The following is a 230,686-nucleotide window of genomic DNA, read 5'->3' as shown; positions in this document are numbered from 1 at the left end:
CCAAGCCCGTGCAGGGATGGGGCGTGACCATCCAGTACCTCGCCAAGCAAAATCGTGTCGTGCTGATCGACCGCGCCAAGGTCATCGACAAGGACAGCAACGTCACTCAAGGCGAGAAAATCGTCTATGACACCGAGAAAAAGCTGGCCAGCGCCGGTCGCGCAACGGGCAGCAAGGTGACCGAGTCGCGTCCGCGCATCGACATGGTGATCCAGCCGAAAAAGAAAACCGACGAGCAAAAGGCCCCTTAATGGCAACTCTGAAAGCCCAGCACCTGGCCAAGAGCTACAAGAGCCGCCAGGTCGTGCGAGACGTCAGCCTGTCCATCGACAGCGGCCAGATCGTCGGCCTGCTCGGCCCCAACGGCGCCGGCAAGACCACCTGTTTCTACATGATCGTCGGCCTGGTACAGGCCGATCAGGGTCGCGTACTGATCGACGACCTTGATGTCAGCCACCAGCCGATGCACGGTCGCGCCAAGGCGGGTATCGGTTATCTGCCGCAAGAAGCATCGATCTTCCGCAAACTCTCCGTAGCCGACAACATCATGGCCATCCTCGAGACCCGCAAGGAACTCGACAAGGCCGGTCGCCGCAAGGAACTGGAAAGCCTGCTGCAGGAGTTCCACATCAGCCACATCCGCGACAACCTCGGCATGAGCCTGTCCGGTGGCGAACGCCGTCGCGTGGAAATCGCCCGGGCACTGGCCACCAACCCGAAATTCATCCTGCTCGACGAACCGTTCGCCGGCGTTGACCCGATCTCGGTGGGTGACATCAAGCAGATCATCCACCACCTCAAGGCCAAGGGCATCGGCGTACTGATCACCGACCACAACGTCCGCGAAACCCTGGATATCTGCGAAACCGCCTATATTGTCAACGATGGTCAACTGATCGCCGAAGGCGACGCTGAAACCATCCTGGCCAATGACCTGGTGAAAGAAGTGTACCTGGGGCATGAATTCCGCCTGTAAGCATCGCGGTGTCCAGCGAGTCGGCAAAGCGCTTGGCGCAATAAAAAATCAACCTTTTTTTATTGTTACAGCGCTCTAGGCAAACGCCGCGGTTTCGGGCATATAATTTGCTTATGTTTGGCGCTCCGGCGCCCTGTAGTGGATGGCGCATGTGCGCCGGCGAATAAGGTGTTAAGCCCCTGCCATGAAACCATCGCTAGTCTTGAGAATGGGCCAGCAGCTGACGATGACACCGCAGCTGCAACAGGCCATCCGCCTGCTCCAATTGTCGACCCTGGACCTGCAACAGGAAATCCAGGAGGCCCTGGAGTCCAATCCGATGCTCGAGCGCCAGGAAGAAGGCGACGACTTCGACAATTCCGACCCGCTGGCCGACAACGCCGAACACAAACCCAGTACCGACACCCAGGAACCCTCCTACCAGGAAAGCGCCACGACCGTCGATAATATCGAGGAAGGCGACTGGAACGAGCGCATTCCCAACGAACTGCCTGTCGACACCGCCTGGGAAGACGTCTACCAGACCAGCGCCAGCAGCCTGCCGAGCAACGATGACGACGAGTGGGATTTCACCACCCGCACATCAGCCGGCGAGAGCCTGCAAAGCCACCTGCTGTGGCAACTGAACCTGGCACCGATGTCCGACACCGATCGCCTGATCGCCGTGACCCTGATCGATTGCATCAACAACCAGGGCTACCTGGACGAGACGCTGGAGGAAATCCTCGAAGCCTTCGATCCGGAACTGGACATCGAACTGGACGAAATCGAAGCCGTCCTGCACCGCATCCAGCAATTCGAACCTGCCGGCATCGGCGCACGCAACCTGGGTGAATGCCTGCTGTTGCAATTGCGCCAACTGCCCGCCAAGACGCCTTGGCTGGCCGAAGCCAAGCGCCTGGTCACTGACTATATCGACTTGCTCGGCAGCCGCGACTACAGCCAGCTGATGCGCCGCATGAAGCTCAAGGAAGATGAGCTGCGCCAGGTGATCGAGCTGGTCCAGAGCCTCAACCCGCGCCCGGGCTCGCAAATCGAGTCGACCGAAGCCGAATACGTGGTTCCGGACGTGATCGTGCGCAAGGATAACGAACGCTGGCTGGTGGAGCTCAACCAGGAGTCGGTGCCCCGCCTGAGGGTCAACGCCCAGTATGCGGGCTTCGTTCGTCGTGCCGACACCAGCGCCGACAACACCTTCATGCGCAATCAACTGCAGGAAGCCCGCTGGTTCATCAAGAGCCTGCAAAGCCGCAACGAAACCCTGATGAAAGTGGCCACGCAGATCGTCGAGCATCAGCGCGGCTTCCTGGAGTATGGCGACGAAGCCATGAAGCCATTGGTCCTGCATGACATCGCCGAAGCGGTCGGCATGCATGAGTCGACGATTTCGCGGGTTACCACGCAGAAATTCATGCATACCCCTCGGGGCATTTATGAACTGAAATACTTTTTCTCCAGTCACGTCAGCACCTCCGAGGGCGGAGAATGCTCGTCCACGGCGATTCGCGCGATCATCAAAAAACTGGTGGCGGCGGAAAATCAGAAAAAGCCGTTGAGTGACAGCAAGATCGCTGGTTTACTGGAGGCACAAGGCATTCAGGTGGCTCGCCGCACCGTCGCCAAGTACCGCGAATCCCTCGGGATCGCGCCTTCGAGCGAACGCAAGCGGTTGATGTAGGGCCACGCCACAGCGTTCCAGTGGCAGATCATCTGGATCTGCCGCTTTATGCACTGGCAACGAAGGAGAAGCTGTATGCAAGTCAACATCAGTGGACACCAACTGGAAGTGACCAAGCCCCTGCGTGAATACGTCGAGCTCAAGTTCAAGAAGCTCGAGGGGCATTTCGACAAGATCACCAACGTGCAAGTCACGATGTGCGTCGAAAAGTTGAAGCAGAAAATCGAAGCCACGCTGCATATACCCGGCAATGAGGTCGTCGCCAACGCGGAACATACCGATATGTACGCGGCAATCGACGCACTGACCGACAAGCTGGATAAACAACTCAAAAAGCATAAGGAAAAGACTCAGAGCCTCCTCCAGGGCGCTACGGGTCGTTAACACTCCCAACCCATGATCCGACTTGAAAGCATCCTGACCCCCGGCCGTTCCCTGGTGAACGTGCCGGGCGGCAGTAAAAAGAAAGCCCTCGAGCAAATTGCCAACCTCATCCATCGCGAAGTGCCGGATCTGGCCATGCAGGATGTTTTCGAGAGCCTGGTCGCCCGTGAAAAACTCGGCTCCACCGGCTTTGGTAACGGCATCGCCATTCCCCACTGCCGTCTAAAGGGCTGTGATGCGCCCATCAGTGCCTTGATGCACCTGGACGCCCCTATCGATTTCGACGCCATCGACGGCGCTCCGGTTGACCTGTTGTTCGTGCTACTGGTCCCGCAAGCCGCTACCGATGCGCACCTTGAGTTGTTGCGCCAGATTGCAAGCATGCTCGACCGCAAGGACGTGCGCGACAAACTGCGCAACGCTGCGAGCAATCAAGCCTTGTATCAGGTTGTCCTGGACGAGCAAAACGGTCATTAATCATGCGCTTGATCATCGTCAGCGGCCGTTCTGGCTCCGGTAAAAGTACCGCCCTCGACGTCCTCGAGGACAACGGCTACTACTGCATTGACAACCTGCCTGCCGGGTTGCTGCCTGAACTGGCCGAGCGAGCGCTGATACACACCGAACTGGCACAGCCACTGGTTGCCGTGTCCATCGATGCTCGCAACCTGCCAAGCCACTTGTCGCGGTTCCCCGAGTTACTGGCAGAAGTGCGCAGTCGCCACATCCAGTGCGATGTCCTCTACCTGGATGCCGACGAAGAAACCCTGCTCAAACGTTTCTCGGAAACCCGTCGGCGTCACCCGCTGAGCAACGCCAACCGCTCGCTGGCCGAAGCGATCAACGACGAGACCACCCTGCTCGGTCCGATTGCCGACCTTGCCGATCTCAAGCTCAACACCACCAGTCTGAATTTGTATCAACTGCGCGATACCATCAAGCTGCGCCTGCTAAACCAACCGGAACCCGGTACGGCGTTTCTCGTGGAGTCGTTCGGGTTCAAGCGTGGTATGCCGGTCGACGCCGACCTGGTATTCGATGTGCGCTGCCTGCCCAATCCTTATTGGAAGCCTGAGCTGCGCGAGCAGTCCGGGCTCGACCAACCGGTGGCCGAGTACCTGGCTGCGCAACCCGATGTCGAGGAAATGTTCCAGGACATTTCTACCTACTTGCTCAAATGGCTGCCACGCTTTGCCGCCAGCAACCGTGCCTATGTCACCATAGCCATTGGCTGCACCGGCGGCCATCACCGCTCCGTCTACCTGACTGAACGTCTTGGCCAGGTCCTGCAGCAATCCCTGAAGAATGTCCAGGTCCGCCACCGCGACCTCAGCTAAAGGATTCACACCGCGATGCCTGCTCTGGAAATCGAAATCATCAACAAGCTGGGCCTGCATGCCCGCGCTTCGGCAAAATTCGTTGGGGTTGCCGGTCAATACAAGGATTGCACGATCAGGGTAGGACGCACGCCGGAAACCACCGTCGATGGTAAAAGCATCATGGCGATGATGATGCTGGCCGCCGGCAAGGGCACCAAGATTCATTTGAGCACCGAAGGCGAGCAGGCACAGGAAGCGCTGGATGCGCTGGTGGCGTTGATCAATAACTATTTCGACGAAGGCGAGTAAAGCTCAAGGACCGTCCGAACTCGGACCGAGCCGGGGCTTGCTGGCCAAGCGGCCTTAAACATCAGGATGATCTTTCTGGCGCCATCGCTGGCAAGCCAGCCCCCACACGCTTGGCCAAAGCTCGACAAAAAAAAGGCGCGCCACCCAATGGGTGGCGCGCCTTTTTTTGTCCAACGGGCGAAGCTTAGCTGCCCGCCACCGTCATCCGCTCGATCAACACCGAGCCCGTGCGAATGTTGCTGCGCAGTTCCAGGTCATTGCCCACGGCAACGATCTGCTTGAACATGTCTCGCATGTTGCCGGCAATGGTCACTTCCTGGACCGCGAACTGGATTTCGCCGTTCTCGACCCAGTAACCCGCCGCGCCACGGGAGTAATCACCGGTGACCATGTTCAGGCCCTGGCCCATCAATTCGGTGACCAGCAGGCCGCGCCCCATACGACGCAGCAGGGCAGCCTGGTCCTCATCGCCATGGGTAACGAACAGGTTGTGCACGCCACCCGCATTGGCGGTGCTCGGCATGCCAAGCTTGCGGCCTGAGTAGGTGCCGAGGATGTAGGACACCAACTCGCCCTTTTCGACAAACGGCTTGGCGTAGGTTGCCAGGCCATCCCCATCGAACGCTGCACTGCCCATGGCCCGCATCAGGTGCGGCCGCTCGTCGATGGTCAGCCATTCCGGAAACAGCTTCTGCCCCAGCGTACCTTCGAGGAACGAGGATTTACGGTACAGGCTGCCACCGGAAATCGCCGAGAGGAAACTGCCGAACAAGCCGCCGGCCAGTTCCGCGGAGAACAGTACCGGCACTTCACAGGTCGGCACCGGACGCGCACCCAGACGGCTTGCGGCGCGTTGCGCAGCACGCTGGCCGATGCTCACCGGGTCCGCCAGCAGATTGCCCTGGCGGTTCACGTCATACCAGTAATCGCGCTGCATCTGGCCATCAGCCTCGGCGATCATCACGCAACTCAAACTGTGCCGGGTCGACGCATAACCGCCGATAAACCCGTGGCTGTTGCCGTAGACGCGGCAGCCCTGATGCGTGCTCAGGGTGGTGCCATCGGCATTGCTGATCCGGCTGTCGGCGGCAAACGCTGCGGCCTCACAGGCCAGCGCCTGCTCAATCGCCTGTTCCGGGGTAATGTCCCATTGGTGGAACAAATCGAAGTCCTGAACATCCCTGGCCATCAGCGCGGCATCCGCCAGGCCCGAGGCTTCGTCTTCAGAGGTGTGCTTGGCGATAGCCAGGGCAGCGGCAACGGTTTCGCGAATCGCCTCTGGCCCACTGGCCGACGTACTGGCCGAGCCCTTGCGCTGACCGACATACAAGGTGATGCCAAAACCCTGGTCGCGGTTGAACTCGACGGTTTCGACTTCGCGCTGGCGAACGGTGGTCGACAGGCCCTGCTCAAGGGACACCGCCACTTCACAGGCACTGGCGCCCTGTCGCTTGGCTTCAGCGATGATTTGCTCGACTTGTTCTTGCAGTGCCGGCAACGCTTGTGGGCCGACGCTTTCAACTGCACTCATGCTGTTCTCCACTCAAATTCTGCTTTCGGTAACGGTCATCGAGCGACCGGGCCGGACAAGCGGCCCCCGACTGGTTATCATGGCGGCGTTTCTTTGCGGACGGCCACCATGGTTGATTCTTACGACGACTCCCTCGATACGGGAGAAAAAAGCAAATCCCAGGTTAAACGCGAGCTGCATGCTCTGGTTGACCTCGGCGAGCGCCTTACAACGCTCAAGCCTGACTTGCTGGCAAAACTGCCGTTGACCGACGCCTTGCGCCGGGCCCTGGCCGATGCGCCCAAGCACACCGCGAACATCGCGCGTAAACGGCACCTGCAGTTCATCGGCAAACTGATGCGCGATCAGGACACTGACGCAATTCTGGTTTTGCTCGATCAACTCGATGCCTCCACTCGCCAGTACAACGAACGCTTCCATAACCTGGAACGTTGGCGCGATCGCCTGATCGCCGGCGACGATGCCGTACTGGAAAAATTCGTCGTCGACTACCCGGACGCGGACCGCCAGCAATTGCGTTCCCTGATCCGTCAGGCGCAGCACGAGGTTGCGCAAAACAAGCCTCCTGCATCCAGCCGTAAAATCTTCAAGTACATCCGTGAGCTGGACGAAACTCAACGCGGTCTGCGTTGATTCTCGTCCATCCCCTGTAGGAGCTGCCGCAGGCTGCGATCTTTTGATCTTTTAAAAAGCAAAAGATCGCAGCCTGCGGCAGCTCCTACAGGGGGATGTATGTGCCTAAGCGCCCGTGCCACCCACGGTGATCGCATCAATCTTCAGCGTTGGCTGGCCGACACCCACCGGCACTGACTGACCATCCTTGCCACACGTCCCCACACCGCTGTCCAGCGCCAAGTCATTGCCGACCATCGACACCTTGCTCATGGCCTCCGGGCCGTTGCCGATCAACGTCGCGCCTTTGACCGGGGCGGTGATCTTGCCGTCTTCGATCAGGTACGCCTCGCTGGTGGAGAACACGAACTTGCCGCTGGTGATGTCCACCTGGCCGCCGCCTAGGTTGGCGCAGTAGATGCCGCGCTTCACCGACGCGATGATTTCTTGCGGGTCGCTTTCGCCGGCCAGCATGTAGGTGTTGGTCATGCGCGGCATCGGCAGGTGCGCGTAAGATTCGCGACGACCGTTACCGGTGCGAGCTACGCCCATCAGGCGGGCGTTGAGCTTGTCCTGCATGTAGCCCTTGAGTACGCCGTTTTCGATCAGTGTGGTGCACTCGGTTGGCGTGCCTTCGTCGTCAACGCTCAAGGAGCCACGACGACCGGCCAAGGTGCCATCATCGACGATGGTGCACAGCTTGGACGCCACCATCTCGCCCATGCGCCCGCTGTAGGCCGAACTGCCCTTGCGGTTGAAGTCGCCTTCCAGGCCGTGGCCGACCGCTTCATGCAGCAGCACGCCCGACCAGCCGGAGCCCAGCACCACCGGCAAGGTTCCGGCCGGCGCCGGAATGGCTTCCAGGTTGACCAGCGCCTGGCGCAACGCTTCACGGGCATAACCCATGGCGCGATCTTCAGCCAGGAAATAACGGTAATCGGTACGCCCGCCACCGCCGTGACCACCGCGTTCGCGACGGCCGTTCTGTTCGACGATCACACTGACGTTGAAGCGCACCAGTGGCCGGACATCCGCCGCCAGGCCGCCATCGGTGGACGCCACCAGGATCCGCTCCCAGACCCCGGCCATGCTCACGGTGACTTGCTGGATACGCGGATCAAGGGCACGGGTGGCGGCATCGATGCGCTTGAGCAGGTCGACTTTCTCGGCACGGGTCAGCACTTCCAGCGGATTGTCCGGCCCGTACAACTGCGCCACATCCTGGGTGGTGAACGCTTGCACGGTGCCATTCTGTCCGGCCCGGGAGATCGACCGGGCGGCTCGGGCAGCCGCGCCCAAGGCTTCCAGGGTGATGGCATTGCTGTAGGCAAAACCGGTCTTCTCACCGGATTGCGCGCGAACACCAACCCCTTGGTCGAGGTTGAAGCTGCCTTCCTTGACGATGCCGTCTTCCAGCGCCCAGGACTCGGAAATCTGCCCCTGGAAATACAGGTCGGCGGCATCGATGCCAGGGCCGGCCAGGTCGCCAAGCACACCTTGCAGGCTTTCGATCGTTACGCCACCGGGTGCCAGGAGGTGCTCACTGACTGAGGACAACAACTCGCTCATATGCTTTACGCCTTAAATTCATCGTTCTGAGGCAGGCCGCTGGGCGCCCTGCGAGAAAAAGCGCCGGTGACTGGACACCGGCATCCGCGCCCGGATGGACGCCTGTTCGCTGCTATCGCGTTCGGCCAGCAGCACGGCCTCGCCTTGACCCTGTTGTGCCAGCACCCGTCCCCATGGGTCGACGATTGCCGCGTGTCCCCAGGTTTCCCTTGGCCCCGGATGCGTTCCACCCTGGGCGGCCGCGAGCACATAACACTGGGTTTCGATGGCTCGCGCACGAATCAGCACATCCCAGTGCGCGGCGCCGGTTACGGCGGTGAAAGCCGACGGCGCGGTAATCAGTTCCGCGCCGGCAGCACGCAATTCACTGTAGAGCTCCGGGAAGCGCAGGTCATAACAAACCGTCAGGCCGACTCGGCCGACCGGCGTATCCGCAACCACGATCCCGCTGCCATAAGCATAGTCATCGGATTCGCGATAACGGCCGCGATTGTCTGCCACGTCCACGTCAAACAGGTGCAGCTTGTCGTAGCGAGCGACCGTTTCGCCTTGGTCGTCAACCAGCAACGAGCAGGCATGCACCTTGGCCGACGGTTGATCCACCGGCGGCAACGGCAAGGTGCCCGCCACAATCCATAACTTGAGGTCGCGGGCCGTCTGTTTCAACCAGGGCAGGATCGGGCCTTCGCCCAACGCCTCGGCGCGACCGATGTCGGCGATGTCGCGCCGGCCCATGGCGGCGAAATTTTCCGGCAGCACAGCCAATTTCGCACCGCCCACGGCCGCTTGTTCCAGCAACTGACGCGCCCGGGCCAGGTTGGCCAGCACATCGCTCTGGCTGACCATTTGAATTACCGCTACAGACATGGCCTTTCCCTGATCGGATACCAACGCATACCTGTAGGAGCTGCCGCAGGCTGCGATCTTTTGATGTTGCTTTTAAGATCAAGATCAAAAGATCGCAGCCTGCGGCAGCTCCTACAGTGGAGTTAAGGCCATGCTACTCCATAGGTTTGGAGGATGGCGTCAAAAAGCCTTGTCGAAGGTGATTTTCGGTTCTTTCCACGGTCCCTTGACGGTGTACTTCACGCTGGCGAAGCGCGCCACACGGTCACCGATCAACTTGTCGATCAGGAACAGTGCCCCACCGATCGCCGGTGCGCCGACGATCAGCGCGGCGATGGGCAGGTTGTTGGTCACTGGCAGGGTCACCAGCAGTTTCGCATCGATCTGATCGGCCACCATATTCAGGGTGCCGTCGAGCTCAATGGTGCTCGATGGACCGGTCAGGCGGATTGGCTCCCGTGTCACGTACACCCCGTTGGTCGCCACCAGCAGGCCCTTGACCCGGTCATAGCTCAGGCCTTTGCCGAACAGGTCGGAGAAGTCCAGGCGCAAGCGGCGGCCAATGGAGTTGAAGTTGAGCAGGCCAAATACACGCAACGCCTGGGCACTGCCTTCGACCTCGACAAACTGGCCTTCCTTGAGCGACGCATCGAGGGTGCCAGAGAGACGCTTGGTCCCCATCCATGCCGGCGAGCCCGGCCAGCGGGCGTCGACATCCATGTGAAATTCCTGGCTGGTGACGCTCGGCGCGTAGCCCCAGCCCTTGAGGACATCCGCCAGGTTCTTGCCGCTGATCCGCCCCTTGTACCAACTGGTGCTGGCACCAGGTGGACCTTCCCATCCGCCGCTGCCTTGCAACAACATGCCCTTGAGGCCCATGTCCAGCGAGTTGAGCGCGATACCCCTGGCCGTCGGACGCACCTTCAGCGACCAGGCGCCCACCAGGTCGTTGCCCTGATATAACTGATTGATGATGATATCCAACGCCGGGATCTTGGTCGGGTCCACCGAGGCCAGGGGATCCGGCGAGTTTTCGTCGGCCAGAACCTTTGGGTCCGGGGCGGGCAGGCGCACCGTTTGCAGGTTGATCACCATCGGCGCAGCCTTGGCATCGGGGATGCTGGCGGCGCCCTTGACCTGCTGGCTGTCGAGTTGCAGGGCCCACGAGGACGGCTTGCGCGTCAGCTGCACCGCTGCCTGATCCAGGGTGGTACCGAAGGCGCTGAGCTTGCCGACCTTGATGTCCGCTCCGCTGAGCAACTGCTTGGCGTTGCCACCGGGGTCTTGGCCGGCATACTTGCTCACCAGGTCCTGCCAGGGGCCGACATCCAGTTCCGAGAGCACGCCACGAATGCGCAAACCCTTGGCCCCGGGCAGCGCGGCCGTGCCATTGCCGAGGAACAATTCACCGCGGCCGCCGGCAAAATTGCCGGCCGGTGCAGCAAACGTGAAGCTCGCCAGCTCCCCGTAATTTGCCCAGTAGCGCCGCTCCGCTCCTTGCAGGGTCATGCGAAACGAAGTGTCGCGCCCAACATCCGCCGCCAGGCCAAAGGGCGCCGGCAGATCGACGGCCACACCCTTTAGACTGGAATTGACCATCAATTGGCTATCGGCACCATCCAGGGTCAGTTGCAGTTGGTACGGGATAACGCCACTCACTGGCAACGGCTGGGTCACGCTCAGCCAGTCCTTGAGTTTCTTGACTTCGACCTGCCCGGAAGCGGTGACCCGGGTGTTGAGCTTGCCTTCACGACCGTCGGCGAAAATTTGCGCAGTGACCGGCTTATCGAAGGCGCGCGCACTGATGTTCTGCCCACTCAAGCCTTTGCTGCTGTCAAAACGGAAGTCACCCTTGAGCTGAGTCAGCTCGAGGGGGGGCTCGGGCAGTTTCAAACGGGCCTTTGCCGTCTTGAAGTCAACCAGGATCTTGGGCTGTTCGCCCTTGGCCAGCGGAATATCCAGCTTCAGTTTGCCTTGCAGATCGCCCTCGCCTTCCCAACCCGCGAAAGTCTCGGCAGTGCCTATCGGCGCTTCCTTGAGGATTTTCAGGCCATCACCCAATCCACCGGCGAACGCACCGTCGAGAAACAGGTGACTGTTTTGCCCGGCGGGCACATGGGGAATGTTGACGTAGATATCGCGGACCTGGGTGTCGAGCAATTGCCCCTTGCTGGCCAGAATCCGTACGCCACTGTCTTCAACGAATACGTCACCCGTGACCTTGCTGACATGCGGCCAGCCAGGCTGGAACGCCAGCTCGGCATCGTGGACCTTGAAAAACAGGCTGATGCTGCGTGCCGTTTCCTCTGCGCCGTGGTTCAACGAGCCTTGGTACTGGAAGAATCCCTGATCCACCGCACCTTTGAGAATCGCCGTGCGCAGCCATTCGTCCAGCGCCGGGCTGAGGACGGTCGGCAGGTATTTGGCGGTGTAGCGACCGTCGCCGTCCACCAGACCAACCCGCAGGTCCATGTAGTCTTCCCGTGCCTCATCGAAAAACAGGCGGATCAAGAAGTCGCCGGCAATCTTGCCTTCCTCGCCCAACACCTTCAGGTACGGCGCGATCAGCGTGAAACTTTCCTTGTCGAGCTTCCAGGTCAAGGTCGCGTTGGCCTGGATGTATTGCCATGGCTTGGCGAAAATCGGGTCCAGGTGCAGCATGAAATCCTTGCTGTCCATGCGCAACTCGCCATGGCCAAGGTCGCCGCTGATGCTGCCCGTGACATTACGTGCCGCTGGGGCACCGTGATACGCGTCAAAGCCGACGCGATCAAGGTTGGCTGCGAAGCTGAACCGGCTGTCATCGGTGGCATTGGGCTTCACGTCGATCAGCACGTTGCGCAACCCACCGGTGACCTTGAGCCGCTCGACCACCGTGGCGACCCCTTCCGGCAATGGCGCCAGGGCGTTGAGCACCGGCGTGAGTGGTGTCAGGTCGAGACGGTCGGCTTGCAGATGCCAGATGTTTTGCGTCTGGTCCGAGGCCGTGACCTGCTTCAATTGCAGTCGTGATTCCCAGCGGGTCTCGCCAAGGTTCATGGCCAGGGAGTCAACCGTTACCAGCATGCCCTCGGCGCTGCGCTGGAAATAACCGTTAAGCGCCAGGTTGTTGATCTGGATCGGCTTGCGTTCGGCATAGGCCCCTTTGAATTGCGGCGCATTCAACCGCACGGCGCCGCTTTGCAAGGCGCCTTTGCCCCAGGTTGCCCACAGCTCGCCACCCGCCTTGAGTTCGGAGAAATTCCACTGCTGGGTCAGGGTTTCGGGCAACCATTTCGACCAGTCGCTTTGCGGCAAGCTCACATAGACTTGCGCCTCGCCGTCCTGCCACTGGCTGGCTCGAATACGGGTACGCACACTCAAGGCCAATGGCTGGCCATCGGGCAGGGTCAAGCGGGCATCGAGTCGTTGGCGGGATGCGCCGGTTTTCAGCGTCGCGCCAACGTACGTCAGGGTCAGCGGCGATTCTCCCCAAGGCTGCAACGTGACCTGGCTGTCGAGTACCGACAGTTGCTGGATCATTTGCATGCGATTGAGTAGCTGCTCCGGCTCAAATGGCTGATCGTCCTTGACCGGCAAGCCTTCCAGCGCCCACGCGCCGTCATCGCCTTGCTTGAGGCTGATCTTCAGGCCATTGAGTTCCAGATTGGCGATGCGCACCTCGCGGGCCAGCAGACTCTCCCACAGGTCCGGGACAGCCCGCACGTTTTCCAGGTGCAGGGCGTTGGCCCCCTCGCCTACGGTCACGTCGTGAGCCGACAGAATGGGCGCGAAGCCACTCCAGCTGCCTTTCAGCTCGCCGATTTGCAGGGGCATGCCCAAGGCCTCGCTGGCCTTGGTTTCGACTTCGCCACGGTACTCGGCCACCAACGGCGCCAGTTCCCGGCCCAGGCTGACGTACAACGCCATCACCACCAAAACCAACGCGCACAGGCCCAGACCCCAGCGGGTCAGTGCGGCCAATATGCGTGTCAGACGCTCCATGTCAGGTGGCTCCCATGGCAAAAGTTCTGCAGACAGCTGAGGCCAGCCATTCAGGAAAATTCAGGACGAAGCAGTTCAGAGCAGCACGACGTCGTATTGTTCCTGGGAATACATGGTTTCGACCTGGAATCGGATGGTGCGCCCGATAAATACTTCAAGTTCGGCGACGTTACCCGACTCCTCATCGAGCAGACGATCGACAACCCGCTGGTTCGCCAATACACGATAGCCTTCCGCCTGATAGGCGCGAGCCTCACGCAGGATTTCGCGGAAGATTTCATAGCAAATGGTTTCCGGGGTTTTCAGCTTGCCGCGCCCCTGGCAACTGGTGCACGGCTCGCACAGGACCTGTTCGAGGCTTTCGCGGGTGCGCTTGCGAGTCATCTGCACCAGGCCCAACTCGGTGATGCCGATGATGTTGGTCTTGGCGTGGTCGCGCTCCAGTTGCTTCTCGAGCGTGCGCAGGACCTGGCGCTGGTGTTCTTCATCCTCCATGTCGATGAAGTCGATGATGATGATCCCGCCCAGGTTGCGCAGCCTCAATTGTCGGGCAATGGCGGTCGCCGCTTCGAGGTTGGTCTTGAAGATGGTTTCTTCAAGATTGCGATGCCCGACGAACGCACCGGTGTTGACGTCGATGGTGCTCATGGCTTCCGCCGGGTCGACCACCAGATAACCGCCGGACTTCAACGGGACTTTGCGCTCAAGGGCCTTCTGGATTTCATCTTCGACACCGTACAGGTCGAAAATCGGTCGCTCGCCCGGATAGTGCTCCAGACGATCTGCGATCTCTGGCATCAATTCGGCGACGAACTGCGTGGTTTTCTGGAAAGTTTCCCGGGAGTCGATGCGAATCTTCTCGATCTTCGGGCTCACCAGGTCGCGCAGCGTGCGCAGCGCCAAGCCGAGATCCTCATAGATCACACTCGGCGCGCTGATGGTCTTGATCTGCTCGCTGATCTGGTCCCATAGCCTGCGCAGGTAGCGGATGTCCATGAGGATTTCATCGGCACCGGCCCCTTCGGCGGCCGTGCGCAGGATGAACCCGCCCGCTTCCTTGATGCCTTCCTTGGCCACGCAATCGGTGACCACTTGCTTGAGGCGATCGCGCTCGGCCTCGTCTTCGATTTTCAGCGAAATACCGACGTGGGCGGTGCGCGGCATGTACACCAGGTAACGAGAAGGAATCGACAGCTGCGTGGTCAGGCGCGCACCTTTGGAGCCGATGGGGTCCTTGGTGACTTGCACCACCAGGCTCTGGCCTTCGTGCACCAACGCGCTGATGCTCTCGACGGCCGGACCTTCACGCAAGGAGATTTCGGATGCATGAATGAACGCGGCGCGGTCCAGGCCGATATCGACGAACGCCGCCTGCATGCCGGGCAATACCCGCACGACCTTGCCTTTGTAGATGTTGCCGACGATCCCGCGCTTTTGCGTGCGCTCGACATGAACTTCTTGCAGGACACCGTTTTCGACCACCGCCACGCGCGATTCCATCGGCGTGATGTTGATCAGGATCTCTTCACTCATGGCAGGGTCTCGTTCAGGCATGTTCACAATAATGGCCGGGTACGACGCTTAGCGTGCGTTATTGGGTTGCCAACAGGGTATGCCGAAATGGCCGAGCAGTTGCGCGGTTTCGCACAGCGGCAGTCCAACCACCGCCGAGTAACTCCCAGTGAGCCCGGCGACAAACACTGCGCCCAGCCCTTGAATGCCGTAGCCACCGGCCTTGTCCCGAGGTTCACCGCTGGCCCAGTAGGCCGCCGCTTCATCTGGGCTGATTTCACGAAAACGTACGTGACTGGTGACCACCAACGACGCGCAACGATCAAAATCGAGCAGCGCTATCGCGGTCAGGACCTGATGCTCGCGCCCGGACAACATCTTCAGCATGGCGCACGCGTCGCCTTCATCAACCGGTTTGCCAAGAATTTTTCCATCAAGCACCACGGCGGTATCTGCACCGAGCACGCAGCAGGACGCATCAGACGCGACTGCGCCGCGTCCGGCCTCGGCCTTGCCACGCGCCAGGCGCTCGACATAGGCCGACGGGGATTCATGATTCAAAGGGGTTTCATCGATATCCGCGCTGATGGCGGTGAACGGCACGCCGATCTGCGTGAGCAGTTCACGCCGACGCGGTGAGCCAGAGGCGAGGTACAACCGTTTCATCAAGACCTCTCCCTGTCTAATGCCCGAACGAATTAATTGATTTTGTAGCGTCGACGCAATCCGCGCAAACCGAAGCTGACCCAGGGCCAGAGCAACGCGCTGACCAGTGCCGGCAATACCAGGGCCAGGGTTGGCTGACGATTGCCAGTCAAGGCGCTGAGCCATAGTTGCACCAGCTGGGCGAGGCCGAAGATCACCAGGATCACCAGGCTCTGCTGCCACATCGGGAACATTCGCAGGCGTTGTTGCAGCGCCAGCACCAGGTAGGTGATGAGCGTCAGGATCAATGCATTCTGGCCCAGCAGCGTGCCGTACAGCACGTCCTCGGCCAAGCCCAGGCACCAGGCGGTGACCATCCCGACTTTCTGCGGCAGCGCCAGTGCCCAGAACGCCAGCAGCAAGGCCAGCCACAGGGGGCGCAGGATCTCCATGAATTGCGGCAGCGGCGATACGCTGAGCAACATGCCGACGGCAAATGTCAGCCAGACGATCCAGCCGTTTCGAGAAGCTGTGACACCGACCATTATTCTCGTCCCCCAGTGGTAGCCGGTGCGGAGACAGGCGGTTTGGCAGCAGGCTTGACAGCAACGGGCTTGACGACAGCGGGTTGTGTCGCCGGTGGCTTGGCGGGTGCAGTCGTGGTGGGTTTGGCGGCAGGCTTGGCCGGGGTCGTGACCGCCGGAGTAGCCGCTGGCGTCGCCGGAACAGCCGGAGCCGCGACTGCTGCCGGTACAACCGCCGGTCTCGGCACGGTCGCCGGAATGATCGGCCCCCCACCCTGCGCATCCAGGCTTTCCTGGGCCTGGGCAGCGTCGTTGGCGCGCTCCTCGGCAGTGCGAGTGTCGCTGAACACCAGCAGCAAATAACGGCTGCGGTTCAAGGCGGCGGTCGGTACGGCGCGAACAATGGCGAACGGCTGGCCGGAGTCATGGATCACTTCCTTGACCGTCGCCACCGGGTAACCTGCCGGGAAACGCTGGCCCAGGCCGGAGCTGACCAACAGGTCGCCTTCCTTGATATCGGCGGTATCGGCCACGTGGCGCAATTCGAGGCGTTCCGGGTTGCCGGTGCCGCTGGCAATGGCGCGCAGGCCGTTGCGGTTGACCTGCACCGGAATGCTGTGGGTGGAATCGGTCAGCAGCAGGACCCGGGAGGTGTAGGGCATCAACTCGACCACCTGGCCCATCAGGCCACGGGCATCGAGCACAGGCTGCCCGAGCACCACGCCGTCGCGTTCACCCTTGTTGATGATGATGCGATGGGTGAATGGGTTGGGGTCCATGCCGATCAACTCAGCCACTTCGACCTTTTCGTTCACCAGTGCCGAAGAGTTGAGCAACTCGCGCAGCCGAACGTTCTGCTCGGTAAGGGAGGCAAGCTTTTGCATGCGCCCCTGCAACAGCAGGTTTTCGCTCTTGAGCTTTTCGTTTTCGGCGATCAGTTCGGTGCGGCTGCCAAACTGGCTGGCCACACCCTGCCATAGCCGCTGCGGCAGGTCGGTGATCCAGTAAGACTGCATCAACACCAGCGACATCTGGCTACGCACTGGCTTGAGCAGTGTGAAGCGGGCATCGACCACCATCAGCGCGACCGACAGCACGACCAGCACCAACAAGCGCACGCCCAGTGAGGGACCCTTGGTGAAAAGCGGTTTAATAAGCCGCTCCTCCCAGGCAAATGTTCTCTTTATTCATACGGCATCAAACCGGCCTGGATGCAGACGACAGAAGATAAACGCGAACAGGCAGCACTGCAAAGTGCCGCCTGCGCGCTCACAGCATAGAGGCGATCCGGCGACTTATTCGCTGGAGAGCAGGTCCATGGTGTGTTTATCCATCATTTCCAATGCACGGCCACCGCCGCGAGCAACGCAGGTCAACGGGTCTTCGGCAACGATCACCGGCAGGCCGGTTTCCTGTGCCAGCAGCTTGTCGAGGTCACGCAGCAAGGCGCCACCACCGGTCAACACCAGGCCACGCTCGGCGATGTCGGAAGCCAGCTCCGGCGGCGACTGCTCCAGCGCGCTCTTCACGGCCTGAACGATGGTCGCCAGCGACTCTTGCAGCGCTTCGAGCACTTCGTTGGAGTTCAGGGTGAATGCGCGTGGAACGCCTTCGGCCAGGTTGCGGCCACGAACGTCGACTTCGCGAACTTCGCCACCCGGGTAAGCGGTACCGATTTCCTGCTTGATGCGCTCGGCAGTGGACTCACCGATCAGGCTGCCGTAGTTGCGACGCACATACGTGATGATCGCTTCGTCGAAACGGTCGCCACCTACCCGTACGGATTCGGCATAGACCACGCCATTCAGCGAGATCAGCGCGATTTCGGTGGTACCGCCACCGATATCCACGACCATCGAACCGCGGGCTTCTTCAACCGGCAAACCGGCACCGATCGCAGCAGCCATCGGCTCTTCGATCAGGAACACTTCACGGGCACCGGCACCGAGCGCCGATTCACGGATGGCGCGACGTTCAACCTGGGTGGACTTGCATGGGACGCAGATCAGCACTCGAGGGCTAGGCTGCAGGAAGCTGTTTTCATGAACCTTGTTGATAAAATACTGCAGCATCTTTTCGCAGACGCTGAAGTCGGCGATCACGCCGTCTTTCATCGGACGAATGGCAGCAATATTGCCCGGCGTACGGCCCAACATGCGCTTCGCTTCGGTGCCGACAGCAACGACACTTTTCTGGTTACCGTGTGTCCGAATGGCCACAACCGATGGCTCATTCAGGACGATACCGCGCTCACGCACGTAAATAAGGGTGTTGGCAGTGCCCAGGTCAATGGAAAGATCGCTGGAAAACATGCCACGCAGTTTCTTGAACATGGGAAAGGGACCCTAGGCAACGCGTGGGTAAAAAAGTGCGGCAAACTCTAACAACGACAGGGATTTTGGGCAAGGCGCCAATATGTTAAATTGGCCGTTTTTCTGTGCACCAAACCCCACAATCGCGGCCATATGACCGTAGAAGTGCGGTAGTGTTCCGACAATCTAACACACGGACGCCGTCCGTCTTGTTTTCCACTGGAGAATCCCAATGGCGCTTGAACGCTCCGACGTGGAAAAAATCGCTCATCTGGCCTGCCTTGGCCTCAATGATGCCGATCTTCCACACATCACTTCGGCCCTCAACAGCATTCTCGGGTTGGTCGACGAAATGCAGGCGGTGAATACCGATGGTATCGAGCCGCTCGCCCACCCACTGGAAGCCAGCCAGCGCCTGCGTGCAGACGTCGTGACCGAGAGCAACAATCGCGAGGCCTACCAGTCCATCGCACCAGCGGTCGAAAACGGCCTGTACCTGGTTCCGAAAGTCATCGACTAAAGGGAAAGAGCCTGCAATGCATCAATTGACTCTGGCCGAGATCGCCCGCGGACTCGCCGATAAAAAGTTTTCCTCCGAAGAGCTGACCAAAGTCCTGCTGGCGCGCATCGCCCAGCTCGACCCACAGCTCAACAGCTTCATCAGCCTCACTGAAGACCTGGCGCTCACGCAGGCGAAAGCCGCTGATGCCCGCCGGGCCAATGGTGAGAGCGGCGCCCTGCTGGGTGCGCCGATCGCCCACAAGGACCTGTTCTGCACCCAGGGCATCCGCACCAGTTGCGGCTCGAAGATGCTCGACAACTTCAAGGCACCGTACGACGCCACCGTCGTCGCCAAGCTGGCCGCTGCCGGGGCCGTGACCCTGGGCAAGACCAACATGGACGAATTCGCCATGGGCTCGGCCAACGAGTCGAGCTATTACGGCGCGGTGAAAAACCCGTGGAACCTGGAATACGTGCCGGGCGGTTCCTCCGGCGGCTCCGCGGCTGCAGTGGCCGCTCGCCTGTTGCCTGCCGCCACTGGCACCGATACCGGCGGTTCGATCCGCCAGCCAGCGGCGCTGACCAACCTCACAGGCCTGAAACCGACGTACGGTCGCGTATCGCGTTGGGGCATGATCGCCTACGCGTCCAGCCTCGATCAGGGCGGTCCGTTGGCGCGCACTGCCGAAGACTGCGCAATATTGTTGCAAGGTATGGCCGGCTTCGATCCGAACGACTCGACCAGCATCGATGAACCCGTGCCGGACTACAGCGCCAGCCTCAACGGTTCGCTGCAAGGGCTGCGCATCGGCGTGCCGAAAGAGTATTTCAGCGCCGGTCTCGACCCGCGCATCGCCGACCTGGTGATGGCCAGCGTCGAAGAGCTGAAAAAGCTCGGTGCCGTGATCAAGGAAATCAGCCTGCCAAACATGCAGCACGCGATTCCTGCGTACTACGTGATCGCCCCGGCGGAAGCCTCTTCCAACCTGTCGCGTTTCGATGGCGTGCGCTTCGGCTATCGCTGCGAAGACCCGAAAAACCTGGAAGACCTGTACAAGCGCTCCCGTGGCGAAGGTTTCGGCACAGAAGTGCAGCGCCGCATCATGGTCGGCGCCTACGCCCTGTCCGCCGGCTACTACGACGCCTACTACCTGAAGGCGCAGAAGATTCGTCGCTTGATCAAGAACGACTTCATGGCGGCCTTCAACGAGGTCGACATCATTCTCGGCCCAACCACGCCAAACCCGGCCTGGAAGCTCGGCGCCAAGAACAGCGACCCGGTCGCTGCCTACCTGGAAGACGTCTACACCATCACCGCCAACCTCGCCGGCCTGCCAGGCCTGTCGATGCCGGCCGGTTTTGTCGATGGTTTGCCAGTAGGCGTGCAGCTGCTCGCTCCGTATTTCCAGGAAGGCCGCTTGCTCAACGTTGCGCACCAGTACCAGTTGAACACTGACTGGCACACCCGCACCCCAACCGGCTTCTGAGGAGACACACATGCAATGGGAAGTCGTGATCGGGCTGGAGATTCACACCCAGCTCACCACCCGGTCGAAAATCTTTTCCGGTAGTTCCACCACCTTCGGTTCCGAGCCGAACACCCAGGCCAGCCTCGTAGACCTGGGCATGCCCGGCGTACTGCCGGTGCTGAACCAGGAAGCGGTGCGCATGGCGGTGATGTTCGGCCTGGCGATTGACGCCGAGATCGGCCAGCACAACGTGTTCGCACGCAAGAACTACTTCTACCCGGACCTGCCCAAGGGCTACCAGATCAGCCAGATGGAATTGCCGATCGTCGGCAAGGGCCACCTGGACATCGCCCTGGAAGACGGTACGGTCAAACGTGTCGGCATCACCCGCGCGCACCTGGAAGAAGACGCCGGCAAGAGCCTGCACGAAGAGTTCAACGGTGCCACCGGCATCGACCTGAACCGCGCGGGCACGCCACTGCTTGAGATCGTTTCCGAGCCAGACATGCGCAGCGCCAAGGAAGCCGTGGCTTACGTCAAGGCGATCCACGCACTGGTGCGATACCTGGGCATCTGCGACGGCAACATGGCCGAAGGTTCGCTGCGTTGCGACTGCAACGTATCGATCCGTCCAAAGGGCCAGGTCGAGTTCGGTACGCGCTGCGAGATCAAGAACGTCAACTCGTTCCGCTTCATCGAGAAGGCGATCAACAGCGAAATCCAGCGTCAGATCGAGCTGATCGAAGACGGCGGCAAGGTGATCCAGCAGACCCGCCTGTACGATCCGAACAAGGACGAAACCCGTCCGATGCGCAGCAAGGAGGAAGCCAACGACTACCGTTACTTCCCCGATCCGGACCTGCTGCCTGTCGTGATCGAAAACTCGTTCCTCGACGACGTGCGCGCCACCCTGCCCGAATTGCCACCGCAGAAACGCGAGCGTTTCCAGGAGCAATTCGGTCTGTCGGTCTATGACGCCAGCGTGCTGGCCACCAGCCGCGAACAAGCCGACTACTTCGAGAAGGTCGCGAGCATCGGCGGCGACGCCAAGCTGGCGGCCAACTGGGTCATGGTTGAACTGGGCAGCCTGCTCAACAAGCAAGGCCTGGATATCGAGCAGTCGCCGGTTTCGGCCGAGCAACTGGGCGGCATGCTGCTGCGCATCAAGGACAACACCATCTCCGGCAAGATCGCCAAGGTGGTGTTCGAAGCCATGGCCAACGGCGAAGGCAGCGCAGACGAGATCATCGAAAAGCGCGGCCTCAAGCAAGTGACCGACACCGGCGCGATCTCGGCGGTGCTGGACGAAATGCTCGCGGCCAATGCCGAGCAGGTCGAGCAATACCGCGCGGCAGACGAAGCCAAGCGCGGCAAGATGTTCGGCTTCTTCGTCGGCCAAGCCATGAAGGCATCGAAAGGCAAGGCCAACCCGCAACAGGTCAACGAACTGCTGAAAAGCAAGCTCGAAGGCTGACCGGAATGGAGCCAGCTCTAAAATCTGGCTCCATTTTACTGTGGGAGCGAGCCTGCTCGCGAATGGGGTTTGGCACTCAACACAAAATTGACTGTCAGATTGGCATTCGCGAGCAGGTCGGATCGCCGCACCGTCGCTCCCACTTTTTGTTTCGGGAAAACTTCTATGAAGCGCCTACTTGGACTTTGCGCCCTGCTCTCCCTGCTCGCCGGTTGCGCCAGCACCGACACCGTCGACCCGCACGGCTATGACAAAACCGGCGTTGCCTCCTATTACGGCGCCAAACACCAAGGCAAACGCACCGCCAGTGGCGAGCGTTTCGACAAGAATTCCCTGACCGCCGCCCATCGCCAGCTACCCTTCGGTACACGGGTGAAGGTCACCAACCTGAAAAACGACAGATCCTGCGTAGTGCGCATCAATGATCGTGGCCCGCACACCCGTGGCCGCCTGATTGATTTGTCCCATGAAGCCGCCGAACGACTGGGCATGCTCAAGAGCGGCACCGCGCGGGTTCGCGTGCAAGCCCTCGACTGACCGACGGAGCCCCGACCATTTTCGGACTAGCCGATTTACCCCTGATCAGCGTGATTGAATTGCTCAGCGGGCTGGCGTTGCTGATCGCCGGCGCCGAACTGATGGTGCGCGCTGCCGTGCGCCTGGCAGCACGCCTGCATGTACGCCCACTGATCATCGGCCTGACCATCGTCGCCCTCGGCAGCAGCGCACCGCAGATGGCGGTCAGCTTGCAAGCCACCTTGGCGCACAACGCCGACATTGCCGTCGGCAGTGTGATCGGCAGCAGCATTTTCAACATCCTCGTCACCCTCGGATTGTCGGCGCTGATCATCCCGTTGCGGGTGTCACGCCAACTGGTGCGCCTGGATATTCCCCTGATGATCGGCGCCAGCCTGCTGGTATTCGTACTCGCCTGGAATGAAGAACTGACCCGTGCCGACGGCGTGATGCTGTTGATGGCACTGGCGATTTACCTGGGCTTGTTGCTGCGCCAGTCACGGCATTCGGCGCGCCCGGTTTCGAGCCATGAGCACAACGGCCAGGCGCCATGGCTGAGCAGCCTGCTGATGATTATCGCCGGGCTGGCGATGCTGGTGTACGCCGGGCACCTGCTGTTGGGGGCTGCCGTTGCGGTCGCCACCGATCTTGGGCTGTCGGAGCGGATCATCGGCCTGACCATCGTCGCTGTCAGCACATCACTGCCTGAGCTCGCCACTTCGTTGATCGCCGCGATGCGCGGCGAGCGTGATATTGCCGTGGGCAACGTGATTGGCAGCAATTTGTTCAACCTCCTGGGTGTGCTGGGCCTGACCGCGCTAGTCGCGCCAGCGCCGCTGTCGGTATCGCCAAACGCCCTGGATTTCGACCTGCCGGTAATGCTTGGCGTCGCGGTGCTATGCCTGCCGGTGTTCTATTCCGGTTACCGCGTGACCCGCGCCGAAGGCCTGCTGTTCCTGGGCTTGTACCTGGCTTACGGACTGCACGTGGTGTCGTTCACCACCGGCATGCCGCTGGCCGGCAAGCTTGAACACCTGATGCTGTTTTTCGTCCTGCCAGCGCTCGTGGCGTTCTTGTTGTTCACGTCATTGCGCGCCTGGCGTCGCCAACACCATAAGAGGGAATTGCCATGACCGAGAACAAGAAAACCGGCGTTGAAGTACGTCGCCAAGTGATGGGCGACACCTTTGTCGACCGCGCACTGGGCAACGCTACGGAGTTCACCCAGCCGCTGCAGGATTTCGTCAACGAACATGCCTGGGGCGGAGTCTGGAATCGCGAAGGCCTGCCCTTGAAAACCCGCAGCCTGATCACGCTCGCAGCGCTGACGGCGCTGAAGTGCCCGCAGGAATTGAAAGGCCACGTGCGCGGCGCGCTGAACAACGGCTGCACCGTGGAAGAGATACGCGAAGCGCTACTGCATTGCGCGGTGTATGCCGGTGTCCCAGCGGCGATTGATGCGTTTCGGGCGGCACAGGAAGTTATCGAGCAATATCAGTAACCCTCCTCGTTTAAAACTTCGTTCGACGGGAACGTAATTGACTGCGGCGCCCCGTCGAATGTTTTCGACTGCCTGAAATCCGACGGATGCATATTTGCACCGATACTTTCCAAATATAAATATCTCGAAAAATAACACGCCCGAAAAACCTTTCCATATCGATAATACAAAGACAATCTTCTCCCATCGCAAAAAAACCGTCACAACAATTCCTAAACAACTTGAAACAAGCGAGAAGATTCAATGCGACCCGCCTTTTTTGCCACGGTCCAGAACATACTGATAACCCTTGCACTGGCAAGCCCCGCTGCACATGCCGAAACCTTGGTAGACAGGTGCTCAGTACCAATCCAAGATTTCAGCGAAGTGCTAAATTGCTACAAAAACCAGGAAGCGTCAAAGCCATTACTCTACGCTGCAAAAGGCATTCAACTCTTTCCGGGCGTAGAAAAGCGCAGCTTTGAGCTTTCGGCTCAGCAGTGGTCACCCGAAGGGCTAGTCAGTCCGAAACAATGGAAACATAGTGTCGATATTTATATCCCGCATAATGCCAACCTTGAGCAAGCAATATTGGTAGCGAATAACGGCACCAATATACCCGCTGGAAACAAGATCGAAACTGAACCTACGGATTTCACTCAATCCATGGCCCTGGAAGTTGCACGTAGAACTCGGACAATCGTCATCTCTCTCAGTAATATCCCCAATCAATATCTCACTTACGCCGACGACGGGATTGCCCGTACAGAAGACTCAAGCGTCGCCCATAGCTGGAAGTTATTTCTCGAAAATCCCGAAGCGCGCCCCTACATGTCCGTTCATTTGCCGATGATGGCTTCCATGGTCAAGGCGATGGACCTTGCCCAGAAAGAACTCAAACCTTGGAAAGTCGAACGATTCATCGCCAGTGGCTTGTCGAAACGCGCTTGGGTGGCCTGGCTCACCGCTATTGCGGATGAGCGCGTCAACGCGGTCGTACCCTTTGTCATTGATATTCTCGGCTCAGACAAAGTGTTCGAACATACCTTTCAAACCTTTGGAAAAAACTGGCCGCTGGCATTCTATGACTATCACCGTGAAGAGGTGATCCAGAGGCGGCACAGCGAAAACTTCCAGAAACTGATGACCATCGAGGACCCCTTGGCTTATCTGGACAGCGCCTATGCCGAGCGGCTGTCAATTGCGAAGTACATCGTCAACGCCAGTAGTGATGACTTTTTCGTTCCAGATAACACAGACTTCTATTTCGACCGTCTGCCCGGGCCGAAAAGCCTACGGGTCGCTCCCAATTCCAGCCACGGCGGGATTCGGCAATTCGTTGAAAGCTCGCTTATTACCGTAGTCAACCGATGGCAGCAAAATCGCCCGCTACCCTCCATGACGACTAGCACAACAACCCACGGCACCGGCAAATCCGTTTCGTTGCAGTTCAGCGAGCCGCCTGCCCAGGTGACTCAGTGGACCGCCGTGAATCCGACGGCGCGAGACTTCCGGGATGCTTGCGCAATTCGCTATCAGCCCCTGCATATCACCCCTTCCACCCCGTTGCAGGCACAGGTGCATATGGAAACACCCGAGCAGGGCTGGGCTGCGACATTTCTAGAGGCGACCTTCGCCGATGGTTTTGTCGTCACCACACCGGTGCAAATCATGCCTGAGCACTACCCGACCGCTGCCCCTCCAGAGAACGGGCCCACGTGTAAAACCCTACCCGACCTGGCCAAGCGCTAAATCCAGCCCCCCCACTGCAACAAAAAGATCCCGACATTGGTGGTCACCGCCGCCATCAGCGTGGTGAGCACAATGATCGCCGCCGCCAGTTCATGATTGCCATTCGCTGCCCGGGCCATGACGAAACTGGCGGCGGCGGTCGGGCTGCCGAAGTACAGGAACAGAATCCCCAACTCCGCACCGCGAAAGCCCCAGAGCCACGCGCCCAGGGTCGCCAGGATTGGCAGGCCGAGCATCTTCAACAGACTTGAACTGAGCGCCATCGAGCCACTTTTTCGCATCGCCGCCAGTGACAGCGTGCCGCCGATGCAAATCAACGCCAACGGCAAGGTGGTTTGCGCCAGATACTGGCCGGACGTCTCCAGCCATCCCGGCAAGCTGATCTTGAAGTAAGCAAAGGGCGCGGCCGCAATCACGCTGATGATCAGCGGGTTACTGATCACGCTTTTGCAGATGCTCCATGGATCGGACTTGATTACCGGGCTGTACACCGCCAGCACAATGGTCGAGAGGGTGTTGTAGAACAGAATCACCAGCGCCGCCAGGATCGCCCCGAGGGATATCCCGTAGTCGCCGTACATGCTCGCGGCCAGTGCCAGGCCGATCACCCCGTTGTTACCGCGAAAAGCGCCCTGGGTGTAGATCCCCCGGTCTTCACGCGGGCACCTGAAGATCGCCCAGCCCCAGGCGATGGCAAAGCACACCAGGGTCGCGAGGGAGAAGTAGATCAGCAGGGCCGGTTGCAATGCGGCGTGCAAGTCGGCGTGCAGGATGCCCAGAAACAGCAGTGCCGGCATGGTGACGTTGAACACCAGGGACGAGGCGGTGTGAATGAAGTTGTCGTTGATCCAGTCGATGCGCTTGAGCAACACCCCCAGAAACAGCATGGCGAACACCGGTGCGGTGATGTTCAGGGTTTCGAGGAAAATTGCCAGCATGCCGGGGAGGACCTTGAGGTGGGCGTCGTTAGGAGGCTAATGATAAGCCACTGTGGACTCCGGCGCCTGCTAGATCGCCTTCGCGAGCAGGCTCGCTCCCACTGGAATTCATTCCACTGTGGGAGCGAGCCTGCTCGCGAAGAACGATAATGCGGTCTCAGGTAATCGGCGCCGGGTTGAACAACGTGATGTCGTTATGCAGCTTGTGCTTTTCAGCCCACGTCTGCTGCTTGCCACTGGCTACATCCAGGTAGTAGTGGAACAACTCCCAGCCAAGTTCCTCGATGGATGCGCGCCCGGTGGCAATACGCCCGGCGTCGATGTCGATCAGATCCGGCCAGCGCTGCGCCAGTTCGGTCCGGGTCGATACCTTCACCACCGGCGCCATGGCCAACCCGTAAGGCGTGCCGCGGCCCGTGGTAAACACGTGCAGGTTCATCCCCGCCGCCAACTGCAACGTGCCGCAGACAAAGTCACTGGCCGGGGTCGCGCAGAAAATCAGGCCTTTTTCCTTGAACCGTTCGCCTGGGCCGAGCACACCCGTGATGGCGCTGCTACCGGACTTGACGATCGAACCCAGGGACTTCTCGACAATGTTCGACAAACCGCCCTTCTTGTTGCCCGGCGTGGTGTTGGCGCTACGGTCCGCTTCGCCCTTGGCCAGGTAACGGTCGTACCAGTCCATTTCCCGTACCAGCTCCTGGGCAACTTCTTTGGTTTGCGCACGGGAGGTCAGCAGGTAGATCGCATCGCGCACTTCGGTGACTTCGGAAAACATCACCGTCGCACCCGCACGCAACAAAAGGTCCGAGGCATAGCCCAGCGCCGGGTTGGCGGTAATCCCGGAAAACGCGTCGCTGCCGCCACACTGCATGCCCAGGATCAGCTCGGACGCGGGCACGGTTTCCCGGCGGCGTTGATCGAGCCTCTTCAAACGGGTTTCAGCCAGCTCCATGATCTGCTCGATCATCTCGGTAAAACCGTGACTGGAATCCTGCAGGCGATACAACCACGGCTCGCTCAGATCCACCGAGGCATCGCCCTCGTGCATCACCTGCCCGGCCTGCAATTTTTCACAACCCAGGCTGATCACCAGCGCTTCGCCACCCAGGTTCGGGTTGCGCGCCAGGTTACGCACAGTGCGAATCGGGATGTAGGCGTCGGTGGCGGTGATCGCCACGCCACAGCCATAGCTGTGGGTCAGCGCCACCACGTCATCGACGTGCGGGTACTTGGGCAGAAGCTCTTCCTTGATGCGCTTGACCGCGTGATCCAGCACGCCGGTGACGCATTGCACCGTAGTGGTGATACCCAGAATGTTGCGCGTGCCGACGGTGCCGTCGGCGTTGCGATAACCCTCGAAGGTGAAGCCTTCAAGCGGTGCCTGCGCGGCCGGCACCTCGGTGGACAGCGGCAGGCTGTCCAGCGGCGGCGCGGTCGGCATGCGCAATTGATCTTCCTTGACCCAACTGCCACGGGGAATCGGCTGCAGGGCGTAGCCGATGACCTGCCCGTAACGAATCACCTGGCCACCCTCGGGAATGTCCTCCAGGGTGACCTTGTGGCTCTGTGGCACGAAGTCGACGGTGACCAGGCCATCGGAAAACTCGGTGCCGGCCGGCACCCCCTGGTCATTGACCACGATCACCACGTTGTCTCGCTCGTGCAGGCGGATGTAGCGCGGCGAATCGGAATGTTCAATCAACTGCATGACGCCGCTCCTCAGGAATGCGCTTGAGACAATTTACCGGATGCTTCAGGACCGTTGACCGGCGGTTCCTTGAGCACCACACGCTTGATCGGACCGACGATCACCAGGTAGCTGAACACCGCGACCAGTGCGTTGCAACCGACAAACACCAGCGCCCATTTGAACGAACCAGTAGAACTGATGATGTAGCCAATGACGATCGGCGTGGTGATGGACGCCAGGTTGCCGAAGGTGTTGAACAGGCCACCGCTAAGACCGGCGATCTGCTTCGGTGAAGTATCGGACACCACCGCCCAACCCAAGGCACCCACGCCTTTGCCGAAGAATGCCAGCGCCATGAAGCCCACGACCATCCACTCAACGTCCACGTAGTTGCACGCGACGATGCTGCTGGAGACCAGCAGGCCGGCGATGATCGGCGCCTTGCGGGCGAAGGTCAGGGAATGGCCTTTGCGCAGCAGGTAATCGGAAATCACCCCGCCGAGCACACCGCCGATGAAGCCGCAGATCGCCGGCAACGAGGCGATGAAACCGGCCTTGAGGATGGTCATGCCGCGCTCTTGAACCAGGTACACCGGGAACCAGGTCAGGAAGAAGTAAGTGATGCCGTTGATGCAGTATTGGCCGAGGTATACGCCCAACATCATGCGATTGGTCAGCAACTGGCGGATGTAGTCCCACTTCGGACCGTCGCCCTTCTTGCCCTTGCCTTTGTCCTGGTCCATGTCAACCATGCCGCCGTTGTCGGCGATGTGCTGGAACTCGGCGTCGTTGATCATCGGGTGCTGGCGCGGGCTGTGGATAACCTTCAGCCAGATGCCCGAGAAAATGATGCCGATCACGCCCATGACGATGAACACGTGCTGCCAGCCGAAGCTGTAGACGATCCAGCCCATCAGCGGTGCGAACAACACCGTGGCAAAGTATTGCGCCGAGTTGAAGATCGCTGAAGCGGTGCCACGTTCAGCGGTCGGGAACCAGGCCGCGACGATTCGTGCGTTGCCGGGGAAGGACGGCGCTTCGGCCAGACCGACGAGAAAGCGAAGCATGAACAGCGCAACCACCGCCGTGGACATGCCGAACTCGCCGACATAACCCTGTAACACGGTGAACAGCGACCAGGTGAAGATGCTCAGTGCATAGATTTTTTTCGAACCGAAACGGTCCAGCAGCCAGCCACCGGGAATTTGCCCGGCCACGTAGGCCCAACCGAATGCGGAGAAGATATAGCCGAGGGTGACTGCGTCAATGCCCAGGTCTTTTTGCAGGCTGGAGCCGGCGATGGCAATGGTGGCGCGGTCGGCGTAGTTGATCGTGGTCACCAGAAACAGCATGAGCAGGATCAAATAGCGGACGTGAGTCGGCTTCTTGGTCGATTGCATGTAGATGTACTCCCACTGATTATTTTTATGCGGGTAATAACGTTGCAGCCTGTAGGAACGGCCGGTCGACGCTCGATTGCTGGCGATCGCGTCGCCGCGGTGTAAATGACACCCCGCGGTGCCTGCATCGCCAGCAAGCCGGCTCCTACAAGGTATTGCGGTGTATCAGGAGCCGACGTAGGCCGTTTTTACGACCGTGTAGAACTCTTGCGCATAGCGACCTTGCTCACGTGATCCATAGGATGAACCTTTACGCCCGCCGAACGGAACGTGGTAATCCACGCCGGCGGTCGGCAGGTTGACCATCACCATCCCGACCTGGGAGTGGCGCTTGAAGTGGTTGGCATACTTCAAGGAAGTGGTGGCGATGCCCGCCGACAGACCGAACTCGGTGTCGTTGGCCATGGCCAGTGCGGCTTCGTAATCGGCTACGCGAACGATGTTGGCCACCGGGCCGAAGATCTCTTCGCGGCTGATGCGCATCGAGGCTTGGCTGTCGGCAAACAGTGTTGGCGCGAGAAAGTAGCCTTCGGTGTCGCAGGTCACCAGGCCACCGCCACTGACCAGGCGCGCACCTTCGGACTGGCCGATGTCGATGTATTTCATGTCCTGTTCAAGCTGCGCTTGCGACACCACCGGACCGATGTCGATGCCGGCTTTCAATGCGTGACCCACCTTGATCGATTTCATGCGCTCAGCCATGGCTTCGACGAACTGGTCGTGGATCCCGGCGGTGACGATGAAGCGACTCGATGCCGTGCAACGCTGGCCGGTGGAGTAGAACGCGCTCTGTACCGACAGCTCGACCGCTTGCTTGAGGTCGGCGTCGTCGAGAATGATCTGCGGGTTCTTGCCACCCATTTCCAGCTGCACCTTGGCCTGGCGCGACACGCAATTCACGGCGATCTGACGACCGACACCCACGGAACCGGTGAAGCTGATGCCGTCGACTTTCGGGCTGTTGACCAGTGCATCGCCAACCACACGACCGCTGCCCATCACCAGGTTGAAGACACCGGACGGGAAGCCTGCGCGGGAGATGATTTCCGCAAGCGCCCAGGCGCAGCCCGGCACCAGATCAGCCGGTTTCAACACCACGCAGTTGCCGTAGGCCAGGGCCGGAGCGATTTTCCAGGCGGGGATCGCTATCGGGAAATTCCACGGTGTGATCAGGCCGACCACACCCAGGGCTTCGCGGGTGACTTCAACATTGACGCCCGGACGCACCGACGGCAGGTAGTCGCCGGACAGGCGCAGGCATTCACCGGCGAAGAACTTGAATATGTTGCCGGCGCGGGTCACTTCGCCGATGGCTTCGGGCAGGGTCTTGCCCTCTTCCCTGGCCAGCAGGGTGCCGAGTTCTTCGCGGCGGGCGAGGATCTCGTTACCGACTTTATCCAGGGAATCGTGACGGGCCTGAATGCCCGAAACCGACCACGCCGGGAATGCGGCACGGGCGGCGTCGATGGCGGCGTGGACCTGAGCCAGATCAGCCTTGGCGTAATCGCCGATGGCGTCGCTCAGTTCGGACGGGTTGATGTTGACCGAGTAATCGGCACCGGCGACCCATTCACCGTTGATGTAGTTGTCGTAGCGCTTTGTCACGAGTCGTTCTCCTCACGCAAAAAGCCGCTGATCGCTCAGCGGCTTCGGTTTGATCATTGTTATTGCGCGCCCTGCTTGTCGATCAGCGCGGCGAGCATTTCGTACTCTTCGCCGGTCAGATCGGTCAGCGGCGCACGCACAGGGCCCGCGTCATAACCGGCAATCTTGGCCCCGGCCTTGACGATGCTCACCGCGTAACCGGCTTTGCGGTTACGGATGTCCAGGTACGGCAGGAAGAAGTCGTCGATGATCTTGCCGACGGTGGCGTGATCTTCACGGGCGATGGCGTGGTAGAAATCCATCGCGGTTTTCGGGATGAAGTTGAACACCGCCGAGGAGTACACCGGTACGCCCAGCGCCTTATAGGCTGCGGCGTAGACTTCGGCGGTCGGCAGACCACCCAGGTAGCTGAAACGATCTCCGAGGCGGCGACGGATCGACACCATCAACTCGATATCACCCAGGCCATCCTTGTAGCCGATCAGGTTCGGGCAACGCTCGGCCAGACGTTCCAACAGCGGCGCGTTCAGGCGGCAGACGTTACGGTTGTAGACCACCACGCCGATATTGACCGACTTGCACACGGCTTCAACGTGAGCGGCAACGCCGTCCTGGCTGGCTTCGGTCAGATAGTGCGGCAGCAGCAGCAGGCCTTTGGCCCCCAGACGCTCGGCTTCCTGGGCGTATTCGATGGCCTGGCGGGTCGAACCGCCGACACCGGCGAGGATCGGCACGCTGGTGGCGCAGGTGTCGACGGCTGTCTTGATGATTTCCGAGTATTCGCTGGCCGCCAGGGAGAAGAACTCACCGGTGCCGCCCGCGGCGAACAAAGCCGAGGCGCCGTACGGGGCCAGCCACTCCAGGCGCTTGATATAGCCAGCGCGATTGAAATCGCCCTGGGCATTGAAATCGGTGACCGGGAAAGACAGCAGACCGGAAGAGAGGATGGACTTCAGTTCTTGTGGATTCATTATTCGAACACCCTGGGTAGCGACGTTGTGTGAAAAACCGTTCAGCCTGCGCTGAAGTTGTAGGTCATCGTACAACTTAAAATACAATCGTCAACTGCATTTCATCTCCAGTGCAAATCCTGTGGGCAAGGGAACCACTGTACTCCACTGAAAACACCTTGAATCACGGGGCTTTCAGGCGTTTTAAGGAAAAATGGATATGGATTATTTATAAGCCGCTTGTGTGGCACGAGGTCATACGTTGTCGTAATGCCTCTCTCGACAACTGAAAGAATCGAGGAAGCTGTGGTACGGACGCCATTCGTCGTGACTGATATTTCTAACAGTTACGGTCGAAGCGGCCATGGGAGATAAAACGCTCCACGGCCATCAACCTGTGGCCAGACTCGACCAGAAAGAGGCTCGCCATGACGCATCCAGTCCCCGGTCTTAAAGATCTCGCCACCAATGTCGTACTGCTGTCGAAGCTGAAAGGCGCACTGGCAATCAGCATCCCGAATTCGGCTGATATACAACTGGAGCACAATGTCCGTGCCATTTTGGGGGATGATGCCGAGGAACCGGACTGGACCGGTCCCTACGCCCAGTTCGCACGATGGAATGAGGAGTCCGGAGAGGTGGAAAGAGCGCAGGATTTTAGTACGGACGTATCCAAGGATGCGTTAGGGAAATGGGTGAACAAGTTCGTACAGCTACGCTACCAAAGCTGCAACGAGTCAGGTGATGTGACCAGCTCCTACCCTCTCGAGCTACGCATAGAGCCGTAACTCAAGCCGCCGGTTTCAACCGCGCTGCGCCTCAGCCTCTTCATGGGCATGACGCAACCGCTCGCGGCTGTTGGTCAGGTGCAAGCGCATGGCCGCACGCGCCGCATCGGAGTCCTGGCGGGCGATCGCGTCGTAGATCTCTTCGTGCTCGCGGCTCAGGCGATTCATGTAGTGCTGCTGGTCGTCATGGGCCAGTCGCGCGGAGTTGAGGCGAGTGCGCGGGATAATGCTGGTGCCCAGGTGAGTCATGATGTCGGTGAAGTAGCGGTTGCCGGTCGCCAGGGCAATCTGCAGGTGGAACTGGAAGTCCGAGGCCACGGCATCGCTGGCGTGGGAAACACTTTCATTGAGGGCATCCAGCGCCGCGCGCATCAGCGCCAACTGCTCGGGGCTGCGACGTTGCGCGGCCAGGCCGGCGGACTCCACTTCGAGGCTGATGCGCAGTTCCAGGATGGCCAGCACATCACGCAGGGTGACGACGGTCGCCGGGTCGATGCGAAAACCACTCGGGCTCGGGGTATCAAGCACGAAGGTGCCGATGCCGTGACGGGTTTCCACCTGACCGGCCGCCTGCAAACGGGAAATCGCCTCGCGCACCACCGTGCGGCTGACGCCATGGGCATCCATGATCGCCGACTCTGTGGGCAACTTGTCGCCACGCTTGAGGTGACCATCGCGGATCTGCTCGGACAGCACCGTCACCAGTTCCTGAGCGAGGCTGCGGCGCTTGCGAGGGAGGCGTGGTGAGGCGTTCGGGTTTTCCATGGTGAACATCTGTCTCGACAAATTCGGCTGCTGAAACCGCATCATAGCGCAACGCGGTTGTACGATCACCTACAGGGGGCGCGGTGCTTATGCGGTCACGGTCTGATCCACCAGATGGCCGTTCTCGATACGAACATGCCGTGGGTGGAACCGCTTGAGGCTGCTGCGATGCCCGACGCTGACGATACTCAGCCCTGGCAACTCATCGATCAGCGCCTGATACAGCGACGCTTCGTCTTCTTCATCCATCGCTGAAGTCGCTTCGTCCATGTACAGCCATTGCGGGGCGTAAAGCAACGCACGCGCAAAGGCCAGGCGTTGCTGCTCACCCGGCGACAACATGCGCTGCCAGTGATTGGCTTCGTCGAGGCGCGCCACCAGGTGCGGCAGGCGGCAGGTTTCCAGGACGTGCACGTAGCGCTCATTCGGATAGGTATCGCCGGCCTGTGGATAACTCAGCGCCTCACGCAGTGTGCCGATCGGCAAGTAAGGTTTTTGCGGCAGGAACAGATAGCGCGCCGCTGGCAGGCGAATACTGCCGTGCCCCGCAGGCCACAGGTGCCCCATCGCCCGCAGCAAGGTCGACTTGCCGCTGCCTGAACGACCGCTGAGCATTACGCGCTCACCCTCTTGCACGGTCATGTCGCCATTGGTCAACAGGTGGCGACCGTCAGCCAGGTCGAGGCCGAGGTTGTGCACCTTCAAGGCTGATCCCGAGTTCTGCACGTCGATGGCCGGGGCGCGTTGCTCGTTATCCGTCATCGCCTGACGGAAGCTGAGCAGACGATCGCAGGTGGCGCGCCATGAGGCGAGGCTCTGGTAGGCGGTAATAAACCAGCTGAAGCTGTCCTGGACATTGCCGAACGCCGAACTGATCTGCATCAGCTCGCCCAGTTCGATCTTGCCCGACAGGTAACGCGGCGCGGCAACCATGAAGGGAAAGATGATGGCCGCCTGCTCGTAACCGGACGTGAAGAAGGTCAGGCGCTTGGACACCTTCATGATGTCCCAGAAATTGTGCCAGACCATCGAGAAGCGATGGGTCAAGCGGCGGTTCTCGTTGGGCTCGCCGTTGTACAACGCGATGCTTTCAGCGTTCTCGCGAACCCGTACCATGGAAAAACGCAGGTCGGCTTCGAAGCGTTGCTGGCGGTTATTCAGGCCGATCAACCGGCGACCGATCAAATGCGTCAGCCAGCTACCTACCACCGCGTAGACCAGTACGCACCAGAACATATAGCCGGGAATGGTCACACCGAACACTTCGATGCTCCCCGAAACACCCCAGAGGATGATCGAGAACGACACCAGGCTGACGATATTGCGCAGCAGCCCAACGCCCAGGCTCAAGGTGTCGGAGGTAAAATTGTTGAGGTCTTCGGAAATGCGCTGGTCCGGGTTATCGGTGTAACCGCCCTGCTCCAGTTGGTAATAGTTCTTGTTGCTCAGCCAACGAGCGAAATGTTTTTCGGTGAGCCACGCCCGCCAGCGAATCGTCAGCATCTGTGTCAGGTAGAGCCGGTACACCGCACCGACAATCGCCACCGCGGCAATCGCGCAGAAATACAGGATCAGCCGCCAGAATGCCGCCTCGTCCTTTTGCTGCAAGGCATTGTAGAAATCCTTGTACCAGGTGTTGAACCACACCGAGATCCCCACCCCCATCAACGACAGCGCAATCACTGCGATCAGCAACGTCCAGGCCTTGACCTTTTCTTCACTGCGCCAGTAAGGCGTGATCATCGCCCAGACTTTTCGGAAAAACTGCCCGCGCACAACATCATTGACCGCGGAGTACTCAGCGTTCTGATTCATGGATAAGGCTCGATAAGAAAAAGTACGTGCACGAACCGATCATAGATGATCGGTTCGGTTTGTCGCGAGGAGCGGCCCGCATTCGTTCAGCGCTGGTTCAGCGACGAACCGGGCGCTTCTGCAGTTTGCGCTGCAGCGTGCGGCGGTGCATGCCCAGGGCGCGGGCGGTGGCGGAGATGTTGCCTTCGTGCTCGGTCAACACGCGTTGGATGTGTTCCCACTGCAGGCGGTCCACGGACATCGGGTTTTCCGGCACCAGGCTGTCGAGGTCGGCGTGTTCGGACAACAGCGCGGCCAGCACGTCGTCGGCGTCGGCCGGTTTGCACAGGTAGTTGCAGGCGCCACGCTTGATCGCCTCCACGGCGGTGGCGATGCTCGAATAACCGGTGAGGATCACCACGCGCATTTCCGGGTCCATTTCCAGCAGCTTGGGCAGCAATACCAAACCGGAATCGCCATCCATTTTCAGGTCCAGGGCGGCATAGTCCGGCAGGTCGGCCTGGGCGATGGTCAGCCCCTCTTCAGCGGAACCGGCAGTGCTGACGCGGAAGCCACGGCGGGCCATGGCGCGGGCCATCACCCGGGTAAAGGTCGCGTCGTCGTCGACCAGCAGCAAATGCGGCAGTTCTTCGCCTTCGACTTGGATTTCGTCACTCATGTTGGTCTCCTCGGGCGCCGTGGGGCAGGCGCAGCTCGGTGAGCGTGCCGCCTTCCTCATGACTGTAGAGTTTCACTGAGCCGCCGGCGCGTGTCACGCTGGCCTTGCTCAAAAACAGGCCCAGGCCGAAACCTTTGCCCTTGGTGGTAAAAAATGGCTTGCCGATCTGCTCGGCGATGGCCAGCGGCACACCGGCACCGTGGTCGCGGATGCTGATGGTCAAATCCTCTGCATTCCAGTCCAGGGTAACTTGCAGCCCCTCGGGACAGGCATCCGCCGCGTTGTTGAGCAAATTGAGCAACGCCTGGGTCAGGTCCGGCGGCGGCGCCATGCGCGGCACCGTGCCCTGGCCAAGGCGCTGGAAGCGATAACTGGCTTCCGGGCGCATCAGGTGCCAGCGATTGAGCGCTTCGTCGAGCCAGTCGGTGACGTCCTGCATCTCCACCGCCAGCCGGCGATTGGCTTCCGCCGCTCGAACAAGCTGCTGCAAGGTCTCTTTGCACAACTTGACCTGGTCCTGCAGCACCTTCAGGTCATCCTGCAGCATCGGGTCAGGATGGTCCTGTTGCATCTCCTTGAGCAACACGCTCATGGTTGCCAGCGGTGTACCCAGCTCATGGGCAGCGCCCGCCGCCTGGGTGGCGACTGCCAGCAGTTGCTGGTCGCGCAGGCCTTCTTCCCGGCGGATGGCCCGCAACTCTTCCTGGCGACGCAGCTCTTCGGCCATGCGCGCGGCGAAGAACGTGATGACTGCCGCCGCCAGGGCGAAGCTCAACCACATCCCGTACACCTGCAGGTTTTCCCGGGCGATCGGGAAGGTTTGCAGCGGATAGAAGCGTGCGAGCAGCAAGGTATACAGGGTCAAGGCGATGCCCGACAGAATCACCGAGTAACGCCATGGCAAGGTCACTGCCGCGATGGTCAGCGGCACCAGGTAATAAGAGACGAAGGGGTTGGTCGACCCCCCCGAGAAATACAGTAATGCGCTGTGGATAAACAGATCGCAGGCCAGTTGCACCGCGTATTCGAGCTCGGTGACCGGCCAAGTGGTGCGCAGCCGAATGGCCGTGAAAGCACACAGCAGCATCGAACAGCCGAGCGTCGCGGCCAGTTGGAACCAGGGCAGTGGCAGCAGTTCGAGCCAGTAGGCCAGGCCTACGGAACCGGCTTGAGCGGCCAGGACCAAGGTGCGTATAAACGTCAACCGCCAGAGATTCTGGCGCGTGGCGGAAGTAATTTGGACGGGGGCGAGCATGAGCTCTCCTGATGAGCGCTCCAGGCGGATCGACGGGAGTATAACCAAGCGCGGGGGCTGACAGGCGAAAGTGCGGCAAACGGCCACATGCAGGAGCGAGCACGCTCGCGATGATCGTCAACGATAACGCTGGGAATCTGGCACCCCGCGGTGCTCTCGGGTTCATCGCGAGCATGTTCGCTCCTACAGGGGGTGATGTACACCTGTATAGAAGTTGTAACTGTGCGAACCAGATCATCAACGCTAGAGTCTGATGGGTTCACGCAGGGACACAACCTGCGCACCCACTTAGGAGCCTTCATGCACACATTCCGCCGTAGCGCCGCCCTCCTCGCCCTGAGTGCCGGCACTCTCGCCGCCCTTCCGGCCCTGGCCGCCGACGAGCTTCATTACAACCAGATTTCCCTGCGCGCCGAAGTCAGCCAGGAAGTGGCTCGCGACCTGATGATCGTGACCCTCTACACCGAAGAGCAGAATACCGACCCGGCCAAACTTGCCGCGGACGTCAGCACCACCATGAACAAGGCCCTGGCTCAGGCCAAGCAGGTCAAGGACATCACCCTGCGTCAGGGCAGCCGCAACAGCTACCCGATCTACGACACCAAGGGTCAGAAGATCACTGGCTGGCGCGAACGCGCTGAACTGCGCCTGGAAAGCTCGGACTTCGCCGCACTGTCGAAGCTGACCGGCGAACTCCTCACCGACCTGAAAATGGGCGGCATGGACTTCGCCATCGCCACGCCAACCCGCAAAGCCAGCGAAGACGCCCTGCTCAAGGACGCCGTTAGCGCCTTCAAGGCCCGTGCCCAATTGGCCACCGACGCCCTGGGTGGCAAGGGCTACAAAATCGTCAACCTGAACCTCAACAGCAACGGTTATCCACAACCGTATATGCGCGGGCCGATGATGATGAAAGCCGCCAGCATGGATGCCGCTCCAGTGACGCCGGAAGTGGAAGCCGGCACCAGCCAGGTCAGCATGACGGCCGATGGCTCGATTGAAGTGCTGATGCCTTGATTCGATGACATGAATTACAAAAACGGCGATCACTCAACTGATCGCCGTTTTTTTGCGCCCCCTGCAGGAACTGACGCAGTCTCGGGCGCGTTCGGGCGATCTTTTGATCTTGTTCTATGCTCTCAAGGACATTTCAGTGGCGACCGAAAGATCGCAGCCTGCGGCATCTCCTACAGAGATGTCGTACAAGCCGAAATGAAAAGTTGCACCTTGTACAACTCGCACCTTGCGATCAGTACCCGTGCAACGATAACCACTTCGATTAACCGCCACACACCCCTCAAGGACGGGGTATAAATAGGTAACACCTTGCCCCACCCACGGGCACCCCAAGGCTTCAACGCACCAAAAAAGTGCGCCAGTTGCACTACAAAAAGGCCGCGCAAACGATCAAATGCGTCGAGTTTTATACAATTGCGACATTAAGGTACGTTCGTGCCACTGTTTAAGGCTTGTAGTCGCTCTGGATCTTGCATTGGGTATGGCCCCTGCATAAGTATCCGCAGGCACGACTCACGAGGTCGTCCTCAAAATCAAAAATGACAACAAATCATGAGGCCACCATGCTTAAACACGCGGTCATTCCGTTTTTAGTCGGCGCCAGCCTTTTGGCTAGTGCGCCGTTCGCTCAAGCTGCGACTAACCTGGTGTTCTGCTCCGAAGGGAGCCCGGCCGGTTTCGATCCAGGTCAATACACCACCGGAACCGACTTCGACGCCTCTGCCGAAACCATGTTCAACCGCCTGACCCAGTTCGAGCGCGGCGGCACCGCCGTAATTCCTGGCCTGGCGACCAGCTGGGACGTCTCCGATGACGGCCTGACGTATACCTTCCACCTGCGTGACGGTGTCAAGTTCCACACCACCCCGTATTTCAAGCCGACCCGCGAATTCAACGCCGACGACGTGCTGTTCACCTTTAATCGCATGATTAGCAAGGATGACCCGTTCCGCAAAGCGTACCCTACCGAATTCCCGTACTTCACCGACATGGGGATGGACACCAACATCACCAAGATCGATAAAGTCGACGACAAGACCGTCAAGTTCACCCTCAAGGACGTCGATGCCGCGTTCATCCAGAACATGGCCATGAGCTTCGCCTCGATCCAGTCCGCCGAATACGCCGCCCAGCTACTGAAAGAAGGCAAGGCCGCCGACATCAACCAGAAGCCGGTCGGCACTGGTCCGTTCGTGTTCAAGAGCTACCAGAAAGATTCCAACATCCGCTACACCGGGAACAAGGACTACTGGAAGCCGGACGACGTCAAGATCGACAACCTGATCTTCGCCATCACCACCGACCCGTCGGTACGTATCCAGAAACTGAAGAAAAACGAATGCCAGGTCACCCTGTTCCCTCGTCCAGCCGACCTGAAAGCGCTGCGCGAAGACAAGACCCTGAAGCTGCCTGACCAGGCTGGTTTCAACCTGGGCTACATCGCCTACAACGTGATGGACAAGGTCAAGGGCAGCAATGAGCCAAACCCGTTGGCCCAATTGAAAGTGCGCCAGGCACTGGACATGGCAGTCAACAAGCAACAGATCATCGACTCGGTGTACCAGGGCGCTGGCCAACTGGCCGTCAACGCCATGCCTCCGACCCAGTGGTCCTACGACACCACCATCAAGGATGCGCCGTACAATCCTGAGAAAGCCAAAGAGCTGCTCAAGGAAGCCGGCGTCAAGGACGGCACCGAAATCGTTCTCTGGGCCATGCCGGTACAGCGTCCGTATAACCCGAACGCCAAGCTGATGGCAGAAATGCTGCAGTCCGACTGGGCGAAGATCGGCCTCAAGGTCAAGATCCAGAGCTACGAATGGGGCGAGTACATCAAGCGCTCCAAAGGCGGCGAGAACCAGGCGATGCTGATTGGCTGGAGCGGTGACAATGGTGATCCGGACAACTGGCTGAACGTGCTGTTCGGTTGCGACTCGCTGGAAGGCAACAACTTCTCGAAATGGTGCTACAAGCCGTTTGACGACATCGTCAAGCAAGCCAAGCGCACTTCGGATCAAGGCAAGCGCACCGAACTGTACAAGCAGGCGCAACACATCCTTAAAGACCAGACGCCGATGACACCTATCGCTCACTCGACGGTGTTCCAACCCATGCGCGCCAATGTGCAGGACTTCAAGATCAGCCCGTTTGGCTTGAACTCCTTCTACGGCGTCAGCGTCAGCAAATAAGGTTTGGTAACGGCGACGTCCATGACGTCGCCGTTACTTTGCCGACCGAGAAAGCAGGAAATTACCTACATCCAAATCGCCCACTGACTACAGGCGGGTGCTAGGACGCGTCGTCTTTTCCCACAAGTCTTTCGGACTTTTCGTATTTACTGCCGGACCCACGGTGCCTACCGTCGGGATCTGACCAGCGAATGCGTGGGCCCTCGGTTTTCTTGCTGCACGCCATGACTGGAACCAGTGACCCTCCCCGTCTGCGCACGGGACGAAGGCTCATTGACACAACACTGAACAAGAGAGAGAGCGTCATGCGTCATACCTTGGTTTTATCCGCATTGCTGGGCACTGGCCTGTTGGCCGCCACGTCCATGAGTCAGGCTGCCTCCAACAGCCTGGTGTTCTGTTCCGAAGGCAGTCCCGCCGGTTTCGACACTGCGCAGTACACCACCGCGACCGACAACGACGCCGCCGAACCGCTGTACAACCGCCTGGCAGAGTTTGAAAAAGGCTCAACCAACGTCGTACCCGGCCTGGCCACCAGTTGGGATATTTCCGAAGACGGTCTCACGTACACCTTTCACCTGCGCCCAGAGGTGAAGTTTCATACAACCAAGTACTTCACACCGACCCGCGACTTCAACGCCGATGACGTGCTGTTCACGTTCAATCGCATGCTCGACCCGCAGCAACCTTTCCGTAAGGCTTACCCGACCGAATTCCCCTATTTCAACGGGATGAGCCTGAACAAAAACATCGCCAAGGTCGAAAAGACCGGGCCGCTGACCGTGGTCATGACGCTCAACAGCGTGGACGCCGCGTTCATCCAGAACATCGCCATGAGCTTCGCCGCGATCCTCTCCGCCGAGTACGCCGACAAGCTGCTCGCCGAAGGCAAGCCGAGCGACATCAACCAGAAGCCGATCGGCACCGGGCCGTTCGTGTTCAAGAGTTACCAGAAAGACTCGAACATCCGCTACACCGGTAACAAGCATTACTGGGACCCGAGCCGGGTCAAGCTCGATAACCTGATTTTCGCCATCAACACCGACGCTTCGGTGCGCGTGCAGAAACTCAAGGCCAATGAGTGCCAGATTACCCTGCACCCACGCCCTGCCGACGTCACCGCGCTGAAAAACGACCCCAAGCTGCAATTGATCGAAAAGCCCGGTTTCAACCTCGGCTACATCGCCTACAACGTCCGTCACAAGCCATTCGACCAGCTCGAAGTGCGCCAGGCGCTGGACATGGCGGTGAACAAGCAAGGCATTCTCAATGCCGTTTACCAAGGTGCAGGGCAACTGGCGGTCAACGCCATGCCGCCGACCCAATGGTCCTACGATGAGACGATCAAGGACGCTGCCTATAACCCGGAAAAAGCCAAGGAACTGCTCAAGGCTGCCGGCGTGAAGGAAGGTACCGAAATCACCCTGTGGGCCATGCCCGTACAGCGCCCCTACAACCCCAACGCCAAGCTGATGGCCGAAATGCTCCAGGCTGACTGGGCGAAGATCGGCCTCAAGGTCAAGATTGTCAGCTACGAATGGGGCGAGTACATCAAGCGCACCAAGAATGGCGAGCACGACATCAGCCTGATCGGCTGGACCGGTGACAACGGTGACCCGGACAATTGGCTCGGCACGCTGTACAGCTGCGATGCCATCGGCGGCAACAACTACTCCATGTGGTGTGATCCGGCTTACGACAAGCTGATCAAGCAGGCCAAGGTCGTGACTGACCGCGACCAACGCACCCTGCTCTACAAACAGGCGCAGCAGTACCTCAAGCAGCAGGTACCGATCACGCCGGTCGCCCACTCGACGGTCAATCAGCCGTTGAGCGCCAAAATCGAAGGGTTCAAGGTCAGCCCTTTCGGTCGCAACGTTTTCTCGGGTGTCAGCATCGAAAAATAAAACCGTGTAGCTGAAAACGCTTGGGGGCGCATTGCGCCCTCCCGCAAGCGTATTGCCGTAATTCGCCAATTTGGCACCAGGCAAACGTTTGCAACGCGTCAATGAGTTCAAAAGCAAATAGCCGAACCACCAAAAAAGGCCGGCATTAATAATAGAAACCAAGGAGCTTCACCCATGAAACTGAGCAGCACCGCGCTACTGGCCCTGGCCATCAGCAGCATTACCGCCACGGCATACGCTGAAACCCAGAGCCAGGCGTACACCCCGGTGACCGTGAATGAGAAAAGTGCCCAGAGCGAAGCCACCGGCTTTCTCGAAGGCCAGTCGATCACCGGCACCACTCGCAACTGGTACGCCAACGAACAACTGAAGCGGGGCGCCAATTTCGCTTACAAGAAAAATGGTGTTTCAACACCAACTGACCGCCGTATCAACTGGGTCCAGGGCACGATCCTCAAGTACAACTCGGGCTTCACCGAAGGCACCGTTGGCGTCAGCACTGAAGTGGCGGCCTACAACGCCATCGCCCTGGACCAGGACCGCAAGGACCTGGCGTCCAACAACGGCGGCGCACCGGGCACTCGCCCAGGCGCAGGCAACAACCGTACCCTGACCGAAGAAGGCGGCGACGCCGTTGGCCAGTGGAGCAAGTTGGGCCTGGCGAACGTCAAGGCACGTATTTCCAACACCACCCTGACCGCCGGTCGTCAGAACTTCAGCAGCCCGATGGTCGACGTCATCGGCAACCGTGCGCTGCCTTCGAGCTTCCAGGGTGTGGCGATCCACAGCGAAGAGCTGAACAACCTGGCGTTCGACCTGGCCACCTTCGATCGCAATTCACCGCGTACCGAACAAAGCCAGCGCAAATTCCGCACCGAATACGCCAATGGCATCGTTGAAACCGACCACGTCTACACCGGCGGTATCACCTACACCCCGTTCGCCAGCCTGACCACCAGCCTCTGGGCCACCCAGGCCGAAGACATCTGGAACCAATACTATTTCGGCGCGACCCACGTATTGGGCGACAGCCAGGTACTGAGCCTGACCACCGGCCTGAACTACTACAAGACCCAGGAAGAAGGTAAGGCGCTGATCGGCGACATCGACAACGACACCTATTCCCTGTCGTTCGGCCTGACCCACCAGGCTCACAGCCTGACCTTCTCGTACCAGGAAGTGAACGGTAACGAGTACTTCGACTACCTGCACGAAACGAACGGCATCTACCTGGCCAACTCCCTGCTGTCGGACTTCAACGGCCCGAACGAGAAGTCGTTCCAGGTTGCCTACGGCTTGAACATGGCCGAATACGGCGTACCAGGCCTGAAGTTCAACATCTACCAGGCGCGCGGCTGGGGCATCGACGGCACCCACTACACCGGCAACAAAGGTGTGGCCGACAAAGGCTACGACGGCATCCAGTCGCAAGACGGCGAACACCATTACGAATACGGCATCGGTGCCACCTACGCTGTACAGAGCGGCCCGTTCAAGGCCACCACTATTCGTGGTACCTACACCGCGCACCGCGCCAGTGAAAACCAGGCTGATGGCAGCATCAACGAGTTCCGTCTGGTGACCACGGTTCCGTTCAACATTCTGTAAATACGCCAACCCGACGGCCGGCTCGTGACCAGTCGGCCGCCAGGTTTTCCAAACCAACCGATTGCAGAGGGTTCTTGATGAAAATGCTTCCCCTACGAGCGGCCATCGCGGCCGCGTTACTGAGTGTCGCTGTTGGCGTATCGGCCAAACCCCTGGTGGTTTGTACCGAAAACAGCCCCGAAGGCTTCGACATGGTCCAGTACACGACTGCAGTCACAGCCGATGCGGTGGCCGAGACCATCTTCAATCGCCTGGCGGACTTCAAGCCTGGCACCACTGATGTGATTCCGGCACTGGCCGAATCCTGGGACATCAGCGAAGACGGCCTGACCTACACCTTCCACCTGCGCCAAGGCGTCAAGTTTCACACCACCGAATACTTCAAGCCCACCCGCGACATGAATGCCGACGACGTGGTCTGGAGCTTCCAGCGTCAGCTGGACCCGAACCACCCGTGGCACAAACTGTCGAGCGTAGGCTTCCCGTACTTTGAAAGCATGGGCTTCAAGGAACTGCTGAAAAACGTCGAGAAGGTCGACGACAACACGGTCAAATTCACCCTGACCCGCCGCGAAGCACCGTTCCTGGCCGACATCGCCATGGCGTTCTCCTCGATCTACTCCGCCGAGTATGCCGACCAACTGCTCAAGGCCGGCAAGACCGGTGAACTGAACAACAAGCCGATCGGCACCGGCCCGTTCGTCTTCCAGCGCTACAACAAGGACGCCCAGGTTCGCTTCAAGGCCAACCCGGACTACTTCCGTGGCAAGGCGCCGGCCGACTCGTTGATCTTCGCCATCGCCACCGACAACAACGTGCGCCTGCAAAAGCTCAAGGCCAACGAATGCCAGGTTGCGCTGTATCCAAAGCCGGATGACATTCCGAGCATCAAGAAAGACGCCAAGCTGAAGGTTGACGAACTGAATGCGATGACCGTCGCGTACATCGCCATCAACACCCAGCACAAATACCTGAGTGACGTGCGCGTACGTAAAGCCATCGACATCGCCTTCGACAAGGAAGCGGCCGTCAACGCGCTGTTCGGCAAAGGCAATGCGACCGCGGCAGTCAACCCGTTTCCGGACACCCTGCTGGGCTACAACCACGACATGAAGAACCCTGTCCGTGACCTGGACAAGGCCCGCGCCCTGCTCAAGGAAGCCGGCGTACCGGAAGGCACCACCTTCACCCTGTTCACCCGCAACGGCGGTGGTGCGACCAACCCCAACCCCATGCTCGGCGCGCAGATGATGCAGGCTGACCTGGCCAAGATCGGGATCAAGATCGACATCCGCGTCATGGAGTGGGGCGAAATGCTCAAGCGCGCGAAAAACGGCGAGCACGATATGGTTTCCGCCGGATGGGCGGGCGATAACGGCGACCCGGATAACTTCCTGACGCCTATGCTCAGTTGCGAGGCGGCGAAGAACGGCGAAAACTACGCACGCTGGTGCAATGAAAAATTCCAGGCCCTGATCGACCAGGCCCGTGAAAAAACCGACCCGGCCGAACGTGCAGCACTGTACGAACAGGCTCAGGTTATCTTTAACCAGGACCAGCCATGGATCAGCCTGGCGCACACTAGAATGTTTACCGCAATGCGCAACAACGTAGAGGGCTACCACATTAGCCCCCTCACCACGAATAACTTCGCCACCACCCAGGTGAAGTAGATAAGAAACTCCCGGCATTCCTGACCCAGGCATGCCGGGCACGCCTAACCGGCTGATGAGGTACACCTTACGATGTTTAGTTTTATTGCCCGCCGACTGGGGTTACTGATCCCCACGTTCTTCGGCATCACCCTGCTGACTTTCGCGTTGATTCGCATGATCCCTGGCGACCCTGTGGAAGTCATGATGGGCGAACGCAGAGTCGACCCGGAAATGCACGCTCAGGCAATGGAACGCCTAGGTCTGAACAAACCCCTGTATGCCCAGTACCTGGATTACATCGGCAAACTGGCCCACGGCGATCTCGGGGAATCCCTGCGTACCCGTGAAAGCGTCTGGAACGAGTTCACCTCCCTATTCCCCGCGACCCTGGAACTGTCCATGGCCGCCCTGTTGTTCGCCGGTATCCTGGGCCTGCTGGCCGGGGTGATCGCGGCACTCAAGCGAGGGTCCCTGTTCGACCATGGGGTGATGGGTGTCTCCCTGGCGGGATACTCGATGCCGATCTTCTGGTGGGGCCTGATCCTGATCATGTTCTTCTCGGTCTCCCTGGGCTGGACCCCGGTGTCCGGGCGGATCGACCTGCTCTATGACATCGAGCCGCGAACCGGCTTCATGCTGATCGACACGCTGCTGGCCGATGACGTCGGCGCGTTCTTCGATGCCCTGCACCACCTGATCCTGCCGGCCATCGTGCTCGGCACCATCCCGCTGGCTGTTATCGCGCGGATGACCCGTTCGTCGATGCTCGAAGTGCTGCGTGAAGACTACATCCGTACCGCCAAGGCCAAGGGCCTGTCGCCGTCGCGCGTGGTGTTCGTGCACGGTCTGCGTAATGCGTTGATTCCGGTGCTGACCGTAGTCGGCCTGCAAGTCGGCACCCTGCTGGCGGGCGCGGTCCTGACCGAGACCATCTTCTCCTGGCCGGGCATCGGCAAATGGCTGATCGAAGCCATTGGCGCCCGGGACTACCCGGTCGTGCAAAACGGCATCCTGTTAATCGCCTGCCTGGTGATTCTGGTCAACTTCGTAGTGGACATCCTCTACGGCTTTGCCAACCCACGCATCCGTCATCAGCGCTGAGGTCAAACCCCATGAGCACTCCAACATCCTCAGTAGCCACCACCACGTCCGCCGTGGATCAAAGCCTGCTGTATCCGTCGCCGTACAAAGAATTCTGGCAAGCGTTTTCCAAGAACAAAGGTGCCGTCGCCGGCCTGATGTTCATGCTGCTGGTGATTTTCTGCGCCATCTTCGCCCCGTGGGTTGCACCCCATGACCCGAGCGAGCAGTACCGCGACTTCCTGCTCACCCCGCCAGCCTGGCTGGAAGGTGGGCAGATCCAGTTCTTGCTGGGTACCGATGAACTGGGCCGCGACCTGCTGTCGCGCCTGATCCAGGGTTCGCGCCTGTCGCTGCTGATCGGTTTGTCGTCAGTGGTGATGTCGCTGATCCCGGGGATCCTGCTGGGCCTGTTTGCCGGCTTTTTCCCCAAAGCGGTCGGCCCGACCATCATGCGCCTGATGGACATCATGCTGGCCCTGCCGTCCCTGCTGCTGGCCGTGGCGATCGTCGCCATCCTCGGCCCTGGCCTGATCAACACCGTGATCGCCATCGCCGTGGTGTCCCTGCCGTCCTATGTTCGCCTGACCCGCGCCGCGGTCATGGGCGAGTTGAACCGCGACTACGTGACCGCCGCGCGCCTGGCCGGTGCCGGCCTGCCGCGTCTGATGTTCGTCACCGTGCTGCCCAACTGCATGGCGCCGCTGATCGTTCAGGCGACCTTGAGTTTTTCGTCTGCGATTCTCGATGCCGCCGCCCTGGGCTTCCTCGGCCTTGGCGTACAACCGCCAACCCCTGAGTGGGGCACCATGCTGGCCTCGGCCCGCGACTACATCGAACGCGCCTGGTGGGTCGTCAGCCTGCCTGGCTTGACCATTTTGCTCAGCGTGCTGGCAATCAACTTGATGGGTGACGGCCTGCGCGATGCGCTGGACCCGAAACTCAAGAACGCCGCCTGAGGAGATTCCAATGTCACTGCTAGAAATCAAGAATCTCAACGTTCGCTTCGGCGACAAGAACGCTACGCCCGTGGTCGATGGCCTCGACCTGAAAGTCGACAAGGGCGAAGTGCTGGCCATCGTTGGCGAGTCGGGTTCGGGCAAGTCCGTGACCATGATGGCGCTGATGGGCCTGATCGAGCATCCAGGTATCGTCACCGCCGACTCGCTGAGCTTTGACGGCAAGGACATGCTCAAGCTCAACAATCGCCAGCGTCGTCAAATCGTCGGTAAAGACCTGTCGATGGTCTTCCAGGACCCGATGACCGCGCTGAACCCGAGCTACACCGTCGGTTTCCAGATCGAAGAAGTGCTGCGCCTGCACCTGAAAATGTCCGGCAAGCAAGCGCGCAAACGCGCCATCGAACTGCTGGAAAAAGTCGAAATCCCGGGCGCCGCCAGCCGTATGGACGCCTACCCGCATCAACTGTCGGGTGGCATGAGCCAGCGCGTTGCGATCGCCATGGCGATTGCCGGCGAACCGAAACTGCTGATCGCCGACGAACCGACCACCGCACTGGACGTGACAATCCAGGCGCAGATCATGGACCTGCTGCTGGCGTTGCAGAAAGAGCAGAACATGGGCCTGGTGCTGATCACCCACGACCTCGCGGTCGTGGCTGAAACCGCCCAGCGCGTGTGCGTGATGTACGCCGGCCAAGCGGTCGAAGTCGGCCAGGTGCCGCAACTGTTCGACATCCCGGCCCACCCGTACAGCGAAGCGCTGCTCAAGGCGATCCCAGAACACAGTCTGGGCGCCTCGCGCCTGTCGACCCTGCCGGGCATCGTCCCGGGTCGCTACGACCGTCCGCAAGGCTGCCTGCTCTCGCCGCGCTGCCCGTACGTGCAGGACAACTGCCGCGTGCAGCGTCCAGCCCTTGACCCGAAAAGCAACAGCCTCGCCCGCTGCTTCTACCCGCTGAACCAGGAGGTGGCGTAATGGCCGTCGTTCTTACCGCCCGCGACCTGACCCGTCACTACGAAGTGTCCCGTGGCCTGTTCAAGGGTCACGCCACCGTACGCGCCCTCAACGGTGTGTCGTTCGAGCTGGAAGCCGGCAAGACCCTCGCCGTCGTCGGTGAGTCGGGCTGCGGCAAATCCACCCTGGCCCGGGCCTTGACCCTGATCGAGGAACCGTCCTCCGGGTCCCTGAAAATCGCCGGCCAGGAAGTCGCCGGCGCCGACAAGGCCCAGCGCAAGCAACTGCGCAAAGACGTGCAGATGGTGTTCCAGAGCCCCTACGCGTCGCTGAACCCTCGGCAGAAAATCGGTGATCAACTGGCCGAGCCTTTGCTGATCAACACCAACCTATCGGCCACCGAGCGTCGCGACAAGGTCCAGGCGATGATGAAACAGGTGGGGTTGCGCCCTGAGCATTACCAGCGTTATCCGCACATGTTCTCCGGCGGTCAGCGCCAGCGGATCGCCCTGGCTCGCGCCATGATGCTGCAACCGAAAGTGCTGGTGGCGGACGAACCGACCTCGGCGCTGGACGTGTCGATCCAGGCGCAGGTGCTGAACCTGTTCATGGATTTGCAGCAAGAGTTCAACACCGCCTACGTGTTCATCTCCCACAACCTGGCGGTGGTGCAACACGTCGCCGATGACGTGATGGTGATGTATCTCGGTCGCCCGGTAGAAATCGGTCCGAAAAACGACATCTACGCGCGTCCCCTGCACCCGTACACCCAGGCGTTGCTGTCGGCCACCCCAACCATTCACCCGGACCCCAGCAAGCCTAAGATCAAGATCGTCGGCGAGTTGCCCAACCCGTTGAACCCCCCGCCCGGCTGCGCCTTCCACAAGCGCTGCCCGTATGCGACTGAGCGTTGCAAAACCGAAGAGCCAGCCCTGCGCCCTCTCGATAATCGTCAGGTGGCTTGCCACTACGCCGAGCAGTTCGTGCACGGCGCGGCATAAAAATGTGGGAGCGGGCTTGCTCGCGAAAGCGTTCTATCAGTCGACAAAGATAGCGACTGACACGCTGCCTTCGCGAGCAAGCCCGCTCCCACAGGGATTTTGCTCGTTCATCCAACCCCTTCTATTTCGATTGCGCATTAATCGGGAGAGACGGGGTTTTCTTTTGTCTGCGATTTACGTCTGGCTGTCGCCTTCTTCATCATCGGAGTCCGGCTCATCGGTAGTCGAGTCATCATCGTTGTCGGCACCACCCTGCCCCTTGTCGCCTGGTTCCGATTCGGACTTGGCGATCATCAGATCAGCGTGGGTTACCTGCCCGCTCGACGCCTGGGTTTCGTGATCCTCGCATTCGGCCCAGACCGCAGAGCTGCCGAGTGCCAGCATCAGCAAAACCTTCAACAGCAACACAACGCGTAGCAACCTGTTCATAGTCGAATCCATCCTTTTGCAGGTGAAATTTCTGTGCCTGGCTGGCGCTCTGTGAAATCTAGTTCCGATCAGCCGGGTTCTCCAGATAGGACGCTAACGGCTGGGCGGAAATGCCGTGGACAGGGAGAATGGTTGGCAATAAGCGTTATGCCGAAAAGATCAAACGATCGCAGCCTTCGGCAGCTCTCACGCAGAGCGTGGGAACGATTGGGTTCGCCAACAAAAAACCCCGCAGCTTTCGCAACGGGGTTTTCGGTGTTTCAAGTCAACGCTTAGTGGTGCTCACGCGTCGCACGGAATTTCACGTCAGGCCAGCGTTCTTCCATCAGTGCCAGGTTGACCCGGGTCGGCGCGAGGTAGGTCAGGTGACCACCGCCGTCCAGTGCCAGGTTTTCCACGGCCTTGTTGGAGAATTCCTCAAGCTTCTTCTTGTCGCTGCATTCGATCCAGCGCGCGGAGTACACGGTGATCGGCTCGTAGGAGCACTCGACCTTGTATTCCTCCTTCAAGCGGCTGGCGACCACGTCGAACTGCAGCACACCGACGGCGCCGAGGATGATGTCGTTGCTGCGCTCCGGGAAGAAAACCTGGGTCGCACCTTCTTCGGCCAATTGTTGCAGGCCCTGGCGCAGTTGCTTGGATTTCAGCGGGTCCTTGAGGCGTACGCGGCGGAACAGTTCCGGGGCGAAGTGCGGGATGCCGGTAAAGCCCAGGACTTCGCCTTCGGTGAAGGTATCGCCGATCTGGATAGTGCCGTGGTTGTGCAAACCGATGATGTCGCCGGCAAACGCTTCTTCCAGTTGCTCACGCTCGGAGGAGAAGAACGTCAGCGCATCGCCGATCCGCACGTCCTTGCCGGTGCGCACGTGGCGCATCTTCATGCCTTTTTCGTACTTGCCGGAGCAGATACGCATGAAGGCGATACGGTCGCGGTGTTTCGGGTCCATGTTCGCCTGGATCTTGAAGATGAAGCCCGAGAACTTCTCTTCCACCGGCTCCACGGTACGCTCGTTGGCCACTCGTGCCAGCGGGCGCGGCGCCCAATCAACGACGGCGTCGAGAACGTGATCGACACCGAAGTTACCCAATGCTGTACCGAAGAACACCGGGGTCAGTTGACCGTCGAGGAATTCCTGCTGGTTGAACTCGTGGCAGGCGCCCTGCACCAGTTCCAGTTGCTCGATGAAGCGCTCGTACTCGTCACCCAAGTGGGCGCGGGCTTCATCTGAATCGAGCTTCTCGATGATCTTGGTTTCGGTGCGTTCGTGACCGTGACCGGCGGTGTAGACAATGATGTAGTCGTCGGCGAGGTGGTACACGCCCTTGAAGTCACGGTAGCAGCCGATCGGCCAGGTGATCGGCGCAGCCTTGATCTTGAGGACCGCTTCGATTTCGTCGAGCAGTTCAATCGGGTCGCGAATGTCACGGTCGAGTTTGTTGATGAAGCTGACGATCGGCGTGTCACGCAGACGGCAGACGTCCATCAGGGCGATGGTCCGTGGCTCAACGCCCTTGCCGCCGTCGAGGACCATCAAGGCCGAGTCCACTGCCGTCAGGGTGCGGTAGGTGTCTTCGGAGAAGTCTTCGTGGCCCGGGGTGTCGAGCAGGTTGATCATGTGCTCGCGATACGGGAACTGCATGACCGACGTGGTAATGGAAATACCACGTTGCTTTTCCATTTCCATCCAGTCGGAGGTGGCATGGCGGTCGGACTTACGAGATTTCACCGTACCGGCTACCGCAATCGCCTTGCCCATCAGCAAGAGCTTCTCGGTGATGGTGGTCTTACCGGCATCGGGGTGGGAAATGATGGCAAACGTGCGTCGGCTGTTGACTTCGTTGACAATTTTACTATCGGACATCGCTCAAAATCTCGATTGTGTACGCTGTTATGTACACAGCTGAAAAGGTGCCTTTGGCCGATTGCTAGAGGCCAGCGCAGGAAACCGCGCATTGTAACAAAAAGGAGCCTCAAACGCCCACGGAATGCGCCTTTGAACGACGTATGTGCCCAGACTCATCACCAAGGGGGCCGCTGTGATTTCCGAGCATCCCGAAAGAGAAGGCAAGCGGTTGCTCGCCTGAGAACCTCAGCATCAAGACGTTAGTATTTTCCGACTTATCGACTTGCTGAAATGGCGAGAACACGATATGAAAACGTTATTATTTGGCACTACTTATTAAAAAGGATGCGTCATGGATGAGACTCAGCTGGCTAATGAAATTGCACACAGAGTGATCTCAGATACTAAATTCTGGGTGGGAATTATTGGATTAATTGGCGCTGTAATTGGCTCATTACTAACCATCTGTGGAAATATCCTGCTGCACTGGCTACAAGGAAAGCCCCAAAAGGATTTAGAGAAATCACGAATAAATATGCTCAAGACGATGCTGAAAGATCCCCGGTTCCCCCAGGGCTGGAGAAAGCTTACGACTCTCTCTGCCGTAATCGGAGCAAGCGACGAAGAAACAAAAAGGCTTCTTGTTAAAGCGGGAGCAAGAGGTTCAGAGGCGAATGATGGAATGTGGGGGTTGATTGACACACACCCGTTCCCTGATGAACAGTGATTGCTAAGCTAGGACTCACCTCGCCATGGCGATTTTTGAGCCTAATCAAGCAAGATTTGAGGAAGTTGACAATGAGTACTACTGCTCCAGATATTGAAAACATCAAGCATGAATATCGAAGGGATATAGCCAAATTTCAAAAAATGCTTCGTGTAATGCATTCAATCTCTGATATTCGCTACATATATTCGTATCTAAGCAATCTTGAGGTTAATATTTCTCACGAATTCATCATGCTTTCTGAAGCGCTTACTACATCTCTAGTAATTGGATATGGCCGTCTTTTTACTGAGACTGATGGAGTCACAAGATTAAATTCAGAATTAATCCCTGAAAACATTAAACCCCTTCACGAACAAATCATGGGCCTTCGTCATGAGAGATATGCGCATCATGGAGATCACGAGTCAGTCAGTACTAATATAGATATAAAACTCAATGATGGATCAATTACTGTCAACTCTAATTTGGAGTATGTGTTGTGCCTAGGCGCCCCTAAGGAGTGGGCTCCGCTATTCAAATGGCTTGATGAGCATATTTGGGAGAAAGCTCACGCAGAGCTTGAAAAACTTAGTAAGAAAACAGGCCTTCAATGGGAAATGCCAAGTGGTCCTGCACCGTACTGGATTCCCGAGTAAATGTCGCCTCTTCTCCAAGGGCTTGCAGAGCAAACAGATAGGCTGTACGACATTGCTGTCACGCAGTAGCAGTTGCCGTCAAGGGGGCGCATCTATGCAAGCACAAGCTTGGCACTATGTCGGAGAGTCCACTCCCCAGCGCATCTCGGCGCTAGAGAATTCGTTGCCAAACACTGAGCTGAGCGGTGTGCTAAAAAACGGACTCACGCTCCAATGCTTCCATCCTGAGCCCCGAACGGATGACACCTCATATGTTCGAGCCGTTTTCTGTGGAACTGTGAGTCCCGATCTCTTCGATTGGTTTTTTAATTCCAGCACTGGCTATCGCGGCGCTTTCTTTCAGTCGCCAGAAGCAGGCGACCAGGCCAATCGATTGCTGGTGGATCAGCTTTCTGACTTCTTGGCCGATTGGGCTGTAACGACGCAAACTGACGCTGATCGGGCGTGGATATTGGCTTCACTCGCCAAACCGTCGGCCAAAGCCTGGCTTGCAGAAGATCCGGGGCTTTGTGCTCGATGCAAGGGGGAATGGGACCAATCACACGTTTCCGACCTGCAGATCAAAAACTCACGCTGGGAGCTCGCATCACATGTCCACGCTGAATGGGGTCGCCAAGCGCCGTGCCTGTCTAAGATCCGCATCTTCGGTGGTTTCATCAATGCTCAGCAGCAAGAGTGGATTGCACAGCACAAGTCAGACCGCGCGTTCCATATCTGGAAACACGGATGGAGCTGATAGCTAAGCCCTCATTTCAATGAACACACAGATAGTTTTGGGTTTAGATCACTGCTCATTTTTCTCGCATGTAAGAGGTTTCGGCTATGTTTTTAAAAATTGATGGGGGTTATGCCGATTGGGATTTTGATTTCTTGAGCGGGTTTCTTGAACATCTTGACATTAAGCTTTCTCTAATCGATGCCGCCATTAAAAAGTCGAGAGATCCCGACTCCGATGGTTTGTGCGACCAAGGGGAATATATAATCGGGGTTGGATTTACGGCTGTTCAGCGATACATAGGGTCCACATATAAGTGGCTGGGGTTTGACAAGCTAAATGCTTTGCGAGTCCCGCCGGAAGTAAAAGATGGACTATGCTTTGTAGAGATTGTGAATGCAGGGGCCAACTATTGGAAACATCTTGATGAGTGGGATATCCGCGCGGTTTGTAGGAGGGATGTTGACGCGCTTAACGGAAACAAGAATGCTGTAAGAACGATTGAGACGATCGAAAAAATAACGCCATGGGCGGATTATACTTGCAGTAATTTGTTGGCCGCATTATTGGGTGATGAGCCGCTTAAGCTCTCACTCTTGCTGCCGAAGATAGCTGAGTGGCGTAGTAATCTAGATGCTCAGGCACCTCAATCGTTGTGATCTGCAATTCTCGCGACCTGCATTGTACTCGTAATGCTCTACCTCTCCCGATCATGCACGTCACCTTTACGGTGGCGTGGCGGCGTCATCGGTTTGGGTTTCTCCAGTCTCTCACCTTCCCGTTGCTCCTGCTTCCCTTTGCGGAACATGGCGGTAGCGCGATCAAATGCCGCCATCACGTCAGGAAACAAGCTGCGCGGCGCTTGGGCCTTCTCAAACGCGGTCATGACATCAGGAGCCACGCCCCTGCCCGGAGCGCGCTTGCGACCCGTCAGGTGATCCAGTGAAGGCATCACGCCGTCCTTGCCGCGCGCCCGGATGCGTTGCGTTTGCTGCTGGTCGCGCATGAAAGCCGAAAGCTCCCGCTTATCAACTTTTTCCAGCGCCGCGCTCTGGCGGTCGAGGCCGAGTGCCTGAAGCTTGAGCCGGAATGCCAGTGTCCCGGCTTCCTGCGATTGGCGCGCTTTGAGCTGAGCGTATTGATCGAGATAGGAGCGGATACGCTTGGCGTCCTGGTAGTGCTGGAGCTTGTGCCGCAGGAAATTCACGCCGCTAACCTTGCCCAGGAATTCAGCCAGGCCAGTGGGGCGGTTTTGATACCGATCCAGGCGCACCTTTCGCATGAGTGCAAGATGATCCATGCGCAACCTGTCCCGCTCCGTCCGGTGCTTTGCCTGCTGCGCCAGACGCAGGCAATGCTGCCGGTGTTTGAGCGCTTCACGCTGCTGCTCCAACACATGCCGTCGCTCCCTCTGCGCATCTTTGAGCTCGGCAAGCTTATCGGCGTAATCCTCCTCGCGAACTGAGTGCTCGACCAGCTTCCGGTGGGCGGCCACGAGCTTTTGCGCCTCCTCAACGGACGGGAGTGACTCTGCTGGAAACTCCTTCTCCAGAAAATCGCGAATGTCCTTGGTACGGATGGATTTATCGTCGATCAGTCGTGGCAATGCATTCACGTTGCCGTAGAGATCGACCAGCACATAGGGGCGGTTGCCAGTCGCCAGCATGTAGCCGCGCTCACTCAATGCCTGGACGAACGAGCGCGCATTGTCGCTCTGCTGCCAAGCCTCGGTGACCTGCCGCTTGTGGTCGTCTGTGGATAGCCCCGTTTTCTGCAACTGCGCCCGCTCATAGAGGGAGAGCTGACCCGCATTGCGGGATTTTTCGTATCCGGCGGGAAGCGTCAGGCCATGATCGCGGGCAAATCCCCGCGTCACCCGCATCAGCTTGTCCCGGTCGAAGGCCAGATGGACGGCCTTCTGGTTGTCAGCGTCGATCCGTGACCAGACGACGTGGCAGTGCTCACGGCCATCCTTGATATGAAACACCACGGCACGGGGCTGATTCCCCAGCCCCAGGGTTTCTTCGGTGCGCCGGATATAGTCCATGTACTGATCGCGGGTCAGCGCCCCTTGCGCGGGATCAGGGTTGATCGACATGCTGTACAGATACTTCTGGCACCGGGTCAGTGTTTCAGCCTGCATCTGCCATTCCTTGAAGGCACCGTGCAGATCACCGGCAATGGCTCCTCGTAGTTCGGCCACCTCCGCCAGCTCATTGTCGTAGGCATTCAGCAGGTGAGTGGCGAGGTCTTGGCCGCTGCCGCGCTGTGAGGAGAAAGGGATCATAGCTCCCTCCCCAAGGCCAGCATGAGATAGCTCCTGATTTCCGCGAGCTCATCCCGGCACTCCTGAAGCAGCAGATCGTAGTTGCCCTCATCGGACGCACCGCAGGCCTGCTCCAGCCGGTCGTTGATACGGGCGGCCTGCGATAGCAGCATGGCTGCCAGTTTTCGTTCCAGGGATGAGATGGGGCGCGCGCGTGGTATGGCCTGACCGAACACCGCTTCGGTGATGAAGGCGTTGATCGACTGACCAGAGTTCATGACGCGCAAATGAAACTCCTCGCGCAGCCGCTCGGGCGGGCGGTAGGAAATAGGCGCAGGGCGTTTTTTCGTTCGTCTGGTCATGCCATCAACATATCGGCTCGGGTATTCGCAGCCTCCTCCTGGCTTCCTCGCGCGGGTCAGCGTCCGCGCTGCTGGTCGAAGGGTTTCCAAAGGGAGAGCTGACATCTCCTTTTGGTCGGCACCGGGCCGAATTCCCGGTCGTGGTTCAGGACGCGAAAGTCCTGATCAAGGGTCGCAAGGGGCTACGAAGTGCCCCTTACTCGATGGGTTCAGGGAGAGCCGAAGTCTCCCTGATCGTGATGCAACGACGAACCGTTGCGCTGTAATCCCTTAGCAAAAATATTCCCTAGAATATTTGCGCTTAGGGATTCCCAGGGGGGACCGTGGGGGACTGGAAGTCCCCTCGCAAGGTGGGCGTGGTACTACCACGCACACCTTGTGCTCACTTCGTTCGCATCTGGCCCTTGAGTCCAGTGTATGGCTTGGGATATGAATATTTTCTAAAAAAAGCCGACCGATAAATCGGTCTCTCCTTTTCAAGAAATGTCTTGCTGGTCGTCCATAGCACGGCTGAATGTGCATGGATACAAATAAGTCCCGGCTTCAGGCAGACCGCAATGTACTTGTACGGATTGCGTGTGCCGGGGATCGAAACGGATCTTGACGGACTGATACGGATTGAAAAAAAAGACGAGCCTTGCGGCCCGTCTTTGTGATGGTCGATCAGTAGCGATTAATAGCTGGGCTGTTCGGTGCTTTCAATCTCGTAAAGCATGAAGTCGGAGACGACCTGCGTACCGGCTAATTTGATGAAGAAAGAACCGTCGGCATTTTTCCAGGCGACGCCGATGCGTTCGTACACAGCATGCTCGCCTGAACCTTTGCGCACCTTCGCAACGAAGCCGGGTTTCCTGGATTCAGATGTGGTGGATTTGGTGTTCATGGTTTAGCTCCTTTTCGCTTGAGGCTGGTTTATTCCAGCGACGAGCCCCCTGACAGCCAGCGCGCGACGACGTGTCATGGGCAACACGGGCCTGCACCAGGGCAATAGCCCGAACAGGTGCAGGCTGGCGCGGGCCGCCCATTGACACGCTGACAAGGCATCGGCGAACGATGGCTAAGGGATAAAGGCTAATAGCTGGGATAAAAGCAGCCCCGAAAATGGGGGTATATGAATACCTCATCCCTTTCTGAAAAACGGGAGGATTCCGAGGGAAAGGCTGCATACAGGCGTATGCCATACTGATCGCAACGCCTGCGGTGAGACCAAAACCATGAGCGATTTCTTTCAGGAATTTATGCGGGACGTACCGCGTGGCGACTCCACCCGGCCTTTACGAGAGCAGAAAGTGCCGCAGGCGCGATGGATGAAGCTCGAAGACATCGCCGCGAGCAACATACTCTCGTATGACCCGCGCAAGCCGGGGAAGAAAGTCCTGATCGGTGCGCTGGGCGATCAGCTTATTGGCATCGAGGATGACCGCCATATTCTCACCGTGGCGGGCTCTCGTTCTGGTAAGTCGGTCGGTCTGATCAGCAACCTGCTGTTCTATCCGGGCAGCATCCTGGCGACTGACCCCAAGGGCGAGTTGGCGGACATCACGGCAGATAAACGTGCAGCCCTAGGGCAGAAGATTTATGTCGTTGACCCCTTCGGGGTTTCCAGCAAAGCGGTATCAAAATACCGCGCCTCGTACAATCCCATGAGCATCCTGAAAACAGGCAGCGAAACATTTCTTGAGGATGCCGCGCTGATTGCAGAGTCGATTGTCGTGCAGTCGGCAGACCAGAAAGACCCGCACTGGGATGAGTCCGCCAAGAACTTTATCGAGGGCGTAATTATTCATGTGGCGACCTACCCTCTACATGATCAGGAACGCCACCTGATCAAGGTGCGGGAGTTGATCAAACGCGCATTGTGGGTTGAGCCCGGGGCCGAGGAAGACAGCGAGGCGGAACAGGCAACGTATCTCCTCCGCGAGGAGATGATGTTCAACGGTTACCAGCTGCAAGACGACCCGAAAACTGAAGACATTGGCAGCGCCGTCATGGCGGCGGCGCTCGATTTTTACGGCAAGAAAGGGGCTGAGCTTTCCGGTGTTCATTCCACCGTGAACCGTCATACCAAGTTCCTCGACTACTCGGCCTTTCGGAAGGTTTTGAAAGAGCATGATTTCGACCTGTCGGCGCTGAAAAGCAATCCGGCAGGTGTGAGCATTTACCTGTGCTTTCCTGCGACGCGCATCGAGATCGCCAGGCGCTGGATGCGGATTTTTATCAATCAGCTGCTCGATACGATGGAGCGGGAAAAGACGGTGCCGCCTGCTCCGGTACTGGCATGCCTGGATGAGTTCCCCGTCCTTGGTTACATGAAGCAGCTCGAAACCGCTTCCGGCCTGATCGCCTCCTTCGGCGTGAAGCTCTGGGTCATCTTGCAGGACTGGAGCCAGGGCAAGGCGCTCTATGGTGAACGATGGGAAACCTTTGCAGGCAACGCCGGGATCATGCAGTTCTTCGGGAACAATGATCTGGCGACGACCGAATATATTTCCAAGCTGCTTGGGAAAACGCAGGTGGAAGTCGCGCGCACGGGAGAGGTCGCACAGGATCAACAGCACAAGGGATTATCGGGCCGGTCGGAAGCCATCGAGCTCTATGACCTAATGACGCCAGATGAAATCAGGCGTCATTTTTCGCGCAGTGATCGGTTTAAACGGCAAATCATCCTCTGGGCAGGCCGTCACCCGATGATGTTGCAGAGGGTGATCTGGCACGAGAAGGACGGTGTGCTGGCTCCGTATCTGTAATGAGACCACACCTGTACGCATGGGGTAAGGCTTCACAGAGGCGTTTTGCTGGCGCAGGGTCGCCATGCTTGCATTTCATGGTCTAAGGTTGTAATGACATAGGGTTGAGTTTTTCCAATGCGATGGAGATATGTAAATGAAAAGCCTGACTGAAGAGGCCAACAAGGAGATGTCGCCGCAAGAGCGACTTGAACATGAAGAATATAAGACAAAAATGTTCAAGCTTATGAATGACATCCTACAAGGAAAAGAGGAAAGGCCACGTGAAACACTTGTCTGGATTAGTGGCGGCCCGAATCCGACTGTTAAGAAATATGAGATTTGATTATTAGTTAGTTTCTGAGTGATAGCAGTTTTTCAATTTCGCGCAGAATGGGTCTGGACAGCGCCCTGAAGTTTTCTACGATTGACCTGTTTATAAAAAGCTTTTCACGATCACAGTATATTGTTATTACGCCCGATGTGTTTTCTGAAGGGTTTCCAAAGCGCATCGAAAATATGCTTTTCATTTTGCATCCGTCGCCCGAAAAGAATTTCACTTCCTTATCGATAAGGCTTGGCTGAAGGTCGTACTTATTGGAGTTCTCGTAGAGCTCCCGCAGAAATTCTGTGTTGTCTATGTATGAATAGCTATTTTGATACGCATCGGCGCTGCCTGCCAAGACCCTGGAGATTTTATCGTTGCCTGGTGCGGTTTTTTGTACAGGAATTGGCAGGAGAATCCGTTGTGATGCCTTCTTGCTTGTGATTACGTCATCAATATCCTCAACGGCTAACCCTTCAGCATTCTCTAACACTCCTTCAACTTCGCTTAAATTTCCTGGGTTATATAAAAAACTTTTTAGCTCTCCTAAAGTGGCAGTGCGCTGCCGCTCATCCATACTTGAGATCGGCCTATATAGTAGAACTTCCGCGCTATAGTAAACTCTCTTTCCGGCAAGCCAGGAAGGTTGATAGGCCTTTATCAGCGTTATAAGTCCGCCAAGAGCTACGGCTATATTTACGTCTGCATTGCTTTTTGATTTTTCCGCGCCGTCTAAAGCGTCATACAATTTTGCGTATTTTTCGAGTAAGGCCGGAGATGGAGCGTTCGATAGGGCTTGCAGCATTTCAATTTTTTCAGCTTTGACGGCTCTTCCAATGGCCAGTTCGCGACCCAAAAAAAGAAACGAGAACACTACGAACAAAGCTATAAACCAACGCGCCGCCGGTTCTACGGCAAGGCAAGCGAAGGATAGATTTCCCAGGCAAAGTGCAGGAAAAGATTGCTGAAGAGACGTTTGGGTTTCTTTGTCACCAAGAAACGTTCCCAAGGCCGTAAGCAGAAGAGCAATAATGAATACAATTGGCACTGACGAGAATATTTTTGTTAATGAGATATTTTTCAGCTTCATTAATAGTGAGTCGATCCGGCGTCTAGGTGTTCCTTGGTTCGCAGCCATTCTCCTGGCTCCTGTTGTTATGTTCTGTTCGCTGCTTGAACATTTTTTAGATATAAGGATGCAAGAGATGTATTCGTCCGCCGCCCAAATGTCTTTTCATAAGCGAAGCGTCCCTACCCTTGGCTTTCTTCGTGCGCCTGCCGCACCTCCTTTTTCTGAAGGAGAAGCCCCACGGCGGCGTCCCTGCCCCATTCATAGGCCAAGTCAGACGCAAGGCGTCCTTTGTTGTCCTTGAGCAGGTAATCGCATTTGCCGCTATTCACCAGCAACCGGATACAAGGCCGGAAACCTGTGGCTGCCGCGTAGTGGAGTGCGGTCATCCCGAATTTGTCCCTGGCATTCACGTCAATGCCCAGAAGGAGATCAAGTTCAACTTCACGCACATCGCCAGCCTTCACTTTCTGGAAGAACTCATCCTGCCGCATGAGGCCGCTTGCCTGACGGAGCCGGGCGTCTTCTTCGCGCTCCTCAGGAGTCATCCGCATGTCGCCATGACGGACATTTAGCTCCTCAGACAAATCTATCGGGCCGTAGCCGTAGGCTTTCTTTACGAACTCGATAGGGGAGACCGGTTGCGCCGGTTCTTTATTCTTCTCAGTCTCTTTCATGTCGTGGCTCCTTCAGAGGAGACAGGAGTGAACCTGTACACGTTGGGAAGGACGGCGGGCTCTGCGTAATAAACATCACGCGCCCATCTGTCCCTGCCGGTCGCAACACCGTTGCGCATCAAGAAGAAGCCGTTTTCAGTGAAGTCGCCATGCAACTCGCCTGCCTGTACATAAGTCATGCGTCCACCCGGCACGATGCCATCGAGGAATATGTGCAGGACTTTCATGGGCGTTATGGGGAAGCCATAGCCTTTTCTGCGCGTGGTCTTTATGAACTCGCTGTCTTTGGCTTTCTTGCGATATTTGAGGGCGTCATTCCTCATGCGCGCGGCCACGTTTTCAGCCTGCACGGCCTCCTCGACGCGCAAAAAGCCCCCTGCCTTATCAGGAGTGAGGGTGAGTGTGATGGTGCGTAATTCCTTCGCACCCGGTTCGTCAGGGAACTTGAAGGTAAACGTCCCCTTAAATGCGGACACAATATCGCCAGAGCCGGTGTAATCGTTGGCGAAGAACTCGTGCAAGGCGAGGAATGCGGCCAGATCCTGCTTTTCCTCCTGGAAGGTTTCGGGATCAAGCAGCCCTTCATCCAAGAGGAACCTTAAAACGTCCCGCTGGCGACCAATGCCCAGGGTGTTGTTGATGTTTTCGGCAAAGCGACGCAGGGCTTCTGACTTGAAGAGGGGGGCTGGGTCTGCATCGTCATCGTCCTCATCGTCGTACCTGTCGATGTTGGATGGCGATTTCATTATGGCGTCGCGCACCTTCTCCCAGGATGGCAGGTGACCGCAGTGCTTGTTGAGAGTGCGATACCGCCGCAAAGCGGAGCGCATCTGCTCTATCTGCCAGTCGCTGAACTCAATCTCTTCAACATCCATACCCCTTCCCCTTCAAGCGTAGCGGGCGAGTGGAACCCGAGAGGAACGCATCAGTAGCTTCTATGAGAGCGTAGTGCCTAACGCCACTCGTTGAGGCCGCTGCCATGAACTCTCCGATGAAAAGCCCGCTCGACGGTCGGCCACCCACGCTGGAGCTGATCGACAAGGACGGTCGGCTCTCAGCGTTCCGCGTGAGGCCGCGTGAGCTGACCCCTTTGGGGGCCAAGCTCGCGGATGCGATCAGCAGCATTCTGGGGCTCGGGCTGCTGGTGGCGAGCGTGGCAACCCTGCCCGACTGGCGTCACCCGGCGCTGCCGGAGTTGGCGGTCGCCATCGGTGGCACGATCGCGGGCATCTGGATTTTGCGCATCATCGCGCGGGAGGCCTTCCGGGTGAACACCCGTATTGATCTGGACCTGGAATCAATCCGGGTGCGCAGGCTGCGGGGTTGGGAGCGCTTTGACCGCCGCCTGGAGCATCGTTTTGTGCTGTTACCGCATGACGGTACGGAACGCGAGCGGCGGCGCAATGACCTGGCCACCCGTGAGGCATCAGCCCACGGCCATGTGGTGCAAAAGCCCGTTTATTACGGCGACTCTTTCCATGTCGTTCTGGTGTATGCGGGTCACCGCGTCGATCTCTTAAGCGTGTATGGCCGGAAGCAGGCCGCGTCCATCGTCGCCCGTTTGCAGTATTGCGACCAGATGCTGGAACAAGAGGCCAAGCGCGTCGGTGCGCGCACCAACCCCCATGTCGGTGCCGAATGGCACGATTCCCCCGGAGGTATCTAGTCATGTCCCAGAACATCCTGAAGTTCGTGGAAATCCTGGCAGCAGCTGGGGGCGGACTCGTCCTCATCGCTATCGCCTTCAACTTTCTGGTGTGGCTGGTAGAGGCGGTTTACCGGCAGGCTTTGATCTTCATCGAGTACGCGGCGGGCATGCTCATAAAGGGCACCCGCCTGACGGGCTGTTTTCTGTATGCCTTCGTTATCGAATGCCTGTTGCTGGTTTTCAACGTCATGCGGGGCGCATGGATGTGGCTTTACCAGCCGTGTTTCCTCGCGGCCAGGAAACTGTCCTGCGCCGTGCGCCAGTACGTAAAGCTGCGCCAGTTGTTCTGGAAGTACGGACGCCAGGAGTTCGCAACCTTCGCGCAGTACAAGCGGCACATGCTGGGTGAAGAAGAACCGCCACCGAAGGCTAAGCCGGAAAAACCAGCACCCGAGAAAAGCGGTTATGCCCAGGCGCTCGAAATCCTGGGCTTCCCGGAAACTGCACCGCTCGACAAGACGATGTTGAAGGCGCGGCACCGGGAGCTCGCGGCCATTCTGCATCCGGACAAAGAGTTTCCCAACCAGGTGTTCATGCAGCAGGTCAACGATGCCGTTGACTACATCAAGAGGGCAAAAAAATGGAGATAATCAAGCAGCAAGACAAGCCTCCGAGCTTGCTTGAAAAGGCGCGGCAGGAGCTGGCCGCGTTCAATTGTAAGGGCGTTGCTGTACCGCAAGCCAAGTCCACGCATGCCGTGGTCATCACGTCAGAACCATCGCATGGCGACCGGATTCTCTACTGCTCGAAAGTGCCGCAAGCCTCGGCTGTGCTGGTCCTGAAGCTGCATCAGAAAGGTGCAGAGATCACCGATGTAATTGCGCGTCGCAAGACCTCCGCCACCACGCCAGATGCGGCGCAGGCCGTGCGCAACGAGTTGGTGGTGCGCGAGTTGCTGCAGGGCAACTATCGGGGCTGCCCGCACTGCGATAACGACAGTCTGGTGCTGTGTACCCGTTGCGGCAACATTTCTTGTATCGCGGATGACGCGGACACGCTGCTTTGTCCCGCCTGTGCGCACACCGGAAGGGTCGTCAGAACCAGCATTAACCTGGAGTTCGCACGAAGCCGTAACGGGCAGCAAGGCCAGCCGCAAATGGACCAGAAAATGCTGACGAAGCCGCCCGTTCAACCTGCCTTGCCACGCAAGGCTTGATGGCCTGGTAATGCCATCATGAATGAGAAAGGCCGATTCAATCAGGCCGCGCAAGGTGAGAACACTCACCGGGCGCGGCGGGCCAAAGACCTGCAACGTGAGCGCGACGAGAAACTAGAGGCGCTGAATCATGAGCAGATGCGCCGACACGCGCAGGACATGGACAGTGCGCGACGTCAGATTCTGCTGGCACATAGCAGGCCGGAATGCAGGCCGTCCTATGCACAACAAAAGCCCCTGAGCAGCGAGCAACTGGAAAAGCAGGCCAGGCGGATGGTGGAGGCGCAGAACTTGAGGGAGTCGAATCTTGTCCGCGAGCATTATCGGCATGAGATCGTCAGGCTTGATAATCCGGCCCGGCAGGAGAGCGGTGTTAACCGCAAGGACTGCCCGCCAGAAATCAGGACGCACTTTAATGGCTTCCCGTCCGGGCGCGAGGGACGAGAGACCGGACGGGCCAGGTGATGATTGCCAGACTTTAAGAAAATGCGGCCCGCAGGGCCGATTTTTTTAGAACAGAGAGAGCTGCCTTGCCTTCTGGTGCACCTCTGACCAGCTCGGAGACTGGGCAGCGTACTCCAGCCACGCCTGTACGTAGGCCACCGCACCGCCCTGTACCTCGATGTTGTCGGCGCGCTCGAAGTGCGACCGATAGCCGGTGGCGCTGATCGGCAGCGGTGCCCGTCCCGCCGTGCTTATTTGCAGATGGGAGAGAGCATGGCCGTAGGTGGCGCGGTAGGTCTCCGACCAGTTCGGGGTGTGCAAGACCTCAATAGTGAGGCCTTGCCAGATGAAGGTTTCGCGGATGGTGTCCATGATGAAGTCCTTTTCCTGCCGGTTAGCGATTCCAGAACACATGCACCTGCCGGTAACCGACCTCAATGGTGAACACGTCGCCGTTCAATTCCATGTCGCGAGCCATGGCTTCGTAGTCGATGTAATAGGCGATGGACTGAGGGATTTCGGTGGTCTCCTCGGTGAGCTCCTGCACGTAATCAGCCAGCGATTCATAGCAGCCGCAGTAATCCTCCTCGGCGGCCTTGCGGGCTTCCTCGATGCTCGAAAACTGATTGAGCAGGCCGCTTCCGAATTCCGGGAACTCCTCGATGAAACAGGCGATCTCGTGCGCGGTATCAATCCCCTCGTACTCGCCCAAACGGTAGCCGTCGAAGCCTTCGTAATCATGAATAGCGTACTCCTCGGCATCAGGCACGGGCGATGCGGCCAGCATGACGTTGATCTGCTCCTGGATGTCGTCAACATCCGCGCTCGCGTCAATCCATACGCCGTGAAGGTAACCGCTGTTATAGGCGGCAAGGTCGGCAACGTAAATTCTGGGTTCAGTGGTCATGGCTTTGATCTCCTATAGGGCTTCGAGGTGCTGTGCGTGAGGTCGCACATGCACCCCTGCCCGTCGGCGAGACCGGGGAGGTAAAACGCAAGGGGCCGATAAAGGGAGGGGGATCACCCGGCCTGCACAAACCCATGTCTTTTATGGGTGCGGAAGGTCGGGGAAACCCTTTATCGGGGCGCAGCTTTACCCTTGCGTTGCGCCAGGGGTAGCACCCCATAGCCGCTTTGCTTTCTTGAACGAAAGGGATCGTCATATGACCGGTGCGGGGTCCATCCCTCTCGCTGGAACTGGGCGGAATGGACTGAAGCCCAAGTGCAGCAGATCGAAATTTCAGCAAGCTTCTATAGGCTCAGCTATACCAGTGAGTGGGCAATGAGCCAGTATTCCATCGCTTGGGAATACGCCATCACGCACATGCAAGGAGAGCACAGCATGCGAAAACTTTTAATGATGGGAGCAGCCGTCTTGGTACTCAGCGGATGCAATTCAATGGGAATAATTTTTGGTCCGAAGGTTGATCCTTCAGGTTCGACAATAGAAAAAACAATGGCTATACCGTTATATGGCGCTAATACTCCGGCGCTTTTCGGTACAGCTGAAGACTATGACCTTAGCTTATGTGGCGCACCAAGTACCGACCCCAACCAAGTTGGTATTTTGCTGGCCCCAGTTGCCGCTACAGTTTTGAACGCAGTTGGCGGGGTAGTAATTGATATGACTGTCAAAGCAGCAAATGACAAAGTCAAGGACATCAGAAACCGCGCCAGTAAATCCTGGACAGGTGATTGGATTGCCACGGTTAGCGAGATGAAAGCAACCAAATGCATTGCTTTAATTCGCTACATTCCTAATCAAGAGAAGCTAACCAGCGAAGACGTGCAAATGGCTGTCCTTCTCCGCGTTATACCTTTTAGTGATAACTCATTCCAACTTAGCCCCATAATTGCGGCTTCTCGAAAGAGCGTGGCGCTCACCAAGTGCGAGTCGCATTGCCTTGGCGAGGCTCTCGGTCATGTTTCGCTCTCGATAGCACTGACGCAGACATATGAGAAGTCAGCGACAGAAATTGCTAGTGGCGCAGGCGAAACAATAACCATCAGCTCTGTACCTGTTAGTGAGAAAGGAGAATTAAGAAAAATACCTATCAACAATAGATTGCTGGCGGGAGATAACCTTCCTGCCTCACCTTCTGCCACCAGGCCAATTCTTTATGTGTCCAGCGATGATAATTCAAAAGTCTATGCCAAATTCGCAGTAACTGAAAATGGCACATTATCCGGCCAAGATCACGCCGAAGCGGAGATCGAGGCATTGGGTGAGGCTCTTGGCCCTATTGCGAAAGCGGAGCTTAAGAAAAAGCTCGACAAGCTTTCAACTGATGAAGACAAAGATAACTAAAAATGCGCTCTATGGCCCGCATTCGCGAAAGGGATCGTCACCCCCTGCCTACTTGATGGGCAGGATCGCGAGTCCGGGACAAGGATTGTCCATTACCCGGTGCGCGGCCAAGCGTAGAAGCCCGGACTGGCGGCGTAGCCGCCAGATTCGACCCCGAATCTGATGCTGTTACCCCCCTGCTCTTCGAGGAGGGGGCATGGTCTTTGAGGAACGCATTCTTGCCGGATCAGACGTCAGGGCTATCATTACGAGATCACGCCCATGCAAGACTTCCGGCATGCCAATTTTCAGAGGGCTTAAAGACGATGAAAAGGCTTATCCTCACAGCTTTGGCCCTGACAATACCCATGCTGACCCTGACGTCTTGCGAGAACATGGGCACAAAAGAAAAAATAGGTACCACGTTAGGTGTAATAACAGGCGGGATCATTGGCAATAAAATCGGAGGTAAAGATAACAAGGTAATCGGCACCTCCCTCGGAATAGCAGCCGGGTACTTTATCGGAAGCAGTATCGGAAAATATCTGGACGAGCAGGATAAGCAGCGCATGGCGCAATCGACCCAACAGGCGATTACAACCGGACAAACCCAAATCTGGACGAATACTGAAAACAAGACAAGCGGGCAGGCGCGCGTTGTCGAAACACGCAAAGAGCCCAAACCGGTCGTTGTTCCCATCCTGAAAAGCAAAGTTAAACAAATACCGCCTCTGGATATTATTGGTGATACTTATCGCGCTAAAAGTATCTCCAATGTGCGCGGCGGGCCAGGCGCTGATTACGTGAAAACGGGAAGTCTCAATGCCGGGGAGACTGTCAATGTTGTTGGTAAGGTCAAGACCAGTGATTGGTATTTGATCAGCCAGGACGGTGTTGGCAGCGGGTTTGTCTCCGCCCCCTTGATGGAACATGCGCCTGGGACTATCCCCCCGCCCTCCGGGACAATAATCGCCCAGGGCGATGTCGCACAGCAGCAGGTCGCCTCAGAACGTGTTTGCCGCACCATAGAGCAATCCGTATCCCTGCCCGATGGGTCGAAGAAATCTGAAACGATTGAAGCGTGTCAGGGTGGCGATGGCTGGAAGGTTAAGAGCTGACTTTCACAGGTGATCGCCCATGAAGCGCCTCCTCTGCACCGTGCTTCTTGCCTTTGCCAGCATGGGAATGAACCATGCCGGGGCCGCTGAGCGTGAGCTCGCATCGAAGGGCGCGGCTGTTCGCTTAACGATTGACAGCGCCTTTAAATGCGGGCCAAAAGCAGATATTAAAATTGTCACAGCATCCGCCGCTTATTTCGATCAGGGCGCACAGACGGTGCAACAGCTGGTCAATACGGCAAGCGCGATGCTGGGCTTTGAATGCCCGAAGATCTCTTACCTCAGGTTTTTGGGCCTGACGGACGGTGTTGTCGTTTTTGAGGCCGAGGCGAAGAAACAGGACAAATGGGCCTTGCAAACCGCCCCTGCACCTTTGGAGGCATTGGCCCTGTTCTTGAGCCTGTACCAGCCTGATTTTCTTCACCTCGGCACCGCGCAGGGCAAGTTAAAAGATTATGGGCAAGTCACAGGAATTCAGGAGAGCTATCAGTATGAAGCTCTGGATGAACAGATAAAGCGGCTGGCCACTGTTGTCGATGGTGACACAGAAAAATTCCGTACCTATCTCCAGGGGCAAGGCGGGAAATTTCAGAATTTTGAGAGTGCTTTAAGTCACTACCAGGATGTGCTGAGCACCATCAAGAACTACGCACCCGCTCAATACCCGGCATACAACGCTGTCTTCACAGAAGAATCAAGCCGCCTCAAAGATCATTACTGGTCGTCGCGTGTGGCTGTTCTGTTTGATAGCGAGAAATCGATGAAAGATATTGTTGCCGATGCGCAAAAAATGGCGAATGCGGCTCCTTCTGCTGAGTTTAAGCAATACATAGACTCCCAGCTTGCAGAGTGGATCGGCGAGGAAACGGCGCTTATACAGGAAGATATAAACGACGCGCCGCTCTATGAGGTCGCCTGGGCCGCCGGGTATCTGGCGGAATTGCCGCGATCACAAGACGTAAAAACATTACCGCAAACTGCCGCGCTGATCGCCTCCTTAGAAACCGCACTGCCCGCCCGCCTGGCGCAAAGGGTCGAAGCCCTGCAAGCGCTGGCGGTCGAGGTCATCAAGGAATCGGGAACCAGCTATGCCGATGTGGACACGATCCTTGAGACCAGCTTTGCGCTGGCGGGAGAGTTTGAGGAGTCCGGCTTTGTGGATGCTGGCCATAGCCTGTTGAGCGCGATGGTGAGCCATATCGAGCAGGTCTTAACCTCCGGGCTGGAGCAGTACAAACAGGACCTGGCATTGATCGAGCTCACGGATGAAAACGCCAGCGCGTTGCAAGAGCAAGCCGGTTCATTTCAGGAACTGAGCACCCAGTTTTCCGGTTTTGCGGCCTATCAGAAGGCCGCCGAGGACAGGCTGAGAGCAGACGGAAGCAGCGTCGCTGAACTGACGCCCCCGGCCCCGAGCGGCGAGCCGGATGCGCAAGGCATACGTGCCTGTGACCGGCTCGCGGCTGACAGCTTCGACCCGCAGAAGCTTGCCGCTGGCATTGATTTTGAGAAAGCGGACATCGCCAGATTTAACTTTGACGAGGCGCTGGATGCCTGTATCGCCGCCGTCGAGAACGATCCCAACGATACGCGCCAGCAATTCCAGCTTGGTCGCCTGCTCTGGTTCATGGGCGATCAGGAGTCGGCCCGTGACTACATTGAGCTGGCAGCATCCGAGGGCTATGCAGCCGCTACCTATCTGCGCGCTGAAATGCTGCTGGCGACATCCGATGATCCGGATGCGTTTATTGACGCCCTGAACTTATACAAGGCTTCAGGAAAAGCGGGGTATGCCAAAGGCCTGGCGATGGTCAAAGAGCTGAACCCGAGCGGGATTGATTTCTACAAGGACATTCCCCCACCGACGCCCCAAGACATTGTCCAGGCGCTCCCGGTCAGGGACGCCTCTTATGGAATCTTGGGGGTTACCACATCCATCCGCGTCGTCGATGCGAAAATAAAAGAGTGCTTCCAAACCTCGGCGACAGAGTTCTTTTGCGAGTACATGGTGGTTGCCGAATGCGGCACCAGCGGGAGTATGGGGCAAGACCAGATGATTCAGTTTATGAACCAGATGATGAAATTCGCCTGCGACAATTCCATGGAATACACGTTCAGCAAATTCAGGAAAGTTAGCGGTAAGAAATGGCAGCAAATTGAAGGTTAAATATAGCGCGTGACGACAACTAGCAAGACACCTTAAAAAGCCATACTGCTTGCGCTACTGCATCAACTTGACGAGTTAGTATGACCAGTGTGTTTTAGAGCGTATTCAAGTCGCTTAATCTCGAACTCAGTCAACCCCCCCTTAATAGGAGAAAGCACATTAACTATTGTTTCGTAATCCCTAGCTTTCCAAGCCTCCTCAATGATTTCTCGTGCATATTTCAAACTCGAATCCAATTCGAATTTCTTGCATTCCATGTTGCGCCATTCCTGAATTTGAGAATATGACTCTTTATTTCCTGAAAGGAAGTCAGCAGCATGAATTAGAATCAAATTCGCAACCCGTGGCAAGATATTAGACAACCCCTCCTCATCGACAACCATTAGGCCATCAAGAAAGTCAGATTCTTGTCTTCCCCGAAATCTAAGTATTTCCGCCAGCGAAAAACTCTCTTGTGGATACTGAGCACCATTTCCACCTAAAGTAATACTCAACTCAAAACTCCTAAGCCTATCCAGAGCTACCGTCAAAGAAACAAATTCATTTTGATATTTAAGTAGTTGTTCACTGGACTCGATACAGGTGAGCCCGAAGCCGTCTGCAACTTTGTCAAAACAGTCCTTTGCTTTGGTGATAGAAGGCAATTTCATTTCCGTCGCTTCTTATTAAGATCTGTAGGTGGATAATACGCGCCAGTCAACGGATTGTATCGCCAGCCGCGAGTCTCTAATAGGCTGCGCTCTGCGCGTAAAAAACCTCCGGTCGGGATGCGTTCACCAGTCACTGGATTGCGATATGAATCGTATATTGGGTCTCCTTTTGCCATTTGTTCTCGCAGTCTTCCAGAATTTTGAGACCAATTTGCTTTAGGGGTTCCTTTATTTGGAAGATATAACATGAAGTCGCCATCTTTCCAATTGCTAGTTTTGCTTGTGCTGCTCGCGCCAAACTTAAAAAGATTAAGTCCACCCTTACAGTGATTATAATCACAGCTATCGAAATTACTGGCTGCTAATTTCAAACCACCCGCTTTTTTGGCTGATTGCGCGCCCACCCGCCTAGATAAGTTGGTGTCTTGTCCCGTTGAAACCTTTAGCTTTTTTGCTACCACCTGGAACGCTTGACGTTGGGCCGCGAACTCTTTTGTCGTGAGCTGCTTACCTGGCTGGTACGCCGCTATATTTTTCGCGCCAGAGTTAGCTTTGAATTTTTCGCTGAGAGTGAGCGGCCTTGCAGGCTGGGGAATATTGGCTTTCCCCGAGGTAGTACGTTGCTTTTGCAGAAAATCCTGCTTAAGCCGCAGCAACCGCTCCTGCCTGCTTTTTTCTAACCCTTGTTGTTTCAGGGCACTCCGGTCAACGGCCTGTTGTTTTGCGAGAACCTGGTCTTTGGCCGCTTTCCTGGATTCTGATTCGACCCGTTGTGACGTCGCTTGACGCTGACGATCCAGAGCCAGCTGACGCTGCTGCATGGCCTGATCACGCTGCTGCTGCATGATGCGCTGGGCTTCTTGTTGCCGCGCCCGCATGATCCTTTGCTGCTCTGCCTGCTGCTGACGGATGGCGGCTTGTTGCTGGCGGGCCTGTTCCTGTTGCCGCCGCATCTGTTCCTGCTGGCGCTGCATCTGCATTTGCTGTTGCTGCTGTTGCTGCTGCATCTGTTGCTGGCGCTGCATTTGCTGCTGCGAATAGTAGCTATCATAGCGCTGGGCTAAAGCGTTCCCGCCCATGATCATGGCCATCAGCAAGGCCAGCATGATGGTGATTTGAGAACGGGACAGCCGCATGGTGCTCCCCTCTGTTGCCTAAGTAAGCGCTATGGCGTCAACTATCCAGAGGCCCATAAAGGCCCAAGCGCAAGCGATCATCTCCCCATGCGCATGGCTTTAAGCGTAGCAGCGCCTTAGCCGCTCATCACTGGATACAAAACGGAAGAAAAGCCAGTGAGGCACTGACCTCATTGGCCTATACTCGAACCAGCTAATGGACTAGCGCCCCTTCGACAGATAGCCCGCTCCGTGCGGGCTTTTTGTTTTCTTCGCGGCCAATGTCCAAATGGAGGAATGATCTATGGCTCACCCAAAATTATTTCCAGCAGTGCTGGCCAGCCTTCAATTGAATCAAATGATGATCGGTAAGGCCTTCTGAGGAGATTGCTGGGTAATTGCACAGATTTGCCCACCCATTTGCATTTGACCTGACCAATCATTTCAATCGGATTTGACCATCACACTGCGTGGCCATGGCCGGCAGAAAACGCCCCATGGCTGACGGTGGCGACAGGCAATAATCGCCCCATAGCAGTCACCTGTCTTTACATGATCGCCTGGATTGGAGTCGGGGTAGGCGTTCCCCTGATCTGGTAACTGGCCTACCACGAAGCCGATTGTCTTTCGGATTAACGCCATAATGAAACTGATGTCACACTAAACCGATAGGAACAACGGATCGTAGTTCCGGGTCACGTCGATGATGGGGGTACGACTCCGATGAGCAACCTAGACGATTTTCGCTTCCAGTCTCACGAGCTTTTGCTCCAGCTTGACGCCGCAACCACCCATTTAATGATGCTTGTATCGGCACGGCAGGTAGAGGGCGCTTCGTGGATTGAAGCTACCAATCGCCAGAAGCTAGCGTATGAGGCGTGGGCTACGTTTCTTAGCGCACCAAAAATTGACCCGATGCCTGTTCTAGATGGGCGGGCGGCAGGTGGCTACGCACCATCGGCAGACTGAGAATTTTTCTACTGGTTAAGTTAGTCAAGGATGCTTGGGTGACCTACACAGGGTACTGCTGAATCGGGCAGATAGGTTCTTTGACGGCATGAACCCGCTAGATGGTGCGACCGAACTTTTTGCGGATCGCGTCTAAGTCATCCCACGGGTTACGCCATTGTCCTGAGTAACCACAAGCTGAGGAATGGACGAACGCTTCACCACGATCTATTTCTTTCTGCTGTGCTTGGCAGGATCGGCAAGACACAATGCCATTAGTGATTTTCCAGCGGTCGTTCCAATCAGTCAGATCCTCGCTCGCCGTCATAAATCACCATTTCAGATATACGCCCTACTAGAGTGAGTAGCTGGTAGCGGGCAAGGTCCCAAAAACTCTTGGGCAAGACTAAAGGCGTTCTGAAATGAAATCATCTCTGGGGCGGCAATCAGGACATTGAGCGGAATAGCTGCTCTGAGTTTTTCGCTTCGCACTCAGCCTCAGCTTCCATTCGTGTTGGAAATGACGCGGGCAGTCGACACTTTTCTTTGGTGTCGTAGATGCTAAAGCCACAAGGCGCCATGCTGGAGTAGTAGCGAGAGCCATCACGTACCGACCCCGTTTCCTCTGGTATCCCAGGAACGACAACAAATCTCGATGCCATTTCATCACCTATCCGCTGATCGTCATAATACGGTTTAGCGGCATATGGCTAGTACATCAAGCCTTTCGAAATTGGAGTCGACGGGTGGGTACCCTTGCGTTGCGCCAGGGAGCGGGACGCCCCTTTAAGCAGCCTTGTTTTCACGAAAGGGATCGTCACCAACTGGCCGGGACAAAGGCTTTCCATTGGCCCGGTGCGCGGTTAGCGCATAGAGCCCGGCCTGGCGGTGCAGCCGTCAGGTGCGCCCATGCTTTTGCTTAAGTTCAGAAGCTGCTTATCAGAACTTTCACTTCCCCTCTCCTCCTGGATCGTCACGCCTCATGCCCATTTTGTTTTTGCTGTAGCACAAACGTCGTCTCTGTCCTGCGGCAAGTCATCAATGACTCCTTCTCTTACGTTGCGGCCCGAAGCGGGTGCTGCGCAGCCGACGCCTGTGCTGATGCAGCGTCACAAGGTCACGAAGGGTGGCGAAAAAGGCAAAAGGAGATTTGAAATGAAACTGCTGACGATCTTTGAACTGGCTGCAAAACCTGATCACGAACTGCGCGCGCTGTACCGCGAGGCCTTCAATGAAGCCGCCCGCGCTGACCGGACAAGCCAGGAACAACGTAATGCCCTGGCCTCGCTGGCGAATATCCGCCGCGTGATGAGCGCAAGAGCGTTGCGCCCTTGAGTCCATGGGCTTCTCGTCACCACAAATCAGATGAGTGCCACGACCTAGGGCGAACAATTGCGATTGGGTTCGCATTTTTGCCCTGCATTGGGGCCGCAAGGCGGGCATTGCCTGGATGGTCCACACTCTGGCATGCACTCCTTGTTATTGGGACCGCAGTCGGGCTGACAGAAGGCGTTGTTGCTCGTCGCCTGGGCGATTTGTTGCCTGACCAGCGACAATGTTTCTGAACCGACGACGTCTTCCAGCGCGTTGCCGAGAATCGAACCCACAGGCCAACTCTTGGACATGATACAGGGAGCCACAACGCCATCGGGGCCGATTGCCAGGACGCCCTCGGCGCATCGACCGCACAGATTCTCCATGGAGCATTTCTCGCCTGGCTGAGCGCGCCCAAAGCCGCGAACATGGTCATGCCCAATATCGGTAATGCCCAGTGCATTTAAGTAATGCATGGTCGCTTCCAGCTCGCCTGAATTTTCCTCCATTTCGACAATGCCGACTCTAAGGCCAACTCCTGCCGAGAGCACTTTCCGTATATTCGTAGTGGTGCGGTTAAAGCTGCCTGGAGATTTGGTGATGCTGTCATGTGTCAGGCTATTGCGAGAGTAAAAGGATGTTGCGACGGCAATACGGTGTTTTTGAAAAAGACTTATGAGTTCGTCACTCAGGTGAAGCAGATTTGTGAATACCTCAATAAACTCGTATCCGATATTTGAGGCATGCTCGATCAGTGAGGGAAGCGCCTTGTTGAGCGTGGGTTCTCCGCCAATAAACTGAACCTGACGGCAACCTAACTCATAACTTTCATTGAGCAGGCGAATATAGTCGCCTGCTGTCAATACATCGAGTTCACCGCTATACGGACTAGAAGAGGAGTAGCAGTGTGTGCATTGCAAATTACATCTGTTGGTTAGTTCCAGCCAGAGAAACTCAAGTGGTGATGATGAAGAAACCGGTTGCGAAGTAGCATGATGTTGCATGGCATCAAACTCCTTTGTTTCAGGGTGTGCATCAAGCATCCTGTTACTGCTGAGTCGCTTGAAGGTCTTGAGCGTAGCCATTCAAGAATAGCCGCCATTTATTTTTTTGCCAGTCGACGTTATTTATAGGGCATCCGTATATTAATGATTTTTTAATCGACTCTAGGACTATGACGGTTTTTCTGGCTCATATTGTTATGCTTGTGTTATATCTTATGAAGAAAGTGAGGAATGTTGCTCTACGGAACGCCAGAACTGCTAGACGAAGTGATCCAGGAAACGCAAAAAATTCTGCGTTGTACGGTTACGGGGTGTTCAGTACCTGAAAAATCTCAAGACTCAACAAGTCTTCAATCCATCTTTGCCGGGTGCTGCGGATTGGCACAATGTATCGCCGGATATGCGCTCCAGGATTTGGGCGTACCGGTAAAACCGTTAGCGACGCAATCGTTGGAAGGCTATTACCAGCAAGGGCATGCGGTCCTGGTGTGTAAGGTCGCCGAAAAGGCTGATAGCCGTTGGCATCTCATTGATGCGACCTTTGGGCAATTCTGTGGGGAAGCGAAATACCTGGATACACCCAGCCCCGCGTTTTATCTGATGCAGAGCGCCGAAGGTGCGGGCATGACTGCCGCTTTGTTAGAACGCGGTCATGTAAGCCTGACGCCGGAACGCGCGGCGCTGTACCTGTCGGCATTCTGCAATGGCGTTGCACCATTGGAAAAAGGGTTGGCCATGGTCTTCATGCAAAATCCACCACAGCATCCCTATCACTACCGGCGGGATATCGGCTGCGACGACTATAGCCGCGAGAATCTTGGACGCTATGGCCAGCTGATTGACAGCTCCCGTCTGGCTTCGCGCCGATCAACCCAAAGTCAGTTCAAGCTTTAATCTTTCAGCATTCCCAGGGCGTTCAACGCCGACGTCAGCGCTGACCGGACAAGCCAGGAACGCTGGAACGCCCTGGCCTCGCTGGAAAACATTCGCCGCATGATAAACGCAAGAGCGTTGCACCCTTGAGCCCTCATTCGGAGCGGGCATAAAAGCCCGCTCCGGATTGCCAATCAGGCCTGGAGCCAGGATTCCACGGTGGCGGCACCGTACTGGGCTTTCCACTCTTTCAAGACGCGGTGATTGCCGCCCTTGGTTTCCACCACTTCGCCATTGTGAGGGTTCTTGTAGCGTTTCAATACGCGCGGACGCCGATGCGCGCCAACGACCTTCTCCTGTTTGCGGCCAGCCGGGGCAGGATCAAGGATGGCAATGACGTCCTTTAAACTCTTGCCATAGGACTGCATCAGGTTCGTCAGCTTTTCTTCGAACTCGATTTCTTTCTTCAATCCGGCATTGGTCTTCAGCGCTTCCAGTTGAGCAAGTTGCTCCTGTAGCGCCCGTTCAGCCGCTCGAAATTCTGCCAATTTTGACACTGTTATCACTCCTGATAGGACGCATGTGCGCGTGGGACTGAATATAGCAAAACCGAGTATGCTTTTTCACGCAGGACAGTAATGGCGGCGAGTGTAAGGGGATTGCCCGCACCAAAGAGCGAGACATGTAGCCCAGCATCCCTGATTGCTTGGCATCCTCAAACTCGATGGTCAGGCTGTCGCGAATCATACCTTCTAGGCGGGGGCCAAGTGACAGTTCGTCAGACACTCGCTAGGGTGGTTCGGCATCACTTGCCGAAGCCAGGATCAGTTCGTTTCCATGGCTTGTATTATTTCTCTGTGTAGACATCCCTTCACAGTCCTGTTTTGGAGAAGACTCCAAATTTTATTCGCTGTGACGGAGAAAAGAAAATCGAATTAGAGGGCGATAAATAGGTAGTCCATCCGACCTAAATTTACCTTCTACGGTACGATGCGATGCGGCCCAATTACATTGCCGCACCGCGTAGCTAGCTGTGCTCTAGATAATATTTTGCGGAGCACATATTTGCTCGTCTGATCTAACTAAATTTTTACTCTTCACTGCATTATCGTACCAGGTCAGCCACTCGCTGTTAACGTAGCAGCCTTTTTTGACCTGTATAATTTTGCAAAACTCGTTACTTCCAGTGCATGGTATATTGCCACCGAAATCTTTCACCGGATCGAGGCAGTAGGGTACAGTGTCTGGTTTATGAACAACAGGGAGCTCAGTGTCTTTTCCTATGTATGCCATGCCAGCAGGCGTTTCCCTGCATCTCTTTGTAAATTGCATCTTACCATCCCAATAGGCCTCATTACCCATTGTCTCGCCATCTAATCGCATCACATATTTTCGAGGCTCAACAGGATCTTTTTTTGGGTTGGCATTAAACTCTGCCATGACGTAGGTATAGTTTTGAAGATTATTTTTAAAATTGAAGGACGCTTCAGGATAAATACCATTGACTTTTGATCTAGTGCAGTCAAAGGTTATCATTTGCCCCGGATCAAAATCAAAAGGCACTACCGACTTAGCCTGCCTCCCTTTTAAAACCATTTTTTTGTATGTTATATCGCAATTGGCCTGGTTCTCAGGGGTTGTGCTGACACCTTGAAATAAGACGCCGCCCCTGTGCTCCAAGTTTATCATAGTAACAACAAACTTCTCACTTGTTTGCGGTTTTAGCTCTACTTGAAGTTTTGATTTCATTGCCGAAATACAATTATTAAATGAGGTCAAGGCCGGTGCGAACACCGTCTTGTATACGCGACTAGAAAAGCTTTTATCCCTTGCAAAGCTGCTGTTCTCCTTGCACCACTGCTTCGAATTTGAGTTTGTGCTTTCCGCACTAAGCCCAGCCTTGAATGGCACCTTCACAACGGTTTCAATGAAACCATCGAAACCATTGCTACTTTCAGACTTTTCTACTCCGCAAGCGCGATCATAACGATAACTCATTTGATCAACCTGATCGAACTGCTCAAAGCTCTCTGTGGCAGCTAATAGCAACGGTGCCCTGCAAATCTCAAATTCATCAGCAAATGCCGGCGTGGCGAAAGCGCCTGTTAGTGCGATAAGTAGTACGGATTTTCTTGACATTGTTTTCTCCATGGACAGAGCCAGCCACCCTTGTGACTTACGCTCTAAGGAGCATAGCTACAACGCCAACCATTTCGAGGCGCGCCCTCTACGTACAGGCGAGAAACGAGTAGATATTTTGCAGCAATTGGGTGGGGGATAGAACTGAATGCAGCAACGGTGCACAAAAGCGCGCAGCAAAGCGATCATCGCTCGCCTACCTGGGTCAGCAGGCGGTCAACATGGACAGCAGACTTATTGGCTCTTTCCGTGATGACGGAGGGTTTGTCGCCGCCAAGGAGATAGGAAAGCCAAGGCTATTAAGATGTCTTGGCCTCACCGCACAATCTTTGTACAGGAGTTTCTCAAGGGCATTGCGCCCTTGAGATCTGATTTTAATGCGCGTTGCCTTTCGAGAACTTGAGCGTGTGCTCGCCTTTCTTGTAGAAAGGACCAACCACATAGTTGGAGGTGTTCAGTTTCGGATCGATCATGGATGTGGTGCAGATTATTTGGTAGTCATTTTCCAGCTCATCGCACTTCTCTACTAGAACTCGCTGGAAATTCTGGCTTCTGGCTTCCATCATCCCCTTATCTTCGATGTTATCCAGCATAAGGAAGCGAGGATACCGTGCCATCTGATCCTTTACAGAGTGAATGAAAATGGCAACCCGTATGGAGTTTTTCAGGATGACCATGGAACTGGCTGAGAATTTCGATCTGCCGTTTACGGCCATCTTGTCTCGTGCGAAGTCAAACGTAACGTCCTCGGGGTTTTCAAAGACGTTTTCATAGCCGCCGTCTGCCTTAATGAACTCTTTAGCGATCTCTTCGATGTCGGTGTAGACATCCTGATAGCGATTTTTTGTCGCTTCGGCCAGTACTTCCAGCTTCTCTTTAAGCGTGGTGATGCGAGAATTGGCATCTGTCTTCCGGGTAGTCAGGTCTTCAATCTGATCCACCATTTTTAATTTTTCACCGTAGTTGGTAATTTGGCTGCGGGCAAAACCTATCTGCGCCCCGATCTCCGAGATGGCCGCGTCCACCGCATCGGCGTTACCCATCAATTCCGCATACTCCATTCTCAGGGAGTTGAGACGATGAGAAATGATCGGAAGTGATGAGCTTATGCTGTCAGACTTGCTCTGATACTCTTTGAGAAGGTATTCGCTTTCACGAATCTGAAAGTGAATTTCATTTATTTTTTGAATATAGGAATAGTGACGCTTTTCCAGATCAAGCCCTGCCTTGCAAAGGCCGCAAGCCGTCCCATCGGCATGAGTCTCAATGGGGCTTAGGCAAGCAGGGCAATATTTGAATATCAACTCACCGAGCGATGTACTGGTAGCCTTTGAGTTTTCGAGGGCGGCAAGGCGCTGCTTAAGAGATTGCAGAAATAGCTTTGTATCCACGATCTCCGAGGTGATGATGGATTTCCGCTCTTCCAGGTCTGCTTTATCTGCGGAGAGCGTTTCAAGCTCTTCTGCGATAGCGGCTGCGCGATCCCGGATACCTTCGGTTACATGTTCCAGCTTTTCATGCCGAATAGCCTTCCGCTTTTCTTCAAGAGCCAGGATTTCGACTTCCAGGGCGGCTATGTCAGATTCAATTCTTTCCCGTCTGATAAGGCTAACGTCAGACCCGAGGAAGCGATAGATGGCCTTGAGCTCGCTGGCAAGGGCGTCGAATTCTCTATTGGCCTCAATGAGTTCCTGACGCAGGTTATGCGCTTCGAGATCATCAATGCCTAGTAAGTACTCACCGATTGCCTTACGTATATCAGCGTTGTCGTAATTCTTGTCTTCTTTGAGCAGCTTGGTAGTTTGCGTAAGCTGATCAACATACATCAGACGTAAAATCTGATGCATTGTGAGGTTTTTGGCTTCATCCGTTTTGTGTGACGGAAGCCCCATCAACAGAAATAGCTGCTGTGAATAACTATGGGTATCCTTATTGCGTGCATTTGGATACCTGAACCAGTTGAGTTTATCGGCCAAGGCAGCCTCCGCATTTCCCTCATAGAGGAACATGGCTGCTTTGCCTGTTTCGGAAATCTCTCTCTTCAAGCAGTAAGTTTTATAGTTCAGCTTTACTTCCGCAATGGTTTCGTCACAAGCAATCTGCTCTTCTGTCCAGTCCGAAACCTCGGCACCCAAGGCGTAATACATAAGATCCATGACAGTGGACTTGCCTGTACCGTTGTCACCGCGAATGATATTCACGCCCAGCTTGAATATTTGATCGTAGACAAACTCACCGGATTTAATAACTATAAATCTGGTGACGAACAGGGCCGGAAATTTATGAGAGGAACGAGTCTCAAGTATCATATTTATATTCCATTAATCCAGACCTGGACTTCAATCCAGATTTTCCATTGAATTCGAGTGCAGGAAGCTCATTCGCAATAAATCTGAACCACTCTTCGCCAGTTGTCTCGTCCGCCTGAAGTCGCACCATTAGCTCGTCTGGAAGCGCAGTTTCAGACCGTGTGACAATACCTTCCTGAAATCTCTCAAGATCAATCAAATCTTTGGCCAGAATATTCTGAATGGCCGTATTCTGGATGGGCTCCAGCTCAAACAGAATGCGCTTGGTGTTTAGCATCGACTCATAAGCGTCAGGCAGCGCATTGATAAGTTTCTTATAGGACTTGACCGTAATCGGCAACGGCGATACGTCTTTAAGTAGATGAGGAAACAAGACATAAAAATCCATCAATCTCATCAAATCCCATTGAAATTCCTTGTGGATCGAAGAGTTCAGGATGAGCAGGATTCGATAAATACTGTGATTAATGTCGTATGCAGGGTGGTAGATAAGCATGTTATTCGGCCCACACGAGATGACATTTGCCAGTCAGGAAGTAAAGCATTCCGAGGACATGCTGCGTCGTAATCGACGAGTTGAAGCCAACGATTGATTGGTATACGGGGTCAACAATGTGATCCTGCACCGCTTTATCGACAATAGATTTGTCTTTCCTCTCCAGAATGAGAGGACGAATCTTCTGGTTGAAGGTTGTGTCGATCATGGCCAGAACATGGGCATAGACCTTCTGCTCGATCAATGACATCTGGCGTTTCGCGAGCATCCTTTCAAATTTATTCTTCAGATAGATCGCATTCTCGACCAGATCCTGGCGATTACCATTCGCAAGCTTACCTTCGACACCAATGATGGGCCGACCGGGCCTATCGGTCGTGTATTCGGCCAGTTCCTCGATAATAGATTCGAGTTCTGGGTTTTCCTTGATCGAAAGCTTTAAGGCGCGGATTGCCTTTTCCAGGGGAAGCAGTGCTGCTTCATGGACATGCTTGTCCCCCAGGACGGCATCGCCCTGTATCTCTCCATGGAACTCAGCACTATTCCCCATTTTCTTCCTTTGAATTTACGGTTTTGTCGCCAAGGACAACATCACCCTTGATGATAGTCCTGTGGAAAACAGCCTTATTTTCTTTATGAACAGTGGTAACGGGCTTTTTGCCAAAATGAACGATGGCGGCATACAGGCAGACCAATAGCCCGCCTGTGACCACCAGCACAAATGCAAACTTCTGCTCGCTGCCAAATACGGCTACCAGCTGATGTTCAAATGCCTGCCCGAGAAACCACCAGATCAAAAAGCAAACGATGGCTACGGGGCCACCAGCCTTCAACGCTGCTTTCCAAAACTCATCCATTGCCCCAACTCCTATTACTACAATCTTTTTTATGCTTATTCCAGCTGCGCCGCCACAGTGGCGACATGCCCCGCCAGGCTGGTCACAAAGGTTTTGAAGCTGGTCAAATCCGAAAGAGACCCGTGCACTCCTGAGCTCACAGCATCACGCGGCGAGGCGATCAGAGAGGCGGCAGAATAGAGCTGCTCCTGCATGAGACGCTGGCACAAAATGTCGTACCGGTTCAGATAGGACGCCCCATTAAATTCTTTGAACGTCGGGAAGTGCGGCGACTTGTCACGAACGGGTGTCCGCGAGCCTGGGGCATCTTCAACCACCATCAGCCAACCAATGAAAGGCCGGGGCTGCTTACCGAACGCGCCTTCACGGTAGGCCGTCCACAGGCAGTGTGCTGTGCCGATGGCCTCTTCCGTTCTGTTGTTGAAGTTGTTCCCGAAAGACGGTCCCACCTGGCTCTTGAGCTCAACGGCGGCAATCAGCTGCCCCTTGTGCATGACGATAATGTCCCAGAGCTTGGTGGGCCTGAAATAGCCCGGAAGCGTCAGGGCAGCCTTTTGCTGATGAATCTGCGCGTGGGCAAGGCCGTTTTTCTTTACGATCTCCGTGATGAGATCGGTAAAGCCGTCCATATTCTTGCCGCCGGTGACACCGGCGCGTTCGCCTTGGTCCGCTTTGCCGGATTCCAACTGCTTCTGCTTAGCGTCATCCCGGCTTTGCCAGAAGGCTTTTATAGCTTCTGGCGTCTTGCTCTCGTAATCAACAAGGTCTAGCGGCACAGTTATTCTCCATTTCCACCAAGGGCGGCACACTCTTCGGGAGTGAGTCCATAAAGTTTAAAAACAGCGCGGTTGCAGGCCGGGATATCGTGTCTCTCGGCGGCTTCGGAAAGCTCTTTCCTCAAGGCTTCAGGAACGTCCTTCCAGAGCGGAACCCTGATACGACGCAGATACTGCGCCTGGAAGCGCAGATACCCGCCCCGCATTTTGGTCGAGTAGACAGTTACAAAAAGTCTCGCTATGCCGGACAGCAGCACCGCCTGAAGAGACTTGAGCTCCCAGTCCTCCGAGAGGATAAAGTACAAATTGTGATGAGGGTACAAAGTGCCATCATCATAGACGATATGGGCATCGCCCTTGATATCCGGGATCAACAGCTTCGGCTTTTTCGCAAGCGAAGGCGTAATCCGGTCAATGGTGCGATACCAGTTGGACGGCTGGCTTTTGGCGCAGTGCCGGTTGGTGATGACTTCCTTGTGGGTTTCCAGGTAACGCCGCAAGCGCGGATATTTTTCGAGGTCAACCAGCCCCCCTTCATCCTGGAAGGGGTTGATCACACCGTAACCGCGCCACTCAATGTGCCCGCTGACGATGTCGCGCGTCATGGCGAGCGGCAGTTTGCGGTCAGGCTCGACATCAAGCGTATCGAAAGGCGCGATATAAACCTTGTCCGCTCCGGTGGCCACACCGATGCCGACTTTGCACCCCGCCTCTTCTAGGGCTGGGAATACCGTTTCAAGACGGCGCACCAGATTGAGCTGGTCTGAGGACTCCAGAATCCAGGGCTCATCGCCCGCAGTGACGCAAGCGATTTCGCGTATGGCCTCTTCACCTGCGGGCAAGGTCTTCTCGGCAATGAGCCCCGCAAGCTTTTTCAGGTGCGCGCGGTTCAGCTCAGGGCTATGCATGATGCGTGTCGGTCCGGATTTTTGCCGGGAGATGATGGTAATCGCCGGATAGGCAATCACATCGGTATGGAACGCCTGGGTGGCGGTCATATCGATATAGGCCTTCAAGTGAAAGCCTGCGGCAACCATATGGCGGAGCGGCCCGCCATAACGGTTTTTCATCCAGCGGTCAGCGCAGATGAAGCCCAGATTGCCGCCCTTCGTGAGGTGGTTGAGCGACCGCTCGATAAAGGGAACGTAGAGGTCCGCCCGGTCATAGATCGTTTTGTACCGAGACCTGTATTCGGCCATCAGCACGTCGGGGATCAGCTCTTGCCGGACATAGGGCGGATTGCCCACGACAAAATCAAACTGCCCTGGAACCTCGGCCAGCAGGAAATCGCCCTGAATGAGCCAGCAATCTGCGAGTGCCAAGGCATCAATACGGGAGATGCCGAAGTCTTCCAGCGTCTGGATCACCAGCGCCTTGGTCTGGCTGAAGGTTTCGTGGTGCAGCTCAACAGCACGAATGCACCCACCCAACGAGCCGGGCGCGTCATTCTTGCAATCGCTGGATTGCCAGACATCCAGCAGTCGCTCGATAGCCGGAAGCAGAAAGTCGCCGCCACCAAAGGAAGGCTCAAGTAGGCGCATGCGGTGCAGCGGCTGGTCGCTGCTGTAACCGCTCAGGTCCAGGATGAATTCGACAACCTCTCTGCGGGTAAAAACAGCCCCCCTTGCTTCCACACCGCCCGTGGTCGCCAAGGCATGGACGGCTGCCGCAACCGGGCAGAGGTCAGGAAATGAAAGCTGATGAAGTTTAAGAGATGTTGTCATGTGGCCTTATAAAGGATCTTAAATTAAATAATAGCGTTCGGTTGTACGTGGAGAGACCGAACTTTAATGGCGGCGGTGCGTTTCCTTGCTTCGGCCAGGTCGAATATTAATTGGCGCTGGAGCCATGTTTCGGCACCACCACCAAACACCAGGTCAAGCCGGATGGCCATCTCTGGAGAAATCCCGGATTTACCTGTTAATAAATTGGAGAGCGCCTGTCGGCTGACCCCTAAAATTTCAGCCCCGGCAGTCACGGACAGGCCGCTGCGTTCAAGACACTCTTGCCGCACCAGCGCACCGGGATGAATATCATTGACGGACATAGCGACTCCTCCCGCTCCTTCGTCGGAGCGCAATGGTCAAGCGTCAAGCGACACTTGTCAATGCGCTACAGAGCCCGGAAGCAGCCCAGCCCAGATGATTCGGAAGCCCCCACCAGGGGAACGCTGGCCTGCGCGCCAGGCGGATTCGCCACACACCCGCCACAAGCTCAAAACGACCGTGATGGACAATGGCGGATTTCTGCGGGTTTCAGAGGGTGGCAAAGTTGTGGCAAAAACGGCCCCAAGGGGCCGTTTCTTTCCAGAATATTTTGCTAAGTCATTGATTTTAAAATGGCAGGGGCAGAAGGATTCGAACCCTCGACCTACGGTTTTGGAGTCCCCAAAAAAGCATTGAATTACAATCTATTAGGTAGTGCTTGCCACAGATTCGCCACATGAATTCGCGCCAAGCGTCCCAACGACTCCGAATCGATTGCTCTTATCGTCGTCGGCCTGCTCGATCAGGTGGCCGTATGTGTTCAAAGTGGTCTCGATGTTGGCGTGTCCCATCAGCTTCTGAATTCGCTTCAGGTTAAGTCTGCGCTCGATAAGCATTGAGGCGTAGAAGTGCCGAAGGGCATAGGGGGTAAATTTCGGCTCCTCAACCTGCCCCTCATCCTTTTCGACCATTTTTATGAGCCCTGCTTCTTCACATGCGACGTAGAAGCCTCGCTTGCGCCAGTTGTCCACGCTCTGCCAATGTCCCGTTGCTGTGGGAAAGATTAGGTCGTGCGGATTGTCGATTGCATGGTGATCGGCGTAATGCTTCACGATGTCGTATGCGGCAGGACTGAGATCAATGAATCGCCGTCCAGCCGGAGTCTTCGTTACGGAAATTCTATCCCCTGGGCGCTCAATAGCACGGTCAACCGCAACGCCCTGGTCACGCAGATTGAATTGGGGCACGACAAGATATTCCTGAGGACGCATGCCGCTATCGATAGCGAGATAGAGCATCGGGCGATACCTTCTCCAGGTAAGCGCAATCTGTTTATTCTTGGAGTTGGCAAGGCGGTCAGCAGCAGCCAGAAGATCGCGAACTTCGTTTTCGGTCGGAATCTGGATGGGCTCATCATATCGCGATTCCTTGCGGATACTGACTCCCGCCGCCACATTGCTCGTAACAAGACCACGCTGCGCCATTTCGCGCACGACTGATTGAAACGAGGACATAACCTTGCGAGCCTGATCTCGACTGGCGCAATTTTTGATTAACCAGGAACGAAAGGCGACAATATCTGGCGCAGTAATCTCATGGAGGTCTGTCGTCCAACCGTATCGCTTCATAATTTCAGCGCGATACTGATAATTGCTGAGCGTGTAGCCCGTGACGGGATCGCGGCCATTGCGCCCCTCTGACTCACAGACATCAAGCCATTTGTCGATTGCCTGGGCAACCGTGCAGACGCTGGTCGATACGGGAGCAGCACCGATGCGCGACACTGCATCTTCACGAAATGTACGTGCCTCTTTCAGAGTCGAGAATGTCTTGTACGCATAGCCTGTTGCACTTGCTTTGCAAGGGTAGCGAACTTGATATGTTGTGCCTTTTGCACCTGTTCTTTTTCGAATGTCGGACATGATTCGTCATATCGTATTTAGCCCTTCCGGTCAAATACTCCCTTAAGGCTTTCTACATTTATATGCGCGTTATTTTTGGCGGTTACCTGACAAGTATTGTAAATTTCTACCAGCAGATTTTTGTCTATTTTTAGCCTTCCATCGATGGGGTCAACGAAGAATGGCAGCTTACGTTTTCCGTGTGCATCGGGATCTGCTGCGCGCTTTATTTGCCGCTGACTGAGTTCAATTCCGTTTTCGGCCAGTACGTTTCTGGCCTGCTCTATATTCACGTATCGTGGAAATTCCATGACAATATTAATCCCCCCTAATATTTATTGCCCAAGTTAAATCTTGTAGTCCTCAGCGGCGCTCCGGTACGGCCCGTTACTGTGAAGCTTATTGACCTGCTGCCCCAGTTTGTTGCGCGGCACGACCTCTTCACCAAACTCGTTTATGGGATTGACGTAAAGGGTCACGTTTTTGAGATGCTTAACGTTGTAATCATTCTCCAGCTCATGGAGCTTTTCATAGAACGCCTGGCGCAACTGGGCGACGGTCATCTCCCCTCTGATTATGATTTGCATCACCGCGTGTCTCTTTCCCCAAATAGAAAATTTTATTATTTATATTTTTATGATGAGCCCTGATCAGTTTATAAACTATTAATTTTTACACTCTATAGTTGTAGATTTTGCTTAGTCGATTCCTTGTCGGTCTGCGCCAGTCCCTTGCGACCCGAATGCGCCCCAAGAGGAACGCGAGAGGCGGTCAGTATGTTGCTCTGGGATAAGGTGGTGCCATGTTCCCAGGCGGGGGATTTGCCATGGTTGCCTACTACTCTACACAGGATCTCTGTGATCGCTTCCGCTGCTCAAGCCGTACGCTGTTTCGGCGTATGAAGCGGATAGTGAATCCATTTCCCGCCCCCTGCATGAAGCATGCGGGAAGCTGCAATCTTTGGGACGCTGAAGAGGTATTCCAATGGGAGCGGCGGGAGAGGAATATTTGCGCCCGCTAAAAATTGATTCTGTAGGTTTTTCTTGTGCTTATTAATTTGCTAATAACGGGGCGTGATGAACTTGGCTCAGCGTTTCAAAAGTAAATGCCTCAGCGGCGGACGCACCTCACCCGAAAAAAACTATTTTTACTGCTGGTGTTGTGCTGCCCCCCGCCTAATTGCTGGCTCCACGCAGTGGTCGTAGTGGCCTCCGTAGAGGCCCAGTAGAGAGCGCTCTGGAAATTCGTAATATTCCCGCCTGCCTGGATTATATCTCGCACAGACCATAAGTAATAAGTTTCCACCTGACTTGGCAGATACCAGTCAGCATGACCGCCCGTCCCTAAATCCTTGCATAATTTAAACGCCGGGAATGTTGTGCTATTCGCCACCTGATCGGTGTTTATACGTCCATCATAAATTGAATCCGTGGCAATATCGTTCGTTCCGGTCGATGTTTTCCATGTGCTTGTCGTTCCCTGATCCGTGGTTGGAATGAACAGATGTTCTTGCGTAATCGGGTGATACCCCGCGTACACCGTCCCATCCGCACACAGATCGCCGATATTCGCGCACCCCGCCGGGCCAACTAACCCGGCTTGCTCAAAAGGGCTCCAGGTACTCCCTGAGCAATACTCCCAAGTATCGCTGGCGCTGGTGTATCGCAGTCGCCCCTGCTTATCGCTGTCACATGCCCCGGAGTCAGAGTTGACCTGAAACAGACTTTTGCCATCTGTTGCGCGCTCTTCCAGCATTTTCCAGACCGTCCCATTGCAAATCAGAACCATGCCGGGGATTTGCTCGGGCCCACCTGTGTCGCGTATAAGCCCTGCCGTCGGACAAGCATCACCCGGTTGGGTTTCCGCAGCACGTACAGATACCGGAAACAGAGAAATAAAGGACATAAAGAATAAAAAGATGCCTGCCTTGGCCAATCCAACCTCCCTTGTCAGAGTAACGCCCCCCGGCCTAAAGCTGAGTTGCGGCATCAAAAAAGCGGACGATGCCTTCCGTCTATGTCGGGGTTTCTACGCCCTGGGTCAGATATATTCCGACCTATCCCAAAGATATCAGAGGTTAATTAACAAGCAATCAATAAATTTTAAGACTGGGAAGTTTTGTCATTAACTATTTGATATGCCCGCTAAAGCATTGAGCAGGAGACACTTTCGCCGTATGAGACGGATAGCCGTCTAAAAATATTTTTTATACCATATCGCTTCTTGATAGGGGTTATCTGAAGTAATGCCCTTTGCCAGGTGACATAATTTTCTGGGATTACTATCAGGGCTTTTGCCTTTGCCCACTAATGTCCAGGTGTTATGCTTTGGATCAGTGTATATCTCCAACTCCCATTTATCGTTTTCAGCCTTGATTCCAGTGGGCTCTTCGCCCAATACAAGTTTTAGCCCTTTTTTTATGACGCGATCATAGCCGCAGATAGGCTGTTTATATAATTCCTCTACATCGAGCTCATTCCCAAGGGGATCGGTCATAGCTGCCGCACTTACAGATATAGTGAGCAGATATCCTATGTAGGCTGCCTGGAGAAAGCTCTGGGGTTTCATAGAATGTCCCCTACTTTAAGTGAATAAAAAAGGCCATCCGTATGGATGGCCTTTTTTACTTACAGTCCGCGTTCAGGTCGCGGAAACCTTCAAGCTTCACGGGGGAGCGTCCTGGAAGGCGGGCTACCAGCTCTAGCGTTCCCCCCATGGCTTCGACGTACTCGCGCAGCGTGGAGATCAGCATGTCGGTGCGTTTCTCCACTTTGGAGACGTTTCCTTGTTTTATATCGAGAAGATCGGCCATCGCCTCTTGTGTAAGGTTTAACCCCTTGCGTAACTCCTGCAAGGTCATCTGCTCCTGGATGAGCTCTGCGCCGCGCTGCTCGATTTTCTGCCTGCGCGCAGCGGGAAGCCCTTTCATAACCTGGTCGAGTGACTTAGCCATTGACTTACCCTTTCTTCAATGTGCTCAGGTGCCGGTCGAAGCGGGCATCTGCGCTCTTGATTAAAGCCCTGTAGAACTTCTTCTCGCTGCCGCCTGACTTGTCACCACCGACCAGTACGACGGCCTTCCTTTCGGGATCGAACGCGAAGGCCACGCGCCAGACCCCATCATCAGCCTTGAAGCGCAGCTCTTTCATATTGGCGTACTTCGAGCCGTTGAGCGTATCCACGTGGGGTCGCCCCAGCTCCGGGCCAAATCGCTCAAGTACCTTGAGCTGCGCCAACAGTTCGTCCTGAACCGCCTCAGCCATGGCCTCGAATTCCGGCTCAAATTCGTCACAAAATTCGATATGCCACGCCATGATTAAATATATCCTTAAGTGAATATTCCGTCAAGGGTATAATTTCAGCCCCTGCCCGATCCTAGGCCGATTCCAGGGCTTTGAAAAGGCACCTAGAACGCTATTCCGCAAGGCTTTTCAGGCGCTGTAGGCCTCTTTCTGTTCGGCCAGATAGTCGTACTGGTCATAGACCTGCCAACTGCCCGGCAGCTTGTGGCCGAGCATGATTTCGGCGAAATGGGGCTCTGTAAGGGTCGAGAAATTGGGGCGCGCGGTCTTGCGCAGGTCGTGAACCGGTGCTTGCTCAGGGTGTGCCCTGGAAGTATTTCCTGAACCAGACTTCCTGCGTATATGGATTGTCTGGCAGGCCCCTTGCCAACTGGCAAAGTTTTTTAATGCTGGATGTCGTGAGTTCTTTGCTTTTTCCAACTAAGGTCCAGTTACCATCAGTCGGGTTCGCATAAAGCTCCATATCCCATTTGCTATTCGATGCCGTAATGCCGGTCGGTTGTTCACCTAATAGCGTGGACAAGGCTCTCTTAATACGGACTTCGTAATCACAAGTAGGTTCTTTAAAGAGACCTTCCGCGCTTTGCTCGCGGGTGAGAATGTCGTAATCAGCAATGGCTGTGCCTGCGATGGTACTGCTGGCTAGTAGAGAGCCCAGAGCAGCTATTTTCAGAAGACTTACGTTAGTCATGATCTTTACCTCTCGCGGGAAGAAGAAAGGCACTAAACAATTACGATCCTTGCCCGATCCTTGCCCGATCCTAGGCCGATTCCAGAGCCATGGGTAGGGTGGCCGGACCGCTTTCGACGAGACTTTTCAAGCGCTGGCACCAAGCGCTGTAGGCCTCTTTCTGCTCAGCCAGATAGTCGTATTGGTCGTAAACCTGCCAGCTCCCCGGCAGCTTGTGTCCGAGCATGATTTCGGCGATATGAGGTTCGGTAAGGGTCGAGAAATTCGTCCGTGCCGTCTTGCGCAAATCGTGAACCGACCAGTGCTGCATTTCGTATTTCTGATGCCGCCGCAGCCACTGCATGATGTTGTAGGGCAACTGCAAGGGAGCTCCTATTCCCATCGGCTTGCTCGTTCCACTATTCGTGAACAGGTGTTTGCCCTCGGTACTGAGCGCCATAGCCTGCTTGATTAGTGCTTCGGTCTCCGGGGTGATCGGGCGCAGAAGCGGCTTGCCTGATGCCTTACCGAGCTTGTGGTTCTCCGTGGGCACCGTCCAGACCTTCTTGGCAAAGTCGAAATGGCTTTTTTCGCTCAGGCGCAGCTCACTGTTGCGGCAGCCGTAGATCAGGCAAAGCTTCAGAAAAAGCTTATTCTTGGTCGCCATGCGCGATTGCTCCATGGCTTTCCACACCAGCCTGACTTCCTCATCGGAAAGGGAGCGCGAACCGGCGATTTTTTTGATCTGCAAGTCTTCCTTGGCGTTGATATCCGATAGCGGGTGCGCGGGGATCAACTGGCGCTTCACACCCCATTTCAGCATCTGCTTGGCATTGACCAGGATGCGCTCGGCGATGCCCGGCCTTGCTTTGGCCTGCCCCTCAAGAAGTGCCAGCCATTCGTGCAGGGTGACTTTCCCAGCCGGGAGCTTGCCGATCTTCGGAAACACATGGATTTCGAAGGAACGCAGGATTTCGTGATGCCCCTTCTTGTTGCCTTTGCAGTACGCCGCGTACCACTGGCGGAACAAGGACTCAACGGAGTCGGCCTGGAGGATCGCCTGCTTCTCCAGCTGCTTCACCACCCGAGGGTCATGCCCCTGCTCCAGCTGGGCGCGCAGGCGCTGCGTTTCTGCGCGCGCCTCCTTGAGCGACATCAACGGATACGTGCCGAGATCAAGACGGCAAGGACGACCGTCATAGCGAAAGCGCAGCTGAAAGGTGATCTTGCCCTTGGGCGTCACGCGCACACTTAAGGCCTCGCGGTCGGCCTTCTCTTCGCGTGTGGCGTGGGGTTTGCCGCTATGGGCTTTCAGCCAGGTGTCTGAGATCGCCATGGGCTTCTCCGGACTGCGTACATAATTTTCTGGAGGTTCCGAAATGCTGTTTTGTGTACGCGGTCATGTACACAGATCGCGTGGCTCAGCTTGTCTTCGGATGTCTCAGATTGTCGCGACCTGGCCTGATTTCATCAATGAAATCAGTAGATTATTTGTGAATATGGCGGGGGCTGTCTTAGCCTGACTCAGAGGGTAATGTCAGGGTGGGAAATAATGGCGAAAGTGCGGCGTTTCGCGACTTCGGCGGCCTGTTTGGTCATGGGAAATCGCCTGGCAGGTGATTCAAAAAAGGGCGCAGATTATAGCCCAACTTGATTGAATATCCGAACCATTGAGCACATTAGGGGTGGCCAAATGCTGCTTCAGATGGGAACCTTTCAATACACGGAGACGTCCACTCCCCCGTAACGACCACTCGTCGGGGGCTTGAAACACCTGCAAAGCGGCCTGACGAGGCTGTGCTCATGGCTCAATAGCCGTACGCCTCCCCCTGTAGGAGCGAGCAAGCTCGCGATGGACGTTAACGATAACGCTGGGTACCTGAATGTACGCGTTGTCTGAAGGTTTTTCGCGAGCATGCTCGCTCCTACAGGGGACCGCGCCCGGCATGAGCTGCTTCTCGCGATCATTTTTTCGGCAGCCAGGAATGGCGTTGCCACACGAGAAAGTGTTCGCCGACTGAAAAAAAGGAGTCCGCCTGTGGCTATTCGCTATGGCAAAGGGCTGATAGGAGGCGCGCTGGTAATCGCCCTTCTGGCCCTGCTGGTCCACTGGATCGGCATCAACACGATCGAACACTACCGCGACGATTTGTTGTTTTACCTGCAAGCTCATCTGATTCTCGTCCTCGCTTCCATGCTGGCCGCCCTCATTGTGGGCATTCCTGCCGGCATCTTCCTCAGCCGCCCGACCATGGTTGGACGCGCCGAATGCTTCATGCAGGTCTTCAACATCGGCAACACCGTGCCACCTCTCGCCGTACTGGCCATTGCCCTGGGCGTCCTTGGCATCGGCAGCGGCCCCGCGATATTCGCCCTGTTCCTCGCTTCATTGTTGCCGATCGTGCGCAACACCTACGAAGGCCTGAAAAATGTTCAGGGTTCGCTCAAGGAAGCGGCCGTCGGCATCGGCATGACCCCGTCTCAGGTGCTGTGGCGGGTCGAACTGCCCAATGCCGTGCCGATCATCATCGGCGGCGTGCGCGTCGCCTTGGCGATCAACGTCGGGACGGCGCCGCTGGCGTTCCTGATCGGTGCCAACAGCCTGGGCAGCCTGATCTTCCCAGGCATCGCCCTGAACAACCAGCCGCAACTGCTGCTGGGTGCGGCCTGCACCGCCCTGCTGGCGTTGCTGCTCGACGGCCTGGTGACACTCGCCAGCCGTCTCTGGCTCGAACGCGGTTTGCGCCCGTCTTAAGCCCCGGCAAAGGAATCATCATGAAAACATCAAGCTTTTTACTAGGCTGCATGCTGCTGTTCGCAGGATTTGCCCAAGCCGCGGATAAACCCGTTATCCGCATCGGCGCCCGGGTATTCACCGAGCAAACCCTGCTCGCGGAAATCACCTCTCAATACCTGCGCGCCAAGGGTTATGACACCCGGGTGACCGGTGGATTGGGCAGTAACCTGGCCCGCAGCGCCCAGGAAAGTGGCCAACTGGATCTGATGTGGGAATACACCGGCGTGTCGCTGGTGGCCTACAACCATGTCACCGAAAAACTCGACAGCGCACAGTCCTACACCAAGGTGAAAGAACTCGACGCGAAAAAAGGCCTGATCTGGCTCACTCCGTCGAAGTTCAGCAACACATACGCATTGGCGCTGCCGGAAAAAACCGCAAAGGCCTACCCGCAGATCAACTCCATCAGCGAACTGAACACCGTGATGCAGGCTGAGGCGAAAACCAATCACCTTGTCGCGCTGGACACCGAGTTCGCCAACCGTTCCGACGGTCTGGACGGCATGGTCGACCTCTACGGCATGAACCTGACCCGCAAAAACATCCGCCAGATGGATGCCGGGCTGGTCTACACCGCCCTGCGCAATGGCCAGGTGTTCGCCGGCCTGGTCTACACCACCGACGGTCGCCTGAACGCCTTCAAGCTCAAGTTGCTTGAAGACGACAAGCACTACTTCCCGGACTACACCGCTGCGCCAGTGGTGCGTCAGGATTACCTCGATGCCCATCCGCAACTGGCGCAAGAGATCAAGCCGCTGGCCGAACTGTTCGATGACGAAACCATGCGCCAGCTCAACGCGCGGGTCGATGTCGATCACGAAAGCCCTTCGTCCGTTGCCGCAGATTTCCTGCGCCAGCATCCAATCAAATAAGGAGGAAAAGCCATGGAATTTATCAACGCCTTTTCCCACCTCGACTGGGCACAGGTACTGCACCTGACCGGGCAACACATCACCCTGGTCGGCATCGCCGTGACTTTGGCGATCGTGGTCGGCGTGCCGCTGGGCGTCCTGATGACGCGCTTTCCGACGCTCGCCGGGCCGCTGCAGGCCAGCGCCACCGTGCTGCTGACCGTACCATCGATTGCCCTGTTCGGCCTGCTGCTGCCGTTCTACTCGAAATTCGGCCAGGGCCTGGGCCCGATGCCGGCCATCACCGCGGTGTTCCTGTATTCGCTGCTGCCCATCATGCGCAACACCTACCTGGCCCTGACCAACGTCGAACCGGGCATCCGCGAAGCCGCGCGCGGTATCGGCATGACCTTCGGCCAGCGCCTGCGCATGGTTGAACTGCCGATTGCCGTGCCGGTGATCCTTGCCGGCGTGCGCACAGCCGTGGTCATGAACATCGGTGTGATGACCATTGCCGCGACCATCGGCGCCGGTGGCCTCGGCGTGCTCATCCTCGCTTCCATCAGCCGCAGCGACATGTCGATGCTGATTGTCGGCGCAGTGCTGGTCAGCCTGCTGGCCATCTTCGCCGACCTGCTCCTGCAATGGCTGCAACGCTCGCTGACTCCTAAAGGACTGCTCAAATGATCGAACTTCAAAACCTCAGCAAGACCTTCCAAAGCAACGGCAAAGACGTGAAAGCCGTGGACTCGGTGAGCCTGACCGTCAATGAAGGCGAGATTTGCGTGTTCCTCGGGCCTTCGGGTTGCGGCAAAAGCACCACGCTGAAGATGATCAACCGCCTGATCACACCGACCTCGGGCAAGATCCTGATCAATGGCGAAGACACCACCGGTCTCGACGCAGTGACCCTGCGCCGTAACATCGGCTATGTGATCCAGCAGATCGGTCTGTTCCCGAACATGACCATCGAGGAGAACATCGTGGTGGTGCCGAAACTGCTCGGCTGGGACAAACAGAAATGCCACGACCGCGCCCGCGAGTTGATGAGCATGATCAAGCTCGAACCCAAGCAATACCTGCATCGCTACCCTCGGGAATTGTCCGGTGGCCAGCAACAGAGGATCGGCGTGATTCGCGCGCTGGCCGCTGATGCACCGCTGTTGCTGATGGACGAACCGTTCGGCGCAGTCGACCCGATCAACCGCGAAATGATCCAGAACGAATTCTTCGAGATGCAGCGGGCGCTGAACAAGACCGTGATCATGGTCAGCCACGACATCGACGAAGCCATCAAGCTCGGCGACAAGATCGCGATCTTCCGTGCCGGCAAATTGCTGCAGATTGACCACCCGGATACCCTGCTGGCCCACCCGGCTGACGACTTTGTCAGCAACTTCGTCGGCCAGGACAGCACTCTCAAGCGCTTGTTGCTGGTCAAGGCTGAAGACGCGGCGGATAACGCCCCGTCCGTCAGCCCGGAGACCTTGGTGGCCGAGGCGCTGGAACTGATGGACGAGCATGACCGGCGTTATGTCGTGGTCACCGACGGTGAGAACAAGGCGCTGGGTTATGTACGACGCCGCGACCTGCACCGTCAGACCGGTGCCTGCGCGCAGTACTTGCGCGAGTTCAACGCTACGGCGGCCTACGACGAGCATTTGCGTATCCTGCTGTCGCGCATGTATGAGTTCAATCGAGCGTGGCTACCGGTGATGGATGCCGAACGAGTGTTTCTGGGCGAGGTGACGCAAGAATCGATTGCCGAGTATCTGAGCTCCGGCAAGTCACGTGGCGGCAAGACCCAAATCGTTTCGCCGGCCGAAACTGTGTCGGCCTGATAGCCTGCTTCAACCGACCGCGTTCAACCGATGGAGGGGGGTAATAGGCTGCTTTATATTTTAGGAGCTGCCCCCTATTAGAAATAGAAAACTCTCACAAAAACACAATTTCCATTCTTTTTAACTCTTAAAACTAACACTTCAGATAGTTTCAACACCTTTCGACTCGTGACACCATCAGTCCGGATTCAAACAAAATATCTGAATCACAACAGCTTGCTCGAGTGACCAATAACTTTTTCGAATCAAGGATTAGATTAATGAAAACTGAAACAACTGAAAGTGTGAAAAACGTGCCGAATGAAATCAGAATTAGCGGCATCCCTACACAGCCTATAAAAACCGGAAACCCCCTCAATGCTAACACCGGCGTGAGCGTGCACGGCCCAAACGGAAGTACATTCCCCAATGAGTTTATCAACTGGGAAGTATCATCGCAGCCGGATTCCAATATGACTGCCATTAAAACTGGCACTCAATTCGCAAGAATCCATTTGCCTAGTGTACAGAGAAGCTACAACGTAACAGTAACTGCAACAGTGCATAACTATCCAAACCTGAAAGCAACCACGACATTTGCTGTCAATGCAGTTTAATCAAATCTAGTTTTAAAAATCACCAAGCCAGCAACCCAACACATGTAGTCACTTTACTGCTGACTTTTCCACCGAAACAAAGTTTTTGTGGTGAAGGAGCTTGCTCACTCGCCACAAAAACCGTTCGAATTCCTTTCAAATCTCCCTCCTGGGGGAACATCAATCCGTCATCCCTGTCGGTTACACAGGTAGCTGTAGGCTGCCTTACGACGGATGCGTGCAAAAACGCGACATTTTTTGTTGATCTCAAGCCCCTCACGCCCTAAAGTTCGCGCCGAACGTCCATGCTGGAAACGATCCATCCGGCTCAAGTACTGACGACGAGACAGCAAGGCCAAGGGAAAGCAGCGCTTCCCATGGCCTTTTTGCTTTCGGCGACATGCCTTGGGAAGTAGGCGAACCAAAGTGGGGATACGGAGGACGTTCATTTGCACCCATTGATAATTTCAGTTTGCCAGTAGGAGTTCCCAGCATGTCGATCCAGGTCGAAGACTATTTCGCGCGTGAAACCTTCCAGAAAATGAAGGCGTTCGCCGACAAGCAAGAAACCCCGTTCGTGGTGATCGACACCGCGATGATCAGCCAGGCCTACGATGACCTGCGCGCCGGTTTCGAATTCGCCAAGGTCTACTACGCGGTCAAGGCAAACCCGGCGGTGGAAATCATCGACTTGCTCAAAGAGAAAGGCTCGAGCTTCGACATCGCCTCGATCTACGAGCTGGACAAAGTGCTGAGCCGCGGCGTCAGCGCCGATCAGATCAGCTACGGCAACACCATCAAGAAATCCAAGGACATCCGCTACTTCTTCGAGAAGGGCGTGCGCCTGTATGCCACCGACTCCGAAGCCGACTTGCGCAACATCGCCAAGGCCGCACCGGGCTCGAAAGTCTACGTACGCATCCTGACCGAAGGCTCGACCACCGCCGACTGGCCTCTGTCGCGCAAATTCGGCTGCCAGACCGACATGGCCATGGACTTGCTGATCCTGGCCCGTGACCTGGGCCTGGTGCCGTACGGCATCTCCTTCCACGTAGGCTCGCAGCAGCGCGATATCAGCGTCTGGGACGCCGCGATCGCCAAGGTCAAGGTGATCTTCGAACGCCTGAAGGAAGAAGACGGCATCGTACTGAAGCTGATCAACATGGGCGGTGGCTTCCCGGCCAACTACATCACCCGCACCAACAGCCTGGAAACCTACGCCGAAGAAATCATTCGCTTCCTCAAGGAAGACTTCGGCGACGACCTGCCGGAAATCATCCTGGAACCAGGCCGCTCCCTGATCGCCAACGCCGGCATCCTGGTCAGCGAAGTGGTGTTGGTCGCCCGTAAATCCCGCACCGCCGTCGAGCGTTGGGTATACACGGACGTGGGCAAGTTCTCCGGCCTGATCGAAACCATGGACGAAGCCATCAAGTTCCCGATCTGGACCGAAAAGAAAGGCGAGATGGAAGAAGTCGTCATCGCCGGCCCAACCTGCGACAGCGCCGACATCATGTACGAAAACTACAAGTACGGCCTGCCGCTGAACCTGGCGATCGGTGATCGCCTGTACTGGCTGTCGACCGGCGCCTACACCACCAGCTACAGCGCGGTTGAATTCAATGGCTTCCCGCCGTTGAAGTCGTTCTACGTGTAAGCGCTACACGCCGAAATCAAAAAGCCCATGACGAGTCATGGGCTTTTTTGTGCCTGAAATTTTTTGTACCTGATCGTTCCCACGCTCTGCGTGGGAACGATCTGTCTTCAGGTGTGCCTACAGTTCGGCGCAACGTTTGGCGTAGTCGTCGGCCATTGCGTGAATCCGGGGCTCGGTTGCGCCCATGAGCGCCTGGCTTGCCACCCGAAGAAAGTTCAGATTGCCATTGGCCAATGCCTTGCGTAGCCAGACCAATGCAGTATCGATACTCCCCTCTGCGGCCAACACCGCCGCAAAACTGAACTGCCCACGAAAATCCCCTCCCTCTGCCGAGCGCCGATACCAGTCCCGAGCCGCTTGGGGATCTGCCGGGCAAACACGCCCCTCTTCCAGATAGCGTCCCAGCAGGTTCATCGATTTCGCGTGGCCAAGCTCGGCAGCGCGGCGATACAGGTTCAGCGCCGACGATTGATCCTCAGCCACCCCACGCCCGGTCGCCAGCAGATTGGCGTAGTTGTACATCGCCCAATCCAGCCCCGCTTCTGCGGCGATTCGATAATGCCGGGCAGCCGCCGCTGCATCGGCCACACACCCCCAGCCGTGTTCGTGACATCGCCCCAGCATGTTGCGGGCCATCAGGTGCCCTTGTCGGGCGGCGATGTCGAACCAGCGCAACGCCAGCGGTTGATCCTGGGCGATTCCATTTCCGTCCAGCAGGATCTGCCCAAGCAGCGCCTGGGCATCGACAAGCCCCTCGCGGGCTGCTGCTACGATCGCCTGGGCCGCACGGGCCGGGCTTTCGTCGAGCATGGCTTTGAGACGGTCTCCATCGAGTACCTCTTGGCGGCGCAATTGAAAACTCATACCTCGACCCAACGGCGCAACAGGTTGTGATACGTGCCCGTCAGGCGGATCAATGACGGGTGATCCGGCACGTCCTGGGTCAACTGCCGGATCGCCCCGTCCATCTCGAACAGCAGCGCACGCTGGCTGTCTTCGCGCACCAGGCTCTGGGTCCAGAAAAACGAGGCGTAGCGCGTACCACGGGTGACGGCGTTGACCTTGTGCAGGCTGGTGCCGGGGTACAGCACCATGTCACCCGCCGGCAACTTCACCCGCTGGGTGCCGTAGGTGTCCTGGATTTCCAGCTCCCCGCCGTCGTAATCCTCAGGTTCGCTGAAGAACAAAGTGGCCGAGAGGTCGGTGCGCACCCGTTCGATACTGCCCTTGGGCTGACGCACCGCGTTGTCGATGTGGAAATCGAAACTGCCGCCAGCCGTGTAACAGTTCAGTAACGGAGGAAACACCTTGTGCGGTAACGCTGCTGACATGAACTGCGGGTTTTTCCACAGCCGCTCCAGCATGGCCGCGCCGATTTCCTTGGCCAGCGGGTGGCCTTCCGGCAACTGCAGATTGTGCTTGGCCTTGGCCGACTGGTACCCGGCCGTGATCTTGCCATCAGCCCAATCGGCCTGTTGCAGAGCCTCGCGAATGCGCTGCACTTCTTCTTTTTCGAACAGGCCGGGAATGTGCAGCAGCATGGGGCAAGCACCAGAAAGCAAAGGGATGCCAATGGTATTGATTCTTATTGCCCTTGTAAAACCCGCGAGACGAACGAAACAGTAAAAACCGTAAGGCTAAATTGTAAAGATTGTAAATTCAGTGCGAATAGTAATTTTTCGCAATTGATACAAATACGTGTTTACACTATATTCCGCCGCCTCAAATCCTTGGGGAGGGGAATAAAAATGTCACGCCAACAACCACAACTACCGGTCAGTTCACCGCGTTTACTCGCTTCTGCAATTGGCGTGGCGATCACTGCCGGCTCTGCGGGCCAAATGGTTTTCGCGGCGGAAAAAACCAACGAGCAGGCACCGAGCAACACGATTTCCCTCGGCGCAACCGCGATCACCGGCGAAGCCCAGGATGAGACCTCCTACAACGTCGAAAAAGCCTCCTCGCCCAAGTACACCGCGCCCCTGGTAGACACTCCGCGCTCGATCACTGTCATCCCGCAACAAGTCCTCAAGGACACCGGCGCCCTGAACATGCAGGACGCACTGCGTACCGTCCCGGGCATCACCTTCGGTGCCGGTGAAGGTGGCAACCCTCAGGGCGACCGTCCGTTCATCCGCGGTTTCGATGCCCAGGGCGATACCTACCTGGACGGCGTGCGCGATACCGGTTCGCAGAGCCGTGAGATCTTTGCCGTTGAATCGATCGAAGTCAGCAAGGGCCCTAACTCCGCCATTGGCGGTCGCGGCGCTGCCGGTGGCAGCATCAACCTGGTGAGCAAGAAAGCGCATCTGGGCGACTCGTTCGACGGTGGCTTTACCTGGGGTTCGGACCAGACCCAGCGTTACACCATGGACGGCAACTACCAGTTCTCCGACACCATTGCCGGTCGCCTGAACCTGATGAGTCACGAAAGCAATGTCGCCGGTCGCGAAAGCGTCGACTACGATCGCTGGGGCGTCGCGCCTTCTCTGGCCTTCGGCCTGGGCACCGACACCCGTGTCAACCTTGACTACTACCATCTGGAAAGCAACGACACGCCAGATTCGGGTATTCCCTACACCATCCCGGCCGGTGGCTCGGCTGCCCGCACCAAGTCCAATCCGGACAAGCCCTATGCCGGCGGCGATAGCAGCAACTTCTACGGCCTGACCGATCGTGACTTCCGCAAGGGTCGTACCGACACCGCGACCATCGCCATCGAGCACGACCTGAACGACGCGTTGACCGTCAAGAACACCCTGCGCCACGGCAGCAGCATGCAGGACTACATCCTGACCCAGCCGGACGACAGCAAGGGCAACGTCAACAACGGTACCGTGTGGCGTCGGGCCAACACCCGCGTCAGCAACACCGATACGACGACCAACCAGACCGACCTGTTTGGTGATGTCTACATCGCAGGCTTCAAGAACAGCTTCGCGACCGGTATCGAGTTGAGCCGCGAGGAAAGCAAGAAGTCCTCATATACCGTCAACACCGACACCACGCCAGGGACCACTCCAGTCACCACCACGTGCAACCCGGCAATCATCGGCGCACCCAGCGGCTACAACTGCACCTCGCTGTCGAACCCGAACCCGAACGATCCATGGAACGGTTCGATCACCCGCAACTACGCCGGCACCGACACCACGGGTAAAACCTATGCGCTTTACGTGTTCGACACTCTGACATTGTCCGAACAGTGGCTGGTGAACATGGGCCTGCGCTACGACCATTTCGACACCGACTACAAGACCTACAACGCCGCAGGCACCACGACCTTCAAGGGCGATGACGTCAGCGAATTCGTAACCGGTCAGTTCGGTGTGGTCTACAAACCAGCGGAGAACGGCAGCATCTATGCGTCCTACGCAACGTCCGCGATACCTCCGGGCTCCACGCTTGGCGAAGGTCAGGATGGCAACCCGCTGGGCGGCACCCCGGATCGCAACGGCAACCTGCTGAAAAGCGACATGGAGCCGGAAACCACCAAGAACTACGAAATCGGTACCAAGTGGGACCTGCTCAACGATCGCTTGTCGCTGACTGCCGATATCTTCCGCACCGAAAAAGACAACGCCCGCGTCCAGGTCGATACCACCACATACGAAAACGCTGGCAAGACCCGCGTCCAGGGTGTCGAGCTTTCGGCCACTGGCAAGATCACCGACAAATGGCAAGTCTTCGCCGGTTACGCCTACATGGACAGCGAGCAAGTCGACGGTGGTGACCTGCCGGCAAACAAAGCCAACGACGGCAACGAACTGCCTAACACGCCGAAAAACAGCGCCAGCCTTTGGACGACCTACCAGGTCACGCCAAGGCTGACCATCGGTGGCGGTGCGTTCTATGTCGACGACGTGTTCGGTAACGTGGCCAACACCACCATGGTCAATGACTATGTGCGCTACGACGCGATGGCCGCGTACAAGTTGACCAAGAACATTGACCTGCAGCTGAACGTGCAGAACCTGACCGACGTTACCTACTACGACAAGGCGTTCTCCAACCACTTCGCCAACCAGGCGGCGGGCCGGACTGCCTTGTTGAGCACCAACTTCCACTTCTGATAACAGAAGCATGGACACAAACCTGTAGGAGCTGCCGCAGGCTGCGATCTTTTGATCTTCGGCGATTGCACCACCGCCCAAAATCAAGATCAAAAGATCGCAGCCTGCGGCAGCTCCTACAGGGGTCAGGCCCCGTTCATCCAGGTGAACGGGGCTTTTGTGTGTAAAGGGAATGTTCCTCGATAACCCACGGCATAATGCGCGCCGTGATGACTATTTTTAAACGAGCAAGGCGAGCGACGTGTTGAAGAAAACCCTGTTCCAGTTGCACTGGTTTTTTGGCATCAGCGCAGGGCTCGTCCTGGCCCTGATGGGCATTACCGGGGCGACGGTCTCGTTTCAGGATGAAATCCTGTACGCGCTGAACCCTTCCGTGTTGCAGGTCCAGAAACAAGTCGCCGGCGTGCTGCCACCGGCTGACCTGGTGGAGAAGATCGAGGCGGCGACGCAGATGAAAGTGGCGATGCTCTCGGTCGGCATCGACAGCGACGTTGCCGCAAAAGTGTTCTTCACCCCGCCAGCGGGCGAGCGTCGCGGCCCCATGCGTTACGTCGACCCGTACACCGGCGAACTCCTGGGCGACGCCACCGGCCAAGGCTTCTTCGGCCTGATGTTGCAACTGCACCGCTTCCTCGCCATGGGCGATACCGGCCGGCAAATCACGGGCGCCTGCACCCTGATCCTGGTGTTCTTCTGCCTGTCCGGCCTGTACCTGCGCTGGCCTCGCCAGTGGAAAAGCTGGCGCGCCTGGCTGACCCTCGACTGGAAGAAAAAAGGCCGCAGCTTCAATTGGGACTTGCACTCGGTTGCCGGCACCTGGTGCCTGGTGTTTTATCTCCTGGCCGCGCTGACCGGGTTGTCCTGGTCTTACGAGTGGTACAACAAGGGCCTGACACGCCTGCTCTCCGATTCGCCACAGAATGAACGTGTTCGCGGTGGACGCGGCCCTGGGCCAAGCGGTCCGGCACCGGTGGTCGACTACTCGTCGATGTGGAGCAGCATCTACAGCGCTGCCGGTCCCGACCTGAGTTTCTATAACACCCGCATGCCGGCCGTAGCCGGGCAACCGGCAAGCGTTTTCTACCTGTTGAAGAACTCGCCCCACGACCGCGCGCTGAACCAGATCACCCTGGACCCGGTGACCGGCGCGATCAAACGGCATGACCGCTACAGCGACAAGAGTTTCAAGGCGCAGCTGTTGACCAGCATCTACGCGCTGCACGTGGGCAGCTATTTCGGCATCGTCGGGCGCATCATCCTGACGCTCACGGCCCTGAGCATGCCGCTGTTCTTCGTCACCGGATGGCTGCTGTACCTGGATCGTCGACGCAAGAAACGCCAGATCAAGGACGCCCGCAAAGGCCTGGCGCAACCCGACAGTAACACCCCGGCCTGGCTCATCGGTTTCGCCAGCCAGAGTGGCTTTGCCGAGCAATTGGCCTGGCAGACCGCCGGCCAGTTGCAGGCGGCGGGCCTGCCGGTGAAGGTGCAGCCACTGGCGGATGTCAGCGAGCAGGACCTGCATGCTTCGAACAACGCGCTGTTTGTGGTCAGCACCTTCGGTGACGGCGAAGCGCCGGACAGCGCCCGGGGTTTCGAGCGCAAGGTGCTGGGCCGGTCGTTAAGCCTCGACAGCCTGAACTATGCCGTGCTGGGACTCGGCGACCGGCAGTATCAACACTTCTGCGGGTTTGCCCAGCGCCTGCACAAGTGGCTGGGCGAGCACGGCGGCAAGACCTTGTTCGCGCCGGTGGAAGTCGACAGCGGCGATCCCTATGCCTTGCGTCACTGGCAGCAGCAACTGGGCCTGTTGACCGGTCAGGCGCCTGTGGGCACCTGGCAAGCACCGAGCTACGAAAACTGGACGCTGGTCCGCAGGGAATTGCTCAACCCCGACAGCAGCGGCTCATCGGTGTACTTGCTGGGCCTGAAGGCGCCAGGTACCAACAGCTGGCTGGCCGGTGACCTGGTGGAGGTGCTGCCGCGCAATTGCCCTTGGGCCATCGAGCACTTCCTCGAAGGATTGGGGATCGACGGTCGCGCGACGATTACCCACGAGGGTTTGTCGCAACCGCTGGAACAAGCCCTCGCCAGCCGGCAGCTGCCCGAGAACCGCAGCCATTTGGTCGGCCTGCATGCGCAGTCCCTGGTGGATGCCCTCGTGCCGTTGGCCATGCGCGAATACTCCATCGCCTCGATAGCCGCCGACGGCATCCTGGAATTGATCGTGCGCCAGGAGCTGCACCCTGATGGCACCCTTGGCGTCGGCTCCGGCTGGCTGACCGAACACGCCGCCGTGGGCGGCAGCATCAGCCTGCGCGTGCGGCGCAACAGCGGTTTCCACCTGCCCAATGAACCGGTGCCGATGATCCTGCTGGGCAACGGCACGGGACTCGCTGGCTTGCGTAGCCTGCTCAAGGCGCGCATCGCCGATGGCCAGCAACGCCAGTGGTTGTTGTTCGGTGAGCGCAATCGCGAACACGATTACCTGTGCCGCGACGAGCTGGAGGAGTGGTTGATTTCCGGCGACTTGCAGCGCCTGGACCTGGCATTCTCGCGTGATCAAGCCGAGAAGATCTACGTGCAGGATCGCTTGCGCGATTCGGCCGAAGAGCTGAAGAAATGGCTGGCGGAGGGTGCGGTGATCTACATCTGCGGCAGTCTTCAGGGGATGGCCGCAGGCGTCGATCAGGTGCTGAACGATGTGTTGGGCACCGCCGAAGTCGAGCGCTTGATCGAACAAGGCCGCTACCGCCGCGACGTTTACTGACCCTACAGTGATCATTCCCACGCTTTGTGTGGGAATGCCTCAACGGACGCTCCGCGTTCGGCTCCGGAAGGGACGCGGAGCGTCCCGGGCTGCGTTCCCACGCAGAGCGTGGGAACGATCAATCTGATTTAACGCCCGGAGCCTGATAGCGCCTACAGGGGGCCAGTGTCAGGCGTTGACGGGTTCCACCGCCATCTCCACCACTTCCGGCCGCTTGACCAGCGCATACACCACCGCCGTCAACAAACTCCCCGCCACAATCGCCAGCAAGTACAGCAATGCATGGTTGATCGCATTCGGAATCGCCAACACAAACAACCCACCATGGGGCGCCATCAACTTGCAGCCGAAGTACATCGACAACGCACCGGTCAGCGCACCGCCGGCAATGCTCGCCGGGATCACCCGCAGCGGGTCTTTGGCGGCAAATGGAATCGCGCCTTCGGAGATAAAGCACAGCCCCAGTACCAAGGCCGCTTTACCCGCCTCGCGTTCGGTCTGGGCGAACTTGCGCCTGGCAATGAACGTGGCGATGCCCAGGCCGATCGGCGGCACCATGCCGGCGGCCATGGTCGCCGCCATCGGTGCATAACTCTGCGACGCCAGCAGCCCGACCGAAAACGCATACGCGGCCTTGTTGATCGGCCCGCCAAGGTCGACACACATCATGCCGCCCAGCAGCACGCCGAGCAGAATCGCGTTGGTCGTGCCCATGCTGTCGAGGAAATGCGTGAGCCCGGCGAGCATGCCCGCCACCGGCTTGCCAACCACGTAGATCATCACCAGGCCAGTGAACAGGCTTGCCAGCAAGGGGATGATCAGGATCGGTTTCAGCGCCTCGAGACTCTGCGGCAACCGCGCATAACGATTGATCGCCTGCGCCGCGTACCCGGCGAGGAAACCGGCAATGATCCCGCCGATAAAACCGGCACCCAGGGTGCTGGCCAGCAGGCCGCCGATCATCCCCGGCGCCAGGCCCGGACGGTCGGCAATCGAATAAGCGATGTAGCCTGCCAGCAGCGGCACCATGAGCTTGAACGCGGTGTCGCCGCCGATCTGCATCAGCGCCGCCGCCAGCGTCCCCTCTTCCTTGAAGGCGGTGATGCCGAATACGAACGACAAGGCAATCATCAAGCCGCCTGCCACCACCATCGGCAACATGTACGACACGCCGGTCAACAGGTGTTTGTAGACCCCGGTCTTCTCTTGTTTGACCGGCCCCTTGGCACCGGTCGAAGCGCTTTCCTGCTTGCCTTCGGCCAATGCTTTATTGAGTGTCGCTTCAGCCTGCTTGAGGGCAATGCCGGTGCCGCAACGGTAGATTTTCTTGCCAGCGAATCGCTCGGTGGCCACTTCGATGTCCGCCGCCAGCAGCACCACATCGGCGTCGGCAATCGCTTGGGCGCTCAGCGGATTGCGTGCGCCGACCGAACCCTGGGTTTCCACCTGCAAGTCATAGCCCAAGCGCTTGGCCGCTTGCTGCAAGGCTTCGGCGGCCATGAAAGTGTGGGCGACACCGGTTGGACAGGCCGTCACGGCAACGAGTCGCGGCGCGTTTTTAACGACGGCCACCGGCTCAACCACGGCTTGCGGTGCGACATACACCTGAGCCTCTTCAGCACCACGGCGCAATACCGCTTCGACGTCTTGCAGCGCTTGGGCAGGGGTACTCTGGAACAAACGCTTACCGACAAAACGCGACATATCCACAGGCGCGCTGGTCACCAGCAACACCCACTCGGCCGCCTCGATCGTGGCGGCCGACAGTTGCCGTTCGGGATGTGCCGAATCGCTGATCTCCACGCTGGTGCTCCAGCCCTGACGCTGGGCCGCGGCATCGAGCAACCGGGCGCACAGCACACTGGTGACCATGCCGTTCGGGCAGGCAGTAACAATGGCTAACTTCATGACCAACCCTCTTATTGTTCTGTCAGGGGGCGCACGCGCACGCCCTGTTCGAGCTGCGCCAGTTGCGCTGCATCGCTGATACCGAAGCCGATCTGGGTGACCGCCATCGCGGCAATCGCCGTGGCGGTGCGCAAGGTTTGTTCAGGCGTATCGGCACTGAGCAACCCGTGGAGCATGCCGGCCAACAACGAATCGCCCGCGCCTACCGTACTGGCGACGCTGACTTTCGGCGGCGTGGCATGCAGCGCCGAACCGACGCTGAACCAGTTCACACCCTCGGCACCGTGGGAAATCACCACATGCTCGATGCCTTGGGCGTGCAGGCGACTCGCGGCTTGCGCCTGGGCCAGGACCGACACCGTCTCGCCACCGAGCACTTCAGCCAACTCCTCGGCATTGGGCTTGATCAACCATGGAGCAGCCTTGAGCGCCGCCCGCAATGCTTGCCCACTGGTGTCCAGGGCGACCTTCAAGCCCAGATCATTCAATCGCCCGATCAATGCCTGCAACCACTGCGGGCTGATGCCTTGGGGCAGACTGCCGGCAACCACTACCGCATCATGCCCCGGCGCTATCTGGTCGAGACGCTCGAGCAATGCCTGCTGCGCCGCGGCGCTGACCAGCGGCCCTGGCCCATTGAGGTCGGTGATACGTCCATCGCTTTCCGCCAGCTTTATGTTGCTGCGCGTCTCACCGGGAACACGAATGAACGCATCGACAAAACCGCGTTTGGCGAACAGGTTTTCGAAAGCTTGCTGATTGTCTTCACCGAGAAAACCGCTGACGGTCAATTGATGCCCGAGGTCCGCCAACACCTGCGCCACGTTCACCCCTTTGCCCGCAGCATGGGTGTGCATGGTGTCGCTGCGGTTGACCTGACCGGGTTCCAGGCGCGCAAGCTGGACGGTGAGGTCCAGCGCCGGGTTGAGGGTCAGGGTTAAAATCCTGGCCATTACAAAGCCTCCACTAATGCGCGCACTTCATTCGCGCTGCCCACGGCAAGTGCCTGTTGGGCAAGGGTTTGAGCCTGGGTCAGGCTGAGTTCGCGAACCCGCGCCTTGACCTCGGCAATGCTGCGTGCGCCGACACTGAGTTCATCCACGCCCAAGCCAACCAACACCGGTACCGCCAACGGATCGGCCGCCAACTCGCCGCACACACCGACCCATTTGCCATGGGCATGGGCCGCGCGCACGGTGATGTCGATCAGCTGCAGCACCGCCGGATGCAAGCCATCGGCCTGGGCCGACAAGGTTGGATGGCCACGGTCGATGGCCAGGGTGTATTGCGTCAGGTCATTGGTGCCAACGCTGAAAAAGTCGACTTCCCTGGCCAGCACCGGCGCCAGCAAGGCCGCCGACGGCACTTCGATCATGATGCCCAATTGCAGGTCCGCCACTGGAATTTCCAGGCGCAGGCGTTCGGTCATGTCCCGCGCCTGGCGCCACTCGTCGACGCTGCCGACCATCGGAAACATGATCCGCAGCGGGCGGTTGTCGGCGGCGCGCAACAAGGCGCGCAACTGGGCTTCCATGATCTGCGGCCGTTGCAGGGTCAAGCGAATGCCGCGCACCCCGAGGAACGGATTTTCTTCCTTGGCGATCGGCCAATACGGCAGCGGTTTATCGCCACCGACATCAAGGGTGCGCACCACCAGCGGACGACCGGCCAGGCCATCGAGAACACGGCGGTATTCGGTTTCCTGGGTCGCCTCGTCCGGCGCTTGCGGGTGGGCCATGAAAATCAATTCGGTGCGCAACAGACCAATGCCTTCGGCGCCCTGCTCTACCGCACTGGTGACGCCGGCACTTTCACCGATATTGGCGAACACTTCGACGGCATGGCCATCGGTGGTCAACGCCGGTTGATGGCGTTGTTCGGCGGCGGCCTTCAGGCGTTGCTCGCGGGTATCACGCTCCTGGGTGGCGCGCTGCAAGGTCGCCGCGTCGGCGTCCACATGCAAACGCCCGCGTTGGCCATCGATCAACAGCGGCGTGCCCGGCGCCAGCAGCAACACCGCGGCACCGGCACCGACCAGGGCTGGAATTCCCAAGGCCCGCGCAACAATCGCGCTGTGAGCGGTGGCGCCACCGCGGGCGGTGAGAATACCGGCGACACGGGCCGGATCAAGGCGCGCCACATCGGACGGACCGACTTCGTCCATCACCAGAATGTAGGGCTGCTCAGGTTCATGCGGTGTTTCGACACCACTGAGCTGCGCCAGCACTCGACGGCCGATATCGCGCAGATCGGCGGCGCGCTCGGCGAGCAAGGCGTCCTGCAAGGACTCCTGTTGCCTGGCAGCGGCTTCGATCACCGACATCCACGCCGCTTCCGCGCTTTCGCCCTGCTTGAGACGGGTGTCGACCTCATCGGTCAACTCCGGGTCGTCGAGCATTTCCTGGTGGGTGATGAAAATCTCGCGGATAGCCTTGGCCTTGCTGCGTTCGATCAAGCCGCCGATGTCCTGGCGCACGTGCGCCAGCGCTTGCTTGAGGCGCTCACGCTCGATGGCGGCGGACTCTCCCCGTAGCGGGTAATCGATGGTTTGCAGTACCTGGATATGCGCCGGGCCGATGGCGATTCCCGGAGCGGCGGCGATGGCCTGCACCAGACTGCCCGGCGCCGGGGCGAGCAGTACTTGGGCCACCTCGACGATTTCTTCACGAGGCTGGCTCACCGCTGGCAACGGCTCGACTTCTTCACCGAGGCCCTCTTCAATCGCGGTCAACAGAGCGGGCAAGGCATCGGCGGCGATGCTCGGCTCGGCGATGATTTCCAGCACCTGCCCACGACGGGCGCCCAGGCTGAGCAGTTTGCTCAAGCTTTTCACCGACACCGCACTGTCCTGGCCGTCGACGATGCGGATGCGAATCTCGCCTTCAAAACTTTTCGCCAGTTGCGCGAGGATCTTCGCCGGACGGGCATGCAGACCGTGGGCGTTGGCCAGCGCAATGCGTGCGCTCGGCCAGTCTGCCGGCAACTCGCCGCCGAGCACTTCAAGCACCGCGCGGCAACTGGTGGCACGGCCCAACTCATGGCCGCGACCTTCAATCAGCAACGCACACAGGCGTTCGAGCAACGCTTGGTGGGCCTCGCCCAGGCTGGCCAGGCAAAACAGGCCGCTCAGCGGTTGACCGAGGTAGCGCAGCGGTTTGTCCGGGGTGACGAACGCCAGGCCTGGACGCTTGACCGTTTGTTCACTGTGCAGCCACCACAGCCCATCGCCCAGCGGCAGCGCTTCGACTTGCTGCAACACGGCGGAGAAACCATTGCTGACGCAGTCGGCCTGACGCAGTAACCGCGCGCCACGCCAGACCAGCTCTTCGAAATCTTCGGCAGCGACGCCCAAGCCGATCATCTGCGCATCCAGCGCCAGCTCTTGCGGCGCGCCTTGCAGCAGTTTCAGCAAGGCCTCGGCGCTGCTGGCGCGACGCAAGGCTTGGCCAAGGTCGGTCTCGCCGAGCGCGCGGGTCAGCAGTTGCAGCAGGCGCAGGTGTTCGTCGGATTTGGCGGCAATCCCGATCGCCAGGTAGACGATCTGTCCGTCACCCCAGTCCACGCCGTCGGGGAACTGCATCAGGCGCACGCCCGTGGAAAACACTTGGTCGCGGGTTTCTGGCGTACCGTGGGGGATGGCAATACCTTGACCAAGAAAAGTCGAGCCCTGGGCTTCGCGTGCCTGCAAGCCGGCGAGGTAGCCTTCGTCAACCAGACCATCGTCGACCAGGTGCCTGGCCAGCAGTTGCAGCGCGGCGGATTTATCCACAGCCGACTGGCCCATGGATATCTGCTCTATGGTGAGCTCGAGCATGCTGTCTCCTGTTGGCGCCCTTGGGGCGCCAGGTATTGTTTTTGAATGATTCAGCTTAGGCCTTTGTCTTAAAACAATCTTCGGCGGTTTCACGGCAGAACCGGCCAAAGCAGCCATTAATGTAGAAAATACGCTTGCTGAATCGTTTAATCTAGAGTGATTGGCACGTTACTCGATAATGGTGCATCGTTGAAGCCCAACTTGTCGGATGCGTTGTGACCAAGGTCGCCTGCCTGAATCGGGTAGGATTGGTGAAAATGTCGAGGCAAGCTCGAAAAAACAAGGAATAGCGGGTTGAAACTCAGTGATATAGCCCAGCTGGCCGGTGTGTCCGTCACCACCGCCAGCTACGTCATCAACGGCAAGGCCGAACAGCAACGTATCAGCAGCGCCACCGTTGAGCGCGTGCGCGCGGTCGTCGAAGAACATGGTTTCACGCCTAATCCCCAGGCGGCCGGCCTGCGCAGTCGCCACACCCGGACCCTGGGCTTCATTCTGCCGGACCTGGAAAACCCCAGTTACGCGCGGATCGCCAAGCTCCTTGAACAAGGTGCCCGGGCGCGTGGCTACCAGCTATTGATTGCCAGTTCCGACGATGCACCCGACAGCGAACGGCAATTGCTGCAACTGTTCCGCGCCCGTCGTTGTGATGCCCTGATCGTTGCCAGTTGCCTGCCGCGGGGTGACGACAGCTATCGCCAACTGCAAGCCAAAGGCATTCCGATCATCGCCATCGACCGGGTCATGGAGCCTGAATATTTCTGCTCGGTGATCAGCGATGACCGAGAGGCCAGCCTGCACCTGACCCAAAGCCTGCTTGAGCCGTTGCCCAAGCAGATCGCCTTGATCGGCGCGCGTCCCGAATTGAGCATCAGCCAGGAACGGGCTGCTGGCTTCAAGCAGGCCCTGGTCGGGTACGACGGCGAAGTGCTCATCGAACACGCTGATTCGTTCAGCCGTGAGTGCGGCAAGCAGTTGATGGAAGAACTGATCCAACGCGTAGGACATTTGCCCGAGGCCCTGGTGACGACGTCCTATGTACTGCTTCAGGGTGTGTTCGATGCGTTGCACGATTTCCCGTTGAAAACCCGCCCGCTGCGCCTCGGCACATTTGGAGACACCCAGTTGCTGGATTTCCTGCCGCTGCCGGTGAACGCCATGGCACAACAACACCAATTGATTGCCGACAAGGCGCTCGCACTCGCCCTGGCAGCCATCGAGCAGTCCGATTACCAACCCGGTGTGCTGGCCATCGCGCGGACGTTCAAACAACGTATTCGCCAGGACTGAGCCATGGACCTGATCGACACCCACACCCACCTGGACTTCCCCGACTTCGACGCGGATCGTCAGGCACTGATGGCCCAGAGCCGAGCTCTCGGGGTACGTGAAATGGTGGTATTGGGGGTGTATCAGGGTAATTGGCAGCGCGTCTGGGAATTGGTGCAAAGCGATCCCGACCTGCATGCGGCGTTCGGTTTGCACCCTGTGTACCTGGAGGATCATCGCCCCGAACATCTCACCGAACTGGGCGACTGGCTGGGGCGACTGGCCGGCCATCGCCAGCTGTGTGCGGTGGGCGAGATCGGCCTTGACTACTTCATCGAAACCCTGGACCGCGAACGACAGCAGGCGTTGTTCGATGCGCAACTGCAACTGGCGGTGGATTTCCACCTGCCCGCGCTGATCCATGTGCGGCGCAGTCATGCGGCGGTGATTGCCACGCTCAAGCGTTTCAAGTTGAAACGCGCCGGAATCATCCACGCCTTCGCGGGCAGTCAGGAAGAAGCGCGCGAATACATCAAGCTCGGTTTCAAGCTCGGCCTCGGCGGCGCTGCGACCTGGCCCCAGGCGCTGCGCATGCACCGCGTACTCGCCCACTTGCCACTGGAGTCGGTGGTGCTGGAAACCGACTCGCCGGACATGGCGCCAGCGATGTTCCCCGGCCAGCGCAACAGCCCGGCGCACTTGCCAGCGATCTGCACGGCGCTGGCGCAAATCATGTCGCTCGCCCCGGAACAACTGGCCGCCGCGAGCAGCGCCAACGCCCGTGAACTGTTCAACTGGTAATCAGTCGACGTGGGCCTTGGCGGCCTCGAGAATCAACGTCATGTGCTGACGCTGGCGGGCGAATCGAAGAGCAACGAAGTAGACGAAAATCGCCACCAGTGAAATGTTCAGTTGCTCCACGACGCTGAGCATTCCAATCCATTCCAGTACCAACGCCACCAGCAATGTGCTGCAAATCATGATTAGCAGGCTGGCCTTCAACATGGCTAACGAGTCCAGGGTCTTGAAGCGCCTGATCTGTTTCGGGTCGCTCAGTTGCAGGGCTTTCTGACAGTGGGTACAGGTGAATGCTTCGTTGATTGCAATGGCATTGAGTTGCCAGGGTTTGAGCAATAGCGTGCGCTGGCAATGTGCACAGCGCCCCTGGATACCAAGTGTTGCGACAGCCATAACCGTGCCTCCTCCATGCGGTCAGTGACGTTGATAGTCCTTCATTGAAGACGAAAAAAGCAGCTCCTAAGAAAATAAGGACCTTTCCTACAAAAGAAGAGGATGAGGTACTACAGAAATTTCAGGCGCTCACCAACCTGTGGGACTGAACTCCCACAGGTTGGTGAGATGTCTTCAGACCCGGAAGGCGCTGATCAACTGCTTGAGCTGCACCACCTGCGCCGACAGCGCGCGACTGGCATCCTCCGTCTGGTGCGCACCTTCGGCAGTACGCTCTCCGGCACGATTGATCTCGACAATGTTCTGGTCAATGTCGTGGGCCACGGCGGTCTGCTGCTCCACAGCCGCGGCAATCTGCTGGTTCTGATCGACGATCATGCCGACAGCGCCCAGGATATTGTCCAGGGCTTGCTGGACCTTTTCCGACTGCCCCACCGTTCCATTGGCCATCTCATGGCTGACGCTCATCGCCTTGACCGCGGCCCCAACACCGCCATGCAGCTTGGCGATCATCTGTTCGATCTCTTCGGTCGATTGCTGGGTGCGCTTGGCCAGTGTGCGGACTTCATCCGCCACCACCGCAAATCCGCGCCCCTGCTCACCCGCCCTGGCTGCCTCAATAGCGGCATTGAGTGCCAGCAAGTTGGTCTGTTCGGCAATGCTCTTGATCACCTCCAGCACACGACTGATGGACTGGCTGTCGCTGGCCAGTTGGTTGATCACCTGCACCGACTGGTCGATTTCACTGGCCAGCGCAGCGATGCTGCCCTGCTGCGATTCCACCAGCCCACGACCGCTCGCCGTTTCGTCGTTGACACTGTGGGCGCTGCTGACGGCGGCGGCAGCACTGCGCGCCACCTCAAGGGACGTGGCCGACATCTGATTCATCGCCGTGGCGACCTGCTCGATCTGCGAGCGCTGACCGGCCACGGCCTGGTTGCTTTGCGCGGAGACACTCTCTACTTGCCCGGCTTGGCGCTCGACCTCGCCGACGGTCTGTCCGACACGCTCGATCAAGTCATGGATCTTTTTCACGGTGCCGTTGAACACCTCGCCCAACTCACCCAGCTCATCACGACTGTGGGCGTTGAAAGTGACCGTCATGTCGCCGGCCGCCACTTTGTCCATGACCTCGCCAAGACGCTTGAGGGTGGTGCGGGTCGAGGCGTAGAACGCACCGTACAGATAAAAAATCAGCACAAACACCACCGACAGCGCCACGGCCTGCAGAATCATGTGCGTGCGGTTCTGTTCCAGGCGTTGTTGCAACTGGGTGCCGAGAAATTTCAAGGTGGCTTCATTGAGTTGATAGGTCTGGCCCATCAGCGCCGAGACCTGATCGTAAAAGGCCTGCCATGGTGCATCGAGCGTGTCGGCCATCACCACCTGCTCTTCGAACAGTTCGCTGGCCTTCTTCAACGAGGCCTTGCTGCTGTCAGCCTGGGTCGCCAGGGTTTCGCGTGCGGCGTTGCTCGAGCCCGTTGCGTCCTGCAGCTTCAGGCCGTACTCGGCATGGAGCTTGTCGAGCTGTACCAGCAATTCATCGAAACGCGTGCTCGACGACGAATTGAGAAACCCCTGGCCCAGGGAAGAGGAGCCCAATGCGCGACCTTCACCCAGCATCTGGGTAACGCGCGGAGTGATGTTGGTGACGAGCTCGCTCAGCTGACGCATGTCACTCTGGCTATCGTGGCTGAGACCGGCCTGACTGGCGATGATCTGGCCGAAGACCTGCGCATTGCCGAGCAACTTGCTGATCAGTGCACTTTTGCTTTGCAGGGACTTTTCCGTCTGCTGCGCTTTGAATGCGCTGATCATTTCATCGCGCTTGGCATCGAACAGCACGACCTGCTCCGGATCGGTGGCCATTGCCGTCAAGCCCTGCAAACGTGCCAGGACACCTTGTTCAAGCGTACCGATCTGCGTCTCGACATTTCCCGCCTTGCCCGACTGGCCCAAGGCGACGTTGATCTGCACAAGATTGTTCAGGGTTTCCAGATCACGCCTTAACGCGAGACTGCTACCCAACAGATCCAGGCTCTGCAATTCGACCCGGGTGCCCTGGAACTCGCGATAGGAATCACGCACCAGGTAGAAGTTGGTTACCAGCATCGGCACCAGGAACAGTACGCTGATCAGGCTGAACTTCATGCCGAAGCTCAGGCGGTTCATCAGCGCGACGGCGGGATAGAGCAAGCTCTTCACTGGAAGTCTCCCTTCGATTTCTTATTTTTATTGGCGGGCGCAGCGAGACGGCAGATAGCCAGTATTCGGCGCTATCTCTGTATAGCGTAAATCAGGGGAGATTTTTGTAACTTAAGGTTAACGGAAGACACATTTTAAGAGTGACGGCATTCCCGCGAAGAACGATGACGCGGTGCTACAGACACACCGCGGCGCCTGGTTCGCCGGCAACCCAGCGCCTACGGCAGAACCGTCCACAACGCAAACCCCGCATACCAGAGCACTGCCGCTCGCAGCAGCAACTCCCAGATGCGATCGAGGCTGTTGACGCCTTCAGGCCCGACCACCGGGGCTGGAATCTCACCGGCTACCAGCCCGACCTTTTCGATCAATTGGGCAGCGCTGATGTTCCAGTTCAACAGTTCGTGCAACATCACCCGGCTGACCGCGACAAAGTTGCCGACCAGGGCAAAGCTCGCTGCCAACAGACGCACCGGCACCCAGTCGAATGCATGGCGCAGTTGCGCCGCGCGCTCGACCACAGCCGGGTTTTGCCCGTGTTCTTCGGCCAGCGCCAGCAATCGATAACTCAGCGCGGCCACCGGCCCGAGCAGGAAGTACCAGAAAATGATCGCGAAAAAGCTCTGGTAGGCCTCCCACAGCAAATGCCCTTCGACCCGCTCCAGCAGTTGCTCGGCATTGTCGGCGCAGATGTCCAGGTCACGCTTGGCCACATGAGCCGCCGCTTGCAGGTCTTCGCGACGCCAGGCATCGCGAAAGGATCCTAGCTCCCCCAGCAGGTCACCACGCCCCAGGCTGTAGATCACCACCAGCAAATGCACCGGCAACGCCAACAGACCGTAGGCTACGGGGTCGAGCACCACCAGCAGCAAGCCCAGCACCGCCACTGGAAACAACACCAGCACGGCAAGGACCAGCCACGGCCGCTCTACCAGACGCGGGCTGAGCTCTAGCTTGTTCAGCTCACGAATCCAGCCAGCGTCGTGCTGAACCCGGTGGCGCAGGGCCGAAAACTTCTCGATCCATACCGCCAACAGCAACACCAGAAAACTCATTATCCTTCCTCTTGTGCCAAGGCCGCGCGATAGCGTGCCCAATCGAACGCGGGTCCCGGATCGGTCTTGCGCCCAGGGGCGATATCGCTGTGCCCGCAGATACGCTGCGTGGTGATGGCCGCAAATGCCGATTGCAACTGCCGGGTCAGGGTCGTCAACGCTCGATATTGCGCATCGTCGAACGGCAGATCATCCGTGCCTTCGAGTTCGATGCCTATGGAAAAATCGTTACAGGTTTCCCGCCCTTCAAAACTCGACACGCCCGCATGCCAGGCACGCTCAAGGCAAGAAACAAACTGAGTGACGGTGCCGTCACGCTCGATCAGAAAGTGCGCGGAAACCCGCAGGTGCGCAATCCCTTCAAAATAGGGATGCTCCGTGACATCCAGGCGGTTCTGGAAAAACTCCTGCACCTTTCCAGTCTTGAACTGCGCTGGCGGCAGGCTGATGTTGTGGATCACCAGCAGGGAAATTTCGCCCTCGGGGCGCGCATTGAAGTTGGGCGAGGGGCATAAATGCACGCCTTTGCACCAACCGCTGGCGGGGTCCAACTGCATACAGGTTCCTTCAACGACGACTGTGTTGGCGCCAGTATGCCGCGATAGGCCATCGGGGGCGATCATTTGACGCGATTGAGGTACTGCAATTTGCCCATCACTGAAGCCAGGTCTGGTTCAAACAATACGCCATCGTCGAACACACGTGCAGTATCGACCGGACCTTCCTCAGCCGTAGACAGGATGATTGGCTCCAATACCTCGACCGTCGCTGTCGCGTCGGCTCGCGAATGCCCTGGATGCTCGAACATTTGAACGTGCAGGTACTCCAGCTCGCTGAAAAACGCACGGGTCGCAAATGGATCGAACGCCGAACCGCTCAGCCCTTCGCGCAATGCCTTTAGCAACGCCGGAACCAGCGTCAACAAATGCTCACGAGCATCGGGCGGGTCATGACGTTGGACGCTCCAGATCAATTGCATCATGGTCTGCACATCAGCCTGCCACTGCAGTGACAGATGGCCACGCTTGAGGCAGGTCAGTAGCAATACCTTGCTCCAAGTCTCGAGCACGAATGCCAGCACACTTTGCGGCAATGTCTTACCCAGCAGAGCCTGGTTCAAAGCTTGCTCTACTCGCTGGCGGGCCAAAGCGGTCTGGGCGTGACTTTCTTCGGCGTCGCGAATCCGCTGCTCCAGCCGTTCAATGCGTCGGCGTTCGTCACGGGTGAGCGCGTCAGCTTGCTCACCTTCCGGCATGGCAAGCTCAGAAGCGATGTTGTTATCCATCGTGTCGTTTGTAGGGGCAGGTGTCAGGCCTGGCAGCACGCCGGTGGCGATCAACAGTTGGTTGGCCTGGGCGTAAAGCTGGCCGGCGCCACTGAGCACATAGCGATCAAACAGCGTGAGGATGATCAGCTTGACCTTGATGTCCACACCCAGGTGACGCCCGGCCGCCAGGAAGCACTTGCAGAGCACCGTGGGCCCCAGGGGATTGTGCTGTTCGATCAGCGTCCTTCCCAACAACGTACTGAGGCGTGCGGTGAGCTGGTCGAGGGCGAAACCGTCGCGGTAGAGCACCTTGTTGACCATCGCTTGCACAGCCAGGTTGCGTTCGGGCGCGTCATCAGTCGGCGCAACACTCGCATTGGGAGACAATGACCGAGGCAGCATCCTGTAGGCGAGATCGCATTGGCCGAGGTTGATGAACGCCTTGAAGAGTTGCTCGAAAAACAACCGCTCGATACTTTTGCGTTTCAAACGCAAATCGCGCATCGCCTCAAAGAAAAGATTCTGCTCAACATCGTCAGGTGCCCGGTCGGCCATTTCGAAGAGGGTATCGTCGGCATTATCGAACAGCGCCTGCAAGCCCTGCCTGAGCTGTTGCGTCGCCTTGTCGCGAACCTGCAACACAATGACAGGCAGGCGGGCGAGTGGCAGTTGCGTCGCCTGGTCACTAGCGACCCTGCGCAATGGCACTACATTCCCGTCGATGTGCATCCAGCCTCCTGAAATTCCAGACCGTCAAAGCCATGACGTCAAATCCAAGGCGAATTATCAGGTAAAGGGCGTCCTTGCGCCACCCCGGCGCGTACTTCGCAGGAAAAGGAGGCAGCCCCAAGGGGGCATCACACACGCAATCGACCAAATGCAGGCTTCAGAACGCCAGCAACCGTTCTGACGCCTTGGGTTGCTCAGTACCATGGCCCTATAATCGGGGCACTTTGTTTGTGGAGCGCCTTATGCCGAATCTACGTCTCGCCGACTTGAACGCCGAAATCGAAGCCAACGTGCGCCGCGCGTTGCTCGAAGACATCGGCAGCGGCGACATCACCGCACAGCTGATCCCTGCTGAACGCCTGGCCAAAGCCACCATCATCACTCGCGACGCTGCCGTCATCAGCGGCACCGCCTGGGTGGATACCGTGTTTCGCCAGCTCGACCCACGGGTTGCGGTGCACTGGCAGGTTGCCGATGGCGAGCGGGTCAAACCCAATCAGGTACTGTTCCACCTCGAAGGGCCAGCTCGCTCGCTGCTGACGGGGGAGCGCAGCGCGCTGAACTTCCTGCAAATGCTCTCTGGCGTTGCCACTCGCGCGCAGCAGTTGGCGGACTTCGTTGCCAATACCCAAGTTAAACTGCTCGACACCCGCAAAACCCTGCCAGGGCTGCGTTTGGCGCAGAAGTACGCCGTAACCTGTGGCGGTTGCCACAACCACCGCATCGGCCTGTATGACGCCTTCCTGATCAAGGAAAACCATATCGCCGCCAGCGGTGGCATCCCGCAGGCCATCGCCGCCGCCCACAAGATTGCGCCGGGCAAGCCGGTAGAAGTCGAAGTGGAAAGCCTGGATGAACTCAAGGAAGCCCTGGCGGCCGGTGCCGACATCATCATGCTTGATGAGCTGAGCCTGGATGACATGCGCGAAGCCGTGCGCTTGAACAACGGCAAGGCAAAGCTGGAGGCCAGCGGCGGGATCAACGAAAGCACGCTGCTGCCGATTGCCGAAACCGGGGTGGATTACATTTCGATTGGGGCGATGACCAAGGATGTGAAGGCTGTCGATCTGTCGATGCGACTGAGTCTGTGACCAGCAACGCATACCTGTAGAAGCCCGGCTTGCCGGCGATGGCGATCTGAAGGACGCTATCGTCGGCAAGCCGGCCTCTTAAAGAGCGTTTTTGTCAGACCACCAGATTGTTCATCTCGCAGTACTCTTCCCATTCCACACCCAAGACCTCGGCCGCTTCCTTGTGCAGTTTCAGGCGTTCGGTCTCGTACTCTTCAGGGGTCGAGGTGTACTTGAGCGTCAACTCCCACGGCTGCAAGCCCTGGGCTTCGGCTTCATCCTCGAATGCCCACTGGATCTGGTCCTTCTGATCATCGGGTGGCAAGTCCTTGATCTCTTCCAGCAAATGGGGTACGTCCAGCACGTATTTCTTGAGGGCTTCTTCGTGTCTGGCTTCTTGAGACAATTCTTTAACGGTCATGGCGTTCTCTTTGATCGGGGGAATGGAAGATGGATCTGGATCATCAAGGATCTCTCTGACGCAAAAAAACCGCGTGAAGCCCGGCTTTTCTGGCCTTCAGAACCATTCGGGATCATCTGAAAACAACGTGTCGCTGGTGCCCGAGACAGGAATCGAACCTGCGACCTTCGCGTTACGAGTGCGCTGCTCTACCGACTGAGCTACACGGGCAGTGGGCTAAACCTAGCACTGACCATGGGGCCAGGCAACTTCGAACACTGTTAAAAATCAAAAGATCGCAGCCTTCTGCAACGCCCGCATAAGGCTACGATCCTTTGATTTTTCTGCACATGGCAAAACGCCCCGAACCAGTCGGGGCGTTTTGTTGTTCAGCGGTCAGATGCGGGAGTGATTAAACGCCCGAAGCCTTCGCCGCCGCTACGTCCTTGATGGACAGCTTGATACGGCCGCGGTTGTCCACGTCCAGTACCAGCACTTCCACTTCCTGACCTTCTTTCAGAATGTCAGTCACTTTCTCTACGCGAGCATCGCTCAGCATGGAGATGTGAACCAGACCGTCCTTGCCAGGCAGGATGTTGACGAATGCGCCGAAGTCGACGATGCGCTCAACCTTACCGACGTAGATCTTGCCGATTTCGGCTTCAGCGGTAATACCCAGGACGCGCTGACGCGCAGCTTCTGCAGCTTCCTTGGTTTCACCGAAGATCTTGATCGAACCGTCGTCTTCGATGTCGATCGAAGCCTTGGTCTCTTCACAGATCGCACGAATGGTCGCGCCGCCTTTACCGATGACATCACGGATTTTGTCGGTGTCAATTTTCATCGCGATCATGGTCGGAGCGTTTTCCGACAGCTCGGTACGCGACTGGCCAATGATCTGGTTCATCTGGCCGAGGATGTTCAGGCGCGCTTCCAGGGCTTGGCCCAGAGCGATCTCCATGATCTCTTCGGTGATGCCCTTGATCTTGATGTCCATCTGCAGCGCGGTCACGCCTTTGGCGGTACCGGCTACCTTGAAGTCCATGTCGCCCAGGTGGTCTTCGTCACCCAGGATGTCGGTCAGGACGGCGAATTTCTCGCCTTCTTTAACCAGACCCATGGCGATACCGGCAACCGGTGCCTTCATTGGGACGCCAGCGTCCATCAGGGCCAGGGAAGCACCGCAAACGGAAGCCATGGAGCTCGAACCGTTGGATTCGGTGATTTCCGATACAACGCGGATGGTGTACGGGAACACGTCAGCGGCAGGCAGCATGGCCTGAACCGAACGACGTGCCAGGCGGCCGTGCCCGATTTCACGACGACCAGCGCCACCCATGCGACCACACTCGCCCACCGAGAACGGAGGGAAGTTGTAGTGCAGCATGAACGGGTCTTTTTTCTCGCCTTCCAGGGTGTCCAGAAGTTGTGCGTCACGGGCAGTACCCAGCGTCGCAACTACCAGGGCCTGGGTTTCGCCACGGGTGAACAGGGCCGAACCGTGAGTCTTCGGCAGAACGCCGACTTCGATGTTCAGCGGACGTACGGTACGGGTGTCGCGACCGTCGATACGTGGCTTGCCGTTCACGATGTTTTCGCGAACGGTGCGGTATTCGATTTCGCCGAAAGCCGCTTTGACTTCAGCAGCGGAAGGTTGGCCTTCTTCGCCGGACAGCTTGGCGACGACCTGGTCCTTCAGCTCACCCAGGCGAGCGTAACGGTCAGCCTTGATGGTGATGGTGTAGGCCTGGGAGATCGCCTCGCCGAACTCGGCGCGGATCGCACCCAGCAGTTCAGTGGCTTCAGCTTGCGGAGCCCAGGTCCAGGTTGGCTTGGCAGCTTCGGCAGCCAGCTCCTTGACGGCCTGGATCACGGCCTGGAATTCGTCGTGGGCGAACAATACTGCGCCCAGCATCTGGTCTTCGGTCAGCTCTTTGGCTTCCGATTCAACCATCAGGACAGCTTCCGAAGTACCGGCAACGACCATGTCCAGGCTCGAAGCCTTCAGTTGTTCGTAAGTCGGGTTCAGCAGGTAGCCGGTGCTTTCGTGGAAGGCAACGCGGGCAGCGCCGATCGGGCCATCGAAAGGAATGCCGGAGATGGCCAGGGCAGCCGAGGTACCGATCATCGCAGCGATGTCCGGATCGGTCTTCTTGCTGGTGGACACGACGGTGCAGACAACCTGCACTTCGTTCATGAAGCCTTCAGGGAACAGCGGACGGATCGGACGGTCGATCAGTCGGGAAGTCAGGGTTTCTTTCTCGGAAGGACGGCCTTCGCGCTTGAAGAAACCGCCAGGGATCTTACCGGCAGCGTAAGTCTTTTCCTGGTAGTGAACAGACAGTGGGAAGAAACCCTTGCCTGGATCGGCTTGCTTGGCACCAACGACGGTCACCAATACGCTGACGTCGTCGTCAACGGTGACCAATACTGCGCCGGAGGCCTGACGGGCGATACGGCCAGTCTCGAGGGTAACGGTCGACTGACCGAACTGGAATTTTTTGATTACCGGGTTCACGGTGTCCTACCTTCTTTTGTGGCTCTTGGGGAAACTGGGTTCTTGCGAAATTCTTGGGCAACACCGGGAATCGGCCCGACGGGTTGTCCTGGGTGCTCTTGCACAGGCAAAACGAGTATCCAGATAAAACTTGAGGCTGGGAGCCTGCCATGCACCGGCGGAAACCCGCTGACGCATGACAGACAACCAACCTCTAGCGCAATCGCTGATTAGCGACGCAGACCCAGGCGAGCGATCAGAGCGCTGTAACGGCTCACGTCCTTGCCTTTCAGGTAGTCCAGCAGCTTACGACGCTGGTTAACCATGCGGATCAGACCACGACGGGAGTGGTGATCTTTACCGTTGGCCTTGAAGTGACCTTGCAGTTTGTTGATGTTGGCGGTCAGCAGTGCAACTTGCACTTCTGGCGAACCAGTGTCACCAACAGCTTGCTGGTAGTCAGCTACGATTTGAGCTTTTTCTTGAACGTCGAGAGCCATGTGGCAATCCTTTTATCAGGAAACTGTTTCAAAAACAGTTTCAACAGGCCAGGGACAAATCCCTGTATCTAAAAATGAGTAGTGACCGTGCCTGCTAACAGCCACACTCGTCCGGTCATTCTGACCGAATCAGTCGACGCGGCGCGATGCGCCCGTCTTCGCTCACTTCACCAATACCGATGAAGCGACCATTGTGATCCTGTACCCGTACCATGCCGAACTTCGGGGCATCCGGGGCGCGTACCGGCTGGCCATTGAGCCAGTAGAACGCGCTCGCTTCCGAGAACTGCAACAGTGGCCAATCCAGCAGGCCGCTGTCCGATGGCATCAGGAAGCGGTCGACCGCCTCGTTGCCGCCTTCGGCATGTACCGCTTCCAGCTCTTCGAGGGTCACGGTCTGCGCCAGGGTGAAAGGCCCGGCCTGGGTACGTCGCAGTTCTGCAACGTAAGCGCCACAACCGAGTTGCTCACCGATATCCTCCACCAGGGTGCGAATATAGGTGCCTTTGGTGCAATCCACCGCAAGCCGCGCAGTATCCCCTTCGAAGGCCAGCAATTCCAAGCGCGTAATAGTAACAGAACGCGGTTCGCGCTCCACTACTTCACCTGCACGGGCCAGCTTGTACAAGGGCTGCCCATCACGCTTGAGAGCCGAGTACATCGGCGGTATCTGACTGATTTGCCCACGAAATTGCGGTAATACAGCTTCGATATCGGCGCGACCAACGGTCACCGGGCGCTCCTGCAAAACCTCGCCCTCGGCATCGGCCGTGGTGGTTGTCTTGCCCAGTTGCGCGAGGGTTTCGTAACCCTTGTCGGAATCGAGCAGGTACTGCGAGAACTTGGTGGCCTCACCGAAGCACAGCGGCAACACGCCAGTGGCCAGCGGATCGAGACTACCGGTGTGCCCGGCCTTCTCGGCGTTGAGCAACCAGCGGACCTTCTGCAAGGCTGCGTTGGAGGTGAACCCCAGCGGCTTGTCGAGCAGGATGATGCCGCTGACGTTACGACGGATACGTTTGACCTGAGCCACCGATTACTCCTTGGTGTCTTCGGCTTGTGCCGTAACCGAGTGCTGGTTGTCTTCAGCCACTGCGCGCTCGATCAAGGCCGACAGATGCGCACCGCGCACGACGCTTTCATCGTAGTGGAAGTGCAACTGTGGAACGCTGCGCAGCTTCATCTCGCGAGCCAGTTGCATGCGCAGGAAGCCAGCGGCGGAGTTGAGCACCTTGATGCTTTGCGCGATCTCTTCGTGACTGTCCTGGCCCATCACGGTGATGAAAATCTTGGCGTGACCGACGTCACGGCTGACTTCCACAGCGGTAATGGTGACCAGGCCGACGCGCGGGTCTTTGACTTCACGACGGATCAGTTGTGCCAGCTCACGCTGCATCTGATCGCCGATACGTTGGGTACGGCTGTATTCTTTTGCCATGTCTTGTTACCTGTTACTGCCCCACGGTGAAACCCGTAAGGTCTGAAAGCGGCAAACGCCCGGCCTGACAAAAGCCAGACCGGGCGTTGCGTTTAGAGTCCGGGCGATGCGCCGCGCAATTGCATGCGGCTGGCCATCACGGCTCTTGAAGTGCGCGAGTTAGAGGCTGCGAGCAACCTGGACCTTCTCGAAGACTTCGATCTTGTCACCGACCTTGACGTCGTTGTAGCTCTTCACGCCGATACCGCATTCCATGCCGGCACGTACTTCGGAAGCGTCATCCTTGAAGCGACGCAGGGATTCCAGCTCGCCTTCGAAGATAACGATGTCTTCACGCAGTACTCGGATTGGACGGTTACGGTGAACAACACCTTCGATCACCATGCAACCGGCGATCGCGCCAAACTTCGGCGAACGGAACACGTCACGCACTTCGGCGATGCCCAGGATGTTCTCGCGAACGTCGCTGCCGAGCATACCGGTCAAGGCTTTCTTGACGTCTTCGATGATGTCGTAGATCACGTTGTAGTAACGCATATCCAGACCTTCCTGCTCGACGATCTTGCGAGCGCCGGCATCGGCACGCACGTTGAAGCCGAACAGTACAGCGTTGGAAGCCAGTGCCAGGTTGGCGTCGGATTCGGTAATACCACCAACACCGCCACCGACCACGCGCACTTGCACTTCGTCGTTGCCCAGGCCGTTCAGGGCACCGTTCAACGCTTCCAGCGAACCACGGACGTCGGATTTGAGGACGATGTTGAGCGTCTTCTTCTCTTCCTGACCCATGTTTTCGAAGATGTTTTCCAGCTTGCCGGCGTGAGCACGGGCCAGCTTGACTTCGCGGAACTTGCCTTGACGGAACAGAGCCACTTCACGGGCTTTCTTCTCGTCGGCAACCACGCTCATCTCGTCGCCAGCGTCCGGGGTACCGTCCAGGCCGAGGATCTCGACAGGGATGGCCGGACCGGCTTCCTTGATTGGCTTGCCGTTCTCGTCGAGCATGGCACGAACGCGGCCATAGTTCGAACCGACCAGGACCATGTCGCCCTGGCGCAGGGTACCGTCTTGAACCAGAACGGTAGCCACCGGGCCACGACCCTTGTCCAGACGGGATTCAACCACGACACCACGGCCAGGAGCCGATGGCGTTGCAGTCAGTTCCAGGACCTCGGCTTGCAGCAGTACCGCTTCGAGCAATTCGTCGACGCCAGTACCCATTTTCGCCGAAACCGGTACGAATGGAGTGTCACCACCCCACTCTTCCGACGTCACGCCGTGTACCGACAGCTCGCTACGAATGCGATCGAGGTCAGCACCTGGCTTGTCGATCTTGTTCACTGCGACAACCAGCGGAACGCCAGCAGCCTTGGCGTGCTGAACAGCCTCGATGGTCTGTGGCATCACGCCGTCGTCCGCCGCAACCACCAGGATCACGATGTCAGTCGCCTTGGCACCACGGGCACGCATTGCGGTAAACGCGGCGTGACCAGGGGTGTCGAGGAACGTCACCATGCCACGGTCGGTTTCAACGTGGTAGGCACCGATGTGCTGGGTGATACCGCCGGCTTCGCCAGCAGCTACCTTGGCACGACGGATGTAGTCGAGCAGGGAAGTCTTACCGTGGTCAACGTGGCCCATTACGGTCACGACCGGTGCACGGGAAACCGCCTCACCTTCAAACTTCAGGGACTCAGCCAGGGAATCTTCCAGGGCGGTGTCGCTGACCAGGGTCACTTTGTGGCCCAGCTCTTCGGCAACCAGCTGGGCAGTTTCCTGGTCCAGTACCTGGTTGATGGTCGCTGGGGTACCCAGTTTGAACATGAACTTGATGATTTCAGCAGCCTTGACCGACATCTGCTGGGCGAGATCGCCCACAGTGATGGTCTCGCCGATCTTCACTTCGCGCACGACAGGGCCGGTTGGGCTCTGGAAACCGTGGGCGTTGCGCTTCTTCAGCTTGGCCTTGCCGCGACCACCACGACGGAAGCCATCGCTTTCTTCGTCGGTAGTACGTGGGGCAACGCGTGGCGCAGGCGCCTTCTCCTTGACCGAAGCACGATGCGGAGCGTTTTTGCGCTCACCATCGCCGCCACCGCGACGACTGTTGTCGTCGGCACGTGGCTTATCCGGACGACGCTGCTCGTCGCGCTTGCGGGTATCGGCTGCAGGTGCCGGAGCGGCAGCCACGACCGGCGCGCTTTCGCGCACAGGCTCGGCCACCGCAGCTGGCGCTGCAGCAGGTTGGGCTTGGGCGGACGGCGCAGCAGCTGGCTGGCGACGCGCTTCTTCTTCGGCGCGGCGCTTGGCTTCTTCTTCAGCCTTCTGACGTGCAGCATTTTCTACTGCGCGACGTTCATCCAGTTCACGCTTGCGCTCGGCTTCGATTTCTTCCGGGCTGCGCTGTACGAAGACTTTCTTCTTGCGTACTTCAACGCTGATGCTTTTGCTGCCAGCAACACGCAGGGTGCTGGTGGTTTTACGCTGCAGCGTAATCTTGCGTGGTTCTTCCACTTTCGCCTTGTGACTGCTCTTCAAGTGAGTCAGCAACGATTGCTTCTCACTGTCAGTCACACTTTCTTCGGCGGCGGTGTGCGGCAGACCTGCCTCACGCATCTGCTGCAACAGGCGCTCTACCGGTGTTTTGACCTCATCGGCCAGTTGTTTCACCGTGACTTGCGTCATGCATTTCTCTCCTCAGGCCGCGCCTAATTACTCGAACCAGTGGGCTCGGGCGGCCATGATCAACTTGCCGGCACGATCATCGTCAATGCCGTCGATGTCGAGCAGGTCGTCAATAGACTGCTCGGCCAGGTCTTCGCGGGTAATTACGCCGCGCACCGCCAGTTCCATCGCCAAATCCTTGTCCATACCCTCAAGCGAGAGCAGGTCTTCGGCCGGATGGGCGTCTGCCAGCTTTTCCTCAGTAGCGATGGCTTTGGTCAACAAACGATCCTTGGCACGAGCGCGAAGCTCGTTGACGGTGTCTTCGTCAAAGCCGTCGATGTTGAGCATTTCTTCCAGCGGTACGTAGGCAATCTCTTCCAGGCTGGTAAAGCCTTCATCGACCAGCACCTGTGCCAGATCTTCGTCGACTTCCAGCTCGTCGATGAAGTTGCGCAGGATGTCGCCGGTTTCTGCTTGCTGCTTAGCCTGGATGTCCGATTCGGTCATCACGTTCAGGGTCCAGCCAGTCAACTGGCTGGCCAGACGCACGTTCTGACCACCACGACCGATGGCCTGAGCCAGATTGTCTGCGCCGACGGCGATGTCCATTGCATGGGCATCTTCGTCAACGATAATTGCCGCAACCTCAGCCGGGGACATGGCGTTGATCACGAACTGAGCCGGGTTGTCGTCCCACAGGACGATGTCCACACGCTCACCGCCCAACTCGCCCGACACTGCCTGGACGCGCGAACCGCGCATACCGATGCAAGCGCCCTGCGGGTCGATGCGTTTGTCCTTGGAGCGAACGGCGATCTTGGCGCGCGAACCCGGATCACGGGACGCAGCCATTACTTCGATCAGCCCTTCAGCAATTTCCGGCACTTCGATGCGGAACAACTCGATCAGCATTTCCGGCGCGGTACGCGACAGGATCAACTGCGGGCCGCGGTTCTCGGTGCGGATTTCCTTGAGCAGCGCACGCAAGCGCACGCCAACCCGGAAAGTTTCGCGAGAAATGATGTCCTCACGGGCCAGCAACGCTTCGGCGTTGTTGCCCAGATCAACGATCACGTTGTCGCGGGTAACTTTTTTCACGGTGCCGGAGATGATTTCACCCAGGCGTTCGCGGTAAGCGTCGACAACCTGGGCGCGCTCGGCTTCGCGAACCTTCTGCACGATGACTTGCTTGGCAGTCTGTGCAGCGATACGGCCGAATTCGATGGACTCGATCTTCTCTTCGACAACGTCACCGACCTTGGCGCCAGGATGCGTCTCGGCAACCTTGCTTGGCCAGGTTTCGATGGCCGGATCGTCAAGATCGTCTTCTTCGACGACCGTCCAGCGACGGAAAGTCTCGTACGCACCGGTGTGGCGGTTGATTTCCACACGCAGATCGACTTCGTCCTCGAAACGCTTTTTGGTAGCCGTGGCCAGAGCGAGCTCCAGCGCTTCAAAAATTACGTTAGCCGGTACGCCCTTTTCATTGGATACCGACTCAACAACCAGCAGTACTTCTTTGCTCATCGTACGCCTCGCCTTTCGCAAGCCATTGGATCCGCGGGATCCGCAGTATCTGGCACGCCTCAGTCAAAACTGGGAATAATGTTGGCCTTGTCGATCATATCGATCGGCAACAGGAACTCATGGTCTTCTACCTGCACCACGACGTCCTGCTCTTCTACACCGCGCAGAAGGCCCTGAAAGTTGCGTCGTCCTTCAAAAGGCGAGCGCAGCTTGATCTTCACTTGTTCACCGGCAAATTTTGCAAACTGCTCAAGAGTGAACAGCGGGCGTTCCATGCCTGGCGAGGAAACTTCGAGGGTGTATTCAACGGAGATTGGATCTTCAACATCCAGCACACCGCTGATCTGACGGCTGACGATGGCACAATCGTCCACCAGCACACCGCCCTCTTTATCAATATAAACGCGCAACATCGAGTGACGACCCTGAGCCGAAAACTCGATACCCCAGCATTCATAGCCTAGGGCCACGACCACCGGGGCCAGCAAGGCCTGCAACTCTTCTAGCTTGCTCGACACCTGAACCCCCTCGTGCATGTATGTGCATGCTATGCAAAATAAAAAAATGGGCGAAGCGCCCATCCTTGAAACGCCGTCGAACAGCGGCGTTGGAAGTGTCCAGCTAACAAAAAGCCCCTTAAAAGGGGCTCCTTAAACTGGTTGCGGGGGCCGGATTTGAACCGACGACCTTCGGGTTATGAGCCCGACGAGCTACCAGACTGCTCCACCCCGCGACAAAGCTGGGGCGGAAGTATACGACCGATCCCCGACAGGGTCAATGTAACCTTCCACCTGCAAGAAAGCCCGCAACAGCGGGCTCTCCTGACTAATTGGTACCGAGAAGGGGACTCGAACCCCTACACCCTATGGGCACAACCACCTCAAGGTTGCGTGTCTACCAATTCCACCACCTCGGCAATACTACGTTTGAAACCCTTCTTACTTCTGCTCTTGAGCTGGAGGCACGTCAGTCGCTGGAGTAGCCGACTTTTGCTCTTGAAGCACCGGGACATCATCAGAAGCCGGTTGTTGCTTTGGTACTTCCAACACTGCTGGGTTTGGCAAACCTACTTGAGTCAGCTGGTGAGCTTTCTCTTTAGCAAAGTAACCTAACCCTAAGCTGGTTATGAAGAAACCTGCGGCAAGTATAGCAGTAAACTTACTAAGAAAGGTAGAGGAACCTTGGCTTCCGAACACAGTATTTGAAGCACCTGCTCCGAAAGACGCGCCAGCGTCCGCACCTTTACCCTGCTGCAGCAAAACCAGAGCTACTACGCCCAATGCACCCAGCAGATGAAAAACGACTACGACTGTTTCCAGCATTTTTTCAGTTTCCCGCGGCGCGAATAATCGCACCGAACTCATCTGCATTCAGGGAAGCCCCACCAATGAGGCCCCCATCGATATCCGGCATGCCGAACAGTTCGACCGCATTGGCCGCCTTCACGCTGCCGCCGTATAGAAGCCGCACACCTTGTGCGACTTCAGAATTCTCTGCCGCCAACTGCGCGCGAATGGCTGCGTGCACATCCTGCGCCTGTTGCGGCGAAGCAGTCAGCCCGGTGCCAATGGCCCAGACCGGCTCGTAAGCAATTACTGCCTTTGCAAACGCACCGACACCCAACTCATCGATGATGCTGCCCAATTGCTGCGAGACAACCTCAAGGGTCTTCCCGGCTTCACGCTGCTCAAGGGTTTCCCCTATGCACAACACCGGAACCAGGCCACTTGCCTGTGCCGCTGCGAACTTGCGAATCAGCACTCCGTCCTGCTCACCCATTAACTGGCGGCGCTCGGAATGCCCGACAAGAACCAGGGAACAACCTGCATCCACCAACTGACTAGGCGAGACCTCACCGGTCAGCGCACCTTGTCCGGATTCCACCGCAGAATTCTGCGCACCGACCGAAATCGACTTTCCTTTCAAGCCATCAACCACTTGGCTGATATGCAACAAAGGCGGGAATACCGCTACTTCAACACCGCTCGGCAAGGCCAAGTCACGTAGGCCGTTGATCAGCTCAGCGACGCTGGCGCGGGTACCGTGCATCTTCCAGTTACCAGCTACCATAGGGCGACGCATGCTGTACCTCGTCGGTCAAAGTGGGCGCAGATGTTACCCAACACAATCGAGGCTGGCAAGCCGAATTCAGGCAGAAACTTCAGTAACCAGTTTTGCCAGCTCTTCGGCATAGCCGCGAACCAGGGTTTCGTCTTCGCCTTCGACCATCACACGCACCAGCGGCTCGGTCCCGGACTTGCGCAACAACACGCGCCCGCGACCCGCCATGGCCTGGGTGACACGCTCGCTGGCTTCCTTGACCGACGCATGCTCGAGCGGGTTTGCACCGCCACCGAAACGCACATTGATCAATACCTGAGGGCACTTGCGTAACGCCTGACGAGCCTCTGCCAACCCTTGCGAACGAGTCTTCAACGCCATCAACACCTGCAACGCGGCAATGATCGCATCACCGGTCGTGGTGTGATGGAAGCACACGATATGCCCCGAGTTCTCGCCACCGATCAGCCAGTTACGCTCCAGCAGGTCCGCGATCACATAACGGTCACCGACGTTGGCGCGCACAAAGGGAATCGCCAGGTCCGCGAGGGCGAGCTCCAGCCCCAGGTTACTCATCAACGTACCGACTACGCCGCCTTGCAGCTTGTCCTGTTCATGCAGATCGCGAGCGATGATAAACAGCAGCTCGTCGCCATCGACGATGGCACCGGTGTGATCAACCATCAACACCCGATCGCCGTCACCATCAAATGCGATACCCAGGTCGGCATGCTCGGCCAAGACGGCAGCCTGCAATTGGCCCATGTGGGTTGAACCGCAGTTGTCGTTGATGTTCAGGCCATTGGGGTGCGCGGACAGAACCACGACCTCGGCACCTAGCTCGCGAAATACGCTTGGCGCCACCTTGTACGTCGCACCGTGGGCGCAATCGATGACGATTTTCAGACCGGAGAAGCTGGTGCCGGTTGGCACGCTGCTCTTGCAGAATTCTATATAGCGGCCAGAGGCATCGTTGATTCGCGAGACCTTGCCGATCTTGCTCGACTCAACCACGGTCATCGGGGTGTCGAGCAACTCTTCGATCATGTGCTCGATCTCATCGGGAAGCTTGGTGCCCTTCCCGGAGAAAAACTTGATGCCATTGTCGTCATGGGGATTGTGCGAAGCACTGATCACGATGCCGGCTTCGGCATGAAAGGTACGCGTCAGGTAGGCGATGGCCGGTGTCGGCATCGGGCCCAGGAGCATCACGTCGGCACCCGCCGATGTCAGCCCGGCCTCGAGCGCCGATTCGAACATGTAACCGGAAATCCGCGTGTCCTTGCCCACCAGCACCTTGCACGCACCCATCTTGCGGAACGCCATGCCGGCAGCCCAGCCCAGCTTGAGCATGAAGTCAGGAGTGATCGGATAAACACCGACCCGACCGCGAATGCCGTCGGTGCCAAAATATTTCTTTGTCATAACTACTCCATAATTCTTATTCGGCTGATTCCACTGCGGTGATCATTTTCACCACATCAACTGTTTCAGCTACGTCATGGACACGCAATATACGCGCGCCCTTGTGCGTTGCCAGCGCCGCCAGGGCAAGACCGCCATACAGGCGCTCACCGACAGGGCGACTCAACGCTTGACCGATCATGCTCTTTCGCGACACCCCAACCAACAACGGGCGCCCCAAGGCATGCAAGGCTTCCATATGCTTGAACAAGCTTAGATTGTGCTGCAGATTTTTTGCGAACCCAAAACCCGGATCAAGAATGATCCGCTCAGCTGGAATCCCCACCGTCGCACATTGAGCCATGCGCTCGGCTAGAAACTCGCCCACCTCTTGGGTGACGTCCTGGTAGTGCGGGTTGTCCTGCATGTCACCCGGCTCACCGAGCATATGCATCAGGCAAACGGGCAAGCCGGTCGCCGCCGCCGCATCCAGGGCACCCTCGCGGCGCAAGGAACGCACGTCATTGATCAGGCCGGCACCCAGCCGCGCCGATTCGCGCATGACCGCGGGCGTGGAGGTATCGACCGAGATGATCACATCCAGTTCACGGTGAATCATTTCAACGATTGGTGCCACGCGCTCAAGCTCTTCGAGCGGTGAAACCGCCCTCGCGCCTGGCCGAGTAGACTCGCCGCCAACATCGATCAAGGTGGCGCCAGCCGCAACCATGGCTTGCGCATGGCGCAACGCCGTATCGAGCTGGCTGAATTTGCCACCATCGGAGAAAGAATCGGGAGTGACATTGAGAATGCCCATGACATGCGTCTGGGACAAATCAAGAACCCGGTTGCCGCAAGGCAACCGGGTCGAGGACTGAACAAAAGTCATTTCAAACCTTAAACGTCAGCAGCGGGACCGCCGATAGGTGTTTCCGGACGCTCACCCTGCACCGCTGGCGGCGTACCGGAGGTACCCGTGCCACCCGACCAGTCGCGAGGCTCGCGAGGTGTGCGTCCAGCCATGATGTCGTCGATCTGCTCGGCATCGATGGTTTCATACTTCATCAGGGCATCGGCCATGGCGTCGAGCTTGTCACGGTTGTCCGTGAGGATCTGCTTGGCGGTGCCGTAGCACTGGTCGATGATGCTGCGCACTTCGGAGTCGATCAGCTTGGCTGTCTCACCGGAGAAACTTGCACTCTGGCCACCGCCTCCGCGACCGAGGAACACTTCACCTTCCTCTTCAGCGTACATCAGCGGACCGAGTTTTTCGGAAAGACCCCACTTGGTCACCATGTTCCGTGCAATCTGGCTGGCACGCATGATGTCGTTGGACGCACCAGTGGTGACGCCATCGAAGCCCAGGGTCATTTCTTCAGCGATACGGCCACCGTAAAGCGAGCAGATCTGGCTGATCAGCGCACGCTTGGACAGGCTGTAGCGATCTTCTTCCGGCAGGAACATGGTCACGCCCAGCGCACGACCGCGCGGGATGATCGAGACCTTGTAAACCGGGTCATGCTCAGGCACGACGCGACCCACAATGGCGTGGCCAGCTTCGTGATAAGCGGTGTTCTGCTTTTCTTTCTCGGACATGACCATGGATTTGCGCTCGGCGCCCATCATGATCTTGTCCTTGGCCAGTTCGAACTCTTTCATTTCGACGATGCGCTTGCCGGCACGGGCAGCGAACAACGACGCCTCGTTGACCAGGTTGGCCAGGTCGGCACCAGAGAAACCCGGGGTACCACGAGCGATCACTGCCGGAGCGACGTCGTCGCCCATTGGCACCTTGCGCATGTGGACCTTGAGAATCTGTTCGCGACCACGGATATCCGGCAGACCGACCACGACCTGACGGTCGAAACGGCCCGGACGCAGCAGCGCAGGGTCCAACACGTCAGGACGGTTGGTCGCGGCAATCACGATGATGCCATCGTTCATTTCGAAGCCGTCCATCTCCACCAGCAACTGGTTGAGTGTCTGCTCGCGTTCGTCGTGACCACCGCCCATGCCGGCACCACGGTGGCGACCGACGGCGTCGATTTCATCGATGAAGATGATGCATGGAGCGTGTTTCTTGGCCTGTTCGAACATGTCGCGAACACGGCTTGCACCGACACCGACGAACATCTCGACGAAATCGGAACCGGAAATGGTAAAGAAAGGCACCTTGGCTTCGCCGGCAATCGCCTTGGCCAGCAAGGTCTTACCGGTACCCGGAGGACCGACCATCAATACGCCACGAGGAATGCGGCCACCCAGGCGCTGGAACTTGCCCGGATCACGCAGGAACTCGACCAGCTCACCGACTTCTTCCTTGGCTTCGTCGCAACCGGCAACGTCTGCCAGGGTGGTTTTCACCTGGTCTTCGGAGAGCAGGCGCGCCTTGCTCTTGCCAAAGCTCATCGGCCCGCCCTTGCCACCGGCACCGCCCTGCATCTGGCGCATGAAGAACATGAACACGGCGATGATCACCAGGATCGGGAAGCTCGCGACCAGGAGTTGGGTCCAGATGCTTTGCTGTTCAGGCTGCTTGCCTTCGACCACGACGTGGTTATCCACCAGGTCGCCGATCAGGCCGTTGTCCTGGATTGCCGGACGAATGGTCTTGAAGCTGTCGCCATCGTTGCGCTTGCCGGTAATCACGTAGCCATCAACCGCCACGCGCTCGACCTTGCCATCCTTGACCTGCTGGATGAAGTCGGAATAGTTGAGGGTCTGCGGCTCGTTAGGGCTGGAGAAGTTGTTCATCACTGTCACCAGGACAGCCGCGATGATCAACCACAGGATCAGATTCTTTGCCATATCGTTCAATTAACTACCCTCTGAAGCAAGCGCCGCTGTTGGCGCGCGCTTCGCATGATATTCACCGGCCTAACTTACTACATTACCTACAACTCTGGCAGGCGCCGTCTGTAACCCTTTGTGAAACTCTTCCTACACAATATTCGCTATTTCCCACAGGGCGAAATACGAAATTCCTATTGCCCTGCAAAAAAACCGCGTTTTATTCACTCCGGCCGCGGTAGCCCCAAGCCAGCATGTATTGCTCGCGGGAGCTGCCTCGGGAAGAGTCCGGCTTGATCATCTGGACCTTGTCGAATTTCTGACGAGCGTCCTTCACGTAAGCATCAAACCCTTCACCCTGAAAAACCTTGATCACAAAATTACCACCCGGCTTGAGTATCCGGGCTGCCAGATCAAGCGCCAGCTCGCAAAGAAACATGGCTTTGGGCATATCTACGGCAGGCGTACCACTCATATTGGGGGCCATATCGGAAATCACAAGGTCCACCGGCGAATTACCGACGGCGTCCAGGATCTGAGCGAGCACTTCGTCCTGGGTAAAGTCCCCCTGGATGAAAGTCACGTCCGGAATGCTGTCCATTTCCAGGATATCCGAGGCGATCAGGCGCCCCTGACCACCGATCAGCCGGCTAGTGACCTGCGACCAGCCACCAGGCGCCGCCCCCAGGTCAACAACGGTCATGCCCGGACGGATCAGCTTGTATTTCTCCTGGACCTCCAGAAGCTTGTAACTCGCACGCGAGCGGTAGCCATCCTTCTGCGCCTGCTTCACATAGGGATCATTGACATGTCTTTTCAGCCAACCAAGGCTTGTCTTGGAACGCGCCATTGGGCACCTCGATGATAAGGGTCGTGATTAGTTGGGCGGATCCACGAACCCTCGGGTAAAATGGCCGCCATTTTACAGAATCCAGACGAAAGGGTCAGATTATGCCGCTCACTCAAGAGCAGAAGAAACAGTACAAATCCATTGGCCACCATCTGAAACCGGTTTTGATTGTGGCTGACAACGGTTTGACTGAAGGTGTGTTAGCCGAATTTGAACGCGCATTGGCGGATCACGAACTGATCAAGATCAAGCTCAATATCCTCGATCGCGAATCGCGCCTGGCATCCATTGCCGAGCTGTGCAAGGTTGGCAAAGCGGATCTGGTACAGGTCATCGGCAAGATGGCACTGATTTACCGCAAGAACTTCAGCGTCAACAAGCAGCTGTCGAACGTCCATCGCTTCAAGTGATGACAAGGGTCAAGGGTGTGCTTCGCGCACCCTGACACTCCATCCGGGCACCGGCTGCATAATCAGCACCAGCCCCGAGAACCCCAAAACCAGATAGCTGAACACCTGCCAGCGCTGCGCATCCGGCCAGCCGATAGGCACGGCCACAAACATCGCACAGGCGCACAACGCGACCAGCAGCACCTGCCCACGAAAATCCCGCCATAGACTGGCAAGGCCATTAGCCTGTACCAGCACCAAAGCCTGAAAGATCACGCACACGGCGGCAAACCCCACCACCACGGTCTCGAACATGCCGGCGATCTCATCGATCAGCAACGGTGCCAGGCCAATTCGACCCAACACCGGCTGCAAACCGAGATGCACCAGCCACAGACCGCCGACCCACAACATCTGGGCCAGCTGCCAGAGCATGGCGCCCGCATTCAGCGGGCGCCTTGCTTCAGATGTGACGGACTTCGACAATCTCGTACTCGATAACGCCACCAGGCGTTTTGACGACGACCACATCACCCTCTTCCTTGCCGATCAAGGCTCGAGCCAAGGGTGAACCGACCGAAATCTTGCCGAGTTTGAAGTCAGCCTCATCCTCACCCACGATGTGGTAAGTGACGCTTTCATCAGTCTCGACGTTGGCGATTTCGACGGTGGTGCCGAAGATAACCTTGCCAGTGTGAGGAATGGTCGTGACGTCGATGATGACCTGATTCTGAATTCGGCCTTCGATGTCACGAATCCGCGCCTCGACCATACCCTGCTGCTCGCGAGCAGCGTGGTATTCGGCGTTTTCCTTCAAGTCGCCCAACTCACGGGCCGTACCGATGTCCTGGCTGAGCTTTGGACGGACGACTTTGGTCAGGTGAGCGTGCTCTTCCTCCAGGGCGCGAGCGCCCTGAACGGTCATCGGGTACTTCGTTATGCTCATGCCTTCAATCCTGCGTGTAGATCCTGCAAGCGGCGTACGGTCTTCTCGGGACCGAACTTCAGCGCTTCGCAGATCGCTTCGCCAGCAGCAATGGTGGTGGTGCAGTAAATCTTGTGCTGCAGGGCATTGCGACGAATGGAATAGGAGTCAGCGATCGACTGACGGCCTTCGGTGGTGTTGATGATCAAGGTGACTTCGTCATTCTTGATCATGTCGACTACGTGCGGACGCCCTTCGGTCACCTTGTTCACGCGGCGCACTTTCAGGCCTGCGGCTTCGATCAGCTTGGCAGTACCGGCAGTGGCAACCACTTCAAAGCCCAAGTTGATCAGATCACGGGCCACGCCTGCAACCAGTGGCTTGTCGTCATCACGTACGCTGATGAACGCAGTACCGCCGGTCGGCAGTACTTCGCTGGCACCCATCTGGGCCTTGGCGAATGCTTCACCGAAGGTGTCGCCCACGCCCATCACTTCGCCGGTCGACTTCATCTCTGGGCCGAGGATCGGGTCGACGCCAGGGAATTTGGCGAACGGGAACACCGCTTCTTTCACGCTGTAGAAGTTCGGGATAATTTCCTTGGTGAAACCCAGCTCCTGCAGGGTTTTACCGGCCATCACGCGCGCTGCGATCATCGCCAGGGAAACACCGATGCACTTGGACACGAACGGTACGGTACGCGAAGCGCGCGGGTTGACTTCGATGACGTAGATGTCTTCGCCTTGCAGCGCCAACTGAACGTTCATCAGGCCGACCACACCCAGTTCCAGGGCCATTTTCTTGACCTGTTCGCGCATTTCGTCCTGGATGTGCGCCGGCAGGGAGTATGGCGGCAGCGAGCACGCGGAGTCACCGGAGTGAACGCCGGCCTGCTCGATGTGCTGCATGATCGCGCCGATCACTACGTCCTTGCCGTCGCAGACCGCATCCACGTCCATTTCAATGGCGCAGTTGAGGAAGTGGTCCAGCAGCACCGGGCTGTCGTTGGACACTTGAACCGCTTCACGCAGGTAGCGCTTGAGTTCTTCTTCTTCGTAGACGATTTCCATCGCACGACCGCCCAGTACATAGGACGGGCGCACCACCAGCGGGTAACCGATCTTGCTGGCTGCACGAATCGCTTCGTCTTCGCTGCGCACAGTGGCGTTTGGCGGCTGACGCAGGTTCAGGCGCTGGACCATTTGCTGGAAGCGCTCGCGGTCTTCGGCACGGTCGATGGCGTCAGGGCTGGTGCCGATGATCGGCACGCCAGCGGCTTCCAGGGCACGGGCCAGTTTCAGCGGGGTCTGGCCGCCGTACTGGACGATCACGCCTTTTGGCTTCTCGACGCGGACGATTTCCAGCACGTCTTCCAGGGTCACTGGTTCGAAGTACAGGCGGTCGGAGGTGTCGTAGTCGGTGGAAACGGTTTCCGGGTTGCAGTTGACCATGATGGTCTCGTAACCGTCATCGCGCAGGGCCAGTGCCGCGTGTACGCAGCAGTAGTCGAACTCGATGCCCTGGCCGATACGGTTAGGACCGCCACCCAGGATCATGATCTTGTCGCGGCCCGACGGCGCGGCTTCGCACTCTTCTTCGTACGTGGAGTACAGGTACGCGGTATCGGTGGCGAACTCGGCGGCGCAGGTGTCGACGCGCTTGTAGACCGGGAAGATTTCCAGCTTGTGGCGGTGGGCACGCAGGCTCTTCTCGGTCACACCCAGCAGCTTGGCCAGGCGCATGTCGGAGAAGCCCTTGCGCTTGAGGCGGAACATCAGGTCACGGTCGATGCTGGTCAGACCCAGGGTCTTGACCTTCTCTTCGTCCTTGATCAGATCTTCCATCTGCACCAGGAACCAAGGATCGATCATGGTCATGCCGAAGATGTCTTCAACGCTCATGCCAGCGCGCATGGCGTCCGCCACGTACCAGATACGCTCGGCGCCCGGCACGGTCAGTTCGCGCTTGAGGATGCTCATGCTTTCCGGGTTGCGCAGGTCAACCTTCTCGTCCAGACCGCAAACACCGACTTCCAGGCCGCGCAGGGCTTTCTGCAGGGATTCCTGGAAGGTGCGGCCGATGGCCATGACTTCACCTACCGACTTCATCTGAGTGGTCAGGCGCGCATCAGCCTTGGAGAACTTCTCGAAGGCGAAACGTGGCAGCTTGGTCACGACGTAGTCGATGGACGGTTCGAAGGACGCCGGGGTCTTGCCGCCGGTGATGTCGTTCGACAGCTCATCCAGGGTGTAGCCCACAGCCAGCTTGGCCGCGACCTTGGCGATCGGGAAACCGGTGGCCTTCGAGGCCAGTGCCGAGGAACGGGATACACGCGGGTTCATTTCGATCACGACCATGCGGCCGGTGTTCGGGCAGATACCGAACTGAACGTTCGAACCGCCGGTTTCCACGCCGATCTCACGCAGTACCGCCAGGGAGGCGTTACGCAGGATCTGGTATTCCTTGTCGGTCAGGGTCTGTGCCGGCGCCACGGTGATCGAGTCACCCGTGTGCACGCCCATCGGGTCAAAGTTTTCGATGGAGCAGACGATGATGCAGTTGTCCTTTTTGTCGCGGACAACTTCCATTTCATATTCTTTCCAACCGATCAGCGATTCGTCGATCAGCAGCTCTTTGGTCGGAGACAGGTCCAGGCCGCGGGCGCAGATTTCTTCGAACTCTTCACGGTTGTACGCGATACCGCCACCGGTGCCGCCCATGGTGAAGGACGGACGGATGATGCACGGGAAGCCCAGCTTCTCGAGGACCGCATTGGCCTCTTCCATGCTGTGGGCGATGCCGGAACGCGGGCACGCCAGGCCGATGGATTTCATCGCCTTGTCGAAACGCGAACGGTCTTCAGCCTTGTCGATGGTGTCGGCGTTGGCACCGATCATTTCTACGCCGAACTTCTCCAGGACGCCTTCGCGCTCCAGGTCCAGGGCGCAGTTCAGGGCGGTCTGGCCGCCCATGGTCGGCAGCAGCGCGTCCGGACGCTCTTTCTCGATGATCTTGGCAACGGTCTGCCACTTGATCGGCTCGATGTAGGTGGCGTCGGCCATGGCCGGGTCGGTCATGATGGTGGCCGGGTTGGAGTTCACCAGGATGACGCGGTAGCCCTCTTCGCGCAGGGCTTTGCAGGCCTGGGCGCCGGAGTAGTCGAATTCGCAGGCCTGGCCGATCACGATCGGGCCAGCGCCAAGAATCAGGATGCTTTTAATGTCTGTACGTTTTGGCATGGGTTTGTCACTCAAATCCGCAGGTCAGTCGGCAAGCCGTCTTGTTCAATCTGTGAAGACTTGAAGGGGTCGCCGATATCGGGACCACCCTCAAGCTTTGCAACATCAGGGCGAGCGATCAGCGTCGCTTGGCCATCTCGTTGATGAAGCGATCGAACAGAGGTGCTACGTCGTTCGGGCCAGGGCTGGCTTCAGGGTGACCCTGGAAGCTGAAGGCGCTCTTGTCGGTACGCTCGATACCTTGCAGGGTGCCGTCGAACAGCGATTTGTGAATCGCGCGAACGTTGGCAGGCAGGGTGGCTTCGTCTACCGCAAAACCGTGGTTCTGGCTGGTGATCATCACCACGCCGCTGTCCAGATCCTGGACCGGGTGGTTGGCACCGTGGTGGCCGTGACCCATTTTCAGGGTCTTGGCGCCGGAGGCCAGGGCCAGCAGTTGGTGACCGAGGCAGATACCGAACACCGGGATGTCGGTTTCCAGCACATCCTTGATCGCCTGGATCGCGTAGTCGCAAGGCTCGGGATCGCCAGGGCCGTTGGACAGGAACACGCCGTCCGGCTTCAGGGCCAGCGCTTCGGCGGCTGGAGTTTGTGCAGGTACCACGGTCACGCGGCAACCGCGCTCGACCAGCATGCGCAGGATGTTCACCTTGACGCCGTAGTCGTAGGCCACCACGTGGTACGGCAGTTCGGAGGCTTCGATGGTCGCGTGGCTGTCGGTCTTCAGATCCCAGACAGTCGAACGCCACTCGTACTTCTCTTTGGTACTGACGACTTTCGCCAGGTCCATGCCCTTGAGGCCAGGGAAGCCTTGGGCAGCGGCGATGGCGGCTTCTTCGGAAATGTTGTCACCGGCCATGATGCAGCCGTTCTGCGCACCTTTTTCACGCAGGATGCGCGTCAGGCGGCGAGTGTCGATACCGGCGATGGCGACGACGTTGTTGGCCTTCAGGTAGTCCGACAGGGACATCGTGTTACGCCAGTTGCTCGCCACCAGCGGCAGGTCACGGATGACCAGGCCAGCAGACCAGACGCGGTTGGACTCGGCGTCTTCCGGCGTGGTGCCGGTATTGCCGATGTGCGGGTAAGTCAGGGTAACGATCTGTTGGGCGTAGGAAGGATCGGTAAGGATTTCCTGATAGCCGGTCATTGCGGTGTTGAACACCACCTCACCAACGGTTTGACCGTCGGCTCCAATGGCTTCGCCGCGAAAAATGCTGCCATCAGCAAGGGCGAGTATGGCTGGCTTAGTCAAGAAGACCTCCCGTAAATAAAGCCTGAAAGGGCGATCGCAGGTTGTAAAAAAGCGGAGTGACGTATGGACACGTCACCCCGCTTCTTCACTGAATTATTCTGCGCGCTTTTAGTGGACACACTAAAGCTGTAGCTTACAGAAAAAGGCATTTTTGGTCTACCGCCAATGAGCCTTAAAGGCTGGAGAATGCGACAGGTCGTCGCTTGGCGGGGTAAAACCGGGCTCAAACGCTGTGCGCGAGCCCGATTTAGGGTGCATCTTAACGCAGGTCGAGCACGTCTTGCATGTCATAAAGACCCGCTTCACGCCCGTCGAGCCACAAAGCAGCACGCACCGCACCCTTGGCGAAGGTCATGCGGCTGGAGGCCTTGTGAGTGATCTCGACACGCTCACCGTCGGCTGCGAACAACACAGTGTGATCACCCACGATATCGCCAGCGCGCACCGTGGCAAAACCGATGGTCTCGCGCTCGCGAGCACCGGTCTGGCCCTCACGACCGTAAACCGCGACTTTCTTCAGGTCGCGACCCAGGGCATCGGCAATCACCTCACCCATGCGCACGGCCGTACCGGACGGCGCATCGACTTTATGCCGATGGTGAGCTTCGGTGATCTCGATATCGACATCATCGCCCAGCACCCGGGCGGCGGTATCGAGCAGCTTCAGGCACAGGTTTACACCGACGCTGAAATTGGCCGCGAAGACGATCGGGATATCCTTGCCCGCCTCTGCCAGCAACTGCTTCTCTTCAACACTGAAGCCGGTGGTGCCAATGATCATCGCCTTGTTGTGCTTGCGGCAGAAGGCGAGGTTTTTCAGGGTCACCGTCGGATGAGTGAAGTCGATCAGCACGTCGAACTCATCGACCACGCGATCCAGGTCACCCGACAGCGGCACGCCGATGCGACCGATAGCCGCCAGCTCACCGGCGTCCGCGCCGACCAGCGTACTGTCAGGACGATCCACTGCCGCCGTCAGGCCGGCACCTGGCGCCTGCTGCACAGCCTCGATCAGGGTTTTGCCCATGCGCCCGGCGGCGCCCATCACAGCTATACGTCGCATGCCTGTCTCCTTACAAATCGCCGAAGAAGCGCTTCACGCCTTCGAACCAGCCCGTGGTTTTCGGGGAATGACTGTTGTCGTCCGCCAGGGAGCTGCGGAACTCTTCGAGCATTTCACGCTGGCGACGGCTCAGGTTGACTGGCGTCTCGACTGCCACACGGCACATCAAGTCACCCGCACCGCCGCCACGCACAGGCGCAACGCCCTTGCCACGCACGCGGAACTGCTTGCCGGTCTGAGTCCCCTCAGGGATTTTCAGCTTGACTCGACCATCGAGGGTCGGAATCTCCAGCTCGCCACCCAACGCCGCATCGACGAAGCTGATAGGCACTTCACAGAACAGATGCTTGCCGTCACGCTGGAAAATCGAGTGCTCGCGCACGTTGATCACCACGTACAGATCGCCGGTTGGCCCGCCCTGGGCACCCGCCTCGCCCTCGCCCGACAGGCGAATGCGGTCACCGGTATCGACACCGGCCGGCACTTTGACCGACAGGGTCTTGTACTCTTCGACACGACCTTCGCCATGGCAGGAATCGCAAGGATCGGAAATAATCTTGCCCTGGCCGTGGCAACGCGGACAGGTTTGCTGCACCGAGAAGAACCCTTGCTGCATGCGCACCTGGCCGATACCGCCACAGGTCGGGCAGGTCACCGGCGAAGAGCCTTTCTTGGCACCCGAGCCGTCACATGGCTTGCAGTTGACCAGTGTCGGAACGCGAATATTCACGCTGGTGCCACGCACCGCTTCTTCCAGGTTCAGCTCCAACGTGTAACGCAGGTCGCTGCCTCGCTGGGCACCACCGCGGGAACCACCGCGACCGCCACCGAAGAAGTCGCTGAAGACATCACCAAAGATGTCCGAGAAGTTCTGGCCACCGAAACCGGCGCCGCCACCACCCATGCTCGGGTCGACACCGGCATGACCGTACTGGTCGTAGGCCGCACGCTTGCTGGAATCGGAGAGCACTTCGTAGGCCTCGTTGGCCTCCTTGAACATCTCTTCCGACGCCTTGTCATCAGGATTACGGTCCGGGTGGTGCTTCATCGCCAGGCGACGGTAGGCCTTTTTCAGGTCCGCCTCGCTTGAACCTCGCTCAACACCCAATACTTCGTAATAGTCACGCTTTGCCATAAGTCTCTGCACTCTTGAGGACGTTCGACAAACCTCTCCTGAGCCTCGTCAAACTCGTTGAGCCCCAATACAGGCCCGGACCCAACTCACGTCAATTCAACGATCCTGGTCTTTGTTTCAATGTGGCACTTTCGGCTCGGAAAGCAGGAGCATTCCCGACCATGCCGCCAACAAGCGAACCGTGTCGCATGCTGTAAAAATTCGCTGACTCCAGACACGCCAACGCGGGAGCAAGCTCCCGCGCGGCGACATCCTACCAGTCACCGCCTGAAGGCAGTCAACCGGCCGACCAACAACTTACTTGTGGTCTTTTACTTCTTCGAACTCAGCATCGACAACGTCGTCTGCCTTTTGCGCCTTGTCGTCGTGCGGTGCCGCGCCTTCAGCAGGCTGAGCCTGTTCGGCGTACATCTTCTGCGCCACTGGAGCGGAGACTTTCGACAGTTCTTCAACCTTGGCTTCGATAGCAGCCTTGTCGTCGCCTTTTACAGCGGCTTCCAGGGCAACCACGGCAGCTTCGATCGCAGTCTTCTCTTCAGCGCTTACCTTGTCGCCAGCGTCAGCGACCATTTTGCGCGTCGAGTGAACCAGTGCGTCACCCTGGTTACGGGCAGCGGCCAGTTCTTCGAACTTGCGGTCTTCCTCGGCATTGGCCTCGGCGTCACGCACCATGCGCTCGATCTCTTCATCGGACAGGCCGGAGTTGGCCTTGATCACGATCGACTGAGTCTTGCCGGTGGCCTTGTCCTTGGCGCCTACGTGCAGGATGCCGTTGGCGTCGATGTCGAAGGTCACTTCGATTTGTGGCACGCCACGTGGTGCTGGTGGAATCTCGGCCAGGTCGAACTTGCCCAGGGACTTGTTCTGTGCAGCCTGCTTACGCTCACCTTGCAGCACGTGAATGGTCACGGCGCCCTGGTTGTCGTCGGCAGTCGAGAACACTTGCGATTTCTTGGTAGGAATCGTGGTGTTTTTCTCGATCAGCGCAGTCATCACGCCACCCATGGTTTCGATACCCAGGGTCAGCGGGCTAACGTCCAGCAGCAGAACGTCTTTCACGTCACCGGCCAGTACCGCACCCTGGATGGCAGCACCCATGGCAACAGCTTCGTCCGGGTTCACGTCTTTACGTGCTTCTTTACCGAAGAACTCGGTCACCAGCTTCTGAACCAGTGGCATACGGGTCTGACCGCCGACCAGGATCACGTCGTTGATCGCGCCAACGTCGATACCGGAGTCTTTCAGCGCAATGCGGCAAGGTTCGATAGTGCGTTGAACCAGGTCTTCAACCAGCGCTTCCAGCTTGGCGCGGGAGATCTTCACGTTCAAGTGCTTAGGACCGGTAGCGTCTGCAGTGATGTACGGCAGGTTGACGTCGGTCGACTGAGCGGAAGACAGCTCGATCTTGGCTTTTTCAGCGGCTTCTTTCAGGCGCTGCATCGCCAGCGGATCACCCTTGAGGTTCATGCCGCTTTCTTTCTTGAATTCGTCGACGAGGTAGTCGATCAGACGAATGTCGAAGTCCTCACCACCCAGGAAGGTGTCGCCGTTGGTGGCCAACACTTCGAACTGGTGCTCGCCATCGACTTCAGCGATCTCGATCACGGAAACGTCGAAAGTACCGCCACCCAGGTCATAAACGATCACGGTGTGATCGCCCTTGGCCTTGTCCATACCGTAAGCCAGAGCAGCCGCGGTTGGTTCGTTGATGATACGTTTCACGTCCAGGCCCGCGATGCGGCCGGCGTCCTTGGTCGCCTGACGCTGGCTGTCGTTGAAGTAGGCCGGAACGGTGATCACCGCTTCAGTCACTGGCTCGCCGAGGTAGTCTTCGGCGGTCTTCTTCATCTTCTTCAGGATTTCAGCCGAGATTTGTGGCGGCGCCATCTTCTGGCCGTTCACTTCAACCCAGGCGTCACCGTTGTCAGCCTTGGCGATCTTGTACGGAACCATCTTGATGTCTTTCTGCACGACTTCTTCGTCGAACTTGCGACCGATCAGACGCTTCACGGCGTACAGGGTGTTATGCGGGTTGGTCACAGCCTGACGCTTGGCGGACTGGCCGACCAGGATTTCGCCATCGTTGGCGTAAGCGATGATCGACGGCGTGGTACGCGCGCCTTCGGCGTTTTCAATAACTTTGGCTACGCCGTTTTCAAGCACGGAGACGCAGGAGTTGGTGGTCCCCAGGTCGATACCGATAATTTTGCCCATGTTCACTCTCCCGAAACTTTGGATTTGGTTGCCGCAGCAGTGGTGGCTAACTGCGGTAGCACTTAAACGCTTGACTTCTAAATGGGGGCCTTGCGGCTAATTTCAAGCCTGCTCGTCAATAGAAGGCGAAACTGGCGCCGGAGCCTTGCTGACCACGACCATCGCCGGGCGCAGCAGGCGACCGTTAAGCTGGTAGCCCTTCTGGAACACCTTGAGCACGCTGTTTGGCTCGAGGTCAGCGCTTTCCTGCATGGCCATTGCCTGATGAAGAACGGCGTTGAACGGCTCGCCATGCGGATCGATCGCTTCCAGCTGATAACGCTTCAGGGTGTCCTGGAACATTTTCAGGGTCAGCTCGATGCCTTCACGCATCGGACGAATGCTTTCGTCATCCGGGCTGGACAATTCCAGGCCACGCTCCAGGCTGTCGATGATCGGCAGCAGGTCGCCGGCGAATTTTTCCAGCGCGAACTTGTGAGCTTTTTCTACATCCTGCTCGGCGCGACGGCGGACGTTCTGCAGATCGGCGGCTACACGCAAAGCCTGATCCTGCGCACCTGCCAGTTGCTCTTCGAGCACTTGTACACGAGCCGCCAGGTCATCACCCGAAGCCTGGGAAGCCTGATCGGCGTCTAGATTTTGCGTATCCACTGTCTGTTCGTCAGCCATAGAATTCTCCTTTCAATATCGTCCGCGAGCCTGACTCGCGCTTCTGTCCAGCTATATGGGGCCGCAAAATCCGGCTTCAAGGGCTGATCAAACATTAACCCTACAAAAAACAGCTGCATTGTCATTCCCCTCCGCGCTAAGGATTTCGTCGGATCAAGCAAATCGAGCTAACGAGGGGCATTGTCAGCCGCAAATAAAACACTGTATAAATAACCAGACCTAAAGCCTGGGAGCGGCCTTCATGCTGGTGCACCTGTCCGTACATAACTACGCCATCGTTGAACATCTCGATCTTGAACTTGATCGAGGCATGAGCGTGATCACAGGGGAAACCGGCGCCGGCAAGTCGATCATGCTCGACGCCCTGGGCCTGACCCTCGGCGATCGAGCCGACAGCGGCGTGGTCCGCCCCGGCGCAGACAAAGCCGACATCCTGGCAACCTTTGACCTGGCCGACATCCCGGAAGCCAGCGCCTGGCTCGCCGAACGCGACCTCGAGAACGACGGCCCGTGCATCCTGCGCCGAGTCATTACCGCCGAAGGGCGCTCGCGCGGCTACATCAACGGCACCCCCTGCCCGCTGGGCGACCTCAAGGCCCTGGGCGAACTGCTGATCGACATCCATAGCCAGCATGAACACCAGTCCCTGCTCAAGACCGATACCCATCGCCGCCTGCTCGACGAATACGCCGGCGCCACGGACCTTGCCCGCCAGGTGCACCTGGCCGCCCAGCGCTGGCGCCAGACTCACCAGGAGCTTGAGCGACTGTCCAACTCCGGCGACGAGCAGCGCGCTCGCCATCAGTTGCTCAGCTACCAACTTGAAGAGCTTGAAAACCTTGGCCTCGGCGACAACGAGCTGGAGCAGTTGGAACAGGAACACAAGAACCTGACCAACGCGGAAACCTTGCTGGGTATCTGCCGGCAAGTGGTCGAACAATGTAGCGAGAGTGATTCCGGCAATGTCCTGAACGCCCTGACTGCAAGCCTTAATCGCCTGTCGAGCGTGAACAACTCGATTGGCGCGCTGGGCGAAGCCAGCAGCTTGCTGACCAGCGCGCAGATCCAGGTTGAAGAAGCCGTGGGTGAGCTGAACCGCTTCCTGGATAACTTCGACGCAGACCCGGCGCGCCTTCAATACCTGGAAGAACGCCTCGATGCGATCTACACCATGGCACGCAAGCACCGCATCCAGCCAACCGAGGTCGCAGAGATGCAACAGCGGTTACTGGATGAAATCGAAACCCTGAACGCCAACGATGAATCCATCGAGCGACTGAGTGATGAGCTGGCGTCTTATGCCCGTCATTATCAGGAGAAGGCTCGAGAGTTGAGCGACCTGCGCCACCAAGCCTCCAGCAGCCTGGCCAGCGCGGTGGAACAGGAGATCCAGCGCCTGGGCATGCCCGGAGGGCGCTTTGCCATTGAGCTGCGACCGAACAGCAGCAATGAATTGCTTCCGAACGGACTCGAACAGGTGGAACTGTTGGTTAGCGCTAACCCGGGGCAGCCATTAAAAGCCCTGGCGAAGGTGGCATCGGGTGGCGAACTGTCGCGTATCAGCCTGGCGATCCAGGTAATCACCGCGCAAACGTCCCGGGTCCCGACCTTGGTGTTCGACGAAGTGGACGTCGGCATTGGCGGACCGACTGCAGAAATCGTCGGCCAATTGCTGCGCAGGCTTGGTGAACGCGGGCAGGTCCTGACGGTCACGCACCTGCCCCAAGTTGCCGCACAAGGGCATCAGCACCTGTTCGTGCACAAAGTCCGGGGCGAAGATGCCACTCGCACGGCCGTCTCCAAATTAAGCAAGAACGATCGCGTAGAAGAAGTGGCGCGAATGCTGGGCGGGATCGATCTCACCAAGGAATCCCTGGCTCACGCCAAGAAAATGGTCGTCACTGCAAAAATCTAAAACGAACCCTGTAGGAGCTGCCGAAGGCTGCGATCTTTTGACTTTGCCCATACAAGATCGCAGCCTTCGGCAGCTCCTACAGAACCGTTTGCAAACCGCACAAGCGGCAGAAAGCACGAAGGCGACCCTGGGGTCGCCTTCGTTCGTTTCGCGAACCCTGGGTTCGCGCGACATGCTTACTTTTTCTTGCGCACGTACAACACAAGATTGTGATCAACCATCTCGAAACCGTACTTGTCGACGATGGCTTTCTGCAGGCGCTCGATTTCTTCGTCGAAGAATTCGATCACTTCGCTGGTTTCGACGTTGACCATATGATCGTGATGCTTGCCGTCGTCCAGTTCGAAGACCGCATGGCCTCCGTCGAAGTTGTGTCGCACCACAAGTCCAGCTGCCTCGAACTGGGTCAGTACACGGTAAACCGTGGCCAGACCGACGTCCTCGCCAGCCTCCATCAATGCCTTATAGACATCCTCGGCACTCATGTGGCGCTGCTCGGCAGAGTCGAGCATTTGCAGAATCTTGACCCGTGGCAGGGTCACTTTGAGGCCGGCTTTGCGTAGTTCGCTATTTTCAACCATGGTCAGCTTTCTCGCGATGCTGCTTCGCAGCTTCTCTTAATGCGGGTATGATCGGCGTTTACGTTGTCCCAGCCAAGATAGTGGAAGTCGCCCACCGATGCAAAACACCAAGCTCTTGCTAACCAGTTTCACCTTTGTGGGACTGCTCGCACTCGCCGGTTGTTCATTCCCCGGGGTTTACAAAATCGACATCCAGCAGGGCAATGTCGTCACGCAGGACATGATAGACCAGTTACGCCCGGGAATGACCCGTAAGCAAGTAAGGTTTATCATGGGCAACCCCCTGCTGACCGATACGTTCCACGCCGATCGCTGGGATTACCTGTATAGCCTGCAACCGGGTGGCGGCGAACGCCAACAGGAACGCATTAGCGTTATCTTCAACTCAAATGACCAGCTTGTCAGTCTCTCTGGCGATTTCATGCCTGGCATGAGCCGCGACGAAGCCATTCTGGGCAAGGACACTGGCACCACCGTGACTGCGCCAGCAGAGCAGGTCGAGCAGCCGAAACCGGAAAAACCGGTCAAGCCTGGCTCGTTGCTCGATCAGATCCAGAAGGAAGTGGACGGTGTCGAAACCGTGCCAGTCCCGACTCCAGAACCTCTGGAAACCTCGCCGCAATAATTTGCGACATAAAAAAACCCGGCATGTCCGGGTTTTTTTACGCCTGGCATTTACCCGACTTACTGATTCCGGGCCTTGGCCTCGGCAGCCTTCGCCGCACGCAGGCGACGCACTTCCTTCGGGTCCGCCAGCAACGGCCGGTAGATCTCGATGCGATCACCTGATTGAACCGGACGACTGTCGGGATCGGCAATCACCTTGCCGAAGATCCCCACCGGACACTGCGACAGGTCCAGCTCAGGAAAAGCCTGACGCATGCCGGACTTCAACAACGCGGCGCGAACGGTGGTTCCTGCCGGCACGCTCACCGACAAGAGCAGCTGACGATCAACGGCGGCATAGACCACCTCGATTTCTATCATCGCCTCAACCATGCATTTGCTTGGCGCGCTGGCAGAACGCGTCCACCAGCGTATTCGCTGCCTGATTGAACAACGGCCCCAGGGTGGCGCGAATGATCGGCCCTGCATAATCGAACGACAGGTCCAGGCTGATCTTGCAGGCCTTCTCACCCAACGGCTTGAACACCCAAACGCCATGCAACTGGGTGAACGGCCCCTCCTCGAGGTTCATCTCGATCGACTGGCCGGGCACCAGGGTGTTGCGCGTCACGAAATGCTGGCTGAGCCCGCCCTTGGCCACGCCAACGCTCGCGCGCATATGATCGGCAGAGCTTTCCAGCACTTCAGCTGAAGAGCACCAGGGCAGGAATTCCGGATAACGCGCCACGTCGTTGACCAGGTCATACAGCGCTTGCGCGGGGTACGGCAGCAACGCCGAACGTGAAATGTGTGTCGTCATGTCAGCGTCACTTCCAGAGCTGGGCGGCAAACACTATGAGAATGCCGATTGGCGCCACATAGCGCATCAAGAACAGGGACAAGGCAAACAACATCGGGTTTCGCATCGACAGCTCGTCACGCACTGCTTCACGCCCCATTACCCAGCCTGCAAATACCACGAAACACAATCCACCGAGCGGCAGCATGATCCGTGAGGTGAAGAAATCGATCACGCCAAAGAAGTCCAGACCACCCGCCGCACCCCATTGATAGAGGTGAAACAGCCCGTCTTCGTTCACGAAAAACTTGGCTTGTTTCCAGACATTGAAGGAAAACACGGTACCCAGACCGACAAACCAGCAACTGAAGGCCAACCAGAAGGTGACCCAGGCTCGACTGATTTTCGAGCGCTCCACCAGGTAAGCCACCATGGGTTCGAGCAAGGATATGGCCGAACTCCAGGCTGCAATCGCGACCAGCACGAAGAACACTACGCCCATCAACTGGCCAAACGCTACGTTGCCAAAGGCATATGGCAGGCTGACAAACATCAGGCCAGGGCCTTCGCTTGGGTTCAACCCTCCGGCAAATACAATCGGAAACAGCGCCAGGCCAGCCACCAGGGACACAAAGGTATCCAGCAGCGCCACGCCAACGATGGTCCCGGAGATCGACGACTGCTTGGGCATGTAGGCGCCGTAGATCATGATCGAACCGACACCGACGCTCAGGGAAAAGAAGGCGTGCCCCATGGCCGGCAGCAAGCCGTCGAGGACTTTTTCCGGGTGGAAGTCGAACATGAAATGCACGCCTTCCATGAAATGCCCGGTGGTCATGCTGTAGCCCAGCAACACAAGGATCATCACGAACAGCAACGGCATCATGATCCGCAGACTGCGTTCAAGCCCCGCGACCACGCCTTTTGCGATCACCACCGCAGACAGCAGCATAAAAATCGTGTGCCAAAGTGTCAGGCGCCAGGGATCGGCAATCACATTGCCAAAGTACGCCCCCACCTGATCGGGAGTCGCTCCCTGGAAGTCGCCACGACCCATATCGATGATGTAGTCCAGCGACCAGCCGCCGACGACACTATAGAAAGACAGGATCAACAATGCCGTGATCATTCCGGCAAAAGCACCCCAGGACCATTTTGTCGAATGGCCCGCTTCCAGCGCCAGCACCTTCAAGGCATTGGCCGGGCTCTGCCGGGCACGCCGGCCAATCAGGGTTTCGGCGAGCATGACCGGCACGCCGATCAAGGCGATACAGGCCAGGAACATCAGCACGAAAGCGCCGCCGCCGTAGACGCCAACCATGTAGGGGAATTTCCAGATACTACCCAGGCCCACGGCCGAACCGGTCGCGGCGAGTATGAAAACCCAACGGCTAGCCCAACTGCCGTGGACAGAAACCTTGTCTGTCGACATCTATATTACGACCAAGCGTTCAAAAAAGAGGCCGCATTGTCCGGGATTCAATCAACCTGCTCAAGCATGTAGCAATCCCGTAGCCGACTCGCGTGCAACTCCCTATAATGCCGCCCCTATGGCTAAACAGAAGAAACACCCAACAGGGACCATCGCGCAAAATAAAAAGGCGCGACACGATTACTTCATCGAACATCGGTTCGAGGCTGGTCTGGTCCTGGCCGGCTGGGAAGTAAAAAGTCTGCGGGCAAGCAAGTTGCAACTGGTTGACAGTTACGTACTGCTCAAGGATGGCGAAGCCTGGCTGCTCGGCAGTCATATCACGCCCCTGACGACCGCCAGCACCCACGTCATCGCCGATCCGGTGCGCACGCGAAAATTGCTGCTCAACCGGCGGGAGCTGGAAAAGCTCGCCGCTGCCGTGCAGCAAAAAGGCTACGCCTGCGTGTGCCTGTCCTGGTACTGGAGCAAGCACATGGTCAAGTGCGAAATTGCTCTGGGCAAGGGCAAGAAGGAATACGACAAGCGCGACACCGAGCGCGAACGCGACGCCGGGCGCGAATTGCAGCGCGCGGTGCGCAACAAGGGCAAGGAAGATTAATTCCTTGCACTGATCGTTCCCACGCTCTGCGTGGGAATGCATCCCGTGACGCTCCGCGTCACAAAGCGAATGCAGAGCGTCCATTGCCGCATTCCCACGCAGAGCGTGGGAACGATCACCAGCTGACTACATCCCCTTGCGCCGCTCCGCCCGAGCCACGCGCTGCACTTCCTGACGCACCTCCTCCAGCACCTCCTGCACATACAGAATGTGTCGACTGGAGACTTCCCGGGCCTGTTCCGCCCTGCCTTCGATAATTGCCTGATACAGCTCCCGGTGCTGCGTAATCAGCATGTCGCGGGTCTCTGTACGCTGCTTGTACATGCCGCCAATGTTCGTGACCACGTTGCGCTTGAGCAGGTCGAACAACCCGCGAATGGTGTGCAGAAGCACCGCGTTATGACTGGCTTCGGCAATCGCCAGATGAAAATTTGCATCCGCCGCACCCTCCTCCGCCCGACTGACTTCATCGTGACGCGAATAGCAGTCCTGCAATTGATTGAACGCGGCAGCCAGTCGCTCGCGGTCAACGTCGGTGGCACGTAGCGCTGCGTAATAGGCGCAGGACGCTTCCAGCGTGTGGCGAAACTCCAGCAGATCGCGCTGCGCTTCGGGGTTGCTTTCCAGCAGATGCAACAGCGGATCACTGAACGTCGTGCCCAGGGATTCCACCACATAATTGCCGCCACCTTGACGGCTGACCAGCAGCCCCTTGGCGGTCAATTTCTGAATAGCTTCGCGCAACGAAGGTCGAGAGACACCAAATTGCTCGGCCAGCGCGCGTTCCGCCGGCAGGCGTTCACCGGCTTTCAGCGTGCCCTCAAGGATCATGCCCTCGAGCTGCTCGACAATATCGTCAGACAAACGGCGCTGCCGAATCTGATCAAACCCCATAACTCGATTTCTCCACCATCCCGACGGCGCGCCGGGGCTCTATTCTGGCCTATCCAGGCTACGCAGGCACCTGCCAAGCGACCATTACCCAAACGGGCCAGACCTTCTGCAAATCCCTGCCTACGACAAAAGTTTTAGGGCGGCAAATTGACACACCGCCTACAACGCTTTTACCCTAGCCAACAGCGATTGTAAATTGGTATTACCAATTAACCAAGAACGCTGATCAGTGCCTGACCAACAACAATTAGGGGCCACCCCATATGCAAACCTGGCAACAGCTCTACAGCCCACTCGGCAGCCTCGGCCTGTCCGCACTCGCAGCCGTTATTCCCATCGTGTTTTTCTTCCTGGCCCTGGCCGTGTTCCGCCTCAAAGGACACGTGGCTGGCAGCATCACCCTGGCCTTGTCGATCCTGGTGGCAATCATTGCCTTCAAGATGCCAGTCGACATGGCGTTCGCCGCCGCCGGGTATGGTTTCGCCTACGGTCTGTGGCCAATCGCCTGGATCATCGTGGCGGCCGTGTTCCTCTACAAACTGACGGTCAAGAGTGGCCAGTTCGAAGTGATCCGCAGCTCGGTGCTGTCGATTACCGACGACCAGCGCCTGCAAGTCCTGTTGATCGGCTTCTGCTTCGGCGCCTTCCTCGAAGGTGCGGCCGGTTTCGGCGCACCGGTGGCGATTACCGCCGCACTGCTCGTAGGGCTGGGCTTCAACCCGCTGTACGCCGCGGGCCTGTGCCTGATCGCGAACACCGCGCCGGTCGCCTTCGGCGCCCTGGGTATTCCGATCATCGTGGCCGGGCAAGTGACCGGCATCGACGCCTTCAAGATTGGCGCCATGACCGGTCGCCAGTTGCCGCTGCTGTCGTTGTTCGTGCCATTCTGGCTGGTGTTCATGATGGATGGCCTGCGCGGCGTGCGTGAAACCTGGCCGGCAGCGCTGGTCGCGGGCTTGAGCTTCGCCGTGACTCAATACTTCACCTCCAACTTCATCGGCCCGGAACTGCCGGACATCACGTCGGCCCTGGCCAGCCTGGTTTCCCTGACCCTGTTCCTGAAGGTCTGGCAGCCAAAACGCGCTGCCGGCCAACACATCGTCGGTGCCGTCTCGGCTTCCGTGGTCAGCGCCAGCGTCGGTGGTTTCGGCCAGAAGCGCACCACCGTGGCTTCGCCTTACAGCCTCGGGGAGATTTTCAAGGCCTGGTCGCCGTTCCTGATCCTGACCGTGCTGGTGACCATCTGGACGCTCAAGCCATTCAAGGCGATGTTTGCCGCGGGCGGCTCGATGTACAGCTTCGTGTTCAATTTCGCCATCCCGCACCTGGACCAGTTGGTAATCAAGGTGGCACCGATCGTGGCCGCGCCGACTGCCCTCCCGGCGGTGTTCAAGCTTGACCCGATCTCCGCCACCGGCACCGCGATTTTCTTCTCGGCGCTGATCTCGATGCTGGTCCTGAAGATCAACCTCAAAACTGGTCTGACCACTTTGAAAGAGACCTTCTACGAACTGCGCTGGCCGATCCTGTCCATCGGCATGGTGTTGGCCTTCGCGTTTGTCACCAACTACTCGGGCATGTCGTCGACCATGGCCCTGGTCCTGGCCGGTACAGGCGCAGCCTTCCCGTTCTTCTCGCCGTTCCTCGGCTGGCTGGGCGTGTTCCTGACCGGCTCCGATACCTCGTCCAACGCGCTGTTCAGTTCGTTGCAGGCGACCACCGCCCACCAGATCGGCGTCAACGACACCTTGCTGGTGGCAGCGAACACCAGCGGTGGCGTGACCGGCAAGATGATCTCGCCACAATCGATCGCCGTGGCCTGTGCGGCAACCGGCCTGGTGGGCAAGGAATCGGACCTGTTCCGCTTCACCCTCAAGCACAGCCTGTTCTTTGCAACGATTGTCGGCCTGATCACCCTGGCCCAGGCCTACTGGTTCACCGGCATGCTGGTGCACTAAGCGCTACAAGCGACATGGAAAAACGACGCCGGGCCACGACCCCGGCGTCAGCTATTCACTACCCGGTCTGCAAGGCTGCTGAAAGATTTTCTCTCTATATTCAGTGGCCTCGACGGACGGATAACCGGCCGAGAGACACGCCTGATGAGCGAGCTTTTTTACAACGCTGTGCCGAATGCGACCCGTGTCGCCCCGCCACTGCCCGAGCCTCGGCAATACCCCAGCGAGAAACCTCAACGGGTGTACCTGTTCGGGACCTGCGTAGTGGATCTGTTCTACCCGCAAGCCGGAATGGACGCGATCCACCTGCTGGAACGCGAGGGCATTCGTGTCGAGTACCCGCAAGGGCAAAGCTGCTGCGGTCAACCGGCCTACACCTCGGGCTACACCGAGCAGGCCAGGACCGTCGCGCGCTCGCAACTGGCGCTGTTCGCCGGGGATTATCCGGTGGTGGTACCTTCGGGTTCCTGCGCGGGCATGTTGCGTGAACACTATGCCGACTTGTTCAAGGATGAGCCGGACACCTTGCAACAGGTTCAGGCACTGGCTGCTAGGACCTATGAACTCGCCGAGTTTCTGTTGTTTGTCTGCAAGGTGCAGTTCAAGGACAGCGGTATGCCGGTGAAGGTAGCGTTGCACACGTCGTGTTCGGCACGCCGTGAGATGAACACCCACCTGCACGGCCGCGAGCTGTTGTCGCAACTGGGCAACGTGGAGCGGGTCGAACACAGCCACGAAAGCGAATGCTGTGGCTTCGGTGGGACTTTCAGCGTCCGTATGCCAGATATTTCCGGGGCGATGGTGGCTGACAAGACCCGCTCGTTGAAAGAATCCGGCGCGCACCAGGTACTCAGTGCCGACTGCGGTTGCCTGATGAACATCAACGGCTCGCTGGAGAAACAGAAGGAAGCGCTGCGCGGTCAACACCTGGCCAGCTTCCTCTGGCAGCGTACCGGAGGTGCCCAATGAGTGCCGCCGAGATTATTCCTACGGTCGCCGTAGAAGAAGACTTTCGCACCCGGGCGCACGAGGCGCTGGGTGACGCGCAATTGCGGGGCAACTTCCGCAAGGCGATGGATTCACTGATGACCAAGCGGGCAGCGGCTTTCAGCGATGCTCACGAAAGAGAACATCTGCGAGCGCTGGGCAATGCTGTCCGCGCCCGTGCGTTATCGAAGTTGCCCGATTTGCTCGAGCAACTTGAACAGAACCTGACCCGCAACGGTGTGACAGTGCACTGGGCGGAAACGGTGGACGAAGCCAATGGCATCGTCCTGTCGATCATCCGCGCTCACGAGGGGCGGCAAGTGATCAAGGGTAAATCGATGGTCAGCGAAGAAATGGAGATGAACCACGTCCTCGCTGAACAGGGCATTGAATGCCTGGAATCGGACATGGGCGAGTACATCGTCCAGCTCGACCACGAGAAGCCTTCACACATAATCATGCCGGCGATCCACAAGAACGCCGGTCAGGTCGCGTCCTTGTTCCACGACAAACTTGGCGTGGAATACACCAAGGACGTTGACCAACTCATTCAGATCGGTCGCAGGGTCCTGCGGCAGAAGTTCTTCGAAGCGGACATCGGCGTCTCCGGCGTCAACTTCGCCGTGGCCGAAACCGGCACCTTGTTGCTGGTGGAAAACGAAGGCAACGGCCGCATGACCACCACCGTGCCACCGGTGCACATCGCCGTCACCGGCATCGAGAAAGTCGTAGAGAACCTGCGCGACGTAGTGCCGCTGCTGTCGTTGCTGACCCGCTCGGCCCTGGGCATCCCGATCACCACCTACGTCAACATGATCTCCGGTCCGCGCAAGGAACATGAGCTCGACGGCCCGCAGGAAGTGCACCTGGTCCTGCTCGACAACGGTCGCAGCCAGGCGTTTGCCGACAGCGAACTGCGCCAGACCTTGAACTGCATCCGCTGCGGCGCCTGCATGAATCATTGCCCGGTCTACACTCGAATCGGCGGCCATGCCTACGGCGAGGTCTACCCCGGCCCTATTGGCAAAATCATCACCCCGCACATGGTCGGCCTGGCGAAAGTCCCGGATCATCCGAGCGCCTCTTCGCTGTGCGGTGCCTGCGGCGAAGTGTGCCCGGTCAAAATCCCGATCCCTTCTTTGCTGCGCCGTTTGCGCGAAGAGAACGTGAAAGCGCCGGACAGCCCGGATCAAGTGATGCGTGGCCAGGGCAGCAAGTACTCGCGCAAGGAACGATTCATCTGGAACGCCTGGGCCAGGCTCAACAGTTCACCGACGCTGTATCGCCTGTTCGCTTTGGCCGCAACTCGCCTGCGTGCCCTTACGCCGAGCAATGTCGGACCATGGACGCAGAACCACAGCGCCCCGCAACCCGCCGCCCGTTCACTGCATGACATGGCTCGCGAGCATCTGGCCAAACAGGGAGATCGTTGATGAGCGCCAAGCAAAACATCCTCGCCAAGCTGCGTAAAAGTCTGACAGGCACCACGCCGGTGCCTGACAACTTCGACGTCGAGCTGGTAACGAAGCCCTACACCTACACGTCAGATCAACGCATCCCGCAACTGCGTAAATTGATGGAAGCGGTGCACACGGAAATCCACCTGACTTCGGGCGAGCACTGGCCGACCTTGTTGGCAACACTGCTGCAAGACCGCCAGTTGCCCAGCCTGTTGATCGCCCCGACTACACCGCACGGGCAACGCGTCTCGCAGCACTGGGCGAAAAATCCCGGCCTGCCGACGCTCAAGGCCTACGACCGCCCGGTTGAAGAATGGAAAGCAGAACTGTTCAACGACACCCCGGCGAGCCTGACCACCACCCTTGGCGCAATCGCCGCCACGGGCAGCCTGATTCTCTGGCCGACGCGAGAAGAACCGCGCCTCATGAGCCTGGCGCCACCGGTGCATTTCGCCTTGCTCAAGGCCAGTGAAATCCGCGATAACCTCTATCAGGTACAACAGGAATTCGAATGGGCCCAGGGCATGCCGACCAACGCCTTGCTGGTTTCCGGCCCGTCGAAAACCGCTGATATCGAGCAAGTCCTGGCTTACGGCGCCCACGGTCCGAAAGACCTCGTGGTGTTGATCCTGGAGGACCAATGAGTCTACCGGCCGCTTTCCTGCGCGATGCGCAGCAACTGATTCCCCGGGAACGGCGTTTCGACGATCCACTGTCGACGCTGGCCTTCGGCACCGATGCCAGCTTCTATCGACTGATTCCGCAACTGATAATTCGCGTCGAGTCCGAAGACGAAGTGGTGGCGCTGCTGCAACTGGCGCAGCGCGACCGGGTTCCCGTGACCTTCCGCGCTGCTGGCACCAGCCTGTCCGGACAAGCCATCAGCGATTCGGTGTTGATCGTGCTTGGGGATAACTGGAACGGTCGCGAGATCCGTGGCCAGGGCACACAAATCCGCCTGCAACCGGGGGTGATCGGCGCGCAGGCCAACGCCTGGCTGGCACCATTCGGGCGCAAGATCGGCCCGGACCCTGCGTCGATCAACGCCTGCAAAATCGGCGGAATCGTTGCCAACAATGCCAGCGGCATGTGCTGCGGCACGGCGCAAAACACTTATCACACCCTGGCGGGCATCCGTCTGGTGCTGGCCGACGGCAGCCGTGTCGATACCGAAGATGCCGCCAGTGTCGCGGCGTTTCGCGCCAGTCACGGCGACCTGCTGGAGCGTCTTGCGACCTTGGGCCGCGAGACCCGCGCCAATGCCGAACTGGCTGCAAAAATTCGCCACAAATATCGTCTGAAAAACACCACGGGCCTGTCACTCAACGCCCTGGTGGACTACGACGAGCCTGTGGATATCTTGAGCCACTTGCTGGTGGGTTCCGAAGGCACTCTGGGCTTCATCAGCGCGGTGACCTACGACACGGTGATCGATCACCCGAACAAGGCCTCGGCGCTGATCGTATTCCCGGACGTGGAAACCTGCTGCAACGCTGTCACCGTACTGAAGAGCCAACCGGTCTCAGCGGTAGAACTGCTGGACCGCCGCAGCCTGCGCTCGGTACAGGACAAACCCGGCATGCCCGCTTTCGTACAACAGCTGTCGAACAATGCCTGCGCCCTGCTGATCGAGTCCCGCGCGGCATCGACCTCTTTGTTGCACGAGCAACTGGCGCAAATCATGGCGTCACTGTCCTCGTTCCCGGTAGAGAAACAAGTCGATTTCACCGAAGACCCACTTGAAAACGCCCGACTCTGGGCAATCCGCAAGGACACCTTTCCCGCCGTAGGCGCTGTGCGCAAAACCGGGACCACAGTGATCATCGAGGACGTGACCTTCCCGGTGGAACAACTGGCGACCGGCGTGAACCGCCTGATCGAGCTGTTCGACAAACATCACTACGACGAAGCGATCCTTTTCGGACACGCCCTGGAAGGCAATCTGCACTTCGTCTTCACCCAAGGCTTCAACAATCCGCAGGAAGTCGCCCGCTACCAGGCGTTCATGGACGACGTGGCGCAACTGGTGGCAGTCGAGTTCGGTGGTTCGCTCAAGGCCGAGCACGGTACCGGGCGCAACATGGCACCCTTCGTCGAACTGGAATGGGGCAGCGACGCCTACCAGTTGATGTGGCAGCTCAAGCGCCTGCTCGATCCCAACGGCATTCTCAATCCGGACGTGGTGCTCAGCGAAGACCCACAAATCCACCTCAAGCACCTGAAGCCGCTGCCAGCCGCCGACGAGATTGTGGATAAGTGCATCGAATGCGGCTTCTGCGAACCGGTCTGCCCCTCCAAAGGCCTGACCTTGAGCCCGCGCCAGCGTATCGTGATCTGGCGTGACATCCAGGCGAAGAAACGCGCCGGGGTCGATACCCGCGAACTCGAAGCTGCCTTTGAATACCAGGGCATCGATACCTGCGCCGCCACCGGTCTTTGTGCCCAACGTTGCCCTGTAGGCATCAACACCGGCGAGCTGGTGAAAAAGCTTCGTGGGCAGCACGCTACCCATAGGAAAACTGCCACCTGGCTTGAAAGCAATTTCGCCACGGCGCTGCAAGGGGCGCGCTTCACCCTGCACGTGGCCAACGGCGCACGGATGTTGCTGGGCGCGCCACGCCTGGCAAAGCTGTCGGCAACGCTGACCCGCTTGTCCAAAGGCCAGGTCCCGCAATGGACCAACGCCATGCCGCAGCCGGAAAAAGCCATTCGCTTCAGTCCGGCGGTGACCGACGAACGCCCGCGCGTGGTGTATCTGGCAGCCTGCGTTTCACGAGCCATGGGCCCGGCGGCGGGCGACAAGGAGCAAATGTCGCTGTACGACAAGACTCGTGGCCTGCTGGAAAAAGCCGGTTATCAGGTGGTTTTTCCCGACAATCTGGATAACCTCTGCTGCGGCCAGCCCTTCGCCTCCAAGGGTTATGCCGAACAGGCCGAACACAAACGCCAGGAACTGATCGGCGCCCTGCTCCACGCCAGTCGTGGCGGGCTCGATCCGATTTACTGCGACACCAGCCCCTGCACCTTGCGCCTGACCCAGGACCTCGGCGATGTGCGCCTGGACCTGTACGATCCGGTACGTTTCATTCGCACACACTTGATGGATCGACTGCAATTCACACCGCAGGAAGCCCCCATTGCCGTGCATGTCACCTGCAGCACCCAGCATCTGGGCGAAAGCCAGGCGCTGATCGATCTGGCGCGCAAGTGCAGCAATAACGTGATCATCCCCGAGGGTATTCACTGCTGCGGGTTTGCCGGCGACAAAGGCTTCACCACCCCGGAGCTGAACGCACATTCGCTGCGTACCTTGAAGGATGCGGTGCAGTATTGCAGCGAAGGCATTTCTACCAGCCGCACCTGTGAAATCGGCCTTAGCCAGCACGGCGGGATCGATTATCACGGGCTGGTCTACCTGGTGGACCGCGTAACCCAAGCCCGCCCGGCCCTGTAGGAGCGAGCATGCTCGCGATGGACGTCAACGATAACGCGTGCTGCCTGGATAAACGCGGCGCCTTCGAGTCCATCTCGAGCGAGTTCGCGCTCCTGCAAATTCTTTCCCCACACAAAACGCAAAAAAAAACCGAATTCCTGCGCCCGGCTATAGTCATTTAGCTAGGCCCTGTAAACGAGCTTATAACCACCTCGGACGGCAGCCCGATCTACCGGCAGCACCGAGCCCTCATGCGCAAGGAGATTCCCATGAAGCACTCTGCAATAGCTGGATTGTTCATTTCTGCTGCACTGTTGGCCTCGCCGGTGTTTGCGGCGGATAAAGATCTTTGTGACGCGCAGGTTCAAAAGCTGGACGACGCAATCACCACCGCACCCGCCGTATCCGAGAACTCCATGGATAACGCGAAAACCGCGCTGGCTGATGCGAAAAAGGCCCAGGCAGCCGGTAACGACAAGGACTGCATCGAAATCTCCGGTCAGATGCTGGAGAAAATTCAGCAGCGCAGCCCTACCAAAAAGTGAACACAGGTAAGGCCAACCTTCGGGTTGGCCTTCCGCGCCTCATTGGCGTACACTGTACTGGCTTGTTGCTCAACGAGATTTTCGGGCAATGAGTTCGGGGCCGTTTAGGATTCGACGCCGGTTGCGAAACTTTAGGTGCATGCCGAGTTGGTAACAGAACTCGTAAATCCACTGTTGCAACTACTTATAGTTGCCAATGACGAAAACTACGGCCAGGAATTCGCTCTCGCTGCGTAAGCAGCCTTAGCCCTGAGCTTCTGGTACCTTCGGGTCCAGCAATCACCAGGGGATGTCTGTAAACCCAAAGTGATTGTCATATAGAACAGAATCGCCGTGCAGTACGTTGTGGACGAAGCGGCTAAAACTTACACAACTCGCCCAAAGCACCCTGCCCGTCGGGTCGCTGAGGGTTAACTTAATAGACACGGCTACGCATGTAGTACCGACAGCGGAGTACTGGCGGACGGGGGTTCAAATCCCCCCGGCTCCACCATTTCATCATCTAAAGACGTCCACGGACGTCTTTTTTTGTGCCTGAAATTCAGTAAATACGGGGGTTTCAGGACTAGTGGGGGCTTTCCAGATTTTTTGAGTTCCAGGCGGTTTGGTATTCCCAATGGTATTCCCGACTCCCCGGCGCTAATCTTGGGAATACCAAAAGGTGTCATGGAGTACTTCTCATGTGCGCTCAAACCACCCGCCTCTCCGACCGCCAGCTCAAGGCGATCAAACCGAAAGACAAGGATTACGTCCTCACGGATGGCGACGGGCTCCAGCTGCGAGTCAGGGTCAATCGCTCGATGCAGTGGAATTTCAACTACCGGCATCCCGTCACCAAGAATCGAATCAACATGGCACTCGGCTCTTATCCCGAGGTTTCTCTTGCGCAAGCGAGGAAGAAAACCGTTGAGGCCAGAGAGCTGCTTGCACAGGGCATCGACCCAAAAGCTCAGCGCAATGAGCTGCAGGAAGCCAAACGTGCGGAAACGGAACACACCTTCGAGAACGTGGCCACCGCCTGGTTCGAGCTGAAGAAGGATTCCGTCACGCCGGCGTATGCCGAAGACATTTGGCGCTCCCTCACACTGCATGTTTTTCCGAGCATGAAATCAACGCCTCTCTCGGAAGTCAGCGCCCCAATGGTCATCAAGCTCCTTCGTCCTATTGAGGCCAAAGGCAGCCTCGAGACAGTTAAGCGAGTGAGCCAGCGCCTTAACGAGATCATGACCTACGGGGTCAATTCCGGAATGATCTTTGCCAACCCTCTCAGCGGCATTCGAGCGGTGTTCAAGAAACCTAAGAAAGAGAATATGGCCGCGCTACCACCTGATGAGCTTCCGGAGCTCATGATGGAAATCGCGAACGCCAGCATCAAGCGGACGACCCGTTGCCTGATCGAATGGCAGCTGCACACCATGACCCGCCCTGCCGAAGCGGCGACCACCCGATGGGCAGACATCGACTTCGACAAGCGCATCTGGACCATCCCTCCGGAGCGAATGAAAAAGCGTCGTCCGCACACAATCCCGCTGACCGAACATGCACTCTCGTTATTGGAGACGCTTAAGCCCCATAGCGCCCACAGGGAATATGTGTTCCCGTCAGATAGAAACCCGCGCACCCACGCGAATAGCCAAACAGCCAACATGGCGTTGAAACGCATGGGCTTCCAGGACCGCTTGGTCAGCCACGGCATGCGCTCAATGGCCAGCACCATCCTGAATGAGCATGGCTGGGATCCCGAGCTGATCGAAGTCGCTCTTGCCCATGTCGACAAAGACGAAGTCCGAAGCGCCTATAACCGTGCGGACTACATTGAGCGAAGACGCCCGATGATGGCCTGGTGGAGTGAGCATATTCAGAAGGCCGCAACGGGTAGCCTGTTGGCATCTGCGATCAATCAAATCAGGGACTCCAACGTCGTGCCGATACGCTAAGGGCTCACCTCACGCGCAGATGGCCGAAAAATGACGCATCAGAGAAAATGGTGACTTTTCTCAAGGTCTCGTTTAGGCATGAATTGCAATCGCCTTTGCGAATACACTGTCGACCTGAAAATGGCCTCAGTGTGATGGCTAGCAACGATCTGTCTGGATATCGACCAATGCCTTTGACCCTACCCCAACTAGAGCGCCACCTGTTTAAGGCCGCTGACATTCTGCGCGGCAAGATGGACGCCTCAGAATTCAAGGAATACATCTTCGGGATGCTATTCCTCAAGCGCTGCTCGGATATGTTTGAGCAACGTCGCGAGGAAGTGATTCGCCTTGAAATGGAAGGTGGTAAAAGCAAGGTTCAGGCGCAGGTCTCTTCCGAGATCTCGCGCTGGTACAAAATAGAGGGCTCGTTCTGGGTGCCTCCGCAGTCACGCTACGAATTCTTGCTCAACGACGCACATCAGAACGTCGGCGACTTCCTGAATAAGGCGCTGACCGGTATCGAGACAGCCAATACCAGCCTGTACGACGTACTCGAACATATCGATTTCACACGCAAGGTCGGTCAGAGCAAAATCTCCGACATCAAGCTGCGCCAGCTCATCACGCACTTTGGTGTGTTTCGCCTGCGCAATGAAGACTTCGAGTTCCCTGACTTGCTGGGTGCCGCTTACGAATACCTGATTGGCGAATTCGCCGATTCGGCGGGCAAAAAAGGTGGCGAGTTCTATACGCCCCGCTCGGTGGTGCGGATGATGGTGCGGCTCATCAAACCCGAGCTCAAACACGACATCTACGATCCCTGCTGTGGTTCCGGCGGCATGCTGATCGCTGCAAAGGAATACATCGACGAGCACGGCGAAGATGGCCGCAAGGCGAACCTGTTCGGCCAGGAGTTCAACGGCACAGTGTGGTCCATCGCCAAGATGAACATGCTGCTGCACGGCATCAGCAACGCCGATCTGCATAACGAGGACACCCTAGCCGAGCCCCAGCACGTTGAGGGTGGCGAGTTGAAGCACTTCGACCGCGTGCTCACCAATCCGCCGTTTTCCATCCAGTGGGGCAATACCGAAAAGGATGCTGACGGCAAGCCCGCCTGGAAGCCGAAGTTTGAAGCCGAGCGCTTCTCTTATGGCCAGGTGCCGCTGGGTGCCAAGAAGGCCGACATGATGTTCCTGCAACACATGCTAGCCGTCACGCGCGACGGAGGCATGGTGGCAACTGTTCTGCCCCACGGCGTACTGTTCCGGGGTGGTGAAGAAAGAATCATCAGAAAAGGCATCATTGAGGACGACTTGCTCGAAGCCGTCATCGGCGTCGCCCCCAATCTGTTCTACGGAACCAGTATCCCGGCCTGTATTCTGGTATTGCGCCAGCGGGTGCAGAAAGGTGCCAACCGCGTCAGCGGCAAACCCACCGAACGCCGAGGCAAGGTATTGTTTATTAATGCCGACCGCGAACTCTTCGAAGGCCGAGCACAGAATTACCTGCTGCCGGAGCACATCGAAAAGATAGTCACCACCTTCGACGAGTTTCGTGCCATCGACGGTTTCTCGGCCATCGTCGACTACGCCACACTCAAGGCAAACGACTACAACCTCAATATTCGCCGCTATGCCGACAATTCCCCACCGCCCGAGCCACATGACGTGCGCGCCCATTTGGTAGGCGGCATCCCAAAGGCCGAGGTGGCCGACAAAGCCGGATTGTTCAGCGCCCACGGCCTGAATCCGATGGACCTGCTGGTGGAGCGTGAGGCCAAGTATCTCGACTTCGCGCCTGTGCTCGATAAACGTCAGGCTCTCAAACCGACAATCGAAAGCAATTCCGGTCTGGTCGCCAAGGAAGCGGCCATCCGAACCGCCTTCGAGGAGTGGTGGCAAACCCACAGCGCACGCATCACAGCGCTATCCGGGCAAATGGACAACGCCGCCAGCCTGGTAGCTTTGCGCAACGAGCTGTTGGCCAGTTTCAGCCAAAGCCTGGAAACCGTCGGGCTGCTCAACCCCTTCCAAGTGCGCGGCATCGTTGCCGGTTTCTGGTACCAGACCAAGTACGACTTCCTCACCCTGATGGCGCGCGGCGCCAAGGGCGTGGCCGACGCATGGCGCACTAGCATCGTCACCGCGCTGGAAGACAAGGCCAGCAAAGAAAGCCCGCTGGAACACAAGCTGGTCAAGTTCCTGATGAGCGATTTCGTCGAGGTCATCACCGAACTGGAGGCAAAAAAGGCAGAGTTGGACAGCCAGATCAAAGCCGCTAGCCCCAAGGATGTAGAAGGGGAAGATGGCGAAACCGTCGAGGCTGGGGAGCACGAAGCTGACGAAGAAAGCGTCGTGGACGAAGCCCAGCTTAAAGCCTGGAAGAAGGAACTCACCGCAATCAAGAAACAACTAAAGGCCAAAAATGACAGTTTCAAGCAGCACATCAACACCGCCGTCAAAGGTCTGGCACCGGAAGCCGCCGACGACCTGTTACTGACCATCCTGCACAACGATATGCAGACCATCGTTGAGCGCTACATGGCCGCGCAGCGCAAGGAGATCGTAGCCTCCTTCGAGAACTGGTGGGACAAGTATCGGATGACGCTGACCGAGATTGAGGGAAAGCGCGATGCGGCCGCAAAGGCACTGCAAGGGTTCTTGAAGGGGTTGCGGTATGTCTGATGAGCTCTCTCGCCCGATTGGCCAAGACATAAAAGTCGTATCGGGGTTTGCATTCTCATCGACTGGCTTTAGTCAGCTCGAAGGTCTGCCATTAATCCGTATCCGGGATCTGGCGTCATCATCAACAGAGGTGCGTTTCAAGGGACGATTTGACCCTGCGTATTTGGTTACGAATGGTGACATCCTGATCGGCATGGATGGTGACTTTGAGGTCCACCGCTGGAGTGGTGGGGCTGCGCTCCTGAATCAACGTGTCTGCAAAATTGAAGCAGCATCAGATTCAATCGATCAGCGATTCCTGTATTGGTATCTAAAACCGCATGTAGCAACGATCCATCGGCGTACACCTCAGACTACGGTGCGCCATCTCTCAACAAAAGACGTAGTTGCAATTCCGATGCCTTCGATTAATTCGGATGAACAACGAATAGTCGGAAAAATTATCGACACCCTCGACACCGCCATCAACGAAACCGAGGCGATTATCGCCAAGCTCAGGGCCGTCAAGCAGGGGCTACAGCACGACCTGTTGACGCGCGGAATAACCGCCAACGGCGAACAGCGCCCGGCCCAGGCCGAGGCGCCGCATCTCTACAAGGTGTCGCCGCTTGGCTGGATTCCGAAGGAGTGGGATGTGGTCACGCTTGAGTCGTTGTCCAAGACGGTCACCAGCGGTTCGCGCGATTGGGCGCGCTTCTATGCTGACAGCGGTGCGCTGTTCGTTCGCATTGGTAACTTGACGCGTGAACACATCAACTTTCGCTACGAATCGACGATCTACGTGCGCCCCCCTCGGAATGCGGATGGACAGAGGACACGGCTAGAGTCCGGCGACATCCTAATTTCAATCACGGCCGATCTGGGTATCGTCGGCGTCGTTCCTGATGGTTTGGGCGAGGCGTACATCAACCAGCACATTGCTCTGGTACGCCCAGACCTTGATGTTGTTAATTCGCGATTCATTGGTCATTACTTGGCTGGGCCAATTGCACAAACCTACATCAGCAAGCTGAACGACGCGGGTGCAAAAGCAGGCCTTAACCTGCCAACGATCCGGGGTTTGGTGACGGCAAAGCCACTTCGTGCCGAACAGGATCTGATTGCTACGCGCTTGGATGAGATCGACAACCGCTTACAGAACGCGACTTCCGAGTCCGGCAAACTGCGAGAGCTGAAGGCTGGCCTGATGGACGATCTCCTCACTGGCCGAGTCCGCGTCACACCATTGCTGGCCGAAGCTGCACAACAAAAAGGGAGCGCCTGATGAACTGGGAACTCGATGACGTCGAAAAACCGTTCGTAGCCCAGTTGCAGGCACTCGGTTGGGCCTATAACGCAGGCAGTCTCGACGATCCAGCAGTCACGGGTCGAACCAGTTTTGCCGAGGTGATTCAGGAAGGGTTGCTACGCGAGCAGTTGCGCGCGCTGAATTCCGGCGATGACGGAGCACCCTGGCTGGACGATGCGCGGTTATCCGAAGCCGTGGCGGCCATCACCCGCCTGGGCGCACACAAGCTGATGGAAGCCAACGAGAAGGCCACCACCTTGTTGATCCGAGGCTTGACGGTGGAGGGTCTGCCCGGATGGGACGGCGGGCGGGGTCAGACGATTCGCTATATCGACTGGGAATCCCCGGCCAACAACCGATTCACGGTGATCAACCAATACCGCATCGATTGCCCGCCCGGCTTCAACAGCGGCAAAGCCTTCATCGTGCCCGACCTGGTGCTGCTGGTGAACGGCATCCCGCTTGTGGTGGCGGAGTGTAAGAGCCCGTCCGTACCCGAGCCGCTGACCGAGGCGGTGGACCAACTGCGGCGCTACACCAACCAGCGCAAAGCTGCGCTTGAAGTGGACGACAATGAGGGCAACGAGGCGCTATTTGCCACCAACCAACTGCTGGTGGCAACCAGTTATGACGAGGCGCGCGTGGGGTGCGTGGGTGCAGCCTTTGAGCATTATGCTCAGTGGAAGACGGTGGTCGGCCCTGATGGCGCAGGTAGCGAGATTGAGGTGGCTCAGGCGCTAGGCAAGGCGGCTCTATCAGAGCAAGAGCGCTTGATCGCCGGATTGCTTTCGCCTTCGCATCTACTGGATGTTGTGAAGAACTTCATGTTGTTCATGCAGACAGGCGGCCAGACCATCAAAACGGTATGCCGCTACCAGCAATACCGGGCAGTAAACAGGGCAATTGCCCGCCTCAAGACCGGACAGACGCGGCTGCAGCACGGCGAACACGACAAGCGCGGCGGTATCATTTGGCACACCCAGGGTTCCGGCAAAAGTCTGACAATGGTGTTCCTGATTCGCAAGATGCGCACAGACGCGCGACTACGTCGCTTCAAGGTAGTCGTCGTCACGGACCGCAAAGACTTGCAGGGCCAGTTATCCGCGACCGCCACGTTGACAGGCGAAGCGGTGGACGTAGCAGAGAGCACTGCGGGCATAAAAGCGCTGGCACGGCGGAAGGGCCCGGGGCTGATCTTTGCCACGATCCAGAAATACCGTGACCCAGATAGCGCCGGTGATGCGCCGCTGACAGCGGACGATTTACCGAAAGTGGAAGAGTCCAAGGCCATCTACAAGGCTGACGAAAAATTTGAGGTGCTGAACGAAGACGATAGCATCCTTGTGCTGGTGGACGAGGCGCACCGCACCCAGGCTGGTGACCTGCAAGCCAACCTGCTGGCGGGCCTGCCCAACTGCGCGCGCATCGGCTTTACCGGCACTCCAATCATTATGGGTGACAAGAAGCGTACCCATGAGATCTTTGGCGAGTTCATTGACCGCTACACCATCAAGGAAGCCGAGGCCGACGGCGCTACGGTCCCAGTGCTCTACGAGGGCCGAACGGCCAATGGAGCGATCAAGGACGGCGCCAGCCTGGACGAACTGTTCGAAGACCTGTTCCGCCAGCACTCCCCGGAAGAGCTGGAGGCGATCAAGAAAAAGTACGCCACTAAAGGCCACATCTTTGATGCCCCGGCGCTGATCGCCGACAAGGCCCGCGACATCATTCGTCACTACGTGACCAACATCCTGCCCAACGGCTACAAGGCGCAGGTGGTGGCGTACAGCCGGTTGGCCGCGATTCGTTATTTTGAAGCGCTACGGTCAGCCCGCGATGAGTTATTGGCCGAGGCGCAGGTACTCTCGCCCGAAGACAAGATCCTGGATGACGAGGCCCTATGTCAGCGTCCTTTGAGCATGCAGGCGGTGGTACAGGCCTGGCGGTACCGCGACACGCTGGCACGCATTGAATTCGCGCCCATCATTTCTGGCAGCAACAATGACAACCCTGCGTGGAAGCAGTGGACAGACGGCGCGGTGCATGAGCAACTGATCAAGCGCTTCAAGAAGCCGCTGTTCAATGCCAAGCCGGAGAAGACCGACCCGCTGGCCTTCCTTGTCGTGAAGTCGATGCTGCTCACCGGCTTTGATGCGCCAATCGAAGGCGTGATGTACCTCGACCGTCCGATCCGCGAGGCGGAGTTGCTACAGGCGATTGCCCGCGTCAACCGTACCGGCTTCGGCAAGCGATGTGGCATCGTGGTGGACTACTACGGCGTGGCGCAGCATTTGAAGGAGGCGCTGGCAGCCTACGCCGATGAGGACGTGGACGGTGCGCTGGCCAGCCTAAAGGACGAAGTACCGGTGCTGCGCGACAGGCACCTGCGTGTAGTAGACCTGTTCCGTCAGCACGGTATCGAGTCGCTGGACTACACTGAAGCCTGCGTTGAAGTATTGTGCAACGAGAAATTGCGCGCCGAGTTCGCCGTCAAGCTCAAGGCTTTCTTGGGGTCCCTGGATACGGTGCTGCCGCGACCGGAAGGGTTGCCTTATTCAGGCGACGCAAAGCGCCTGGCGTACATCCATGCCCGCGCCCGCAATCGCTACAAGGACACGCCGGTACTGGGTAAGGATGTGGGTGCCAAGGTTCGTAAGCTGATCGACGATCATGTGATCTCGCTGGGCATCGACCCAAAGATCCCACCGATTCAGCTGACCGATGCCGAGTTCGATACACACCTTGCGCGTGCCGTAAACGACCGCGCCAAGGCTTCCGAGATGGAGCACGCGATTCGCTCGCACATCCGTAAGCACACCGATGAAGACCCGGTGCTGTACCGCAAGCTCTCCGAGCACTTGAACGACATTCTCAAAACACTAGGTGAAAAGTGGAACGAGGTGATCTCGCAACTGCAGAAGATTATCGACGAGTTGCGCACTGGCAAGGTGGGAGGTGCCGATACGCCGAGCGACTTGCCCGAACACTACGCGCCGTTCCTCCGCACAGTCCTTGATGTCGTTTGTGCTGGCCAGACGCCAACTGCAGCCGAGTTGCTGCGCCTGAAGGATGTAACGGTTGAGCTGGTCGAATCTCTGGCTCAGGAACTGCAGAGCAACCGCAATATCTGGAGTCCGCACAAACGCGCCGCACAGGACGAGCTGAACGGCCAGTTGTTCGACCAGCTAATGCGCCTTCGTCCGCCTCTGGTGGATGCGGACAAAGCCGGTGTGCTGGCCGACAAGCTGATGGAGCAGGCCCGCGCCAACCACGACAAGCTGGTGCAGGTGTAATCCGATGCTCGTATCTACGAGATCACCAGTACTCCAAGTGGACGACTTATTGTTCTCCATCCGACGCAGCGCACGTCGCAGAACGATGGAGATCACGGTAGAACGCAGTGGTAACTTGGTTCTGTCTGCTCCGCCGGAGGTTAGCGAAGCTCAGCTGCGCGAATTTGTCTTTGAGAAGCGCTTCTGGATCTACACCAAGATGGCTGAGAAGGAACGTTTGCAGCGCCAGATTCCGCACAAGGAGTTCGTCAGCGGCGAGGGTTTCCTGTACCTCGGGCGCAGCCACCGGTTGAAGGTGGTCGAGGAGCAGAATGTGCCGCTGAAGCTCGCGGGTGGTCGCTTCTGTATGCGCCGTGACGCCATCCCCACCGCGCGCGCGCACTTCATCCGATGGTACAGCACACGTGCGAAGGTCTGGCTATCGACCCGAGTGGCCGACTACCAATCGCGGATGGAGGTGCGACCAGCGGGTGTGAAGGTGCAGGACCTGGGTTATCGGTGGGGTTCCTGTGGCAAGGGCGACTGGCTGTACTTCCACTGGAAGGCGATCCTATTACCGACACGTATTGCTGAATACGTGGTAGTACACGAAATGGCTCACCTGCACGAGCCGCACCACACTCCCGCGTTCTGGTTACGCGTGGAGCGCGCCATGCCTGATTTCGCGCAGCGAAAGACTTGGTTGGCTGAACACGGAATTGATGTCGAAGGGATCTGAGAACCATGGCGGGCTATTTCACCACTGACCACTTCAAGCTGCTGAACAAGTGGATGGGACAAAAGCGTGACGAATCAAACCCCGAGCAAAACCGCGCCTACGATGATCTGAAAAAGGCCTATGAGGTAACAGAGGAGTGGGCCAACAAGCTTAAGGCTGAGTTGTTTCCTGTGGGCCGCGTAGAAATTCGCAAACGGCCTACCAACCAAGGCAATAACTTCGCTGGCTACAACTGGGCAAAAATCTACCCTTCGTCCGAAGCGCCGAAGGAGTTGGCCTACACCGTAGGCATCGATGCCAATGACGGCTTTGTGGTCAAGATCGATACCGTCGGACTAGACGAGTCGGATGCGACGCGAAGAGCCTATTTAACGCTGCGTGGCACCTATAACAACTCATCCCCCTTTGTCACCAAAATGCCCGCAGGCGATGGTCTGGGGAAATCGCTGGACCAGCTCGTTACGTGGAGTATTGAAGCCATCCGCAGCTTCAAGCTGCGCTACGACGAGGTAGTGGCCAAACTAGACCTCGGCATGAGACTGAGCGACGAGGATCTCCTCAAGCACTTCGATAGTAAACCTGCATTCCAGACTTTCCGCGCCTCGTGGTCGCCACAAGACAAGGCGCTGTTCTGTCGATTAGCGCGGGCTGTCCACATGGCAGGTCTGGACTGGTGGCACATGAACAAAGGCGTCCAAGTGCGCTTTGGCCGCAAAAACCCCGGAAGTGAGCGCGCGGTCGGTGTGCTTGGCGTCATTCGGGGCACTCGGACCCGGAAGCTCTCATGGACGCGTGAGGTGGGTGCGCTACCCAAGCTCCACCGCGAACCGTTAACGGAGGAACTCGTCTCGAAGATTGAAGCAGCCCTTTCAGCCGATCGTGGCTTACTCGACGACTGGACGGTACTTGAAACGGAGCGACCGGGACTGTGGCCAGATCAACTGCGTGACGATCCAGTGGAGCACGGCGATGATTCCGACGAAGACGAAACGCTCGATTCTGATGCAGTAAGGTTCCCGATTAATCGTATCTACTACGGTCCGCCCGGCACGGGGAAGACCTACGAGTTATCGAAGCTGCTTAAGCGAGAGTATGAGCAGGCCATGACTTCCGTATCCAAGGAAGAGTGGCAAAATCAGTTTGTGGGCGAAAAAACAGTGAGCCTTACCTGGTGGGAAGCAGCTGCGGCGGCTCTCTACCATCTTGGGGGGAAAGCGAGTGTCGACACACTGCTTGATCACCCGTTCATGAAAGCTATTGCCGCCATGAAGAGTGCGAACAAGAATGTGCGAAACACCGTTTGGGGCGCTCTGCAGTACCACACGATTGAATCATCTAAAACCGTCAAGATGAGCAAACGGATGGCGCCGGCAGTGTTCGACAAACTACCGGATTCGTCCTGGATACTTGCTGGGGATTGGGAGGACGCAGCAGCCGACCTGAAAAAGCTAGTGGACGAGTACGATGCCGGTCCACCCTCAGCCGAATACATCAAACGCTACAGTTTCGTCACCTTCCACCAATCTTACGGTTACGAAGAGTTCGTGGAGGGGCTCCGACCGGTTCTCGATGCCGATGCAGAGTCCGGTGAAATCCAATACGAGATCCGCGCGGGCGCCTTCAAGGATTTGTGCAGGAAAGCACGATTGGCACCGGATCAGAAATTCGCGATGGTGATTGACGAGATCAACCGAGGCAACATCAGCAAAATCTTTGGCGAGCTGATCACCTTGATCGAATCTGATAAACGCGAAGGAGCTATGAACGCCGTTTCTGTGTCTTTGCCGTATTCCGGCGAAAGTTTTTCGGTGCCAGCCAATGTCGACATTATCGGCACAATGAACACGGCAGACCGATCCCTTGCGTTGCTGGATACCGCGCTGCGTCGCCGGTTCGAGTTTGTGTCGGTGATGCCGGACGCTCGCGATGAGCCAGGTGCGCCGCTCGCAGGCCTTCGGGTCAGCCTGGGCGAGCAGGTGGTCGATGTGCCTCGCATGCTTGATGCCATAAACCAGCGCATCGAGGTGCTCTACGACCGCGACCATTGTATTGGCCATGCGTACTTCACACCGTTGGCGCAAGTGCCTGATGGGGACGAACGATTTGTAGCATTGCAACAAGTGTTCAGCACCCGCATTCTGCCCCTGCTCGAAGAGTACTTTTTTGAGGACTGGCAAAAGATCCGTCTTGTATTGGCGGACAACCAGAAATCCCCCGCCGCACGTTTTGTTGTAGAGGGTCAAGATCAGGAGGACGATTTGGCTCGTCTGTTCGGCAGCGACCATGGCATGGACAGCTACTCCACCAAGCGCCATTACGCTGTGCAGGAGGCTGCGTTCTCTAATACGGATGCCTACATTGGCATCTACCATACGTTGTCGACCTAAATCGTGGGGGGGGCGCGTGAGTGGTATCTCGATCTACGAATTTGACGTACTGATAGCAGCGACATCTGGGGACGCGTCTTCCGAGGGTTTGCACACAATCCCGGACCAGGTATACGGATGGCTTGAGCGCCAATGCCTGCGGGCCACCAATGAAAGTGGCGCGCAATGGCTGCGCCTGACTCAGCGGCATGGGCATCGTGTCGTTCAGGTCACCAGTTTTGTCGGAGTGATCCGTGCACCGGACGGTTACCAGATAGAGGTGCTGCCCAAGGTCGGTAAAGCGATAGGCGGCGGTGCGATCGAGGCACGCCAGCTTCTAATCGAGATGCTCTGCTGTCTTCAAGGCTTCCGCCACGTTCAAACAGACAGCGCTAAGCTCTCGGCGGCACGAATGCCCTTGCTGGAGGTTTTTATTGCCGAATTTCTGCTTGCGGTGGGGCACATCGTCAAACGAGGGTTGCGCAGCAACTACTCCTGTCGGCAGGACAACCTGTTTGCACTTCGCGGCAAGCTGATGATGGCATCGCATCTGCGGCAAAACCTACATAGGGCGGACCGATTCTTTACAGAGCACGACGAGTTTTCGATCGATCGCCCGGAAAACCGCTTGCTACACGCAGCCTTGCGACGAGTGCTGATGCTGTCGGCGTCTCAGGCTCATCAGCAACTGGCCCGTGAGTTGGAGTTCGTGTTTGCAGAAGTCCCAGTATCAGCGCAGCCACGGATCGATTTCCAGCAGGTGCGTCTCGATCGGGGCATGGGTTACTACGGCGATGCGTTGGCTTGGGCGAAGTTGATCCTAGACGAGCAGTCCCCCCTGACAGGCAGTGGCGGTAACAATGCTCCGTCGCTGCTGTTCCCGATGGAGGCAGTATTCGAAGCGTTTGTATCCAAGCATCTCGCGAAACAACTGGTGCGGCCGCTTGTCCTGAAAACCCAAGCACGCAGTCATCACATGGTTCGCCATCGAGAGCAGAACTGGTTTTGTCTAAAGCCAGATCTTTTGATCCGGGATACCAACAAGGATCTGCTGGTCCTTGACGCAAAGTGGAAACTGCTGGATGGACTGAAGGCCAATGGCACGAGCAAGTACGGCCTCGCGCAAGGCGACTTCTACCAGTTGCAGGCCTACGGCCAGAGCTACCTGAATGGAACGGGGGATGTGGTGCTGATTTACCCCAAGACGGCCGCATTCGACCGGCCACTATCAGTATTCGAGTTCCCTAAAATAAAGGGTCTGCGATTATGGGTGCTGCCCTTTTGCCTGAAGTCACGCCAGCTTTTGGTTCCGGGCGGTGCGCCGTTTACTGCAGTGTTCAAGGACACGCAGAGGGAAACTACTTTCAGACTTGAGCTGTCGACATTCGACTGACAACTGTTCCACTCGTAGATTGCCAGAGCAGCAATAGCTAAACCGCCTATAGCCTTGAAACGCGTGGGTTTCGAGGGCCGGTTGGTCAACCGCGGCATGAGCGCCATGGCCAGCACCATCCTGAACGAGCATGGGTGGGATCCGGAGCGGATCGAAGTCGCGCTGGCGCATGTCGACAAGGACGAAGTCCGAAGCGCTTACAACCGAGCTGACTACATTGAACGTCGGCGTCCGATGATGGCTTGGTGGAGTGAGCACATCCAAAAAGCAGCAACGGGCCATCAATGACACCAGGAACTGCAATGTCGTGCCAATCCGGTGAGCGCTCACCGAACGCCGCCGGTAACCGAAAATGGCTCTCCAGATGGAGTGATGGTTGATTTGGCGACAGCGGCGACACTGGCGACACCCCACGCAATACCTGGTCTGCAGCATGGCGACAGAGGTGGCGACTGTCGCCGCTGCAAGCCTCTCTCTTGGGGCTTTCTCGGCCAAGCCCACGCGAGCGGGAAGGCTCCGCATTCCCACTCTCATGGGCTCACATTAAAAACCGACGAACGACCACCCGGCCATGGAATGCCACCGACTTCCAAGGTCTTCCAGCGCTACCGATTGGCGCAAGAGTCGCCCCCAAAATGCTGTTGACCGCGAGCAAAACGAGCGCTAAACCAGAACCGTACAAGCGCTGTCCTCGACAGCACCCAGGTAGCCAGAACCTTTGAGGCTACGCCACATCGTGGTGGTTTTCCCCAAGTGCGATTAGCGTCCGGCGGCTCGCACGGTCACAGCGATGTGATGGATGCCACTTCTTCCAGAATGCCCACTGCGGCAACTCATGCCCCCCTCCTGGCTGCTCTGCAGCAACTTATCCGCTTGGCTATTTCTGCGCCAACCTTTTGCCCGTCTCTTTGCCCCCTAAAGAGACGGGCGCATATCACACTGCTGCAGCCCTGCTCGCACGGGCCTTTGCGGCTTTCCCCCTCGTGACAATCGGCGTGACAAACACCGAATGCTCACTCGCCACAGCGATGCCGATGATGGTGCCGCAGCCCATGAAATGGACTGCACCTGACTGACAGTCAGGCATGCCCCAGTCATCGCCTCACTGCCTTCACCCGACTCAGGATCTCGCGACACCGGCCTCGTCAGCCAGTGCAGCCTCCACCCGCCCACCGCTATTGGTGTTGAGGAGGCCAGATCATGAGATGCCCAAGCTCCCGGCCGTAAGGAGCCGCCAGTCCCGCGTTAGTGGACAAACCTCACAGGTCGCAGGGGCCTTGATCCCTGATAACACTCAACAACCGTGGCGGGATGAGTGAGGACGAAGTCGATAATCTCAGGAGAATTTTGATGCAACTGTGCGAAGCGTTCGAGCCCCCACAACCATTGCTGGAGTACCAGCAGGCGCCACTGCCCTACCCGGTCGAAGCACTCGGGGATCTGTTGGGCCCTGCGGTCGAGCGACTGGCCGAGGTGATCGGCGTGCCCTGCGCCATGGCTGCACAGTCGGTGCTGGCTACCACTGCCTTGGTGAGCCAGGGCCACGCCAATGCCCAACTCGACGGTCGAACCTATCCGCTGTCCCTCTACCTACTGACGGTGGCGTCCTCGGGGGATCGCAAAAGCGCGGTGGATCACCTGGCATTAAGGGCAGCGCGCGACTGGGAGCGGCAACAGTGGACCCTGTATGCGGAAAAGCGCAAAGCCTATCGCGCAGCTACCAGCATCATGGCCAAACCCAAAACCTCAAAGAAGCACGCGGAGGCGGAAGGCGGTGAACTATCCGAGCCGGTACCGCCGAGACTGATCATTGCCGAGCCCACCATTGAGGCCCTAGTCAAAAGTCTGTGCCATGGCTTGCCCAGCATGGGCTTGTTCAATGATGAAGGTGGACAGTTCTTGGGCAGCAGCACCATGAGCAAAGAGAATCTGCTCAAGGCGATCACCACCTTGTCGACACTGTGGGATGGCAGCCCTATCGACCGGGCCCGCTCTATGGCCGGAGAAAGCCTGCGCGCCTATGACCGCCGCCTCAGCCTGCATCTGATGCTGCAGCCCTACCTAGCCAACCAGCTGTTCAAAGACCCGGTGATCAATGGACAAGGCATCCTCGGTCGCTGCCTGATCAGTTGGCCCGAGCGCCTGGCCGGCCAGCGACTCTACAAGGCAATCGACCTGACTAGAGATGCCAAAGTCCAGCGCTACCAACAACGGATCACCGCCCTGCTGCAAAAGCCCTGGTCGCTTCACAAGGATGGATCACTCAATCCCGTCACGCTGGAACTGACTCCCCGTGCCCGTCGTGCCTGGATCGATATTCACGACACGATCGAGTGCCAGTCTGGCGAGTTCGGCGAGCTGGCCGGCGTCCAGCCTGTCGCGGGCAAAGCCGCGGCGAATGTGCTGCGCATCGCGGGCGTGCTGGCCATGGTTGAAGAGGCCAGTCAGTTGGAGGAAGCACACATCCAGCGCGCCTCCACGTTGATGGATTACTACCTGGCCGAGATCCAGCGCCTGACCGAACGGGAGCCGGTCAATAGCCGATGCGAAGAGGCGGATCGGCTGCTGCGCTGGCTGGCGCAGAAAGGCTGGACCCACTTCACCATCCGCGACGTCAATCGCAACGGCCCTCGTTTTGCCCGCAAGAGCGCTGACCATACCGCCTCTTTATTGGTGGTACTGATCACTCATCGCTGGCTGAGCAGCCGCGACGGAAAAACTTTCGAGGTCCGCCATGTTTCGCCTCAATGACGCGGTGCGTCGCTACCAGGCGCAACAACAACCACAACCCGAATCGCGGCGTGTCGCCGCCTCTGTCGCCACCCTGTCGCCACGCGCCAGGCCAGAAACGACGCGGGTTGTCGCCGGTGTCGCCGCTGTCGCCACACCACCAGTTGAGCCTGCCAACCTCGCCCTGCTGATCGAGCAACTGCGTGAGGAAGGGGCACTGCTGCAACATCAGAAGAACGCCCTCCTAATCCGCCCAACACACTGGCAGCAGGTGGACAGACTCAGCCCCCACTGGAAAGCCTTGCTGCTCTTTCTGCAAACAAACGAAAACGGTGATGACGATGGCTCTGGTCGGTCGGCGTGATGGTCGCAACTTTGGCTATGGCCGCCAGCTGAGCTACGCCGGCCCACAAGCGCTCAAGGATTTGTTTGCCGGCGGCCACTTCGCCACGGTCAAAGCGCATAGTGATCGCTGGCAAGCGTTTGTGCGTTGGTGTCGATCAGAGGACGGCCCCGGTTACAACGATGCGCGCCAGATCGATCGACAGACGCTGCAAGACTACGCCGCTTACCTGCGCCAGCAGATCCAGCAAGGTGAACTCTGCATCGCTACCGCGCAGAACCGCCTGAGCAGCGTCAACCACACCCTCGCGGCGCTGCGCGGTGATCAGGACGTGAGGATCGCCAGCCCGAGTCAGGCGTTGGGACAGAAGCGCTCGAGCGTACGCACCCGCGCGCCGGATGGCCAAGACCACCAACAAGTGCGGCGAGTACTTGAGGCGCTTGGCGAACAGCAACACGAGCGGGTGGCCGCGATTGTTCTTTTGGCCCGAACAACCGGCATGCGCCTGCGCGAAGCGATCCTGGCTGACCTGCCACGCTTGCACCGCGAAGCCGAACACTTAGGCCGCATCAACATCCAGGACGGCACCAAAGGCGGCCGCTCAGGGGCATCAGCGCCGCGATGGGTCGTGGCCAATGAAGCGGTGAAAGAGGCCCTACAGTTGGCTCGTCATGCGTCGCCGCCCCGCAGTCGCAACTTGCTGGCCCGCGACGAAAGCTACGCCGAATTCCTGCAACAGACTGTGCTCCCCGCCCGCGAAACGCTGCATGAACACGGGCTGAAGGGCTTTCATGAACTGCGAGCGGCCTACGCCTGCGAGCGTTATGAGCAGCTCACGGGGCACGCGGCACTAGTCAATGGTGGCCCCTATCGCATTGACCGCGGCCTTGATCAACAGGCGCGGCAACAGATCAGCGTTGAGTTTGGGCATAACCGGATCGATGTGATGTCGGCCTACATCGGGGGGAGAGCGTGAGCAAGCCGTTTGATATGGAGCTGTTCCTGAGCGGCGTTCTGACCGGATCGAAGGCCACGCGACAACGACACCTACGGCAAGCCCGAATCATGCAAGCCGCCATTCAACAGCGCTGGCAGCGAGACAATCCCTGGACCTGGCAGCTCAAGCATGTGCGCTGGTTTCTCACTCAGCACCTGAAAGACCATTCCGACGCCACCCGGTATTACTATTGGCTCACCGTCCTATTGATCTGGAAGCGATTAGGGAGCGACCGAGAATTGCTGATCGGGCGCTCGAATCGTGGGTAGGCACCCTCCAGGCTCACTGGCCCGTCTTCATCTCTAAGCGTGGATATTCTCTTGCGGATAAACCTGCTTGAAAAACACCGCCGCACTGGCAAAAAACAACCGAAACCGGTTAGTCGTGACAGACCGAAAACGGCCAGAAGCGGGCGTTCCCGAGCCCAAAACTAGCTCAAGATGTTAGCCCTGGGCCGTAATTGGGCAACTAGCGCTGTCGGGTTATGGGGTATCTTGCCTGCTCCACATTGCAGTACATTCTAGTCTGAAGCAGACAGCCAGCTGATCCGGAATTAGTAATTTTTAAACATCGAGATAGTCATGGAAAAAACATTGCAATCAAGCTGGTTTCATTGGTTCAGAAAAAAGCTAATAACTGAGTTCAATCTAGACATCAGAAAAATGAAGAGCTACCAGCCCGACATAGCTCCAATAATTTATTGCTGCATGCAGCATAAACGCATTACACCTCGAAACAGGACTGTGCTCCTAAGCAATGAATTCAAAAACAGCAAATGGGCGAGCGATGAAATATGGCTTTCCTTGCAAAGAAAAATTGAGTCTGGAGAAGATATAAACGGATACATGAGCAAGAGAGTAAATGACTGGCAATCAATTGATTATTTACTTTACACATGCAATATCTCTCATTTTCACTTATACAAAAATCAAAAAGGCGGGATTAGAGAGGAGCTAGTTTTTGGAGTTTTTACGAAAGATTATTTTTACACCATAATCGTTGGTGATCATAATGATGCATACAATGCGGATAAATTAGTTTCAATTGCTGCATCAAGCTGGCCCGACCTAAATATATTCAAGAAAAGCGACCCATCGACACCCGCAAAATCTACATTCAATCCAAGGGAGTTTAAGCGCGTTGCGAACAACAAAAACCTTCAGTTCAACTTGATAAATCCAACAGCATTCATCGACCATGAAGGCCAGCTGAAAGAGCTCGACAACCACCAGAATACAGCTTTAACAAACGTCACCCTAAACAACATGGATATTGGAAAAATACCTCTCAAGGTATATTTCGCCTATGAAAACGAGGTGAAATATCTAACCGACCTTGACGCAAGGTTATATGGTGAATACAGCGCTAAAAGAATGTCACTTTGCATTAATGAGAAAAGGGGTGACTACTCGATAGAAATTCACCGCCAGCGCAGCCTAAATAAAACACACAGGATACCCAGGAAATATATTACCTGTAGTCTTTATGAGAGGTTTAAGTGAGTCAGAGGCTGCCAGAAGTTTCGATTCAACCGCTCAACGACAGCTATCGGCCCAAGCTGTGTGAAAACGCTTGCACCGTTTTGAAGTCTGCGTTGCTACGTGAGATCTGCTAGGAGCGCGATTTTCGGTCCGCCTCTGACCGTAAACTCTGCTCTAAAACGTTTTTACACAGCCGGTCAAAAGCGGACTATGGACACGCGGCTAACGTATGCATAACCTGCGAAAGTCTATGTCGCTTTTCTGGCCTGATTCGCGAGTTATGCATGGACGGGGAGCGTTATGCGACACAAACGGTTAAATACTATACGCCACTTCTGTCGCCTACTTAAAGTTAGGAATAAATAAGGATTCCCATGTTAAATACACGTGAGAGTAGAACAAAATTTAACAACGCCTGGCCTGCAAGATTTTTGTTCCCGACCGAAGAGTCCTTGGTTCAACGTCTTGCAAAGAACAATGTGGAATCTGTTTTTCTTCCAGTTCAGATAAAGCACTCCGACAGCCATGACTTCCAGACACTTCTTTCGCACTGCATTGATTCACTAGACTATCTGCCTCTCCGTCCTGATTTTTCGTTTGACCAGATATGGAAAGCTCTCGATGCGGAGTTTTTCCGCCTGAAAGCTAGTCCTGGAACGTCTAGTAGTCAGTCCAGATTCTCTGTATTTTCGGCACACATATTGGCCAGCAGTTTCACATCCAACTCGCATTACACGCTGGCAGCACATATCCCACTGCAAACTTGCGAATTCTTTGCCAAACGAATTCTAGATAGCGTTGCCAATCCAAATGAGCACTCCGAGGCCTTTACCAAAAGAGTGGAAAACACGTTGGGTGTTGGACTGCTTTCTGATATTCATATCAAATACGACAATGAATGGCTTGTCCCTGACAAAAGAGCTGGAACTCAAAGAAAGCTAGGCGGCTTACTCAAGCTGATTATAGCTGGCAAGCAAGTTGCACTGGGGACAAATAGCTATCAGCTTTCTGCCGATCAAGTTGATCGACTGATGATCAGCACAATTCTTCCGCAATTTAGGAACGAACGCTTTCATGGAAGTGTTCGTCCCCCATTCCGCTCAAGCAAAGCAACGTTAAAAACGTACGCTCATGCTTATTTCTTGTTTATTTATGCATATTCTCTAATGTGCGAAATTTTCCTATATCGTGAATTCGGCGTAGTGCAATCGGCAGATGTTCTCGCAACCACTAATGAAAATCTGAACAGATTCCTGCAGGTATTTGGCGACCAAGTGTCAGCCTAACAAATAATTCAAAAACCGACCCGCTAAAGCAGGCGGCTTAACTCCAGGATTAGACAACTAATATCGTGGATGTCAACCGCCTGATCAGAGCGCTTTTGGCTTGAAAACAGGGTTTACAGCTCGCGGGTCAAGCATTGGGCAAGCTGCACCGGCTCAAGCTTCGCCTAGAGTGGTCAGCGGCCTCTCTGCGTAACCCCACCGAGCCAGGGCATTAGCGTGAGACCGCGTTTTTCCACAATCTGAGCCGAGAGCTGCCGTTGAGATAGGGCTCTTTTCGACGACGGGCTTCGGCGATTAACGAGAGGTAACCGCTAGGAACGGCCTCCAACCACAAGGCGAGCAATATTAAAATGACATCATCGCATGGTAGTGCTTAGATAGTGCAGCATTTCATTACCCTGATCCAGATGGGTCAATAGCAAAGTAAATTTTGAATAATTGAAGAGTCGGATTGTATAGATGAACGAAAATAGAGAATCAGTTTTAAAAGGCGACCTGCTGGCATTGGTTAATGATCAGGCCGAGCTAATAAAAGCAAAGCTTAACGGACAACTGCAATGGCTTCAGTTTTCAGGTCCTGATTACAAGATAAAGTCGGAAACCTGGGTGTTGAAAGCCCAACTGGGCACAGTTGAAAAATTTCAGCACCTCATCACACCCTCCGGTCTTGAGCAGGATATTTCTGTCATTGCTTTAGCACGCAACGCATTTGAAAATCTCATTTGGCTAAAGCTATTCAACGAAGACAGACACTACGGCTTAGTATTTTATCGCCAGCTTTTGCAGCAGCAACTGGATAGCCAAATGCAGGCAATTGCAAAAGCACGCGAAGAAATTGAACTCTTCAAGCAGCTCGAGCTTGAAGATGTTCCAGACTTTGATTCAATTATTGATTTGATTGACAACAATACATCAGAGGACGATAAAGCTGCGCTTGTCAGTAACCTCATAAACGAGTGCAGGGAAAAAGTTGACCTAAAGGCAAGATCTGCGTTTTCAATCTATGCACAGCAGGCAAAACATAACGGCTATGCTTATCAAGCACACCTCATAGAAAATGATGCTATTCCGCATCATGAGGCTCGGATAAAGACATTGAAAGAACATATGAATGAATTACTAAGGTCGAAGCCCGCCGATACTAATCCATTGCTTGAGCCCGAATTTTTAGAAAAAGCTGTACGTTGGAATTGGGCGGAGCGGGCGTCAAAACTAGGAATGGAGTCGCACTATAAATTCCTCTATTCATTTACTAGCAGGTTATTGCACGCCACCCCGATGAGTTTAGTAACTCCAGTAGTGCTTAGCTCACAAGAGAAGGACTTGCTTCTCGACTATCTCTACCTATCTGTGAAAGCTTCGTACGAAGAGATAGATAGATTTACGTACCCCGGTCAAGTGAGTGTGGTAAAAATCTCTGTTGATGGGATCCAAGAATAAGATAGTCAACTGGAGTTTGATCGTGCGAATTCAGGCTAATACATATTATTTATTATCGAGGCGAGGATCGTTCAGCCGATTTAATACCGTGTCTGACTGCTATCCGCCGGTTATCATAGGCAATTTTTTGTAAACTTCTGCCGAATCTGGTCAGCAGTTATGAGCCGGTTGCTGCCTGTTGAGAAGGGCTGCAATCGGCCGATTCTGTCGAAAACAGTCGACCTTGGTTTCCACGGCGGAAAAGTACGCGCCCGAGATTGAAATCCTTACTTTTGGGCAAAGGCTTCCGGGCTCAGATTTCACGTAGCAGCGTGCAAAGTGACGTTTTCACCGGTCAATATCCGGGCAGTTTGAGCGAACCGACTTTTTCAACACAACGGGCCAAAAGCAGATACTCAGAATATCTACGGAAATAGGTGCAATTCAAATTCCCTGCAGTTGGTGCGCAAGTAAAATACAAATGACGGGGCGGATCGGCTGCAAACACTTGATTAAATACGCTGGCACTGCAGAATTATTTATAAGGAGTTTAAAATGGCTACTAATAGAGTGCTACAGCTAGAGAATGGAGTGGGTCTGGGGAAGGTCGTGGTTTGCTCAGGATTATCGTTTCCCGCGATAATCCATCCACTGCTACATGGCGAACCAGTGCTCACCGCTCAGGCATTTTATTACTTGAGCCAACTAGATTCAGTTGCAAAGGTCAGATTTGAAAATCCAGAAGATATACTATCTGATGATGGTATTGAGTATTTGATTGATAACTATTTGTTTGAGTACAGCAAGAGGCACCCTGAATCTACGATCACCTTCAAGGTCTTGAAAGGTAAGTTTTGGTACGAGAACGGAAGTGGCCATTATCTACGCGTGGACCAAGGCTTGACTGAGGTTTTGGCTGTTGATGTTATGAACGATGAGTCTGTCGAGTCAATAGTTTCTGTAGACTTGGAGGACAGAATTGATCTTAATGATTGGGATATCGGACGAAACTACACTAGGAACTGCTTGGAACCCTATGTCGTCAAGCTGACTGAAGCCTTAGATAAGAAAGTCGATGTCAGAATATGGCCTGGCCCCTATCGTGACGGCTATTTTGGCAAGTTGAGGGTCATAAAGCCAGATGAAGGATTACTAAATTATGATACGGCTATGGCAATGGCGGACATCTGCATACGGAATATCGCTGAGACAGACATTGAAGCCAAAGTGGGTTGGATAGGGATCGGAACCCCGAAAACAACTCTTCCAGTCGAGAGGATAGTAGCAACTAGATTTCATAATCCCGTTATGTTGTCTCACTATTTTTCCGGGCTGCATGAGCTCAATGCCCTAAAAAGCTTTGTCGGATTTTATAATGTTCTTGAATACTATTTCGAGGAGGCGCCGCGCCTTCTAGGAAGAACCGCTCGGAACGAAAAGCTGCAGATTGAGTGTGTTGTAGAGTTGCTGGTAAGCGATGCTGATGTTACTGATTTCATCGGAGCCCTGCCTTCTGCAAGTGTAGCTTTTATGATCTCGGACTTGCCAACCTCCTCGAGTATCAGCATAGTGGGATTCAATGAGGCGAATGGAGCCAGAAAAGATCTCGCACGTTGGCTTTATGAGATTCGCTGCGCAGTCATTCACTCAAAAAAAACCCGCAAAGGTGTCGCCACGGCAACATTTGAGCCTTACACATCAGCTGCTCAGGCGCTACACCAGGTGCTTCCGGTTATTCGTTGGCTCGCGATCAAATGTATTGAAGCGGACAGCGCACTCAACCCTCCGTGAAAATGTGGCAGATGAGGCTTCAAAATCCGAGACCTTATCGTCTTGAGTCGCCCCCACCTATGAAGACTCTTTGAATGACTGCTTATAGCCGATTGTGTTGAAAAGTCGGTCCTTCCAGACTGCCCGCATACAGACTGCTGAAAACGCCTTTTTTTCGCGCAGCTATGCGAAATCTGAGTGGAATCCTCTGCTCAAAGTAAAGACTGCAATTTCAAGCGCGTACTTTTCTGCTGTGGAAGCCATGGCCGATTTTTTCAACAGAGTCGGCCGGAAGCGGACTTAGGCCGATAGTCTGCTTTTGGCCATCTCTGCCTGTCGCCACCGGCAGCTGTGGCCAGTTCACTGCCAATCATAGTTACGAAGCGTGCTGGTCAGATCGAATGCAAACGGGTGGTCAAGTGGAATGCAGTATTCCAATTGGTATTCCAACTAAAAATAAAAACAGATATTAATGTTATAAATCAATATCTTACTTAGCGAATTCAAATTACCCCGGCCCACCAAATACGAAGCAAGACAAAACCCGCCCAGTGCGGGTTTTGTTGCATCTGGGGTTCGGTAATCCCTGCAACACACGCCCCTGTGGGAGCGGGCTTGCCTGCGAAGAGGCCAGCCAGACTCAATAGAACTCGTCCAGCAAACAGTAAAACGCTATACGTTGCTGATCTGGCTCCACACCGTACTCACGAAAAAATGGGGCCACCCATGCCGGTCCCAAATTGCGTTCAATGCTTCGGGCAGCCAGGGCAAGGTCTTGATAGATGTCACTGATGCCTAGCCGGCCGCAGTCGATGTAGCCGGTAAAACGGCTCGCTTCGACCATGAAATTCGGCAGGCAGGCATCGCCGTGGGTGACGGCAAGGTCATAGGTTTCGGGAAGCGTAGATAGCAGCTCTAGGAAGACATCCTCAGCGGTCCGCCCCAGCCGCTCATCGTCAAAGTCTGATTCGTCGACTAGCCCGGCACTCACTCGATTCCTGGCGGCTGCCATGCGCTGCTGCAACGGGTGGTCAAAGGGACATTTCTCAGTTGGCACCTGGTGCAGCCTACGTAGCGCCATCGCCAGGGCGCTGATGACTTGGGGCGCAGACAAGTCGTTGGCACTGGCCAAATCTTGTCCGGGGACGGCACTCATGAGTAACCAATGGCGATTGTCCTCTGTCGTCGCATCAAGAACGGTCGGCCCGGCAGGTCTAGCCGGTTCATCCAACGAAGACGCTTAATCTCTTCCGGCAGCTCACTGTGCGGGCCAATGGATTCGGACTTCAGGAACAGGTGTTCGCCGTTGATGCAGCGAATGCGAGAAACCTCGGCTCCTGACTCTCCGATAGTTTGTCGCTCAATAAGCGCCGTACTGAATGTTCGGGACCATTGGGCAGGAATATCCATCCTCTCATTACTCTTTGTATTTGGAGATGCGTCGGGGTGAATCAGGTTTAGATCTATTTCAGGATTAGAGACCCACCTTGCCCCTCAGCTCAATCGAAAATCGCTCAAGTCAATCGACACCATCACCCTCTCCCGCAATGGCTGCCGATCCTCACCCCGCAAATAGGCTCTGCGCCGAGTGGGAAAACGAAAGCCCTGGGCCTCAACGTACTCGCTCACGTACTGGGCGGCTGCAAACCCGCCCGCCACATCGACGTGGTAGTCATGCCGACGCAACAGGCCATCGTCCCCGAAGTAAAAATCCTGGAAACGGCTATGGCTGGCGATGTGTGCTGGAAACTCGACCCGCAGGCCGCGCCATGTCTCGGGGCCTTCCTGCCAGGGTGCGATTTGCGTGACGTTGAAACCCGGCATCGCCATGAAAAATGGTGTCGTCAGGTAGGTCCACATGGCGTAGCCGCTGAAGTACGCGCGGTGCAGCGGGTCCCAGGGGGTGTCCATGGCGTGGCCGGCGAATGATTCTCGCGGGTTCGATCGCTCGCGCACGATTTCGCCATCGGTGGTTTCGATGGCGATGTAGTCGGCCCGGAATGCCGTGCGCCAGTGCGGGTTGCCGAAGGGTGTCACGCTGGCGTTTTGCTTGTGCAGGCTGACGGTCATCTCGCGGGGCATGGTGTCTTGCACCACGCTTTTCATTGCCCATAATTCCCCGCCGGTGACGATGGTGGCGTTGAGCGTGGTGAACGTGTTCCAGCGCTCCAGCTGGCCATGGGCGTCGAGTACTTTTTTCAGCAAATCGTTCATGGGTCTTGCCCCTTTCGATGCTGGCCGGAATCAAAAGAATAGATCACCGGCGGGTCGTGGGCGGCTCTATGCTGATGACGTCCCTACAGACTCGATCCTCCACTGAACAGAAGCATTGAGGCATGCAAAACATGAATAAGCGGATTCTGGCCCTCCTGGCAGCGATGGTTTGCCTGCCGGCACATGCCGCCAGCAAAGTCGGTGCCTTCGATGCCGGCAATGGCGGCCGGCCTTTCGACCAGACGCTGGAACTGCAGGGCATTGTCTTTCATGTGACGGATGAGTCGATCGACGGTAGCCGTGCAGTACGCATCGCTCCCCAAGGACTGGAAATCGATAATTCGGTCATGACTCACCCCCTGAATGGCGACATTGCCCGGGCGGAGGTCGCGGACCTTGATCGAGATGGCTCACCGGAAATCTATGTCTTCGTCAGGTCACCAGGGCGCGGACTACCCGGCGAACTCGTGGCCTACGCCGCCAACCGTAAAAAGTCGCTGAGTGCGATCTATCTGCCACCGGTCAGCGAAGACCCGACGATTGCCAAGGGCTATCGGGGCGAGGATGAGTTTGCCGTGGTGGAAAACACATTGGTGCAGCGGTTTGCGCTGTATGACAGTGCGGAGGCCTCGGCGGGGCGGACGGGGAAAATGCGCGAGATTCAGTACCGACTGATGCCTGGGGAGGCGGGGTGGATTTTACGCAGGCAGAAGGTGACGGAGTATTGAGCCACTTTCCGCTTTCGCCCCCGGGCCACACATGAACTTTTCTTCACCCCGCGTTCAGGCAACTCCCTGTAAATTTGCCCTCGCTCATTCAAGAAACTACGGTTTGCCCGCCCTCCCGCGGGCTTTTTTTTGTCTTGCGAAAAGTCCTACTCCGGGGCGAATTGCGGGGAAAAATCCCACAGGTCTTTCAGGTTGTCGGTCGGAAGGGGGCTGTTTAGCCTTTGTTGGTCACTGACGACTCAGTGATCGGGTGTGAGATCCCGGGAGTATGAATCCAGTGCCAGTACCACCATAATTGCCGCCAGCTATCCGCTGTCAGCAATGTTTTATGGCGGCTGTGTGCGGGCAGGCTTCGGTCTGGCCGGTTTCCTACTCCCGGTAATCTCACTCCGCACATAGCTGCCACCCATTTCTCCGCGTGAGATCGGTGATTGTGGTGGTTCTCAAATCGAGTGGAGAACTCAGATGATCCCGGATCCGCCTTTCACAACTGAAAAACCCTACCGCCCCAGCCCCTTCTTCACGCTCCACCCCGACATAAAATCCGAAAGCCTACTCGCCCACGCGTGCGAATCATTGGCTTCAGCCAGCGTCATGCTCAATGATTTCGCCACTTACCTCAGCGGCCCCCAGCGCAACACCGCGCTGGGGATTGCGCAGATCGTCATGCTGGCGGAGCTGGCTGTGAACCGGGCACTGGATACTATTGATCCGCAGGCATAAGTCCGACAGGTTGAGCCACCAACGCCGGTTCTTCAGCCTTGCCCAGAACCGGCATCTCCAACCGCGCCCGCCCATAAAACGCCAGCGCCGTCAGCAAACATGCCAGCCAAACGAAGATCCCGGCCCAGAAGGTGTGGGACATGTAGTGCCAACCCTGCACCACCCGCGTCGTGCCATACACGAACCCGAGGGCCAGCGAGCCGTACATGATTGCCTTGGAATAGCGCCAGCGGTAACGGCGTGCAACAAAGTACAAGGCGAGCATGGTAAAGCCACCGGAGGCATGCCCGCCCGGCCAGCAGCGACCGTCACCCGCGACCTTGAGTAGATCGAAATTTTCGTACCACTCCTTATGCTCGATCTTCCCGCCGTACTGGGTCGTCTCGATCGGGCAATACACACTGGTGTGGCCCTTGAGGTAGTGAATCACACCAGTGCTGATGGAGAACGCAAGCACCACGTAGAGGAAATCCCGACGATGCCGGGTGGCGAAACGCAGTACCGGCGCAACTTTGATCTTTTCCAGAAAGGCGATGATTTTCGCGTGTTTTTCCGCCTTCAAACGCGGCCAGAGAAACGACAGCAAGGCACCGATGATGGCGATTTCGCCGGTCCAGTTCGGAATGATCCGCGCCCATTTATGGGTGATTTTTTCGAACAGGTGCACATGGTCCAGCGGGAACGTCTGCGTCACCGGATCATAAAAAAGATTGTTGAAGGCGATGTCGATCCGGGTCAGGTCGAACATCAGGAACACCACCACCGCGCAGGCCAGTGGGATACCAAAGTTCAGCCAGTAAAAACGGGAGCGGGAAGCCGTCTGCATCGTGTGTCCTGGTTCAGAGTGTGAATTCATTCGGTGGTCACCGAGTGCCAGTCCGAGGCCTCGATGAATCCAAGTACGTGTGGTGCTTGCAGCGCTTGGGCAGTGACGAAAAGCGCGGCGCCGTAGCCGAAGGTCGAGGTGGGCACCTCGAGATCCTTTTGCAGTTGCGCCATGCATTCGCTGTGGGTCACCAGGATCAGGTTGCGCCCGGCGACCTTGTGCGCCAGGGCGTCGCGCAACATCGTGCCTTTGCAGTTGATCAACCAGTCGTCGCCAGCGTCGACCTTGTTGAACATGTACCCGCTGGTCTGCGCGGTACGCACCATCGGGCTGTTGTAGATGTCGGCCCGCGCCAGACCCAGTCGCTCGAATCGCGCACCGACGGCCACCGCAACGCTGCGCGAGCGATCGGTGATGCCATCGTCGCCACTCAGGCAGGGGGCGCTGGAGTGATCGCAACGCTCGACATGGCGAACCAACACGATCATGTCGCCCTTGGCCCAACCCGCCAACAGCGCCCGCGCGCCCTGCACATTGCCATGGGCTAGGTCCGGCACGGCGGCGGGCCGTAACAGCAATACTGTCAAGATGATCGCCAGCAGCGCCGAGGCCAGCACCACAAGCGCATTGCGATACCGGGCAAAAGGCCTCAGGTCGATCGAGCGGGTTATTCCGAACAGACTCAGTCTCAGTTCCACATCAAGCCGCCTCGCAGCCCTTCATCAGGTGCCGTGAGGGTAAGGAGGCGGGCGTCGGCTACCAGTGAAACCAATGTGAAAAAAAGCTTAAGCCTGCGGCAAAAGGCTTGTTACAGAATCCGCCCGACAAAATCCTTTCAGCTCTCACGATTGCTGCCGATACAGACCTGCAACCCACCTTGCTGGCGCCTAAAAACAACAATCTTCCAGCCAACCGACGATCAAGAAACACACGTTCCTGGAGGAATTTGATGAATAGCTGGTTCGGCAACATCAGCGTGAACCTGAAACTGGGCCTGGGCTTCGGCCTGGTCCTGGCCCTGACTTGCGTCCTCGCCCTGACCGGCTGGACCAGCCTGGGCAGTTTGATCGACCGCAGCAACTGGATGAGCGACATCACCCAGCTCAACGCGGGCCTGACCAAGCTGCGCGTGGTGCGCCTGCAGTACATGCTGACCAACGGCGACGAAGTCACTGCGCAAAATGTACAGGCCACGCTGCAAGACTTTTCCGATCAGCAACAAGCCTTGCTGGCGAAGTTCAAGAGCCCGGAAAACATCAAATTGCTCAAAGAGCAAGGCGCTGTCATCGACGCCTACAAGACGTCCCTGGCCAAGATGCGTGGCGCCTATCGCACCGGCAACAGCGCACGCGAGGTCATGGGCGCCAACGCCGAAACGGCCAGCACGCTAATCGACGATTTGAACAGTCGCGTGCAACAACTGCCACCGAGTGATCAGCGCTTCGAGCAGTTCCAGGCCATCACCGCCGCCAGGCAAGCGTTCTTGCTGGCCCGCTATGAAGTGCGTGGCTACACCGCGACTACCAATGCCGAAACCGAGCAAAAAGCCGTCGCTCAACTGGACGTCGCCATTGCCAGCCTGAAACAGCTCAACGTGCATTTCACCGACGTCCAGCCCGAAACCCTGCGTCAACTGGAGACCGCACTGGGCAACTACCGCAGCGCCTTGCAGGCTTACAAAGCCGCGAACAGCGATGCCGTGCAGGCGCGCAAGGAAATGACCGACCAGGGCGCGGCCATCGTGAGCCTGAGCGAACAGCTGTATCAGATCCAGCTCGACCGTCGCGATGCAGAAAGCGCCCAGGCGCGTACCCTGCAATTGATCAGCACGCTGCTGGCTCTGTTGGTCGGCATTATTGCCGCCGTTCTCATTACCCGGCAGATTACCGGCCCGCTGCGCGAAACCCTGGCCGTGGTCGATCGCATCGCCAGCGGCGACTTGTCCCAGGACGTGAGGGTGACCCGCCGCGATGAGCTGGGTGTCTTGCAACAAGGCATCGCGCGCATGGGCGTGACCCTGCGTGACCTGATCAGCGGTATCCGCGACGGCGTCACCCAGATCGCCAGCGCGGCCGAAGAACTGTCGGCCGTGACCGAGCAAACCAGCGCCGGGGTCAACAGCCAGAAAGTCGAGACCGACCAGGTCGCCACCGCCATGCACGAGATGACCGCGACCGTGCAGGAAGTCGCGCGCAATGCCGAACAAGCCTCCCAGGCCGCCGCCGCGGCGGATGGTGAAGCCCGCGAAGGGGACAAGGTTGTCGGCGAAGCCATTACCCAGATCGAACGCCTGGCCAGCGAGGTGGCACGCTCCACCGAAGCCATGGGCCTGCTGCAACAGGAAAGCGACAAGATCGGCAGCGTCATGGACGTGATCAAGGCCGTGGCCGAACAGACCAACCTGCTGGCCCTCAATGCTGCGATTGAAGCGGCACGCGCCGGTGAAGCCGGACGTGGGTTTGCCGTGGTGGCCGACGAAGTGCGGGGCCTGGCGCAACGCACGCAGAAATCCACCGAGGAAATCGAAGGCCTGGTGGCGGCCTTGCAGAACGGCACCCAGCAAGTGGCGACCGTGATGAATAACAGCCGCACCCTGACCGACAGCAGCGTAGCCCTGACCCGCAAGGCCGGTACCTCACTGGAAAACATCACCCGCACGGTGTCCAACATCCAGTCGATGAACCAGCAGATCGCGGCCGCGGCCGAGCAGCAAAGCGCGGTGGCCGAAGAGATCAGCCGCAGCATCATCAACGTGCGCGACGTGTCGGAACAGACCGCTGCGGCCAGCGATGAGACGGCCAAGTCCAGCGTGGAACTGGCGCGACTGGGGAATCAGTTGCAGATGATGGTCAGCCACTTCCGCGTCTGACGTTCACTGCGCGGTGAATGAAAGATCCATTCGCGAGCAGGCTCGCTCCCACAGGTTCAATGAGCATCCTGTGGGAGCGAGCCTGCTCGCGAAGGCGATATGACAAACAACCTGCCTGCCCGCACTAGCGAGCAGGCCATACGGATTTGACGCTTGCTCTGGAGCTGCCGCAGGCTGCGATCTTTTAGCGTCACGCAAATCCTGCGCTCAAATCCCCTTCCCGCGCCAGGAACCGCCCTTCCCTGCGCCCGTTCGCCTGACCGTCCTGGTAACTCAATACCCCGTTGACCCACACGCCATCGATGCCTTCGGCCGCCCGTTGCGGATCGTTGAAGTCCGCGACATCGCGAATGGTCGCCGGGTCGAACAGCACCAGGTCGGCCCAATGGCCTTCGCGGATCTCGCCCCTTTGCTTGAGGCCAAATCGCGCCGCCGACAAGCCGGTCATCTTGTGCACGGCGGTGTGCAGGGGAAACAGTCCTACGTCACGGCTGAAATGCCCGAGCACCCGCGGGAAGGCGCCCCACAACCGTGGATGAGGAAACGGATCTTCCGGCAGGCCGTCGGAGCCGACCATCGACAAAGGGTGCGCCAGAATCCGTCGCACATCGGCTTCGTCCATCCCGTAGTACACAGCGCCGGCCGGTTGCAATTGGCGGGCGGCATCGATCAGGGACAGGTTCCACTCGGCGGCGATATCCATCAGGTCGCGCCCGCCCATCTGCGGGTGCGGCGTTGACCAGGTGATGGTAATGCGATGTGCATCGGTGACTTGCTTGAGGTCCAGGGTCGAGGAACTGGCAGCGTACGGATAGCAATCGCAGCCCACCGGGTGGGTTTTCGCCGCCTGCTCAAGGGACGCCAACAGTTGCGGGCTGCGCCCCCAGTTACCGGCGCCGGCACATTTGAGGTGGGAAATGATCACCGGGGATTGCGCATGCCGGCCGATCTGGAATGCCTCGTCCATGGCGTCCAGCACCGGCTCGAACTCGCTGCGCAAATGGGTGGTATAGACCGCGCCAAACGCTGTGAGCTCTTCGGTCAGTTGCATCACTTCATCGGTCGATGCCGAAAACGCACTGGCGTAGGCAAGACCGGTGGACAAGCCCAGGGCGCCAGCCTCGAGACTTTCGCGCAGTTGCTCGCGCATGGCGGCAATTTCATCGGGCGTAGCGGTGCGAAACAGGTCGTCGAGGTGGTTGCTGCGCAGCGCGGTGTGGCCCACCAGCGCGGCGACGTTCAGCGTGGTGTTTGCCGCCTCCACCGCCGCACGGTAATCGCTGAATGTTCGATAAACGAACGCCGCAGCGCTGCCGAGCAGGTTCATCGGGTCCGGTGGATCGCCGCGCAGGCTCACCGGCGAGGCGCTGATCCCGCAATTGCCGACGATCACCGTGGTCACGCCCTGGCTGAGCTTGGGCAGCATCTGCGGCTGACGGATCACCACCGTGTCGTCGTGGGTGTGCACATCAATGAAGCCGGGCGCCAACACGCGGCCAGCAGCGTCGATTTCTTCGGTGGCACGGGCATCCTGCAAGTCACCGATGCGCTCGATGCGGCCATTGCGGATCGCCACGTCGGCCGGGTAGCCAGGGCTGTTGCTACCGTCGATGACCAGGGCATTGCGAATCAGCGTGTCGTACATCATGTCAGTCTCCCAGCGGCAAGTGATCGTCGCCGCCGCGGTAATCGTCCAGGGCGAGTTTGATCCGCCGCAGGCGCTCTTGATTGTCTTGAGGATTGGCCAGTGCCAGCTCGGTGGCAAGCACATCGATGGCGAGCAACATGCCGTAGCGTGCTGCTGTCGGTTTATAGATGAAGGAGGTCTCGGCGCTTTGCAGCGGCAATACGATGTCGGCCAGTTGCGCCAGCGGCGAATCGCCTCGGGTAATGGCCAGAATGGGCGCGCCATAGCTGCGGGCCAGCTCCACAGTTTCCAGCAGTTCGGGGGTGATCCCGGTCAGTGAACAGACGATGACTACCTGATCGGCACTGAGACTGGCCGCCGTGATCCGCATCATTACCGCGTCGTGGCAGACCGCGATCGGGTAGCCAAGGCGCACGAGGCGCACCTGCAACTCATCGCTGCACAAGGTCGAGCAGCCGCCCATGCCGAAGGCATGAATCATCCGCGCCTTGCCCAGCAGTTTCACGGCATCGGCGAACCGCGACTCGTCGAAGGCCGACAGGTGCTGGCGCAGGGTCGATTCGATGTCGCCGACTATTTGCCCATAAAACGCTGACTGCTCCGGTGTGCCCGCCGGATCGAGAAAACGGCTGCCGACGCCGCTGGCCTGGGCCAGTTGCAACCGCAGGTCGCGCAGATCCTTGCAGCCGACCGTACGGGCAAAGCGCGACAGCGTGGCAGTGCTGACCTCTGCGCGCAGCGCCAGCTCATCCAGGCTTGCGGAGGCGGCAAACCCCACATCGTCGAGCATCAGGCGCGCGATGCGTCCTTCCCCGGCGCTGAAGGAATCCTGGCGGGCGCGGATCTGGTAGAGGATGTCCATGGCGGGCGGCTCCGGTTAAATCAGGTAGGAAAGGCCCACGGTCAGGCCGAAGGCGACGAGCGAGATCAGGGTCTCCAGCACCGTCCAGGTCTTGAAGGTCTGGGTCACCGTCATATTGAAGTATTCCTTGATCAGCCAGAAGCCGCCGTCGTTGACGTGGGAAAAGATCACCGAGCCCGCTCCTGTTGCCAGCACCAGCAGCTCCGGGTGTGGATAACCCATCGCGATGGCCACGGGCGCGACCACGCCCGAGGCGGTGGTCATGGCCACGGTAGCGGAGCCGGTGGCGATGCGCATCAACGCGGCGAACAGCCAGCCCATCAGCAACGGCGACAAGTGAAATTCGTTGGCCAGGCCGACGATCTGGTCGGTGACACCGGCGTCCACCAGGATCCGGTTCAGGCCGCCGCCAGCGCCCACCAGCAAGGTGATGCTGGCGGTCGGCGCCAGGCATTCGTTGGTGAACTTGAGGATCGACTCGCGATTGAAGCCCTGGGCCAGGCCAAGGGTCCAGAAGCTCAGCAAAGTCGCCAGCAGCAAGGCGATGACCGAGTTGCCGATGAACAACAGGAACTGGTTAAAACCCGTGCCCGGGGTGGAAATCAGGTTGGCCCAGCCGCCGATCAACATCAGCACCACCGGCAACAGGATGGTCGCCATTGTCAGGCCGAAGCTTGGCAGACTGTCGCGCGGTTCACGTTCGAGGAACTGCCGCTCCAGTGGGTTTTCCGTCGGCAACTGGATACGCGGCACGATGAACTTGGCGTACAAGGGCCCGGCGATGATCGCCGTGGGAATACCGATCGCAATCGCATAGAGCAAGGTCTGCCCCACCGACGCCTGGTACACCTGCACCGCCAGCATCGCCGCCGGGTGCGGTGGTACCAGCGCATGCACCACCGACAGGCCGGCGACCATCGGCAAGCCGACCATCAGGATCGATACGCCGACCCGCCGCGCCACGGTGAACGCGATTGGCACCAGCAATACGAAACCGACTTCGAAGAACAATGGCAGCCCGACCAGGAAAGCGATACACACCATCGCCCAATGCGCGTTTTTTTCGCCGAAGCGGTCGATCAAGGTGCGCGCCACCTGCTCGGCGCCGCCGGACTCGGCCATCATCTTGCCAAGCATGGTACCCAGCGCCACCACCAGGGCGATATGTCCCAGGGTCTTGCCGACGCCCGCCTCATACGCCCCGACCACGCCGGACGGCGGCATGCCCGCCACCAGCGCCAGGCCGATGGAGATCAGGGTGATGACAATGAACGGATTAAGCCGGTAACGGGCGATCAGCACGATCAGCGCGATGATGGCGACAGCGGCATACACCAACAGCCAATAGCCGAAGGACGGGGTCATGCGGTACTCCTCGAGAGGGTCACGTCGAAAGTTTTGTGAAACTCTTAAAACATTTCGAGGCGCGATTTTCAAACGAGGTGAAAGTAATTTTCGTTTAGAGGTAAGGGATGTCGCTCAGAGATATGTCGTGTCGCGATTAATGAAAATCAGGCAGGTAGATTTTCATCACGACACCGATCGTTCCCATGCTCTGCGTGGGAACGATCATCCTTTGCTGAGCGTGGGAACGATCAGGCAGGCGGACCTCAGTCGTGTTGTACCCGGGCGCGCTTGAGCAGTTTCTTGCAGCGCTCGGACAGGCCCAGCACCCGTAGGTGCTTGCCAGCCTTGCTGTAGCGCTCGCGCAAGGTCTCCAATGCAGCGATGGCGGAGTAATCGACGAAGCTCAGGTGGCGACAATCGAGGGTCACTTGCACGGGGTCGTTGGCTGCGTCGAACTGGTTGAGAAACGGCGTGGTCGAGGCAAAAAACAAGGTGCCGTGCACGCGGTACAGCTTGCTGCCGTCGCTTTCCAGGTGACTGTCGGCGTACAGCTGCCGAGCTTGCTGCCAGGCGAAATTGAGCGCCGCAATGATGATCCCGCACAACACCGCCATGGCCAGGTCGGTAAATACAGTGATCACCGTCACCGCGATAATCACCAGCACATCGTTCAATGGCACCTTGTTCAGCACCCGCAGCGAAGCCCAGGCGAAGGTCTGCTGCGAGACTACGAACATCACCCCCACCAACGCCGCCAGAGGAATACGTTCGATCAACGGCGACAGGAACAGGATGAACAGCAGGATCGACACCCCGGCCACCACACCGGACAGCCGCCCGCGCCCCCCGGAGCTCAAGTTGATGACGGTCTGGCCGATCATCGCGCAACCGCCCATTCCCCCAAACAGACCGGACACCACATTGGCCGCGCCCAGCGCCACGCACTCGCGATCGGGGTAACCGCGGCTCTCGGTGAATTCGTCGGTGAGGTTGAGGGTCAACAGGGTTTCCAGCAGGCCGACCATCGCCATCAAGAACGCGTAGGGCGCAATGATGCTTAGGGTTTCCAGGTTCCAGGGAATGTCCGGCAAGGCAAATGTCGGCAAGCCGCCGGCGATATGCGCCATGTCGCCCAGGGTGCGGGTTGGCAGGCCGAGGAAGTGCACAGCCAACCCCACTCCCAGGATCGCCACCAACGCCGGCGGTATCGCGCGGGTCAGACGCGGCAGCACATAGACAACCGCCATCGTCACCGCCACCAACCCGATCATGTAGTACAACGGCGTGCCGCTCAGCCAGGTCTCACCACTCTTGAAGTGCTCAAGCTGCGCCAGGGCAATGACGATTGCCAGGCCGTTGACGAACCCCAGCATCACCGGGTGCGGCACCATTCGCACCAGCTTGCCCAGTCGCAGCAGCCCGAACGTCGACATGATCAACCCGCCCAGCAGCACCGTCGCCAGCAAGTACTGCACGCCGTGCTGCACCACTAGCGCGACGATCACCACCGCCATCGACCCGGCAGCACCGGACACCATGCCAGGCCGGCCACCGAATAGCGCGGTCAGGGTGCAAATGATGAACGCACCATACAGCCCCATCAGCGGATTGAGATGAGCCACCAGCGCGAAGGCAATGCATTCGGGTAACAGGGCGAAAGACGTCGTGAGGCCGGCTAGGGCATCGGCGCGTAGATGTTTTGGTTTCATGGAGGACCGCGTGCAGGGAGAAGCAAGAAAGAGTGTGGGGATGTTACGGAATCAAGGGCGGCCCGGCCAGTTTATGCAACTTCAGAAACGCCTTCGCGAGCAGGCTCGCTCCCACAGTTGACCGCGTCCATCTGGACAATGCGTTCTAATGTGGGAGCGAGCCTGCTCGCGAAGGCAGCAACGCGGTGTTAAGCGAACTCACACCATCTCGTGACGAATCCACTCCAGCACCGACGTGCGCTTCGGCACCCAGCCCAGCAATTCCCGCGCATGCTTGCCGCGAACACGGCTGTTGGAGCCCAGGCCATAGTTGGCCATTTCATAACCCCACTCGGCTTCGGCGTCCTTCAACGGCCAGTCTTGCGGCTTGCCCAGGTTCAGCGCCTCGGCGATCGCCGTGGTCATGTCGATGAATGACGCTTCACCGCTTTCGACGAAGTAGAACGTGCCTGGGACGTTTTTGTTCAGCGCCAGCAGGTACAGCGATACCACGTCTTCGATGTGCACGTTGGACCAGATGTTCTGCCCGGTCCCGACATGGCGGACCACGCCGCTTTTACGCGCCTGCTTGAGCAAGCGCGGCAACTGCACGCTGTCGCGCTTGACGCCCAGGCTGTGGCCGTAGATCAACGTGTTGCAGATGACGGCCGAGTTCACGCCGTCCTTGGCCGCGGCGAGGATCAGGTTGTCGATGGCCACGCGTGCGGCCTTGTCCACGGTAGGTTCCGGCAAGTTGTCTTCGTAATAGATAACGTCTCTGGACTGACCGCCCGAGGCATCGCCCACGATGCTCGAACCGCTGGTATGCAGCAATACCTTGTTGGAGCCGCGCAAGGCATCGAGCAAGGCTTCGACAGCGCCGCGATGGTCGCTGCTGGCGGCGTTGATCACGGCGTCGGCTGCGCGGGCCTGTTCGGCCAATAGTGCGCTGTCGTCCAGCGTGCCGGTCACGGGGGTGATGCCCAGTGCCTTGAGCTCGTCCGCTTGCTCGGCGTTGCGCACCAGGCCGGTAACCTTGTGGCCGGCCTTGACCAGGCCGGTGGCGATGGAGCCGCCGATGAAACCGGCAGCACCGGTAACGAATACGTTCATGGAGAAACTCCCTGCATTGATAAGTGATGCAACGAGTATCAAGCAGTGATCCCAGACGAAAAATCCCTGCTGACCCAATTCACTCTTGCGCAGGAATCACGAATCAGTCGCTGAAATCCGTGGAAGCGTAAAGCGCCAATTTGCCCTGGATGAAGTCAAGGAAACACTGGATGCGCAAGGCCAGCTGCGAGTTACGGTAGTACACCGCGTTGATCGGCTGGCGATAACCGCTGTTGAACTCGGCCAGCACGACCTTCAACCGCCCGGCACGAATGTCCTCGATGGTCATGTAATGCGACAGGCTGGCGATGCCTTGGCCTTCCAGCGCCAGATGGCGGATGGTTTCACCGCTGGATGCGCTGAGTGACGCCTGGATCGGCCAGCGATCGCCATGCACGTAGCGCAACGGCCATTGGTTGAGGCCTTCGTTCTGGGTGAACCCCAGCAGGGTGTGTTCGGCCAGGTCCGCCACGGCTGTCGGTGTGCCATGTTTTTCCAGGTAGGCGGGGCTGGCGACGATGTGCAGCGGACTGCATCCCAGCGAACGGGCGTGCAGGGTCGAGTCGGCCAGTGTGCCGATGCGGATGGCGATGTCGGTGCTTTGCTCGAGCAGGTCGATGATCAGGTCGTTGCTGTTGAGTTCGAGCTGGATATCCGGATAAAGCCGGCGGAACTCATCGATGTACGGCACGATGGCATGCAGCATGAACGGCGACGCGGCGTTGATGCGCAAACGCCCGGACGGCGTTTGCTGGCGCGAAGACAAGCGTTCTTCGAGTTGGTCCATCTGATCGAGAATCAGCTTGGCGTGCTCGAAGAAATATTTGCCCTCCTCGGTCAGGTCCATGCGCCTCGTGGTGCGGTTGATCAACGTGGTATCGAGCTTGGCCTCCAGCCGCGACAGCGTGCGACTGACCGCCGACGGCGTTTGCCCGACCTGCTCGGCGGCCGCGGAAATCGACCCGCACTCGATCACGCAGACGAAGATCTGCAATTCATCGGATCTGGCTTTCACGTGTGTCCTCTTTCACGAATCGGCATGGCATGAATCGCCAGGATCGCAGCCTTTGGCAGCTCCTACAGGGTATTGCGTATACCTGTAGGAGCTGCCGAAGGCTGCGATCTTTTAAGCCATTGCGACCGATATTAGCTGAGCGTTACACCTTCAGGCCAAACACCTCGGCCAAGTGCTGCTCATAACGCGCCACATCGGCCTCGATGTTCGGGCGTTTCATCACGTCCACGCAGAGGAAGGTCGGCAAAGCGGTCATGCCGAGGAATTGGTTAGCCTTGTGGAACGGGAAGTACACCGCGTCCACGCCTTTGGCCTCGAAGAAGTCGGTCGGGTCGTCGAAGGCTTGCTGCGGCGCGTTCCAGGTCAGCGACAGCATGTATTGCTTGCCCTGGATCAGGCCGCCGCTGCCGTACTTCTGCGAGGCGTCGGAACGGGTGCGGCCGTCGCTGGCATAGAGGCTGCCGTGACCTTCGGTGAAGACCTCGTCGATGTACTTCTTCACGGTCCATGGCGCACCCATCCACCAGCCCGGCATCTGATAGATGATCACGTCGGCCCAGAGGAATTTGGCGACTTCTTCGGCGACGTCGTAACCCTCGTCGATGAAGGTGGCCTTGACATCCACACCGCCGCGATCCAGCACGCTTAGCGCGGCTTCATGCAAGGTGGTGTTGTAGCGGCCATCGGAGTGAGCGAATTTTTTGCCGCCATTGAGTAACAGGACTTTTTTCATGAGAGGTCTCGCAAGGGTCAGAAACTGGATGGCGGCAGCGTAACGATCCGCTTCGCGCGGAGTAAGCGCCGCTGTCGCAAAATACATTTGACCCATACGCACGAATCACCAGCAGATTGTTGCCTTAGACTGGCGCCGATTCTGACTTGAGGAGTGTTTTCCAATGAGTGAAATGCAAGGTTTCATCCTGCACGCCAAGACCCGCCCGGAAAAATCCGACGCCTTCGAAGCGTTTTTCAGCGGCTACGTAGAAGCAAGTCGCGCCGAACCTGGCTGCATCGAGTACCACATGCTGCGCGACAAGCAGGACCCTACCCTGTTTATCTTCTTCGAGATCTGGCAGTCCCAGGCACATCTCGACGTGCACTCGAACCTGCCGCACATGAAGCAGTTCCTCGATCAACGCAATGAGTACCTGGAACGGGATTTCGTAATCCGCGCCATCGAGATGCTCAGCCCGTCGTCCGCTAGCCGCTGATCAACAAATGGCCGCCGAGCAACCCGAGGCCAATGAAGAATACGCGCTTGAACAACAGGGCGCTGATCCGCTGGCGCAGCCACTGCCCCAGCCACATGCCGAGCACCGCCGGGATCAGCGCCAACAGCGACGCACTCAACTCGCCACCACCCAGGGCACCGAGCCATAGCAGGCCGCCCGCGAGGGCAAGGGTCGAGACGGTGAATGACAGGCCCAACGCCTGCACCAGTTCGTCCTTGCTCAAGCCCAGCGCCTGCAGGTAAGGCACTGCCGGAATCACGAACACGCCCGTGACCGACGTAATGACACCGGTCATCACGCCGCACATCGGACCTAGCCAGGGCTCATTACCCGCACCGACACGCAAGGTCGGCAAGAACAAGCCGCAGAGCGCATAGAGCAACAACGCCGCGCCCAATCCGCGCACCACCCAATGTCCACCGACCATGCCGATCCACAGCGTACCGGCGCCGGTGCCGATGAAGATGGCCAGCAGCATCGGCCACAGCCGCAGGATCAACCCGCGCAGATGCCCGCCGAAGGCCAGCTGCCAGACGTTGGTCAGGGTCGCGGGAATGATCAACAGCGCCGCAGCCTGTGACGGGGCCATAGCCAGACCGAGCAAGCCCATGGCGATGGTCGGCAGGCCGAGGCCGATCACGCCCTTGATCATGCCGGCCAGCAGGAAGGTGGCAATGACCAGTAATGAAAGGGTCAGGCCGAGATTTTGGTAGAACGAGGCGAGTGTATTCATGGGCTGATGGTGAGCCCGGATTGGCGGGTTGAAAATCTGCCATATACTGAGCCTGGCTCTTGATTAGCAAGAGGCTTGAGTATCCGCCGTGGCTGCTGACGCCTTCGCGGGCAAGCCCGCTCCCACAGGGATCTTTGGCGGACACCAAATTTATGTTCGATGCATTTCTACTGTGGGAGCGGGCTTGCCCGCGAAGAGGCCCGCCCACACGACACACCACTTGAGGCTGCAATGATGCACTTCGACCTGACCGACCTGCGCCTCTACCTGAACATCCTCGACACCGGCAACATCACCGCCGGCGCGGCGCGTAGCCATCTTTCCCTGGCCGCCGCGAGCGCGCGAATCCGTGCAATGGAAGCATCACTCGGCACTGAGTTCCTGCAGCGCGGCCGTCGCGGCGTTACCCCGACGCCTGCCGGCAAGGCTCTCGCGCAACACGCGCGGGTCCTGCTGCAACAGGCCGAACGCATGCAGCAGGACCTGGCCGAATATGCCAAAGGCGTCAAAGGCCAGGTGCGGTTGTTGTGCAACACCACGGCCATCACCGAATACCTGCCGGAGTTGCTCGCCGACTTCCTGCGCGAGCATCCCAACCTCGACATCGACCTGCAGGAATTGCCCAGCACGCGCATCACCCACGCGTTGCGCCAGGGTGCCGCCGACCTTGGCATCGTTTCCGATGCGGTGGACACCCACGCCCTCGAAACCCTGCCCTTTCGCGACGACCCGCTGGTGCTAATCATGCCGCCCAGCCATCCGCTGGCCGACAGCGAACCGCCGACTTTCAGCGATACCTTGCAGCACGACTATGTGGGGTTGGCCGCTAATAGTGCACTCGCGGTGTACCTCGAAGAACAGGCGTTGCACGCAGGTATGCGCATGCAGATCCGCATCCGTGCGGAGGGTTTCGACGGGGTGATTCGCATGGTTGCCCGCGGCGCCGGGCTGGCGATTGTGCCGCTGGCGGCGATCCAGCGCCGGGCACTGGATCAACCGCTCAAAAGCTTCTCGTTGAACGAAGACTGGGCACAGCGAAAACTGCTGCTGTGCGCGCGATCATTCACTGGCCTGCCCGGTTATGCCAGGGCGCTGCTCGAGGCGTTGCTCATTGAGTGAGACCGGTTTGGGCTTCCTGAAAAACACGCCGTAGACAACGGTCAGCAACAACAGGAACGGCACACCGAACACCAGGGTCATCTTGAAGGCTTCGGTGAAGTAGGTGGTGATCATCACCGCGCCCATCAGTACCAACCCCAACCAGGTGCTGTAGGGGAACAGGCGCATGCGAAACGACAGTTTTCGCTCGCCGTGGCGCTGGTGATAACGACGGAAACAGTAGTGCGTCAGGAAGATCATGAACCAGGTGAAGATGGCGCCGAACATGGAGATCGCCATCATCAAGGTGAACGAACTTTCCGGGTACAGGATGTTGAGCAAGGTCGCCAGGGCAATGCCCGAGCTCGACAACAACAGGGCGTTCAGTGGAATCCCGCTCTTGCTCAACTTGCCCATGGACTTGGGGGCGTAGCCGCCACGGGACAGGCTGAACATCATGCGCGTGGTGATGTACAACTGGCTGTTCATCGCCGAGAGCGCGGCGATCAGGATGACGAAATTCATCACCCCGGTGGCGCCGGGAATGCCGATGGCTTGCATGACCGTGACGAACGGGCTTTGCGCATGACCGGCCTGGACCCACGGCACAATCGCCAGCATCAGAGCGAGTGTCAGCAGGTAGAACACCACCAGGCGCACGATGGTCGCGCGAAAGGCTTTCTTCACCGCTTGCTCCGGGTCCTGCGCCTCACCGGCGGCCACGGCGATCATCTCCACGCTCAGGTAACTGAAGATCGACACGATGACCGCGACCCACATGCCTTGCAGGCCATGGGGGAAAAAACCGCCGTGGACGGTGTAATTGTGCACGCCGTATTCCGGGTTGCCGGAACCGAACACCACGTACACCGCGAGAATGATGAAGCCGACGATCGCGCCGATCTTGATGGTCGAGAACCAGTACTCGAACGTACCGAAGGTCTTCACGCTGATCGCGTTGAGCACGATCAACACACTGGAAAACGAGACGATCCACACCCACTCCGGCACGTTGGCAAACCAGTACTTCATGTACATCGCCACCGCCGTCACTTCCGTACCGACCGCCAGCACGATCGCCGCCCAATAGGCATAGCGCACCAGGAACCCGGCCAAGGGGCTGACATAGAATTCGGCGTAAGCACCGAACGAACCGGAGGTCGAATGGGCCACGGTCATTTCCGCCAGGCAGCCCATCAACAACAGCGTGATGATCGCGCCGATGGCATAGCTGAGCAGCACGCTCGGCCCGGCATAGCCGATCGCGTAGGCGCTGCCCATGAACAGCCCGGTGCCGATCGCGCCACCAATGGCGATCATGCTCATTTGCCCGGACGTCAGCTGACGCCGCAGGCCCTGTTCACGGTTGGATATCGTTTCAAAACCGGTGTTATCGGTCATTTTTATGTCCTCTGAATATTGTCTTTCTTGAAGAGCACGTCTTGGTTTTTACCGGTGGGGATCAGCCACGCACAGCAGGACACGGATCAGAAAATACTCAGTGGATATTCGATGATGACGCGCACTTCGTTGTTGTCCGTGGTATCGGCCCGCGCCACTTGCGCGGTGGAACGCACACTGGCCTGGCGCACCCGCACCGACAGGTCCCGCGCCTTGCCAGACTGCACGACGTAGCGCGCCTCGATGTCGCGTTCCCAGCGCTTGCCGTCATCGCCGTAGCGTCCGTAGGCGCCGTTGGGACCACCGTCGTAATGGCTGTCGTCGATATGGTCACCGCTGACGTAACGGGACATGAAGCTCAGCCCCGGCACGCCGAAAGCCGCCATGTCCAGGTCATAACGCAGTTGCCATGAGCGCTCGTTGGGGGCGTTGAAGTCGAGCACCTGAATCGAGTTGGCGAGGAAAATCGAAGTGCCTGGCTGTTGATCGAAACCCAGGTAATCGAACGGCTCGTTGCCATCGACTTGTTGATACGCCAGGGTCAATCGATGGGCACCGGACTTATACCCGGCGGCCAGCGACCAGGTGGTGTTGTCGATTTTTCCGGCCAGGCTCTGACCATCATCGTTGGTGCGGTAGATGTTGAAATCCAGGTTCAGCGACTGGCCTTCACTCAGGGCAAAGGTGTAGTTGCCGTTGGCGTAGTACTGCCGCCAGATATCGGTGAACTGCGAGCCGTAGAGGCTGATGCTCAGTTGATCGCTCAGGGCATAACTACCGCCCAGATAATCGACACTGCGGGTTTCCACGCCAGCGTACAGCGCTTTCAGCGCGCCATCGGCATTGGTCGAGTTACTGTCGTTGCCGGCGGTGAAATGACCGATGTCCAGTTGCAAGGCCTTGAGTTCATGGCTGGTCAGCTGGAAGCCCGTGGCAACACTGGTGAACAGTCGCGCATTGCCGGTGCCGAACACCGGGTTTAGCGGGGTCAGGTTGCCGTACTTGAGTTCGGTCTGCGATACCCGCGCCTTCACCGCGCCACCCGCTTCGGAGTACTCATCCTCGGGGCGACCATCGGAATCGACCGGCAGCAAACCGGTGCCGGTGCGCCCCTTGCCGCTGTCGAGTTTGAGACCCAACTGCGCGTACGCATCGACCCCGAACCCCACCGTTCCCTGGGTGTAGCCGGAGCGGTAATCGAGCATGATCCCGTGGGCCCATTCATCCCGATAATTCTGGCCGCCAGGGTTGTTGAGGTTATTGCGATAGAAAAAGAAGTTACGGTTGGTCAGGGTCAGGCTGCTGCCTTCGACGAATCCATTGTCGGCGGCGGCATAGGCCATTTGCCCGAGGCAACTGCCGATGGCGAGCGACAAGGCGGGCCAGGGGGACAGTCTCATTCTGCGTGCTCCTTATTATTGTGTTTGCACAGAACAGTTGATCGATCGCAGGCGAAGCCCTGCCGCCAGGAAACCTGGCAGCAAGACCTGGACAACGCAGGTATCAGGTGACGCTGTGGCGAACCTGGAATTGCGCTTGCGCCCAGGTTTTCTGATCGAGAATCTCGCCGAGGATCTGCACTGCATCCCAGACCTCGGTGAAGGTCGTGTACAGCGGGGTGAAACCGAAACGCATGATGCGCGGCTCGCGGTAGTCGCCGATCACGCCCCGGTCGATCAAGGCCTGGATCACTGCATAGCCTTCGGGGTGTTCGAAGCTCACGTGACTGCCACGCTTGGCGTGCTCACGCGGCGTGATCAATTTCAGTTCGTGAGCCGAGCAACGCTGCTCGACCAATTCGATGAACAAGTCCGTCAGCGCCAAAGATTTGCGGCGCAAGCTGGCCATGTCGGTCTGGGCGAACACATCCAGCCCGCACTCGACCATCGCCAACGAAGTGATCGGCTGGGTACCGCACAAGTAACGGGCGATGCCGCTGCTCGGCTCGTAGCGCGACTCCATGGCGAACTGCCGCGAGTGGCCGAACCACCCCGCCAGCGGCTGCGGCACCAGATCGCACAACGGCGGCGAGACCCAGACGAACGCCTGCGAACCCGGACCGCCATTGAGGTATTTGTAGGTGCAGCCGATGGCGTAGTCGGCGCCCGCCTGATGCAAGTCGACCGGCACCGCGCCAGCGGAATGCGCCAGATCCCAGATGGCCAGTGCCCCGCACTCATGGGTCAGCGCGGTCAGCGCTTGCATGTCGTGCATGTAGCCGGTCTTGTAGTTGACGTGGGTGAGCATCACCACCGCCGTGTCCTGGTCAATCGCTTGTGGCAACTCTTCAGGGCTATCAACAAGGCGCAAGGTGTAACCCTGCTGCAGCATGTCGGCCAGGCCTTCGGCGATGTACAGGTCGGTGGGGAAATTGCTGCTTTCGGTGACAATCACCCGTCGCGCTGGCGACCTTGTGGCTTGCACCCGCAGCGCGGCACTGAGCACCTTGAACAGGTTGATCGAGGTCGTGTCGGTCACCACCACTTCACCGGCACGGGCGCCGATCAACCCGGCCAGGCGATTACCCAAACGCTCGGACAAATCGCGCCAACCGGCAGTGTTCCAGCTGCGGATCAGGCCACTGCCCCACTCTTGGGCAATCACTTCCTGAGCACGCGCCAATGCCGCGACCGGGCGTGCGCCCAGGGAATTGCCATCGAGATAAATCACACCGTCGGGTAGCGCAAATTGCTGGCGTAGCGGCGCGAGAGTGTCCTGGGCATCACGCGCCAGGCAATCGTTTCTTGTTGTCATCGGGTGTCCTGTTCTTTGAAGGTCGTTGCGTTTATGCAGGCGTTGTCGGCCCCTTTTCGTGGAGAAATAATGAACGATGCCTTGGAGAATTTTCGTGCAAACTAAGCGGCTACCAGGTAGTTATTTCGCATAAAATTCGAATCCAACACCCATAAACGCGGATTTACGCCAGCCATGAATCTCGACTCGACAGACCTGCGAATCCTCCATCAACTGCAACAGGATGGCCGCATCAGCAATCAGGAACTGGCAGAGAAAGTCGCCCTGTCGCCGTCGGCCTGTCTACGAAGGTTGCGCCTGTTGGAAAGCGAGGGAATCATCAGCGGCTATCGCGCGGTGTTGAATGCCGAACGGCTGGGGATCGAACTGGAAGCCATCGTCCATGTGTCATTGCGACAGGACGTCGAGGATTGGCACGAGACGTTTATCAAGAAGGTCCAGTCGTGGCCGGAAGTGGTCACCGCGTATGTGATTACGGGAGCGAGCAACTACGTGCTGCGGGTCCAGGCGCGTAATCTCAAACACTTCTCCGACTTCATCGTCAACCACTTGAACCGCACGGCGGGGGTGACTGACATCCGCTCGGAAATCGTCCTGCAGAAGATCAAGGAGCGTGAATCGCTGTTGGACCTGGTGGTGCGCAAGTAAGGAACGGATCGCTCAGAAGCCGCGCAGGCGCCGGGCTTCATTGCGCTGCAAGGTCATGCTCGGGGATTCGTCGAACAGCTTGCGGTATTCGGCGGAAAAGCGCCCCAGGTGCGTGAACCCCCAGCCCATGGCGATCGCGGAAATATTGCGTGCCGAGCCGTGCTCAAGCAGCTCCTGGCGCACGCCGTTCAAGCGGTACTTCTTCAGGTAGACCATCGGCGACAATGCGAAGTACTTCTTGAACGCTTCAAACAGCTTGAAGCGTGAAACCCCGGCAGCCGCTTCGATGTCCTCCAGGTGCAAAGCCTCGCGAGCATTGTCGTGAATGTATTGCCGCGCCCGGATCAGGTAGTGCGGTAATTTAACGCCCAGCACCTGGCGCAGCTCTTCTGAATAGTTGTTCGGCTGGGCGAGGATCAAGCCTTTGATCAGCGAACTTTCAATGTCCCGGGTGAAGGCCACTTGCTCGTAGAGTTCGCTACTGCGCTCCAGCTCAGCGATGAAATAGCGCGCCATGCGCCACCATGAAGCCGACGCGCCATCGACCGCATCCATCACCGGTTCGAAACGCAGCGGCGCATCCAGCGGTCGCTGCAGCAAGCCTTCCAGGGACTCGCTCATGGCGGCGCGGGTGATCACCACCTGGACTTTGCGGCAGTCGCCGGAAATCGCCAGCAGCTGGTTTTCATTGGGGGAAATGATCACCCCCTGATCGCGGTCGGATTTCACCACGCTGCCGTTCTTGCTCAACTCCTGTTCGCCCACCAGGGGCAGGCTCAGGCTGTAGCTGCTGAAGCGCTCGGGATCCTCGATATCGATGGTGACATCGGTGCCGTATTCGATGGTGCCCAGCGTCGTGGCCATCGACTTGAACGTGTTGGCACTGTGATGGAAGCGGATCCGCTCGGGCGTCGTGGTCACGAGCCGGTGCGGCCCGCAAATACCGGACATCCAGCTTCTTGCGGCCTCGAGGTCGTCGCTGTCGACACGAATGTCGCGACTCTGCGGATCGGTTTTGCTGTTCATCACGGTGCACCCACGGGCTATTTTCCAGCGCGCTCTGACGGCGCGTCTCAGGCGTGGAAAACGCAAGTTCCAGGCCACAAAACGCCAGCGCCAACTGAGTGGATAGCAATCCTCGACTATGTGGATAACGTAGCCGGTGAACGTGTCCCAACAGGCACTCGACGTTGCGCAAAACAGTACCTGATTGCTGCAGACAGGTGCAGCCGTTCATCGTTTGGTGCGCCTTCTGGGTAGTCGCTGCCCAGTTTGATACCGAGTGGGTGTTACCCCACAAATTTTACGGACTGCCTTCGCCCACAAACCGGATAGACCCCCACCCGCCCCACTCCCTCTAATGAGCACACCGATTAGCCCCAATAAAAAACAGGTGCACACCCATGAGTGGCGAAAAAAACGTCGAGCAGTGGAAAGCGTTTATCCAGGGCTGCCTGGACTTCCGTCCGGCAGAAGGCGTGTTCCGCATCGCCAGGGACATCTTTACCGAGCCGCAGTTGTTCGATCTGGAGATGGAACTGATCTTCGAGAAAAACTGGATCTACGCCTGCCACGAAAGCGAACTGGCCAATAACCACGACTTCGTCACGATGCGCGCCGGTCGCCAGCCGATGATCATTACCCGCGATGGCGACGGCCAGCTCAACGCATTGATCAACGCCTGCCAGCATCGCGGCACGACCCTGACCCGCGTTGGCAAGGGCAATCAGTCGACCTTCACCTGCCCGTTCCATGCCTGGTGCTACAAAAGCGACGGGCGCCTGGTGAAGGTCAAGGCGCCGGGCGAGTATCCGGAAGGCTTCGACAAGGCCACGCGCGGTCTGAAAAAGGCGCGCATCGAGAGCTACAAGGGTTTCGTGTTCATCAGCCTCGACGTACACGCCGACAACAGCCTCGAAGACTTCCTCGGCGATGCCAAGGTGTTCTTCGACATGATGGTCGCCCAATCGCCAACCGGTGAGCTGGAAGTGTTGCCCGGCAAGTCGGCCTACACCTACGACGGCAACTGGAAACTGCAGAACGAGAACGGCCTCGACGGCTATCACGTCAGCACGGTCCACTATAACTACGTGGCCACGGTGCAGCATCGCCAGCAGGTCAACAGCGAGAACGGCACCAGCAGCGCCAGCACCCTGGACTACAGCAAGCTCGGTGCTGGCGACGCCAACACCGATGACGGCTGGTTCGCGTTCAACAATGGCCACAGCGTGCTCTTCAGCGACATGCCGAACCCGTCCGTGCGTTCCGGCTACGCGACCATCATGCCGCGCCTGATCGAAGAACACGGCCAGGAAAAGGCTGAATGGATGATGCATCGCCTGCGCAACCTGAACATCTACCCGAGCCTGTTTTTCCTCGATCAGATCAGCTCGCAACTGCGCATCATCCGGCCGGTGGCCTGGAACAAGACCGAGATCATCAGCCAGTGCCTGGGGGTGAAAAACGAGTCGGACGCCGACCGCGAAAACCGCATTCGCCAGTTCGAGGATTTCTTCAACGTGTCGGGCCTGGGTACACCCGACGACCTGGTGGAATTCCGTGAAGCCCAGCGCGGTTTCCAGGCTCGCCTGGAGCGCTGGAGCGATATTTCCCGCGGCAGTCACCGCTGGGCCACCGGCGCCACGCCCAACAGCGAGTCGATCGGCATCGCCCCGGCCATGACCGGCACCGAGTTCACCCACGAAGGGCTCTACGTCAACCAGCACAGCAACTGGCAGAAATTCCTGCTCGATGGCCTGGACGCGAAATCCCTGAAACTCCGTGAGGTGTAATGATGAATGCGCAATTGCAGTACCAGATCGAACAGTTTTTCTACCGCAAATCCGAACTGTGCGATGCCCAGGACTGGGACGCCTACATCAAGCTGTTCGACGAGCAAAGTGAGTTCCACCTGCCGCAATGGGACTCGGAACACGTCTACACCCGCGACCCCAAGCGCGAGATGTCGCTGATCTACTACCCCAACCGTTCAGGCCTGGAAGACCGTGTGTTCCGCCTGCGCACGGGCAAGTCCGCCTCCTCGACACCGATGCCGCGCACCTTGCACATGATCAACAACGTGCGGATCAGTGAACTGGAAAACGGTGAATTGGAGGTGCGCCTGAACTGGCACACGCTGTTCTATCGCCTGGCCACCTCCGAGCAGTTCTATGGACGCGCAACCTACCGGCTCAAGCCCCACGCCGACAGTTGGCTGATCAGCCGCAAGCATGTGCTCTTGCTCAACGACACCATCAACTCGGTACTGGACTTCTACCACCTCTGAATCCAAGGAGATCGAGGCATGAATCACAAAGTGGCGTTCAGCTTTGCCGACGGCAAGACCCTGTTCTTTCCCGTACAACCCAACGAAATCCTGCTCGACGCCGCCCTGCGCAACGGCATCAATATTCCTCTGGATTGCCGCGAAGGCGTCTGCGGTACGTGCCAGGGTCGCTGCGAATCGGGTGACTACAGCCAGGATTATGTGGACGAGGAGGCGCTCTCGAGCCTGGACCTGCAGCAGCGCAAGATGCTCACCTGCCAGACCCGGGTGAAGTCCGATGCGGCGTTTTATTTCGACTTCGCTTCCAGCCTGTGCAATGCCTCGGGCCCGGAACAACTGAGCGCAACGGTGACGGACGTCAGGCAAATTTCGGCCAGCACCGCGATCCTGCACCTGGATCTCGGTACGACAAACCCACTGGATTTTCTGCCGGGGCAATACGCCCGGCTGTTGATTCCGGGGACTGAAAGCAAGCGCTCCTACTCGTTTGCCAATCGGCCGAGTGAGCACAATCAACTGCAGTTCCTGATTCGCCTGCTACCCGACGGCGTGATGAGCAACTACATCCGGGAACGCTGCCGGGTGGGCGACGAAATCATGCTCGAGGCACCGCTGGGTGCGTTCTATCTGCGGCATGTGGCCAAACCACTGATCCTGGTGGCGGGCGGAACCGGGCTGTCGGCACTGCTGGGCATGCTCGACGACCTCGCCGAGCGCGGTTGCACGCAGCCGGTGCACCTGTACTACGGCGTGCGCGACGCTGCCGACCTGTGCGAACGGGCACGGATCGAGGCTTATGCCGAACGCCTTGCGGGGTTTCGCTACACCGAAGTGGTCAGCGATCCATCGCCACAGTGGACAGGCAAGCGCGGCTACATTGCCGAGCATTTCGACCTCAGTGAACTGCGCGACGCGCCGGTCGACATGTACGTCTGCGGGCCGCCGCCGATGGTCGAATCGATCAAAGACTGGTTGCAGGCCCAGGCGCTGGACAGCGTTCACCTGTATTACGAAAAGTTCACCGAGAGTAATATCTGATCTTTCAAACCAGGCCTGACAACAATAACCAGAAGGGAACGAGATGGCGGATGAAATCTTGCAACAGGGAACGCTCAAGCGAGGGTTGAAAAATCGACATATTCAACTGATCGCCCTGGGCGGGGCGATTGGTACCGGGCTGTTCCTCGGCTCTGCAGGGGTACTCAAGTCGGCCGGCCCGTCGATGATCCTCGGTTATGCGATTGCCGGATTCATCGCCTTCCTGATCATGCGCCAGTTGGGCGAGATGATTGTCGAGGAGCCGGTAGCCGGTTCGTTCAGTCACTTCGCCCACAAATACTGGAACGGTTTTGCCGGTTTCCTTTCGGGCTGGAATTACTGGGTGCTGTACGTGCTGGTGGGCATGGCCGAGCTGACGGCCGTGGGCAAGTACGTGCAGTTCTGGTGGCCGGAAATCCCGACCTGGGTCAGCGCCGCGGTGTTCTTCGTCCTGGTCAACCTGATCAACACGATGAACGTCAAAGTCTTCGGCGAGATGGAGTTCTGGTTCGCGATCATCAAGGTCGTGGCCATCATCGGCATGATCGTCCTGGGCTGCTACATGCTGTTCAGCGGCACCGGTGGCCCACAGGCATCGGTCAGTAACCTGTGGAGCCACGGCGGTTTCTTCCCCAACGGCACCACCGGCCTGCTGATGTCGATGGCGTTCATCATGTTCTCCTTCGGTGGCCTGGAACTCGTCGGCATCACGGCCGCTGAAGCCAGCGAACCGAGGAAGGTGATTCCCAAGGCGATCAACCAGGTGGTTTATCGCGTGTTGATCTTCTACGTCGGCGCACTCACCGTGCTGCTGTCGTTGTACCCTTGGGATCAACTGCTGCAGACCCTTGGCGCGTCCGGCGATGCCTACAGCGGCAGCCCGTTCGTCCAGATCTTCTCGTTGATCGGCAGCGATACCGCCGCGCACATCCTCAACTTCGTGGTGCTCACCGCGGCGCTCTCGGTCTACAACAGCGGCGTTTATTGCAACAGCCGCATGCTCTACGGCCTGGCCGAACAGGGCGATGCACCGAAATCGCTGATGAAACTGAACAAACAGGGCGTGCCACTGCGGGCGCTGGGCATCTCGGCGCTGATCACCATGCTCTCCGTGCTGGTCAACTACCTGGCGCCCCATGAGGCGCTGGAATTGCTGTTCGCCCTGGTAGTCGCCTCGTTGATGATCAACTGGACGCTGATCAGCCTGACCCACCTGAAGTTTCGCAAAATCATGGGCCAGCAAGGCATCGTGCCGAGCTTCAAGTCGTTCTGGTTTCCTTACAGCAACTACCTGTGCCTGGCGTTCATGGCCATGATCATCTGTGTGATGTGGATGATCCCGGGCATACGCGCGTCTGTCATTGCTATCCCGGTGTGGGTGTTGATCATCTACGGGTTCTACCGGATGCGTGTGGCGCGGGATCGCAGCTTGCCTGTCGCGCAATAATCCTTAGCCCAACAAAAAGCCCCGGCATTCAATGAATGCCGGGGCTTTTTCATGCGCGTCCCCTGTAGGAGCGAGCCTGTTCGCGATGAACCTGAGAGCGTCGCGGGGTGTCAGGTTTCCCGCGTTATCGTTGGCCTCGATCGCGAGCATGCTCGCTCCTACAGGGATGTAAACGTCAGATCACAGGGTCGAACGCACCCGCCACAACTCCGGGAACAGCACGGTATCGAGCATCTTGCGCAGGTAACCCACCCCTTCGGTGCCGCCAGTGCCTGGTTGAAAGCCAATGATCCGCTCGACCGTGGTGACATGGCGGAAGCGCCACTGGCGGAACGAGTCTTCGAGATCGATGAATTTCTCGGCCAGTTGGTAGAGATCCCAATAACGCGACGGATCCTTGTAGACCACACGCCACGCCGCTTCGACCGAGGCGTCATGTTGCGTCGGGCTCGTCGGGTCGCGCTCGAAACGCTGAGGATCAATCGCAAGGCCAGCGCTGGCCATCAAGCGAATAGCTTCGTCATACAGCGAGGGTGTGGCGATGGCTTTTTCGAGTTCCTGCAGCAACTCCGGGCGATGGGCGTGGGGGCGCAAAAGCGTCGCGCTCTTGTTGCCCAGGATGAATTCGATTTCACGGTACTGAAACGACTGGAAGCCCGACGACTGTCCCAGGAAAGGCCGGATCGCGTGGTACTCGGTAGGTGTCATGGTGGCCAGTACTGTCCACGCATGCACCAGTTGATCAAAGATCCGCGAAACCCGCGCCAACATCTTGAAGGCCGGCGGCAACTCTCCCAGCCGCACGTGTTCGCGGGCAGCCTTGAGCTCGTGCAGCATCAGCTTCATCCACAGCTCAGAGGTCTGGTGCTGGATGATGAACAGCATCTCGTTATGGTCCGGCGACAAGGGGTGCTGGGCACTGAGAATACGCCCCAGGTCCAGGTAATCGCCGTAGCTCATGGAGTCGGAAAAATTCAGCTCGGCGTTATGCCATTCCTCTGTCTGACTGGCAGGCGAATACGGACATTGGCTCATTGAGCAGGCTCCTCATGTGGCGTGGAATTCAGTGGACGCAAGATAGCCCTGACCGGGCTGGCGTCGAGGTTGGCAAAGCGCAGCGGCAGCGCGATCAACTCGTAATCCCCTTCCGGTACGTCATCTAGCACGATGCCTTCGAGAATGGCCATGCCGTGACGCGCCACGGCGTTGTGCGAATCCATGGTCTTGGATTGCTGCGGGTCCAGCGATGGCGTATCGATGCCGATCAGGCGCACGCCGAGACTGGCGAGCAGGTCGACGGTGTCTTTGGCGACCGCCGTGAATTCGGGGTCCCAGGTGGCCAGCGGCGCGTGTTGATAGGTCCGCAGCAGGACGCGTTCGGGCAAATTGTCCAAACGACCTTGCAGTTGTCCGGGTTGCACCAGTGCGCCGCTGCCAAGGCAATGCAGCACCCGGCAAGGCCCGATATACACATCGAGGGACACGTCGCCGATGGCCGCGCCGTCCTCGCTGTAGTGCAATGGCGCGTCGACATGGGCGCCGGTGTGCGGCGACAGCGTGATGCGCCCGACATTCACCGGGCATTCAGGCCCCAGTGTCCAGACGCGTTCTTCCTGAAACGGCGTATCTCCCGGCCAGGTCGGTGTTGCGGTACTCAAGGGCGGGCTGATGTCCCACCACGACATTGTTTTTTTCATTGCACAGCTCTCGGCCTTTTCCGAAGTGAATGATACGAGCGATACCTGTGCATGTTCTTGCAAAAAGATTCGAAAAAGCCTGGGGCTTTCGCACAAACTGCCAGATATCGGCGGTTTATCGAGTGGAAATTTCAATGGGCTTGCAGGCGCTTTCAGCCGTCAAGCGGGTGAGGGTCGCTGCGTTTCTGGATACCTCGATGTCGAGTACAGACAACTGATCCCCCGGCAGGCCCTATAGGGTGCGTCCTCAGCTCTCCCCCAACGCCGGAGTCATCATGACCGCACCGATTACCGTTCTTCGCGACACCCATCCGCTGCCCGTACTCGACGCCTGCAAATGGGAAAAACTCGAAGGCGACCCGCACACCGTCAACCTCAACGCCTACACCAGCGAAGATGGCAGCAAGATCATGGGCACCTGGATCTGCACGCCAGGCAAGTGGTACGTGGAATATGTGAAGTGGGAATACTGCGACTTCCGCGAGGGGTACTGCATCATCACCCCGGAAGGAAAAGAGCCGATCCACCTGCGCGCCGGAGACATTTTCGTCATTGAGCCGGGGATGAAAGGCACCTGGGAAGTGGTGGAAACCGTGCGCAAGTACTTCGTGTTTGCCTGATGCAAAAAAACCGGGAAATCACCCGACGTGATTTCCCGGTCAATGTCGATGCGCACATGCAATACCTGTAGGAGTGAGCATGCTCGCGATGGACTCAAGAGCGCCGCGTGAACCCAGGAAACACGCGTCATCGTTAACGACCATCGCGAGCAGGCTCGCTCCCACAGGTTTTATTGCGGCTTGCGATAACTGTTGATGATCGCCGAGAAGTCACTGCCGCCTTCCCCACGCAAACTCATCGCCTGATACAACTGCTGCGCCACCGCGCCCAGTACCACCGGCTGGTGCGCCTGACGGGCCGCTTCCGTTGCCAGTCCCAGATCCTTGAGCATCAGCTCGGCGCCGAAGCCACCGGTATAGCCGCGCGAGGCTGGTGCCGTTTCAACGATGCCCGGCCATGGGTTGTACATCTCCGAACTCCAGCAACGTCCGGTGGAGCTGTTGATGATGCCCGCCAGCACCTTGGTGTCGATGCCCAAGGCATCGCCCAGGGCCATGGCTTCACTGACGCCAACCATGGAAATGCCCAGCAGCAGGTTGTTGCAAATCTTGGCAATTTGTCCGGTGCCCACTTCGCCGCAATGGACGATGTTGCGGCCCATCTGCGCCAGCACCGGTTGCAGGGTCGCGAAGAGTTCCGGGGTCGCACCGACCATGAACGTCAACGTCCCCGCCGCGGCGCCCCCGGTGCCACCGGAGACCGGCGCATCGGCCATGGCCACGCCCTGCTTGGCAGCGGCGGCGGCCACGTCACGGGCGGTCTGCGGATCGATGGTGCTGCAATCCACGGCTGGCACACCCTTGCCGATACCGGCGAGCACACCGTCTTCGCCCAGCCAGACGCTGCGTACATGCACGGCAGCGGGCAGCATGGTGATGACCAGTTCGGCACCTTGCGCCGCCTCACGGGCCGAAGCGCTGATGGTGCCGCCCAGTTGTTCAAGCTCCGCCAGCACGGCCTTGTTCAGGTCGACCAGGCGCAGTGAATGGCCGGCCTTGATCAGGTTGCGCGCCATCGGCGCGCCCATGTTGCCGAGACCGATAAAAGCAATGTTCATGTCCGGCTCCTTAACGCAGGTTGATGGTGGTGTTCACACCGTCGTTGACGCTGTCGTCATCGAACCAGCGGCTGGTGACGGTCTTGGTCTGAGTGTAGAACTGCACCACTTGCTTGCCATACGGGCCAAGGTCGCCAAGCTTGGAGCCACGGGAACCGGTGAAGCTGAAGAATGGGACCGGTACCGGAATCGGGATGTTGATGCCGACCTGGCCGACGTCGATTTCGCTCTGGAACTTGCGCGCCGCCGCACCGGACTGGGTGAACAGGCCCGTGCCGTTGCCGAACGGGTTGGCGTTGACCAGGGCAATCGCCTCGTCGAGCGTATTGACTTCCAGCACCACCAACACCGGACCGAAGATTTCCTGGGTGTAGATCTGCATGTCGGGGGTCACACCGGAGAACAGGGTCGGGCCGACGAAGTTGCCCTTCTCGTAACCAGGAACCGTGATGTCGCGACCATCGAGCTCGAGTTTCGCGCCTTCCTTGATGCCGCTTTCGATCAGCTCGAGAATTCGCGCCTTGGCCTTTTTCGAAATCACCGGGCCGACGTCGGTGCCCGGCTCGCTGCCGGCATTGACCTTGAGTTTCTGCGCCAGTGCTTTCAAGTCAGGCAGCCATTGCTTGGCCGCACCGACCAGCACCACCACCGAAGTCGCCATGCACCGCTGACCGGCCGCGCCGAAACCGGCGCCCACCAGCGCATTCAGCGCCTGTTCGCGATTGGCATCGGGCAGCACCACGGCGTGGTTCTTCGCGCCCATCATCGATTGCACGCGTTTGCCATGCTTGCCGGCCAAGTCATAGACGTGGGTGCCGACCGCCGTCGAGCCCACGAAGGAAACGGCCTTGATGTCTTTATGGGTGCACAGCGCATCCACCACGTCCTTGCCGCCGTGCACGACGTTGAGCACGCCGGCCGGAATCCCGGCCTCGATAGCCAGTTCCACCAGCAGCATGGTCGACATCGGATCCTGTTCGGACGGCTTGAGCACGAAGGTGTTGCCGCAGGCGATGGCCATCGGGAACATCCACAGCGGAATCATCGCCGGGAAATTGAACGGTGTGATACCGGCGCAAACGCCGATTGGTTGACGCAGGGTGTAGGTGTCCACGCCACCCGCCACGTTTTCAGCGAACTCGCCCATTTGCAGGCTGCCGATGGAGCACGCGTGCTCGACCACTTCCAGGCCACGGAAAATATCACCTTCAGCGTCGGCAATGGTCTTGCCCTGCTCGGCGCTGAGGACTGCCGCGATGCGCTTGGAATGTTCGCGGATCAACGCCTGCAGTTTGAGCATGATGCGCATCCGCGCGCCGATCGGCGTCAGCTTCCAGGTCTGGAAGGCGCGATGGGCGGCACTGATGGCGGCGTCGACTTCTTCAGCCGTGGCAAACGGCACCTTGGCCAGCACTTGCTGGGTTGCCGGGTTGATGATGTCGTGCCACTCGGTGGACTGCGATTCGACCCACTGGCCGTCGATCAACAGTTTGACCTTTTGCACGGTGGTCTCGTCAGGCGTAAGCGAAGCGTTCATGTGGGGTCTCCGAATCTTTGTTTTTATTTCAGGAGCCAGGGCGAAAAGTCACCCTGCGATAAGACGTGTGCCACGAATTGGTTATCGGGCTGTTTTTGGAGTATAGATGTGCAAACTTCTAATAAGAACGCACATAAAAGCCGGTCCATCATGCAAAAAAACATCACGTCTCTGGGTTCACTAAACTGGGATGACCTCAAGTTTTTCCTTGAGGTCTCACGCACCCGCAAGGCCAGCACCGCGGCCAAGCGCCTGGCCGTCGACTACACCACCGTGTCGCGGCGCATCAGTTCGCTGGAAGCTTCGCTGGGCACCCTGCTATTCGAAAAGTCCCGGACCAGCGGCTTTGTCCTGACCGCCGAAGGCCAACGCCTGATGGGCTACGCCGAGTCGATCGAAAGTACGCTGCACATGGCCTGCGAACAGGTCTCAGGGTCCGGGGTGGCGTTGTCCGGCCATGTGCGCATGGGCTGCACCGAAGGTTTCGGGAGCTTTTTCATTACCCCGCAACTGAGTCACTTCGTCGACGCCTACCCAGCGATCTCGGTGGACATCCTGCCGCTGCCGCACTTCATCAGCCTGTCCAAGCGCGAGGCCGACATCGTCATCGCCCTGGAGCGCCCGGAACACGGCCCCTATGTCTGCTGCAAGCTGACGGACTACCGCCTGCAGCTGTATGCGACGCAGCAATACCTCGACAAGCACCCGGCAATCCGCCGGCCGGCCGACTTGGGCAAGCATTCGTTCATCAGCTATGTCGACGACCTGGCGTTCAGTTCCGAGCTGCTGTACCTGGCCAACGTGCTCCCCGGCGCCAGCGCCAACTTGCGCAGCACCAGCGTGATCGCGCAGTTCGTGGCCGCGCAGCAAGGGCGGTCGCTGGCCATCCTGCCGTGCTTCCTGGCAGCCCAGGACCCACGGTTGCTGCCGGTGTTGCCGCAGGAAATCAACATCACCCGGCAATTCTGGATGTACTGCCGCGAGGATCTGAGGAAGCTCAAGCGGATTACCCTGTTGTGGGATTACATCCGCGCCGTGACCGAGCAGAACCAGGCACTGTTGATGGGTGGCAGTCGGCAGATGGTGTTTGCCGACTGAGGATGTTCAAGAACGTTCAGGTTGTAACCGGTTGGCGGCCAGCCACTTTCCTGGACAATGTCTTGCCGAACGCTATCCACCATTTTTCATAATAGAAGGTGGAGATATGCGCGGTGATGAAAATGGCGGCGAACAACAACGGTCGCTTCAGATATTTAACGATGGTATCCCCGCTACCCAGCCAGGTATGCGCCAGCAGCGGATGAACAACGTAGAGCGCGTAGGAGATGGTGGCGATATAAAACAGAATGCGGTTGTTCAGAACATGGGCAATGAATGTCCGGCCATTGAGCAGCGTACTCCCGACCATTGCGGCGGCAATGTAAGGGCGCAAGTAGTTCATGAAACCACCGTCGGGATGACTGGACACGACAAACAGGGCGAATAAAGCCATTTGCACGACCAGCATTTGTGCCGGCGCCTTCACAAGATTGTTACCCAGTCTTTTGTGATAGATCAGCGCCAGTATGCAACCAGACAGTATTTCATCAATGCGGTAATAGGTATTGATGACGACATGGGCATCATTCATGACTCGATAGGTTGTGACGGCGATGGCAAGAAAAGGGATCAGCACCATCCACCTTTTCCTCATCATGACTACCAGCAAGGCGATGGCCACATAAAACTGGACCTCCATGCACAAGCTCCATAAATGGCCGTTTACATCGCCAAGCCACATGGGCGGCCAGTTGGCAAAGAACAAAAAATTTGCGATGTAGTAATCCGGAGGGCTGCTCATGATAGGCAAGACAATTGCCATGTACAGCCAGGCAAGAGGCACAATGCGAAAGAACCTGCGAATCAGAAAATCAATGACGCTGTCGTTATTGAGCAGAAAACTTGTTATCAGGAAACCCGACAAGGTAAAAAATATAGCCATGCCCATGACGCCTGCAGCAGAATTCAACTGCAAAAACTTTGGGCCAAGTGGTAGCAGGTGACACGCCAGTACCAGCAAGATACTTATTCCGCGCCATCCATCAAGTACGTTTAATCGAGAGCCTGCTACGGAACTATCACTCATATTGGCATTCGCTCTTTGGATATAAAAACCCAATAGTCGTAGCAGTGAAAATCTCATGGAGCCAGACCATTCAAGCCTGAAGTCTAGGTCACCTTTTGCGCTTTACACTTCACGCCATGATAAAATTTTGTCGCGCGCATTTGGCTAAATAACTGTTTTTTTGACGTTGCTTTCATGGCGTGAAGTGCAACGTCCACTTTTTGGCAGATGCGTTGCGAGCGCTGTCAGGCGCTCGCCTCCTTGAGTTCCAGCATCAGCCCGCTCAAGCGTTTGACCCGACGTCGCACCGCCTCTTCGAAGACGCCAGCCCGAGGCTCGATCAATGTGAACCAATCCTTGGCCCGGGTGATGCCGGTATAGATCAGCTCCTTGGTGAGCACCGGGTTCAGGGCATCGGGCAGGATCAACGCAGTGTGGGCGAATTCCGAGCCCTGGGATTTGTGCACGGTCATGGCGTACACGGTTTCGACATCATTGAGGCGACTGGGCAACACAAAACGCACGCCACCCTGGCCGTCGTTCCTCGGGAACGCGACTCGCAGTACCGGTTTCCCGGCCTCGGGCCCCTCGCGCTCGGGAAGCTTGAGGGCAATGCCGATGTCACCATTCATCAAGCCCAGGCCGTAATCGTTGCGGGTCATCAGCACCGGGCGGCCTTCGTACCACTGCTGGTCGCTGTCGATCAGCCGGGCCTTCAGCAAGGCGTCGGTCACCCGCTGGTTCAAGCCTTCCACGCCCCACGGGCCTTTGCGCACCGCGCACAACAACTGGAAGGCGTCGAACGCCTGCAAAACCTGCCGGGCCCAATCGGTCCAGCGCGCATCGTCCAGGGGACAATCGAGCGCTGGACGCTGGTTGCGCAGCAGGCTCAAGTAATAGCGGTAGCCTTGCGGCCCCTCACCATGACCTTCGAGCAACAGGCGCTCCAGCGCCCGATCCTGTTCATTGCGCAGGGACAGGCTGAACACATCGTCGTGGCTTCGCGCCGCCAGCAACTTGCGGGCTTGCGCGGGCTGTTGCTGGTTCACCCAACGAGCCAACTGGCCAATGCCGCTGCCTTCGCCGAAACGCCGCGAGTGGCGCAACATCACCACTTGCTGGGCCAGCGGATGGGTGCCCTGGGTGTCTTCCTGCAGCCCGCTGCCTTCCAGGCTTTCACCGCTGACGGTTTGCAGCCATTGTCGAGTGTGTGGGCTATACCAGCCCGCTTCGGCGTCGCGACACAGATCGCCCAGCACGGCACCGGCCTCCACCGACGCCAGTTGGTCCTTGTCACCCAACAGCACCAGGCGGGCATGGGCCGGCAGTGCATCGAGCAGGTTGGCCATCATTTCCAGGTCGATCATCGACGCTTCGTCCACCACCAGTACATCCAGCGGCAAGTGATTGCCGGCGTGGTGACGGAAATGTCGCGTCCCCGGGCGGCTGCCGAGCAGGCGGTGCACGGTGGTGACGTCAGAGGGGATTTTCTCGCGGATGGCTTCAGTGACTTTCAGCGTTCGCACTTGTGCGCTGATGGACTCGGTCAGCCGCGCCGCCGCCTTGCCGGTTGGCGCCGCAAGACGAATGCGCAGCGGCTTGCCCGCCTCTACGGCCGGGGCCTGGAGTAAGGCGAGCAAGCGCACCACCGTGGTGGTCTTGCCGGTTCCCGGACCGCCGGTGACGATACTGAAAGCGCTGCGAGTCGCCAGGGCGCAAGCGAGTTTTTGCCAGTCGACGACCTCACCGGGCCTGGCCGGACCGAATAGCCCCGTCAGGCGCTGCAACAAGTCCCCTGGTGCGTTCTCGTGCACCGCCAGGCGCTCGCGCAACGCATTGTCGATACGTCGTTCGTAGGTCCAGTAGCGTCTCAGGTACAGGCGCTTGCCGGCCAACACCAGAGGCCGCTGATGCACGCTGTCGCGCTCGTCCGCCGCCAATGCGACCAGGCTGCTGGCGGCCAGCACCTTGCACCAGTGGGCGCCATCCAGCCCTTCCAGCAGTTGCGATGGCAGTAACATCGCGCCACCTTGCAGGTCGCCTTCCGGGGGCAGCGACAGGGCGAAGTCCGGCTCCTTGAGGGTTTCGAACAGGTCCAGGCACACATGCCCATGACCCAACTGGTGACTCGTCAATGCCGCCGCCAGCAGTACCAGCGGATCATCGTTCGGAGCCAGCTCGTGAAGAAAACCGACGAAGGCCTTGTCCAGTGCTCGCAACCAGCCGCGCTCGACCCAACGCGTGAGCAGCAGCAACAAGTCTTCGGCACGCGTCAAAGGGCTGAGTTGCGCCAGGCTGTCGGCACTCAATGGCGTCGACAGTACATTGGCGAAGGTGCGGCTCATAGCAGTTCTCCCTGTTCCCAGGCGGGTTCGACCCTGGGCTGCGGCTTGCCCTGAAACAGGCGGTCCAGTTGCTCGATCAGCGCCCTGGGCGGGCGGGCGAAATACCCGCCCTGGCTTGGCGCACGGGTACCACGCAGGAACAGGTACAGCGCGCCTCCGACATGCCGGTCGTAATCGTAATCGGCAAGCCGGGCCTTGAGCTGGCGGTGCAGGGCCAGCAGGTACAACACGTATTGCAGGTCGTAGCGGTTGTCGAGAATCGACTGCTCCATGGCCTGCGCGGTATAGGCCGCGTCGTCGACGCCGAGCCAGTTGGATTTGTAGTCGGCGACGTAATAGCGGCCGTCATGCTCGAACGTCAGGTCGATGAAGCCCTTGAACATGCCGTTGAGCAACACCGACTCGGCGGCCACCCGAGGCACACCGTTGTGGGTGTATTGACACACCAGCGCATCGAGCTTGAGCACATCGACCTTGTGGCTGGCGAACCAGAACTCCATTTCGACACGGTACTGGGTCAACTGCCCGAATACCACCGGTGCCTCGCCGCTGCCCAGCGGCAACGGCGACTTGAGCAGATGCTGCAGCCATTCACTCAGCGTGCTGATCCAGCCTTCCCAGCCACGGCGATTGCAGCGACGGGCAATCGCATCTTCCACGGCTTGCCCGGTGACGCCAAAACCTTCGTTGCCTGCCCATTCGAGCAACCCATGGAGAAAGGTGCCCGGGTTCGGGCCACGGGGGAATCGATGGATATCGGCACCGCCGGCCACCATCTCTCGAGGGGTATGCGGGTCGAGACGTTCGTCGTCGAAGAGTTTCTGTGCCTGTGCACTTTCGGGCGCCTGATCACTGCCGATACTCAGGCTGTCGCCGATGCGCAAGGCGCTGTAAGAAGCAATCCACCAGTTTTCACTGGCCTTGCGTTGCACGGTCAACGGTGCCAGCAACGCAGCGGAGTTCTGCGGTGGATGGTAATGCTCGCTGGTGGCTTCAGGCATTTGTTCAAGACCAATCGCCGGACAGCCCTGTTGAAGGTCTCGCAACCAGGCCTGCAAGCCCGCCGACTCGTTCAAGCAAGCACCGCCGCCCAACAGATACCCGAGCGCCGACAGGTGCAGCACCGAGCTGTTGTTATTGCCGCGCTTGAGATCCGCCACGCCCAGCCAGCAGGCATGTTGCGCCCGGGTCAGCGCCACATACAACAGGCGCAGGTCTTCGGCCAGGCGCTCATCATCGGCCAGGGCGATCAATTCGGCCGTGGGGTTCAACGTCACTTGGGCCTTGCCTGCGGCGTCGTGGTAATGCAACGGCAGACGGCTGCCATCCACCGGTTTCGCCGAGCAAATGAACGGCAGGAACACCAACGGGTACTCCAGCCCCTTGGACTTGTGGATGGTCACGACCTTGACCAGTTGCTCGTCGCTTTCCAGACGCAGGATCTGCTCTTCACCCGCCTGGCCCGACAATGCCAGGTGCTCGGACAAATGCCGGATCAATGCCTGCTCGCCATCAAGTTCGGCGGCCGCCTGTTGCAGCAACTCGGACAGGTGCAACAGGTTGGTCAGGACCCGCTCGCCATCGCTGCGCGCTATCAATGCCTGGGGCAGCTTGAAGTCATGCAGCAAGCGTCGCAGCATTGGCAACACGCCCTGCTTGCGCCAAATCTCGCGATAGCGGCGAAACTGCATGACCCGCGCTTCCCAGGCCAGTTCGTCCTGGTTCAATTGCTCAAGCTCGACCAACGACAGATTCAGCGTGATGCTGGCCAGTGCCGCGCGCAGTGGCCGCTCGACGTCCGGCTCGGCGCAGGCCTTGAGCCAGGTCAGCACGTCATGGGCTTCCTGCGCGGCGAACACCGAATCCTTGTCCGACAGATAAACGCTACGCACGCCTCGGTTAGCGAGCTCGGTACGCACCGCCTGCGCCTCCTTGCCATCACGCACGAGGATGGCAATGTCCGCAGGCATCAAGCCTCTGAGCGGCTGGTCATCGCGCACGAAGCCCGCAACGCCTTGTTGTCCGCCGTTGAGCAAGGCGGTGATTTCGCTGGCACAGGCGGCGGCCAGTTGTTGGCGATAGACCACACCGGACAACGGCTGCTCGGCGCACAGGTGCCAGATGTTCAATGCCGGTACTGCCTGATGATCGATGCGCAGGACTTCCTTGCGCCCCTGGGACTCGACAGGCTGGAAGGGCACCGGGTTATCGCCATTGTTCTCCCGGAACAGGAACGCCCCGCGCCCGGACTCGCGAGACTCGGCATAGTCGAACACATGGTTCACGGCACTGACCATGCCATGGCTCGAACGGAAGTTGGTGCCCAGGGTATGCAGGCGGCCTGTGGTCGCCTGGCGGGCCCGCAAGTAGGTATAGATGTCGGCGCCGCGGAAGGCGTAGATCGCCTGCTTCGGGTCGCCGATCAGGAACAGCCCGCTGTCGGGGCTGTTGTCTTCAATGCGGTAGATACTCTCGAAGATCCGGTACTGCACCGGGTCGGTGTCCTGGAATTCATCGATCAATGCCACCGGGAACTGTTCGCGGATCAAGCTCGCCAGTCGCTCGCCGCCATCGCTTTGCAGCGCCGCGTCCAGGCGCAGCAACATGTCGTCGAAGCCCATTTCCGCACGACGGCGCTTTTCCTCTTCGAAACGCGCCCCCACCCAATGGGCAGCGTGTTGCAGTACGGCCGCATCGGGCGTCGGCAAGCCATCAAGACAGGCCTTGAGCGCGGGCATCGCGTCCAGGCCCGGATGATCCGGCGCGACGCCTTTTTTCCAGGCTTCTGCCATACCCTCAGGCGTCAGGCGCGTGAAGCCGGTGCCGATGTCCAGTTGCTCGAGGGACTCGTCTTCGGCCCAGGCTTTGATTTTCTCGAACCAGGGTTCGAAGTACCGCGCCTGCATCTTGCGCCCGTCGACACTCTTGCTGGCGACACCTTCGTGACACAGGGCCAGCAACTCGTCGGCCCACTGGCGCCACGGCATCTTCAGCTCAAGCAAGGCGGCTCGCCGCTCCTGCAGGCACTCGGTGATCAATTGCGCCGGCTCCTTACCGGCGAGGGTGTCGCGCGCGCTGGCGAACAACCCGCGGATCCGCGGCAACAAAGCGGCCGGACCGCCCCAATTGCTGCGCACCCAGTTCAACGCATCGCCCTGCATCGGATAACAGAACAAGCGCCAGTAATCGCGCAGCACTTCCCCCAGCAGATCGCTGTGGTCGGTTTCCAGGGTCTGAGTGAACAGGCTACCGCTGTCGAAAGCGTGCTCGCGCAACATGCGCTGGCACCAACTGTGGATGGTCGACACGGCCGCCTCATCCATCCATTGCGCGGCGATGTCCAGGCGGTTGGCGCAGCCGGGCCACTGTTCCGGCGCGTACTCTTGCCGCAGCTGGTTGATCAGTGCGTCGGGGGCCGGCGTTTCGTCGCGGAAAAACCGTGCGGCTTCTGCCAGTCGCGTACGGATGCGTTCGCGCAGCTCTTTGGTCGCGGCATCGGTAAAGGTCACCACGAGGATCTGTGGCGGCAGCAGTTCACGACCGAAACCATGGGAGTCTGCACCATGGCCCAGGATCAGCCGCAGGTAGAGTGCGGAAATGGTAAAGGTCTTGCCGGTCCCGGCGCTGGCCTCGATCAGTTGACTGCCACGCAGCGGGAACGCCAGGGCCAAGGGTGTCTGGGTGGTCATGGGCGGGCTTCCTCACTGGACACTGAGCGCCAAGGGGCCTCAAGCAGTGGTCGATACAAGGCATCGCACCAATCGACGAATGTCTCGTCGGCGACCAGGGCGTCGTAATCGGCGAACTGACGGGCCAGCGCCATGCTTTCGCGGCGCTCGCCATCAGTGGTCAAGCCGTCCCCCTCATAGGCCTTGCGGGCCGCTGCCTGGGCTTTGGCCGGGTCGGTCTGCCCGAGCCATGCAAAGGCGGTCTTGACCGCTATCGGCAGGGGTTGGCGCATTCCGGATTGCCAGGCCAGTAACAGATCACCCAGGGTTCCCAAGGCACTCTCCTGTGCAATCGGGTCGAGTAGCAGGCTGTCATCACTGGCGACCAAGGCCGTGGTCATCGGCATGCCGCTGGCGCACGCCACCAGATGATTGACCCACGGTCGTGTCAGCCGATGCCACTTGCGGGTCTTGATCGAACCAATGCTGTTGGGGATCGTCGTGACTGCCAGCAAGCCCCCGTCTGCCCGTTGATGCAGGCCACTGAGCCAGCCCTCGATACGCAGGTCGTCCACTTGCAGATTGACTGGCAGGGCACTGCTCAGGGGTGTTGGCCATAACGCCAGGAGCTGTTGATAACGCGCAAGCAGATCCGGCAAGGGTTCGATCAACTCGCGTTGCAGGCATTCGCCAAATCCTGCCATGGGCAGCAGCCCACTGTTTTGCAGGCGACTGGCCTGCGCCTCCAGCACCTGCTCGGTATTTTCCAGGTCTGCCAACGCCGCGCCGAGCAAACTGTCGCTCAGGCCATAGCGTTGCAAGGCATCGAGGACAAAGGGTTCTTCATCGGCCAAAGGCGCTTCTGCAGCTTCAAAGAACACCTTCAATCGCTGACTGAAGAAATGTCGCACCGGGTTGCGCAAGAAATCCTGCAGTTGCCCAAGACTCAGCGGTTCCTCCTGGATGTGGGCATCGAGCATCTCATGGCCAGGCGCATGCCCACCGGCCTGGTGAAGCACCTGCCACTCGCTGGCATAGCTGAACAGGGCATCACCCTGGTGGAAGTAACGGGCACTGAAGGGTTGCAGCGGATGCTCCTGGGTCATGGCCTCAAGCAAGCCTTCCTCGGCATCGGCCAATCGCCAACCGCTGGCCAGGTGGTCACGGAGCTGGCCGATCAGCACGGATGCCGGGCGCTCGCTGTTATCGCGAATGCTGCGACCGACCCAGCTTATGTAGAGTTGATCGCGCGCCGACAACAATGCCTCCAGCAGCAAATAGCGGTCGTCCTCACGCCGCGAGCGATCGCCAGGCCGGTAGTCGCTGCCCATGAGGTCGAAGTCCAGTGGCGGCTGTGCCCGCGGGTAATCACCATCGTTCATCCCCAGCAGGCACACCAGCTTGAACGGAATCGCGCGCATGGGCATCAAGGTACAGAAGTTGACCGCTCCAGCCAGAAAACGCTGGGACAATCGCCCCTGATCGAGACCGGCCAACCAGGCTTCACGGACGACGGTCAGCGGTAGTTCGTCGTGCAAGCCAACTGACTCACAGTTTTCCAGCCAGGTTTCGCGTAACGTTTCCAGCTGCGTCAACAAATACTCGTCGTGCTCGTTACTGGCCTGGAAGAACAGTGCCACCAATGCCTGCAAGCGCTGGCTCCATTGCTGCGGCGATGCCGGTTGAGAGAGCTCGTGGTGGGCAATTTCCAGTGCGTCCAGTAGCGCAACCAGCGGGCCTATGAGCGCGGCATCCAGACCACCGATTTCGTCATAGGGTTCGATGCCGCCACAGGCACCCGAACTGCCAACGGCATACCCGAGCAACATGCGCCGCAAGCCAAAACGCCAACTGTTTTGCTCCAATGCCTCGGGCAGCCCCAGGCCTGCGCGCTGCTCGGCGTTCATCCCCCAGCGGATACCCGCCCCTTCGATCCAGCGATGCAGGGTTGGCAGGTCACGTTCCTCTACGCCGAAACGCTCCCGTAGCGCCGGGACATCCAGCAGGTCGAGAATCTCGCTGACCGGGAAACGGCTGTCTGGCAACTTGAGCAGATGCTCCACCGCGATCAACAGCGGGTCACGGCCGCGCTGCCCTTGGTCCGCGAGGGTGAAGGGTATGAAGCGCGGGTCGTGGCGCTCAAGCTGGCCGAACACCGCGCGAATATGCGGGGCGTAGGCATCAATGTCCGGGACCATGACAATCACATCCCGGGGACGTAAAAGCGGATCGGCGCTGAAGCGTGCGAGCAACTGATCGTGCAGGATCTCCACTTCGCGCTGGGCGCTGTGGGCAATGTGGAAGCGGATCGACGAGTCTTTCTGTAGATCCACCGCCGGCCAGTATTCACGGGTTTCGCCCAATGGACGCAACTCAAGGATGTCGTCTTGCAACTGGTTGAGCATGTGCAGCGGTTGGCTTTCACTGAACAGGTCGATGCGCCCGTCACGAAACGCCGAGCGATAGCTGTTGGGATCGTCGTAGCTGTCGAGCAGGTTGATGTAGTCCCGTCCCTGCTTGCCCCATGCAGCCAGTAAGGGATGCGCGTGTTGATGCAGGGTTTGCGGATCGAGAACGCCCGGCATGCCACTTTTGCGCGCCTGCCGTTTGTATTGATGACGCAGCAGGTCTTTGTCGGCGACGATGTCTGCCCAATGGTGACGACAGGGGTTGTGCACGCACAGCAGCACCTGGCTGAACCGAGCCAGTCCGGCCAGGGCCTCGAGGGCTTGAGCCGGCAGCGAGGAAATGCCGAATACGATGACCCGTGACGGTAATCCACTCGGAGCCACGTCGAGGCTTTTGATGCGTTCGATAAACCGCTGGTGCACGCCGGCCCGGCTTTGCGCCATCCCTTCTACACCGACATCCAGCAACAGTGCACGCCACAACTCTGCCTGCCAGGCATTGGCAGCAGTCAGCAGCTTGGCTTCGCCCCTGCCGTTACGTAACTGGTGACGACCTTGCGCCCAGTCTTCGAGCCAATCGGCGCGGTACACCTGGTACTGGTCGAACAGATCCGCCAGTCGCTCAGCCAGTTGATAGCGTTTGCGCAAATCGGGGTCATGCGTGAGAAAACGCTGGAGCGGCTCGAAGTGTGGCTGATTGATCAACTGCGGCAGCAGACGCATCAGGCGCCAGGTCAGGGGGGCTTTATCCAGCAGCGACTTGGCCGGGATCTCGTCGCGCCCCAGGACCATCCGGTAGAGCTGCCACATGAAACTGCCGGGCAATTGCACATCGATGGCGGCGGCGATCCCGCAGCCGCCCATGTCGTCGTCTTCAGGATCTTCGGCGAGTGCCAGCTTAAGCCATTGCGCGATGCCGTTGCTCTGCACCAGGGCGATTTCATTTTCCAGGGGGGCCAGCGGGTAGCGCCGCATCCAGCTCACCACCAGGCTGCGTAACTCGTCCAGGCGATTGCCGTGAACCACCATAAAACCAGCACTGAGGGACGTTGCGTCCGGCATAAAGGCTTCCTTGGAAAGCGCAAATCGAGGGACGACTTTAACATTGAAGGCGGTTGGCTTCATTTTTAGGAGCGAGCATGCTCCGGGCGGCGTTCCGATGATGGTCGTCAACGATAAGGCTGGGGGCCTGATACCCCGTGGCGCTCTCCGGTTCATCGCGAGCATGCTC

At 58.0% G+C, this 230,686-nt stretch carries 199 protein-coding genes, 3 tRNA genes, 1 other RNA gene and 2 pseudogenes (1 of these 205 cut by a window edge); 91 read left to right on the top strand and 114 right to left on the bottom strand.

What is annotated here, in order from left to right:
• From lptA to PG5_RS08205, 7 genes are all read left to right on the top strand, one after another.
• On the top strand, positions 1–251 hold the end of the coding sequence (gene lptA, locus PG5_RS08235; protein WP_033044848.1) for a lipopolysaccharide transport periplasmic protein LptA. The gene continues 298 nt to the left of window position 1, outside the view; the window shows 251 of its 549 coding nt (coding positions 299–549); the start codon falls outside the window, past its left edge; its stop codon occupies positions 249–251.
• Positions 251–976 carry an LPS export ABC transporter ATP-binding protein gene (gene lptB, locus PG5_RS08230; RefSeq protein WP_008054366.1) on the top strand — a complete coding sequence of 242 codons (726 nt, stop codon included), beginning with the start codon at positions 251–253 and terminating at the stop codon, positions 974–976. The genes lptA and lptB overlap by 1 nt, the downstream gene beginning before the upstream one ends.
• Positions 977–1,160: 184 nt before the next feature.
• Positions 1,161–2,654 carry an RNA polymerase factor sigma-54 gene (locus tag PG5_RS08225; RefSeq protein WP_033044849.1) on the top strand — a complete coding sequence of 498 codons (1,494 nt, stop codon included), beginning with the start codon at positions 1,161–1,163 and terminating at the stop codon, positions 2,652–2,654.
• Positions 2,655–2,729: 75 nt separating this feature from the next.
• A complete protein-coding gene (gene hpf / locus PG5_RS08220) occupies positions 2,730–3,038 on the top strand; it encodes a ribosome hibernation-promoting factor, HPF/YfiA family (protein ID WP_020796640.1) in 309 nt (102 codons plus the stop codon).
• A 12-nt stretch (positions 3,039–3,050) separates the two neighbouring features.
• Positions 3,051–3,515 carry a PTS IIA-like nitrogen regulatory protein PtsN gene (gene ptsN, locus PG5_RS08215; RefSeq protein ID WP_020796639.1) on the top strand — a complete coding sequence of 155 codons (465 nt, stop codon included), beginning with the start codon at positions 3,051–3,053 and terminating at the stop codon, positions 3,513–3,515.
• Positions 3,516–3,517: 2 nt separating this feature from the next.
• On the top strand, positions 3,518–4,375 hold the full coding sequence (rapZ, locus tag PG5_RS08210; RefSeq protein ID WP_020796638.1) for an RNase adapter RapZ: 858 nt from the start codon (positions 3,518–3,520) through the stop codon (positions 4,373–4,375).
• A gap of 15 nt (positions 4,376–4,390) precedes the next feature.
• Entirely contained in the window at positions 4,391–4,666 is a 276-nt protein-coding gene (locus PG5_RS08205) for an HPr family phosphocarrier protein (RefSeq protein ID WP_020796637.1), read from the top strand.
• A 184-nt stretch (positions 4,667–4,850) separates the two neighbouring features.
• On the opposite strand, the gene pmbA is transcribed toward PG5_RS08205, so the two are convergent.
• Positions 4,851–6,197 (bottom strand): metalloprotease PmbA, encoded by a 1,347-nt coding sequence (gene pmbA / locus PG5_RS08200; protein WP_020796635.1) that lies wholly within the window; start codon positions 6,195–6,197, stop codon positions 4,851–4,853.
• Between the two features lie 108 nt (positions 6,198–6,305).
• Here pmbA and yjgA point away from each other — a divergent pair, with 108 nt between their 5' ends.
• Positions 6,306–6,830 carry a ribosome biogenesis factor YjgA gene (gene yjgA / locus PG5_RS08195; protein ID WP_008054354.1) on the top strand — a complete coding sequence of 175 codons (525 nt, stop codon included), beginning with the start codon at positions 6,306–6,308 and terminating at the stop codon, positions 6,828–6,830.
• A gap of 105 nt (positions 6,831–6,935) precedes the next feature.
• Here yjgA and tldD read toward each other — a convergent pair whose 3' ends face one another.
• From tldD to mreB, 8 genes are all read right to left on the bottom strand, one after another.
• The gene (gene tldD, locus PG5_RS08190) at positions 6,936–8,378 is read right to left on the bottom strand and encodes a metalloprotease TldD (RefSeq protein ID WP_020796634.1); all 1,443 of its coding nucleotides are present in this window, start codon (positions 8,376–8,378) and stop codon (positions 6,936–6,938) included.
• 18 nt (positions 8,379–8,396) lie between these two features.
• Positions 8,397–9,245 (bottom strand): carbon-nitrogen hydrolase family protein, encoded by an 849-nt coding sequence (locus PG5_RS08185; protein WP_020796633.1) that lies wholly within the window; start codon positions 9,243–9,245, stop codon positions 8,397–8,399.
• Between the two features lie 159 nt (positions 9,246–9,404).
• A complete protein-coding gene (locus PG5_RS08180; protein WP_020796632.1) occupies positions 9,405–13,208 on the bottom strand; it encodes a YhdP family protein in 3,804 nt (1,267 codons plus the stop codon).
• A gap of 75 nt (positions 13,209–13,283) precedes the next feature.
• A complete protein-coding gene (gene rng, locus PG5_RS08175) occupies positions 13,284–14,741 on the bottom strand; it encodes a ribonuclease G (RefSeq protein WP_020796631.1) in 1,458 nt (485 codons plus the stop codon).
• 48 nt (positions 14,742–14,789) lie between these two features.
• Positions 14,790–15,386 (bottom strand): nucleoside triphosphate pyrophosphatase, encoded by a 597-nt coding sequence (locus PG5_RS08170; RefSeq protein ID WP_020796630.1) that lies wholly within the window; start codon positions 15,384–15,386, stop codon positions 14,790–14,792.
• Between the two features lie 32 nt (positions 15,387–15,418).
• Positions 15,419–15,910 carry a rod shape-determining protein MreD gene (gene mreD, locus PG5_RS08165; protein ID WP_008054347.1) on the bottom strand — a complete coding sequence of 164 codons (492 nt, stop codon included), beginning with the start codon at positions 15,908–15,910 and terminating at the stop codon, positions 15,419–15,421.
• Positions 15,910–17,043 (bottom strand): rod shape-determining protein MreC, encoded by a 1,134-nt coding sequence (gene mreC, locus PG5_RS08160; protein ID WP_080725290.1) that lies wholly within the window; start codon positions 17,041–17,043, stop codon positions 15,910–15,912. Before mreC ends, mreD begins: the two co-directional genes overlap by 1 nt.
• 141 nt (positions 17,044–17,184) lie before the next feature.
• Positions 17,185–18,222 carry a rod shape-determining protein MreB gene (mreB, locus tag PG5_RS08155; protein ID WP_002555108.1) on the bottom strand — a complete coding sequence of 346 codons (1,038 nt, stop codon included), beginning with the start codon at positions 18,220–18,222 and terminating at the stop codon, positions 17,185–17,187.
• A gap of 211 nt (positions 18,223–18,433) precedes the next feature.
• Here mreB and gatC point away from each other — a divergent pair, with 211 nt between their 5' ends.
• The 7 genes from gatC (at position 18,434) to PG5_RS08120 (ending at position 25,393) form a co-directional block, all read left to right on the top strand.
• Complete coding sequence (gatC, locus tag PG5_RS08150) at positions 18,434–18,721, top strand: Asp-tRNA(Asn)/Glu-tRNA(Gln) amidotransferase subunit GatC (protein WP_008054345.1); 288 nt, start codon at positions 18,434–18,436, stop codon at positions 18,719–18,721.
• A 16-nt stretch (positions 18,722–18,737) separates the two neighbouring features.
• On the top strand, positions 18,738–20,189 hold the full coding sequence (gene gatA / locus PG5_RS08145) for an Asp-tRNA(Asn)/Glu-tRNA(Gln) amidotransferase subunit GatA (RefSeq protein WP_020796627.1): 1,452 nt from the start codon (positions 18,738–18,740) through the stop codon (positions 20,187–20,189).
• A gap of 10 nt (positions 20,190–20,199) precedes the next feature.
• Positions 20,200–21,645 carry an Asp-tRNA(Asn)/Glu-tRNA(Gln) amidotransferase subunit GatB gene (gene gatB, locus PG5_RS08140; protein ID WP_020796626.1) on the top strand — a complete coding sequence of 482 codons (1,446 nt, stop codon included), beginning with the start codon at positions 20,200–20,202 and terminating at the stop codon, positions 21,643–21,645.
• A gap of 165 nt (positions 21,646–21,810) precedes the next feature.
• Positions 21,811–22,182 carry a septal ring lytic transglycosylase RlpA family protein gene (locus tag PG5_RS08135; protein ID WP_020796625.1) on the top strand — a complete coding sequence of 124 codons (372 nt, stop codon included), beginning with the start codon at positions 21,811–21,813 and terminating at the stop codon, positions 22,180–22,182.
• 50 nt (positions 22,183–22,232) lie between these two features.
• A complete protein-coding gene (locus PG5_RS08130) occupies positions 22,233–23,294 on the top strand; it encodes a calcium/sodium antiporter (protein WP_020796624.1) in 1,062 nt (353 codons plus the stop codon).
• The gene (locus tag PG5_RS08125) at positions 23,291–23,662 is read left to right on the top strand and encodes a carboxymuconolactone decarboxylase family protein (RefSeq protein ID WP_020796623.1); all 372 of its coding nucleotides are present in this window, start codon (positions 23,291–23,293) and stop codon (positions 23,660–23,662) included. The genes PG5_RS08130 and PG5_RS08125 overlap by 4 nt, the downstream gene beginning before the upstream one ends.
• A gap of 243 nt (positions 23,663–23,905) precedes the next feature.
• A complete protein-coding gene (locus tag PG5_RS08120; protein ID WP_042955294.1) occupies positions 23,906–25,393 on the top strand; it encodes a PhoPQ-activated pathogenicity-related family protein in 1,488 nt (495 codons plus the stop codon).
• Here the strand turns inward: PG5_RS08120 and PG5_RS08115 are convergent.
• The 5 genes from PG5_RS08115 to kdgD form a co-directional block, all read right to left on the bottom strand.
• Positions 25,390–26,331 carry an AEC family transporter gene (locus PG5_RS08115; RefSeq protein WP_020796621.1) on the bottom strand — a complete coding sequence of 314 codons (942 nt, stop codon included), beginning with the start codon at positions 26,329–26,331 and terminating at the stop codon, positions 25,390–25,392. The genes PG5_RS08120 and PG5_RS08115 overlap by 4 nt on opposite strands.
• 157 nt (positions 26,332–26,488) lie before the next feature.
• Positions 26,489–28,042 carry a galactarate dehydratase gene (gene garD, locus PG5_RS08110; protein ID WP_020796620.1) on the bottom strand — a complete coding sequence of 518 codons (1,554 nt, stop codon included), beginning with the start codon at positions 28,040–28,042 and terminating at the stop codon, positions 26,489–26,491.
• Between the two features lie 11 nt (positions 28,043–28,053).
• Positions 28,054–29,424, bottom strand: coding sequence for an MFS transporter (locus PG5_RS08105; RefSeq protein ID WP_020796619.1), 1,371 nt, complete (start codon positions 29,422–29,424; stop codon positions 28,054–28,056).
• A 165-nt stretch (positions 29,425–29,589) separates the two neighbouring features.
• On the bottom strand, positions 29,590–31,029 hold the full coding sequence (locus tag PG5_RS08100; protein WP_020796618.1) for an aldehyde dehydrogenase family protein: 1,440 nt from the start codon (positions 31,027–31,029) through the stop codon (positions 29,590–29,592).
• Positions 31,030–31,088: 59 nt separating this feature from the next.
• On the bottom strand, positions 31,089–32,000 hold the full coding sequence (gene kdgD / locus PG5_RS08095; RefSeq protein ID WP_020796617.1) for a 5-dehydro-4-deoxyglucarate dehydratase: 912 nt from the start codon (positions 31,998–32,000) through the stop codon (positions 31,089–31,091).
• Positions 32,001–32,407: 407 nt separating this feature from the next.
• On the opposite strand from kdgD, the gene PG5_RS08090 reads away from it, so the two are divergent.
• Positions 32,408–32,767: a hypothetical protein gene (locus PG5_RS08090; protein ID WP_042955293.1), complete on the top strand. Its 360-nt coding sequence runs from the start codon at positions 32,408–32,410 to the stop codon at positions 32,765–32,767.
• A 15-nt stretch (positions 32,768–32,782) separates the two neighbouring features.
• On the opposite strand, the gene PG5_RS08085 is transcribed toward PG5_RS08090, so the two are convergent.
• The 4 genes from PG5_RS08085 to PG5_RS08070 form a co-directional block, all read right to left on the bottom strand.
• Positions 32,783–33,532 (bottom strand): FadR/GntR family transcriptional regulator, encoded by a 750-nt coding sequence (locus tag PG5_RS08085; RefSeq protein ID WP_042955306.1) that lies wholly within the window; start codon positions 33,530–33,532, stop codon positions 32,783–32,785.
• 87 nt (positions 33,533–33,619) lie between these two features.
• Positions 33,620–35,347, bottom strand: a complete 1,728-nt coding sequence (locus tag PG5_RS08080) for an ABC transporter ATP-binding protein/permease (RefSeq protein WP_020796614.1) — start codon at positions 35,345–35,347, stop codon at positions 33,620–33,622.
• A gap of 97 nt (positions 35,348–35,444) precedes the next feature.
• Positions 35,445–36,005: a response regulator transcription factor gene (locus tag PG5_RS08075; RefSeq protein ID WP_008057484.1), complete on the bottom strand. Its 561-nt coding sequence runs from the start codon at positions 36,003–36,005 to the stop codon at positions 35,445–35,447.
• Positions 35,998–37,260 (bottom strand): ATP-binding protein, encoded by a 1,263-nt coding sequence (locus PG5_RS08070; RefSeq protein WP_020796613.1) that lies wholly within the window; start codon positions 37,258–37,260, stop codon positions 35,998–36,000. Before PG5_RS08070 ends, PG5_RS08075 begins: the two co-directional genes overlap by 8 nt.
• 300 nt (positions 37,261–37,560) lie before the next feature.
• Here PG5_RS08070 and PG5_RS08065 point away from each other — a divergent pair, with 300 nt between their 5' ends.
• The 9 genes from PG5_RS08065 (at position 37,561) to PG5_RS08025 (ending at position 49,634) form a co-directional block, all read left to right on the top strand.
• Positions 37,561–38,277, top strand: coding sequence for an SIMPL domain-containing protein (locus PG5_RS08065; RefSeq protein WP_020796612.1), 717 nt, complete (start codon positions 37,561–37,563; stop codon positions 38,275–38,277).
• A 563-nt stretch (positions 38,278–38,840) separates the two neighbouring features.
• Positions 38,841–40,466, top strand: a complete 1,626-nt coding sequence (locus PG5_RS08060) for an ABC transporter substrate-binding protein (protein WP_020796611.1) — start codon at positions 38,841–38,843, stop codon at positions 40,464–40,466.
• Between the two features lie 305 nt (positions 40,467–40,771).
• Positions 40,772–42,373, top strand: a complete 1,602-nt coding sequence (locus tag PG5_RS08055) for an ABC transporter substrate-binding protein (RefSeq protein WP_020796610.1) — start codon at positions 40,772–40,774, stop codon at positions 42,371–42,373.
• 174 nt (positions 42,374–42,547) lie between these two features.
• Positions 42,548–43,981, top strand: a complete 1,434-nt coding sequence (locus tag PG5_RS08050) for an OprD family porin (RefSeq protein ID WP_020796609.1) — start codon at positions 42,548–42,550, stop codon at positions 43,979–43,981.
• Between the two features lie 77 nt (positions 43,982–44,058).
• Entirely contained in the window at positions 44,059–45,654 is a 1,596-nt protein-coding gene (locus PG5_RS08045) for an ABC transporter substrate-binding protein (protein ID WP_020796608.1), read from the top strand.
• 72 nt (positions 45,655–45,726) lie between these two features.
• Positions 45,727–46,737 carry an ABC transporter permease subunit gene (locus tag PG5_RS08040; protein ID WP_020796606.1) on the top strand — a complete coding sequence of 337 codons (1,011 nt, stop codon included), beginning with the start codon at positions 45,727–45,729 and terminating at the stop codon, positions 46,735–46,737.
• Positions 46,738–46,748: 11 nt separating this feature from the next.
• On the top strand, positions 46,749–47,675 hold the full coding sequence (locus PG5_RS08035; protein WP_020796605.1) for an ABC transporter permease subunit: 927 nt from the start codon (positions 46,749–46,751) through the stop codon (positions 47,673–47,675).
• A 10-nt stretch (positions 47,676–47,685) separates the two neighbouring features.
• Positions 47,686–48,654, top strand: a complete 969-nt coding sequence (locus tag PG5_RS08030) for an ABC transporter ATP-binding protein (RefSeq protein WP_020796604.1) — start codon at positions 47,686–47,688, stop codon at positions 48,652–48,654.
• The gene (locus tag PG5_RS08025; protein WP_020796603.1) at positions 48,654–49,634 is read left to right on the top strand and encodes a peptide ABC transporter ATP-binding protein; all 981 of its coding nucleotides are present in this window, start codon (positions 48,654–48,656) and stop codon (positions 49,632–49,634) included. Before PG5_RS08030 ends, PG5_RS08025 begins: the two co-directional genes overlap by 1 nt.
• A gap of 174 nt (positions 49,635–49,808) precedes the next feature.
• On the opposite strand, the gene PG5_RS08020 is transcribed toward PG5_RS08025, so the two are convergent.
• Both PG5_RS08020 and PG5_RS08015 read right to left on the bottom strand, forming a co-directional pair.
• A complete protein-coding gene (locus PG5_RS08020) occupies positions 49,809–50,063 on the bottom strand; it encodes a hypothetical protein (RefSeq protein WP_020796602.1) in 255 nt (84 codons plus the stop codon).
• 272 nt (positions 50,064–50,335) lie between these two features.
• The gene (locus PG5_RS08015; RefSeq protein ID WP_020796601.1) at positions 50,336–51,925 is read right to left on the bottom strand and encodes a peptide chain release factor 3; all 1,590 of its coding nucleotides are present in this window, start codon (positions 51,923–51,925) and stop codon (positions 50,336–50,338) included.
• A 334-nt stretch (positions 51,926–52,259) separates the two neighbouring features.
• Here PG5_RS08015 and PG5_RS08010 point away from each other — a divergent pair, with 334 nt between their 5' ends.
• The 4 genes from PG5_RS08010 (at position 52,260) to PG5_RS07995 (ending at position 54,646) form a co-directional block, all read left to right on the top strand.
• Positions 52,260–52,634: a hypothetical protein gene (locus PG5_RS08010; protein ID WP_042955292.1), complete on the top strand. Its 375-nt coding sequence runs from the start codon at positions 52,260–52,262 to the stop codon at positions 52,632–52,634.
• A gap of 71 nt (positions 52,635–52,705) precedes the next feature.
• Positions 52,706–53,272: a hypothetical protein gene (locus PG5_RS08005; RefSeq protein ID WP_042955291.1), complete on the top strand. Its 567-nt coding sequence runs from the start codon at positions 52,706–52,708 to the stop codon at positions 53,270–53,272.
• A 94-nt stretch (positions 53,273–53,366) separates the two neighbouring features.
• Positions 53,367–54,008, top strand: a complete 642-nt coding sequence (locus tag PG5_RS08000) for a hypothetical protein (protein WP_042955290.1) — start codon at positions 53,367–53,369, stop codon at positions 54,006–54,008.
• 86 nt (positions 54,009–54,094) lie between these two features.
• Positions 54,095–54,646 carry a hypothetical protein gene (locus PG5_RS07995; protein ID WP_042955289.1) on the top strand — a complete coding sequence of 184 codons (552 nt, stop codon included), beginning with the start codon at positions 54,095–54,097 and terminating at the stop codon, positions 54,644–54,646.
• Between the two features lie 38 nt (positions 54,647–54,684).
• On the opposite strand, the gene PG5_RS07990 is transcribed toward PG5_RS07995, so the two are convergent.
• From PG5_RS07990 to PG5_RS07980, 3 genes are all read right to left on the bottom strand, one after another.
• A complete protein-coding gene (locus tag PG5_RS07990) occupies positions 54,685–56,274 on the bottom strand; it encodes a relaxase/mobilization nuclease domain-containing protein (RefSeq protein ID WP_020796599.1) in 1,590 nt (529 codons plus the stop codon).
• On the bottom strand, positions 56,271–56,615 hold the full coding sequence (locus PG5_RS07985) for a hypothetical protein (RefSeq protein WP_256228218.1): 345 nt from the start codon (positions 56,613–56,615) through the stop codon (positions 56,271–56,273). Before PG5_RS07985 ends, PG5_RS07990 begins: the two co-directional genes overlap by 4 nt.
• Before the next feature lie 673 nt (positions 56,616–57,288).
• Positions 57,289–57,498 carry a hypothetical protein gene (locus PG5_RS07980; protein ID WP_020796597.1) on the bottom strand — a complete coding sequence of 70 codons (210 nt, stop codon included), beginning with the start codon at positions 57,496–57,498 and terminating at the stop codon, positions 57,289–57,291.
• A 331-nt stretch (positions 57,499–57,829) separates the two neighbouring features.
• Between PG5_RS07980 and PG5_RS07975 the strand changes: the two genes are divergently transcribed.
• Positions 57,830–59,362, top strand: a complete 1,533-nt coding sequence (locus PG5_RS07975) for a type IV secretory system conjugative DNA transfer family protein (RefSeq protein WP_081648145.1) — start codon at positions 57,830–57,832, stop codon at positions 59,360–59,362.
• A gap of 136 nt (positions 59,363–59,498) precedes the next feature.
• On the top strand, positions 59,499–59,687 hold the full coding sequence (locus PG5_RS07970; protein WP_042955287.1) for a hypothetical protein: 189 nt from the start codon (positions 59,499–59,501) through the stop codon (positions 59,685–59,687).
• Between the two features lie 7 nt (positions 59,688–59,694).
• On the opposite strand, the gene PG5_RS07965 is transcribed toward PG5_RS07970, so the two are convergent.
• From PG5_RS07965 to PG5_RS07955, 3 genes are all read right to left on the bottom strand, one after another.
• Positions 59,695–60,804, bottom strand: coding sequence for a hypothetical protein (locus tag PG5_RS07965; RefSeq protein WP_020796595.1), 1,110 nt, complete (start codon positions 60,802–60,804; stop codon positions 59,695–59,697).
• 113 nt (positions 60,805–60,917) lie between these two features.
• The gene (locus PG5_RS07960) at positions 60,918–61,412 is read right to left on the bottom strand and encodes an ankyrin repeat domain-containing protein (RefSeq protein ID WP_020796594.1); all 495 of its coding nucleotides are present in this window, start codon (positions 61,410–61,412) and stop codon (positions 60,918–60,920) included.
• Positions 61,409–62,287, bottom strand: a complete 879-nt coding sequence (locus PG5_RS07955; RefSeq protein WP_020796593.1) for a hypothetical protein — start codon at positions 62,285–62,287, stop codon at positions 61,409–61,411. The genes PG5_RS07960 and PG5_RS07955 overlap by 4 nt, the downstream gene beginning before the upstream one ends.
• A gap of 116 nt (positions 62,288–62,403) precedes the next feature.
• Here PG5_RS07955 and PG5_RS07950 point away from each other — a divergent pair, with 116 nt between their 5' ends.
• The 4 genes from PG5_RS07950 to PG5_RS07935 are packed head-to-tail and all read left to right on the top strand — an operon-like array spanning position 62,404 to position 64,741.
• On the top strand, positions 62,404–63,078 hold the full coding sequence (locus tag PG5_RS07950; RefSeq protein WP_020796592.1) for a hypothetical protein: 675 nt from the start codon (positions 62,404–62,406) through the stop codon (positions 63,076–63,078).
• A 2-nt stretch (positions 63,079–63,080) separates the two neighbouring features.
• The gene (locus PG5_RS07945; RefSeq protein ID WP_020796591.1) at positions 63,081–63,710 is read left to right on the top strand and encodes a J domain-containing protein; all 630 of its coding nucleotides are present in this window, start codon (positions 63,081–63,083) and stop codon (positions 63,708–63,710) included.
• A complete protein-coding gene (locus tag PG5_RS07940; RefSeq protein ID WP_020796590.1) occupies positions 63,701–64,276 on the top strand; it encodes a TerY-C metal binding domain-containing protein in 576 nt (191 codons plus the stop codon). Before PG5_RS07945 ends, PG5_RS07940 begins: the two co-directional genes overlap by 10 nt.
• An 18-nt stretch (positions 64,277–64,294) precedes the next feature.
• Positions 64,295–64,741, top strand: coding sequence for a hypothetical protein (locus tag PG5_RS07935; protein ID WP_042955286.1), 447 nt, complete (start codon positions 64,295–64,297; stop codon positions 64,739–64,741).
• A gap of 45 nt (positions 64,742–64,786) precedes the next feature.
• Here the strand turns inward: PG5_RS07935 and PG5_RS07930 are convergent, their stop codons facing one another.
• Together PG5_RS07930 and PG5_RS07925 are read right to left on the bottom strand one after the other, a co-directional pair.
• Positions 64,787–65,092 (bottom strand): hypothetical protein, encoded by a 306-nt coding sequence (locus tag PG5_RS07930; RefSeq protein ID WP_020796589.1) that lies wholly within the window; start codon positions 65,090–65,092, stop codon positions 64,787–64,789.
• A 22-nt stretch (positions 65,093–65,114) separates the two neighbouring features.
• The gene (locus PG5_RS07925) at positions 65,115–65,627 is read right to left on the bottom strand and encodes an antirestriction protein ArdA (RefSeq protein WP_020796588.1); all 513 of its coding nucleotides are present in this window, start codon (positions 65,625–65,627) and stop codon (positions 65,115–65,117) included.
• Positions 65,628–65,942: 315 nt separating this feature from the next.
• On the opposite strand from PG5_RS07925, the gene PG5_RS07920 reads away from it, so the two are divergent.
• The 3 genes from PG5_RS07920 to PG5_RS07910 all read left to right on the top strand — a co-directional run bounded on the left by PG5_RS07920 (position 65,943) and on the right by PG5_RS07910 (position 70,292).
• Positions 65,943–67,028: a hypothetical protein gene (locus PG5_RS07920; protein ID WP_155943716.1), complete on the top strand. Its 1,086-nt coding sequence runs from the start codon at positions 65,943–65,945 to the stop codon at positions 67,026–67,028.
• Positions 67,029–67,375: 347 nt separating this feature from the next.
• Positions 67,376–68,125, top strand: a complete 750-nt coding sequence (locus PG5_RS07915) for an SH3 domain-containing protein (protein WP_177326137.1) — start codon at positions 67,376–67,378, stop codon at positions 68,123–68,125.
• 19 nt (positions 68,126–68,144) lie between these two features.
• Positions 68,145–70,292: a hypothetical protein gene (locus PG5_RS07910; protein WP_020796585.1), complete on the top strand. Its 2,148-nt coding sequence runs from the start codon at positions 68,145–68,147 to the stop codon at positions 70,290–70,292.
• 62 nt (positions 70,293–70,354) lie between these two features.
• Here the strand turns inward: PG5_RS07910 and PG5_RS07905 are convergent, their stop codons facing one another.
• The gene (locus tag PG5_RS07905; RefSeq protein WP_042955284.1) at positions 70,355–70,942 is read right to left on the bottom strand and encodes a hypothetical protein; all 588 of its coding nucleotides are present in this window, start codon (positions 70,940–70,942) and stop codon (positions 70,355–70,357) included.
• On the bottom strand, positions 70,939–72,078 hold the full coding sequence (locus PG5_RS34145) for a hypothetical protein (RefSeq protein WP_042955283.1): 1,140 nt from the start codon (positions 72,076–72,078) through the stop codon (positions 70,939–70,941). The genes PG5_RS07905 and PG5_RS34145 overlap by 4 nt, the downstream gene beginning before the upstream one ends.
• Before the next feature lie 1,836 nt (positions 72,079–73,914).
• Between PG5_RS34145 and PG5_RS34590 the strand changes: the two genes are divergently transcribed.
• A complete protein-coding gene (locus tag PG5_RS34590; protein ID WP_218187889.1) occupies positions 73,915–74,340 on the top strand; it encodes a hypothetical protein in 426 nt (141 codons plus the stop codon).
• 44 nt (positions 74,341–74,384) lie between these two features.
• Here the strand turns inward: PG5_RS34590 and PG5_RS07885 are convergent, their stop codons facing one another.
• Complete coding sequence (locus PG5_RS07885; RefSeq protein WP_052024678.1) at positions 74,385–75,404, bottom strand: radical SAM protein; 1,020 nt, start codon at positions 75,402–75,404, stop codon at positions 74,385–74,387.
• A 150-nt stretch (positions 75,405–75,554) separates the two neighbouring features.
• On the opposite strand from PG5_RS07885, the gene PG5_RS07880 reads away from it, so the two are divergent.
• Positions 75,555–76,217 carry a hypothetical protein gene (locus tag PG5_RS07880; protein ID WP_020796577.1) on the top strand — a complete coding sequence of 221 codons (663 nt, stop codon included), beginning with the start codon at positions 75,555–75,557 and terminating at the stop codon, positions 76,215–76,217.
• Positions 76,218–76,390: 173 nt separating this feature from the next.
• On the opposite strand, the gene PG5_RS07875 is transcribed toward PG5_RS07880, so the two are convergent.
• From PG5_RS07875 to PG5_RS35270, 19 genes and pseudogenes are all read right to left on the bottom strand, one after another.
• A complete protein-coding gene (locus tag PG5_RS07875; protein WP_020796576.1) occupies positions 76,391–76,753 on the bottom strand; it encodes a histone-like nucleoid-structuring protein, MvaT/MvaU family in 363 nt (120 codons plus the stop codon).
• A gap of 481 nt (positions 76,754–77,234) precedes the next feature.
• Entirely contained in the window at positions 77,235–78,335 is a 1,101-nt protein-coding gene (locus PG5_RS07870) for a hypothetical protein (protein WP_020796575.1), read from the bottom strand.
• Between the two features lie 374 nt (positions 78,336–78,709).
• Positions 78,710–80,644: an AAA family ATPase gene (locus PG5_RS07865; protein WP_020796574.1), complete on the bottom strand. Its 1,935-nt coding sequence runs from the start codon at positions 80,642–80,644 to the stop codon at positions 78,710–78,712.
• On the bottom strand, positions 80,634–81,140 hold the full coding sequence (locus PG5_RS07860; RefSeq protein ID WP_042955279.1) for an ABC-three component system middle component 5: 507 nt from the start codon (positions 81,138–81,140) through the stop codon (positions 80,634–80,636). Before PG5_RS07860 ends, PG5_RS07865 begins: the two co-directional genes overlap by 11 nt.
• A 1-nt stretch (position 81,141) precedes the next feature.
• Positions 81,142–81,690, bottom strand: coding sequence for an ABC-three component system protein (locus PG5_RS07855; RefSeq protein ID WP_020796572.1), 549 nt, complete (start codon positions 81,688–81,690; stop codon positions 81,142–81,144).
• Entirely contained in the window at positions 81,680–81,997 is a 318-nt protein-coding gene (locus tag PG5_RS07850) for a hypothetical protein (RefSeq protein WP_020796571.1), read from the bottom strand. The genes PG5_RS07855 and PG5_RS07850 overlap by 11 nt, the downstream gene beginning before the upstream one ends.
• 35 nt (positions 81,998–82,032) lie before the next feature.
• The gene (locus PG5_RS07845; RefSeq protein ID WP_020796570.1) at positions 82,033–82,773 is read right to left on the bottom strand and encodes a PaeR7I family type II restriction endonuclease; all 741 of its coding nucleotides are present in this window, start codon (positions 82,771–82,773) and stop codon (positions 82,033–82,035) included.
• A 2-nt stretch (positions 82,774–82,775) separates the two neighbouring features.
• Positions 82,776–84,497 (bottom strand): Eco57I restriction-modification methylase domain-containing protein, encoded by a 1,722-nt coding sequence (locus tag PG5_RS07840; protein WP_020796569.1) that lies wholly within the window; start codon positions 84,495–84,497, stop codon positions 82,776–82,778.
• Between the two features lie 23 nt (positions 84,498–84,520).
• Positions 84,521–84,820 carry a HigA family addiction module antitoxin gene (locus PG5_RS07835; protein ID WP_020796568.1) on the bottom strand — a complete coding sequence of 100 codons (300 nt, stop codon included), beginning with the start codon at positions 84,818–84,820 and terminating at the stop codon, positions 84,521–84,523.
• A 366-nt stretch (positions 84,821–85,186) separates the two neighbouring features.
• On the bottom strand, positions 85,187–86,401 hold the full coding sequence (locus tag PG5_RS07830; RefSeq protein WP_020796567.1) for a site-specific integrase: 1,215 nt from the start codon (positions 86,399–86,401) through the stop codon (positions 85,187–85,189).
• A gap of 17 nt (positions 86,402–86,418) precedes the next feature.
• On the bottom strand, positions 86,419–86,673 hold the full coding sequence (locus PG5_RS07825; RefSeq protein WP_218187888.1) for a hypothetical protein: 255 nt from the start codon (positions 86,671–86,673) through the stop codon (positions 86,419–86,421).
• A gap of 54 nt (positions 86,674–86,727) precedes the next feature.
• Positions 86,728–86,967, bottom strand: a complete 240-nt coding sequence (locus PG5_RS07820) for a hypothetical protein (protein ID WP_155943714.1) — start codon at positions 86,965–86,967, stop codon at positions 86,728–86,730.
• A 523-nt stretch (positions 86,968–87,490) separates the two neighbouring features.
• Positions 87,491–88,315, bottom strand: a complete 825-nt coding sequence (locus tag PG5_RS07815) for a DUF1566 domain-containing protein (protein ID WP_177326136.1) — start codon at positions 88,313–88,315, stop codon at positions 87,491–87,493.
• A gap of 258 nt (positions 88,316–88,573) precedes the next feature.
• Positions 88,574–88,948: a hypothetical protein gene (locus PG5_RS07810; RefSeq protein ID WP_042955277.1), complete on the bottom strand. Its 375-nt coding sequence runs from the start codon at positions 88,946–88,948 to the stop codon at positions 88,574–88,576.
• A gap of 55 nt (positions 88,949–89,003) precedes the next feature.
• The gene (locus tag PG5_RS07805; RefSeq protein ID WP_042955276.1) at positions 89,004–89,333 is read right to left on the bottom strand and encodes an XRE family transcriptional regulator; all 330 of its coding nucleotides are present in this window, start codon (positions 89,331–89,333) and stop codon (positions 89,004–89,006) included.
• 4 nt (positions 89,334–89,337) lie between these two features.
• The gene (locus PG5_RS07800) at positions 89,338–89,694 is read right to left on the bottom strand and encodes a type II toxin-antitoxin system RelE/ParE family toxin (RefSeq protein ID WP_020796563.1); all 357 of its coding nucleotides are present in this window, start codon (positions 89,692–89,694) and stop codon (positions 89,338–89,340) included.
• Between the two features lie 283 nt (positions 89,695–89,977).
• Positions 89,978–90,373: a hypothetical protein gene (locus tag PG5_RS34140; RefSeq protein ID WP_155943713.1), complete on the bottom strand. Its 396-nt coding sequence runs from the start codon at positions 90,371–90,373 to the stop codon at positions 89,978–89,980.
• A 70-nt stretch (positions 90,374–90,443) separates the two neighbouring features.
• Positions 90,444–91,688: a site-specific integrase gene (locus PG5_RS07790; protein WP_020796561.1), complete on the bottom strand. Its 1,245-nt coding sequence runs from the start codon at positions 91,686–91,688 to the stop codon at positions 90,444–90,446.
• A 200-nt stretch (positions 91,689–91,888) separates the two neighbouring features.
• A pseudogene (locus PG5_RS35270) lies at positions 91,889–91,951 on the bottom strand (hypothetical protein); the annotation flags it as partial.
• A 439-nt stretch (positions 91,952–92,390) separates the two neighbouring features.
• Here PG5_RS35270 and PG5_RS07785 point away from each other — a divergent pair.
• The 6 genes from PG5_RS07785 to PG5_RS07765 all read left to right on the top strand — a co-directional run bounded on the left by PG5_RS07785 (position 92,391) and on the right by PG5_RS07765 (position 98,073).
• Positions 92,391–93,107 carry an ABC transporter permease gene (locus PG5_RS07785; protein WP_020796560.1) on the top strand — a complete coding sequence of 239 codons (717 nt, stop codon included), beginning with the start codon at positions 92,391–92,393 and terminating at the stop codon, positions 93,105–93,107.
• Positions 93,108–93,127: 20 nt separating this feature from the next.
• Positions 93,128–94,021 carry a glycine betaine ABC transporter substrate-binding protein gene (locus PG5_RS07780; RefSeq protein ID WP_020796559.1) on the top strand — a complete coding sequence of 298 codons (894 nt, stop codon included), beginning with the start codon at positions 93,128–93,130 and terminating at the stop codon, positions 94,019–94,021.
• 12 nt (positions 94,022–94,033) lie between these two features.
• Positions 94,034–94,687: an ABC transporter permease gene (locus PG5_RS07775; RefSeq protein ID WP_020796558.1), complete on the top strand. Its 654-nt coding sequence runs from the start codon at positions 94,034–94,036 to the stop codon at positions 94,685–94,687.
• Positions 94,684–95,841, top strand: a complete 1,158-nt coding sequence (locus PG5_RS07770) for a betaine/proline/choline family ABC transporter ATP-binding protein (protein WP_020796557.1) — start codon at positions 94,684–94,686, stop codon at positions 95,839–95,841. The genes PG5_RS07775 and PG5_RS07770 overlap by 4 nt, the downstream gene beginning before the upstream one ends.
• A gap of 260 nt (positions 95,842–96,101) precedes the next feature.
• The gene (locus tag PG5_RS34135; protein ID WP_155943712.1) at positions 96,102–96,437 is read left to right on the top strand and encodes a hypothetical protein; all 336 of its coding nucleotides are present in this window, start codon (positions 96,102–96,104) and stop codon (positions 96,435–96,437) included.
• Between the two features lie 472 nt (positions 96,438–96,909).
• A complete protein-coding gene (locus tag PG5_RS07765) occupies positions 96,910–98,073 on the top strand; it encodes a type III PLP-dependent enzyme (RefSeq protein ID WP_020796555.1) in 1,164 nt (387 codons plus the stop codon).
• A gap of 117 nt (positions 98,074–98,190) precedes the next feature.
• On the opposite strand, the gene PG5_RS07760 is transcribed toward PG5_RS07765, so the two are convergent.
• Both PG5_RS07760 and PG5_RS07755 read right to left on the bottom strand, forming a co-directional pair.
• Positions 98,191–98,937: a tetratricopeptide repeat protein gene (locus tag PG5_RS07760; protein ID WP_020796554.1), complete on the bottom strand. Its 747-nt coding sequence runs from the start codon at positions 98,935–98,937 to the stop codon at positions 98,191–98,193.
• A complete protein-coding gene (locus PG5_RS07755; RefSeq protein ID WP_008057456.1) occupies positions 98,934–99,614 on the bottom strand; it encodes a Fe2+-dependent dioxygenase in 681 nt (226 codons plus the stop codon). Before PG5_RS07755 ends, PG5_RS07760 begins: the two co-directional genes overlap by 4 nt.
• 207 nt (positions 99,615–99,821) lie before the next feature.
• Here PG5_RS07755 and PG5_RS07750 point away from each other — a divergent pair, with 207 nt between their 5' ends.
• Together PG5_RS07750 and PG5_RS07745 are read left to right on the top strand one after the other, a co-directional pair.
• Entirely contained in the window at positions 99,822–102,146 is a 2,325-nt protein-coding gene (locus PG5_RS07750) for a TonB-dependent siderophore receptor (protein ID WP_020796553.1), read from the top strand.
• Between the two features lie 241 nt (positions 102,147–102,387).
• On the top strand, positions 102,388–104,916 hold the full coding sequence (locus PG5_RS07745) for a sulfite reductase flavoprotein subunit alpha (RefSeq protein WP_020796552.1): 2,529 nt from the start codon (positions 102,388–102,390) through the stop codon (positions 104,914–104,916).
• Between the two features lie 168 nt (positions 104,917–105,084).
• On the opposite strand, the gene PG5_RS07740 is transcribed toward PG5_RS07745, so the two are convergent.
• The 3 genes from PG5_RS07740 to ptsP are packed head-to-tail and all read right to left on the bottom strand — an operon-like array spanning position 105,085 to position 110,638.
• Positions 105,085–106,824 (bottom strand): PTS fructose-like transporter subunit IIB, encoded by a 1,740-nt coding sequence (locus PG5_RS07740; RefSeq protein ID WP_020796551.1) that lies wholly within the window; start codon positions 106,822–106,824, stop codon positions 105,085–105,087.
• 11 nt (positions 106,825–106,835) lie between these two features.
• Positions 106,836–107,777, bottom strand: coding sequence for a 1-phosphofructokinase (pfkB, locus tag PG5_RS07735; RefSeq protein ID WP_020796550.1), 942 nt, complete (start codon positions 107,775–107,777; stop codon positions 106,836–106,838).
• Positions 107,777–110,638: a phosphoenolpyruvate--protein phosphotransferase gene (gene ptsP, locus PG5_RS07730; protein ID WP_020796549.1), complete on the bottom strand. Its 2,862-nt coding sequence runs from the start codon at positions 110,636–110,638 to the stop codon at positions 107,777–107,779. The genes pfkB and ptsP overlap by 1 nt, the downstream gene beginning before the upstream one ends.
• A 294-nt stretch (positions 110,639–110,932) precedes the next feature.
• On the opposite strand from ptsP, the gene cra reads away from it, so the two are divergent.
• Both cra and PG5_RS07720 read left to right on the top strand, forming a co-directional pair.
• Complete coding sequence (gene cra / locus PG5_RS07725; protein ID WP_020796548.1) at positions 110,933–111,928, top strand: catabolite repressor/activator; 996 nt, start codon at positions 110,933–110,935, stop codon at positions 111,926–111,928.
• Positions 111,929–111,931: 3 nt separating this feature from the next.
• Positions 111,932–112,708, top strand: a complete 777-nt coding sequence (locus tag PG5_RS07720) for a TatD family hydrolase (protein ID WP_020796547.1) — start codon at positions 111,932–111,934, stop codon at positions 112,706–112,708.
• Here PG5_RS07720 and PG5_RS07715 read toward each other — a convergent pair whose 3' ends face one another.
• The 5 genes from PG5_RS07715 to PG5_RS07695 form a co-directional block, all read right to left on the bottom strand.
• Positions 112,709–113,098, bottom strand: a complete 390-nt coding sequence (locus tag PG5_RS07715; RefSeq protein WP_020796546.1) for a hypothetical protein — start codon at positions 113,096–113,098, stop codon at positions 112,709–112,711.
• Between the two features lie 174 nt (positions 113,099–113,272).
• Complete coding sequence (locus PG5_RS35265; protein WP_371106603.1) at positions 113,273–113,977, bottom strand: methyl-accepting chemotaxis protein; 705 nt, start codon at positions 113,975–113,977, stop codon at positions 113,273–113,275.
• 1,544 nt (positions 113,978–115,521) lie between these two features.
• Positions 115,522–116,358 (bottom strand): regulatory signaling modulator protein AmpE, encoded by an 837-nt coding sequence (ampE, locus tag PG5_RS07705; protein ID WP_020796544.1) that lies wholly within the window; start codon positions 116,356–116,358, stop codon positions 115,522–115,524.
• Positions 116,358–116,915 (bottom strand): 1,6-anhydro-N-acetylmuramyl-L-alanine amidase AmpD, encoded by a 558-nt coding sequence (ampD, locus tag PG5_RS07700; protein WP_020796543.1) that lies wholly within the window; start codon positions 116,913–116,915, stop codon positions 116,358–116,360. Before ampD ends, ampE begins: the two co-directional genes overlap by 1 nt.
• 62 nt (positions 116,916–116,977) lie before the next feature.
• Positions 116,978–118,354 carry a DUF1631 family protein gene (locus PG5_RS07695; protein WP_020796542.1) on the bottom strand — a complete coding sequence of 459 codons (1,377 nt, stop codon included), beginning with the start codon at positions 118,352–118,354 and terminating at the stop codon, positions 116,978–116,980.
• A gap of 242 nt (positions 118,355–118,596) precedes the next feature.
• Here PG5_RS07695 and nadC point away from each other — a divergent pair, with 242 nt between their 5' ends.
• Positions 118,597–119,445, top strand: a complete 849-nt coding sequence (gene nadC / locus PG5_RS07690; RefSeq protein WP_020796541.1) for a carboxylating nicotinate-nucleotide diphosphorylase — start codon at positions 118,597–118,599, stop codon at positions 119,443–119,445.
• 94 nt (positions 119,446–119,539) lie between these two features.
• Here nadC and PG5_RS07685 read toward each other — a convergent pair whose 3' ends face one another.
• The 17 genes from PG5_RS07685 to rlmE form a co-directional block, all read right to left on the bottom strand.
• Positions 119,540–119,845 (bottom strand): DUF6388 family protein, encoded by a 306-nt coding sequence (locus PG5_RS07685; protein ID WP_020796540.1) that lies wholly within the window; start codon positions 119,843–119,845, stop codon positions 119,540–119,542.
• A gap of 134 nt (positions 119,846–119,979) precedes the next feature.
• Positions 119,980–120,055, bottom strand: a tRNA-Thr gene (locus PG5_RS07680).
• Positions 120,056–120,236: 181 nt separating this feature from the next.
• Complete coding sequence (gene pnp, locus PG5_RS07675; protein WP_020796539.1) at positions 120,237–122,342, bottom strand: polyribonucleotide nucleotidyltransferase; 2,106 nt, start codon at positions 122,340–122,342, stop codon at positions 120,237–120,239.
• Between the two features lie 209 nt (positions 122,343–122,551).
• On the bottom strand, positions 122,552–122,821 hold the full coding sequence (gene rpsO / locus PG5_RS07670; protein ID WP_011332409.1) for a 30S ribosomal protein S15: 270 nt from the start codon (positions 122,819–122,821) through the stop codon (positions 122,552–122,554).
• Between the two features lie 115 nt (positions 122,822–122,936).
• Positions 122,937–123,854 (bottom strand): tRNA pseudouridine(55) synthase TruB, encoded by a 918-nt coding sequence (gene truB, locus PG5_RS07665; protein ID WP_020796537.1) that lies wholly within the window; start codon positions 123,852–123,854, stop codon positions 122,937–122,939.
• Between the two features lie 3 nt (positions 123,855–123,857).
• Entirely contained in the window at positions 123,858–124,259 is a 402-nt protein-coding gene (gene rbfA / locus PG5_RS07660; RefSeq protein ID WP_020796536.1) for a 30S ribosome-binding factor RbfA, read from the bottom strand.
• 159 nt (positions 124,260–124,418) lie between these two features.
• Positions 124,419–126,944: a translation initiation factor IF-2 gene (infB, locus tag PG5_RS07655; protein WP_020796535.1), complete on the bottom strand. Its 2,526-nt coding sequence runs from the start codon at positions 126,942–126,944 to the stop codon at positions 124,419–124,421.
• Between the two features lie 27 nt (positions 126,945–126,971).
• Positions 126,972–128,453: a transcription termination factor NusA gene (gene nusA, locus PG5_RS07650; RefSeq protein WP_020796534.1), complete on the bottom strand. Its 1,482-nt coding sequence runs from the start codon at positions 128,451–128,453 to the stop codon at positions 126,972–126,974.
• A gap of 59 nt (positions 128,454–128,512) precedes the next feature.
• Positions 128,513–128,971 (bottom strand): ribosome maturation factor RimP, encoded by a 459-nt coding sequence (gene rimP / locus PG5_RS07645; protein ID WP_007973115.1) that lies wholly within the window; start codon positions 128,969–128,971, stop codon positions 128,513–128,515.
• A gap of 138 nt (positions 128,972–129,109) precedes the next feature.
• Positions 129,110–129,186: transfer RNA gene (locus PG5_RS07640), tRNA-Met, on the bottom strand.
• A gap of 97 nt (positions 129,187–129,283) precedes the next feature.
• Positions 129,284–129,369 (bottom strand) — tRNA-Leu (locus PG5_RS07635).
• 22 nt (positions 129,370–129,391) lie between these two features.
• Complete coding sequence (gene secG / locus PG5_RS07630; protein ID WP_017336473.1) at positions 129,392–129,775, bottom strand: preprotein translocase subunit SecG; 384 nt, start codon at positions 129,773–129,775, stop codon at positions 129,392–129,394.
• 4 nt (positions 129,776–129,779) lie between these two features.
• The gene (gene tpiA / locus PG5_RS07625) at positions 129,780–130,535 is read right to left on the bottom strand and encodes a triose-phosphate isomerase (RefSeq protein WP_033045245.1); all 756 of its coding nucleotides are present in this window, start codon (positions 130,533–130,535) and stop codon (positions 129,780–129,782) included.
• Between the two features lie 66 nt (positions 130,536–130,601).
• Positions 130,602–131,939 carry a phosphoglucosamine mutase gene (glmM, locus tag PG5_RS07620; RefSeq protein ID WP_020796532.1) on the bottom strand — a complete coding sequence of 446 codons (1,338 nt, stop codon included), beginning with the start codon at positions 131,937–131,939 and terminating at the stop codon, positions 130,602–130,604.
• A 16-nt stretch (positions 131,940–131,955) separates the two neighbouring features.
• On the bottom strand, positions 131,956–132,807 hold the full coding sequence (folP, locus tag PG5_RS07615; RefSeq protein WP_020796531.1) for a dihydropteroate synthase: 852 nt from the start codon (positions 132,805–132,807) through the stop codon (positions 131,956–131,958).
• 8 nt (positions 132,808–132,815) lie between these two features.
• On the bottom strand, positions 132,816–134,726 hold the full coding sequence (gene ftsH / locus PG5_RS07610) for an ATP-dependent zinc metalloprotease FtsH (RefSeq protein ID WP_020796530.1): 1,911 nt from the start codon (positions 134,724–134,726) through the stop codon (positions 132,816–132,818).
• Between the two features lie 202 nt (positions 134,727–134,928).
• Positions 134,929–135,558 (bottom strand): 23S rRNA (uridine(2552)-2'-O)-methyltransferase RlmE, encoded by a 630-nt coding sequence (gene rlmE, locus PG5_RS07605; protein ID WP_008057410.1) that lies wholly within the window; start codon positions 135,556–135,558, stop codon positions 134,929–134,931.
• A 101-nt stretch (positions 135,559–135,659) separates the two neighbouring features.
• On the opposite strand from rlmE, the gene PG5_RS07600 reads away from it, so the two are divergent.
• Positions 135,660–135,968: a YhbY family RNA-binding protein gene (locus PG5_RS07600; RefSeq protein ID WP_020796529.1), complete on the top strand. Its 309-nt coding sequence runs from the start codon at positions 135,660–135,662 to the stop codon at positions 135,966–135,968.
• A 9-nt stretch (positions 135,969–135,977) separates the two neighbouring features.
• Here PG5_RS07600 and PG5_RS07595 read toward each other — a convergent pair whose 3' ends face one another.
• The 8 genes from PG5_RS07595 to grpE all read right to left on the bottom strand — a co-directional run bounded on the left by PG5_RS07595 (position 135,978) and on the right by grpE (position 146,447).
• Positions 135,978–136,382 carry a hypothetical protein gene (locus tag PG5_RS07595; protein WP_020796528.1) on the bottom strand — a complete coding sequence of 135 codons (405 nt, stop codon included), beginning with the start codon at positions 136,380–136,382 and terminating at the stop codon, positions 135,978–135,980.
• A 28-nt stretch (positions 136,383–136,410) separates the two neighbouring features.
• Complete coding sequence (greA, locus tag PG5_RS07590) at positions 136,411–136,887, bottom strand: transcription elongation factor GreA (RefSeq protein WP_032831479.1); 477 nt, start codon at positions 136,885–136,887, stop codon at positions 136,411–136,413.
• A gap of 2 nt (positions 136,888–136,889) precedes the next feature.
• Entirely contained in the window at positions 136,890–140,111 is a 3,222-nt protein-coding gene (carB, locus tag PG5_RS07585; RefSeq protein ID WP_020796527.1) for a carbamoyl-phosphate synthase large subunit, read from the bottom strand.
• Positions 140,112–140,229: 118 nt separating this feature from the next.
• A complete protein-coding gene (gene carA / locus PG5_RS07580; protein ID WP_020796526.1) occupies positions 140,230–141,366 on the bottom strand; it encodes a glutamine-hydrolyzing carbamoyl-phosphate synthase small subunit in 1,137 nt (378 codons plus the stop codon).
• Positions 141,367–141,625: 259 nt separating this feature from the next.
• Positions 141,626–142,429 carry a 4-hydroxy-tetrahydrodipicolinate reductase gene (gene dapB, locus PG5_RS07575; RefSeq protein WP_008057399.1) on the bottom strand — a complete coding sequence of 268 codons (804 nt, stop codon included), beginning with the start codon at positions 142,427–142,429 and terminating at the stop codon, positions 141,626–141,628.
• 10 nt (positions 142,430–142,439) lie between these two features.
• Positions 142,440–143,564 carry a molecular chaperone DnaJ gene (gene dnaJ, locus PG5_RS07570; RefSeq protein WP_020796525.1) on the bottom strand — a complete coding sequence of 375 codons (1,125 nt, stop codon included), beginning with the start codon at positions 143,562–143,564 and terminating at the stop codon, positions 142,440–142,442.
• A gap of 297 nt (positions 143,565–143,861) precedes the next feature.
• Positions 143,862–145,778 (bottom strand): molecular chaperone DnaK, encoded by a 1,917-nt coding sequence (dnaK, locus tag PG5_RS07565; protein ID WP_020796524.1) that lies wholly within the window; start codon positions 145,776–145,778, stop codon positions 143,862–143,864.
• 102 nt (positions 145,779–145,880) lie between these two features.
• On the bottom strand, positions 145,881–146,447 hold the full coding sequence (gene grpE / locus PG5_RS07560) for a nucleotide exchange factor GrpE (RefSeq protein WP_020796523.1): 567 nt from the start codon (positions 146,445–146,447) through the stop codon (positions 145,881–145,883).
• 241 nt (positions 146,448–146,688) lie between these two features.
• On the opposite strand from grpE, the gene recN reads away from it, so the two are divergent.
• The gene (recN, locus tag PG5_RS07555) at positions 146,689–148,362 is read left to right on the top strand and encodes a DNA repair protein RecN (RefSeq protein ID WP_020796522.1); all 1,674 of its coding nucleotides are present in this window, start codon (positions 146,689–146,691) and stop codon (positions 148,360–148,362) included.
• A 176-nt stretch (positions 148,363–148,538) separates the two neighbouring features.
• Here recN and fur read toward each other — a convergent pair whose 3' ends face one another.
• On the bottom strand, positions 148,539–148,943 hold the full coding sequence (gene fur / locus PG5_RS07550) for a ferric iron uptake transcriptional regulator (RefSeq protein ID WP_003197684.1): 405 nt from the start codon (positions 148,941–148,943) through the stop codon (positions 148,539–148,541).
• Between the two features lie 97 nt (positions 148,944–149,040).
• On the opposite strand from fur, the gene PG5_RS07545 reads away from it, so the two are divergent.
• Entirely contained in the window at positions 149,041–149,568 is a 528-nt protein-coding gene (locus tag PG5_RS07545; RefSeq protein ID WP_020796520.1) for an outer membrane protein assembly factor BamE, read from the top strand.
• A gap of 59 nt (positions 149,569–149,627) precedes the next feature.
• On the opposite strand, the gene PG5_RS07540 is transcribed toward PG5_RS07545, so the two are convergent.
• From PG5_RS07540 to PG5_RS07530, 3 genes are read right to left on the bottom strand one after another with little or no spacing between them, the layout of a single operon-like run.
• On the bottom strand, positions 149,628–149,942 hold the full coding sequence (locus PG5_RS07540) for an RnfH family protein (RefSeq protein WP_042955274.1): 315 nt from the start codon (positions 149,940–149,942) through the stop codon (positions 149,628–149,630).
• Positions 149,935–150,369, bottom strand: coding sequence for a type II toxin-antitoxin system RatA family toxin (locus PG5_RS07535; RefSeq protein WP_020796518.1), 435 nt, complete (start codon positions 150,367–150,369; stop codon positions 149,935–149,937). The genes PG5_RS07540 and PG5_RS07535 overlap by 8 nt, the downstream gene beginning before the upstream one ends.
• Positions 150,370–150,376: 7 nt before the next feature.
• Complete coding sequence (locus tag PG5_RS07530; protein ID WP_042955273.1) at positions 150,377–151,780, bottom strand: sodium-dependent transporter; 1,404 nt, start codon at positions 151,778–151,780, stop codon at positions 150,377–150,379.
• A 118-nt stretch (positions 151,781–151,898) separates the two neighbouring features.
• Here PG5_RS07530 and smpB point away from each other — a divergent pair, with 118 nt between their 5' ends.
• A complete protein-coding gene (gene smpB / locus PG5_RS07525; protein WP_008057382.1) occupies positions 151,899–152,381 on the top strand; it encodes an SsrA-binding protein SmpB in 483 nt (160 codons plus the stop codon).
• 126 nt (positions 152,382–152,507) lie between these two features.
• On the opposite strand, the gene PG5_RS07520 is transcribed toward smpB, so the two are convergent.
• On the bottom strand, positions 152,508–153,275 hold the full coding sequence (locus tag PG5_RS07520; RefSeq protein ID WP_020796516.1) for a GntR family transcriptional regulator: 768 nt from the start codon (positions 153,273–153,275) through the stop codon (positions 152,508–152,510).
• Positions 153,276–153,538: 263 nt separating this feature from the next.
• On the opposite strand from PG5_RS07520, the gene PG5_RS07515 reads away from it, so the two are divergent.
• From PG5_RS07515 to PG5_RS07410, 24 genes and pseudogenes are all read left to right on the top strand, one after another.
• Positions 153,539–155,233 (top strand): lactate permease LctP family transporter, encoded by a 1,695-nt coding sequence (locus PG5_RS07515; RefSeq protein ID WP_020796515.1) that lies wholly within the window; start codon positions 153,539–153,541, stop codon positions 155,231–155,233.
• Positions 155,234–155,377: 144 nt separating this feature from the next.
• Positions 155,378–156,202 carry a (Fe-S)-binding protein gene (locus PG5_RS07510; RefSeq protein ID WP_020796514.1) on the top strand — a complete coding sequence of 275 codons (825 nt, stop codon included), beginning with the start codon at positions 155,378–155,380 and terminating at the stop codon, positions 156,200–156,202.
• Entirely contained in the window at positions 156,199–157,653 is a 1,455-nt protein-coding gene (locus PG5_RS07505) for a LutB/LldF family L-lactate oxidation iron-sulfur protein (RefSeq protein ID WP_020796513.1), read from the top strand. Before PG5_RS07510 ends, PG5_RS07505 begins: the two co-directional genes overlap by 4 nt.
• A complete protein-coding gene (locus PG5_RS07500; protein WP_020796512.1) occupies positions 157,653–158,324 on the top strand; it encodes an LUD domain-containing protein in 672 nt (223 codons plus the stop codon). Before PG5_RS07505 ends, PG5_RS07500 begins: the two co-directional genes overlap by 1 nt.
• Positions 158,321–161,134, top strand: coding sequence for an FAD-binding and (Fe-S)-binding domain-containing protein (locus tag PG5_RS07495; RefSeq protein WP_020796511.1), 2,814 nt, complete (start codon positions 158,321–158,323; stop codon positions 161,132–161,134). Before PG5_RS07500 ends, PG5_RS07495 begins: the two co-directional genes overlap by 4 nt.
• 8 nt (positions 161,135–161,142) lie before the next feature.
• Complete coding sequence (locus tag PG5_RS34405) at positions 161,143–161,295, top strand: hypothetical protein (protein WP_177326135.1); 153 nt, start codon at positions 161,143–161,145, stop codon at positions 161,293–161,295.
• A gap of 87 nt (positions 161,296–161,382) precedes the next feature.
• Positions 161,383–161,658, top strand: coding sequence for a hypothetical protein (locus PG5_RS07490; RefSeq protein ID WP_020796510.1), 276 nt, complete (start codon positions 161,383–161,385; stop codon positions 161,656–161,658).
• A gap of 96 nt (positions 161,659–161,754) precedes the next feature.
• Positions 161,755–162,151: a transfer-messenger RNA gene (gene ssrA / locus PG5_RS33270) on the top strand.
• A gap of 187 nt (positions 162,152–162,338) precedes the next feature.
• Positions 162,339–163,595: an integrase domain-containing protein gene (locus tag PG5_RS07485; RefSeq protein ID WP_020796509.1), complete on the top strand. Its 1,257-nt coding sequence runs from the start codon at positions 162,339–162,341 to the stop codon at positions 163,593–163,595.
• 167 nt (positions 163,596–163,762) lie between these two features.
• Complete coding sequence (locus tag PG5_RS07480; RefSeq protein ID WP_020796508.1) at positions 163,763–166,264, top strand: N-6 DNA methylase; 2,502 nt, start codon at positions 163,763–163,765, stop codon at positions 166,262–166,264.
• Positions 166,257–167,528, top strand: a complete 1,272-nt coding sequence (locus PG5_RS07475) for a restriction endonuclease subunit S (RefSeq protein ID WP_042955272.1) — start codon at positions 166,257–166,259, stop codon at positions 167,526–167,528. Before PG5_RS07480 ends, PG5_RS07475 begins: the two co-directional genes overlap by 8 nt.
• On the top strand, positions 167,528–170,845 hold the full coding sequence (locus tag PG5_RS07470; protein WP_020796506.1) for a type I restriction endonuclease subunit R: 3,318 nt from the start codon (positions 167,528–167,530) through the stop codon (positions 170,843–170,845). The genes PG5_RS07475 and PG5_RS07470 overlap by 1 nt, the downstream gene beginning before the upstream one ends.
• Positions 170,846–170,849: 4 nt before the next feature.
• The gene (locus tag PG5_RS07465) at positions 170,850–171,563 is read left to right on the top strand and encodes a SprT family zinc-dependent metalloprotease (RefSeq protein WP_042955271.1); all 714 of its coding nucleotides are present in this window, start codon (positions 170,850–170,852) and stop codon (positions 171,561–171,563) included.
• A gap of 5 nt (positions 171,564–171,568) precedes the next feature.
• Positions 171,569–173,950 (top strand): AAA family ATPase, encoded by a 2,382-nt coding sequence (locus PG5_RS07460; RefSeq protein WP_020796504.1) that lies wholly within the window; start codon positions 171,569–171,571, stop codon positions 173,948–173,950.
• Between the two features lie 16 nt (positions 173,951–173,966).
• Positions 173,967–175,322 (top strand): McrC family protein, encoded by a 1,356-nt coding sequence (locus PG5_RS07455; protein WP_042955270.1) that lies wholly within the window; start codon positions 173,967–173,969, stop codon positions 175,320–175,322.
• A gap of 48 nt (positions 175,323–175,370) precedes the next feature.
• Positions 175,371–175,610: pseudogene (locus PG5_RS07450) on the top strand (integrase); the annotation flags it as partial.
• A 1,062-nt stretch (positions 175,611–176,672) separates the two neighbouring features.
• On the top strand, positions 176,673–178,073 hold the full coding sequence (locus tag PG5_RS07445; protein ID WP_020796500.1) for a YfjI family protein: 1,401 nt from the start codon (positions 176,673–176,675) through the stop codon (positions 178,071–178,073).
• Positions 178,057–178,416 carry a hypothetical protein gene (locus PG5_RS07440; protein ID WP_020796499.1) on the top strand — a complete coding sequence of 120 codons (360 nt, stop codon included), beginning with the start codon at positions 178,057–178,059 and terminating at the stop codon, positions 178,414–178,416. The genes PG5_RS07445 and PG5_RS07440 overlap by 17 nt, the downstream gene beginning before the upstream one ends.
• Positions 178,394–179,371, top strand: coding sequence for an integrase domain-containing protein (locus PG5_RS07435; protein ID WP_020796498.1), 978 nt, complete (start codon positions 178,394–178,396; stop codon positions 179,369–179,371). The genes PG5_RS07440 and PG5_RS07435 overlap by 23 nt, the downstream gene beginning before the upstream one ends.
• Positions 179,368–179,661: a hypothetical protein gene (locus tag PG5_RS07430; protein WP_042955269.1), complete on the top strand. Its 294-nt coding sequence runs from the start codon at positions 179,368–179,370 to the stop codon at positions 179,659–179,661. The genes PG5_RS07435 and PG5_RS07430 overlap by 4 nt, the downstream gene beginning before the upstream one ends.
• A 312-nt stretch (positions 179,662–179,973) precedes the next feature.
• Positions 179,974–180,894 carry a hypothetical protein gene (locus PG5_RS07425; RefSeq protein ID WP_020796496.1) on the top strand — a complete coding sequence of 307 codons (921 nt, stop codon included), beginning with the start codon at positions 179,974–179,976 and terminating at the stop codon, positions 180,892–180,894.
• 353 nt (positions 180,895–181,247) lie between these two features.
• Entirely contained in the window at positions 181,248–182,159 is a 912-nt protein-coding gene (locus PG5_RS07420) for a hypothetical protein (RefSeq protein WP_052024676.1), read from the top strand.
• A 459-nt stretch (positions 182,160–182,618) separates the two neighbouring features.
• Entirely contained in the window at positions 182,619–183,599 is a 981-nt protein-coding gene (locus tag PG5_RS07415; protein ID WP_020796493.1) for a DUF5677 domain-containing protein, read from the top strand.
• Positions 183,600–184,133: 534 nt separating this feature from the next.
• Entirely contained in the window at positions 184,134–185,369 is a 1,236-nt protein-coding gene (locus PG5_RS07410; RefSeq protein WP_020796492.1) for a hypothetical protein, read from the top strand.
• Between the two features lie 619 nt (positions 185,370–185,988).
• Here PG5_RS07410 and PG5_RS07405 read toward each other — a convergent pair.
• Positions 185,989–186,504 carry an APH(3') family aminoglycoside O-phosphotransferase gene (locus tag PG5_RS07405; RefSeq protein ID WP_256228186.1) on the bottom strand — a complete coding sequence of 172 codons (516 nt, stop codon included), beginning with the start codon at positions 186,502–186,504 and terminating at the stop codon, positions 185,989–185,991.
• Positions 186,505–186,842: 338 nt separating this feature from the next.
• Positions 186,843–187,562 carry a hypothetical protein gene (locus tag PG5_RS07400; protein WP_020796489.1) on the bottom strand — a complete coding sequence of 240 codons (720 nt, stop codon included), beginning with the start codon at positions 187,560–187,562 and terminating at the stop codon, positions 186,843–186,845.
• A gap of 122 nt (positions 187,563–187,684) precedes the next feature.
• Between PG5_RS07400 and PG5_RS07395 the strand changes: the two genes are divergently transcribed.
• Positions 187,685–188,290: a hypothetical protein gene (locus PG5_RS07395; RefSeq protein WP_256228183.1), complete on the top strand. Its 606-nt coding sequence runs from the start codon at positions 187,685–187,687 to the stop codon at positions 188,288–188,290.
• 465 nt (positions 188,291–188,755) lie between these two features.
• The gene (locus tag PG5_RS07390; protein WP_042955268.1) at positions 188,756–189,013 is read left to right on the top strand and encodes a DUF6124 family protein; all 258 of its coding nucleotides are present in this window, start codon (positions 188,756–188,758) and stop codon (positions 189,011–189,013) included.
• On the opposite strand, the gene PG5_RS07385 is transcribed toward PG5_RS07390, so the two are convergent.
• Entirely contained in the window at positions 188,994–189,839 is an 846-nt protein-coding gene (locus tag PG5_RS07385; protein WP_020796486.1) for a phosphatase PAP2 family protein, read from the bottom strand. The genes PG5_RS07390 and PG5_RS07385 overlap by 20 nt on opposite strands.
• Before the next feature lie 26 nt (positions 189,840–189,865).
• Positions 189,866–190,537 (bottom strand): histidine phosphatase family protein, encoded by a 672-nt coding sequence (locus PG5_RS07380; RefSeq protein WP_020796485.1) that lies wholly within the window; start codon positions 190,535–190,537, stop codon positions 189,866–189,868.
• 251 nt (positions 190,538–190,788) lie between these two features.
• On the opposite strand from PG5_RS07380, the gene PG5_RS07375 reads away from it, so the two are divergent.
• Positions 190,789–192,708 (top strand): methyl-accepting chemotaxis protein, encoded by a 1,920-nt coding sequence (locus tag PG5_RS07375; protein ID WP_020796484.1) that lies wholly within the window; start codon positions 190,789–190,791, stop codon positions 192,706–192,708.
• A gap of 190 nt (positions 192,709–192,898) precedes the next feature.
• On the opposite strand, the gene PG5_RS07370 is transcribed toward PG5_RS07375, so the two are convergent.
• The 7 genes from PG5_RS07370 to PG5_RS07340 all read right to left on the bottom strand — a co-directional run bounded on the left by PG5_RS07370 (position 192,899) and on the right by PG5_RS07340 (position 201,114).
• Entirely contained in the window at positions 192,899–194,356 is a 1,458-nt protein-coding gene (locus PG5_RS07370) for an amidohydrolase family protein (RefSeq protein WP_020796483.1), read from the bottom strand.
• A 1-nt stretch (position 194,357) separates the two neighbouring features.
• Entirely contained in the window at positions 194,358–195,218 is an 861-nt protein-coding gene (locus PG5_RS07365) for a MurR/RpiR family transcriptional regulator (RefSeq protein ID WP_020796482.1), read from the bottom strand.
• Between the two features lie 15 nt (positions 195,219–195,233).
• A complete protein-coding gene (locus PG5_RS07360) occupies positions 195,234–196,583 on the bottom strand; it encodes a gluconate:H+ symporter (RefSeq protein ID WP_020796481.1) in 1,350 nt (449 codons plus the stop codon).
• Between the two features lie 245 nt (positions 196,584–196,828).
• Positions 196,829–198,274, bottom strand: a complete 1,446-nt coding sequence (locus PG5_RS07355) for a SulP family inorganic anion transporter (RefSeq protein ID WP_020796480.1) — start codon at positions 198,272–198,274, stop codon at positions 196,829–196,831.
• Between the two features lie 198 nt (positions 198,275–198,472).
• Positions 198,473–199,366: an NAD-dependent epimerase/dehydratase family protein gene (locus tag PG5_RS07350; protein ID WP_020796479.1), complete on the bottom strand. Its 894-nt coding sequence runs from the start codon at positions 199,364–199,366 to the stop codon at positions 198,473–198,475.
• A gap of 103 nt (positions 199,367–199,469) precedes the next feature.
• Positions 199,470–200,381, bottom strand: a complete 912-nt coding sequence (locus tag PG5_RS07345) for a LysR family transcriptional regulator (RefSeq protein ID WP_020796478.1) — start codon at positions 200,379–200,381, stop codon at positions 199,470–199,472.
• A gap of 142 nt (positions 200,382–200,523) precedes the next feature.
• Positions 200,524–201,114, bottom strand: a complete 591-nt coding sequence (locus PG5_RS07340; RefSeq protein ID WP_033045486.1) for an NAD(P)H-dependent oxidoreductase — start codon at positions 201,112–201,114, stop codon at positions 200,524–200,526.
• Between the two features lie 163 nt (positions 201,115–201,277).
• Between PG5_RS07340 and PG5_RS07335 the strand changes: the two genes are divergently transcribed.
• Positions 201,278–201,592 carry a putative quinol monooxygenase gene (locus PG5_RS07335; RefSeq protein WP_020796476.1) on the top strand — a complete coding sequence of 105 codons (315 nt, stop codon included), beginning with the start codon at positions 201,278–201,280 and terminating at the stop codon, positions 201,590–201,592.
• On the opposite strand, the gene PG5_RS07330 is transcribed toward PG5_RS07335, so the two are convergent.
• Positions 201,582–202,346: a sulfite exporter TauE/SafE family protein gene (locus PG5_RS07330; RefSeq protein ID WP_020796475.1), complete on the bottom strand. Its 765-nt coding sequence runs from the start codon at positions 202,344–202,346 to the stop codon at positions 201,582–201,584. The genes PG5_RS07335 and PG5_RS07330 overlap by 11 nt on opposite strands.
• Positions 202,347–202,580: 234 nt before the next feature.
• Between PG5_RS07330 and PG5_RS07325 the strand changes: the two genes are divergently transcribed.
• Positions 202,581–203,465, top strand: a complete 885-nt coding sequence (locus PG5_RS07325) for a LysR substrate-binding domain-containing protein (RefSeq protein WP_042955301.1) — start codon at positions 202,581–202,583, stop codon at positions 203,463–203,465.
• On the opposite strand, the gene PG5_RS07320 is transcribed toward PG5_RS07325, so the two are convergent.
• From PG5_RS07320 to kynU, 3 genes are all read right to left on the bottom strand, one after another.
• Positions 203,406–204,845, bottom strand: a complete 1,440-nt coding sequence (locus PG5_RS07320; RefSeq protein ID WP_020796474.1) for an amino acid permease — start codon at positions 204,843–204,845, stop codon at positions 203,406–203,408. The two genes, PG5_RS07325 and PG5_RS07320, sit on opposite strands and share 60 nt — an antisense overlap.
• Before the next feature lie 86 nt (positions 204,846–204,931).
• Entirely contained in the window at positions 204,932–206,245 is a 1,314-nt protein-coding gene (locus PG5_RS07315) for an OprD family porin (protein WP_020796473.1), read from the bottom strand.
• Between the two features lie 103 nt (positions 206,246–206,348).
• The gene (kynU, locus tag PG5_RS07310; RefSeq protein ID WP_020796472.1) at positions 206,349–207,599 is read right to left on the bottom strand and encodes a kynureninase; all 1,251 of its coding nucleotides are present in this window, start codon (positions 207,597–207,599) and stop codon (positions 206,349–206,351) included.
• Between the two features lie 174 nt (positions 207,600–207,773).
• Here kynU and PG5_RS07305 point away from each other — a divergent pair, with 174 nt between their 5' ends.
• Positions 207,774–208,247 carry an Lrp/AsnC family transcriptional regulator gene (locus tag PG5_RS07305; RefSeq protein ID WP_020796471.1) on the top strand — a complete coding sequence of 158 codons (474 nt, stop codon included), beginning with the start codon at positions 207,774–207,776 and terminating at the stop codon, positions 208,245–208,247.
• Positions 208,248–208,259: 12 nt separating this feature from the next.
• Here the strand turns inward: PG5_RS07305 and PG5_RS07300 are convergent, their stop codons facing one another.
• The gene (locus tag PG5_RS07300; protein ID WP_020796470.1) at positions 208,260–209,273 is read right to left on the bottom strand and encodes a helix-turn-helix domain-containing protein; all 1,014 of its coding nucleotides are present in this window, start codon (positions 209,271–209,273) and stop codon (positions 208,260–208,262) included.
• A 377-nt stretch (positions 209,274–209,650) separates the two neighbouring features.
• Here PG5_RS07300 and antA point away from each other — a divergent pair, with 377 nt between their 5' ends.
• Genes antA through PG5_RS07280 form a run of 4 tightly spaced genes read left to right on the top strand, consistent with a single transcriptional unit; the run spans position 209,651 to position 214,018 of the window.
• On the top strand, positions 209,651–211,039 hold the full coding sequence (gene antA, locus PG5_RS07295; RefSeq protein WP_020796469.1) for an anthranilate 1,2-dioxygenase large subunit: 1,389 nt from the start codon (positions 209,651–209,653) through the stop codon (positions 211,037–211,039).
• Between the two features lie 2 nt (positions 211,040–211,041).
• Complete coding sequence (antB, locus tag PG5_RS07290; RefSeq protein WP_020796468.1) at positions 211,042–211,533, top strand: anthranilate 1,2-dioxygenase small subunit; 492 nt, start codon at positions 211,042–211,044, stop codon at positions 211,531–211,533.
• A gap of 18 nt (positions 211,534–211,551) precedes the next feature.
• Entirely contained in the window at positions 211,552–212,571 is a 1,020-nt protein-coding gene (gene antC, locus PG5_RS07285) for an anthranilate 1,2-dioxygenase electron transfer component AntC (protein ID WP_020796467.1), read from the top strand.
• A 43-nt stretch (positions 212,572–212,614) separates the two neighbouring features.
• A complete protein-coding gene (locus tag PG5_RS07280) occupies positions 212,615–214,018 on the top strand; it encodes an amino acid permease (RefSeq protein WP_020796466.1) in 1,404 nt (467 codons plus the stop codon).
• A gap of 180 nt (positions 214,019–214,198) precedes the next feature.
• Here the strand turns inward: PG5_RS07280 and kynA are convergent, their stop codons facing one another.
• Entirely contained in the window at positions 214,199–215,053 is an 855-nt protein-coding gene (gene kynA / locus PG5_RS07275; protein WP_020796464.1) for a tryptophan 2,3-dioxygenase, read from the bottom strand.
• Entirely contained in the window at positions 215,050–215,715 is a 666-nt protein-coding gene (gene kynB, locus PG5_RS07270; RefSeq protein ID WP_020796463.1) for an arylformamidase, read from the bottom strand. Before kynB ends, kynA begins: the two co-directional genes overlap by 4 nt.
• 275 nt (positions 215,716–215,990) lie before the next feature.
• Between kynB and PG5_RS07265 the strand changes: the two genes are divergently transcribed.
• On the top strand, positions 215,991–216,335 hold the full coding sequence (locus PG5_RS07265) for a cupin domain-containing protein (RefSeq protein ID WP_007946320.1): 345 nt from the start codon (positions 215,991–215,993) through the stop codon (positions 216,333–216,335).
• 170 nt (positions 216,336–216,505) lie between these two features.
• Here PG5_RS07265 and mmsB read toward each other — a convergent pair whose 3' ends face one another.
• Positions 216,506–217,393 carry a 3-hydroxyisobutyrate dehydrogenase gene (gene mmsB, locus PG5_RS07260; protein ID WP_020796462.1) on the bottom strand — a complete coding sequence of 296 codons (888 nt, stop codon included), beginning with the start codon at positions 217,391–217,393 and terminating at the stop codon, positions 216,506–216,508.
• 10 nt (positions 217,394–217,403) lie between these two features.
• Positions 217,404–218,930 carry a CoA-acylating methylmalonate-semialdehyde dehydrogenase gene (locus PG5_RS07255; RefSeq protein WP_020796461.1) on the bottom strand — a complete coding sequence of 509 codons (1,527 nt, stop codon included), beginning with the start codon at positions 218,928–218,930 and terminating at the stop codon, positions 217,404–217,406.
• Positions 218,931–219,080: 150 nt separating this feature from the next.
• Between PG5_RS07255 and PG5_RS07250 the strand changes: the two genes are divergently transcribed.
• Entirely contained in the window at positions 219,081–220,028 is a 948-nt protein-coding gene (locus tag PG5_RS07250; protein WP_020796460.1) for a LysR family transcriptional regulator, read from the top strand.
• 16 nt (positions 220,029–220,044) lie between these two features.
• Here the strand turns inward: PG5_RS07250 and PG5_RS07245 are convergent, their stop codons facing one another.
• From PG5_RS07245 to recC, 4 genes are all read right to left on the bottom strand, one after another.
• Positions 220,045–221,055, bottom strand: coding sequence for an acyltransferase (locus tag PG5_RS07245; protein ID WP_033045393.1), 1,011 nt, complete (start codon positions 221,053–221,055; stop codon positions 220,045–220,047).
• A 224-nt stretch (positions 221,056–221,279) separates the two neighbouring features.
• Positions 221,280–223,379, bottom strand: a complete 2,100-nt coding sequence (gene recD / locus PG5_RS07240; protein WP_020796458.1) for an exodeoxyribonuclease V subunit alpha — start codon at positions 223,377–223,379, stop codon at positions 221,280–221,282.
• The gene (gene recB, locus PG5_RS07235; protein WP_020796457.1) at positions 223,376–227,068 is read right to left on the bottom strand and encodes an exodeoxyribonuclease V subunit beta; all 3,693 of its coding nucleotides are present in this window, start codon (positions 227,066–227,068) and stop codon (positions 223,376–223,378) included. Before recB ends, recD begins: the two co-directional genes overlap by 4 nt.
• The gene (gene recC / locus PG5_RS07230; RefSeq protein WP_020796456.1) at positions 227,065–230,517 is read right to left on the bottom strand and encodes an exodeoxyribonuclease V subunit gamma; all 3,453 of its coding nucleotides are present in this window, start codon (positions 230,515–230,517) and stop codon (positions 227,065–227,067) included. Before recC ends, recB begins: the two co-directional genes overlap by 4 nt.
• Positions 230,518–230,686: the final 169 nt, after the last annotated feature.

Origin of the sequence: Pseudomonas sp. G5(2012) (genome assembly GCF_000408945.1) — a bacterium.
Classification (GTDB): Bacteria; Pseudomonadota; Gammaproteobacteria; order Pseudomonadales; family Pseudomonadaceae; genus Aquipseudomonas; species Aquipseudomonas umsongensis.
Note: the sequence above shows the minus strand (reverse complement) of the source record. Positions and strands in the feature narration are given on the sequence as shown.

Coding starts and splice junctions, on each gene's coding strand:
- carB (WP_020796527.1), bottom strand. CDS start 140,111: ATGCCAAAACGTACAGACATTAAAAGCATCCTGATTCTTGGCGCTGGC.
- PG5_RS08015 (WP_020796601.1), bottom strand. CDS start 51,925: ATGTCCGATAGTAAAATTGTCAACGAAGTCAACAGCCGACGCACGTTT.
- PG5_RS08225 (WP_033044849.1), top strand. CDS start 1,161: ATGAAACCATCGCTAGTCTTGAGAATGGGCCAGCAGCTGACGATGACA.
- nusA (WP_020796534.1), bottom strand. CDS start 128,453: ATGAGCAAAGAAGTACTGCTGGTTGTTGAGTCGGTATCCAATGAAAAG.
- recC (WP_020796456.1), bottom strand. CDS start 230,517: ATGCCGGACGCAACGTCCCTCAGTGCTGGTTTTATGGTGGTTCACGGC.
- PG5_RS07305 (WP_020796471.1), top strand. CDS start 207,774: ATGAATCTCGACTCGACAGACCTGCGAATCCTCCATCAACTGCAACAG.
- PG5_RS07865 (WP_020796574.1), bottom strand. CDS start 80,644: ATGATACTTGAGACTCGTTCCTCTCATAAATTTCCGGCCCTGTTCGTC.
- PG5_RS08080 (WP_020796614.1), bottom strand. CDS start 35,347: ATGAATCAGAACGCTGAGTACTCCGCGGTCAATGATGTTGTGCGCGGG.
- PG5_RS08170 (WP_020796630.1), bottom strand. CDS start 15,386: ATGAAACGGTTGTACCTCGCCTCTGGCTCACCGCGTCGGCGTGAACTG.
- ptsP (WP_020796549.1), bottom strand. CDS start 110,638: ATGCTCGAGCTCACCATAGAGCAGATATCCATGGGCCAGTCGGCTGTG.
- PG5_RS08005 (WP_042955291.1), top strand. CDS start 52,706: ATGAGTACTACTGCTCCAGATATTGAAAACATCAAGCATGAATATCGA.
- rng (WP_020796631.1), bottom strand. CDS start 14,741: ATGAGTGAAGAGATCCTGATCAACATCACGCCGATGGAATCGCGCGTG.
- PG5_RS07435 (WP_020796498.1), top strand. CDS start 178,394: ATGGCTCTGGTCGGTCGGCGTGATGGTCGCAACTTTGGCTATGGCCGC.
- PG5_RS34145 (WP_042955283.1), bottom strand. CDS start 72,078: ATGCGGCTGTCCCGTTCTCAAATCACCATCATGCTGGCCTTGCTGATG.
- PG5_RS07840 (WP_020796569.1), bottom strand. CDS start 84,497: ATGACAACATCTCTTAAACTTCATCAGCTTTCATTTCCTGACCTCTGC.
- PG5_RS07500 (WP_020796512.1), top strand. CDS start 157,653: ATGAGCGCCAAGCAAAACATCCTCGCCAAGCTGCGTAAAAGTCTGACA.
- PG5_RS07765 (WP_020796555.1), top strand. CDS start 96,910: ATGTCGATCCAGGTCGAAGACTATTTCGCGCGTGAAACCTTCCAGAAA.
- PG5_RS07720 (WP_020796547.1), top strand. CDS start 111,932: ATGGACCTGATCGACACCCACACCCACCTGGACTTCCCCGACTTCGAC.
- PG5_RS07320 (WP_020796474.1), bottom strand. CDS start 204,845: ATGACCGATAACACCGGTTTTGAAACGATATCCAACCGTGAACAGGGC.
- PG5_RS08105 (WP_020796619.1), bottom strand. CDS start 29,424: ATGCAATCGACCAAGAAGCCGACTCACGTCCGCTATTTGATCCTGCTC.
- tpiA (WP_033045245.1), bottom strand. CDS start 130,535: ATGCGTCGCCCTATGGTAGCTGGTAACTGGAAGATGCACGGTACCCGC.
- nadC (WP_020796541.1), top strand. CDS start 118,597: ATGCCGAATCTACGTCTCGCCGACTTGAACGCCGAAATCGAAGCCAAC.
- garD (WP_020796620.1), bottom strand. CDS start 28,042: ATGCAGTTGATTGAACATTCCGATTCGCCGCGCTACATCCGCCTGCAC.
- PG5_RS08135 (WP_020796625.1), top strand. CDS start 21,811: ATGAAGCGCCTACTTGGACTTTGCGCCCTGCTCTCCCTGCTCGCCGGT.
- recN (WP_020796522.1), top strand. CDS start 146,689: ATGCTGGTGCACCTGTCCGTACATAACTACGCCATCGTTGAACATCTC.
- PG5_RS07335 (WP_020796476.1), top strand. CDS start 201,278: ATGAGTGAAATGCAAGGTTTCATCCTGCACGCCAAGACCCGCCCGGAA.
- PG5_RS07960 (WP_020796594.1), bottom strand. CDS start 61,412: ATGAAAGAGACTGAGAAGAATAAAGAACCGGCGCAACCGGTCTCCCCT.
- PG5_RS07860 (WP_042955279.1), bottom strand. CDS start 81,140: ATGCTTATCTACCACCCTGCATACGACATTAATCACAGTATTTATCGA.
- PG5_RS08025 (WP_020796603.1), top strand. CDS start 48,654: ATGGCCGTCGTTCTTACCGCCCGCGACCTGACCCGTCACTACGAAGTG.
- PG5_RS07405 (WP_256228186.1), bottom strand. CDS start 186,504: ATGAGTGCCGTCCCCGGACAAGATTTGGCCAGTGCCAACGACTTGTCT.
- kdgD (WP_020796617.1), bottom strand. CDS start 32,000: ATGAATCCACAAGAACTGAAGTCCATCCTCTCTTCCGGTCTGCTGTCT.
- dapB (WP_008057399.1), bottom strand. CDS start 142,429: ATGCGACGTATAGCTGTGATGGGCGCCGCCGGGCGCATGGGCAAAACC.
- PG5_RS07780 (WP_020796559.1), top strand. CDS start 93,128: ATGAAAACATCAAGCTTTTTACTAGGCTGCATGCTGCTGTTCGCAGGA.
- PG5_RS07350 (WP_020796479.1), bottom strand. CDS start 199,366: ATGAACGTATTCGTTACCGGTGCTGCCGGTTTCATCGGCGGCTCCATC.
- PG5_RS07365 (WP_020796482.1), bottom strand. CDS start 195,218: ATGGACATCCTCTACCAGATCCGCGCCCGCCAGGATTCCTTCAGCGCC.
- PG5_RS08125 (WP_020796623.1), top strand. CDS start 23,291: ATGACCGAGAACAAGAAAACCGGCGTTGAAGTACGTCGCCAAGTGATG.
- PG5_RS07490 (WP_020796510.1), top strand. CDS start 161,383: ATGAAGCACTCTGCAATAGCTGGATTGTTCATTTCTGCTGCACTGTTG.
- PG5_RS07595 (WP_020796528.1), bottom strand. CDS start 136,382: ATGCTCTGGCAGCTGGCCCAGATGTTGTGGGTCGGCGGTCTGTGGCTG.
- recD (WP_020796458.1), bottom strand. CDS start 223,379: ATGAGCCGCACCTTCGCCAATGTACTGTCGACGCCATTGAGTGCCGAC.
- recB (WP_020796457.1), bottom strand. CDS start 227,068: ATGACCACCCAGACACCCTTGGCCCTGGCGTTCCCGCTGCGTGGCAGT.
- PG5_RS07870 (WP_020796575.1), bottom strand. CDS start 78,335: ATGTCAAGAAAATCCGTACTACTTATCGCACTAACAGGCGCTTTCGCC.
- yjgA (WP_008054354.1), top strand. CDS start 6,306: ATGGTTGATTCTTACGACGACTCCCTCGATACGGGAGAAAAAAGCAAA.
- PG5_RS34590 (WP_218187889.1), top strand. CDS start 73,915: ATGCTTTTGCTTAAGTTCAGAAGCTGCTTATCAGAACTTTCACTTCCC.
- PG5_RS08000 (WP_042955290.1), top strand. CDS start 53,367: ATGCAAGCACAAGCTTGGCACTATGTCGGAGAGTCCACTCCCCAGCGC.
- ftsH (WP_020796530.1), bottom strand. CDS start 134,726: ATGGCAAAGAATCTGATCCTGTGGTTGATCATCGCGGCTGTCCTGGTG.
- dnaJ (WP_020796525.1), bottom strand. CDS start 143,564: ATGGCAAAGCGTGACTATTACGAAGTATTGGGTGTTGAGCGAGGTTCA.
- PG5_RS07935 (WP_042955286.1), top strand. CDS start 64,295: ATGAATGAGAAAGGCCGATTCAATCAGGCCGCGCAAGGTGAGAACACT.
- kynU (WP_020796472.1), bottom strand. CDS start 207,599: ATGACAACAAGAAACGATTGCCTGGCGCGTGATGCCCAGGACACTCTC.
- PG5_RS07400 (WP_020796489.1), bottom strand. CDS start 187,562: ATGAACGATTTGCTGAAAAAAGTACTCGACGCCCATGGCCAGCTGGAG.
- PG5_RS07930 (WP_020796589.1), bottom strand. CDS start 65,092: ATGGACACCATCCGCGAAACCTTCATCTGGCAAGGCCTCACTATTGAG.
- PG5_RS07905 (WP_042955284.1), bottom strand. CDS start 70,942: ATGAAATTGCCTTCTATCACCAAAGCAAAGGACTGTTTTGACAAAGTT.
- rapZ (WP_020796638.1), top strand. CDS start 3,518: ATGCGCTTGATCATCGTCAGCGGCCGTTCTGGCTCCGGTAAAAGTACC.
- PG5_RS07245 (WP_033045393.1), bottom strand. CDS start 221,055: ATGAGTGATAGTTCCGTAGCAGGCTCTCGATTAAACGTACTTGATGGA.
- PG5_RS07505 (WP_020796513.1), top strand. CDS start 156,199: ATGAGTGCCGCCGAGATTATTCCTACGGTCGCCGTAGAAGAAGACTTT.
- PG5_RS07520 (WP_020796516.1), bottom strand. CDS start 153,275: ATGGGGTTTGATCAGATTCGGCAGCGCCGTTTGTCTGACGATATTGTC.
- mreD (WP_008054347.1), bottom strand. CDS start 15,910: ATGGTCGGTGTCACAGCTTCTCGAAACGGCTGGATCGTCTGGCTGACA.
- PG5_RS07410 (WP_020796492.1), top strand. CDS start 184,134: ATGGCTACTAATAGAGTGCTACAGCTAGAGAATGGAGTGGGTCTGGGG.
- PG5_RS07805 (WP_042955276.1), bottom strand. CDS start 89,333: ATGGCTAAGTCACTCGACCAGGTTATGAAAGGGCTTCCCGCTGCGCGC.
- PG5_RS08030 (WP_020796604.1), top strand. CDS start 47,686: ATGTCACTGCTAGAAATCAAGAATCTCAACGTTCGCTTCGGCGACAAG.
- PG5_RS35265 (WP_371106603.1), bottom strand. CDS start 113,977: ATGTCGGCCACGTCCCTTGAGGTGGCGCGCAGTGCTGCCGCCGCCGTC.
- gatA (WP_020796627.1), top strand. CDS start 18,738: ATGCATCAATTGACTCTGGCCGAGATCGCCCGCGGACTCGCCGATAAA.
- PG5_RS07375 (WP_020796484.1), top strand. CDS start 190,789: ATGAATAGCTGGTTCGGCAACATCAGCGTGAACCTGAAACTGGGCCTG.
- PG5_RS08180 (WP_020796632.1), bottom strand. CDS start 13,208: ATGGAGCGTCTGACACGCATATTGGCCGCACTGACCCGCTGGGGTCTG.
- PG5_RS07280 (WP_020796466.1), top strand. CDS start 212,615: ATGGCGGATGAAATCTTGCAACAGGGAACGCTCAAGCGAGGGTTGAAA.
- PG5_RS07685 (WP_020796540.1), bottom strand. CDS start 119,845: ATGACCGTTAAAGAATTGTCTCAAGAAGCCAGACACGAAGAAGCCCTC.
- PG5_RS07880 (WP_020796577.1), top strand. CDS start 75,555: ATGTTGCTCTACGGAACGCCAGAACTGCTAGACGAAGTGATCCAGGAA.
- antC (WP_020796467.1), top strand. CDS start 211,552: ATGAATCACAAAGTGGCGTTCAGCTTTGCCGACGGCAAGACCCTGTTC.
- PG5_RS07855 (WP_020796572.1), bottom strand. CDS start 81,690: ATGGGGAATAGTGCTGAGTTCCATGGAGAGATACAGGGCGATGCCGTC.
- PG5_RS07835 (WP_020796568.1), bottom strand. CDS start 84,820: ATGTCCGTCAATGATATTCATCCCGGTGCGCTGGTGCGGCAAGAGTGT.
- PG5_RS07515 (WP_020796515.1), top strand. CDS start 153,539: ATGCAAACCTGGCAACAGCTCTACAGCCCACTCGGCAGCCTCGGCCTG.
- PG5_RS08205 (WP_020796637.1), top strand. CDS start 4,391: ATGCCTGCTCTGGAAATCGAAATCATCAACAAGCTGGGCCTGCATGCC.
- folP (WP_020796531.1), bottom strand. CDS start 132,807: ATGACTTTTGTTCAGTCCTCGACCCGGTTGCCTTGCGGCAACCGGGTT.
- grpE (WP_020796523.1), bottom strand. CDS start 146,447: ATGGCTGACGAACAGACAGTGGATACGCAAAATCTAGACGCCGATCAG.
- gatC (WP_008054345.1), top strand. CDS start 18,434: ATGGCGCTTGAACGCTCCGACGTGGAAAAAATCGCTCATCTGGCCTGC.
- PG5_RS07715 (WP_020796546.1), bottom strand. CDS start 113,098: ATGGCTGTCGCAACACTTGGTATCCAGGGGCGCTGTGCACATTGCCAG.
- PG5_RS07850 (WP_020796571.1), bottom strand. CDS start 81,997: ATGGATGAGTTTTGGAAAGCAGCGTTGAAGGCTGGTGGCCCCGTAGCC.
- PG5_RS07945 (WP_020796591.1), top strand. CDS start 63,081: ATGTCCCAGAACATCCTGAAGTTCGTGGAAATCCTGGCAGCAGCTGGG.
- PG5_RS08070 (WP_020796613.1), bottom strand. CDS start 37,260: ATGCTCGCCCCCGTCCAAATTACTTCCGCCACGCGCCAGAATCTCTGG.
- PG5_RS07340 (WP_033045486.1), bottom strand. CDS start 201,114: ATGAAAAAAGTCCTGTTACTCAATGGCGGCAAAAAATTCGCTCACTCC.
- hpf (WP_020796640.1), top strand. CDS start 2,730: ATGCAAGTCAACATCAGTGGACACCAACTGGAAGTGACCAAGCCCCTG.
- PG5_RS07800 (WP_020796563.1), bottom strand. CDS start 89,694: ATGGCGTGGCATATCGAATTTTGTGACGAATTTGAGCCGGAATTCGAG.
- rlmE (WP_008057410.1), bottom strand. CDS start 135,558: ATGGCGCGTTCCAAGACAAGCCTTGGTTGGCTGAAAAGACATGTCAAT.
- PG5_RS07985 (WP_256228218.1), bottom strand. CDS start 56,615: ATGACCAGACGAACGAAAAAACGCCCTGCGCCTATTTCCTACCGCCCG.
- pfkB (WP_020796550.1), bottom strand. CDS start 107,777: ATGGCCAGGATTTTAACCCTGACCCTCAACCCGGCGCTGGACCTCACC.
- PG5_RS07955 (WP_020796593.1), bottom strand. CDS start 62,287: ATGGATGTTGAAGAGATTGAGTTCAGCGACTGGCAGATAGAGCAGATG.
- mmsB (WP_020796462.1), bottom strand. CDS start 217,393: ATGAACATTGCTTTTATCGGTCTCGGCAACATGGGCGCGCCGATGGCG.
- tldD (WP_020796634.1), bottom strand. CDS start 8,378: ATGAGCGAGTTGTTGTCCTCAGTCAGTGAGCACCTCCTGGCACCCGGT.
- PG5_RS08020 (WP_020796602.1), bottom strand. CDS start 50,063: ATGAACAGGTTGCTACGCGTTGTGTTGCTGTTGAAGGTTTTGCTGATG.
- PG5_RS07255 (WP_020796461.1), bottom strand. CDS start 218,930: ATGAACGCTTCGCTTACGCCTGACGAGACCACCGTGCAAAAGGTCAAA.
- PG5_RS07360 (WP_020796481.1), bottom strand. CDS start 196,583: ATGACCCCGTCCTTCGGCTATTGGCTGTTGGTGTATGCCGCTGTCGCC.
- PG5_RS07915 (WP_177326137.1), top strand. CDS start 67,376: ATGCTGACCCTGACGTCTTGCGAGAACATGGGCACAAAAGAAAAAATA.
- kynB (WP_020796463.1), bottom strand. CDS start 215,715: ATGAAAAAAACAATGTCGTGGTGGGACATCAGCCCGCCCTTGAGTACC.
- PG5_RS07965 (WP_020796595.1), bottom strand. CDS start 60,804: ATGGCTGCGAACCAAGGAACACCTAGACGCCGGATCGACTCACTATTA.
- PG5_RS07300 (WP_020796470.1), bottom strand. CDS start 209,273: ATGAACAGCAAAACCGATCCGCAGAGTCGCGACATTCGTGTCGACAGC.
- PG5_RS07950 (WP_020796592.1), top strand. CDS start 62,404: ATGAAAAGCCCGCTCGACGGTCGGCCACCCACGCTGGAGCTGATCGAC.
- PG5_RS07425 (WP_020796496.1), top strand. CDS start 179,974: ATGGAAAAAACATTGCAATCAAGCTGGTTTCATTGGTTCAGAAAAAAG.
- secG (WP_017336473.1), bottom strand. CDS start 129,775: ATGCTGGAAACAGTCGTAGTCGTTTTTCATCTGCTGGGTGCATTGGGC.
- PG5_RS07415 (WP_020796493.1), top strand. CDS start 182,619: ATGAACGAAAATAGAGAATCAGTTTTAAAAGGCGACCTGCTGGCATTG.
- mreB (WP_002555108.1), bottom strand. CDS start 18,222: ATGTTCAAGAAACTGCGTGGCATGTTTTCCAGCGATCTTTCCATTGAC.
- antA (WP_020796469.1), top strand. CDS start 209,651: ATGAGTGGCGAAAAAAACGTCGAGCAGTGGAAAGCGTTTATCCAGGGC.
- PG5_RS07980 (WP_020796597.1), bottom strand. CDS start 57,498: ATGAACACCAAATCCACCACATCTGAATCCAGGAAACCCGGCTTCGTT.
- glmM (WP_020796532.1), bottom strand. CDS start 131,939: ATGACAAAGAAATATTTTGGCACCGACGGCATTCGCGGTCGGGTCGGT.
- dnaK (WP_020796524.1), bottom strand. CDS start 145,778: ATGGGCAAAATTATCGGTATCGACCTGGGGACCACCAACTCCTGCGTC.
- PG5_RS07480 (WP_020796508.1), top strand. CDS start 163,763: ATGCCTTTGACCCTACCCCAACTAGAGCGCCACCTGTTTAAGGCCGCT.
- PG5_RS07545 (WP_020796520.1), top strand. CDS start 149,041: ATGCAAAACACCAAGCTCTTGCTAACCAGTTTCACCTTTGTGGGACTG.
- smpB (WP_008057382.1), top strand. CDS start 151,899: ATGGCTAAACAGAAGAAACACCCAACAGGGACCATCGCGCAAAATAAA.
- PG5_RS07810 (WP_042955277.1), bottom strand. CDS start 88,948: ATGAAACCCCAGAGCTTTCTCCAGGCAGCCTACATAGGATATCTGCTC.
- PG5_RS07975 (WP_081648145.1), top strand. CDS start 57,830: ATGAGCGATTTCTTTCAGGAATTTATGCGGGACGTACCGCGTGGCGAC.
- PG5_RS07475 (WP_042955272.1), top strand. CDS start 166,257: ATGTCTGATGAGCTCTCTCGCCCGATTGGCCAAGACATAAAAGTCGTA.
- kynA (WP_020796464.1), bottom strand. CDS start 215,053: ATGAGCCAATGTCCGTATTCGCCTGCCAGTCAGACAGAGGAATGGCAT.
- PG5_RS08040 (WP_020796606.1), top strand. CDS start 45,727: ATGTTTAGTTTTATTGCCCGCCGACTGGGGTTACTGATCCCCACGTTC.
- PG5_RS07885 (WP_052024678.1), bottom strand. CDS start 75,404: ATGGCTACGCTCAAGACCTTCAAGCGACTCAGCAGTAACAGGATGCTT.
- PG5_RS07510 (WP_020796514.1), top strand. CDS start 155,378: ATGAGCGAGCTTTTTTACAACGCTGTGCCGAATGCGACCCGTGTCGCC.
- PG5_RS07760 (WP_020796554.1), bottom strand. CDS start 98,937: ATGAGTTTTCAATTGCGCCGCCAAGAGGTACTCGATGGAGACCGTCTC.
- ptsN (WP_020796639.1), top strand. CDS start 3,051: ATGATCCGACTTGAAAGCATCCTGACCCCCGGCCGTTCCCTGGTGAAC.
- PG5_RS34135 (WP_155943712.1), top strand. CDS start 96,102: ATGAAAACTGAAACAACTGAAAGTGTGAAAAACGTGCCGAATGAAATC.
- infB (WP_020796535.1), bottom strand. CDS start 126,944: ATGACGCAAGTCACGGTGAAACAACTGGCCGATGAGGTCAAAACACCG.
- PG5_RS07395 (WP_256228183.1), top strand. CDS start 187,685: ATGCAAAACATGAATAAGCGGATTCTGGCCCTCCTGGCAGCGATGGTT.
- PG5_RS07390 (WP_042955268.1), top strand. CDS start 188,756: ATGATCCCGGATCCGCCTTTCACAACTGAAAAACCCTACCGCCCCAGC.
- lptB (WP_008054366.1), top strand. CDS start 251: ATGGCAACTCTGAAAGCCCAGCACCTGGCCAAGAGCTACAAGAGCCGC.
- PG5_RS07485 (WP_020796509.1), top strand. CDS start 162,339: ATGTGCGCTCAAACCACCCGCCTCTCCGACCGCCAGCTCAAGGCGATC.
- PG5_RS07530 (WP_042955273.1), bottom strand. CDS start 151,780: ATGTCGACAGACAAGGTTTCTGTCCACGGCAGTTGGGCTAGCCGTTGG.
- PG5_RS07740 (WP_020796551.1), bottom strand. CDS start 106,824: ATGAAGTTAGCCATTGTTACTGCCTGCCCGAACGGCATGGTCACCAGT.
- PG5_RS08075 (WP_008057484.1), bottom strand. CDS start 36,005: ATGAGTGACGAAATCCAAGTCGAAGGCGAAGAACTGCCGCATTTGCTG.
- PG5_RS07940 (WP_020796590.1), top strand. CDS start 63,701: ATGGAGATAATCAAGCAGCAAGACAAGCCTCCGAGCTTGCTTGAAAAG.
- antB (WP_020796468.1), top strand. CDS start 211,042: ATGAATGCGCAATTGCAGTACCAGATCGAACAGTTTTTCTACCGCAAA.
- PG5_RS07355 (WP_020796480.1), bottom strand. CDS start 198,274: ATGAAACCAAAACATCTACGCGCCGATGCCCTAGCCGGCCTCACGACG.
- PG5_RS08010 (WP_042955292.1), top strand. CDS start 52,260: ATGGATGAGACTCAGCTGGCTAATGAAATTGCACACAGAGTGATCTCA.
- PG5_RS07820 (WP_155943714.1), bottom strand. CDS start 86,967: ATGCAAATCATAATCAGAGGGGAGATGACCGTCGCCCAGTTGCGCCAG.
- PG5_RS07445 (WP_020796500.1), top strand. CDS start 176,673: ATGCAACTGTGCGAAGCGTTCGAGCCCCCACAACCATTGCTGGAGTAC.
- PG5_RS07250 (WP_020796460.1), top strand. CDS start 219,081: ATGCAAAAAAACATCACGTCTCTGGGTTCACTAAACTGGGATGACCTC.
- PG5_RS08060 (WP_020796611.1), top strand. CDS start 38,841: ATGCTTAAACACGCGGTCATTCCGTTTTTAGTCGGCGCCAGCCTTTTG.
- PG5_RS07910 (WP_020796585.1), top strand. CDS start 68,145: ATGAAGCGCCTCCTCTGCACCGTGCTTCTTGCCTTTGCCAGCATGGGA.
- PG5_RS07465 (WP_042955271.1), top strand. CDS start 170,850: ATGCTCGTATCTACGAGATCACCAGTACTCCAAGTGGACGACTTATTG.
- PG5_RS08120 (WP_042955294.1), top strand. CDS start 23,906: ATGCGACCCGCCTTTTTTGCCACGGTCCAGAACATACTGATAACCCTT.
- rpsO (WP_011332409.1), bottom strand. CDS start 122,821: ATGGCTCTCGACGTTCAAGAAAAAGCTCAAATCGTAGCTGACTACCAG.
- PG5_RS08085 (WP_042955306.1), bottom strand. CDS start 33,532: ATGGAAAACCCGAACGCCTCACCACGCCTCCCTCGCAAGCGCCGCAGC.
- PG5_RS08035 (WP_020796605.1), top strand. CDS start 46,749: ATGAGCACTCCAACATCCTCAGTAGCCACCACCACGTCCGCCGTGGAT.
- ampE (WP_020796544.1), bottom strand. CDS start 116,358: ATGAGTTTTCTGGTGTTGCTGTTGGCGGTATGGATCGAGAAGTTTTCG.
- PG5_RS07315 (WP_020796473.1), bottom strand. CDS start 206,245: ATGAGACTGTCCCCCTGGCCCGCCTTGTCGCTCGCCATCGGCAGTTGC.
- pmbA (WP_020796635.1), bottom strand. CDS start 6,197: ATGAGTGCAGTTGAAAGCGTCGGCCCACAAGCGTTGCCGGCACTGCAA.
- PG5_RS07830 (WP_020796567.1), bottom strand. CDS start 86,401: ATGTCCGACATTCGAAAAAGAACAGGTGCAAAAGGCACAACATATCAA.
- PG5_RS08050 (WP_020796609.1), top strand. CDS start 42,548: ATGAAACTGAGCAGCACCGCGCTACTGGCCCTGGCCATCAGCAGCATT.
- PG5_RS08090 (WP_042955293.1), top strand. CDS start 32,408: ATGACGCATCCAGTCCCCGGTCTTAAAGATCTCGCCACCAATGTCGTA.
- PG5_RS07790 (WP_020796561.1), bottom strand. CDS start 91,688: ATGGCGATCTCAGACACCTGGCTGAAAGCCCATAGCGGCAAACCCCAC.
- fur (WP_003197684.1), bottom strand. CDS start 148,943: ATGGTTGAAAATAGCGAACTACGCAAAGCCGGCCTCAAAGTGACCCTG.
- PG5_RS08065 (WP_020796612.1), top strand. CDS start 37,561: ATGCACACATTCCGCCGTAGCGCCGCCCTCCTCGCCCTGAGTGCCGGC.
- PG5_RS07990 (WP_020796599.1), bottom strand. CDS start 56,274: ATGATCCCTTTCTCCTCACAGCGCGGCAGCGGCCAAGACCTCGCCACT.
- PG5_RS08045 (WP_020796608.1), top strand. CDS start 44,059: ATGAAAATGCTTCCCCTACGAGCGGCCATCGCGGCCGCGTTACTGAGT.
- PG5_RS07750 (WP_020796553.1), top strand. CDS start 99,822: ATGTCACGCCAACAACCACAACTACCGGTCAGTTCACCGCGTTTACTC.
- rbfA (WP_020796536.1), bottom strand. CDS start 124,259: ATGGCAAAAGAATACAGCCGTACCCAACGTATCGGCGATCAGATGCAG.
- PG5_RS07470 (WP_020796506.1), top strand. CDS start 167,528: ATGAACTGGGAACTCGATGACGTCGAAAAACCGTTCGTAGCCCAGTTG.
- PG5_RS07420 (WP_052024676.1), top strand. CDS start 181,248: ATGTTAAATACACGTGAGAGTAGAACAAAATTTAACAACGCCTGGCCT.
- PG5_RS07995 (WP_042955289.1), top strand. CDS start 54,095: ATGTTTTTAAAAATTGATGGGGGTTATGCCGATTGGGATTTTGATTTC.
- PG5_RS07325 (WP_042955301.1), top strand. CDS start 202,581: ATGCACTTCGACCTGACCGACCTGCGCCTCTACCTGAACATCCTCGAC.
- PG5_RS07755 (WP_008057456.1), bottom strand. CDS start 99,614: ATGCTGCTGCACATTCCCGGCCTGTTCGAAAAAGAAGAAGTGCAGCGC.
- PG5_RS07460 (WP_020796504.1), top strand. CDS start 171,569: ATGGCGGGCTATTTCACCACTGACCACTTCAAGCTGCTGAACAAGTGG.
- PG5_RS34405 (WP_177326135.1), top strand. CDS start 161,143: ATGCTCGCGATGGACGTCAACGATAACGCGTGCTGCCTGGATAAACGC.
- PG5_RS08115 (WP_020796621.1), bottom strand. CDS start 26,331: ATGCTGGCAATTTTCCTCGAAACCCTGAACATCACCGCACCGGTGTTC.
- PG5_RS07970 (WP_042955287.1), top strand. CDS start 59,499: ATGAAAAGCCTGACTGAAGAGGCCAACAAGGAGATGTCGCCGCAAGAG.
- PG5_RS07775 (WP_020796558.1), top strand. CDS start 94,034: ATGGAATTTATCAACGCCTTTTCCCACCTCGACTGGGCACAGGTACTG.
- PG5_RS07370 (WP_020796483.1), bottom strand. CDS start 194,356: ATGATGTACGACACGCTGATTCGCAATGCCCTGGTCATCGACGGTAGC.
- PG5_RS07385 (WP_020796486.1), bottom strand. CDS start 189,839: ATGCAGACGGCTTCCCGCTCCCGTTTTTACTGGCTGAACTTTGGTATC.
- PG5_RS07695 (WP_020796542.1), bottom strand. CDS start 118,354: ATGCACATCGACGGGAATGTAGTGCCATTGCGCAGGGTCGCTAGTGAC.
- PG5_RS07540 (WP_042955274.1), bottom strand. CDS start 149,942: ATGGTTGAGGCGATGATAGAAATCGAGGTGGTCTATGCCGCCGTTGAT.
- PG5_RS08185 (WP_020796633.1), bottom strand. CDS start 9,245: ATGTCTGTAGCGGTAATTCAAATGGTCAGCCAGAGCGATGTGCTGGCC.
- PG5_RS07440 (WP_020796499.1), top strand. CDS start 178,057: ATGTTTCGCCTCAATGACGCGGTGCGTCGCTACCAGGCGCAACAACAA.
- gatB (WP_020796626.1), top strand. CDS start 20,200: ATGCAATGGGAAGTCGTGATCGGGCTGGAGATTCACACCCAGCTCACC.
- PG5_RS07495 (WP_020796511.1), top strand. CDS start 158,321: ATGAGTCTACCGGCCGCTTTCCTGCGCGATGCGCAGCAACTGATTCCC.
- PG5_RS08055 (WP_020796610.1), top strand. CDS start 40,772: ATGCGTCATACCTTGGTTTTATCCGCATTGCTGGGCACTGGCCTGTTG.
- PG5_RS07535 (WP_020796518.1), bottom strand. CDS start 150,369: ATGACGACACACATTTCACGTTCGGCGTTGCTGCCGTACCCCGCGCAA.
- PG5_RS07925 (WP_020796588.1), bottom strand. CDS start 65,627: ATGACCACTGAACCCAGAATTTACGTTGCCGACCTTGCCGCCTATAAC.
- PG5_RS07330 (WP_020796475.1), bottom strand. CDS start 202,346: ATGAATACACTCGCCTCGTTCTACCAAAATCTCGGCCTGACCCTTTCA.
- ampD (WP_020796543.1), bottom strand. CDS start 116,915: ATGCAGTTGGACCCCGCCAGCGGTTGGTGCAAAGGCGTGCATTTATGC.
- PG5_RS07770 (WP_020796557.1), top strand. CDS start 94,684: ATGATCGAACTTCAAAACCTCAGCAAGACCTTCCAAAGCAACGGCAAA.
- PG5_RS07265 (WP_007946320.1), top strand. CDS start 215,991: ATGACCGCACCGATTACCGTTCTTCGCGACACCCATCCGCTGCCCGTA.
- PG5_RS34140 (WP_155943713.1), bottom strand. CDS start 90,373: ATGACTAACGTAAGTCTTCTGAAAATAGCTGCTCTGGGCTCTCTACTA.
- PG5_RS07600 (WP_020796529.1), top strand. CDS start 135,660: ATGCCGCTCACTCAAGAGCAGAAGAAACAGTACAAATCCATTGGCCAC.